207 protein-coding genes and 3 CRISPR repeat arrays (1 of these 210 only partly in view) are annotated in these 230,686 nt (G+C 28.8%); of the genes, 28 read left to right on the forward strand and 179 right to left on the reverse strand.

Annotation, left to right across the window (positions count from 1 at the left end; all coding sequences use genetic code 11):
- From EQF90_RS04070 to EQF90_RS04165, 19 genes are all read right to left on the reverse strand, one after another.
- Nucleotides 1-1,913: the 5' portion of a transglutaminase domain-containing protein gene (locus EQF90_RS04070; RefSeq protein ID WP_134710686.1), read on the reverse strand. It extends 886 nt beyond the left edge of the window; the window shows 1,913 of its 2,799 coding nt (coding positions 1-1,913); it begins with the start codon at nucleotides 1,911-1,913; the stop codon falls past the left edge of the window.
- 125 nt (nucleotides 1,914-2,038) lie between these two features.
- A complete protein-coding gene (locus EQF90_RS04075) occupies nucleotides 2,039-2,974 on the reverse strand; it encodes a bifunctional riboflavin kinase/FAD synthetase (protein WP_134710687.1) in 936 nt (311 codons plus the stop codon).
- Entirely contained in the window at nucleotides 2,965-3,855 is an 891-nt protein-coding gene (gene truB, locus EQF90_RS04080) for a tRNA pseudouridine(55) synthase TruB (protein WP_134710688.1), read from the reverse strand. The genes EQF90_RS04075 and truB overlap by 10 nt, the downstream gene beginning before the upstream one ends.
- Nucleotides 3,830-4,801, reverse strand: coding sequence for a DHH family phosphoesterase (locus EQF90_RS04085; RefSeq protein WP_134710689.1), 972 nt, complete (start codon nucleotides 4,799-4,801; stop codon nucleotides 3,830-3,832). Before EQF90_RS04085 ends, truB begins: the two co-directional genes overlap by 26 nt.
- The gene (gene rbfA / locus EQF90_RS04090) at nucleotides 4,785-5,162 is read right to left on the reverse strand and encodes a 30S ribosome-binding factor RbfA (protein WP_134710690.1); all 378 of its coding nucleotides are present in this window, start codon (nucleotides 5,160-5,162) and stop codon (nucleotides 4,785-4,787) included. The genes EQF90_RS04085 and rbfA overlap by 17 nt, the downstream gene beginning before the upstream one ends.
- 8 nt (nucleotides 5,163-5,170) lie before the next feature.
- Nucleotides 5,171-7,273: a translation initiation factor IF-2 gene (gene infB / locus EQF90_RS04095; protein WP_134710691.1), complete on the reverse strand. Its 2,103-nt coding sequence runs from the start codon at nucleotides 7,271-7,273 to the stop codon at nucleotides 5,171-5,173.
- A gap of 12 nt (nucleotides 7,274-7,285) precedes the next feature.
- Nucleotides 7,286-7,540, reverse strand: coding sequence for an RNase P modulator RnpM (gene rnpM, locus EQF90_RS04100; RefSeq protein WP_134710692.1), 255 nt, complete (start codon nucleotides 7,538-7,540; stop codon nucleotides 7,286-7,288).
- On the reverse strand, nucleotides 7,533-8,690 hold the full coding sequence (nusA, locus tag EQF90_RS04105) for a transcription termination factor NusA (RefSeq protein WP_134710693.1): 1,158 nt from the start codon (nucleotides 8,688-8,690) through the stop codon (nucleotides 7,533-7,535). Before nusA ends, rnpM begins: the two co-directional genes overlap by 8 nt.
- 9 nt (nucleotides 8,691-8,699) lie before the next feature.
- Entirely contained in the window at nucleotides 8,700-9,161 is a 462-nt protein-coding gene (locus tag EQF90_RS04110) for a ribosome maturation factor RimP (RefSeq protein WP_134710694.1), read from the reverse strand.
- A gap of 98 nt (nucleotides 9,162-9,259) precedes the next feature.
- Nucleotides 9,260-13,459: a PolC-type DNA polymerase III gene (locus tag EQF90_RS04115; RefSeq protein ID WP_134710695.1), complete on the reverse strand. Its 4,200-nt coding sequence runs from the start codon at nucleotides 13,457-13,459 to the stop codon at nucleotides 9,260-9,262.
- Between the two features lie 12 nt (nucleotides 13,460-13,471).
- Nucleotides 13,472-14,473 (reverse strand): RIP metalloprotease RseP, encoded by a 1,002-nt coding sequence (rseP, locus tag EQF90_RS04120; RefSeq protein ID WP_134710696.1) that lies wholly within the window; start codon nucleotides 14,471-14,473, stop codon nucleotides 13,472-13,474.
- Complete coding sequence (locus EQF90_RS04125) at nucleotides 14,473-15,255, reverse strand: phosphatidate cytidylyltransferase (RefSeq protein ID WP_134710697.1); 783 nt, start codon at nucleotides 15,253-15,255, stop codon at nucleotides 14,473-14,475. Before EQF90_RS04125 ends, rseP begins: the two co-directional genes overlap by 1 nt.
- Nucleotides 15,245-15,985 carry an isoprenyl transferase gene (locus EQF90_RS04130; RefSeq protein ID WP_134710698.1) on the reverse strand — a complete coding sequence of 247 codons (741 nt, stop codon included), beginning with the start codon at nucleotides 15,983-15,985 and terminating at the stop codon, nucleotides 15,245-15,247. The genes EQF90_RS04125 and EQF90_RS04130 overlap by 11 nt, the downstream gene beginning before the upstream one ends.
- Before the next feature lie 19 nt (nucleotides 15,986-16,004).
- Nucleotides 16,005-16,562 (reverse strand): ribosome recycling factor, encoded by a 558-nt coding sequence (gene frr, locus EQF90_RS04135; RefSeq protein WP_134710699.1) that lies wholly within the window; start codon nucleotides 16,560-16,562, stop codon nucleotides 16,005-16,007.
- Nucleotides 16,552-17,271 carry a UMP kinase gene (gene pyrH, locus EQF90_RS04140; protein ID WP_134710700.1) on the reverse strand — a complete coding sequence of 240 codons (720 nt, stop codon included), beginning with the start codon at nucleotides 17,269-17,271 and terminating at the stop codon, nucleotides 16,552-16,554. Before pyrH ends, frr begins: the two co-directional genes overlap by 11 nt.
- A 71-nt stretch (nucleotides 17,272-17,342) precedes the next feature.
- Complete coding sequence (gene tsf, locus EQF90_RS08365; protein WP_134710701.1) at nucleotides 17,343-18,413, reverse strand: translation elongation factor Ts; 1,071 nt, start codon at nucleotides 18,411-18,413, stop codon at nucleotides 17,343-17,345.
- An 83-nt stretch (nucleotides 18,414-18,496) separates the two neighbouring features.
- Nucleotides 18,497-19,270, reverse strand: coding sequence for a 30S ribosomal protein S2 (gene rpsB, locus EQF90_RS04155; protein ID WP_134710702.1), 774 nt, complete (start codon nucleotides 19,268-19,270; stop codon nucleotides 18,497-18,499).
- Between the two features lie 196 nt (nucleotides 19,271-19,466).
- Nucleotides 19,467-19,931 carry a DUF948 domain-containing protein gene (locus EQF90_RS04160; RefSeq protein ID WP_134710703.1) on the reverse strand — a complete coding sequence of 155 codons (465 nt, stop codon included), beginning with the start codon at nucleotides 19,929-19,931 and terminating at the stop codon, nucleotides 19,467-19,469.
- Nucleotides 19,932-19,943: 12 nt separating this feature from the next.
- Nucleotides 19,944-20,432 carry a YtxH domain-containing protein gene (locus tag EQF90_RS04165; protein WP_134710704.1) on the reverse strand — a complete coding sequence of 163 codons (489 nt, stop codon included), beginning with the start codon at nucleotides 20,430-20,432 and terminating at the stop codon, nucleotides 19,944-19,946.
- A gap of 269 nt (nucleotides 20,433-20,701) precedes the next feature.
- Between EQF90_RS04165 and EQF90_RS04170 the strand changes: the two genes are divergently transcribed.
- On the forward strand, nucleotides 20,702-21,064 hold the full coding sequence (locus EQF90_RS04170; RefSeq protein ID WP_134710705.1) for an NAD(+)/NADH kinase: 363 nt from the start codon (nucleotides 20,702-20,704) through the stop codon (nucleotides 21,062-21,064).
- An 86-nt stretch (nucleotides 21,065-21,150) separates the two neighbouring features.
- The gene (locus tag EQF90_RS04175; protein ID WP_134710706.1) at nucleotides 21,151-22,869 is read left to right on the forward strand and encodes an IS1634 family transposase; all 1,719 of its coding nucleotides are present in this window, start codon (nucleotides 21,151-21,153) and stop codon (nucleotides 22,867-22,869) included.
- A 244-nt stretch (nucleotides 22,870-23,113) separates the two neighbouring features.
- Here the strand turns inward: EQF90_RS04175 and tetB(P) are convergent, their stop codons facing one another.
- Nucleotides 23,114-25,072: a tetracycline resistance ribosomal protection protein TetB(P) gene (tetB(P), locus tag EQF90_RS04180; RefSeq protein ID WP_006440995.1), complete on the reverse strand. Its 1,959-nt coding sequence runs from the start codon at nucleotides 25,070-25,072 to the stop codon at nucleotides 23,114-23,116.
- Complete coding sequence (tetA(P), locus tag EQF90_RS04185; protein WP_134710707.1) at nucleotides 25,056-26,318, reverse strand: tetracycline efflux MFS transporter TetA(P); 1,263 nt, start codon at nucleotides 26,316-26,318, stop codon at nucleotides 25,056-25,058. Before tetA(P) ends, tetB(P) begins: the two co-directional genes overlap by 17 nt.
- A gap of 805 nt (nucleotides 26,319-27,123) precedes the next feature.
- Here tetA(P) and EQF90_RS04190 point away from each other — a divergent pair.
- Together EQF90_RS04190 and EQF90_RS04195 are read left to right on the forward strand one after the other, a co-directional pair.
- Nucleotides 27,124-28,842, forward strand: a complete 1,719-nt coding sequence (locus tag EQF90_RS04190) for an IS1634 family transposase (RefSeq protein ID WP_134710706.1) — start codon at nucleotides 27,124-27,126, stop codon at nucleotides 28,840-28,842.
- A gap of 160 nt (nucleotides 28,843-29,002) precedes the next feature.
- Nucleotides 29,003-29,815: an NAD(+)/NADH kinase gene (locus tag EQF90_RS04195; protein ID WP_134710708.1), complete on the forward strand. Its 813-nt coding sequence runs from the start codon at nucleotides 29,003-29,005 to the stop codon at nucleotides 29,813-29,815.
- A 167-nt stretch (nucleotides 29,816-29,982) separates the two neighbouring features.
- Here EQF90_RS04195 and EQF90_RS04200 read toward each other — a convergent pair whose 3' ends face one another.
- The 31 genes from EQF90_RS04200 to EQF90_RS04350 all read right to left on the reverse strand — a co-directional run bounded on the left by EQF90_RS04200 (nucleotide 29,983) and on the right by EQF90_RS04350 (nucleotide 66,858).
- A complete protein-coding gene (locus tag EQF90_RS04200) occupies nucleotides 29,983-31,380 on the reverse strand; it encodes a penicillin-binding transpeptidase domain-containing protein (RefSeq protein WP_134710709.1) in 1,398 nt (465 codons plus the stop codon).
- Nucleotides 31,361-32,635 (reverse strand): FtsW/RodA/SpoVE family cell cycle protein, encoded by a 1,275-nt coding sequence (locus EQF90_RS04205; protein ID WP_134710710.1) that lies wholly within the window; start codon nucleotides 32,633-32,635, stop codon nucleotides 31,361-31,363. Before EQF90_RS04205 ends, EQF90_RS04200 begins: the two co-directional genes overlap by 20 nt.
- An 8-nt stretch (nucleotides 32,636-32,643) precedes the next feature.
- Complete coding sequence (locus EQF90_RS04210) at nucleotides 32,644-33,141, reverse strand: FHA domain-containing protein (protein ID WP_134710711.1); 498 nt, start codon at nucleotides 33,139-33,141, stop codon at nucleotides 32,644-32,646.
- An 83-nt stretch (nucleotides 33,142-33,224) separates the two neighbouring features.
- Nucleotides 33,225-34,919 (reverse strand): phospho-sugar mutase, encoded by a 1,695-nt coding sequence (locus EQF90_RS04215; protein WP_134710712.1) that lies wholly within the window; start codon nucleotides 34,917-34,919, stop codon nucleotides 33,225-33,227.
- Between the two features lie 2 nt (nucleotides 34,920-34,921).
- Complete coding sequence (pulA, locus tag EQF90_RS04220; protein WP_134710713.1) at nucleotides 34,922-36,769, reverse strand: type I pullulanase; 1,848 nt, start codon at nucleotides 36,767-36,769, stop codon at nucleotides 34,922-34,924.
- Entirely contained in the window at nucleotides 36,770-39,025 is a 2,256-nt protein-coding gene (locus tag EQF90_RS04225; RefSeq protein ID WP_134710714.1) for a glycogen/starch/alpha-glucan phosphorylase, read from the reverse strand.
- The gene (gene glgA, locus EQF90_RS04230; RefSeq protein WP_134710715.1) at nucleotides 39,025-40,449 is read right to left on the reverse strand and encodes a glycogen synthase GlgA; all 1,425 of its coding nucleotides are present in this window, start codon (nucleotides 40,447-40,449) and stop codon (nucleotides 39,025-39,027) included. Before glgA ends, EQF90_RS04225 begins: the two co-directional genes overlap by 1 nt.
- Entirely contained in the window at nucleotides 40,450-41,568 is a 1,119-nt protein-coding gene (glgD, locus tag EQF90_RS04235) for a glucose-1-phosphate adenylyltransferase subunit GlgD (RefSeq protein ID WP_134710716.1), read from the reverse strand.
- Nucleotides 41,569-41,577: 9 nt separating this feature from the next.
- Entirely contained in the window at nucleotides 41,578-42,717 is a 1,140-nt protein-coding gene (locus tag EQF90_RS04240) for a glucose-1-phosphate adenylyltransferase (RefSeq protein WP_134710717.1), read from the reverse strand.
- Between the two features lies 1 nt (nucleotide 42,718).
- Nucleotides 42,719-44,632 carry a 1,4-alpha-glucan branching protein GlgB gene (gene glgB, locus EQF90_RS04245; protein ID WP_134710718.1) on the reverse strand — a complete coding sequence of 638 codons (1,914 nt, stop codon included), beginning with the start codon at nucleotides 44,630-44,632 and terminating at the stop codon, nucleotides 42,719-42,721.
- A gap of 3 nt (nucleotides 44,633-44,635) precedes the next feature.
- On the reverse strand, nucleotides 44,636-46,288 hold the full coding sequence (locus EQF90_RS04250) for a putative manganese-dependent inorganic diphosphatase (protein ID WP_134710719.1): 1,653 nt from the start codon (nucleotides 46,286-46,288) through the stop codon (nucleotides 44,636-44,638).
- Nucleotides 46,289-46,924: 636 nt separating this feature from the next.
- Nucleotides 46,925-47,236 carry a PTS sugar transporter subunit IIB gene (locus EQF90_RS04255; protein WP_134710720.1) on the reverse strand — a complete coding sequence of 104 codons (312 nt, stop codon included), beginning with the start codon at nucleotides 47,234-47,236 and terminating at the stop codon, nucleotides 46,925-46,927.
- Between the two features lie 13 nt (nucleotides 47,237-47,249).
- Entirely contained in the window at nucleotides 47,250-47,555 is a 306-nt protein-coding gene (locus EQF90_RS04260; RefSeq protein ID WP_134710721.1) for a PTS lactose/cellobiose transporter subunit IIA, read from the reverse strand.
- 17 nt (nucleotides 47,556-47,572) lie between these two features.
- Complete coding sequence (locus EQF90_RS04265) at nucleotides 47,573-48,016, reverse strand: DUF3284 domain-containing protein (protein WP_134710722.1); 444 nt, start codon at nucleotides 48,014-48,016, stop codon at nucleotides 47,573-47,575.
- Nucleotides 47,988-48,185, reverse strand: a complete 198-nt coding sequence (locus EQF90_RS04270) for a hypothetical protein (RefSeq protein ID WP_134744876.1) — start codon at nucleotides 48,183-48,185, stop codon at nucleotides 47,988-47,990. Before EQF90_RS04270 ends, EQF90_RS04265 begins: the two co-directional genes overlap by 29 nt.
- A complete protein-coding gene (locus EQF90_RS04275) occupies nucleotides 48,175-49,506 on the reverse strand; it encodes a PTS sugar transporter subunit IIC (protein ID WP_134710723.1) in 1,332 nt (443 codons plus the stop codon). The genes EQF90_RS04270 and EQF90_RS04275 overlap by 11 nt, the downstream gene beginning before the upstream one ends.
- Before the next feature lie 167 nt (nucleotides 49,507-49,673).
- The gene (locus EQF90_RS04280) at nucleotides 49,674-51,578 is read right to left on the reverse strand and encodes a BglG family transcription antiterminator (protein WP_134710724.1); all 1,905 of its coding nucleotides are present in this window, start codon (nucleotides 51,576-51,578) and stop codon (nucleotides 49,674-49,676) included.
- 16 nt (nucleotides 51,579-51,594) lie between these two features.
- On the reverse strand, nucleotides 51,595-53,208 hold the full coding sequence (locus EQF90_RS04285) for a DUF4091 domain-containing protein (RefSeq protein WP_134710725.1): 1,614 nt from the start codon (nucleotides 53,206-53,208) through the stop codon (nucleotides 51,595-51,597).
- A 1-nt stretch (nucleotide 53,209) separates the two neighbouring features.
- A complete protein-coding gene (locus EQF90_RS04290; protein ID WP_134710726.1) occupies nucleotides 53,210-54,895 on the reverse strand; it encodes a putative ABC transporter permease subunit in 1,686 nt (561 codons plus the stop codon).
- The gene (locus tag EQF90_RS04295; protein WP_134710727.1) at nucleotides 54,888-55,607 is read right to left on the reverse strand and encodes an ABC transporter ATP-binding protein; all 720 of its coding nucleotides are present in this window, start codon (nucleotides 55,605-55,607) and stop codon (nucleotides 54,888-54,890) included. Before EQF90_RS04295 ends, EQF90_RS04290 begins: the two co-directional genes overlap by 8 nt.
- 309 nt (nucleotides 55,608-55,916) lie before the next feature.
- Entirely contained in the window at nucleotides 55,917-56,168 is a 252-nt protein-coding gene (locus tag EQF90_RS04300; protein ID WP_134710728.1) for a GlsB/YeaQ/YmgE family stress response membrane protein, read from the reverse strand.
- A gap of 181 nt (nucleotides 56,169-56,349) precedes the next feature.
- Nucleotides 56,350-57,867, reverse strand: coding sequence for a bifunctional metallophosphatase/5'-nucleotidase (locus tag EQF90_RS04305; protein WP_134710729.1), 1,518 nt, complete (start codon nucleotides 57,865-57,867; stop codon nucleotides 56,350-56,352).
- A gap of 196 nt (nucleotides 57,868-58,063) precedes the next feature.
- Nucleotides 58,064-58,804 (reverse strand): 2,3-diphosphoglycerate-dependent phosphoglycerate mutase, encoded by a 741-nt coding sequence (gene gpmA, locus EQF90_RS04310; RefSeq protein ID WP_134710730.1) that lies wholly within the window; start codon nucleotides 58,802-58,804, stop codon nucleotides 58,064-58,066.
- 151 nt (nucleotides 58,805-58,955) lie between these two features.
- Nucleotides 58,956-59,720: a hypothetical protein gene (locus EQF90_RS04315; protein ID WP_134710731.1), complete on the reverse strand. Its 765-nt coding sequence runs from the start codon at nucleotides 59,718-59,720 to the stop codon at nucleotides 58,956-58,958.
- 178 nt (nucleotides 59,721-59,898) lie between these two features.
- Nucleotides 59,899-61,170, reverse strand: coding sequence for an extracellular solute-binding protein (locus EQF90_RS04320; RefSeq protein ID WP_134710732.1), 1,272 nt, complete (start codon nucleotides 61,168-61,170; stop codon nucleotides 59,899-59,901).
- A 13-nt stretch (nucleotides 61,171-61,183) separates the two neighbouring features.
- A complete protein-coding gene (locus tag EQF90_RS04325) occupies nucleotides 61,184-62,464 on the reverse strand; it encodes an MBL fold metallo-hydrolase (RefSeq protein ID WP_134710733.1) in 1,281 nt (426 codons plus the stop codon).
- A complete protein-coding gene (locus tag EQF90_RS04330) occupies nucleotides 62,448-63,266 on the reverse strand; it encodes a carbohydrate ABC transporter permease (RefSeq protein WP_134710734.1) in 819 nt (272 codons plus the stop codon). The genes EQF90_RS04325 and EQF90_RS04330 overlap by 17 nt, the downstream gene beginning before the upstream one ends.
- Nucleotides 63,267-63,275: 9 nt before the next feature.
- Complete coding sequence (locus tag EQF90_RS04335; protein ID WP_134710735.1) at nucleotides 63,276-64,172, reverse strand: carbohydrate ABC transporter permease; 897 nt, start codon at nucleotides 64,170-64,172, stop codon at nucleotides 63,276-63,278.
- On the reverse strand, nucleotides 64,172-65,245 hold the full coding sequence (locus EQF90_RS04340) for an ABC transporter ATP-binding protein (RefSeq protein WP_134710736.1): 1,074 nt from the start codon (nucleotides 65,243-65,245) through the stop codon (nucleotides 64,172-64,174). Before EQF90_RS04340 ends, EQF90_RS04335 begins: the two co-directional genes overlap by 1 nt.
- Before the next feature lie 184 nt (nucleotides 65,246-65,429).
- Entirely contained in the window at nucleotides 65,430-65,891 is a 462-nt protein-coding gene (locus EQF90_RS04345) for a hypothetical protein (protein WP_134710737.1), read from the reverse strand.
- Between the two features lie 55 nt (nucleotides 65,892-65,946).
- Nucleotides 65,947-66,858: an aminoglycoside phosphotransferase family protein gene (locus EQF90_RS04350; protein ID WP_134710738.1), complete on the reverse strand. Its 912-nt coding sequence runs from the start codon at nucleotides 66,856-66,858 to the stop codon at nucleotides 65,947-65,949.
- Nucleotides 66,859-66,985: 127 nt separating this feature from the next.
- On the opposite strand from EQF90_RS04350, the gene ctlX reads away from it, so the two are divergent.
- Together ctlX and EQF90_RS04360 are read left to right on the forward strand one after the other, a co-directional pair.
- Nucleotides 66,986-67,879, forward strand: a complete 894-nt coding sequence (ctlX, locus tag EQF90_RS04355) for a citrulline utilization hydrolase CtlX (protein WP_167603991.1) — start codon at nucleotides 66,986-66,988, stop codon at nucleotides 67,877-67,879.
- A 148-nt stretch (nucleotides 67,880-68,027) separates the two neighbouring features.
- On the forward strand, nucleotides 68,028-68,249 hold the full coding sequence (locus EQF90_RS04360) for a CorA family divalent cation transporter (RefSeq protein ID WP_280633454.1): 222 nt from the start codon (nucleotides 68,028-68,030) through the stop codon (nucleotides 68,247-68,249).
- Between the two features lie 262 nt (nucleotides 68,250-68,511).
- Here the strand turns inward: EQF90_RS04360 and EQF90_RS04365 are convergent, their stop codons facing one another.
- Both EQF90_RS04365 and EQF90_RS04370 read right to left on the reverse strand, forming a co-directional pair.
- Nucleotides 68,512-68,691, reverse strand: coding sequence for a hypothetical protein (locus tag EQF90_RS04365; protein ID WP_134710741.1), 180 nt, complete (start codon nucleotides 68,689-68,691; stop codon nucleotides 68,512-68,514).
- Between the two features lie 36 nt (nucleotides 68,692-68,727).
- Nucleotides 68,728-70,590: an amidase family protein gene (locus EQF90_RS04370; RefSeq protein WP_134710742.1), complete on the reverse strand. Its 1,863-nt coding sequence runs from the start codon at nucleotides 70,588-70,590 to the stop codon at nucleotides 68,728-68,730.
- 129 nt (nucleotides 70,591-70,719) lie between these two features.
- Here EQF90_RS04370 and EQF90_RS04375 point away from each other — a divergent pair, with 129 nt between their 5' ends.
- Nucleotides 70,720-71,304, forward strand: a complete 585-nt coding sequence (locus tag EQF90_RS04375; protein ID WP_134710743.1) for an ECF transporter S component — start codon at nucleotides 70,720-70,722, stop codon at nucleotides 71,302-71,304.
- A 111-nt stretch (nucleotides 71,305-71,415) separates the two neighbouring features.
- Here the strand turns inward: EQF90_RS04375 and EQF90_RS04380 are convergent, their stop codons facing one another.
- The 8 genes from EQF90_RS04380 to EQF90_RS04415 form a co-directional block, all read right to left on the reverse strand.
- On the reverse strand, nucleotides 71,416-72,792 hold the full coding sequence (locus EQF90_RS04380) for an APC family permease (RefSeq protein ID WP_134710744.1): 1,377 nt from the start codon (nucleotides 72,790-72,792) through the stop codon (nucleotides 71,416-71,418).
- Nucleotides 72,793-72,803: 11 nt separating this feature from the next.
- Nucleotides 72,804-73,532 carry a gamma-glutamyl-gamma-aminobutyrate hydrolase family protein gene (locus EQF90_RS04385; RefSeq protein ID WP_134710745.1) on the reverse strand — a complete coding sequence of 243 codons (729 nt, stop codon included), beginning with the start codon at nucleotides 73,530-73,532 and terminating at the stop codon, nucleotides 72,804-72,806.
- A gap of 8 nt (nucleotides 73,533-73,540) precedes the next feature.
- Complete coding sequence (locus tag EQF90_RS04390) at nucleotides 73,541-74,794, reverse strand: L-cysteine desulfidase family protein (protein WP_134710746.1); 1,254 nt, start codon at nucleotides 74,792-74,794, stop codon at nucleotides 73,541-73,543.
- A 111-nt stretch (nucleotides 74,795-74,905) separates the two neighbouring features.
- Nucleotides 74,906-75,664 carry an ABC transporter ATP-binding protein gene (locus EQF90_RS04395; protein ID WP_134710747.1) on the reverse strand — a complete coding sequence of 253 codons (759 nt, stop codon included), beginning with the start codon at nucleotides 75,662-75,664 and terminating at the stop codon, nucleotides 74,906-74,908.
- 3 nt (nucleotides 75,665-75,667) lie between these two features.
- Entirely contained in the window at nucleotides 75,668-76,696 is a 1,029-nt protein-coding gene (locus EQF90_RS04400) for a taurine ABC transporter substrate-binding protein (protein WP_134710748.1), read from the reverse strand.
- An 8-nt stretch (nucleotides 76,697-76,704) separates the two neighbouring features.
- Nucleotides 76,705-77,475, reverse strand: a complete 771-nt coding sequence (locus EQF90_RS04405; protein ID WP_134710749.1) for an ABC transporter permease — start codon at nucleotides 77,473-77,475, stop codon at nucleotides 76,705-76,707.
- A gap of 74 nt (nucleotides 77,476-77,549) precedes the next feature.
- Nucleotides 77,550-79,247: an FAD-dependent oxidoreductase gene (locus EQF90_RS04410; protein ID WP_134710750.1), complete on the reverse strand. Its 1,698-nt coding sequence runs from the start codon at nucleotides 79,245-79,247 to the stop codon at nucleotides 77,550-77,552.
- Nucleotides 79,248-79,259: 12 nt separating this feature from the next.
- Nucleotides 79,260-80,558, reverse strand: coding sequence for a YeeE/YedE family protein (locus tag EQF90_RS04415; protein ID WP_134710751.1), 1,299 nt, complete (start codon nucleotides 80,556-80,558; stop codon nucleotides 79,260-79,262).
- 239 nt (nucleotides 80,559-80,797) lie between these two features.
- On the opposite strand from EQF90_RS04415, the gene EQF90_RS04420 reads away from it, so the two are divergent.
- Nucleotides 80,798-82,087, forward strand: coding sequence for an MFS transporter (locus tag EQF90_RS04420; RefSeq protein WP_134710752.1), 1,290 nt, complete (start codon nucleotides 80,798-80,800; stop codon nucleotides 82,085-82,087).
- Nucleotides 82,088-82,144: 57 nt separating this feature from the next.
- Here the strand turns inward: EQF90_RS04420 and EQF90_RS04425 are convergent, their stop codons facing one another.
- From EQF90_RS04425 to EQF90_RS04455, 7 genes are all read right to left on the reverse strand, one after another.
- On the reverse strand, nucleotides 82,145-82,753 hold the full coding sequence (locus EQF90_RS04425) for a GNAT family N-acetyltransferase (RefSeq protein ID WP_134710753.1): 609 nt from the start codon (nucleotides 82,751-82,753) through the stop codon (nucleotides 82,145-82,147).
- 338 nt (nucleotides 82,754-83,091) lie between these two features.
- A complete protein-coding gene (locus tag EQF90_RS04430; protein WP_134710754.1) occupies nucleotides 83,092-85,047 on the reverse strand; it encodes an alpha/beta hydrolase family protein in 1,956 nt (651 codons plus the stop codon).
- Nucleotides 85,048-85,116: 69 nt separating this feature from the next.
- Nucleotides 85,117-86,481 carry an MATE family efflux transporter gene (locus EQF90_RS04435; RefSeq protein WP_134710755.1) on the reverse strand — a complete coding sequence of 455 codons (1,365 nt, stop codon included), beginning with the start codon at nucleotides 86,479-86,481 and terminating at the stop codon, nucleotides 85,117-85,119.
- A 9-nt stretch (nucleotides 86,482-86,490) separates the two neighbouring features.
- Complete coding sequence (locus EQF90_RS04440; protein WP_134710756.1) at nucleotides 86,491-87,831, reverse strand: alanine/glycine:cation symporter family protein; 1,341 nt, start codon at nucleotides 87,829-87,831, stop codon at nucleotides 86,491-86,493.
- A gap of 7 nt (nucleotides 87,832-87,838) precedes the next feature.
- Nucleotides 87,839-89,047, reverse strand: coding sequence for a peptidase T (gene pepT / locus EQF90_RS04445; RefSeq protein ID WP_134710757.1), 1,209 nt, complete (start codon nucleotides 89,045-89,047; stop codon nucleotides 87,839-87,841).
- Nucleotides 89,048-89,058: 11 nt separating this feature from the next.
- Nucleotides 89,059-90,207, reverse strand: a complete 1,149-nt coding sequence (locus EQF90_RS04450) for an aminotransferase class I/II-fold pyridoxal phosphate-dependent enzyme (RefSeq protein WP_134710758.1) — start codon at nucleotides 90,205-90,207, stop codon at nucleotides 89,059-89,061.
- Between the two features lie 103 nt (nucleotides 90,208-90,310).
- Entirely contained in the window at nucleotides 90,311-91,447 is a 1,137-nt protein-coding gene (locus tag EQF90_RS04455; RefSeq protein WP_245151243.1) for an HAD family hydrolase, read from the reverse strand.
- 614 nt (nucleotides 91,448-92,061) lie between these two features.
- Between EQF90_RS04455 and EQF90_RS04460 the strand changes: the two genes are divergently transcribed.
- Both EQF90_RS04460 and EQF90_RS04465 read left to right on the forward strand, forming a co-directional pair.
- Nucleotides 92,062-92,511: a hypothetical protein gene (locus EQF90_RS04460; protein ID WP_134710760.1), complete on the forward strand. Its 450-nt coding sequence runs from the start codon at nucleotides 92,062-92,064 to the stop codon at nucleotides 92,509-92,511.
- Between the two features lie 173 nt (nucleotides 92,512-92,684).
- Nucleotides 92,685-92,849: a hypothetical protein gene (locus EQF90_RS04465; RefSeq protein ID WP_167554083.1), complete on the forward strand. Its 165-nt coding sequence runs from the start codon at nucleotides 92,685-92,687 to the stop codon at nucleotides 92,847-92,849.
- A gap of 17 nt (nucleotides 92,850-92,866) precedes the next feature.
- Here the strand turns inward: EQF90_RS04465 and EQF90_RS04470 are convergent, their stop codons facing one another.
- The 14 genes from EQF90_RS04470 to EQF90_RS04535 all read right to left on the reverse strand — a co-directional run bounded on the left by EQF90_RS04470 (nucleotide 92,867) and on the right by EQF90_RS04535 (nucleotide 107,495).
- On the reverse strand, nucleotides 92,867-93,937 hold the full coding sequence (locus EQF90_RS04470; RefSeq protein ID WP_134710761.1) for a DUF4317 family protein: 1,071 nt from the start codon (nucleotides 93,935-93,937) through the stop codon (nucleotides 92,867-92,869).
- 83 nt (nucleotides 93,938-94,020) lie between these two features.
- On the reverse strand, nucleotides 94,021-94,605 hold the full coding sequence (locus tag EQF90_RS04475; protein WP_134710762.1) for a DJ-1 family glyoxalase III: 585 nt from the start codon (nucleotides 94,603-94,605) through the stop codon (nucleotides 94,021-94,023).
- 52 nt (nucleotides 94,606-94,657) lie between these two features.
- Complete coding sequence (locus tag EQF90_RS04480) at nucleotides 94,658-95,641, reverse strand: Gfo/Idh/MocA family protein (protein WP_134710763.1); 984 nt, start codon at nucleotides 95,639-95,641, stop codon at nucleotides 94,658-94,660.
- 9 nt (nucleotides 95,642-95,650) lie between these two features.
- Entirely contained in the window at nucleotides 95,651-96,427 is a 777-nt protein-coding gene (locus tag EQF90_RS04485; protein WP_134710764.1) for a response regulator transcription factor, read from the reverse strand.
- A 3-nt stretch (nucleotides 96,428-96,430) separates the two neighbouring features.
- Complete coding sequence (locus tag EQF90_RS04490) at nucleotides 96,431-98,083, reverse strand: sensor histidine kinase (RefSeq protein ID WP_134710765.1); 1,653 nt, start codon at nucleotides 98,081-98,083, stop codon at nucleotides 96,431-96,433.
- Between the two features lie 62 nt (nucleotides 98,084-98,145).
- On the reverse strand, nucleotides 98,146-98,328 hold the full coding sequence (locus EQF90_RS04495; protein ID WP_330167169.1) for a helix-turn-helix domain-containing protein: 183 nt from the start codon (nucleotides 98,326-98,328) through the stop codon (nucleotides 98,146-98,148).
- A gap of 119 nt (nucleotides 98,329-98,447) precedes the next feature.
- Nucleotides 98,448-100,097, reverse strand: a complete 1,650-nt coding sequence (locus EQF90_RS04500) for an ABC transporter permease (RefSeq protein ID WP_134710766.1) — start codon at nucleotides 100,095-100,097, stop codon at nucleotides 98,448-98,450.
- Nucleotides 100,087-101,187 carry an ABC transporter ATP-binding protein gene (locus tag EQF90_RS04505; RefSeq protein WP_134710767.1) on the reverse strand — a complete coding sequence of 367 codons (1,101 nt, stop codon included), beginning with the start codon at nucleotides 101,185-101,187 and terminating at the stop codon, nucleotides 100,087-100,089. Before EQF90_RS04505 ends, EQF90_RS04500 begins: the two co-directional genes overlap by 11 nt.
- Nucleotide 101,188: 1 nt before the next feature.
- A complete protein-coding gene (locus tag EQF90_RS04510; RefSeq protein WP_134710768.1) occupies nucleotides 101,189-102,220 on the reverse strand; it encodes an ABC transporter substrate-binding protein in 1,032 nt (343 codons plus the stop codon).
- Nucleotides 102,221-102,416: 196 nt separating this feature from the next.
- Entirely contained in the window at nucleotides 102,417-103,340 is a 924-nt protein-coding gene (locus tag EQF90_RS04515) for an ABC transporter permease (protein ID WP_134710769.1), read from the reverse strand.
- A complete protein-coding gene (locus EQF90_RS04520) occupies nucleotides 103,324-104,091 on the reverse strand; it encodes a hypothetical protein (protein ID WP_134710770.1) in 768 nt (255 codons plus the stop codon). The genes EQF90_RS04515 and EQF90_RS04520 overlap by 17 nt, the downstream gene beginning before the upstream one ends.
- Nucleotide 104,092: 1 nt before the next feature.
- Nucleotides 104,093-104,806 carry an ABC transporter ATP-binding protein gene (locus EQF90_RS04525; RefSeq protein WP_167603994.1) on the reverse strand — a complete coding sequence of 238 codons (714 nt, stop codon included), beginning with the start codon at nucleotides 104,804-104,806 and terminating at the stop codon, nucleotides 104,093-104,095.
- Nucleotides 104,807-104,826: 20 nt separating this feature from the next.
- Nucleotides 104,827-105,384 carry an MptD family putative ECF transporter S component gene (locus tag EQF90_RS04530; protein WP_167603997.1) on the reverse strand — a complete coding sequence of 186 codons (558 nt, stop codon included), beginning with the start codon at nucleotides 105,382-105,384 and terminating at the stop codon, nucleotides 104,827-104,829.
- On the reverse strand, nucleotides 105,381-107,495 hold the full coding sequence (locus tag EQF90_RS04535) for an ATP-binding cassette domain-containing protein (protein ID WP_167604000.1): 2,115 nt from the start codon (nucleotides 107,493-107,495) through the stop codon (nucleotides 105,381-105,383). The genes EQF90_RS04530 and EQF90_RS04535 overlap by 4 nt, the downstream gene beginning before the upstream one ends.
- A 167-nt stretch (nucleotides 107,496-107,662) precedes the next feature.
- Between EQF90_RS04535 and EQF90_RS04540 the strand changes: the two genes are divergently transcribed.
- Entirely contained in the window at nucleotides 107,663-108,238 is a 576-nt protein-coding gene (locus EQF90_RS04540; protein ID WP_134710774.1) for a TetR/AcrR family transcriptional regulator, read from the forward strand.
- Nucleotides 108,239-108,414: 176 nt separating this feature from the next.
- Here the strand turns inward: EQF90_RS04540 and EQF90_RS04545 are convergent, their stop codons facing one another.
- The 7 genes from EQF90_RS04545 to EQF90_RS04575 all read right to left on the reverse strand — a co-directional run bounded on the left by EQF90_RS04545 (nucleotide 108,415) and on the right by EQF90_RS04575 (nucleotide 111,518).
- A complete protein-coding gene (locus EQF90_RS04545) occupies nucleotides 108,415-108,546 on the reverse strand; it encodes a hypothetical protein (RefSeq protein ID WP_280633452.1) in 132 nt (43 codons plus the stop codon).
- 62 nt (nucleotides 108,547-108,608) lie between these two features.
- Nucleotides 108,609-108,923: a hypothetical protein gene (locus EQF90_RS04550; RefSeq protein ID WP_134710775.1), complete on the reverse strand. Its 315-nt coding sequence runs from the start codon at nucleotides 108,921-108,923 to the stop codon at nucleotides 108,609-108,611.
- A 365-nt stretch (nucleotides 108,924-109,288) separates the two neighbouring features.
- Nucleotides 109,289-109,483: a Lar family restriction alleviation protein gene (locus EQF90_RS04555; RefSeq protein WP_134710776.1), complete on the reverse strand. Its 195-nt coding sequence runs from the start codon at nucleotides 109,481-109,483 to the stop codon at nucleotides 109,289-109,291.
- Between the two features lie 47 nt (nucleotides 109,484-109,530).
- Nucleotides 109,531-109,698, reverse strand: a complete 168-nt coding sequence (locus tag EQF90_RS04560; protein ID WP_167604003.1) for a hypothetical protein — start codon at nucleotides 109,696-109,698, stop codon at nucleotides 109,531-109,533.
- Complete coding sequence (locus EQF90_RS04565; protein ID WP_209021399.1) at nucleotides 109,695-110,306, reverse strand: DUF6883 domain-containing protein; 612 nt, start codon at nucleotides 110,304-110,306, stop codon at nucleotides 109,695-109,697. The genes EQF90_RS04560 and EQF90_RS04565 overlap by 4 nt, the downstream gene beginning before the upstream one ends.
- 625 nt (nucleotides 110,307-110,931) lie before the next feature.
- A complete protein-coding gene (locus EQF90_RS04570; RefSeq protein WP_134710778.1) occupies nucleotides 110,932-111,216 on the reverse strand; it encodes a type II toxin-antitoxin system RelE/ParE family toxin in 285 nt (94 codons plus the stop codon).
- Complete coding sequence (locus EQF90_RS04575; protein WP_134710779.1) at nucleotides 111,213-111,518, reverse strand: type II toxin-antitoxin system RelB/DinJ family antitoxin; 306 nt, start codon at nucleotides 111,516-111,518, stop codon at nucleotides 111,213-111,215. The genes EQF90_RS04570 and EQF90_RS04575 overlap by 4 nt, the downstream gene beginning before the upstream one ends.
- Nucleotides 111,519-111,971: 453 nt before the next feature.
- Between EQF90_RS04575 and EQF90_RS04580 the strand changes: the two genes are divergently transcribed.
- Nucleotides 111,972-112,280 (forward strand): hypothetical protein, encoded by a 309-nt coding sequence (locus tag EQF90_RS04580; protein ID WP_134710780.1) that lies wholly within the window; start codon nucleotides 111,972-111,974, stop codon nucleotides 112,278-112,280.
- A 70-nt stretch (nucleotides 112,281-112,350) separates the two neighbouring features.
- Complete coding sequence (locus EQF90_RS04585) at nucleotides 112,351-112,515, forward strand: hypothetical protein (protein ID WP_167604006.1); 165 nt, start codon at nucleotides 112,351-112,353, stop codon at nucleotides 112,513-112,515.
- 406 nt (nucleotides 112,516-112,921) lie between these two features.
- Here the strand turns inward: EQF90_RS04585 and EQF90_RS04590 are convergent, their stop codons facing one another.
- The 3 genes from EQF90_RS04590 to EQF90_RS04600 all read right to left on the reverse strand — a co-directional run bounded on the left by EQF90_RS04590 (nucleotide 112,922) and on the right by EQF90_RS04600 (nucleotide 114,967).
- A complete protein-coding gene (locus tag EQF90_RS04590; protein WP_134710781.1) occupies nucleotides 112,922-114,316 on the reverse strand; it encodes an N-acetylmuramoyl-L-alanine amidase family protein in 1,395 nt (464 codons plus the stop codon).
- Between the two features lie 76 nt (nucleotides 114,317-114,392).
- Nucleotides 114,393-114,530: a hypothetical protein gene (locus EQF90_RS04595; protein ID WP_167604009.1), complete on the reverse strand. Its 138-nt coding sequence runs from the start codon at nucleotides 114,528-114,530 to the stop codon at nucleotides 114,393-114,395.
- A 296-nt stretch (nucleotides 114,531-114,826) separates the two neighbouring features.
- Nucleotides 114,827-114,967: a hypothetical protein gene (locus EQF90_RS04600; protein ID WP_167554090.1), complete on the reverse strand. Its 141-nt coding sequence runs from the start codon at nucleotides 114,965-114,967 to the stop codon at nucleotides 114,827-114,829.
- Nucleotides 114,968-115,482: 515 nt separating this feature from the next.
- Between EQF90_RS04600 and EQF90_RS04605 the strand changes: the two genes are divergently transcribed.
- Together EQF90_RS04605 and EQF90_RS04610 are read left to right on the forward strand one after the other, a co-directional pair.
- Nucleotides 115,483-115,902 carry a hypothetical protein gene (locus EQF90_RS04605; RefSeq protein ID WP_134710782.1) on the forward strand — a complete coding sequence of 140 codons (420 nt, stop codon included), beginning with the start codon at nucleotides 115,483-115,485 and terminating at the stop codon, nucleotides 115,900-115,902.
- A 15-nt stretch (nucleotides 115,903-115,917) separates the two neighbouring features.
- Nucleotides 115,918-116,238, forward strand: coding sequence for a hypothetical protein (locus tag EQF90_RS04610; RefSeq protein ID WP_134710783.1), 321 nt, complete (start codon nucleotides 115,918-115,920; stop codon nucleotides 116,236-116,238).
- A 90-nt stretch (nucleotides 116,239-116,328) separates the two neighbouring features.
- A CRISPR array of direct repeats spans nucleotides 116,329-118,014; the repeat unit is 36 nt; unit sequence GTTTAATACCTATACGAAATTACATCATACTCAAAC.
- A gap of 138 nt (nucleotides 118,015-118,152) precedes the next feature.
- Here the strand turns inward: EQF90_RS04610 and EQF90_RS04615 are convergent.
- The 14 genes from EQF90_RS04615 to EQF90_RS04680 all read right to left on the reverse strand — a co-directional run bounded on the left by EQF90_RS04615 (nucleotide 118,153) and on the right by EQF90_RS04680 (nucleotide 134,505).
- Nucleotides 118,153-119,907 carry a DUF2326 domain-containing protein gene (locus tag EQF90_RS04615; protein ID WP_134710784.1) on the reverse strand — a complete coding sequence of 585 codons (1,755 nt, stop codon included), beginning with the start codon at nucleotides 119,905-119,907 and terminating at the stop codon, nucleotides 118,153-118,155.
- On the reverse strand, nucleotides 119,897-120,142 hold the full coding sequence (locus EQF90_RS04620; protein WP_134710785.1) for an ABC-three component system middle component 6: 246 nt from the start codon (nucleotides 120,140-120,142) through the stop codon (nucleotides 119,897-119,899). The genes EQF90_RS04615 and EQF90_RS04620 overlap by 11 nt, the downstream gene beginning before the upstream one ends.
- 32 nt (nucleotides 120,143-120,174) lie before the next feature.
- The gene (locus tag EQF90_RS04625) at nucleotides 120,175-121,143 is read right to left on the reverse strand and encodes an ABC-three component system protein (protein WP_134710786.1); all 969 of its coding nucleotides are present in this window, start codon (nucleotides 121,141-121,143) and stop codon (nucleotides 120,175-120,177) included.
- A 51-nt stretch (nucleotides 121,144-121,194) separates the two neighbouring features.
- The gene (locus EQF90_RS04630; RefSeq protein WP_134710787.1) at nucleotides 121,195-122,724 is read right to left on the reverse strand and encodes a recombinase family protein; all 1,530 of its coding nucleotides are present in this window, start codon (nucleotides 122,722-122,724) and stop codon (nucleotides 121,195-121,197) included.
- Between the two features lies 1 nt (nucleotide 122,725).
- Nucleotides 122,726-124,402 (reverse strand): recombinase family protein, encoded by a 1,677-nt coding sequence (locus tag EQF90_RS04635; protein WP_134710788.1) that lies wholly within the window; start codon nucleotides 124,400-124,402, stop codon nucleotides 122,726-122,728.
- Nucleotides 124,403-126,073, reverse strand: coding sequence for a recombinase family protein (locus EQF90_RS04640; RefSeq protein WP_134710789.1), 1,671 nt, complete (start codon nucleotides 126,071-126,073; stop codon nucleotides 124,403-124,405). It abuts the gene before it with no gap.
- 143 nt (nucleotides 126,074-126,216) lie between these two features.
- Entirely contained in the window at nucleotides 126,217-126,447 is a 231-nt protein-coding gene (locus EQF90_RS04645) for a DUF6870 family protein (protein WP_134710790.1), read from the reverse strand.
- Nucleotides 126,448-126,911: 464 nt separating this feature from the next.
- The gene (locus tag EQF90_RS04650; protein WP_134710792.1) at nucleotides 126,912-127,328 is read right to left on the reverse strand and encodes a sigma factor-like helix-turn-helix DNA-binding protein; all 417 of its coding nucleotides are present in this window, start codon (nucleotides 127,326-127,328) and stop codon (nucleotides 126,912-126,914) included.
- Between the two features lie 250 nt (nucleotides 127,329-127,578).
- The gene (locus EQF90_RS04655; RefSeq protein WP_330167149.1) at nucleotides 127,579-128,163 is read right to left on the reverse strand and encodes an MptD family putative ECF transporter S component; all 585 of its coding nucleotides are present in this window, start codon (nucleotides 128,161-128,163) and stop codon (nucleotides 127,579-127,581) included.
- A gap of 10 nt (nucleotides 128,164-128,173) precedes the next feature.
- The gene (locus EQF90_RS04660; RefSeq protein ID WP_330167150.1) at nucleotides 128,174-128,878 is read right to left on the reverse strand and encodes an energy-coupling factor transporter transmembrane component T; all 705 of its coding nucleotides are present in this window, start codon (nucleotides 128,876-128,878) and stop codon (nucleotides 128,174-128,176) included.
- The gene (locus EQF90_RS04665; protein WP_134711681.1) at nucleotides 128,868-130,385 is read right to left on the reverse strand and encodes an ABC transporter ATP-binding protein; all 1,518 of its coding nucleotides are present in this window, start codon (nucleotides 130,383-130,385) and stop codon (nucleotides 128,868-128,870) included. The genes EQF90_RS04660 and EQF90_RS04665 overlap by 11 nt, the downstream gene beginning before the upstream one ends.
- Nucleotides 130,386-130,387: 2 nt before the next feature.
- Nucleotides 130,388-132,097, reverse strand: coding sequence for an ABC transporter ATP-binding protein (locus EQF90_RS04670; RefSeq protein ID WP_134711680.1), 1,710 nt, complete (start codon nucleotides 132,095-132,097; stop codon nucleotides 130,388-130,390).
- A complete protein-coding gene (locus EQF90_RS04675; protein WP_134711679.1) occupies nucleotides 132,090-133,829 on the reverse strand; it encodes an ABC transporter ATP-binding protein in 1,740 nt (579 codons plus the stop codon). The genes EQF90_RS04670 and EQF90_RS04675 overlap by 8 nt, the downstream gene beginning before the upstream one ends.
- 103 nt (nucleotides 133,830-133,932) lie before the next feature.
- The gene (locus tag EQF90_RS04680) at nucleotides 133,933-134,505 is read right to left on the reverse strand and encodes a TetR/AcrR family transcriptional regulator (protein ID WP_134711678.1); all 573 of its coding nucleotides are present in this window, start codon (nucleotides 134,503-134,505) and stop codon (nucleotides 133,933-133,935) included.
- A 298-nt stretch (nucleotides 134,506-134,803) separates the two neighbouring features.
- On the opposite strand from EQF90_RS04680, the gene EQF90_RS04685 reads away from it, so the two are divergent.
- Together EQF90_RS04685 and EQF90_RS04690 are read left to right on the forward strand one after the other, a co-directional pair.
- Nucleotides 134,804-135,154, forward strand: a complete 351-nt coding sequence (locus EQF90_RS04685) for a plasmid mobilization protein (RefSeq protein WP_134711677.1) — start codon at nucleotides 134,804-134,806, stop codon at nucleotides 135,152-135,154.
- A gap of 5 nt (nucleotides 135,155-135,159) precedes the next feature.
- Complete coding sequence (locus EQF90_RS04690; protein WP_134711676.1) at nucleotides 135,160-136,491, forward strand: relaxase/mobilization nuclease domain-containing protein; 1,332 nt, start codon at nucleotides 135,160-135,162, stop codon at nucleotides 136,489-136,491.
- Nucleotides 136,492-136,529: 38 nt separating this feature from the next.
- On the opposite strand, the gene EQF90_RS04695 is transcribed toward EQF90_RS04690, so the two are convergent.
- The 32 genes from EQF90_RS04695 to EQF90_RS04850 form a co-directional block, all read right to left on the reverse strand.
- A complete protein-coding gene (locus EQF90_RS04695) occupies nucleotides 136,530-136,946 on the reverse strand; it encodes a sigma factor-like helix-turn-helix DNA-binding protein (protein WP_024379008.1) in 417 nt (138 codons plus the stop codon).
- A gap of 287 nt (nucleotides 136,947-137,233) precedes the next feature.
- A complete protein-coding gene (locus EQF90_RS04700) occupies nucleotides 137,234-138,586 on the reverse strand; it encodes an MATE family efflux transporter (RefSeq protein WP_134711675.1) in 1,353 nt (450 codons plus the stop codon).
- A 395-nt stretch (nucleotides 138,587-138,981) separates the two neighbouring features.
- A complete protein-coding gene (locus tag EQF90_RS04705; RefSeq protein WP_024379010.1) occupies nucleotides 138,982-139,446 on the reverse strand; it encodes a hypothetical protein in 465 nt (154 codons plus the stop codon).
- A complete protein-coding gene (locus EQF90_RS04710; protein ID WP_211839749.1) occupies nucleotides 139,430-140,095 on the reverse strand; it encodes a HEAT repeat domain-containing protein in 666 nt (221 codons plus the stop codon). Before EQF90_RS04710 ends, EQF90_RS04705 begins: the two co-directional genes overlap by 17 nt.
- Nucleotides 140,092-140,616 (reverse strand): PadR family transcriptional regulator, encoded by a 525-nt coding sequence (locus EQF90_RS04715; RefSeq protein ID WP_024379012.1) that lies wholly within the window; start codon nucleotides 140,614-140,616, stop codon nucleotides 140,092-140,094. Before EQF90_RS04715 ends, EQF90_RS04710 begins: the two co-directional genes overlap by 4 nt.
- A gap of 240 nt (nucleotides 140,617-140,856) precedes the next feature.
- Entirely contained in the window at nucleotides 140,857-141,516 is a 660-nt protein-coding gene (locus EQF90_RS04720) for a single-stranded DNA-binding protein (RefSeq protein ID WP_134711674.1), read from the reverse strand.
- Between the two features lie 40 nt (nucleotides 141,517-141,556).
- Nucleotides 141,557-150,310 (reverse strand): helicase-related protein, encoded by an 8,754-nt coding sequence (locus EQF90_RS04725; protein WP_134711673.1) that lies wholly within the window; start codon nucleotides 150,308-150,310, stop codon nucleotides 141,557-141,559.
- A gap of 173 nt (nucleotides 150,311-150,483) precedes the next feature.
- Entirely contained in the window at nucleotides 150,484-151,959 is a 1,476-nt protein-coding gene (locus EQF90_RS04730; protein WP_134711672.1) for an AlbA family DNA-binding domain-containing protein, read from the reverse strand.
- A gap of 17 nt (nucleotides 151,960-151,976) precedes the next feature.
- Nucleotides 151,977-152,156: an AbrB/MazE/SpoVT family DNA-binding domain-containing protein gene (locus EQF90_RS04735; protein WP_024397232.1), complete on the reverse strand. Its 180-nt coding sequence runs from the start codon at nucleotides 152,154-152,156 to the stop codon at nucleotides 151,977-151,979.
- 83 nt (nucleotides 152,157-152,239) lie between these two features.
- Nucleotides 152,240-153,946, reverse strand: a complete 1,707-nt coding sequence (locus EQF90_RS04740; RefSeq protein ID WP_134711671.1) for a DNA topoisomerase 3 — start codon at nucleotides 153,944-153,946, stop codon at nucleotides 152,240-152,242.
- A 95-nt stretch (nucleotides 153,947-154,041) separates the two neighbouring features.
- Nucleotides 154,042-155,583, reverse strand: a complete 1,542-nt coding sequence (locus EQF90_RS04745; RefSeq protein ID WP_134711670.1) for a CD1107 family mobile element protein — start codon at nucleotides 155,581-155,583, stop codon at nucleotides 154,042-154,044.
- Nucleotides 155,558-155,797, reverse strand: a complete 240-nt coding sequence (locus EQF90_RS04750; RefSeq protein WP_134711669.1) for a conjugal transfer protein — start codon at nucleotides 155,795-155,797, stop codon at nucleotides 155,558-155,560. Before EQF90_RS04750 ends, EQF90_RS04745 begins: the two co-directional genes overlap by 26 nt.
- A gap of 12 nt (nucleotides 155,798-155,809) precedes the next feature.
- Nucleotides 155,810-157,942: a CHAP domain-containing protein gene (locus EQF90_RS04755; RefSeq protein ID WP_134711668.1), complete on the reverse strand. Its 2,133-nt coding sequence runs from the start codon at nucleotides 157,940-157,942 to the stop codon at nucleotides 155,810-155,812.
- A gap of 3 nt (nucleotides 157,943-157,945) precedes the next feature.
- A complete protein-coding gene (locus EQF90_RS04760) occupies nucleotides 157,946-160,375 on the reverse strand; it encodes a VirB4-like conjugal transfer ATPase, CD1110 family (RefSeq protein ID WP_134711667.1) in 2,430 nt (809 codons plus the stop codon).
- Nucleotides 160,287-160,676: a PrgI family protein gene (locus EQF90_RS04765; protein ID WP_134711666.1), complete on the reverse strand. Its 390-nt coding sequence runs from the start codon at nucleotides 160,674-160,676 to the stop codon at nucleotides 160,287-160,289. Before EQF90_RS04765 ends, EQF90_RS04760 begins: the two co-directional genes overlap by 89 nt.
- Before the next feature lie 3 nt (nucleotides 160,677-160,679).
- Complete coding sequence (locus EQF90_RS04770) at nucleotides 160,680-160,943, reverse strand: conjugal transfer protein (RefSeq protein ID WP_134711665.1); 264 nt, start codon at nucleotides 160,941-160,943, stop codon at nucleotides 160,680-160,682.
- A 19-nt stretch (nucleotides 160,944-160,962) separates the two neighbouring features.
- On the reverse strand, nucleotides 160,963-161,826 hold the full coding sequence (locus EQF90_RS04775; RefSeq protein WP_134711664.1) for a VirB6/TrbL-like conjugal transfer protein, CD1112 family: 864 nt from the start codon (nucleotides 161,824-161,826) through the stop codon (nucleotides 160,963-160,965).
- A gap of 19 nt (nucleotides 161,827-161,845) precedes the next feature.
- Nucleotides 161,846-162,061, reverse strand: a complete 216-nt coding sequence (locus EQF90_RS04780) for a Maff2 family mobile element protein (RefSeq protein WP_000394208.1) — start codon at nucleotides 162,059-162,061, stop codon at nucleotides 161,846-161,848.
- A gap of 3 nt (nucleotides 162,062-162,064) precedes the next feature.
- Nucleotides 162,065-162,376, reverse strand: a complete 312-nt coding sequence (locus EQF90_RS04785; protein WP_134711663.1) for a single-stranded DNA-binding protein — start codon at nucleotides 162,374-162,376, stop codon at nucleotides 162,065-162,067.
- A gap of 240 nt (nucleotides 162,377-162,616) precedes the next feature.
- Nucleotides 162,617-162,838 (reverse strand): hypothetical protein, encoded by a 222-nt coding sequence (locus EQF90_RS04790; protein WP_134711662.1) that lies wholly within the window; start codon nucleotides 162,836-162,838, stop codon nucleotides 162,617-162,619.
- A gap of 101 nt (nucleotides 162,839-162,939) precedes the next feature.
- Nucleotides 162,940-164,721, reverse strand: a complete 1,782-nt coding sequence (locus EQF90_RS04795; protein ID WP_134711661.1) for a VirD4-like conjugal transfer protein, CD1115 family — start codon at nucleotides 164,719-164,721, stop codon at nucleotides 162,940-162,942.
- Complete coding sequence (locus EQF90_RS04800; RefSeq protein WP_134711660.1) at nucleotides 164,711-165,442, reverse strand: BRO family protein; 732 nt, start codon at nucleotides 165,440-165,442, stop codon at nucleotides 164,711-164,713. The genes EQF90_RS04795 and EQF90_RS04800 overlap by 11 nt, the downstream gene beginning before the upstream one ends.
- On the reverse strand, nucleotides 165,439-165,924 hold the full coding sequence (locus tag EQF90_RS04805; RefSeq protein WP_134711659.1) for a PcfB family protein: 486 nt from the start codon (nucleotides 165,922-165,924) through the stop codon (nucleotides 165,439-165,441). The genes EQF90_RS04800 and EQF90_RS04805 overlap by 4 nt, the downstream gene beginning before the upstream one ends.
- Nucleotides 165,921-166,772 (reverse strand): ATP-binding protein, encoded by an 852-nt coding sequence (locus EQF90_RS04810; protein WP_134711658.1) that lies wholly within the window; start codon nucleotides 166,770-166,772, stop codon nucleotides 165,921-165,923. The genes EQF90_RS04805 and EQF90_RS04810 overlap by 4 nt, the downstream gene beginning before the upstream one ends.
- On the reverse strand, nucleotides 166,769-167,548 hold the full coding sequence (locus EQF90_RS04815; RefSeq protein ID WP_134711657.1) for a replication initiator protein A: 780 nt from the start codon (nucleotides 167,546-167,548) through the stop codon (nucleotides 166,769-166,771). Before EQF90_RS04815 ends, EQF90_RS04810 begins: the two co-directional genes overlap by 4 nt.
- Nucleotides 167,549-167,634: 86 nt before the next feature.
- On the reverse strand, nucleotides 167,635-167,916 hold the full coding sequence (locus EQF90_RS04820) for a CD1845 family protein (protein ID WP_134711656.1): 282 nt from the start codon (nucleotides 167,914-167,916) through the stop codon (nucleotides 167,635-167,637).
- 226 nt (nucleotides 167,917-168,142) lie between these two features.
- A CRISPR array of direct repeats spans nucleotides 168,143-168,904; the repeat unit is 36 nt; unit sequence GTTTAATACCTATACGAAATTACATCATACTCAAAC.
- Between the two features lie 59 nt (nucleotides 168,905-168,963).
- Nucleotides 168,964-169,611, reverse strand: coding sequence for a type II-A CRISPR-associated protein Csn2 (csn2, locus tag EQF90_RS04825; RefSeq protein WP_134711655.1), 648 nt, complete (start codon nucleotides 169,609-169,611; stop codon nucleotides 168,964-168,966).
- Nucleotides 169,608-169,913, reverse strand: coding sequence for a CRISPR-associated endonuclease Cas2 (cas2, locus tag EQF90_RS04830; RefSeq protein WP_134711654.1), 306 nt, complete (start codon nucleotides 169,911-169,913; stop codon nucleotides 169,608-169,610). The genes csn2 and cas2 (EQF90_RS04830) overlap by 4 nt, the downstream gene beginning before the upstream one ends.
- Nucleotides 169,914-169,917: 4 nt before the next feature.
- A complete protein-coding gene (gene cas1, locus EQF90_RS04835; RefSeq protein WP_134711653.1) occupies nucleotides 169,918-170,790 on the reverse strand; it encodes a type II CRISPR-associated endonuclease Cas1 in 873 nt (290 codons plus the stop codon).
- Nucleotides 170,790-174,824: a type II CRISPR RNA-guided endonuclease Cas9 gene (gene cas9, locus EQF90_RS04840; protein ID WP_134711652.1), complete on the reverse strand. Its 4,035-nt coding sequence runs from the start codon at nucleotides 174,822-174,824 to the stop codon at nucleotides 170,790-170,792. Before cas9 ends, cas1 (EQF90_RS04835) begins: the two co-directional genes overlap by 1 nt.
- A gap of 371 nt (nucleotides 174,825-175,195) precedes the next feature.
- Nucleotides 175,196-175,876 (reverse strand): ABC transporter ATP-binding protein, encoded by a 681-nt coding sequence (locus EQF90_RS04845; RefSeq protein ID WP_134711651.1) that lies wholly within the window; start codon nucleotides 175,874-175,876, stop codon nucleotides 175,196-175,198.
- Nucleotides 175,877-175,885: 9 nt separating this feature from the next.
- Nucleotides 175,886-177,013, reverse strand: a complete 1,128-nt coding sequence (locus tag EQF90_RS04850) for an ABC transporter permease (protein ID WP_134711650.1) — start codon at nucleotides 177,011-177,013, stop codon at nucleotides 175,886-175,888.
- A 109-nt stretch (nucleotides 177,014-177,122) separates the two neighbouring features.
- Here EQF90_RS04850 and EQF90_RS04855 point away from each other — a divergent pair, with 109 nt between their 5' ends.
- Nucleotides 177,123-177,551 carry a MarR family winged helix-turn-helix transcriptional regulator gene (locus tag EQF90_RS04855; RefSeq protein WP_134711649.1) on the forward strand — a complete coding sequence of 143 codons (429 nt, stop codon included), beginning with the start codon at nucleotides 177,123-177,125 and terminating at the stop codon, nucleotides 177,549-177,551.
- A gap of 326 nt (nucleotides 177,552-177,877) precedes the next feature.
- Here EQF90_RS04855 and EQF90_RS04860 read toward each other — a convergent pair whose 3' ends face one another.
- The 17 genes from EQF90_RS04860 to EQF90_RS04940 form a co-directional block, all read right to left on the reverse strand.
- Nucleotides 177,878-178,129 carry a hypothetical protein gene (locus EQF90_RS04860; RefSeq protein WP_134711648.1) on the reverse strand — a complete coding sequence of 84 codons (252 nt, stop codon included), beginning with the start codon at nucleotides 178,127-178,129 and terminating at the stop codon, nucleotides 177,878-177,880.
- A gap of 62 nt (nucleotides 178,130-178,191) precedes the next feature.
- Entirely contained in the window at nucleotides 178,192-178,563 is a 372-nt protein-coding gene (locus tag EQF90_RS04865; RefSeq protein ID WP_167554112.1) for a phage minor head protein, read from the reverse strand.
- 325 nt (nucleotides 178,564-178,888) lie between these two features.
- A CRISPR array of direct repeats spans nucleotides 178,889-179,945; the repeat unit is 36 nt; unit sequence ATCTACAATAGTAGAAATTATTATGTATTCTTAAAG.
- A 129-nt stretch (nucleotides 179,946-180,074) separates the two neighbouring features.
- Nucleotides 180,075-180,344, reverse strand: coding sequence for a CRISPR-associated endonuclease Cas2 (cas2, locus tag EQF90_RS04870; protein WP_134711646.1), 270 nt, complete (start codon nucleotides 180,342-180,344; stop codon nucleotides 180,075-180,077).
- Nucleotides 180,345-180,351: 7 nt separating this feature from the next.
- On the reverse strand, nucleotides 180,352-181,182 hold the full coding sequence (gene cas1 / locus EQF90_RS04875) for a type V CRISPR-associated endonuclease Cas1 (RefSeq protein ID WP_134711645.1): 831 nt from the start codon (nucleotides 181,180-181,182) through the stop codon (nucleotides 180,352-180,354).
- Nucleotides 181,155-181,316, reverse strand: a complete 162-nt coding sequence (locus EQF90_RS04880) for a hypothetical protein (protein ID WP_167554111.1) — start codon at nucleotides 181,314-181,316, stop codon at nucleotides 181,155-181,157. The genes cas1 (EQF90_RS04875) and EQF90_RS04880 overlap by 28 nt, the downstream gene beginning before the upstream one ends.
- Nucleotides 181,306-181,866, reverse strand: a complete 561-nt coding sequence (gene cas4, locus EQF90_RS04885; RefSeq protein ID WP_134711644.1) for a type V CRISPR-associated protein Cas4 — start codon at nucleotides 181,864-181,866, stop codon at nucleotides 181,306-181,308. The genes EQF90_RS04880 and cas4 overlap by 11 nt, the downstream gene beginning before the upstream one ends.
- 35 nt (nucleotides 181,867-181,901) lie before the next feature.
- On the reverse strand, nucleotides 181,902-185,849 hold the full coding sequence (cas12a, locus tag EQF90_RS04890; RefSeq protein ID WP_167604087.1) for a type V CRISPR-associated protein Cas12a/Cpf1: 3,948 nt from the start codon (nucleotides 185,847-185,849) through the stop codon (nucleotides 181,902-181,904).
- A gap of 946 nt (nucleotides 185,850-186,795) precedes the next feature.
- Entirely contained in the window at nucleotides 186,796-187,380 is a 585-nt protein-coding gene (locus EQF90_RS04895; RefSeq protein WP_330167151.1) for an MptD family putative ECF transporter S component, read from the reverse strand.
- A gap of 10 nt (nucleotides 187,381-187,390) precedes the next feature.
- Nucleotides 187,391-188,095 (reverse strand): energy-coupling factor transporter transmembrane component T, encoded by a 705-nt coding sequence (locus tag EQF90_RS04900; RefSeq protein ID WP_330167152.1) that lies wholly within the window; start codon nucleotides 188,093-188,095, stop codon nucleotides 187,391-187,393.
- A complete protein-coding gene (locus EQF90_RS04905; RefSeq protein WP_134710974.1) occupies nucleotides 188,085-189,602 on the reverse strand; it encodes an ABC transporter ATP-binding protein in 1,518 nt (505 codons plus the stop codon). Before EQF90_RS04905 ends, EQF90_RS04900 begins: the two co-directional genes overlap by 11 nt.
- Nucleotides 189,599-191,314 (reverse strand): ABC transporter ATP-binding protein, encoded by a 1,716-nt coding sequence (locus tag EQF90_RS04910; protein WP_134710975.1) that lies wholly within the window; start codon nucleotides 191,312-191,314, stop codon nucleotides 189,599-189,601. Before EQF90_RS04910 ends, EQF90_RS04905 begins: the two co-directional genes overlap by 4 nt.
- Nucleotides 191,307-193,046: an ABC transporter ATP-binding protein gene (locus tag EQF90_RS04915; protein WP_134710976.1), complete on the reverse strand. Its 1,740-nt coding sequence runs from the start codon at nucleotides 193,044-193,046 to the stop codon at nucleotides 191,307-191,309. The genes EQF90_RS04910 and EQF90_RS04915 overlap by 8 nt, the downstream gene beginning before the upstream one ends.
- 101 nt (nucleotides 193,047-193,147) lie before the next feature.
- The gene (locus EQF90_RS04920; RefSeq protein WP_134710977.1) at nucleotides 193,148-193,720 is read right to left on the reverse strand and encodes a TetR/AcrR family transcriptional regulator; all 573 of its coding nucleotides are present in this window, start codon (nucleotides 193,718-193,720) and stop codon (nucleotides 193,148-193,150) included.
- 132 nt (nucleotides 193,721-193,852) lie between these two features.
- Nucleotides 193,853-194,644 (reverse strand): TspO/MBR family protein, encoded by a 792-nt coding sequence (locus EQF90_RS04925; RefSeq protein ID WP_134710978.1) that lies wholly within the window; start codon nucleotides 194,642-194,644, stop codon nucleotides 193,853-193,855.
- A gap of 155 nt (nucleotides 194,645-194,799) precedes the next feature.
- Nucleotides 194,800-195,189: a YbgA family protein gene (locus tag EQF90_RS04930; RefSeq protein WP_134710980.1), complete on the reverse strand. Its 390-nt coding sequence runs from the start codon at nucleotides 195,187-195,189 to the stop codon at nucleotides 194,800-194,802.
- A gap of 368 nt (nucleotides 195,190-195,557) precedes the next feature.
- Nucleotides 195,558-197,264: an ABC transporter ATP-binding protein gene (locus tag EQF90_RS04935; protein WP_134710981.1), complete on the reverse strand. Its 1,707-nt coding sequence runs from the start codon at nucleotides 197,262-197,264 to the stop codon at nucleotides 195,558-195,560.
- A complete protein-coding gene (locus EQF90_RS04940) occupies nucleotides 197,257-199,029 on the reverse strand; it encodes an ABC transporter ATP-binding protein (protein WP_245152862.1) in 1,773 nt (590 codons plus the stop codon). Before EQF90_RS04940 ends, EQF90_RS04935 begins: the two co-directional genes overlap by 8 nt.
- Before the next feature lie 220 nt (nucleotides 199,030-199,249).
- Between EQF90_RS04940 and EQF90_RS04945 the strand changes: the two genes are divergently transcribed.
- The gene (locus tag EQF90_RS04945) at nucleotides 199,250-200,245 is read left to right on the forward strand and encodes a helix-turn-helix domain-containing protein (protein ID WP_134710982.1); all 996 of its coding nucleotides are present in this window, start codon (nucleotides 199,250-199,252) and stop codon (nucleotides 200,243-200,245) included.
- Between the two features lie 542 nt (nucleotides 200,246-200,787).
- Here EQF90_RS04945 and EQF90_RS04950 read toward each other — a convergent pair.
- Nucleotides 200,788-200,961: a FeoA family protein gene (locus EQF90_RS04950; RefSeq protein ID WP_134710983.1), complete on the reverse strand. Its 174-nt coding sequence runs from the start codon at nucleotides 200,959-200,961 to the stop codon at nucleotides 200,788-200,790.
- Nucleotides 200,962-201,320: 359 nt separating this feature from the next.
- Here EQF90_RS04950 and EQF90_RS04955 point away from each other — a divergent pair, with 359 nt between their 5' ends.
- A complete protein-coding gene (locus EQF90_RS04955; protein ID WP_245152858.1) occupies nucleotides 201,321-201,719 on the forward strand; it encodes a hypothetical protein in 399 nt (132 codons plus the stop codon).
- A gap of 91 nt (nucleotides 201,720-201,810) precedes the next feature.
- Here EQF90_RS04955 and EQF90_RS04960 read toward each other — a convergent pair whose 3' ends face one another.
- From EQF90_RS04960 to EQF90_RS05020, 13 genes are all read right to left on the reverse strand, one after another.
- Nucleotides 201,811-202,185 carry a hypothetical protein gene (locus EQF90_RS04960; protein WP_134710984.1) on the reverse strand — a complete coding sequence of 125 codons (375 nt, stop codon included), beginning with the start codon at nucleotides 202,183-202,185 and terminating at the stop codon, nucleotides 201,811-201,813.
- A 344-nt stretch (nucleotides 202,186-202,529) separates the two neighbouring features.
- On the reverse strand, nucleotides 202,530-203,489 hold the full coding sequence (locus tag EQF90_RS04965) for a hypothetical protein (RefSeq protein WP_134710986.1): 960 nt from the start codon (nucleotides 203,487-203,489) through the stop codon (nucleotides 202,530-202,532).
- Between the two features lie 13 nt (nucleotides 203,490-203,502).
- Nucleotides 203,503-204,597, reverse strand: coding sequence for a DUF3696 domain-containing protein (locus EQF90_RS04970; RefSeq protein ID WP_134710987.1), 1,095 nt, complete (start codon nucleotides 204,595-204,597; stop codon nucleotides 203,503-203,505).
- Entirely contained in the window at nucleotides 204,591-205,841 is a 1,251-nt protein-coding gene (locus EQF90_RS04975; protein WP_134710989.1) for a DUF262 domain-containing protein, read from the reverse strand. The genes EQF90_RS04970 and EQF90_RS04975 overlap by 7 nt, the downstream gene beginning before the upstream one ends.
- Before the next feature lie 32 nt (nucleotides 205,842-205,873).
- On the reverse strand, nucleotides 205,874-207,856 hold the full coding sequence (locus EQF90_RS04980) for an AlwI family type II restriction endonuclease (protein ID WP_134710990.1): 1,983 nt from the start codon (nucleotides 207,854-207,856) through the stop codon (nucleotides 205,874-205,876).
- Nucleotides 207,857-210,025 carry a Dam family site-specific DNA-(adenine-N6)-methyltransferase gene (locus tag EQF90_RS04985; RefSeq protein ID WP_134710991.1) on the reverse strand — a complete coding sequence of 723 codons (2,169 nt, stop codon included), beginning with the start codon at nucleotides 210,023-210,025 and terminating at the stop codon, nucleotides 207,857-207,859.
- Nucleotides 210,026-210,167: 142 nt separating this feature from the next.
- A complete protein-coding gene (locus EQF90_RS04990) occupies nucleotides 210,168-211,628 on the reverse strand; it encodes a relaxase/mobilization nuclease domain-containing protein (protein ID WP_134710993.1) in 1,461 nt (486 codons plus the stop codon).
- Complete coding sequence (locus EQF90_RS04995; RefSeq protein WP_134710994.1) at nucleotides 211,628-212,008, reverse strand: mobilization protein; 381 nt, start codon at nucleotides 212,006-212,008, stop codon at nucleotides 211,628-211,630. The genes EQF90_RS04990 and EQF90_RS04995 overlap by 1 nt, the downstream gene beginning before the upstream one ends.
- Before the next feature lie 267 nt (nucleotides 212,009-212,275).
- Nucleotides 212,276-213,238 carry an AAA family ATPase gene (locus EQF90_RS05000; RefSeq protein WP_134710996.1) on the reverse strand — a complete coding sequence of 321 codons (963 nt, stop codon included), beginning with the start codon at nucleotides 213,236-213,238 and terminating at the stop codon, nucleotides 212,276-212,278.
- A complete protein-coding gene (locus EQF90_RS05005) occupies nucleotides 213,235-214,155 on the reverse strand; it encodes a DNA primase (protein WP_134710997.1) in 921 nt (306 codons plus the stop codon). Before EQF90_RS05005 ends, EQF90_RS05000 begins: the two co-directional genes overlap by 4 nt.
- 92 nt (nucleotides 214,156-214,247) lie before the next feature.
- On the reverse strand, nucleotides 214,248-214,631 hold the full coding sequence (locus tag EQF90_RS05010; RefSeq protein ID WP_134710999.1) for a plasmid mobilization protein: 384 nt from the start codon (nucleotides 214,629-214,631) through the stop codon (nucleotides 214,248-214,250).
- 10 nt (nucleotides 214,632-214,641) lie between these two features.
- Entirely contained in the window at nucleotides 214,642-215,712 is a 1,071-nt protein-coding gene (locus tag EQF90_RS05015; protein ID WP_134711001.1) for a site-specific integrase, read from the reverse strand.
- Nucleotides 215,713-215,723: 11 nt separating this feature from the next.
- Entirely contained in the window at nucleotides 215,724-215,915 is a 192-nt protein-coding gene (locus EQF90_RS05020; RefSeq protein WP_134711002.1) for a hypothetical protein, read from the reverse strand.
- 161 nt (nucleotides 215,916-216,076) lie between these two features.
- Between EQF90_RS05020 and EQF90_RS05025 the strand changes: the two genes are divergently transcribed.
- The 4 genes from EQF90_RS05025 to EQF90_RS05040 all read left to right on the forward strand — a co-directional run bounded on the left by EQF90_RS05025 (nucleotide 216,077) and on the right by EQF90_RS05040 (nucleotide 219,271).
- A complete protein-coding gene (locus EQF90_RS05025; protein ID WP_134711004.1) occupies nucleotides 216,077-216,676 on the forward strand; it encodes a helix-turn-helix domain-containing protein in 600 nt (199 codons plus the stop codon).
- A gap of 54 nt (nucleotides 216,677-216,730) precedes the next feature.
- Complete coding sequence (locus EQF90_RS05030) at nucleotides 216,731-217,105, forward strand: DUF2513 domain-containing protein (RefSeq protein ID WP_027132396.1); 375 nt, start codon at nucleotides 216,731-216,733, stop codon at nucleotides 217,103-217,105.
- A 422-nt stretch (nucleotides 217,106-217,527) separates the two neighbouring features.
- Entirely contained in the window at nucleotides 217,528-218,508 is a 981-nt protein-coding gene (locus EQF90_RS05035) for a DNA cytosine methyltransferase (RefSeq protein ID WP_167604035.1), read from the forward strand.
- Nucleotides 218,501-219,271, forward strand: coding sequence for a PDDEXK family nuclease (locus EQF90_RS05040; protein ID WP_134711008.1), 771 nt, complete (start codon nucleotides 218,501-218,503; stop codon nucleotides 219,269-219,271). The genes EQF90_RS05035 and EQF90_RS05040 overlap by 8 nt, the downstream gene beginning before the upstream one ends.
- A gap of 13 nt (nucleotides 219,272-219,284) precedes the next feature.
- Here EQF90_RS05040 and EQF90_RS05045 read toward each other — a convergent pair whose 3' ends face one another.
- On the reverse strand, nucleotides 219,285-219,587 hold the full coding sequence (locus EQF90_RS05045; protein WP_134711010.1) for a hypothetical protein: 303 nt from the start codon (nucleotides 219,585-219,587) through the stop codon (nucleotides 219,285-219,287).
- The gene (locus EQF90_RS05050) at nucleotides 219,550-220,560 is read right to left on the reverse strand and encodes a DNA cytosine methyltransferase (RefSeq protein WP_134711012.1); all 1,011 of its coding nucleotides are present in this window, start codon (nucleotides 220,558-220,560) and stop codon (nucleotides 219,550-219,552) included. Before EQF90_RS05050 ends, EQF90_RS05045 begins: the two co-directional genes overlap by 38 nt.
- A 154-nt stretch (nucleotides 220,561-220,714) precedes the next feature.
- Between EQF90_RS05050 and EQF90_RS05055 the strand changes: the two genes are divergently transcribed.
- Together EQF90_RS05055 and EQF90_RS05060 are read left to right on the forward strand one after the other, a co-directional pair.
- Nucleotides 220,715-220,930 (forward strand): helix-turn-helix domain-containing protein, encoded by a 216-nt coding sequence (locus EQF90_RS05055; RefSeq protein ID WP_134711014.1) that lies wholly within the window; start codon nucleotides 220,715-220,717, stop codon nucleotides 220,928-220,930.
- A 17-nt stretch (nucleotides 220,931-220,947) separates the two neighbouring features.
- On the forward strand, nucleotides 220,948-223,944 hold the full coding sequence (locus EQF90_RS05060; protein WP_134711016.1) for a DEAD/DEAH box helicase: 2,997 nt from the start codon (nucleotides 220,948-220,950) through the stop codon (nucleotides 223,942-223,944).
- 100 nt (nucleotides 223,945-224,044) lie between these two features.
- Here the strand turns inward: EQF90_RS05060 and EQF90_RS05065 are convergent, their stop codons facing one another.
- The 6 genes from EQF90_RS05065 to EQF90_RS05090 all read right to left on the reverse strand — a co-directional run bounded on the left by EQF90_RS05065 (nucleotide 224,045) and on the right by EQF90_RS05090 (nucleotide 227,987).
- Entirely contained in the window at nucleotides 224,045-224,377 is a 333-nt protein-coding gene (locus EQF90_RS05065; protein ID WP_134711018.1) for a plasmid mobilization protein, read from the reverse strand.
- 342 nt (nucleotides 224,378-224,719) lie between these two features.
- Nucleotides 224,720-225,127, reverse strand: coding sequence for a hypothetical protein (locus tag EQF90_RS05070; protein WP_245152856.1), 408 nt, complete (start codon nucleotides 225,125-225,127; stop codon nucleotides 224,720-224,722).
- Nucleotides 225,103-226,164, reverse strand: coding sequence for a virulence-associated E family protein (locus EQF90_RS05075; protein ID WP_245152854.1), 1,062 nt, complete (start codon nucleotides 226,162-226,164; stop codon nucleotides 225,103-225,105). The genes EQF90_RS05070 and EQF90_RS05075 overlap by 25 nt, the downstream gene beginning before the upstream one ends.
- Nucleotides 226,165-226,311: 147 nt before the next feature.
- On the reverse strand, nucleotides 226,312-226,674 hold the full coding sequence (locus tag EQF90_RS05080) for a plasmid mobilization protein (RefSeq protein ID WP_134711019.1): 363 nt from the start codon (nucleotides 226,672-226,674) through the stop codon (nucleotides 226,312-226,314).
- Nucleotides 226,667-227,791: a site-specific integrase gene (locus EQF90_RS05085; protein ID WP_134711021.1), complete on the reverse strand. Its 1,125-nt coding sequence runs from the start codon at nucleotides 227,789-227,791 to the stop codon at nucleotides 226,667-226,669. Before EQF90_RS05085 ends, EQF90_RS05080 begins: the two co-directional genes overlap by 8 nt.
- A gap of 1 nt (nucleotide 227,792) precedes the next feature.
- Nucleotides 227,793-227,987, reverse strand: coding sequence for a hypothetical protein (locus tag EQF90_RS05090; protein ID WP_004835545.1), 195 nt, complete (start codon nucleotides 227,985-227,987; stop codon nucleotides 227,793-227,795).
- A gap of 262 nt (nucleotides 227,988-228,249) precedes the next feature.
- On the opposite strand from EQF90_RS05090, the gene EQF90_RS05095 reads away from it, so the two are divergent.
- Nucleotides 228,250-228,681, forward strand: a complete 432-nt coding sequence (locus tag EQF90_RS05095; protein ID WP_134711022.1) for a helix-turn-helix domain-containing protein — start codon at nucleotides 228,250-228,252, stop codon at nucleotides 228,679-228,681.
- A gap of 8 nt (nucleotides 228,682-228,689) precedes the next feature.
- Nucleotides 228,690-228,977, forward strand: coding sequence for a hypothetical protein (locus EQF90_RS05100; RefSeq protein ID WP_134711024.1), 288 nt, complete (start codon nucleotides 228,690-228,692; stop codon nucleotides 228,975-228,977).
- A gap of 170 nt (nucleotides 228,978-229,147) precedes the next feature.
- Here the strand turns inward: EQF90_RS05100 and guaA are convergent, their stop codons facing one another.
- A complete protein-coding gene (gene guaA, locus EQF90_RS05105) occupies nucleotides 229,148-230,683 on the reverse strand; it encodes a glutamine-hydrolyzing GMP synthase (RefSeq protein WP_134711026.1) in 1,536 nt (511 codons plus the stop codon).
- Nucleotides 230,684-230,686 lie beyond the last annotated feature (3 nt).

Raw genomic sequence — 230,686 nt, forward strand, 5'->3', positions numbered from 1 at the left:
ACATTTACTTTGTACTCTCCTGGATTATCAAATCTTACTTTTTCAAGGTCTAAAATTTCTAACTTAATATTACCTTTATATTTATTTAGGTCTCTGTGACTAGCTGAAACTTTACTAAAAATTTTCTTTGTTAATTCTTGTTTTTTTTCTTCTTTTTGTTTTTTATTATAGTCACTTGCCAAATTGTCATTATAATGATGATATTGGTCTATAGATATATTATCATAACCATTCATAGTGAATATAAATGTTTCTGGTTTAGGCATTTTATCCTTAGAAAGAAATCTAACTTTAACTTTTTTACTTTTCACTTCTACATTATCATTATAAAGTTCAATTTCTACTTCTTTACCGGATATATTTGATAGTTCATCATAGTTATTATTTGTAGACTTTGCTAAAACATCAATTTTTTCTGCACTACCTAATTCTAAAATTTTATTAGAGTTTGTTGATTTTATAATAGTAGCACCTAACTTTTTAGGTAAATCTTTTAATGTAGTTCCAGTCAATACATTTACTGTTTCATTTTTTTTATGAGCATATGTTATTTGCGATATAGGTTTTACATTGTTTTTGATATATGCAATATCATCAAAGCTTAATATATCATTCTTTATTTTCGATTCTGATTTAACAGGACTGAAAAAAGGTTTATTGTCTGAATGTAATTCCCTTTCATTATTGTATTGATAATACAATTTTTCCATTTTATAATCTTCAGGAACAAGGTCGACTTCATTTTTATTCCATATAGCTATATCTATATAATCAATATATTCATATTTCCTAGTTTTTGAGTCTATAATTCCTGATGGTTTTACTATTTGTTTTTCTAAGGAAGAATCACTAACTAAAAATCTATCATACCTATATTTAGGATTTTGTCTAGAAGAAACAGCGTCATGTGTCACATCTACATGATACCATCTACCATCTATTTTTACTTGATTCCACATATGGTTTGCCCATGAAAAATTTTTATAATTAACAGTATTTACTTGTGTTTTAAAATAATCTATATCCTTTATGTTTTTGGCCTCTTGTGATTTATCACCTCTCTTCCAATATTTAAACATACTTGTTCCTCTTAGAATCTTAGATTCAAGTCCCATCTTATATGCCAATCTATCAAATAACATTGCATATCCTTGACAAACAGTATTTTCTCCAAAAATAGCAGCAGGTAATGTATGCGATTCATATTCCTTTCCAATTTTATCATTTAATTTTGGTTTAACTAGAGTAGGATTATTAGGTTGAACATTAAAATTAGGGGCAACATTTTTTACAATAAAGTCATGAATTATTAATGCTTTTTTAAAATCTTCTGAATCAGGTGTATTTTTAAATTTTGTTTTATATTCTTCATCAAGTTTCTTTTCTAGCCACTTAGCAACTTCATCCAAATATTTTTCTGCTCTCATCACATCTTCTTTTAATGTTGCATAATTAAATCTAGTTATATATCTATATATACCTTTTTCAAAATTAACTTCTTCTTTATCTGTTTTCCATTCTCCATAGATATGTTTAATTAAACTCCCATATGAAGGTGTATAAAGAACTTCTTCTAAAACTTTTTTATCAAATCCATCCGGTCCATAAAATATAACGGCCGGTTGTTGCTCCATAATTGCTTTTATAACATATTCTTGAGTTTCGTTAACACTTAACACACCATCGGGAGCTTGTGTGGGCTTATCATATGGAATAGGTTTTCTAAGATAATCTAACAATTCTTGTGATGGCTTAAATTTATCTTTTTTTACATGCATTTCATCGGATGCATATATTGAAGATGAAATATATCGATTATTTCCTCCTTGTACAACAATATTAGGTAATAATAGCACTCCTAATACTACAGATACGAAACCTACAGATAACTTTCTCATACCGTATTTTCTCATAATATAATACTTCTCCTCTAAAAATTTTATAAATAATTATGAAATAAATATATTATAAATTTATTATATTAATTATTTATATTATTTCTGTTAAATTACATAACAGATTTTCAGATTATATCATACTAAAATTTGTTTTTAAAGTTAAGTAAAACCTTGTAATCGTTATCCATACATTTCATTAATTCTTCTTTTGTATTAAATTTGATTTGGTTTCTAATTTTTTTTATGAATTCTATTTCTAATTTATCTCCATAAATTTTTTTATTAAAATCTGATATAAATACTTCAATTTTTATATTTTTACTATCCGTAACAGTTGGATTTGTACCGATAGATGTTAATGATAAATATTTTTTTTCATCATGATATACATAGGTTAAATATACACCTTCTTGAGGAATGATATAATTAAAATTCATAGATATATTAGCAGTAGGATATCCCAATACAGTCGAACCAATCTTATTTCCATGAATTACAGTTCCGGAAATTTTATAATTAGTTGTTAAAAAATATTTTATTTTATCAACTTTTCCATTAGTTATGCATTCTCTGATTAGAGTTGAAGAAATTTTCTGACAATTATTCATTACATAATCAACTATTTCTACATCAATTTTCCCTTCTCTTTTATATTTTAATAATAAGTCGGTATTTGCAATTTCTTTTTTACCAAATGTATAATCAGGCCCACAAACTAATGTATTAACATTTAGCGTATCTTTTATAAAATTAAAAATAAATTCTTCACTATTAAGCTTTGCAAAATCTAAATTGAAATCTATTAAATAAATAATATCAATTCCTAAATTATCTAAAATTTTTATCTTATCATTTAATGATGAAATATAGTACTTAGGAAATGATGGAAATAAATCATTAGTATGTTGCTTAAAAATTAATACAGAAGATTTTAAATTATATTTTTTAGCAATAGATATAACCTTTTTTATAATATTTCTATGCCCTAAATGAAATCCGTCAAAATTTCCAAGTCCAATAATTGACTTTTCAAATATATCATTTTTATTATTGTCTAAATCAATAATTATTGACATAATACTTTCTCCATTTTTAATATGTTATTTTTAATTTTACCTATTCCTATAAAATCATTATTTACAGACACTACTATGTCCTTATTTTGATTAAAAATACCATTGTATTTTATAGTTTTTATATTTACTCGTTGTCCATTAATTAATCTAAATTTTAAATCTTCTAAAATATTTATTTGCCCTAAATTATATAAACATTTTTCGGCGGGGATAACGTTTTCTAATATTTCCTCAAAATTTAGTTCATTAATTTTAGAAATATCTATTGCATTAATTAATTCAAATTTACCTACTCTATTTCTAATTAAATCAGTCATATGAGCAAAAGTATTTAGTTTTAATCCAATATCGTGAATTAGTGATCTTATATATGTTCCCTTAGAACATGAAACTTCTATTTTTGCATATTCATTGGATAATTCAAGAAGTTTTATATCATATATTTTTACGTTTCTTTTTTTAATTTCAACTTCTTTTCCTTCTCTTGCATATTGATATAACTTTTTTCCATTTACTTTTAATGCTGAGTAAATCGGAGGAGTTTGTTCAATTATTCCTTTAAAACCCTCCAATACATTTTTAACTTCATTTACTTGAAAAATTTTATTATCTGATTTATTAGTTATTTCACCTTCAAAATCATAAGTTGTAGTAGCCTCTCCAAATTTTAGAGTCGCTATATATGACTTGCCTTGATTCATTATATAATCACTTACTCTTGTAGCATTACCAATACAGATTGGTAGGACACCTGTTGCCATTGGATCTAATGTGCCAGTATGTCCTACTTTTTTTATATTTAATTTTCTTCTTAAAATAGCAACAACATCATGAGAGGTCATTCCCTTAGCTTTATTAACGACTAAGATCCCCATCTTCATAAAGTTTCTCCAATCTTTTTATAACTTTGTCAAATACTTCGTTTAGTGTCCCCTCGTAATTTGCTCCGGAAGCTCTTACATGGCCACCTCCGCCAAATTCAACCGCTATCCTAGATACATCAATAATTTCTTGAGATCTAAAGCTTATTTTTTGTTTATTTGGTTCATCTTCTTGAACTATTGCAGAAACTTCAATTCCATCAATAGTTTTTAACAATGAAACAATTCCTGATGTTTTATCAAAATCTAAATTATATTTTTCAACTAAATCTTTAGTTATCATTGCAACTATGATTTTATCTCCAATTCTAGTTGCATTTTTTATCACATCAGCTTGAAACAGTAATAAATTAGTATTTAGTTTATCATAAAGATTGTCATGAATTAATTTTCTATTTGCATTTATATCCAATAGTGCAGCAGCCGCTCTTAATGTTTTAGAAGTTGAAGATTCATAGACAAACCTATATGTATCTGTCAAAATTCCCAAATATAGATAGGTTGCAGCATCCTCCGGTATAATTACATCATAGTCAATACATAATTCTGTGACAATTTCACAAGCTGAGCTTGCTTCTAAAACAATGTTCAAATCTGCAAAATGTGTATTAGTGATATGATGATCTATATTTGCGGTATTTTTTGCTAGTTCAAAATATTTAACACTATCTCCAATTCTTTCAATATCACCACTATCCACAGCTATAAACAAATCTATTGAATCATTAAACTCATCATTATAATATAAATCATCTCTATATATAAACTCTAAATTAGTTGGAAAATCATCATTTTTAATAATTTTTACATTTTTACCTAAATTTTTTAACGTAAGAGCTAAACCAAAAGAGGATCCAATTGAATCCCCATCCGGATTTATATGTCCCGAAATTAAGATATTATGTGATTTTTGTACTAATTTGAAAAAATCATTCTTCACGTTCATTTTGTGCCTCTGTATCTTTTTTTATTACTTCACTAATCAATTTTTCAATTCTCATTGCTTCCTCAATGTTATCATCTAATATAATTTTTAATTGAGGAATATGTCTTAAGTTCATTCTTTTACCTAATTCACGTTTTATATAACCGATAGAACTTTGTAAACCATCAATTGTATCACATTTTTCCTTATCACTACCTAAAACTGAAATATAAATTTTAGCAGATTGTAAATCATCAGTCAATTCAATATCTGTGATAGAAGTTATAGGTGCAATTCTTGGATCTTTAATATCATTACTAATCATAACAGATATTTCTTTTTTTAATTCTGATTCGATTCTTTTGATTCTTTTTTTATCCATTTTTACTCCTATCTTTCAACTTCTTTATCAATAAATGCTTCTAAAGTATCTCCAACTTTTATGTCATTATAATTTTGAATACCCAAACCACCTTCATAGCCTTGGTTTAATTCTTTAACATCATCTTTATAACGTTTTAATGAGGTTATTTCTCCTTCATGTATTACAACATCGTTTCTTAATAATCTTATTTTTGCATTTCTTTGCATTTGTCCATTTGTAACATAGATACCAGCTATATTACCTACATTAGGTACTCTAAATACTTCTCTTACCTCAGCAGTACCAATAACTTGTTCAACAAACTTAGGTGCTAACATACCATTTATGGCTTTTTTGATATCTTCAATAGCTTCATAAATAACTCTATATGTTCTTATTTCAATATCCTGAGCTTCCGCTTGAGATTTAGCCCCTTGATTTGGTCTTACATTAAATCCTATAATAATTGCATCAGAAGCTGAAGCTAACATAACATCAGATTCATTTATACCTCCTACAGCCCCGTGAATTACATTTACTTTAACTTCTTCATTTGAAAGTTTAGTTAAGGATGTACTTACAGCCTCTATAGTACCTTTTACGTCTGTCTTAACAATTATATTAAGGCCTTTAACTTCCCCATCAGAAATTTTATTAAACAATTGATCCAAATTAACTTTAGATGTTCTCTTGATAAACTCATCTTTTTCTTTTTGTGCTGCTCTATCAGCAAATTTTTTACCTAATTTTTCGTCTTCAATAGCATAAATTTTATCCCCTGCTTCAGGAACATCTGATAAACCTAAAATTAATACAGCAGTTGAAGGTTTTGCTTTTTTTACTTCTTTTTGATTACTATCAAACATTGCCCTTACTTTACCACTTGAACGTCCAGAAACAACAAAGTCTCCCTTATTTAACGTACCTTTATTTATAAGTACTGTTGCAACTGGTCCCCTACCTTTATCTAATTGTGCCTCTATAACAATACCAACAGCCGGTCTATTTGGATTAGCTTTCAATTCTTCAATTTCTGCAACCATTAAAATCATTTCCAATAGCTCATCTATACCTTCACCAGTATGTGCTGATACAGGAATCATAATAGTTTTTCCACCCCAATCTTCAGGTGTTAAGCCCTGTTCTGCTAATTCGGATTTTACTTTATCAGGATTTGCTTCATATTTATCCATTTTATTTATGGCAACTATTATTGGTACACCAGCAGCTTTAGCATGATTTATAGCTTCAATAGTTTGAGGCATAACTCCATCATCAGCAGCTACTACCAATATAGCTATATCTGTTGCATTAGCACCTCTTAATCTCATTTGAGTAAAGGCTTCGTGACCTGGAGTATCTAAAAATACAATTTTCTTTCCATCAACATATATTGAAGAAGCACCAATATGTTGTGTAATTCCACCAGCTTCAGTACTTGTAACTCTAGAATGTCTCATTTTATCTAGAAGAGATGTTTTACCATGGTCTACATGTCCCATAACTGTAACTACAGGAGCTCTTAATTCTAAATCTTCTTCTTTATCTTCAAAGTCAATACTTGAAATATCATTTGCATCATTTTCTTCAACTAATAACTTTTCTTCAACTTCAATATCAAATATCATACCTATTTCTATTGCTTTTTCAATTTCAATTTCTTGGTTCATATTTGACATTATACCCATTTTCATAAGTTCAGTTATAATTACTGTTACCGGTTTATTTAATTTTTCAGCGAATTCTTTAATAGTAATACCTTCTTCAATATAAACAATTTTTGATTCAGCTTGTTCTTGCTTTACATCTTCTTTGAATTCAACTTGTAATTTTTTATCTTTTTTTTGTTTCTTTTTCTTCTTTCTATCTATTTTTTCATATTCATCATTATATTCTTCGTAATCTTTTATTTCTTCTTTTTCAATTATTTCTTTTTTCTTTTTATTTTTATTGCTCTTTTCTTCTTCAAGTTCAGCAAAATATTCTTTTATTAGTTCTAAGTTTTCATCCTCTAAAACTGACATATGACTAGAAACTTCTAAACCAAACTCTTCGTCTAATATTTTAATTAATCCTTTACTTGATAATTTTAATTCTTTCGCCAATTCATATACTCTTGTTTTTGACATATATACACCTTTCTACATAGTTTCCAACTCCTTGTAAATTTTATCATCTACGTTTGTTTTTAAGTGACGATTTAAAAGTTTTTTTGAAATCGCAGTATTCAAACAACTTTTATTTTTACATATATAGGCACCCCTACCATTAAGTTTTCCACTATAATCTATATTAATATTTCCTTCTTTATCTTTTACTATTCTAATTAAATCTTTTTTAGATTTTTGTTCTTTGCACACAATGCATTTTCTTAATCTCAAATCTGAATTACTCATTTATATCATCCAAAGTATAATTTTGAGAATCTTCATTTATAACTTCTTTAGTTGTTTCTTCAAAATCTTCATGAACTTCAGATTCCCTAAGCTTTAATTCTTCTAATTCTTTTAATACTTCATCCATTTTACTTTCAGCTTTTATATCTATTTTCCAATTAGTTAGCTTAGCAGCTAATCTAACATTTTGTCCTTCTTTGCCTATAGCTAAAGATAATTGACTATCCGGAACAAATGCTACTGCTTCTTTTTTGTCCGCATCAATATATACATCTACAACCTCAGATGGTGATAATGAATTTGAGATATATACTTTCATATCTTTACTCCAAACAACAATATCAATCTTTTCACCATTTATTTCTTCAACTATTGAGTTGACTCTGGCACCTTTCATCCCAACGCACGCACCTACAGGATCAATAGAACTATCTTCAGCATAAACAGCAATTTTTGTTCTATATCCTGCTTCTCTGGAAATTGACATAATTTCTACCGTGCCTTGACTAATTTCCGGCACTTCAATTTCAAATAATTTTGCAACAAATTCAGGAGCTCGTCTAGATAACAATATTTGTGGACCTTTACTTGTTTCTTTTACTTCTTTTACATACAATTTTACTCTATCTCCGGGTTTAAAATTTTCCCCTTCAACTTGTTCTTTTTCAGGTATATATCCCTCAGATTTTCCTAAATCTACATATATATTTTTATAGTCAATTCTTTGTATTATGCCATTTATTATATCTTTTTCTTTGTCAATATAACTTTCATAGATAACTTTCCTTTCAGCATCTCTTATATATTGTATAACAATATTTCTTGCTTTTTGAGCTGCTACTCTTGCAAAGTTTTTTGGAGTAACCTTTATCTTAAGTTCCTTACCAATTTTTGCACGTTTATTATGAAATAAAGCTTCTTCTAAGGAAATTTGAGTATTTGGATCAATAACATTTTCTACAACTTCTTTTATAGCTAAAACCTTAGTATCTCCTGTTTCTTCATTTATGCTAATTTCTACATTTGTACTATCATAATTTTCTTCAAAACTTTTTTCTAAAGCTCTTTCAACCGCAGTAATTATTTCTTCTTTTTTTATACCTTTTTCTTTTTCTATTTCATCTAAAGCTCTTATAAATTCTTTATTCATAATTATATTCTAAAACTCTAACCAAATTTTAATTAGGCTTATATCCTTTCTTTTTAATATTATTTTTTCGTTGTTATCATCTGATAATATAATATCATCAGAACTATATTCTTGTAAAATTGCCACATAATCTTTAATTCCATTTATCTTTTTATATAAATGAACTTCAATAATTCGTCCAATATTTCGCCTTAAATCATCATCAGTCTTTAACGGTCTATTTAAATCAGGAGATGAAACTTCAAGATAATAATGTACACTAATAGGATCTAATTCATCTAATCTAGCATCTAAATATCTTGAAACTTTTTCACAATCATCTATATTAATACCATTATCACTATATATATAAAACCTTAAATAATTTTCGCCATTCTCTTTAATAAATTCTATGTCAACTAATTCATACCCCATATCTGTTATATTAGGTTCAAATTCAAGTTTTAATTGTTCAATTAAATTTTTTGACATTATCACTCCTTGTAATGAATAAAGAGTGGACCTCTGTCCACTCTCTAGTAACGCTCTATCTACTAACATTATATCAATTAAATACTATTTAGTCAAATTTACATATTAAAAAAGTCAATTTGATTTGTATCTTGCATGCCATCAAAAACACCTGCATTTTCAAGTGTTTCGACAGCTGTCTTGTTAATTTTAGTTCTATTTATAAAATCTTCTTTAGAAATGAATTCTCCGGATTTTCTAGCTTCTGCAATTCTAATAGCCATTGATTCAGAAATATTTTCCATTGCCATAAGAGGTGCTAAAATAGTATTATCATCAATTACTTCAAATTCTAAAGGATGTGATTTGTATAAATCTACCTTTTCCATCTTTATATCTCTAGCATACATTTCCTCTGCAAGTTCATAACAGTAAAATTCATTATTTATATCAACATTATCTTGAGATTTTAATGTATTTATAAATGAAGTCATATAATCAAGTCCTCTTGAAATATGTGTATATTTAAAATCAGAAATTGCATTTGTAAAATATACAGCATAAAAATATGCTGGATGATGTACCTTAAAATATGCGATTCTAAAACTCATCATAACATATGCCACAGCATGTGCTTTAGGAAACATATATTGTATTTTCTGACATGAGTCAATATACCAGTCAGGCACACTACATTTTTTCATTTCCTTAATCTGATCATCAGATACGCCTTTACCTTTTCTAACTTTTTCCATAATATCAAATGCAAGTTTTTTATCCAATCCTTTTTCTATTAAATAGTTCATAATATCATCACGAGTACATATTGCACTCTTTAAATTACAAATTCCCTGTCTAATTAGTTCTTGAGCATTTCCTAACCATACATCTGTGCCGTGTGATAACCCTGAAATACGTATCAACTCTTCAAATGTTGTAGGTTTAGTATCTGCTAGCATACCACGAACAAAATTTGTACCAAATTCTGGTATTCCAAGAGAACCATCTTTAATATTTGTATATTCATGTTTGATATTAAGTTTATCAGTTGAGCTGAATATGCTCATTGTATCCTTATCATCCAAAGGAACTTTTACAGCATTTACTCCACTTTTATCCGACAATAATCTAATAATAGTTGGAGCATTATGTCCAAGTAAATCAAGCTTTAATAAGTTTTTATCTATTGCATGATAATCAAAATGAGTAGTTATAATTCCTGTTTCTTTTTTATCTGCCGGATATTGCACAGGTGTAAAATCTTCAATATCTTTATTATCAGGTACAATAATAAGACCACCGGCATGCTGTCCCGTTGTTCTTTTAACACCGGTAATATATCTTTTTACTCTATTTATATTTGCATTATCAAGTTGAATTTTTTCATCATCAGGGTAGTATTCTTTATATTTTCTTGCCATACCATATGCAGTTTTTTCAGCAATCGTACCTAAAGTACCAGCTCTAAATACTTTACCGGGTCCAAAGAATTTTTCTGTGTATTTATGGATTTTTGATTGATAAACAGATGCAAAGTTCAAGTCAATATCAGGTTCTTTATCTCCTTCAAATCCTAAGAATACTTCAAATGGAATATCAAAACCTTCTTTAATCATCTTACTACTGCATTTTGGACAAATTTTATCAGGTAAATCAACACCACAAGAATATCTTTCATCTTCGTTAAATTCTACATGTTTACAGTTTTCACATATATAATGTGCAGGAAGAGGATTTACTTCTGTAATATCTGCCATTGTTGCTGCAAAACTTGATCCTACACTACCTCTAGAACCTACTAAATAACCTTGTCTATTAGATTCCCTTACAAGTTCTTGAGCAATTACATATAATGAAGCATATCCATTTCCTATAATAGAATTTAACTCCCTATTTAATCTATTCTCAACTAATTGTGGTAGTGTTTGACCATATATTGCCCTCGCTTTTTCAAACGATTCTGTTTGTAATCTTTCAACAGCTTTTTCTACATTAGGTGGAAATGTACCATCTGCAATAGGCGAAATATTTTCAATCATATTATTTAATTTATATGAATTTGTAACTACAACTTCATAAGCTTTTTCAACGCCTAGATATGAAAATTCATTTAACATTTCCTGAGTATTTTTTAAGTAAAAAGCCCCAGAATTTTCCTGACTTCTCTTTCTTGGATAATTTTTTAATACATTTCTAAAAGGATAGTCTTTTTTATCAATATAGTAAACATCTCCCATAGCAATCGCAGGAATATTTATTATTTCAGCAATTTCTATTAATTTTTTATTAATATTTTTAAGATGATCTTCGTTTCTGATATAACCTCTTTTAATTAAATGATCACTGAAATCAAGAGGAATTAATGAAATAAAATTAAAGAATTTAGCTTCATTTAACAATATTTCATCATCATATCCAAGTGAAATTAAATTAAATAATCTACTTTTATAGTTACCGGTTCCGATCAAAATTCCTTCTCGCAAACTTTCTAAAATATCTAATGGTATACTTGGATTTCTATGATAGTATTCTAAATTTGATTTCGACACTATTATATATAAATTTTTTAATCCTATCTTATTTTGTACATATAATAATCCTTGATATTCTTTATGTTGAGCAACATCAAATGTTATATCCATTTTATTAATATTTTGATTAAATTTAATATTCAATTCATCGAGTTGTTTTAACATTTTTATAAATACTTCTGCTGTTGCTTTAGCATCATCAGAAGCTCTATGATGGTTTAGTAAATTTACCTTATAATGTTTTGTTAGAGTATCCAATTTATGATTTTTTAAATTAGGATTTAATGCCCTTGAAATATACATTGTATCAGCATAAACAGGCTTAAATTCTAAACCTACTTCACTTGTTTTAGCTAAAATAAATTCAACATCGAATTCTGCATTATGAGCAACTAAAATTGTGTTTTTTGTGAATTCTAAAAATTTAGGTAGCACAATATCAATTGTATCGGCATTTACAACCATATCATTTGTAATACCTGTTAATTCAGTTGTAAATTCACTTAATGGTTCCTTCGGATTTACAAATTCTTCAAAAACTTCTATTATTTCACCATTTCTTATTTTTACTGCACCAAACTCTATAATTTTGTCTGTAAAATTCGACAATCCTGTTGTTTCCAAGTCAAATACAACATAGTCTTTGTTATCAAGAGGTAAATTATAATAATTTCTAAGTATTGTCATCTCTGAATCAATAAAATTAGTTTGCAATCCTAGGTTAAGCTTAATACCATTAGATTTTGCTACTTTATAAATTTCAGGATATGCCTGCACATTAAATAAATCAGATACACCTACATTTTCATGCCCCCAAGTCTTTAATGTTTTAAATAGAGATGAAATATCGACTACAGATTCTGAATTCGTATATTTGGTATGAATATTAAACTCTATCCTTTTTTCTTTTGATAAATCTTGTCTAACAGGTAAAATTGTTTGTTCAATACTTGTAACATTTAATATAGATGATTTTTCCCACTCATCAAATGCATAAATTCCCGACAAAATTACATCCATACCATTTTTAAAATTAGCTAAAAAGTCCTCAATTTTATCACTTCTTACAAATATTTTACATGAAATTGCATAATAGCCATTATCTAAGGAAAACTTAATAAAACAACCGGATTTAACAGTTCTACTTTCAAGATCGTATACTTTTCCTTTAACTTTAACTTTGTTTGTATCATTAACTAAATCCTCTAGTTCGGTAAAATTAGCAGGTATACCTTTTGTAAAACCATAAGAAAACATTTCTCCATTTTCAGAAGCTTTTTTAACTACTTCTTTTTCCTGTTTCCTATCTTCTTTTTCTTTAGCTTTTTTTATCTGTAGTAATATTTCTTCTTCTCTTTTTTTTGCAATTTCTTCAATTACATCTTTATTATCAATGTTATTTTCTAAAAATTCTACTTCTATATCCAACTTTGAAACTTTATCCCTAAATCTTATAAAAATATCTTTAGTTTCATAAAATTGCTTTTGATTAATATGTAATAAAAATATAGTAAATTTCGGATCATTATATTCATATCTCAATGAAGGAAAAACTTCTGAAAAATAGTCAAATATTTCTTTTAATGTAAATAATGATATTTCAATGTTTACTTCATAATTTTCCAACACTTTATTAAAATATTTTTTTATATCATCAATATTCACATCTTCCTTCGAAAGAAGCTTTATATTAAGTTCATTTTCAATTTTAAAAAACGAAACTTCATCTAAAAAAAGTTTCGTTTTATTGTTTTTATTATATTCTTCTAAAAATTCGATAAATTGCATTATTACATCCCTCTAAAATAGTGAAATTACATCTTTAATTGTAACTAATAAAATTAGTCCAAGTAAAAATATAAATCCAACGATTGTAATTCTTTCTTCAAATTTTCTATTTATTGGTTTACCAATAATCATTTCACAAATTATAAATAATAATTTAGAGCCATCAAGTGCGGGTATAGGTAATAAATTAAAGAATCCTAAATTGATAGAAATTACTGCAGCAAATATTAGAAATGATTCAAAACCATTATTAACAACTGTGCCTACTTGCTTTATAACACCTACAGGTCCTGATAATTGATTCAATCCTAAAGCACCTGATACTAAACCTCTTAAACCATTCCAAATCTCGCCCATAGTATAGAAGGTCATATAAAATGAATATTTTAAATTACTTAAAATACCTCCTTCTAATACTGGTAAAATACCTATAGATTTTTGTCCATTTTTATCTACTGTATTTAATTCGATAGAAAGTTGTTTATTATCTCTTAAAATTAAAATATTTGCTTTTTGTTTAGAATTTCTTAATTCAGAAACTATTTCCGGAAAAATATTAATATTATTTCCATTTATCTTTAGAATTTTATCTCCGGGTTTAATTTCAGCCATTTGTGCTGGAGAATTATCTAAAACTTTATTTACAATTGTTGAGGGAGTCCCCTTAAATGCGTTAATACCAAAAAATACAATCACTGCAAATAACAAGTTAATTCCCGGTCCTGCTAAAATTGTAATAAATTTTTTCCAAGGTTTAGAATTATTATAACTTCTTTCATCCTCGGAATCACTTTCTTCTCCTTCCATCATGACATAACCTCCAATTGGTAATGCTCTTAATGAATAAAGAGTTTCTTTTCCCTGTTTACTATATATGGATGGTCCCATACCTATTGAAAACTCGTTAACCTTAATACCGGACAATTTCGCACCTGTAAAATGTCCTCCTTCGTGTATTGTAATTAAAAATAAAAACATTAATAATCCAATAATAATATTTATTGCTGTACTCATTATAACCTCAAATTAATAATCATTACGTATACTAAAGGCGCAACAAAGAGTAATGAATCAAATCTATCCATTATACCTCCATGTCCGATTAATATACTTCCATAGTCCTTAATACCTGCTTTTCTTTTTATTAAAGATGCAAATAAATCTCCAATTTGTGAGAAAATTGAAAATATTATAGCGAATCCATATAAAAATAAATCTTGATTTAAATTAAATATATTTATAAAAATATAAGTAAAGACTATACCACCTAAAATTCCACCAAAAGCTCCTTCAACTGTCTTTTTAGGAGAAAGTCTTTCTATCAACTTATGTTTACCAAATAATATACCTATAGCATATGCAAATGTATCTGTAAACGATGGTAATGCATAAGCATATAAAATCCATTTACTATCTCTTAAATTTAATAAAAGAATATAGGGTGCCGTTATATACAAAATTATAAAAATATTTCCTAATATATCATTAATTTTACATTCTTTTTTTAAAATAATAAATGAAAATATAATTACAATCATTAAAATATATAAGCTAAATGTAATCTTTATATCATAAAATAAAGTTGATAAAATAAGAATGCTGTTAAGTATATATAATAGTTTATCTTCGATAACATAGTTTATCTTTTTCAAAGCTTTTGATAATTCAAAAATAGCTATATTTGATAAAATAAGCAATCCACATGTGAGAATAGGATTATTAAAATAAATCATTGCTAATATAATAAATATTAAAATTATACCTGTAATCACACGTTTTAATAAATTACTTTTCATTTAATCCACCAAACCTTCTATTTCTATTTATAAAATTAATAATAGAATCTTTGAATTCTTTTTCTCCATAATCCGGCCAAAATATTTTTGGAAAATCAAATTCAGAATATGCAAGTTGATATAACATAAAATTAGATAAACGCTTCTCTCCACCGGTTCGTATAAGTAAATCCGGATCAGGTATATCTGATGTATATAAATATTTTGATAAAGTTAAATCATCAATATAATCTTCTTTTATCTTTCCCAATCTTACATCATTACATATTTTTTTTATTCCCATAGATATTTCATTTCTAGAACCATAGTTTAGACCAATATTTACTGTTAAACCAGTATTATCCTTAGTTTTATTAATAGCATATTCAACAGCCTTTTTACTTGTGAAAGGCAGCTTACTTATATCCCCCATTAATGTTAATCTTACATTATTTTCAATTAACCTATTTAATTCATTTTTTATAAATGTATTTAATATTGAGAATAAAGTCGACACCTCTATTTGGGGTCTCTTCCAATTTTCAGTAGAAAAAGCGTACAAACTTAAATATTTAATTTCTAATTTTTGTGCAACTTCGATAATTTCAACAACTTTTTGCATTCCTGCACTATGTCCTTTACTTCTATCTAAGCCTCTTTCTTGTGCCCATCTCCCATTACCATCCATTATGATTGCAATGTGATTTAATGAACTATTTTTTATTAATTCAATTAAATTTTTATCATTCATACGCTCCCTACCTATTAAATTATATTGTTAATAATTCTTTTTCTTTTTCTTTTGTAACTTCATCTATTTTCTTTACAAATTCATCAACTAAATCTTGAACTTCTTTTTCTAAAACTTTCTTATCATCTTCTGAGATTTCTTTATCTTTTTCAGCTTTCTTAATGCTATCAATCATATCACGTCTATAATTTCTTATACCTACTTTAGATTGTTCACCTTTAGCCTTAACCTCTTTTACAAGATCTTTACGAGTTGATTCATTTAATTCCGGGAAAGGTAACCTTATAACTTTACCATCATTTGAAGGTGTGATTCCCAATTCAGATGCTAAAATAGATCTTTCAATATTTTTTAATTGAGATACATCCCATGGCTGTATAACTAATAATCTTGCTTCAGGCACTGTAATAGTAGCAGCATTTTTTATAGGTGTCTGTGTTCCATAATAATCAAAATGAATATTTTCTACTAATGATGGGTTTGCTCTACCGGCTCTTATAGAATTTAGATTATCCTTATATCCTTTTAAATGTTGTTCAAAATGTTTTCTTCCATCTTTGATTAAATTATTTATCATTGTCTCCTCCAACAATAGTGCCAATTTTTTCGCCTTTTACAATTTTAACTAAATTTTCAGGATTATCAATACCAAAAACAACTAAAGGCATGTTATTATCCCTACATAATGATGTAGCTGAAGCATCCATAACACCTAAATTTTTAGTTAAAATTTCTTTATATGATAATTCATTATATCTTACTGCATCATCAAATTTATTAGGATCTTTATCGTAAATTGCGTCAGTACCTGTCTTACCAATTAATATTGCATCAGCTCCTATTTCTAAAGCTCTTAATGCTGAAGTTGTATCCGTTGAAAAATATGGATGTCCCGTTCCGGCAGCAAATATAACTACCCTACCTTTTTCTAAATGTCTTATAGCTCTTCTTACAATAAATGGTTCTGCAACTTCATTCATTTGAATAGCTGTTTGAACTCTTGTTTCCAAATTTATCTTTTCTAAGGCAGCTTGTACTCTTAATGCATTCATAACTGTACCCAACATACCTATGTTGTCTGATACAGTTCTGTCCATATCATCTTGATTTCTTCCTCTCCAGAAATTACCGCCACCAACAACAATACCTATTTGTACATTTAAATCATGTACTTCTTTTATAGTTTTAGCAATATTGTTTATTGCATTATCATCCATTCCAAAACCCTTGCCTCCCGCAAGAGCTTCCCCACTTAATTTGATAAGAACTCTTTTGTTAATATACATATTATATCTCCATAAATTTATATACAGTAAAAGAGAACAATTTATGTTCTCTTTTAGTAATCGTGAATATATTATTCGCCTCTCATTTGACTTGCAACTTCTTCAGCAAAGTTTTCTTCTTTCTTTTCGATACCTTCACCTACTTTAAATCTTGCATATTCAACAACTTCTAAAGAACCATTTAATTCTTTTGCTTTATCATTAATTGCTTCTTCTACAGTTTTATCTGCATCTAATACATATATTTGGCTATATAAAGCATATTGAGCATCTATTTGTGTATTATCTTCAAAGAATTTTGAAATTTTACCGGGAACAATTCTATCTAAAATATGTTCCGGTTTACCTTCTGCCAATAATTCTTGTCTAATTAATTCTGTTTCTTGAGCTAAAACGTCATCTGTAATTTGAGCTCTGGATCCATATTTAGGAATATGTCTTAATGGTTTTCCTAATCTTTCATTTTCTTCATTTTGAACTTCTAAAGCACCTTTTAATGCAGCAAGTTCTTTTTCAACAAACTCCGGAGATAATTCTTTATATGAAATATACTCTGGACTCATAGCTGAAATGTGCATTGTCACATTTTGTAATAATTGTTTAGCACCTTCTAATGTTTTTTCACTATCTGCTTTTGCTTTTAATACTACACCATTTGTATTATTGAAGTGTACATATCCTACTATTTCTTCATTTTCTTTTGCCATTAATGTAGAAATTCTTCTTACAACAATATTTTCACCAATATTTGCAATTTGTGTACTCATGTAATCTTTGAAGTTTTGTCCTTCAAATATTGTTTCGTTTAATTCTTCTACTGTTTTAATATTGTTATCAAATACATGTTTAACAATTTTATCTGATAATGCAACAAAGTTTTCGTTTTTAGCAACAAAGTCTGTTTGTGTATTAATTTCAATTAAAGTACCTTTTTTGTTATCTTCTGAAACAAGTAATTTTATAATTCCTTCTGCAGCAACTTTTCCTGCTTTTTTAACAGCTTTTGCTGCACCTTTTTCTCTTAGCAAATCAACAGCTTTGTCCATGTCTCCATTTGTTTCTTGTAAAGCTTGTTTGCAATCCATCATACCAGCACCAGTTAAATCTCTTAACTCTTTAACCATTTTTGCAGTAATTTCCATATATCCTCCTAAATTTATTTCTATATATTTATAGGAAGTAGCGGTACTACTTCCTATTAATTTTGCATATTTTATTATTTAAATTATTCTGCAGAATCTTCTTGTATTTCTTCGACAACTTCTTCTACTTCTGATTCTTCAGAAACAAAACTTTCTTCTGATGTATCATTTGATTCACCTTGTCTTCCTTCAATGATTGCATCTGCCATAGCTGCAGTTATTAATTTAACTGATCTAATAGCATCATCATTACCAGGAATTGGATAATCAACATCATCAGGATCACAGTTTGTGTCTATAATACCAACAATTGGAATCCCTAATTTTCTTGCTTCTTTTACAGCAATATTTTCATTTTTAGGATCTACAACAAACATTAAATCTGGTAGACCTGGCATATCTTTAATACCACCTAAGTACTTATTTAATTTTTCTAATTCTCTTTCTAAATTTAATACTTCTTTCTTTGGTAATAAATCAAAAGTACCATCTTCTGACATTCTTTCAATTTCTTCTAATCTTTTGATTGATTTTTTAATTGTATTGTGGTTTGTTAACATACCACCAAGCCATCTTTGTGATACGTAATATTGTCCTGCTCTTTTTGCTTCAAACTCTATAGCGTCTTGAGCTTGTTTTTTTGTACCAACAAATAAAACATTTCCGCCTTCACTAGCAACTTCTCTTATTACATCATAAGCTTCATCAACCTTTTTTACTGTTTTTTGTAAATCAATGATGTAAATTCCATTTCTTTCTGTAAATATAAATTTGCTCATTTTTGGATTCCATCTTCTTGTTTGGTGACCAAAATGAACACCAGCTTCTAATAAAGCTTTCATTGGTATAACTGACATATTTTTCTCCTTGTGTTTTTTATTTGCCTCCATTATCCTTCAATGTCCAACCTTACGGCACACAGACACAAACAAATAATGTGTTTATTTGACTTAAAAAGTATATCATATAATGTGTATTTTATCAAGCTTTATATTATTTTATTATTATAATTTTTTTATTAAAAAAGATGGATTTTAAAATCCATCTAAAAAACTATTTTTTTATTTTACTAATAAGTTTAATTATCCCTTTAAATAAGGAAACATAGTCCGTTGCATTAGTGAAAGTATTTGTAAATCTACTTGCTGTATCTGCCGCAGCAATCCCAACAACTTCAACTGTATCTGATAAATTTGTAGTTATGTTTGATACATTATTTGTTACTTTACTTACATCAGCAAGCGTTGAAGTAATACTTGGTTTTATGTCATTTACAATTTCATCTGTATTAACTAAAATGCTATTAATATTAGTTATAACATCCGGTAAATTTTTTAATGTACCATCTAAGCTTTCTTTATTGTCTTCTAATGTTTTATTGATATTACCAAGTAAATTAGCTAAGGATATAAATACTTTTGCTAAGAATATTAAACAAACTATTGCTGTAATAATAAGAACAAAAATCAATACATCATATAATGTGAAAGATATATTGATAGCGTTATTTGCTAACATATTTCCTCCCTATTATTTTTCTTTTTTTGCTTTTTCTTCTACTTCTTTTGCTTTTTCTTTTGTTTTCTTTGCAGCTTCTTCTACTTTATCCGCTACATCTTTTTTTGCTTCTTTAGCTTTATTTTTACCTTCTTCAACTTTATCTTTTACGGATTTTTTTACATCTTCAAATTGTTCTTCTACATCATCAGAAAAACTTCTCAAATCTGTTAATTTTTCTTCACCAAATTTATTTACTTTATCAACAACTTTATTATAAGTATTAGAAATTTCTTTACCTAATTCTTGAGATTTATCTTTGATAGTTTGACCTGCATCTTGTGCTGCATTTTTAATATCTTTTCTAGTTTCTTTACCTGATTTAGGAGCGAATAATATTCCTGCTGCTGAACCCAATAAAGTTCCTACTGCTAAACCTAATCCCACCTTACCAGCAGTCTCTCTTTTCTTTTGTCTTTCTAGCTCTCTTTGTTTTGCTAAAAAATAATCTTTTATTGACATAAATTTCCTCCCTTTGTTCTAGTAATAAAAAATATATCCACAGGTGACGAATAATTATACCTTCAATATGTGAAGGTGGGCTACCTGTCACCAATTTTTGTAGTCCATTTAAGGCATTACATCAATTTATGAACTCCGGATGCCCTTATAGTTAGTGTAGGTTAATTATAAAATCAACTGTGGATACATATATTATAACAGAAAATATTGCTTTTGAAAAGTAAACTATAATATGTTAATCTTTATATATAATATTCATGGAGGAAAAGATGAAAAAAAAGGTTAATATTTTTTCTAATCTATATAAAATTACAAATGAAATTAGAAAAATTGTTGAAGATGAATTAGTAGCAAATAACTTTATTGTTACCGATGAGTTTGACGAAAATGCTGATTTTAATATAGTTATCGGTGGAGATGGTACGTTTATAAAGGCTGTTCATGATTCTAATTTTTCTGAAATTCCTTTTATAGGTATAAATACCGGTCACCTAGGATTTTATAACGATGTACATCACAATGAAGTAGCAGAAACAATTCAAAAAATAAAAAATAACAACTATTTTATTCATAATTTACGCTATATCGGGAGTTTGACAGTTAAAAATAGAAAAATCGTTTGTAGGCATTGAAATGTCTATATTTTTTTGTCAAATTTTCCAAAGTAATTATAGTATTGTTTGGTATTGTATGATATAATATTACATGGGAGGATTTTATGAGACTTAATATTGTTAAATCAAAAAATGCTGAACAACTTTATATAATTAAATCCATCAGAAAAGATGGCAAATCTACAACTCGAATTATGAAAAAACTCGGTACTATGGCCTCTTTATTACCTAAATTTGGAAATGATAGAGAAAGTGTAATTGCTTGGGCTAAAAATGAAGCTAAGATTCTTACTAAATTAGAAGATGAAGGAAAAGTTTCTGTTGATGTTTCTTTTAATGAATTAAATCAAATCGAAATTGGTGAAAAGAACAATTTTAACATTGGATATCTTTTTGTAAATTTTTTGTATCACCAACTTGGTCTTGATAAAATATGCGAAGATATTTCTAAGAAACATAAAATTGAATACAACTTATCAGATGTGCTTAGTATGTTGATATCAACTCGTATTATTGCACCAGCCTCTAAATTATCCTCTTATGATTATGCTTTTAATTTTTTAGAACAACCTTCTTTTAAATTACAACACGTGTATAGAAGTCTTGATGTTCTATCAAAGCATTCTGATGAAATTCAAGCTTTGGTTTATGCTAATAGTGATAATTTAGTAAACAGGAACAAAGAAGTTCTTTATTATGACTGTACAAACTACTTTTTCGAAACTGAACAACCGCGTGGATATGCCCAATATGGTAGAAGTAAAGAGCATAGACCAAACCCTATTATACAAATGGGATTATTTTTAGATCGAAATGGGTTGCCTTTATGTTTTTCGATATTTGATGGTAACAAAAATGAACAACCAAGCCTTAAACCTTTAGAAAAGAAAATATTAAAAGATTTTGGATTATCTCAGTTTATTGTGTGCACAGATGCCGGGCTTGCAAGTTATGAAAACAGAAGATTTAACTCAATGTTAAATAGGTCTTTTATTGTTACTCAATCATTAAAAACTGTTAAAGATTTTATTCTACAATGGGCAATAGATCCAAATGGCTGGCAAATATCAGGGTCTAAAAAAACTTACAATATTGACAAAATTGATGAAAAACAACATGAAGATACCATATTTTTCAAAGAAAGATGGATAAATGAAAAAGGACTTGAACAACGATTAATTGTCTCATATTCAATTAAGCAAAGAAACTATCAAAGATTTATTAGAGAAAAACAAATTGAACGTGCAAAAAATATGATTAATACACCTAGTAAGATAAAAGATAGAAATCAAAACTCTCCAAAAAGATTTATAGATGAAACTAATATTACAAATGATGGAGAAATTTGTGATAAAAAGATTTTAAATCTAAATGAAGACAAGGTAAAAAAAGAAGAAATGTTTGATGGTTTCTACGCTACTTGTACAAATTTAGAAAAAGATATCAGTGAGATTATTCATATTAATAAGATGAGGTGGCAAATTGAGTCATGTTTTAGAACTATGAAAACAGAGTTTAAAACTAGACCAGTATATTTAAGAAATGATAATAGAATAGAAGCACATTTTCTAACTTGTTTTCTTTCATTACTAATTTTAAAAATTATTCAGATAAAAACTAAAAATGAATATTCTGAAGAAGAGATTTTGTCAACATTAAGATCAATGGATGTACACAAACTAAGAGATTTGGGATATTTAGGATCATATACAAGAACAGAAATCACAGATGATTTGCACGAATCTTTTGGATTTAGAACAGACAAAGAATTTATTTCGAAAAAAAGTATGAAAAAAATATTAAAGAAGACTAAAAAACGATAAACAATACTACATTTTTAAAAATATCAAAAGCTTTGAAACCCACTATTTACAATGTGTTTCAGAGCTTTTTTAATTCTAAAGTGTCAAACTCGAGATTACAAATTTCAAGCACTTACAATTAAGCATAGTAACATGAAAAAAGGAAGGGTCTTCATCTTCTTCAGACGACCCTTCCTTTACTTTTAGGCTTTGAATGTCTTATATTTAAATCCTACATATAAAAATTTAACTTATCTATTTAAATTTAATCTCTAATTGCGTTTAGTTTATGAAGCAAATACTCTTTTTTATTCAATGGATCATACGTTGTTTTTTTGCGTGCTTTTGAAAATTCAGCTGAAGCTTCCTTATACCCATAAAATTTTGTCACAAACATTCCTCTACCTTCTGTATATGAAGCTATTTTCATTTTATATTCTTTTGAATTTTCTACTGGAATTAATCCCTTTATTGAGAATTCATCCCCTATAACAATAGGATTATCAAAGGTTGCCCTCATAGTTTCTAAATCCCATACCGCTTTGCTTAAAGCATTTTGAGGAATCTTTAACTCAAACTCATGTAATGGCTCTAATAAAACAGTTTGTGCTTTATATAATGCTTCCATGAATACCATAGGTGTCACATTTCTAAAATCTGCTGGAGTGCTGGCTGGACTAAAAAATTCACCACAGCTAAGAGTGACTTTTACATCTGTAACCTCCCATCCAAATAATCCTTGTTTACTTGTCTTAATAACTGCTTCTTCAATTGCATTTTGAAAAGATTTTGGCAATGACCCTACTGAAACATTAGAAATATACCTAAGACCTTCGCCTCTCCCTGCTGGTTCTATTTCTAAGCCTACTGTCGCCCAAAATGGATTTAAGTCTTCCTGCATATGCATTATTGACGCTCCAAAACCTTTAGGTGTTTCCTTATAGATAGTCTCAATATTCGAAAACTCTACTTTTATTCCATATAAATCATCTAACATGGAACTTAGTATTTCCATTTGAACTTCACCGAATAAGTTGACATAAATTTCTTTATCTATGTCATTCATCTCTAATTCTAGTAGTGGATCTTCCTCTGCAAGTAATGTTAATGCTTTAAATAGCTCTGGATTTTTTTCTTTATCAATTGCAGAAATTGTTGTTTTTAATGCTGGTTTAGCTATAGATATATTTTTAATTTTATCATTTGAAATTCCAATAACATCTCCCACTTGGAAACTTGTAAGTCCATATAAAATACCTATATCCCCTGCTTCTATCCTCTGTGCTTCAACAACTCCCCCATTTTCTAACCTATTAATTTTCTTTACTTTTTCTGCTATCTCCTTATTAGGTACTTGAATTTTATCTCTTACAGATATTTTTCCTCCAAATAATCTTACATAAACCTTCTTTTCATTTTTACTTGTTCTTTCGATTTTAAATACTACTCCAGATAAATCACTTTCACAATCATCACCTGCAAATGGAAAATAACTACAAATTCCATCTAATAAGTCTTCAACTCCAAGTCCAATTGCTGCCGCACCACAAAATACTGGATATAGACTTCCTTCACTTGCATATAATGAAAGCTTTTCTTGTATTTCTTCTTTATCAGGTTCTATTCCACCAATATATCTTTCTAAAAATGCTTCGTCTAAGTCTGATAAAACATCAATAGCATCATCATTTATCATGCATGTATCAAATAGTTTTTTTATATAAACAGCTTTGCTTCCTACATCATATACTTCTTGTAATCTAACTACTTTATTGGACATATTCTTCTTTATATCTTCAAATACTTTATTGAAATTTGCCCCAATTCTATCTAGCTTATTTACAAAAATTATTGTTGGAATGTTTAACTCCTTTAATGTCTCAAATAATATTCTTGTTTGTGACTGAATACCCTCTACTCCTGATATAACTAGTATCGCTCCATCTAAAACACTTAATGAACGTTCAACTTCCGAAATAAAATCCACATGTCCTGGAGTATCAACAATATTAACCTTGACATTATTCCAATTAAAAGATATGGTTGATGATTTAATGGTAATCCCTCTCTTACGCTCAAGCTCCATAGAATCCGTCTGTGTATTGCCTAAATCAACTCTTCCAACTGATTTTATAGCTCCACTATAATATAATAAGTTTTCTGTTATAGTTGTTTTTCCTGCATCCACGTGTGCTACGATTCCTATATTAATTATTTTCTTCATAATCAATACCTCCAACTCTATCAACCACCTTTTTATCCATTATCATAGCAACAATATATAACACTAATACCGGTGTTACTAATAACGAAGTACATGCTATACCCATACTCACTGAAATATTTGTAGCTATGATTCCTATAATTGGTCCACCTAAAATTTGACCTAAGGAATTTATTTGTCCATTTATAGAAAGTACAGTAGATCTGGCCTTGTCATCTATATGTCCATTAAGCCATGCACTAAATATAGGTTTATTTATAGTTCTAAAGGTACTTGTCGCTAAATAAGCTATTAGCATTAAGTTAAATCTTTTTGTAATAGCAAATATGAACATAAATGATATATAAAATATATTTATACATAATAACAGCTTTCCATTTTTATTCTTATCATCATCCTTAAGCTTCTTTTCCATAAAATGCATTACTATAGCACTCAATATCATTCCTGCAATTCCAAAAATTCCGAACCAAGTCACTGGTTTAAGGTTTCCAAGTTTAGGAAGCATAGTATCTTGTAAAAAATGCATATTAGAAAGTCTATCATAACCTTCACTGGATAATCCATAAAATAAAGTTACTGAAAGCAAAATTATAATTATAGGTTTATTTTTTATAAATTTAAGACCAGATTTAAAGGTATATCCCATCTTTTTAAAAGTATTTAAATCCTCTGGAGCAGATGATTTAAAATTATTTTCTGGCATATATAACCATAAAAATAATGCAAGAATTATAAATAAGACTCCACTAACTATAATAGGTAGTCTTACAGATAAATTAGCTATTACAGTGCTTAGTACTATTCCAATAACCGATCCTATCTGTCCTGCTTGTGCTCCCTTTATATAAATTTTATCCAAATCTTTATCTTTCTCTTCTTCCGCAATCCAAGCTTCAACAGATCCACTAATAAAAGTAGAACCTAATCCCCATACAATCTGTGCTACAAGTACGAAAACGAAACTAGAAATAGAACCTTCTAAAATAAATCCCACTCCTGTTAAAACTACACCAATAACAATAGATAGTTTACGACTGTACACATCTGCAACTATTCCTGTAGGAATTTCAAATATAAAGCATGCTACTTCTAAAGTAGTTCCAACAAGTATAAACTGAAGTGGATTTAAATGCACCGTTTCAATGTGATACACTACCATAACTGTAGCTACTAACGAAAAACACATTGCTGCAATAGCTGAAAATAATAAATAAGTTTTATATGCTGAAAGTTTATTAACCATTAATCATCACCATCCTAGTATTTCTTAAAAAATTTGTTTGTTTTTCATAATCTTCATATTTAAATATATAAATCATCAAAATAATCTCCTTAAACAAAAAAAAGCTGCAAATGAACATAATTCACTTACAGCCTCATAATCATATAACCTAAATATAAACATAAAATATAGAACTTTAATTATATAACTTATGATTAAGCTATTCAAATTAAAATCTTATACCATATCTATATATAGCAAAAATAGACATAAAAATACCGTGTTTAGAACACGGTTTTCCTATCCTGCAAATAAAGATGTAACATGCTCATTATAATACTGATTATTTTTAGAGTACACAAATAAACATGGTAATATCAATATTATAAATAATTGATTCCACCACAAATAAACCTTGAGTTATTCAAGATTTTTCATATACTTTTAAAAATAATCCTTATTCAGTTAATTTAATTAAAAATTACCTCTTTGCGCATATTTACAACACCTTTACATTTATATTTTTCATGTTTATATTTTAGCATAACTACATTATATATTTTTTTTTATTTTTTTTCAATATTTTTATATTTATATTTATCCAAATTTAATTAAAATCAAAAAAGACTCTAAATTATAGAGTCTTTTTTAGTTATCACAAAAATATTACTAATTATTTGTTTTTTTCTCAAGCCGGGAGTTTGACAGTTAAAAATAGAAAAATCGTTTGTAGGCATTGAAATGTCTATATTTTTTTGTCAAATTTTCCAAAGTAATTATAGTATTGTTTGGTATTGTATGATATAATATTACATGGGAGGATTTTATGAGACTTAATATTGTTAAATCAAAAAATGCTGAACAACTTTATATAATTAAATCCATCAGAAAAGATGGCAAATCTACAACTCGAATTATGAAAAAACTCGGTACTATGGCCTCTTTATTACCTAAATTTGGAAATGATAGAGAAAGTGTAATTGCTTGGGCTAAAAATGAAGCTAAGATTCTTACTAAATTAGAAGATGAAGGAAAAGTTTCTGTTGATGTTTCTTTTAATGAATTAAATCAAATCGAAATTGGTGAAAAGAACAATTTTAACATTGGATATCTTTTTGTAAATTTTTTGTATCACCAACTTGGTCTTGATAAAATATGCGAAGATATTTCTAAGAAACATAAAATTGAATACAACTTATCAGATGTGCTTAGTATGTTGATATCAACTCGTATTATTGCACCAGCCTCTAAATTATCCTCTTATGATTATGCTTTTAATTTTTTAGAACAACCTTCTTTTAAATTACAACACGTGTATAGAAGTCTTGATGTTCTATCAAAGCATTCTGATGAAATTCAAGCTTTGGTTTATGCTAATAGTGATAATTTAGTAAACAGGAACAAAGAAGTTCTTTATTATGACTGTACAAACTACTTTTTCGAAACTGAACAACCGCGTGGATATGCCCAATATGGTAGAAGTAAAGAGCATAGACCAAACCCTATTATACAAATGGGATTATTTTTAGATCGAAATGGGTTGCCTTTATGTTTTTCGATATTTGATGGTAACAAAAATGAACAACCAAGCCTTAAACCTTTAGAAAAGAAAATATTAAAAGATTTTGGATTATCTCAGTTTATTGTGTGCACAGATGCCGGGCTTGCAAGTTATGAAAACAGAAGATTTAACTCAATGTTAAATAGGTCTTTTATTGTTACTCAATCATTAAAAACTGTTAAAGATTTTATTCTACAATGGGCAATAGATCCAAATGGCTGGCAAATATCAGGGTCTAAAAAAACTTACAATATTGACAAAATTGATGAAAAACAACATGAAGATACCATATTTTTCAAAGAAAGATGGATAAATGAAAAAGGACTTGAACAACGATTAATTGTCTCATATTCAATTAAGCAAAGAAACTATCAAAGATTTATTAGAGAAAAACAAATTGAACGTGCAAAAAATATGATTAATACACCTAGTAAGATAAAAGATAGAAATCAAAACTCTCCAAAAAGATTTATAGATGAAACTAATATTACAAATGATGGAGAAATTTGTGATAAAAAGATTTTAAATCTAAATGAAGACAAGGTAAAAAAAGAAGAAATGTTTGATGGTTTCTACGCTACTTGTACAAATTTAGAAAAAGATATCAGTGAGATTATTCATATTAATAAGATGAGGTGGCAAATTGAGTCATGTTTTAGAACTATGAAAACAGAGTTTAAAACTAGACCAGTATATTTAAGAAATGATAATAGAATAGAAGCACATTTTCTAACTTGTTTTCTTTCATTACTAATTTTAAAAATTATTCAGATAAAAACTAAAAATGAATATTCTGAAGAAGAGATTTTGTCAACATTAAGATCAATGGATGTACACAAACTAAGAGATTTGGGATATTTAGGATCATATACAAGAACAGAAATCACAGATGATTTGCACGAATCTTTTGGATTTAGAACAGACAAAGAATTTATTTCGAAAAAAAGTATGAAAAAAATATTAAAGAAGACTAAAAAACGATAAACAATACTACATTTTTAAAAATATCAAAAGCTTTGAAACCCACTATTTACAATGTGTTTCAGAGCTTTTTTAATTCTAAAGTGTCAAACTCGAGATTATAACAGAAAATATTGCTTTTGAAAAGTAAACTATAATATGTTAATCTTTATATATAATATTCATGGAGGAAAAGATGAAAAAAAAGGTTAATATTTTTTCTAATCTATATAAAATTACAAATGAAATTAGAAAAATTGTTGAAGATGAATTAGTAGCAAATAACTTTATTGTTACCGATGAGTTTGACGAAAATGCTGATTTTAATATAGTTATCGGTGGAGATGGTACGTTTATAAAGGCTGTTCATGATTCTAATTTTTCTGAAATTCCTTTTATAGGTATAAATACCGGTCACCTAGGATTTTATAACGATGTACATCACAATGAAGTAGCAGAAACAATTCAAAAAATAAAAAATAACAACTATTTTATTCATAATTTACGCTATATAGACTGTAAAGTTTCAACAGATGATGATATTTATGAGTTTAATAGCTTAAATGAATTAGTACTAAAAGCAAAATATACCTCTGTATTGCATTTTAATTTGTATGTCGATGATGTAATGTTAGAATCTTTTGCCGGTGATGGCGTAATGTTTTCTACCCCATCCGGCTCAACAGCATATAATTTATCTGCTGGTGGTGCAATTATGTACCAAAGTATTGATGCATTTCAAATAACTCCTTTAGCACCAATAAGATCTGCTTTACATCGTTCACTTGATAAAAGCTTAATTGTTCCGAAAGATACAAAGATTAAACTTATAACAAGAAAAAGAGAAGATACACAATTTGCTCTTGGTATAGATGGATTACATCAGGAAATAGAATCTATAAATTATATCGATATACAACTTTCAAAAAATACTATACAAAAAGTTGTTTTTGATAAAAATTGGTTTTGGAAAAATATTAAAGAAAAATTTATATAAAATTATATATCTTATTTGATTTTGTTCATACTTTTAAGTAAAAAAACTTGTTTAGATTTTCAAATTTTACTTTGATTATCTAAGCAAGTTTTTATTACACATTATTCTTTTAAAAATATATTTTCATATATGTTTTCATTTTTTATTTAGATTAATATCATGCGTCACTATTGTTTCAAATTTTCATTTATAAAATCAATAGTCTTTAATGCTATAGGAGCTGCTAAAGTACCTCCCATTTTTTCTGTGTTTTCAATCATAACAACAATTGCATACTCTGGATTTTCTTCACTTGTCATACCAACATACCAAGCATTATTTTTCTCTTTATCCCTTTCAGCAGTACCTGTCTTCCCCGTTAAATATTCACCATTAGATAATCTAAAATCGTTATATTTTCCGGTAGAATATAAATATTTTCTTAATTTAACAGCAATATTTTTTTCAATATTTGATGATAAAATTTTCTGATTTACAAATTCATCTTTCCCGTCCCTTACAATTTTATTTACTATATAAGGTTGATTTACAACTCCATCATTTGCAATTCCCATAGCTATAATCATCATATCCATCGGAGTAACTAATGTGTCACCTTGTCCATATGAAGCATTTGCTTTTTCTAAATCTGAAAGTCCTTGCTTAAATGGAAAATAGGAGTCAATAACTTGAATCGGAAAATTATAATTTTTACCAATTCCAAAATCTTGTAATGTTTTTATAAATAGATCATTATTTATAAACTTTGATTTTTCAAAAAAATATGTGTTAGCTGATACATTTAATGCTTTTTCTAAATCAATATCACCATATCTTTTGCCCTCAAAATTATGAACAGTATACCCTGCAATTGTAGCTTCTCCGGTATCTTTATATTCCAGATCTATTCCACTTCTTAAAAACACAGTAGATGTTAATATCTTAAAAACTGAACCAGGCGTATATTTACCTTGTGTAGCTCTGTTTAGTAGTATACCATCTTTAGAGTTCATTATTTCATCCCAATCTATTTGTATTTGATTTACATTATATGAAGGTTTTGAAACTAATGTCACTATTTCTCCGGTTTTAGGTTTAGTTACAATAACCGTCCCCTTATTTTCTCCTAATAAATCATATACATATCCTTGTAATTTATCATTAATTGTCAAATATATATCATTACCTTTAGCTTTTGATGTCAACATTCCGGAAAGTCTTGTAAATATATCTTCATTATTTCTAATATCTAATAATTCATTATTATATGATTTTTCTATACCATATTTTCCATATTTAACAGTATTGTAACCAATAATATTTGAGTACATAAAACTATAGGTATTCTTTCTATGTAGTCCGTTATTGGTTTCAATAGTTTCTGTAAGGAGTTTTCCATTAACATCATATATTTTTCCTCTTTGAATCTTAGTTTCGTCAGCAGAGTTTCTAGCATTTAATGAACTTTTATTTAATTCATCCGCCTTAAAAAATTCAAAGTATACTAAGTAAATTGCCTGTATTAAAAATAATATAACAATTACAACAAGTAAAAATATTAACTTTTTATCCTTCGAGTTTTTCATATTTATCTCCTGCTCTAGTTGTTAAAAATTGTAATACTCCCAAAAGAATGAAATTAACGATTGTCGAGGACCCCCCATAACTTAAAAAGGGAGTGGTTATTCCTGTAAGGGGAATAAGTTTTAATATCCCACCAAACATGATTAAAGTTTGAAACGCATAAATTAAACCAATATTCATTGAAAGTACACTGTAATAGTCGGATTTAAGCTCCAATGCTACCTTAATTGTTTTATAAAAAATAATAATATAAATCATCAATAAGGCAAACCCCATAAAGATGCCCATTTCTTCAATTACTGCCGCTAAAATATAATCAGTTTCAATAACTGGTACTAAATCTGGACGTCCAAGTCCTATACCTGCACCAAAAAAAGATCCATTTGCAATTGCAAAAAGTCCTTGTATAATTTGATACCCCCTATTGTTATAGTCTTTCCATGGATCTAGCCATATATCAATTCTAACTTTAATATGTGATAAAACTAATGATGCTAAATATATTCCTATTATACCTATAACAATATTTAATATAATAAAAAAATATCTACGTTCAAATATAAACATGGTAGATAAAAATAAACCAAATAATAACACTGCAGTCCCCAGTTCTCCTTGTATAAAAAACATTCCTGAAAATATATATGTTGCAATTGCTAAGTAATATTTACCTAATCTTTTTGTTTGATATTCTTTAATATTATAATAATAGCTTGCAAGCATAAAAATATATGTTATTTTGGCAAATTCAGATAATTGTATTGTAAATAAACTCCCTACTCTTATCCAGTTTTTTGCACCACCACTCCTAAAGCCTAATGCAAATGTTACTAAAAATGTTAAAAATGTAAGTACAAAATATAATACAAATTTATTTTTAAGAAATTTATCCATATATTTCATTATAAAAAATACGATAAAAAATATAGTAACTCCTAAAAAATACCACATTAAATGTTTATTTGCAGTAGGATTATCCAATCTTATCATTATTATCAAACTAACAGAAAATAATAAATTTACAAGTAATATGAAAGTACTATCTCCTTTAGTAATTTTAGGTACAATGATATTTGTTAAAAAAGTTAAAAAAATAAAAATTAATGAAAAAATAATTGTAATATTTTTCGTATCAGTATTTCTTAATAAAGATAAAAATATACCGACAAATTGAAAAATAAATAAACCAAATATTAGAAAAATATTATAATTTCTTTTTTTTATTTTGTATTGTGCAATACTTCTACTTATATCCATAAAAACTCCTAATTAGATTTTGGGTCTACAAACTCTTCAACAAATTTAATTTTGTACTCACCAATTTCTATTATGTCATCATTAATTAACTGATAGTTTTTGTTTACAAATTCTCCATTTAAAAATGTGCCATTAGAAGAATTTTTATCTACCAAATAATAATTATCTGATGATTTAACTATCTCAGCATGATATTTTGAAATAACATCTCCACTAAGTACTATATCATTATTTAACGCTCTACCAATACTTGTATTATTCTCAAGTAAATAATTTTTTGAAATACCATCTGAATCAACTACTATTATAAAATATTTTTTTATTTTATCTTTAATATCAATATTTTTTATATCAAGTATAATTAATTTTACAATTATATAAATATAATATAAAACTATAAATATAAATAAAAATTTAAAAATTGACGACAAAATTATATATAAATTAATTTCTCCAACAAAATTAGTAAAAAATATTTTTCTTAATTCATTTAATAAATTCACCATATAAACTCCTTTTTAATTTCTATGATATTATATCAAATAAAAAAGAAAGGGACAATAATTCCCTTTCTTACATTTTCGTAATACTATTTAGTTGATAGAATCTTTGAATTTGCAGCATCAAAAATTGCTTCTACCATTTTATCTCCTTCTTCTTGTGTTTCTGCATTTGAATAAATATATAGTTTAATCTTTGGTTCCGTACCGGAAGGTCTAACCACATACCAAGATCCGTCGGACAAAATATATTTTAATACATTAGATTTTGGTAATCCGGTATTATCATTTTGATAATCAATTACTTCAACCAATTGTTTACCATTAATTTCTTTTATAGGATTTGATCTATAATCATCCATAATTCTACCGATTAACTTTTGTCCATCTAATCCTTCTAAAACAATTGAAATTAATTTTGAGCCATGATAGCCAAATTCTTTATATAATTCTTGTTGAACGTCTAATAAAGATTTACCTTGGGTTTTGAAATATCCAGCCATTTCCATAATCATCATCGCAGAAGAAACAGCATCTTTATCCCTAACATTTGTACCATATGAATACCCAATGCTTTCTTCATATCCAAATACAAATGTTTTTTCCTTTGTCTTATCCCATTCATTTGCCGGAGCATAAATATTTTTAAAACCTGTTAATACATTCATGCTTTCAACGCCATATTTTTTAGCAATTTTATCTGGTAAATCTGAACTTACAATTGATTTAACAATTACAGGGTTTTTAGGCATTTTTTCTTGAGCATCTAATCTTGAAAGAATATAATATGTCAATAATGAACCAATTTCATTACCTGTTAAAAATATATATTCCCCATCTTTATTTCTTACTTCTAAAGCAGTCCTATCTGCATCAGGATCTGTAGCTAATAATAATTCAGCATTTTTTTCTTTACCTAATGCCTCAGCATATTTAAATGCTTTAGGATCTTCTGGGTTTGGATATCCAACTGTTGTAAAATCGGGATCAGGCATTTCCTGTTCTTTAACTAAATATAAATTATCAAATCCCCTTGCTTGTAAAATTTTACTTACTAATTCTCTACCTGTACCATTTAATGGTGAATATACAGCCTTGATTGATTTATCAATATTTTCGTCTTCTAAAGATAATGATAAAACATCATTAAAATAGCTTTCGATAACTGAGTCATCAACATATTCAATAATACCTTGTTTAATACCTTCTTCAAAATCAATGGATTTTACATTACTAAAATCACCAATTTCTTGAATATGGCCTAATATTTTATCAGCAATATTATCTAATATTTGAGAACCCTCTTCCCAATATGCTTTATAACCGTTGTATTCTCTTGGATTGTGAGAAGCTGTAATCATAACACCGGAAATTGTTTTTAATTTTCTAATTGTATAAGAAAGAACAGGTGTTGGTGTAATATCTTTATGAATATACACTTTAATTCCATTAGCAGCTAAAACTGAAGCTGTAATTTTCGCAAATTCTCTTGACATATGTCTCACATCATGAGAAATAGCTACTCCTCTTTTCTTTGCTTGTTCACCAAATTCTAAAATAGTATTAGCTAATCCTTGTGATGCTAAAGAAACAGTATATTGATTCATTCTGTTTGTCCCAGCTCCAATTTTACCTCTTAAACCAGCTGTCCCAAATTTTAAATCTTGATAAAATCTATCTTGAATTTCTTCATCATTTCCCTTTAATCCTAATAATTCATCTCTTGTTTTTTGATCAAAAAATTCGTTATTTAACCATTCTTCATATCTTAATTTATAATCCATTTTTACTCCTCCACTAAACTATAGACATTTGTCGAATATCCATCAATACTAAATTCGTTTACGAATTCATCCTTAAATTCATTTTCCCAAATTAGATTTAGTTTATATATTTTACCTAAATTAATAGATAAACTTTCTCTATTTTTTGAAAAATTATGAATTATCAAATATTTTTTATCTTCTTTCTTTATTGTAAACGCAATCACAGAATCTTTCAACCCATTTATAAAAGTTAAATTGTTTCTTACATCTTCAGCAGTTGTATAATTGAATATACCTAATCTTTTACGTAATTCAATTAAATTTTTAATTTTTAAAAATATGTCATAATTTTTTTCCTTTAGTGACCAATCTATACCATTAATATTACTTGGTGATGCATATGAATTATGATCCATATATTTTGTTCTCAAAAATGAGTTTCCTGAATGGAAAAATGGTATTCCTTGTGCTGTCATTATTATAGAAAATGCCATATATGTTAAATCCTTAATATCTTCTTGTTCCACATTTGATTTTAAAAGTTTATCATAAAATATTAGGTTATCATGTGCATTAAAGTAATTTATACTTTCAATAGGATTTGCAAATGATGAAGCATCATTTGCATCTAATCCAATAGAACCCATTAGACCATTTTTAATATTCTTCTTTAGATAATATTCACCTTGAATGTATCCCTTTACACTACCATCATTATCACCTTTAATACTATCTCTAATGAAAGGATTAAATATTGCAAATTTTTTATCTTTTTGTGCTCCTATAACAATTTGCTTATCATAAGGAAGTGGTGAAGGTAAGGCCATCCATGGCTCCCCATAAATTAAAATATTAGGATTAATTTCTCTTAATTTTTCTATAGCTAACATAATTGTATCTATATCAGTTAATGCCATTAAATCGAATCTAAATCCATCAATTTTATATTCTCTTGCTAAATAACAAAGGGATTCTACTATGAATTTTCTAACCATTGGTCTCTCAGATGCTAACTCATTTCCACATCCTGAACCATTTGTAAAATTACCATTTTCGGATCTATAATAATACATCGGCTCAATAATATTAAACGGAGAATCACTTGTTCTAAAAGTATGATTATATACAACATCCATTACAATAGACATTCCATTTTCATGATAATTTTTAATTAATGTCTTAAATTCTCTTATTCTACTATATGGATCATTTGGATTTGTTGAAAAAGATCCTTCGATATTGTTATATAACTCTTGATCATATCCCCAATTATAGTTTTTAGGATATTTCGATAAAGGTTTTAATTCATTAACAGTTAAATAATCTGTTACAGGTAATAAATGTATATGAGTAACACCCAACTCCTTAAAATGGTCTAATCCCGTTGAAACATTATTATACTTTGTACCTGTTTGCGCAGCACCTAAAAATAATCCTCTATTTTCTGCTCCGGAATTTTCATTAATGGAAATATCGGCAATATGTGTTTCTACAATTATAGCCTTATCCTTATCATTAAAAGGTATTTTATGTTCTATAAAACCTTCTGGATTTGATTTTGATAAATCAATTATTGCTGTTCTTTTACTATTTGCAGAGCTTGCAAATGAATAAGGATCAGCAACTTCCATTCCATCAATTAAAAATGTGTAAAATTTACCTTCCATATTTCCATCTAATATTATCTCAAAAACATTATTTTCATCTTTGATCATATTAAATTCAGTTTTTGATTGAGTACTATAAGAATCATATAAACATAATGTAATAGATTCTCTAGAAGGAGACCATACTCTAATAATTGATTTTTCAGGACTATAAGATAATCCAAGTTTAGTTTCTAACAGTTCATTATTTATTTCAAACATTTAATTCTCCAATATTTCGTTATATTTTTTTAAGAATGATTTATCATCAATCTTTATTGTATTTTTACAATCATTTACTCTAGTTTGATACCATTGATAAGTATTTGTATAATCATCAATTGATTTTTCAATTACAGAAACATATTCAAATAAATCTTTAAATATATGATTCTCATCATTAAAATAATATATTGAATTATATATTTTATTAATATCGTAAGGAAATGTCTCTTTAGGCAAATATCTATAAAAATTAAACATATCTTCTATTTCTTTATTTTGATTTAAAAATTCAAATAGATTATAATTATTTTTTGTTAAAACGGTTTCATAATTATCCCCAAACATATATTTACTAATTTGATTTTCATCTATACATATATTTTGATAATTACTTCTACATGTTAAAAATGCCGCTCCGGTAGATAACGACTTAAATATAAATACATCTTTTAATTGCATTGATAATAATTCAAGACTTTGATATATATCTGCCGCCGGTATAACAACACTTGACTTAGTTAAGTTATAATTTTCTATAAATACAATTTTTATTTTATCTTTTATAAACAAATCATTATTTATCTGATTTGCAAGTGCATTTATAAACTTAATATTTTCTTTTGTAAAATAATAATTTGGATAAGACTTTCCACCAAAGAAATAAGTTCTTTCAGCTATGCTAAGATTTGGATTTTTCTTTAATCTATAATATAAAAGAGCTATACCTAAGGCGGATAAAATCTGCCTTTTATATTCATGAAAAACTCCCATATTCATCACAAAAGCAGAATCAACATTAATTAGATTTTTATCAATATCTAAATACTCTAATAATTTCCATTTATTTTCATACTTTAATTTTTTAAGTTTTTCAGGTGTTAATTCTAAAATATTATTTTCATTAATATCCTTATCATAATAAATCTCTTTTAAATACTGATTTGTATCATAATTAAAATCAATAGTTTTAATTTTGTAATTATAAAAATCATAATATTCTTTCATAAATTTATACTTAATTAATTCTATATGTGAACCATTTAATGTTATGATATTTTTTGAAATATAATATGCAATATTAATCATACATACATATCCATCTCTAATAATTATCAATGGTAAATTGAATTTTTCATTATTTAAAAATTCATCTTTAATATGTTTATCCAACATATAAATAATATCTAAAATATTTGGACAAATTTCATTAATTAATTTCAAATCCCAACTTTCAAATGTTTCAGGTAAAAGTGAATGTTGAAAAAATATAAAAGTTTTCTTAGCAATTTCCAAAGAATTTTTAAAAGTTAATTTATGTTTATTTATTAATACATCAATAAAAACAAGAATTGACATTACAGGATGAATATCGTGAATCTGAATTTTAACATGTTTATATATATTATATACTTCATCATCTACATATTTTTTATATTTTTTAAAAATATCCTGAATTGAAGAGCTTGCAAAAAAATATTCTTGTCTTAATCTAAGTTTTTTCCCTTCAATATTACTTTCAATAGGATACAAAAATTCAACAATTGAATTTGCCCTATTAATATCTTTATATGCATCTTCAATATCCCCATTTGAAAATTTCTTGAAATCTAAATCATTTATTGAAAAACTTTTCCATAATCTCAAGGTGTTTACATGATTTCCATCATTCGATAATAAAGGAATATCATATGGGATAGCTTTAACAGCATAATCCTTAAAATTAACATAATGACTAAATCCCTTTTCATGCTCCCAAGGATTTTTATTTACTTTCCAATCATCAGGTTTTTCAATTTGTTCACCATTAACAATTTCCTGTTTAAGCATTCCCCTTCTATACCTTAATCCATAAGCATAAATATTATGCTTTTCACTAGCAAATAAATCTAGCATTGCACCGGAAGTTATGCCTAAATCACCAAAACCTAATGCAAACTCAATATCTTCATCCTTTATATCTTCAAAATTTAAATTATGTTTTTTAAATAATTCTTTTACCTCATTTAGTAAATCAAGTTTTATTAGATTTTTTAATAATTGATTACCAAATGAATATTCAAATGATAAAAGATAGACCTGTTTGTCTTTTCTGGCACAAGCATAAGACTCAAACCATTTTTTTCCAATAATTTGTCTTACGCTATTTGCAAGAGATGTAAATAATTCTCCATCCCTTGCACAATCAAATTGTTTAGCAAATAATTCATATAAATTATCCTGAATTCTTTGCTCAATATCACTTATATCTCTCACTATAAACTCCTATACAATGATATATATTCATCACATGATTTATCCCAATCATAGTTAGAATTCATTGCATTTTTTACTAATTTTTTTAAATCTTTTTTATTATTATAATATAAATTAATCGCTTCTTTAGTCTTAAATAATAACTCATGAGCATTTATATTTGAAAATGTAAATCCTGTTCCATCTCCGGTAAATTTGTTATATGGTATTACAGTATCTTTTAGTCCTCCTGTTTCTCGTACGATTGGTAAAGAACCATATCTCAAAGCTATTAATTGAGATATGCCACAGGGCTCAAAAATAGACGGCATCATATAAAAGTCACTCGCTGCATATATCATATTCGCCTCTTTTGTGTCAAAATATATTCTTGCAGCAACTTTTTCAGGATATTTGTATTCAAAATACTTAAACATTTCTTGGTATTCATACTCACCGGTACCCAAAATTACAAATTGTATATCTTCTTGAATCAATTCTTCAAATATATATCTTAAAAGATCAATACCTTTCATTTGTGCAAGTCTGGTAACCATTGCAATTAAAGGAACATCCTTTCTAACCGGAAGTCCAAATCTCTTTTGCAAAAATATTTTATTTAATACCTTATTTTCAATTGTACTATAATCATAATTTTTAAAAATAATTTTATCTGTTTTAGGATTCCAAACATCAAAGTCTAATCCATTTATAATCCCGGATAATTTATATGAGTAATGATTTATCACTCCTTCTAATCTTTCTCCAAAGAAATCATATTTTATTTCTTCAGCATAAGTTTTAGATACGGTATTAAATTTTGTAGAATGAATTATACCTGCCTTCATGAAGTTAATGCCGAAATCAAATTCCAAATCATTATAACTCAAATATTTTCCAGGTAGTCCAGTCAAAAAGAAAATGCTTCTATCAAACTGACCTTGATATTTTATATTATGTATTGTGTACAATGTCTTTACATCATTATAAAAATCGTCACCTTGTCTAAAATCATTTACATATACCGAAACTAAACCTGAATGCCAATCATTAGAATGAATCACATCACACCTGAAGTTTAAATATTTTGGTAATATAACACTAGCCTTCGAGAAAAATATAAATCTTTCATAATCATCATTTTCACCATAAATATTATTTCTCTTAAAATAGTCCTCATTATCTAAAAAATAAAAAATAACGCCATCATATATTAGTTCAAATACACCACAGTATTTATGTTTCCAAGAAAAATCGACGTAGTAATATCCAATATATTTCATTCTTTTTCTAAATTCTTCATTAATCTTAGAATACAATGGTAAAACAACTCTTATATCATGTCCTTTTTTTCTTATAGCTTTAGGTAATGATCCTGCAACATCTGCTAATCCTCCTGTTTTAATAAAAGGAGTAGACTCACTTGTTACATATAATATTTTCATTTATTTCTCCAATACTGTTTTCTTAGGTACTACATAAGGATTATTTTTCGTTCCTTGTACAAATACATTTTCTTTAATTACACTAAATTTATCAACTATTGTATTTACAACAATTGCTCCTTCTTCAATTACAGCACCTTGAAATAAAATTGAATTTTTTACAATGGCATTTTTACCAACTTTTACCCCTCTAAATATCACAGAATTAGTCACTTCCCCTTCTAAGATACATCCATTGGCTATTACTGAATTATTTACTTTGTTTCCCTCCATATATAATGTTGAAGGCTCATCTTTATTTTTAGTCAATATACCTGCTCCCATTAAAAATAAATCTGTATATATACCTGTTTTAATTAAATTAAGATTTGCCTCATAAAATGTATTTAAATCTCTAACATATTCAACATGTGATTTAATCTCAAATAGTCCAATATTCAAATGTTTTTTATTATTCATTATAGATTGTGATAATGTTGCAGCATTATCTTTTTCATGAGCATCAGTTATCACTTTTTTAAAAATAGATTTTTTTATTAAAATATGATCCATAAATAAATTAAATACATTTTCAGTACCTAAATTTACACCAATATTTTGTATTTTATTATTTTTATCTAAAATAACTTTTCTTGCATTTAGATACCTTCCTTCTGTATCTTCCTGTTTTCTATATAAAAACATTACATCATAATTATTTTCAATAAATTCATCATATGCTGCACTAACATCAATTTTTGAAATTACCATAGGATTAGCAATATATATATTTTCACATTTACTCTCATCAACAAATGTAAGAGAATTTAAATATGATGTTATTCTTTTATTTCTACTTTCATATTCATTTATTGATGGAGCATTAATGACTAAACCATTTTCTCTTTTAGCCATTTCCCAATGTTTTCCATTACCAACATGATCTAAGGTTGATCTGATATGTTTTCCACCATGCAACAAAACTTTAGTTACACCGTGTTCTGATAAATTAGATAATGTAATATCTATAACTCTATATCTAGCACCAAAAGGAAGCATATAATCTGGTCTAGTATTTAATAAAGAGCCGTAAGGGGTTGTTTCAAGTCCTGATTTAATTATTGCCATTAGATTTTTCATACATATCTCCTACTCTTCAGAAATTCCATCTTCTGATACTAAATATACCTTATCAGAATTTAATTCACCTATTACTGTATCTTCAGATATTTCTATATCATTATTGATAACAGCGTTAAATACCTTGGCACCACTTTTCACTATTACACCAGGCAATAGTACAGAATTGCACACTTTGGCTCCATCTTCAATTGTAACCTGATCAAATAAAACGGAATTTGTTACACTACCTAAAACTTGACAAGCTTCATTTACTAAAGTATTTGAAACTGATGCATCTTTTCCTATAAAATGAGGAGGTAAATTTTTAGATGTTGTGTGAATTCTCCAAGATGTATCATATATATCTAATTCATTATCTGATTTTATTAAATCTAAATTTGCTTCCCAATATGATCTGACAGTCCCTACATCTTTCCAATATCCATTAAATCTATATGCTGACATTTTCTTATTTTCACTTAGCAATTCCGGTATAATATCTTTACCAAAATCATAAGTAGAATTTTCTTTTTTATAGTCTTCAATAAGAGCTTTTCTTAGAACATCCCATGTAAATATATAAATTCCCATAGATGCTAAATTACTTTTAGGTTTTTTAGGCTTTTCTTCAAATTCTATAATATAATCATTTTCATCAGTATTCATAATACCAAATCTTGAAGCTTCCTGCCAATCAACCTCCATAACAGCGATAGTTACATCTGATTTATTTTGTATATGATGTTTTAACATTTTATCATAATCCATTTTATAAATATGGTCTCCCGATAAAATCAACACATAATCAGGAGAAATATTGTCTAAATAGTCAATGTTTTCATAAATCGCATTAGCTGTACCTTTATACCATCTACCACCTTTTTCTGTAAAATACGGTGATAATATTTTTAATCCACCCTTTAATCTGTCATAATCCCATGCTTGCCCTAAACCAATATGTTCATTTAAATAAAAATGCTTATATTGAGTTAAAATTCCAATATTATCAATTCCGGAATTGGCTGCATTTGAAATTGCAAAATCAATTATTTTGTATTTTCCACCAAAAGGAACAGCAGGTTTTGCGGTATTAGATGTAAGAGATTTAAGTCTACTTCCCTGTCCTCCAGCTAAAAGCATAGCTACCATGTTATGTTTCTTGCTCATTTTATCCTCCTATTTGTTTTTTGCTTAATTTTACAAAAAGTGCTTGATAAGGCGGTAAATCTATATCAATCGAATATGGTTTACCATGTATTGAATAATCAATACTATACAATGGTGTATTTCTTTGAACTTCACCACCAAAATTTTTATGTGCAGAATTTAGTACGATTTTATAAATTCCCTTATAATCCACACCATATCTATATTTATGTCTATATACTGGAGAAAAATTAAAGAAACATAATATTTTATTATTTTCTCTATCTATTCTTTCAAAAGCAATTATATTTTCATCAGCGTTTTCAAATTCAATCCAATTATATCCATCGTATGAATCATCAATTTGATGTAGAGCTTTTTCATCTTTATAAACTTGATTTAGTTTTTTTACAAATTCTTGTAATTGTACATGTTTTTCATAATTCAATACAGACCATGATAATTCTTTATTTTCATTCCATTCTTCAAAAGTACCAATTTCATCTCCCATAAACATTAATTTCTTACCAGGATGTGCATATTGATATGCATACAAGGCTCTTAATGCCCTAAATTTTGTATCATAGTCCCCAGGCATTTTATTAATCATAGATTTTTTTAAATGAACAACCTCATCATGTGAAAATGGTAGAATATAATTTTCACTAAAGCAATATGTTATTGAAAATGTCAATTTATCGTGATGATATTTTCTAAACGCAGGATCTTTTTCCATATAATATAAAGTATCATTCATCCATCCCATATTCCATTTATAATCAAAACCTAAACCATCAGCATAAACAGGTTTTGTTAAATTAGGAAATGCTGTCGATTCTTCAGCAATCATTATTGTATCTGAATGATATAAATGTACAACAGAATTTAATTCTTTAACGAATTCAATTGCCTCTAAATTTTCATGTCCACCATATTCATTAACTAAGTTTTTACCACCATAGTTTAAATAAAGCATAGCAGAAACGGCATCTACCCTTAATCCATCAATATGGAAATATTTTAATAAGAATAATGCTGACGAAATTAAAAAATTCTTTACTTGTTGTTTGTAAAAATCAAAATAAATTGTTCCCCATCCTTCTACGGCAGATCTGTATTCATCATTTTTTTCAAATACTTCACTACCATCAAACTTACTCAAACCATGAGCATCTCTTGTAAAATGAACAGGAACCCAATCCAATATTACAGAAATTCCTCTCTTGTGAAATTCGTCTACAAGTCTCATAAAACCTTTAGGATCACCATATCTTGATGTAATCGAAAAGTATCCGGTAACTTGATATCCCCATGATCCATCAAAAGGATATTCTGTTAATGGCATAATTTCAACATGTGTAAATCCCATATTTTTAACATAATCGGGTAAAACCTTACATAAATCATCATATGAATAATAGTTATTATCAAAATGTCTCATCCATGAACCAAGATGCAGTTCATAAATTGACATTGCTTCATGTAAATGATCTTTCTTCATCCTATTTTTTATAAATTTATTATCAGACCACTTGTATCCATTTATATCATATATTTTACTTGCTGTAGCTGGTCTAAATTCCGAATAAAAAGCATATGGATCAGATTTTTCTATTTCACGAAAATCTTGAGTAATAATTCTATATTTGTAATTATTATATTCATAAAAATTCTCAATACATACATTCCATATCCCTGAATTATTTATATTTTTCATGGGAATATTATTGGCATTCCAGTCATTAAAATCACCAATTAAAAAAACTTCTCTAGCTCTTGGGGCATAAACTGTAAAGCTTGTCATTGTTTTTCTTTTTAATTTATACTTATGACAACCCATAAATTCATATGATTCATAATTTTTTCCTTCATTAAAAAGATAAATCGACTCATCTAAGTCATTTCTATAATATAAATTTTTATATAATTCAGCCATCTTTTAACCTTCCTTTAATGCATTTGCAATAGCTTTTGTGACTGAAGGTATAAATTGTTTTTTTCTTGATAATAGTCCCTTTACCATATATCCATTTTCATCGAAATCAACTCCAAATTCGTTTGAAACAGAATCATTAAATCCGCCAACAGTAAATACTAATGATTGTTCATTAAATATATCTGTTATGAATAATGCAAAGAAATTTAATCTTTCTTTTTCCTTGATTTCTTCCATTTCAAATTTAATATCTTTTATAAACTTATTAACTGAGGATAAATTAGTTGTAAATGCTTGAGAAACTCTTGCTTGTTGCCCTTGAATTTCAAATCTCTTTGAATCTGTCATTAATATGCCTTTAGCACTTTGGCCTTCTAATGATGTACCTGCAGCAAACATTTCCTCAGCATATTTTTCTAAATCAACTTCAGCAATTTCAGCTAATTCACGTAATATTTTTTTATCTGTTTCAGTTGTGGTAGGCGATCTAAAAAGTAATGTATCAGATGTAATAGCTGAGACCATTAATCCTGCAATCTCTTTTGATGGAACAATACCATTTTCTTTATACATCATTGCTAATATTGTACATGTACAACCTACTGGCATGTTTCTAAAATAAACAGGTGAACTTGTTGTAATATTTGCAACTCTGTGATGGTCAATTATCTCTAATATTTCCACATTTTCTCTGTCATCAATAGATTGGTTGCTTTCATTGTGATCAACTAAAATTAATTTTTTCTTCTTATCATAAAGTAAATTATTTCTATTTAATTGCCCTATAACTCTCATTTGTTCATCAACAACAGGAAAGTTTCTATATCTTGTATTTTTTACTTTTCTACTTACATCTTCTAAATATTCTTCCGGTGAAAATGAAAGCAAATTATCCTTTGTCATTACATAAGATACCGGAATCGCTTGTGGTATTAGTCTTGCAACCATAAATGAGTTATATCTTGTTTGTAAAACAATCACATTATTTTCTATTGCTTTTTCCAACAAATCCTTTTGCATTCTATGACCAGAAGTTACAATGATAATTCCGGCTTTTCTCTCAATAGCTTCCAATTGTGACAAACGTCTATTTCCAACAATAAGTATATCGCCCTCATGCACATGACCTTCATCATCAACTTCAGAAGCATAGACTAACATTCTTCCATTGTATTTATTTGGATTTTCTGGCATATGAATAATATCCCCGGCTATAGTTTCAACAATATTTTCAACTTTAGTATTTGCTCTCCACAATATTTCATCATCCCAAACATCCATATATGCTTTTGTTAAATTTGAAAGGGTAACAATACCTTTTAATGTATCATTTTCATCAACTACAGGTAAAAATGAAATATTTCTAGGTTGTAAATGATTTGCAGCCTGATATATAGAAATATCTTCTTTTACTGTAAGAGGTTTACTCAAACCTAAATCTCCAATAGTTTGCTTTAAATTTTTAACAAAGATAGGAGCTTTTTGTCCCCATCTTTCAATAACCCACTTAGACTCTAAATTTAACTCACCAAGTCTAATAGGAATATATTCATTTTCTTTATCAATTTTATTTTTTAAATCTGCATAAACAAGTGCAGATGCTATAGAATCAGTATCTGGATTTTTATGTCCAGTTATATAAATTTTTTCCTTCATAAACTACTCCTTATATATAAATATTAACATAAATTACAGTCCTAAACAATTGATTTTTAGCATAACTATATAAGCATTTGTTAATGTTTTTAGCATTAATCTTAAAATTATTTATATAGCATATTTAATTATTTTTTACATAAAAACAGAAATTCTGTAACAAAATAGTTTCTAAATAAATAGTATTAATGAATAAAATATTCATTTTACCACATATAATCTATGAAAATTATACCCCAATACTTTAATTATTAAATAATACTTCCTGATAAATTTCGGATTTTTGGTTTTATTTTATTTAAGCTACAATGCCAAAGATAAAACCATTAGTTTTATTTTCGGATTTTTGGTTCTATTTTACTTAAGCTACAATACCAAAGATAAAACCATTAGTTTTATTTTCGGGTTTTTAGTTCTATTTTACTTATGGTATAGTACCAAAAAGACTAAAAATAAATCATTAATTACTAGGAAACTTAAAAAAATTAAAAAATTAAAAGAGAATTAGAAATTTTAGTCTCTAATTCTCTTAATATGTTACCTTAATACTTTGTTAATGCTACTTGTGTTTTATAGCTATTTGACAAGAAAGTGTAAAGTAAAATTTTTAATTACTTTTCTATTGCCTTTTTCAAATTAATCTTCACCATTTAACTTTAATGCTTGCTTAAATACATTTTCACCATTCATTAAGCCATAGTCTTGCATTGGGATAACATCCATTTTTAAATTTGGATATTTTATTTTAAATTTATCTAAAACAAATCTTACTTGTGGTCCAAATAAAACTACTTCTATTTTTTCATTTTCAATAACTCTATCTGCCGCATCTATAGCTACAGCTTCAATTTTTGTATCAAAATTATTTTCTATTGCGTATTTTTTCATTTTTGATACCAGTAAACTAGTACTCATACCAGCACTGCATACTAATAAAATTTTTTTCATATTAAAGTTCCTTTCAATTTATAGCTTTATATAATTCTACTATTTCCACAGCTAAATCTCTAATTGCCATTGACATCATAAGATGGTCTTGTGCATGAACCATAAGTAAGTTTAATTCAACTGTTGAACCCTCTATTTCTTTTTTTATTAATTTTGTTTGTATATTATGTGCATTTAAGAAACTTTCCTTTGCTAGGTCCAGTACTTCATACGCTTTTTCAAAATTACCTTTTTTTGCTTCAAAAATAGCTTCCATAGCATAAGATTTAGCCATTCCACTATTTGCTATCAATTGAGTAATTTCATCTTCATATTTCATAGCACCTCCTTTAATTTTTAATAATTTATAATTTCAGAATTAATATTTTTTTCTATAACATCTAATTGTTTATTTAATCGTTTTTTTATTTTTGATTTTAATAAAAATTCCATAAACTTTTGATTCCAATTATTAAAAATTTTATCACTTATAAATTCTTCAGTATAAATCAAAAATGTATCATTTTCATCTATTTCTTGCAATTTATAATTTATAATATATTTTCCCCTAGATGTATAAATTGTTGTTTCAAATTCATTATTTTCATTTAATTTTGTAATTACAGCTTTATTAAATATATATTTTCCATTAAACCATATTTTTTTTATATATGAAAATCCTTCAGAAATATTTGATTTTGATATATCAATATTATTAAATTTAAGTTCTTCATAAAATAATCTCATTATAGTTATAAATAAATCTGAAGTGTTACTTTTTATTTTTTTTTTCATTTTCATTATCTTTAATCCTTTTATTTTTACTATACATTATAAAAGCAATAATTAAAATACATAATCCCATAAATATAGTTATTATCTTATATTTTTCATAAGGTGAAATTAAAATTAATATAAACCCAAAAGTAAATAGACTTAAAATCCATTTTTGCTTATTATTAAATTTCATATTTATTATTCATCTTATTTGCTAATAATACAAAAGGAGTATAAATCATAACAGCAAGTACAATTAAAAGTAACGAAACTATTGCTGCTAACCAATCTCCACCTGTAGCTAAAAACGCATATATCCCAGGAGGCAAAATCCAAGGAACAGCTGCTAATACAGGTCTAATTACTCCTAAAGATGTCAATGTATATGCTATTGATACTGCCAATGGTGGAACTATTAACCATGGAATAGCATATATTGGATTTAAAACTATTGGGATACCAAAAGTTATTGGTTCATTAATATTAAATATACCCATAGGAGCACTTAATTTTGCTATAGCTCTTGAATCATCTCTTTTAGAAAAAATAAATATAGCAATTATAAGTGCAATAGTTATACCAGAACCCCCCATTTGTCCAAATGCATCGAATGACCCTCTTGTCCATAAGTATGGTAAATCTTTAATACCTTCAACTCCATATTTTAAATAATGTTCTGCATTTGCTGTAGTTGCTGGTAAATAAATTCCATCCATAATTGGAGCAAGAACATTATGTCCATGTATCCCAAAGAACCAAAATAGTTGTACTAAAAATGAAAGTAAAATTACCGAAAATATACCTTGTGATAAGCTCATCAGAGGGATTTGTATATATTTTGCAATAATATCATTTAATACCATTCCTGTATAATTAGTCAATAAGAATGACAATACAGCACTCAAATAAATAGAGATAACTGATGGTATAATTGCTGCAAAAGCTTTTGATACAGCTGGAGGAACAGTATCTGGTAATTTTATAATTAAATTTGCTTTCATTAATTTAATATAAATCATTGTAAAGATAAGTCCTACTATCAAAGCTGTAAATAATGCAGCTGATCCTATATGATTTAAGCTAATAAATCCCCATGAAGAAACAATTCCTTTTACACCTTTTACTTCTGCTTCAAATGTAGCTACCTGTGGTAAAAATACAACAAAAGAAGATAAAGATACTATAGCACCTGCTATAGGGTTTACTTCATAATCTTTAGATAAATGATATCCAAATGAGACTATAAACGCAAATGAGATTATTGCGAATGATGCAAACCATACTATACCATTTATATTTATTAACCATTGCATGTTTTGAACAAATCCTGTCCAACCTGCTGCAGTTGGTAAATCCCTAAAAAATACATTTAATAGAACTGCTACAGAACCAACCATTGTTAATGGCATTATTGCTATAAACGAATCTCTTATTGCAACTAAATGTCTTTGTTGACCAATTTTAGTTGCAACTGGAATAAAATACTTTTCCATCCATGCGATTAATTTATTCATATTTTCCTCCTATCATGAATATTTATAATATTAAGGAAATCGCTTCCTTGCTTTGATAATATCATAATAGTTAAATAATATTAATTCAGACATTTTCCATTTCTTTTGAAAATGTCTGAATTAGTACTATTTATTAAAATTATTATATACAAATCAAAATTTTACATTCACCTTGATATCAAATCTATTATCTCTTCTTTAGACTTAGATTTTATTATTCTCTCAACGCTTTCTTTTCTATCAATTAATTCAAGTAATAATCTATACATTTCTTCAAATCTTTCCTCTGAGTTTTTTTCAACATTAAGAATTATGACTACTTGCACCTTCTTTCCTGACCAATTTATTGTTTTTTTTAATACACCCATTGTTAAAAATGTTTCATTAGAAATTGGTTCAAATGGATGAGGGACAGCAACTAAATTACCAAAAGCTGTTGATATAATATTTTCCCTCTTCATTATATTTTCATAAAGTGTATCTGGTGTTTTTCCTTTTTTTACAATTTCATCAGATAAAAATCTAATTACATCCTCCTTATTTTCAAAATCAAGACCTAAATATATATCCTCTTTTTTCAAATACTTTGTACACTTTTTATTGTTACTTTTTTTATAAATAAAATTTTTTATATCTTCAAAATTTGACTCTCCTAAAATATCATATATAAAAATAATAGGCACATCTAAATCCATAGAAAAGGGAACTGTGCTTATTATTAAATCCAAATTTTCATTTATATAATTTTTAATATTATATAATTCAGTAGTATCTACAATCTCCAATTGATTTGAAAAAATTGAATCTAATTTATATTTAAGTAATCTTGAACTGCCTATTCCTGTAGTACATACGAGTAATGTTCTAATAGGTTTTATATTTAATTTTGCTCTTTCAATTGCAGCTCCTAAATGAATTGCAATATAACCAAGTTCATCTTCGTTAAATATAATACCTGTTTTTTTATATATAACATCTGACGCAATTGATGATGCTTCATAAACAAATGGATAATTTATTTTTATAGATGATAACAATGGATTTCTAATATTCATATTGTTTTTATATCTATATATTGCAGGTTTTAAATGTAATGCTATTGAAGCTAAAAGTTCCTTATCTTCTAACAAATCATACCTTAAAACTTTTTCTACCTCTTTTACAATTTCAAAAGCTAGTTCTTTTATTTTTTCATCTTCATCTAAAATTTTATTATTTTTATTGTTATTTATTATTAATTTTGTACCAAGCAAATGCATTGTAATATAGTAAACTTCATCCATTGGAAATTCAATATTAAATTTTGACTCTAAATCTTCTACAATTTTTTCAGCTATATGAAATTCATTACTATTTTCAATATCAATTTCAATATTATTATTAAAATATTGATTTATAGATATTCTTTTTATTGCTATGGCAATATGAACCACTAAATTATTAAGAGCAATATCTGAAAGTTTAAGATTTGATTCGGTAATATTTTTTATAACAATGTTATATATTTCATTAAGATTATTCTTATCAAAAAATTTTGAGTTATTAGTAAATCTTTTATAAAAATTCTTATTTATATCATAAATTATTGTTGATATAGCATTTCTTATAGCATTTTCTGATCCGATTATCTTCATTCCATAGTTGGGCTTTATATCAAAATCTAAATTATATTTATTTAACATTTTTCTTGTTTCTTTCATATCATTTTGAATAGTAGATCTTGAAATATACATAGTATCCATTAAATCTTCTAATTTAATATATTTATTTGAAAATAAAAATTTTAAGGCAATATATGCTATTCTATTTTTTGGTTCAGAATAATCAAATTCAAAATTTAGTAATTCCTGTTTTTCAAACTTTTCATATAATTCTTTATTTTGCATAAAAATTTTATACAAGCCGTTTGAATCTTTATTAATTTCAGCATTAAATTTTTCTAAATTTTCATTAATTGATTTTATATCATTTCTAATAGTTCTTTCAGTAACATTCTGTTTTTTTGCAATCTGAGAAATATCCATAGGATTATTTTTTAATTCTATAAGTATCTTCTTTTGACGTTGAATCATTTTTCCTCCATATTTATTAAAACATTGACTTTATAATACTTATATCATTTAATAAAATTTCAATTTCAATTTTTGATAAATACTTTTTTCCAAAAATAAATTTAGTTTTTATTCTCGAAAAAATCTGATCTAGTAAATCTTTATTTCTTTCCTCAATTCTTTTTATTTTATACGAATCATAGATTCCCTCTTTAATTTTTAAATATCTTAATGAAATATTTGTATTTTTATCATTATCATTTGATGGATAAACCAAGAAGCAATCACCGGGTTCAAAACTTGAATGTGTTGAATCCTCAATAGGATTTTGAGTCCATGCATCATATGCCCATCTTAAAAATCCGTCACAAAGAGAGGATAACACAACGGTGTAGTATGTTTCTGCATTTTCACTTAAAACAAAATTTCCAGGTCTATGTCCTACGCATGAATAAAGATAAGTATCAAATCCCTTTCTTCTTCTATCTTCCACAAAATTATGATATCTTAATCTATCCTTTTCAAACTCAATCATTGAAACACTGACTTGCTGCACATTTTCCAAATATTTTGCATTTTCAGAATAATTATCAATTGCTGCGGAAATTTTTATGGTATTAGATTTAGAATTTTTAACCGATGATAATACCTCAAAAATTTCTTTAGAAAATCCTCTTTCATCAATTCCAATATATATCATATCAAACCATTTTTTCTCTTCTAAATGAATATAAAAATCACTTAAAAACTCTCTCCAAACAGTACAATACCTCTGACTATCAAGCATATATTTTTCAAAGATTAATTCTTCATTTGAGTAATAAGTAAATGATTCATGCCATGGAGCCATGCCATAAATAATAATTTTTTCTTTTCCTAAATTTAATCCCTGACAGAATTCAACCCATTTATCAAAATTAGTGTAATCAAATCTGAATTTTTCTCCTTCTTTATACCACTTTATCATTGATGGATACTTAATTTCATTTTTACTATATGTTTGTCCTCCCCATGCATCTTCACATAATGTAGCTGTTATAGCTCTACCACCTAAATCATAGTATAGCTTCATATGTTTTTCTAAAATTTTAAAATGTTCATGTGAAAATGGTTTTACACCATAATATTCAGCTACAGAATATGGATATTGCCAAAGTTCTAAATCAAATTTATATTTATTAAAATCAATATATCTATGTGATATTTTCACACAAACTTTTTTACTTATATACTCTGTAATTTGAGAGTTATACAATTTAACCTTAAATACAAATTCGGAATCAATATCATAAGGAATATTAATCTCTGCGTAAAAAGATTGAAAATTACCTGCTTTAACTGAAGCTTTGTTATCCTCAATTAATATATCCGAAGCAACTGCCCTATTCTTTTTTTTATTCAAAGATATTGGATAAGTAGGGTCACCTTCATAAGCTAAATTTTTTTGTACTTTATATATCTTATATTTTAGTGGATTTTCAAAACTTAAATCGATATCATATTGGTCATCTTTTTCAGAATATACTAAAAAATGTAAAATTAAGATATCATTTTTCCACCTTTTATAAGTTAAAACATCTTCTATTAATTCAAATTCTTTTAATGTAATGTTGTCATATTTTAAATTTGAATCTACAATCTTCAATTTCATTTCAATTACCCATTCTTACTAAATATTTTTCATACAATTTTAAATCTAATTTATACAATACATATGTTAATATTGCAAACAACAAATTCCAGAAAATCGGATATAAAAATACGTAATTGCTATGAACAACAGCATCAAAACGAATTGAACCCACTGTAATACCAACTACTAATATCGTAAATAGTATAAGTAGTAATGAAGGAATTAACGATCTGGCACCTTTAATGGCTTGATTTGGATTATCCCAATTTGTATATGGCCACAATATCCCAGCTATAAATGACAAAGCACTAGTAAACATTGATGTTATAAACATTGTAACAATTGAACCTAATATTATAAAAATATTAAATCTAGCAAATACATTTAACAATATTACTAATGGAGAAACTGCTATCATAATAAGTACAGATGATGCAAGTAATCTTCCCAAAATTTGATCCTTAGCAGAAATAGGAAGTACTTTCATAATCCATATATTTTTTCCTTCTCTACTAAATGTTGATGAAGTAAGTTCCGAGCCACTTGAAGAGAATAAAGTAAATAAAGTAACAAGCATAATTGCCCCTGCAATCAATAAAATATTACCATTTTCCATTTTACTGATTTCATCATAAAAACCATTTATTTTTTCAAATACATTATTACCGTTATTGGTTATAATCGGTATAGAAAATGCTATCGTCATAATAAATCCAAAAGTAACCTTATTTACTAAATAGATTGCAGTACCAAAGATATTTTTTATTTCTTTTCTAAAAATAAGTCTTAGTACTGAAATATTGTTAATATCTGACTTACTTAATTTTATTTTTTTACTTTTTGAACTATTAACATTTAGTATACCTGAAACTAAAGCATTTTTACCCATTGAAATAGTTATAAATGTTGTAAATAAAGCTATAACAAATAATCCGAATAGGCTCAATACCGAAGTCATTATATTTTCAGAGATTAAAACATCTGTACCTAATCTAATTTGAGGGAAAAAATTTAATAATGTATTTTTTAGATTTCCAGCTGTTCGAAGCAACAATGTCTCATTTAATTCTTTTGTAAAATATTGAAATACAAATTGTAACGCAATAACGCTCCCAAAAAATAAAATATATGCCCCATATTTTAATAGATTTTTTAATCTAATATTTTTATTTATAAATTTCATTATATATACAACAAATAAGGTTATAATATTAATTAATATCAATGATATTAATAGTAAAACAATAACTGATAAAATATAAAATATAATAGGTTTTTCTAAATAAAGTCCTGTTTTAATTATTATAGGAAATGATAAAATCACACCATAAAATAGCGAACTTACAGCATAGAAAATAATTCTACTAGCCATTATTTCTTCAGGTTTAATCGGTAATCTAAGAAGAATCTTTATATCATTTGAAAAATAAAATTTACTAATAATTGTAGTTGTAAAAAATACTAACACTAAAAATAAAAATACAAATTGCGATAATACAATTAATTCTTTAGCATAACCATTTTCTAAAAATAAATCGTAAATATTTAGTAAGATAGATTGTGCAAGATACAAATAAAAAATTATAACTGCAAATCCAAATAACCCACCAACAAATTTATTTCTAGCTTTTCTATCATTAAATACAGATTTTAATGTGTAATAAAATCCAAAATCTTTTTTTAGTAATTGTATAATATTAGTCATTTGTCAACTCCAAAAATAATTTTTCTAGATCCCCTTCATAGTTTGAATGTTGCTTCAATTGTTCAATGGTACCTTGTGCAATTATATTTCCATGCTTAATTATAATTATCCTGTCACAAATTTTTTCAACAACTTCCATAACATGAGATGAGAAAAATACTGATTTTCCCCTATCACATCTTTCTCTCATTAATTCTTTCAAATTAAATGCAGATTGAGGATCCAACCCAACCATCGGTTCGTCCAATATCAACACTTCCGGATCATGAACTAACGCTGAAATCAAAGCAATTTTTTGCTTCATCCCATGAGAATAAGTAGAAATTAATGCATCAATATCATCTTGTAAGCCAAACTTTTTAGCTAATTCTTCAATTTTTCCATCTCTATTATTTTTATCAACTCCATAAATATTTGCAACAAATGTAACAAACTTTCTTCCCGACATATTTTCATAAATTTCAGGATTATCAGGCAAAAATGCAATTTGTTTTTTTGCTTCAAATGAATTTTTAATTGCATCGATGCCATTAACTTCGATTTCACCACTAGTAGGCTCAAGTAATCCAACTATCATACTTATAGTAGTAGTCTTTCCAGCACCATTAGGCCCTAAAAATCCTAGTATTTCACCATCTTTAACTTCAAAACTAATATTATTTACAGCTAATTTATTTCCAAAATCTTTTCTTAAATTTTTTACAGAAATCATACTTTCCCCCCTAATACTTTATATATTAACTATATCATAAAATTAACATAGTTTTAGAAAATTTTATAACTTTTAAATAATTGTTTTTTAACTTTAATTTAAAAACGAAATATAATTTTAAAATTAAAAGAGAATTAAAAATTTTACCTTTTAATTCTCTCAATAAACTACTTTAATTATTTACATAAATTATTAACAAATATCAAAATTTCTATACAATTATCTCAATTTTATCTTGATTTGTTATTAAATTTATTATTTATAATCATCTACATAAATAAATATAATTGCAAATAATCATTATTTAAATTATTTTCTACCTCTAACTAAATCTACCAACCATAATAAAATACATGCACCAAGTACTGCGATTGCAACACCGCCAATTGATACTTTATCCGCTGATATCCCTGCAAAACCTGCTATAGCTCTACCTATTACACCACCAACTATACCCACAATGATATTTGCAATTGCCCCCATTGAAGCATCCTTTTTCATGATTATACTTGCTAACCATCCAGCTAATGCACCTAATAATATACTTACTATCCAACCCATACTTTTCTCCCTTTTTGCTTTATTTTATTAGCATATTACATAATTTATATATACTATACTAATATATTATATATATTCCCAATAAAATTAATATGAAACATTTATAATATATAACAATAATTTCTATATCTATTGCCGATAAATTTACAGTATATTAACTAAATTATATATTTTTATGAAATCAATAAATAAACTTAAAGTTTTTTGTTTCATCAACTTTAATATCCTTATTATTTTGGAAGTAATTAATCATAATTTCACTCATATCAAAATTTATTTCTTTAACTACTTTTGCCCCTTCATAACATGGGTATTCATTAACATTAGATGCTCTATAATTATTTAAAACCACAGTATACATTTTATCTAAATCTAATTTTTTGCCATCTTTTTTTATTGAAATAACTCTATCTAAAAATGGTCTTCTTAAATCTGCTTCAAACTCTAATCCATAATAAAAATCATAAATATAATTTTTAAGTTTTGGCTTAATATAATTTGGATTAACAGTAGGTTTTCCTTGATTGTCTATAACAAAATATGTCGCTGATTTTTCAATTGCTTCTTTAATAACATGACCGGAAACTTCTAAAACTTTTAGTGTATTTGGATATGGATAGTTAACAAGCACATCTCTAATACTTATATCTTTCTTAAATCCAATTGCAGTATCAAATAACGTTGTTGTAGAAAAATCTGCTCCTGAAACTTCAATTTGTATTTGTTGCAATAAATTGATATATGGATGTCCATAAAGTCTTGTTTCAAATTGATCTTTTATTTCAATATCCTTATCTAATTTTCCTATTATTTCAGCTAAATAAACTTCTAATTTTTTATTTGTTGCATCAAATATTTGACTAAACTTAGGAGCAATTTCTACATCCAATAAATCCACTTCTACCAAATTATATTCTACACTATTAGTTTCCGTATCAATAACAAGTTTAGTGAAGTTTCTTGCATTATTTATAGGTTGAGAGCAAATTACATCTCCAATTTTTGTAATAAATGATCTATGTTGATGACCACTTAATACTGCATTTATACTACTATATCTTTGAAGCATTTCACTTGCCTGATTTTCTCCATTTAATTTTTCAGTAGGAATGAATTCTTCATCTAAACTCTTTTCAAATCCACCGTGATATAGGAAGATTACATAATCAGAATTATTAACAATTTCCCTTTCATATTTTCCATACTCTTCTACAGGATTTAAAAATTCAAGACCTTCAATATTTTGAGTGTTTTCCCAATTTGGAATATAAGCTGTAGTAGCTGCAAAAACTCCAACTCTAAATCCATTTAAATCAAATATTTTATATGGTTTATTTCCAAGTTTAAGGCCTTTTATATTTGAATTTAATACAAAATCTTTTACTTGTTCATATGATTTATATAAATAATCTTGTCCATAATTAAATTCATGATTTCCCATTACATAGGCATCATATTTCGCCATTTTCAGCAATGTCAAAATCGGATTTATATCCGGTTTGATTTTTGATAAATAATTAGTCATTGCTGAACCTTGAATTAAATCTCCACCCTCAAGTAATAAACTTGCATCATAATTTTCTCTATCTTTTTCAATATATGATAGGATTTTTAACATTCCTAAATTTTGATATTCTACATAATTAGTCGGAAACACATATCCGTGCATATCACTTGTATGATAAATAGCTATTTTCATTATTCCTCTCTTTCTCATGTATATTATATCAGAAAAGTATATTTAAGGATATTATTTTATTGTCTAAAAACAAATGCCGTATAACTCTATTCCATAAAATTAAATTTTTTGTATTATATTACGCTAATACACCTTTTTATGTATACAAAAAAGATATTACAAAACAAAAATGTTCTGTAATATCCAATGAATAATATTATTTAGCTTTTCCTTGATTTGCTACAGCATTAATCTTGCTTGCAATTTTTTCTTGATCTCCTATAAATTCTTTTGAAATTACATTGAAATCTTCATCAAATTCATAAACTAGTGGTATACCTGTAGGTAAATTTACTCCCATAATTTCTTCATCTGTTAATTTTTCAAAGTATTTTACCAATGCTCTTAATGAATTACCGTGAGCTGCAATTAAAACTCTCTTGCCATCTAGCATATCTTTTTTTATTGTTGATTCAAAATAAGGAATAACCCTAGCAATTGTATCTTTTAAACTTTCTGCTAAAGGCAATTCTTCTGTAACTCCCCTATAAGCTTCTTGTAATTTTGGATTTCTTTCATCTGATGCATCAAGCGATGGTGGTTGTACGTCAAATGATCTTCTCCAAATCTTAACTTGTTCTTCACCATATTTTTCAGCTGTTTCAGATTTATTTAATCCTTGTAATGCCCCATAGTGTCTTTCGTTTAATTTCCATGTTTTAATAACAGGCAACCATTGTCTGTCCATTTCTTCTAAAACATGATTTAGCGTATTAATTGCTCTCTTTAAGTATGATGTATAGCATACATCAAAGTCATATCCTTCAGCTTTAAGTGTTTTTCCACCTTCAATAGCTTCTTCGTGACCTTTATCACTTAATTCTACATCTGTCCAACCAGTGAATAAGTTTAACTTATTCCATTCACTTTCACCGTGTCTAACTAATACTAATTTCATAATATTCATCCTTCCTTATTCTTTATGTACATTATAATTAACATACCTAAAAATATTATCTCTAAAAATTAAAATAATGTCAATTAATTTAAGTACTTAAATTTGCAAAATAAGTTAAATATTTATTATGTAAAAATATAATTCTTTAATACTAGTCTATCGTTTTATCAATAGCAGTATTTATAGTTATTTTTCTATCTATATATTCAATTCCTTCAGAATTTTTTCTTGAAATATAATATATTCTTATAAATTCAGGCTTATTATTAGATTTATTGAAAATTATATATGAGTATTTATCTGAAATACTTTCTCTACTCTCAATTACGCTTAATATTGATTTATCTATATTTTCTATATATTTATTTTCCAAATATTTATCAAAAACAGATAAGTTTCTATTTATCAAATTTAATGAATAAGATTCAATATTTCCATTTTTATCCATTACATAATAATCATCAGTAGGAATATTTTTATAGTAATATCTGGCTATAGAATCACTAATTTTAAATTTATTCAATTGTTCTTCATTTAATATATCTTTTGCATTTAACTTTTTATCTCTAATCCATTTTCCACTTTTATCTACAAAATAATTATCAACCCACTCACTTTTTGCCATCTTACCATCTATTTTCAAGTAATACCATGAGCTATATTTCTTATCATATATCCATTCACTTTTTGCCATCTTACCATCTGATTTCAGATAATACCATGAGTTGTATTTCTTATCATATATCCACTCACTTTTTGCTTTCTTATCATCTGATTTCAGATAATACCATGAGCTATACTCTTTATCGTATAACCACTCATTTCTAGCAGCGTCTACATTTTTATGTACTAAAATAAATATAGCAATAAATGGTACTAAAAAAACAAATAAACTCTTTTTTAAAATTGTATTCATATCTCCTCCTTAACATATTAAAATATTATTTAATTAATGTATCATCAACTTCATTTTCAGTATCCATATTGATATTAATTATAAAATTTAAGAGAAACACAAATTTTTAATATCTATGTTTCTCTTAAAATATAATCAAATATATCAAATATATTAAGTAACTAAAATCGTGATACTACTAATTCCAAATACCTTCCAATGTTGTTTTGAAATTTTTTAATGTTGCATCAACATCTGCCTTTGCAGGATCTGCTAATAATTGTTCTAAAACTGTTCCTGATTCTCTATAAGCATTATTTGCACCACTTAATAATGGATTTGAATATAAGTTCTTTGTTGCTTCTCCTAAAATTGGAGCGATTAATGAACCTGAATTTTTGTATTTTTCATCATTTACTGCTGATTCTCTTACTGGAATATATCCTGTTTTTGTTGCCCATTTAATTTGATTTTCTTTGTTTGTTAAAAATGCTAAGTAATCAAATGCTGCTTTCTTTTCTGCATCTGAACCTTTCTTAAAAATAAATACATCTGTACCTTGTTGAATTGTTGCAGGGAATGGTGATTTAGCTACTTTTGGTGTAAATTTACCCTTTGCACCTTTTAAAACATATGATTCACCTGCGTTTGAACCGATGTACATACCTGTTTTTTGGTTACCAAATGGTCCGGACATGTATTTATCTGTACCTGCAATTCTGAAATATCCTTCTTTTACACCTTCTAAGTAATAATTTACAGCTTTCTTTGAAGCATCTGATGTAGGATCGAATTTGTTATCATATTTAACCCCTTGAGCATTTAAAAATGTTGTATAGTAATTACTTAATGAATCAAATCCTAACCCAGGAATTTTTTTTGCTTCATAAATTTTCTTCGATACTTCTTTTAATTCGTCTAAGTTTGATGGAACTTTTAGATTTAATTCTTTAAATAAATCTTCATTGTACCATAAAACTTCTGTTGACTTGTTAAATGGCATTGAATAAACTTTACCATCAATAACTGAACCATTTCTAAACCCTTCAAGAATATCATTATAATCAGCTAGATTTTTTGTATAACCTGTCAAATCTTCAACTAAATTATCTTGAATAGGATTAAACATCCAATCTGGATATGCTTGAGTCATTGTTGGTAGATTATCAGGAGATGAAGAAGTATTTGTAATTTTTTCTTGCAATTCCTTATAACCTAATTGATTTTGTAAATCAATTTTAATATTAGGATTCTTATCCATATATGCTTTAGTAATTTCTTTTAATGCTTCTTCTTGTTTACCATTCATAGCATGCCAAAAAACTACTTTAGCTGGTTCTAATTTTGTAGTACCTTCTTTTGTTGTTTCAACTTTTTTAGTTTTTTTATCATCAGTTTTTTTAGTTTGTCCACAAGCTGTTAAAACTAACGCAAAAGCTAAAAATAAAGCCAACAAATTTTTAAGTTTCATATAATCCCTCCAATTATATTATTTCGTTTTTTTCGGGTAAAATTGTTTCCCCATTTTTATTATACAACATTTCAGGTCTAAATGAATGAATTGGGACCAAAATTTTTGGTTTTATTCCATCAATAATTTTCAACAAGTCTTTAGGATGAGCATGTCCACTACATTTTAGCTCTTTTAAAATTATTTCATTATTTTTAAAATTTAAAATAAATGGTAAATATGCAGGATCAAATTCTCCCAATGGGCTTGCATCACAATGAATGTATATGCCATTTTTTATCAACTTTGATATATTATTTTCTGAACTAGACTTAAATTGCCATAAGTATTTTCCAGTATCTTTTAATAAATCATTATACGAAATTTCTAATTCGTCATCTAAACCATATCTTTTATTATCTAAACTATAGTAATTTACTTTTTTTCCAGTTGTACTATATAAAACATATGCTTCAAAAGCATTTAAAACTACTTTTCTATTAGATATTTCTATAATTTTTAATAATCTTTCAATATTTGTAATATAATAATTAAATGTTATTTGTTTATCTAGATTATCATTTAAAATTGATTTAAAATCCGAAAGCAATGCTTCTTCTGTGATATATTCCCCTACTAATTCATCATCAAATTCCTTAAATGAAACTGAAACCCCTTCAGAAATTAACATATCACAATTTTTTGATTCATCAATGAAATTTAATGTTTCCCTTTTTAAATATCCATGTAATCTTAAGTCTCCAGTATAAGAAATTTTCATATCGGGAGTAGTTATTATAAATCCGCATGCTCCATAAGCATCATGATCAACTCTTACAAATTTAACATTTATTTCACCTACATTAACTGATTTACCATAATCTACACCATTTAATTTTCTTGTATTAGATTTAAGATTATAATTATTAAAAATAAAATCATTGTCAACATTACATGCATTTAAAAGATTTTTAGTATCATTGGTAACATAAATCGGAATAATCTCATCAATATAATTAATCATTTTTGTATGATCTAAATGAACATGCGAAACGCAAAATGCAGTATTTTCATACAATTTTTTATCTTCTAAGGTAATCTTCCTATCAAAAATTCCTTTAATATCCGGAACTAATTCATACTGTAATATTTTATCTAAAGTGTTAATTTGTTCAGTAATTGTCGGGTCAAAAATAGAACCGCAATCAAATAAAACCCTAGCACCTTTGTAACTTACTTCTATATAAGTCCCACCAATTGTACGCATGCCAGCATAAAATTTTACTTTAGTTTGTCTTTTATCCTTTAATTCCACTTCTTGATACCCCTCTCATAATTTGTTTTCTAAATACAAAGTATAAGATTAAAATAGGAAGAATAGCAAATGTTGATGCAGCCATTTGCAGTTGTACAGCTGTACCACTTTCAGAAGTAAATGCAGATAAACCATTACTTATTAATCTCATGTTTTTATTATTTGTTACAAGTATTGGCCATAAGAATGAATTCCATCCTGTTATAAAGCTCAATATTCCCATTGTAAATAATGCCGGTTTTGACATTGGAATTAAAACTTTCCAAATGAACTCCAAATCTGAACAACCATCAACTTTTGCAGCATTATAATATGACATCGGTATGCTTTCTAAAAATCCTCTTAAATAAAAAATATAAAAAACACTTGCTAAGTGAGGAATTATCAATGCCCAATACGTATCTAACAATTTATATTTCGCAATTGTTTGATAATTTGTAAATACTGTAATTTCGTATGGAACCATTAATAATGCAGCCATAAAAAGTGACAACCACTTTTTCCCCTTAAATTGTAATTTTACAAACGCAAATGCTGCAAGTACCGTAGTTATCAATGTACCTAATGTAGTTGATAATGATGTAAATATAGTATTTAAAAAATATCTAAAAAATGGTGCCTTACTAAATGCTTCTGCATAATTACTAAAATTTAACTTAGAAGGTATCAATTTAGGTGGTATACTTGTAGCTTCTTGATATGTCATAAGCGATGATAGTAACATATATATAAATGGGAATAATGTTATGATTGCTAAAATCACTATTGCAAATCTTGATATAAAGTCAAATATTTTTTTCATATTCGCCTCCTACTTAGAAATTTTCTTTAATATTTTATTTTGAACAACTGTAAAAATTAAAATAATAAAGAATAATATAACAGCTGCTGCCATACCCTGACCGTATCTATTTTCAGTATAAAACTTAGTATAGATATAAAACACCCCGGTTGTTGCACTTTCAGCTATTCCCGGAAGCCCATTAAATATAGCAAAAACTTGTCCATAAATCTTAAATGCACCAATAAAATTAACTAATAATAAAAAAGTTATTATTGGAACTAGTTGTGGTAAAGTAATTCTTCTAAATTGTTCAAATTTTGTTGCACCAAACATGTCTGCAACTTTGTAATAACTTTCATCTATATTTCTCAATCCTGTTAATAATATTATAATATTAAATGCCAAACCCATCCAAATACCAAATATCATAACTGTGGTCATACTCATTGATGGATTATCTAAAAAATTGATTGGCCCCATTCCAATATAACTTAACAAATGATTTATAAATCCATAATCCCCATTAAACATATATCTAAATACAACACCTATTGCAATGATACTTGTTAAATATGGAATAAAGAAAATTGATTCAAAAACTTTTTTGAATTTAATTCTTTCGTTAATTGCTACAGCAATAAATAAAGAAATTATTAAAGCTATCGGCACAACAATAAATGCATACATAAATGTATTTGTTAATGCTCTGTGAAACTTTGGATCTCTTAATACTATTTGAAAATTTTTAATTCCATTAAATTTAGGATTATTTAAGGTACCTCTTTGAAACGAGATAATAAATGTATTTATTAAAGGCATAACATTAAATATTCCGATGAAAACTAAAGCTGGAAGTAAAAATAACCATGCTTTTGGTGAGTTTTCCGCTCTATACTTAAAAAACTTTTTCTTAAAATTGTCCATTAGTATACTCTCTTTCCATCTTCAGTAAAAATGTAAATTTCTTTTGTATCTAATCCTAACCCGATGTTATCACCTTGCTCTACACGGTTTGCAACATCTGTTATAGTTTTAGAAAATACATCATTTAACATAAAGTTTACAATACAATCTTTACCGATTAATTCAATAGACTTTACATTAACATTTAATAATGGATTTTCTGAAATACTGAAATATTCCGGTCTGATACCGACAATATATTTTTGTTCATCAATTAACTCTTCTTTTAATTTAGAATTATCTAATTCATTTAACGCTATACTAAAATCTCTTGAAACTAGAGAATTACCTTGCTTAATAAATTCATAAATATTTATAACTGGGTTACCCATAAATTTAGCAACAAAAAGATTTACCGGATCAAGATATAAATTATATGGTTTATCATATTGTTGTACAACACCTTTATCCATAATTACAATTTTATCACTTATTGATAATGCCTCTTCTTGATCATGTGTAACAAATATTGTCGTTATACCCAGTTCTTTAACTAAAAGACGAATTTCTTCTCTAATCTTAAGTCTTAGACGTGCATCTAGATTTGAAAGAGGCTCATCCAATAAAAGAACCTTAGGATTTTGTACTAGTGCTCTTGTTATTGCAACCCTTTGTTGTTGTCCTCCAGACATTTGCCCCGGTTTCTTTTCTTCCAATTCTTCAATACTTGTTATCTTCATATATTTTCTGGCAATCTTTATTGCTTCAGATTTTGCAATTTTATTTTTTCCAACTGTTAGTGGAAACATAATATTTTCTAAAACTGTCATATGTGGATACAATGCATAATTTTGGAATACCAAACCGATTCCTCTATCTTTGGGATGTAAATCTACAACTGACTTACCATCAAATTTAATATCACCATTTGTAGGATCTAAAAGCCCGGCAATTAAATTTAAAATTGTAGTCTTTCCACATCCACTTGGACCTAATAAACACACTAAATCCCCTTCTTCAATTTGAAGATTAATACTTTTTAATGCTTCAAATTTATTATCAAAAACTTTTTGCAAATTTTTGATTTCAATCATAATACACCTCACTATTATTATCATTATATTGATATATTTATTAACTAAATATCTCTACAATAAGTATATAACAAATATGAATTTTTACAAAATATTCTAGCGATAATTTATTTTTTGTCAAACAAGAAGTGTATTTAAACAAAAATAAAAAACTGTTGAAATCTTATTTCCAACAGTTCTACTCTTATTTTTTATTTTTCAAAAATTTATCTAAAATATTACCCTTTTTTTTATTTACTTTAGCTAAATTTTTACTCTCCTCCAGTCCAAAATTATCTAAATAATAAACTTTAATCAATGAACCCTTTACTAATTTTTTAGAATTAGGTACAACTCTTGTAACTTCTTCAACTCTTTCATTTGCGTATCTGGCATTGGGTTTATCCAAGATTAAATGAACATCAAAACCTAATTCAGATAAAACTTTTTTAGCATCAGATACCAATAAATCTCTAACATCCGGAACTCTAACATATTTATCTTTTGAATTTTTAATGCCTAAGAAAATACCGGCAACTGCAGAACTTGCAACTTTTAAGGTTTCCATTGCAATTTCAGGATTTTCTTTAATTTTTTTTCTAACAACCTTAACCCCATTCGTTCCTATTTTTATAATTTTTTTTGCTATATTTTTTCTAATTGGCATATTGTTCTCCTTTAATATTTTGAACTTGTAGAATGTATACCCTAAAACTTAAATATTATTCAAATTCTTTAATTATACCTTTGTACCATATAGGTACTGTTAGAGACAAATTTGCTAACCATTCCATTTGTTTTTTTATCATATAGTATGCCATATCAATTTCTTCCTGCCCATAATTTAAAGCCCATGGAAGCTGTGATATCATGGCTTCAACAGAATAAAATTTTAATATTTCAAAAAAAATTTCAGGAACCTTATTATTAAAATAAGAATTTATAAGTCCTGTTTCAAAATAAGAATTTCCCATGACGTTCCATCTAAATGGTTTTAGATCATCATATGGATCTGCAATAGTTGATTTTTCAAAATCTATTATCCCTATTTTCTTATCGTATATAATCATATTTCCTAAATGAAAATCACCATGAGAAAATTTTAATGGTCTATTTTGCATAAGATAAATATTATTTTTATAATATTCAATTAATTTATCTAAGTGTTTTATCTTATATTTACAATTCAATATATTATTAATTTTAATTTCTGCTTTTACGTCATATCTATCTTTCCATGAAATATCAGGTCTTTTAATCTTAATTTGATGAAGTTTTTTAAGTATTTTCCCCGCTTGGATACCTAGTCTATATGCTTCTTTATCATCAACTTTTTTTATATAATCAAGTCCCTCCTCTCCAGGTAAATATGTTAGTAACATAAACAGCGTACCGTCTTCAAGATAACCAAAATCTACAGCTTTTGTAGTATTAATATTAAGTTTAGATACTTTTTTCAAGATATTAAATTGTCTTTTTCTTTCCAAAAAATAATCCGCATTTGTTAATCGCAAAATAAATTTTTCAGAATTTGATGAAGTTAAGATAAATTTCCTATCCTTTGACCATCCTTTAAGAAGTTCTTCGGAGGATATTATGCCATGTCGCAAATATAATTTTTCAAGTTCTTTCATAATAATTCCTCCCTTAAATAAATTTATATATACATTATCACAAATTGATAAAATAATAAATAGTTTTTTATTGTATAATAAATTTCAGAGTGATAAGATAGTAATAAATTACTTATATGAGGTAAATATGAAACAATCAACAAATAAAGTTTTAATGATTAAACCTGTAAATTTTAATTTTAATCAAGAAACTGCAAATGACAATTTATATCAAAATCGATCAAATGAAAATGATTATGAAATTCAAGCTAAAGCATTAGAAGAATTTACAAATTTTATAAATACACTTAAATCTAATGGTGTAGAGGTAATAATTTTTGAAGACAATCAATATCCTTTTACACCTGATAGTATTTTTCCAAATAATTGGTTTTCAACACACAATGGAATTTTGTGTATTTATCCAATGTACGCAAAAAATCGTAGAGAGGAAATCTTAAAATTTAAAAATAAATTAATTAAAAAATACTCTCCTATTCAAATATTAGATTTTTCTAAATATGCTTATCAAAAATCAAAATTTCTTGAAGGTACTGGTGCCGTGGTTTTTGACAGAATTCATAAAAGAGCATTTTGTTCACTTTCAAAAAGAGCAGATAAACAATTATTTTTAAGTATATGTAAATCATTAAACTATAATGGTTTCACATTTCATTCACAACATCTTGGAGCTGAAATTTACCACACAAATGTACTTATGAGTATTTGTAGTGATTTCGTATTTATATGTAAAGACTTAATTGATAAAAATGACAGATATTCAATTATAACAGAGCTTTCAAAATATCATGAAATTATAGAATTATCACCAAAACAAATATTAAGTTTCTCTGGAAATGTCCTTGAACTTGAAGGAAAAAATGGCAAATTTATTATAATGTCAAATACAGCATATAACTGTTTAACCAAAAAACAAAAACAAATTATTACATCAAAAATCCCAATTGTATCAGTTCAAATTAATACTATTGAAAAAATTGGTGGTGGATCTGCAAGGTGTATGATTGGTGAAATTTTTTAAAATTTTATATTAGTAGAAAAAAATAAAGGAAAAACTATGATAAACAAATATTCAATAATTGACAGCAAAATTAGCACATATGATGAAAAAAGTGAATTCAAATGGATAATAGACAAGCTCTTATAATGATTAAAAATCAAACCACTTTATAGAAAAACTAAGTGACTTATATTCAAACGTTATAAGTAACAATATGAATACAATAATGAAAGTCTTAACATCAGTTTCAATTGTTATGACTGTACCAACAATAATTGGTGGACTTTGGGGAATGAATACAGCAAATCTACCATTCGCAAATCACCCATTTGCATTTTGGTATTTAATTTTAATATCATTTGGACTAAGCTTTTTAATAATCTATTTATAAAAAAAGAATGATTACTTGTAAAATATATCCTTTTTATTAATTTATCTTTAGTTTTTCTTTTCTCGAACTTTTATTATTATTTTCCATTAAAAATAGAACCTTTCCACCATACGTGGACTTTTGGTTCTATTTTTCACTATTAAATTTTTTACAAAAAAGATTTTCAAATGACACCATTTATATTTAAAATATAAAAATCATTAATTTACTTAAAACACCATCACACGTATAATCCAATTAACTTAATTACAAACTTTGAATTTTATTTGTTTTTCCCAAAAATTTCCTTAAATAACCACATTATTAATAAAACAATTAAACCAAACCAAGCAATTTTCAATGTAACACTTATAAAAAATTTCATAACAATTAATACTACATATATAATAACTAATAAAACAATAAAACTACCTAGACATCCTATTTTATTCTTTTCTTCCATAATAATTCTCCTTAATTTTAATATAATATTATTATATTACATTTTTAGATTTATTCTATATTTTTTATATATAAATGCAATAATTGTAAATTGAAATAAATAAATATAATCTTGAACCCCAAAATCTGATGTGTTTGGATTTTTATTTTTTGAATTTTGAACATCTAATCCATCCGATTTGTTTTCAGTAACTTTAACAGGACTTTTATTTATATCTGCTCTTTTAATAATTTTTTCACCTTTATTTTCTAATACTTCGTTATTGATTTTATCCAATTTATCTTTTCTATATTTTTTAACTTTTTCATATTTATTAAAATTTTCGAAATCTTGATATAAATAGAATTTATTATTATCTTCAAATAATTTTGCTATTTCCAATATAATATTATCATTTAATCTATCCGCTGAAATCAATACACCTAAAGGCAAATTATCTTTTGTTAAATGAGTAGGAATGCTTATACTTGGAGTATCCGTTATATTTGACAATTGTGTAAACGGAGTTATGGTCCATGCTGGCAGCCATTGATCATATATTAAATTTAATGCCTCATCCTTAGTCAAATTAGACATATCTCTCATCTTTTCATTTAATTGTTTGGGAATATGATTATAATCAGCATCAGGTGCAGAATATGAAGTTGTAGGTGTTATAAATGCTTGATATTTTTTATAGAAATTTTCCATTTTGTTTCTAAAATCTATTAAATCATTTTTTGCTTTTTTTATATCATCTGAAGACAATTTCTTTCCTAATTGATATAATCCCCAATTCAATAACTCTACGTCCTTTTCAGACATATCTTTTTTATATATTTTTTTAAATAAATGATTTGATATACTTCCTGATTTACTTGCATTAATATAATAATCTATCATCATTTTCTTGCCATCAATAGGATATTCTACCTCTTCCAATAAATAACCTTTTGATTTTAAAAAATTAACAGCTTCATTTACTGCTTTAATCGCTTCATCACTTATAGGTGTATTTGCCGGAGTTTTTGTTGTATATGCAATTACCTTATTTTTATCTAAATGTAAATCTTTAGTTTTAATATCTCCACCTAATGCATTTGCAATACCTATAACATCTTCCATTTTTTCAGCCATAATAAAATTTTCCATTTGAAATCCGGTCGATTTAGAATTAGGTTTTACTACTCCTCCCGATGGAAAATATCCAATTAATCCACTAAATGAGGCTGGTATACGAATAGAGCCTCCTGCATCATTTGCTGTTGCAATAGGAGTTTGCCCTACTGCAACTCCAGATGCCGAACCGCCTGATGATCCGCCTGGATTTTTATTGGTATTCCAAGGATTTTTTGTTATTCCAAAAAGATTTGAATTTGTAACATTAATCAATCCCATTTGTGGAACTGTTGTTTGAGCAACCGGTATAAATCCTAAATCCGTGTATGCTTTTACCAAAACATTATCTTTTTTTGAAATATTATCTTTCATAAATTCTAACCCATAAGAATTCATACCATTTGCAAGTTCAAATGTTAGTCCTTTTATAAGTAATGGAACTCCAAAAAAAGGTTTATCTTTATTTGACATATTTTCAGCGTCAGCATAAGCTCTATCTTTAAGTGCTTTATTAATTGTTTGTCCGTCTTGTTTAATAATATTATTTAAAATTGGATCTGTTTCCTCAATAACTTCATATGCCATATCAACCAACTGTCTTGCTGTCACTTTTCCATCTCTAACAAGCTTAGCCATTTCAGTCGCTGATAATTTTTTATATGTTGCTTTATCTAAAACAAATTTATTAGTTTTATTATCCAAAGTGCTATTTGCTTTAGAAATAGTTGAATTAACTAAAATCATTAATAAAATAATTGCAATATATTTTAATAAAATATTATTTATTTTCTTATTATACATAATTCCTCCTTGTATTTTATAAACAAATTATAAATAAAATTATAAAATTTTTATGTGATCTCAAATATAATTGACAAATATATTTGTAGAATATAAACTTATAGATATTAAATTAATGAGGAGTTACATATGAACAATAAAATTTTAAGATTAACTCAAACAGCTATTTTAGCTGCATTATGCTTTATAGCCTTTAGATTTTTACAGATAAAGATTCCGGTACCTGGAGGAGCTGATTTTACTTCATTCCATTTTGGAAATGTATTTTTAGTTTTAGCAGCATTATTACTTGGAGGAGTTCATGGTGGATTAGCCGGAGCAATAGGAATGACAATAGGAGACTTACTAGATCCTGTGTATATTTTAGTTGCACCAAAAACATTTTTACTAAAATTATGTATTGGCCTTATCGTAGGTTTTATTGCTCATAATTTAAAACATATTAATAAATCAAACGATAAAAAATTTATATTAAAATGGACAATAATTTCTTCAATTTGTGGCATGGCATTTAATGTAGTTGCTGATCCTGTTGTTGGTTATTTATATAAGTTATACCTACTTGGACAACCACAAAATATCGCAAAAGCTTTAGCAAAAATTTCAGCCGGAGTAACATTATTTAACGCTGTATTAGCAGTTATTTTTGCAACCATATTTTATATGGCTATCAGGCCAATATTATTCAAAAATGATTTAATAAATAAAATTTAATATAAATTAAAAAACTGATGTAAATATGCTTTTGACATATATAACACCAGTTTTTAATTATCCAATTATTTTTTATTTAAATAAAATAAATTTATATCTTATATTTATATTTTATTTTTTGTTCCTATTGTATAGTGCTGTTATAATTGGTAAAATAACAAATCCAATAATCATTGAAGCAATTGCTAGATAGTTTGGTGTCTTTAGTCCCGCTTCTGATGTAAGTGTGAATTTGCCAACCCAATCAAATTTAACTAATAAAATTAATGTTAATACTAAAGAAATTAAAGGAATTATAACATCCGTTGCAAAATTTTTCTTTGCAGTTTTTATTATTTCTTGTTTATTTTTTCCATAGAAGAACATAATTATTGCTATTGGAACTAAGACAAATTGAGCAAATCTAGCTATCGCACTGATAATCATTATTGACCCCATATTATATTCAAATGCAATCGGTAATAATATCGCTATTATAGCTGTGATAATTGTTGCATATATTGGGAATCCGCTTTTTGTCCTTTTCGCAAATATAGCAGGCACTTGTCCTTGTTTTGACATGGATTCTAAGACTCTTGGTGTGTGGAATGAAGCTGCAACATTAATACCAAACATTGAAACTAATGAGCCATATAAAATAATGTTTTTAATAATTGCATTATCGAAAACTGATAGTAAAGCAACTACTTCTTTTGATTTTACTAATTCAACTGGATTAATCATCATTGTTACTAATACAATACCAATATATATGAATGCAATTATCCCCATTCCTAGAGGAATTGCTATTGGTAGATTTTTTTCTGGATTTTCCATATCATCCGATCCTGAAGCAACTGATTCGAATCCTGTAAACGCATAAAATGCAGCAATAATTGCGACTACATATGCTGAAAAATCCATTTTAGAAACTACATCTTTTGTTACATCATTAATATGTGAATAATTATTTGTTTGTGTAAATACTACAATTAAAACTCCTGCAATTATTACAGTGACTAAAACTAATAATTTTCCTATAGTTGAGATATTACTTACAAATTCAATAAATTTTGTACCTAACAAGTTTATAATTACTAAAACAATCATTAATACAACAAAACCAAGTGTTATATTTGTAAAACTTCCACTGTCAAGATTAAATATCCTTAAAACGGATTTTACTACACCTGTTGCCATTACTCCCCATGCAATTGCTGCTGAGAAATATCTCGTAACACCCACATATAAACCTGCACCGTCACCAAATGCAGCCTTTGTGTATGCATAAGCTGCCCCACCTTTAGAAACATATTTTGCAGCTGATGCAAAAGTAACCGCCAATACTGTAGCAAATACTGCTGCAATCAAATAAATGTATGGAGCATATTGTCCTGACATTTTTACAACTTCACCCGGTGACAAGAAAATACCCGCACCTATTATTGAGTTAATTGTTAATAATACAATTGACCAAAATCCAAATTTTTTTACATTTTCACTATTCATATATTTCTCCTTTATTTTTTAGCATTTTCAATTAAATTTTTAAATAGTAAATTCATTGATTCTTCAACTCTATGAAGCATTTCTGGATGCCATTGAACGCCAATCATAAACGAATAATTTTTACTTTCAAAAGCTTCTATTACACCATCTTTACTTCTTGCGGAAACAACAAATTCATCTGCAACTTTATCTAAAATTTGATGGTGAAATGAATTTACCATTATACTTTCTTTCCCAAAAAAATCATATAATTTTGTTCCTTTTTCAAGATTAACACTATGTGTTAATAAAGTAGGATTACCAACCTGATTATGTTTTATATACACATCTTTATTTAATGATAAATCTTGATATAATGTTCCGCCATGATAAACATTTAATATTTGATATCCTCTACAAATACCTAAAATAGGTATACTTTTTTCTTTTGCATATTTAATTAATTTATAATCAAATTTGTCTCGTTCTAAAAGTGTCTGTCCAATTTTTTGATGAGGTTCTTGACCATATAATATCGGTGTAACATCATGACCACCACTCAAAATAAGTGCATCAATATTTTCAATTTGTTGTTTAATAACCTCATCATCACTATTCATTGGAATAATATATGGTATCCCACCATTTTTTATTACGGACTCACAATAATCTTCGTTAACATAAGATCTTCTATAACCTTCAAATCCTCCTGCACTTTCAACTATTATTGAGCCTGAAATCCCTACTATCGGTCTTTTCACTATTCCTCCTATTTTTCTATCATTCTATTTAATACCTCTATATCCGTTTGTTTCATGCCTTCTTTAGCTATATATCCAATATTTCTAATTGTATTTTCTACACAATCTTTCAATAATCCATCTCCCGCAATAAAGCTTTTACCTCTTTTAGCAAGATTAAAACCTGTAATACCGGCATCAACAGCAGTCGCTATTTTAGCAGCACATGAAGGTTTAGCACCATCACAAATCATACCTGAAGCAATCATCAAAGCATTACTAATTGTTTCTTCAACAATTTTAAAATTTTGAGTTTCAACATATGCAATACCTGCTCCTGCTGCAACTCCTGCTGATGTAACTCCACAATAAGCAGAAAGTCTGCCAATAAATCTTTTTATATGAAGTGCTACTAAATTTGAAATAATAAGTCCTCTATATAGTATTTCCTTAGATGCATTTCTTTCTTCTGCGTACTCAATAACTGGTATGCTACAAGTAATTCCTTGATTGCCTGAGCCTGCATTTATGACAACTGATAAACTGCATCCACTCATCCTTGCATCTGATCCTGCTGCAGCTTTAGCACGAGCTCTAGTTCTAAGACTATTATCCTCGTCTAAAAGCATTTTACCAACTGCAGAGCCCCATTTTCCAGTTAATCCTTCTTTAGAAATCGCTGTATTTGATGATATTTGTTGTTCTAATAAATTTTCAACCCTACTTAAATCAATATTTTCTGCATAATCAAATATATCTTTTACGGAAAGTCTATCATAATCCTTATGAGTCCTTGCATTTGAATAACAATTATCATACATATGTACTTCACCATTTTTTATTATTTTAACAATATTTGTATGCTTATTTTTAATTTCAACTTCAACATTATTTCCATAATCATCATATAAAACTATTTCAATATCTAAATTTTCCTCCCCCTCCTTTAAAAATACTGAAATTTGTTTATTTTCAAGCATTATTTTAGCATTTTGAATGTCTTCTTTTGTAACTTCAGATAAGACTTCAAGTTCCTTATTAGCTTTTCCTCCTATAATGCCAATTGCTGCCGCTGATTCAACACCCTTCATGCCACTAGTATTAGGAACTGTAACACTTTTTACATTTTTAATGATATTTCCCGAACATTTAACCTCTACTTTAACAGGCAATTTACCTAAAACCTCTCTTGCCTTTGCTGCTGCAAGAGCTATTGAGATAGGTTCTGTACATCCACAGGCTTTTATCAATTCACTTTTTAATAAATCTGTGAAATCTATCATATTTCCTCCTAATTGTTCAAAAAAAACATTTATGATAACGTTTTTATTTAAATAATATTATACCATTAATTCTGAATGTTTTGTAGAATTAATGGTATATTTTTATCAAAACTAACTATTTATTATTTTAAGAATTTCATGCTTAATTCTTATATATTCATCATCATTTTCAATTATTTCATATGGATTATCAATCAATTTTTCATAATAGTTAATTTTAAATTCTTTAATAATAGTTCCCGGCGATTTACTCATTACAATTACTCTATTAGCTAATTTCAAGGCTTCATCAATATCATGTGTTATCATGAAAAATGTTTGAGATTCATTAAACCACATCTTTCTTATGAATGCCTGCATTGATGATCTGGTAATTGCATCCAGTGCTCCAAATGGTTCATCCATCAAAACAATATCCGGGCTGGTTATTAATGTTCTCGAAAGAGCAACTCTTTGTTGCATACCACCAGATAATTCAAATGGATAATGTTTTCTATATTCTAATAATTTAGTTTTTTCTAAATACTCATCAACTAAATTGTTCATAACATGTTTTTCTGTCTTAGCAATTTTAAGTCCGTATTTTATATTATCTTCAACGTTTAACCATGGATAAAGATTTGTTGATTGAAAAACTACTCCTCTATCATGTCCGGGAGCTAATATTTCAACATTATTTTTCAATACTTTACCATTACTTGGTTTTATAAAACCTGCTATTAATTTTAGTAGCGAACTTTTTCCACATCCGGATGGTCCTAAAACAACTATAAAATCTGATTTATTAATCTCTAAATTTATATTACTAATAGCATGAGTATTTCTTAAATTTTCATTATAAACTAGTGAAACATTATTTAATTTAATCATACTTTACTCCATTTCTAAAGATCTTTCAATATATATTGGATTTATAAATTTTTTAATTTCTTCAATTGAAGGAACTTTTTTAATTTTACGTTCATCATGTAAAAACCTTCCCGTATCATAAAAAACATTTACAAAATTACCCGGTTTTTTTGATGTTCCAAAATAATCATTTGATAATAATTCTCTTCTGGTTAACCACATGGATCCATTCATTTGAGATTTTGCTTCCGATTCAGTAATTCTTAAACTTTCAGCAGCAGCTTTAATCGCTTTTTCAGGATTTGTTTTATATATTGATCCAGCTTTTGAAAGTGCCAAAATATAATCATAGACTAATTCAGGATATTTTTTTGAAAAATTTTTATTTACTAAATCTATATTAACAGTTGTAATTCCTTTTTTAGCTAAATCCTTACTTGTAATCAATACGTTACCGGTCTTTTTTAAATCTGATAATGTTGGTTCCCAACTATATGCAGCATCGATATCTCCACGTTTCCATGCAGCAACAATATCCACTGTGTTCATATCTAATAAGGTAACATCATGTTTACTAATTCCATTTAATTCTAACGCCTTTACTAAAGATAAATGGCTTGTAGATGCAAAAGGTGTCGCAATTTTCTTTCCCCTTAAATCCTTAATATTATTAATATTTCTACCTTTTTGTGCAACAAGTGCTTCATTTTCTCCTAAAACATCATGTATCCATATTAGTTCAACGTCTATACCTCTTGATAGTGCAACAACTGAATTTGTATAACCCATTTCAGCAAAATCAATTGCACCTGATGAAAATGCAATATTTGCTGATGTTCCTGAATCAAAAAATATCAATTCAACATCTATTCCTTTTTTACTAAATATGTTTTTAAAAATATTTAACTTATCTGCAACAGTTTTATCATTTGCTACACGAATTGTTCCTATTTTTATTTTTTTAGGCCATCCATTTTTTTGAATATTATAATTACACCCTGAAATTAAAACAAAAGTAAGCACAAAGATAATAATTAGAATTTTCTTTTTCATATTTACTCCTATTTTCCATTCCAAAATACAAATCTTTTTTCAATCAAAGTTAATAAATAATCTATTAAAACACCTGTTATACCCATTATAATTATGCCTACAAATACCACATCTGTATTTATATATTTATATGCATCAATTACCATCCATCCTATACCGGCTGTTGCAGCAATCATTTCTGCGGATACCAATGTAGTATAAGCAACACCAATTGCTGTCCTTATACCAACAAAAATTTCAGGAAATGTTGCAGGTAATATGATTGTCCTGAAAATTTGAAATTTTGTAGCTCCAAATGTTTCAGCACTTAATATATAAGATTGATTTACTCTAGAAACAGCTGAAATGCTTGAAATATACATAGGTGCAAATGCAGCCAAATATAATAATGTTATTTTTGACTTTTCATCAATACCTAACCAAATTATTAATAATGAATAATATGCCAACGGAGGCAAATTTCTATAAAAATTTACAAAGGAATTTAATATTGCACGAATCTTAGGGAAATATCCACAAATTAGTCCCAAAGGTATTGCAGTTATAATTGAAATAACAACTGAGACAATCAATCTAAACATACTAATTCCAATGTGACTCCAAAATGAAGTATAATTATACCCATTAATTAAAATGTCCTTAAATGTTAATATTACTTCAAATGGAGATGGCAATTTATGAGATGGCAACACATTAAATACACTTAGTAAAGTCCATAACAATAATATTACTCCCCAAGTAGTTATAGTAATATATCTATAATTCTTATTACTCTTCATGTAAAATATATCTCCTTATCAATAAAATAAATAAGATGGATGTTTCCAACCATCTTATTTATATTTATAAAATTTTAGTCAAAGTTATATCCTGTAACTATTTTTTCACGTCCTGTTGTAACATCATTAAAATATTCATAGTAACTTAATTGTAAGAATGAACCTTGTATGTTAATTACATTATTATAACCATAACCTTTTAAGGCTTGTAATACGTAATAACTATCCCATGAAGTTCTACAATGAACATAAACCGGTCTATCTTTTGGAATTTCATTATATCTTTCTCTAACTTCATTAATTGGAATATTTACTGCACCAATAACATGAGATTTTTCAAATGCAGCCTTTCCTCTTACGTCTAATATAAATTCTTTATTTTCTACTAATTCTCTAACTTTTGTTACAGGAACTTGTTCATAAACACCATTTAAAACATTTAATCCTGTAAATCCAGCATAATTTACTGCATCTTTAGCTGTTCCAAATGCCGGTGCATAACATAATTCTAATTCTCTTAAATCATCAAGTGTTGCATTCATAGTAATCATTGCAGCAATAACATTAACTCTTGCTACTGCATCTCCTTTACTGATTGCTTGAGCACCTAAAACTTTTCCTGTTGGATATTCATATATCAATTTAAAATGCATAGGATTTGGATTTGGCATTAATTTTACTTTATCCATTGGAATAACTAATGCAACACGGTAATCTATTCCATTTTCAATACATTCTTTTTCATTTAATCCTGTTGCTGCTGCATTAAGATTAAATACTCTTATACATGATGAACCGATTACTCCTTTATTTTGCACTGCTCTACCAAAAATATGATCTGCAGCATTTCTAGCTTGTCTTTGTGCTGGGCCAGCTAAAGGTAATCTTGTTTTTTTCTTTGTAATTGAATTAAATGTTTCAATTGCATCACCAACCGCATAAACATCTTTTAAATTTGTTCTAAAGTTGTGATCAACTAAAATTCCTCCGGTTTCACCTAGTTTAACACCTGATTTTACAGCAAATTCAACATCCGGTTCAACACCAATTGACAAAATAACTGCTTTAGCTTTAACTTCTTTTCCACTTTGTAAAATCACCTTATCATCTTGAACTTCTACTAATGCATCATTTAAAATTAAGTTTACACCATTATCATGTAATTCTTTATGTAACATTTGAACCATGTCATAATCGAAAGGCTTCATTATTTGATTTGCATACTCAACTAGTGTTACATTTTTGCCTGAATGACGCAAGTTTTCTGCCATTTCAACACCTATAAATCCACCACCTACAACTACAACATCTTCAACATTTCTACTTGTCAAAAATGCATCTGTTTTTCTAACGTCATATACATTTTTAATAACAAATACATTATCAGCATCAACATTCTTAATTGATTTTGGGACAATAGCATTTGCTCCAGGTGATAAAACTAAATAATCGTAGTGATCTTCAAATTCTTCATTTGTTTCTAAATTTTTAACCAAAATTTTGTGCTCATCTGCTATAATTTTTGTTACTTCATGATTTACTTTAGCACTTAGGTTAAATGAAGCTCTGAATTCATCTGGATTATATAAAATTAAATCATCAACATTTTTAACTTCTCCACTGAAGAAATTAGGTAAACAACAGTTTGAAAATGAAATATTAGGTCCTTTATCATAAATTTGAATATCTGCATTTTCATCAATTCTTCTAATTCTTGCTGCAGCTGAAGCACCACCTGCTACACCACCAACAACTATATATCTTTTACTCATTACTAGTCTCCTTTATTTTTTTAATTTTTTTAATTGATCTTTTCTTAATGTACCAATTACACAAACTTTACCAGCGAATAATTTCAAACCTATAATACCACCTAATGACATTGATATTAAAAATACCCATCCTGATAATGAAAAGCTTGAAATAGCTGAATACATAGCTCCTACATTACAACCTTGGCCAAATCTTGCCCCGAATCCTAACATAAATCCACCTAGTGCAAAATATGCTGCATCCTTAAATTTAAAATCAAAATCTATTTTAAATCTATTTGCTAATAAAAACGCTACTGTACATCCGAAGAATAAACCAATATTTCTAATTGTACCGCCATCGTTTAATAATCCTTTATTTACTTTATCTAAATAACTTCCAAACATTTCTTGTGGGAAGTCTATAATATGTCTAAAAATACCAACATTCAATGTTAGTAAAGGTGATGAAACACCCCATGGTTTATTTGTTGTAACAAGTACGAAAATTGCAAACATTGCTAACATTAATGATCCAATTGTAAATGACCATCTTTCAACAAATAATTTATGATATGTACTATAACTAAAGAATTTACTTTCTTTTAAATTTGGTGCCAATTCCTTTTCAATATCTTCATAGTCGCCTTTAGGATCCATATAGGTTCCTTCTTTTTTTCTCATATCTTCATATTTCAATGTTAAAATATAAAGTAATAATAATAGTAACAACGTAAATGCCAATGCACCCCAATGGCCTAAATATTGTGGCAAGTATACTCTTCCACCAATTTTACCAACAGATGTCTTTTCAAAAATTTTCAAAGCATAAAATCCTGGACCCGAACCAATTACAAAGAAAATAAATGCAATAAATGCTCTCCCTTGCCCTTCTCCAAAATCTGCCAAAGTTCCTGAACCACATCCTCCGGCTAGCATCATCCCTATACCGAAGATTATTCCCCCAATAATAGTTGCTAAACTAATAAAGTATGCATTTTGTGTACCGGGAATAATTTTATCTCCTTCTTTTGCTAAAAAGCTTGGTACTGCCCCACCTAGAACCGCTTTCATTTGTATTGCAAAGAAAATTACCGATGTAATTGCTAATAAAACAATAAGTGCTTTAGATAAACTTCCCTCTCCTCTCATATAGATACGTTTTATTCCACCTGCAAAACCATATCTTGATCTTGTAAGGGTATATCCTAACCCTAATCCAGCTACAAGATATAATTGTAATTTTGGATTTGATAAATTTACCGCAAAAAATATTAATAATAAAATTACTATCAATCCCAAAACAGGTTGAATATATTTATTTTTACTCATTTTTCCTCCTTTTAATTTAAACTTTGTATTAAAAATATCAATACGCTGTAGATATAATTTTAACAAAAATTTTAAAAATGTAAATATATTTTTAGAAAAAGTATAGCTTTTTTATTATTTTTATATTGATTTATTACATTTTCTTAACTAATCTAAATTTATGTTAATATTACAATGTATTAATATAATTGATTTTTATAAATTTTATACATATAATTACAATAAGTTAGGAGTAAAAAATGACAAAATCAATGAAAAAATTTATTGTCCTATGGTTTGGACAATTAACTGCATCTGTAGGACATGGACTAACAACTTTCGCACTAAGTGTTTTTGCATTTTCTGTTTCTCAATCCGCAATTGATACTTCAATGGTAATGCTTTTAGGATTTTTACCATATATTATATTAATTGTCCCATCAGGAGTTCTTGCAGATAAGTATGATAGAAGATTAATGATGATATTGGGTGATGGACTTTCTGCATTAGGAATATTATATATATTAATAATAAAATTGTACGGAAATCTTACACTAATAGATGTATACATAGGTGTAACTATAAGTTCAATTTTTTCAGCACTAATGACTCCTGCATATCAAGCAACAGTAAGTGACATTCTAACAAAAAATGAATATATTAAAGCAAGTGGACTAGTACAAATTTCAAACTCTGCAAAATTTTTAGTTTCACCCATTTTGGCCGGCTTTTTAATTAATATTCAAAATGGATTTGAAATTATTTTATTAATCGATGTATTAACTGTTTTCGTAACCATAGCTACAACCTTATATATTAAAAATGATTTAAGGCAATGTAAACTTCATGATACAGAAAAAGATTTCTTTCAAAATCTTTTAAATACATGGAAATTATTAAAAAAAGATAAAAGTATATTTAAATTAGTATTAATTTCTATGCTATTAACATTTTTTATAGCATTTATACACACATTATCCAGTCCTTATTTTTTATCATTTTCCGATAGTAAAACATTGGGTAATGCTATGACTATTGCTGCATTTGGAATGTTTTTATCAGGTGCTTTTTTAAGTATTCATTCAATTACGAAAAATCATATAAAAAAATTATCACTTTCACTTTTATCAGGTGGAATTTTTATGATAGGATTTGGTTTAACTACTAATATTTATATTATAACTCTATTTGGTTTTCTATTTTTTGCAACATTACCAGTTGCAAATAGTACAATAGATTATCTAATAAGAATAAATCTAGACAATAAACATGAGGGAAGAATTTGGTCATTTGTTACATTTATATCTCAAATGGGATTTGTACTTGCGTATCCTACCTCAGGACTATTAGCTGACAATATTTTTTCACCAATTATGTCAAAAGGTGGATTACTTGAAAATTCAGTTGGTAAAATCATAGGAGTTGGAAGTGGAAAAGGAATCGGGTTATTAATTATAATTGCCGGAATTTGTCTTTCACTTACTTCCTTAATTATAATTAAATCAAAAAATATTAGAAAATTGGAGAAAGTAAATTCCATTAATAATTAATATAAAAATACCGAAAAATCACTTAATTACATTCTAGTGACTATTCGGTATTTTATTTTAATTGTTATAAATTAATGTTTCCGGATACGAAAAATTTAATTTAATATTTTTATTTGGGTTTATAATTAAATTTAATATTGTATCTTCTTTAGTCCCCATTCTTGTTTCTATAATTAATTTCCTATAAGGCTTAAAGCCACATTTTTCCTGAACTCTTTTAGATTGATTATTAAAAATGAAATATCCGGATGTTAAGAAATCATAATTTAATTCATTAAATAAATAATTTATAACAGCATTTACCGCCTCAGGCATTAATCCTTTTCCCCAATAATCTTTACTTAATACAAATCCTAATTCTCTTCCAATATAATTATTAAATTCAGTTAGTTCATTTTCACGCTTATATTTTTCAATTCCTAATGATCCTATTACTTTCTTATCATCCCTATGAAATAATGCAAAAGTTTTATTTTCTTCAATAAACATATTTAATATTTCTTGAGATTTTTCTTTATTTTCATGTGGATTCCATCCAGCCATCTGTCCAACACCATCTACAGAAGCATATTCATAAAAATCATCTAAATCTCCTTGTTCAAATTGTCTAATTATTAGTCTTTTTGTTTCAATAATTTTTCCATTTATCTTAAAATCTGCATTCATAAATAACTCCTATATTAATTTATAATATATTTTACTATATTTTAAAAATATTTTTATTACTGTTTATCACAATCATAACTCCCAATAAGATAACAGCAATGATTAATAATTAGATATTAAACCATTTTGATAATTTTTTTAATTTTAGTATGAATTTTTTTTATATTTTTCACAAATATAGAACCATTTTATTTATAAGTAAAATTTTGGTATTATTTCTTAATTTATATTTCAAAAATTTTATATGAAAATTAGATCCAAATTGTAATTATATTGTATATTGGTTTAATTTGATAAAATTTTTGAGTAATAATACAATTTATTTAATTTAAATATTCCTACTTCAAATATTTTTCAAACCATTTTTGAATTTCATACAATCTTTTTAATCTTGCCTGTGGTTTTCCTGTTCTGGATAAATCGTGATTTTCACCTTCAAAAATAACAAGTTTTGTATCTACATTATTCATCTTTAAAGAAGCATACATTTGTACACCCTGTTCTAAAGGACAACGGTAATCTTCACTCGCATGTATGAATAATGTTGGTGTTTTTACATTTTTTGCATATTTTAATGGGGATTGTTCCCAAACTTTTTCTAAATTATCTAATGGATTCGCCTGTGTTTGATCATCAACGAAGCAATATCCTATATCACTCACTCCATAAAATGATGTCCAATTTGAAATTGACCTTTGACTATTTGCCACCTTAAATCTATCTGTATGACCAATTATCCAATTTGTCATGAAACCACCGTAACTTCCGCCCATTACGGCTAATCTTAATTGATCTATATCTGAATATTTTTCAAGAACTTCATCTGTAAATTTCATTAAATCGTCAAAGTCGATAGTTCCATATTTTCCACGAATGTCTGAAAAATCATCTCCTCTACCTGATGAGCCTCTTGGATTTGTGTAAAATACAAAATATCCTTGATTTGCTAAAAATTGCATTTCATGATGTAAAACTGTTGAATACGCAGTTTTTGGCCCACCATGAATCTGTAAAATTCCTGGATATTTTTTACCTTTTTCATAACCAACTGGTTTTATAACATATCCAACAAATTTATTTCCATCATTTTCAAAATTAAATTCTTCAATTTTAGATAAATTTACTGCTTCTAAATCTTTTGAAAAATCTGTTAACTTAATTTCTTGATTATTTTCTAATTTATATAATTCTGGAAGTTGTAAATCTCTCATTGCTGTAAAATAAAAATCATTTCCATCATATGTAAATCCTTCAACTGACCCATTTCTTGAAATAACTTCTTCTATATTTCCATCTAAATCAATACTTGATAAAACAGCATTGTCAAAATATGTTGAAATATAATACATCTTATCATCAACTATTTGAACTGCATTACCTTCTCCCTGTCTAGCATCTGTACCAACTGAATTAAAAAATGCAATATCGATATTATCTGATGAAATTTGTTTTTCATTTTTGCCATCTATGTCGAAATAGAAAACTTTAGCGTCTTCATTTAATCCAGTTTTCTTCATATCTGTCGCAATACTAATTATTCCATCTTTGATAAAATCAGCGTAATAATGAACTTTTCCTTTAGAAATTTCTTTAATTTTTAGAGTTGATAAATCTAATATTCCTATATAATTTGTTAATTCCATTACATCAGTATTGTTTGAGTAAATAACAACAGCATATGTTTTATTTTTATTTAAAACAAAATCCGAAATTTCAATTTCATCAGAATTTATTTTTTTATCATTCCCATTCTCATCTAAAATGTGTAAATCGGTTTTATTCCCATAAATGTATCCTGCACCATTAAACCAAAATGGAAGTTTAGTTATATCTTGATAATCTAATTTTTCAGCTGAAATATTATTTGTATAAATAATTTTATTATCATTTAATTCATAAAATTTTCCAATGGAATGCTCTGATTTTAGAAATTCTACAGCTTCTCCACCATTTGGATTAATTTTGTACAATCTTGATTTAATTTCTTTTTCTTCTTTTTTTGAATCTCCGTAAATTATTTCTTCTAGTTCTTTTGGAAGTTTCTCTTTTTTCTTTGAGTCTACATTCCTACTTGATGAAAATACAATTGAGCCATCTTTGAAGAATGTAAAATATCCATCTTTTCCAGAATTTGTCAATTGTATTTGTTTTTTTAATTTTTTATCATATAAATAAATGTTTTTTTCATATATATTTTCTTTCATATTTACTGTAGTAATATGATATACTACAAAATTTTCATTTTGATCAATATTACTAATATATTTAAAGTCCTTAAAACTATCTATTTTCAATTTAATCCTCCTAATTATTTTTTTAGTTTTAACTAATATTATACATGAAATTTGATATTTACGCCATAATTAATTAGTTAAATTATTTAACCATCTTTTCTTTTTATAAAGAGGTAATATTAAGAAAAATTTTATAAATTCTTCTAGACTCACTATTGTAAAAATCCATTCAATTTTCCATTTTAATAATAAAACACCTATAAATGACATTGGAATCGCAAATCCCCACATTGTTGAAAGTTCAATTAAAAAAGGAATTTTTGTTTCTCCACCAGATCTAAATATTCCTGTATAAAGCATACCATTTAAAAATCTAAAAGGTATAAATATTCCTCTAATTATCAATAATGTAATTGCTGTTGCATAAATACCAGACTCAATATTAGTATATATTTTCATCAAAACATTTGGTAAACCGGCAAGTATTGTTAATGATATAATTCCCATAATTGATGTTATCTGTAAAAAATATTTTGCATATCTGTCTGCTTTGTCAATTTTACCAGCTCCAAGAGTTTGTCCTATTAATACTGAAGCAGATGTATTGACTGCATTTACTATAATAAAAAATATATTTTGAATTGTATTTGAAAGTTGAATTGATGCAGTTGCGTCCTTTCCTATACGTGCATAAGCTATTGCAAAAAGTAATTGTCCTAATGCCCATAATATTTCAGCAAGAATAATAGTAACACCTATTTCAAAATATCTCTTAATTTTCACAAATTCAAATTTAAATAAATTAAATGGTTTTAATGAATTTATTCTTGAACTATTTCTAAAAATCATAAAGCTGAGAATCAATATTTCAACAAATCTAGCCATTATTGTACCTAGAGCAGCACCAGAAACTCCCATTGCTGGAGCTCCGAATTTTCCAAATATAAATACATAATTAAAAAATACATTTACAAAAAACGAAATTATGGAAACTAAAAGAGGTTCTTTAGCTCTATTACATGATCTTAAAACTGTGTTATAACATTGCGAAATTGCTGTTATAACAAATGTAAATGAAATTAATCGCAAATAACTTATTCCGACATTTATTACCTCTTCATCAGGTATTAATATTCTCATTATTTGATATGGAAATATTAGTGAAAATACAGTAAATAAAATCCCAATTATTAGACTAAACTGCATGATTATTGTTAAATATTTTCTAACACTATTTAAATCCTTATCCCCAAAATATTGTGCAAAAAATACTGAACCTGTACTACAAACTCCAAAGCACGCAACAAAGAAGAAAAATACAAATTGATTAACAAGTCCAACTGCAGCAATCTCTACCCCACCTAAAGAACTTATCATTACTGTATCTGCCATATTAATTGATGTAGATATCAAAAACTGTATTGAAACTGGAAGTGCAACTGATAACATCATTTTTAAAAATGTTTTGTCGCTTAAAAATATTTTTTTACTCATAATAACCTACTATCTATTTTTAAAATACTCATTTGTCTTTTTAACAACTACTCCACTCAATAAAAATAAACCAATTAAATTTGGAATAGCCATTAAACCATTTAATGTATCTGAAATTGACCATATATCTTCAAGTCCACCAACTGCCCCTACATAAATTAAAGGTATATAAATAATTCTATAAATTAATACATATTTATCACCAAATATGTATGCAAAACATCTTTCACCATAGTAGTACCAACCAACAATTGTAGAAAATGCAAATAATGTTAATCCAATTGAAACTACATATTCTCCACCTAAAAATCCTGTATTAAATGCTGACATTGCAAGTTCAACACCTTTAAGACCGCTACTCCATTTACCTGAAATAAGTATTGTAAATGCGGTCATAGTACAAATTACAATTGTATCCATAAATACTTCATAAACTCCCCACATTGCCTGCTCTACAGGATGATTTGTTTTAGCAGCACTATGAGCAATTGGTGCAGAACCTAAACCGGCTTCATTTGTAAAAATCCCTCTTGAAAATCCTTGTTTTAATGTAATCAATAAAGTTGAACCTACAAATCCTCCCACAGCAGCATGCGGTGTAAATGCACTTTTAAAAATTTCAGAAACAACATTAGGTATTTCACTATAATTTACAAATATTACTATTAATGAACCCAGTATATAGGAAAATGCCATAATTGGTACGAGTCTACTTGTAACTTTTGCTATATTTTTTAAGCCACCAATTAAAACTAAAGCACTTAAAAACATTACAATTCCTCCAACGATTGAAGGATTGAAATTAAACGAAGTTTTCAAAGCTTGTGAAATAGAATTTGACTGTGTCATATTTCCTATACCAAATGATGCTACCATTCCAAACAAAGCAAAAAGAAATGCTAAAATCGGCTTGTTCGCCCCATTTTTTAAGTAATACATTGGTCCACCTGAAAAATGTCCTGTTTTGTCATTTTTTTCTCTGTATACTATTGCAAGTATAACTTCTGCATATTTTGTAAACATTCCAAAAAATGCAGAAACCCATATCCAAAATACTGCACCTGGACCACCGACTGCAATCGCCAACGAAACACCTGCGATATTCCCTGTACCAACTGTAGCCGCTAATGCTGTTGTAACTGCTTGAAATGGTGTAATAGTGCCATCTCCATCATGATTTTTATGAAACATCTTAAGAAATGTACTTTTTAATATCAAACCAAATTTTCTAAAAATTATTCCTTTTGTCCTTATCATAATTAAGAGACCAGCCCCTAATAATAAAATTATCATTGGCCAGCCCCAAACTATATTAGAAATAATTTTATTTATTTTTAATATTTCTGACATAAAACTCCTATTTTGCATTATTTTCAGCAATTTTAACTATTAATTCAGATGCTTTCCTCATCCATTCAATAGGAATAAATTCATATCTTCCATGAAAATTCATCCCCCCTGCAAATATATTTGGAGTTGGCAATCCCATAAATGATAATTTTGCACCATCTGTGCCACCTCTAATTGGAACAATATTTGGTACAATCCCAATGTCTTCCATTGATTTCTTAGCAAGTTCAACTATATGCATTTTTGGCATAATTTTTTCCTTCATATTAAAGTATGAATCTGTAATTTCTAATTTTATAGCATCGATATATTTTGTATTCAAATATTGAGCCGCTGCTTTCAATATTTCTTTCTTGTTGGTAAATTTATCCATATCGTGATCACGTATAATATATACCATTTCAGTAAATTCCACAGTTCCGGAAAAATCTACTAAGTGTATAAATCCTTCATAATTTTCTGTGTATTCAGGCTTTTGTGCAACTGGAAGCATTGATTCAAACTCCATACCAATTTTTACTGAATTTATCATTGTATTTTTAGAAGAACCGGGGTGAACATTTTTTCCTTGAATTTTAACAATTGCTGTTGCAGCATTAAAATTTTCATACTCTAATTCTCCAATTGGTCCGCCATCCATTGTATATGCAAAATCAGCACCGAATCCTTTGACATCAAATAAATCAGCTCCTCTTCCTATTTCCTCATCAGGTGTAAATCCAATTTTTATATCTCCATGCTTAATCTCAGGATGATTTACTAAATATTGAATCGCATCCATTATTTCTGAAACTCCTGCCTTATCGTCAGCTCCTAATAAAGTAGTACCATCTGTTGTGATAAGTTCCATTCCAATTAAATCATTTAAAATAGGAAAATCTGAAACTTTCATTGTATATTCTTCATTTAATTTTATATCCCCACCTTTATATGTAAATATTTGAGGATTAATACATTTACCATCTAAATCCGGTGCAGTATCCATATGTGCAATAAACCCAACTGTAGGAACATCTTTATCTATATTTTTTTCTAAAGTTCCATAAACATATCCATTTTTATCTTGAAATGCATCCTTAATTCCTAATTCTTTTAATTCTTCAACTAAAATTTTACCTAATTCTAATTGTCCTAGTGTACTTGGACATGTTGCATTTTCTTCATTTGATTTTGTATCTACTGATATATATTTTTTAAACCTTTCAATAATATCCATTCAATTCCTCCCTATTTTAAATATTTTCTTAAATTTTCAATTGCTATTTTTAAATTTTCAATTGATGTTGCATAACTTATTCTTAAAAATCCCTCACCACCCGGTCCAAAATATGAACCTGGTATAGTCCCGACTTTTGCATTGTATGCAATTTCAGATGCAAATTCTTGAGAATTTTGATTTCTGTCTTGTGGAATTTTGGCAAAAATATAAAATGCTCCATCAGGACTGGCAACTTCAAAATCTAATTTAGTCAATTCTTCAACTAAAAAATCTCTTCTCTTTTTATATTCACACTTCATTAATTCAGAATCTTGTTTTCCATATTTCATTGCTGCTAATGCTGCATATTGACTTATAGAAGTTGCATTTGTTACATTAAATTGATGCGTTTTAGAAATTTGCTGTATAATTTCATTGCTTGATAATACAAATCCTATTCTCCATCCTGTCATTGCATGTGATTTAGATAATCCTGTAATTAATATTGTATTTTCAGGTATAATATTTGCAATTGAATAATGTGTTTTATCATAAACTAACTCCGCATAAATTTCATCACATATAACATATATGTCGTATTTTTTTATTACTTTTGCTAAATCTTCAAGTTGCTCTTTTGTATAAGTTACACCTGTTGGATTATTTGGATATACCAATACTACTGCTTTATATTTCATATGTGGATTATTTTTAATAATTTTTTCTAACATATCCGCCGTAAATATAAATCCATTTTTACTTGTATCAATCAACTCAAAATTTCCATAACTCATCATTATTTCGGGCATGTACAAAGGAAATGTAGGCGTCGGAATAATCACTACATCTTCCGGATTTAAAATAGCTTGAAATGTTGCATTCATCGCCTCTGTAGCTCCGACTGTAACTATAACTTGATCTTTTGTATAATTAAATCCGAATTTTTCATTATAGTAATTTGCAGTTTCTTCTCTAAGTTCTAAAATTCCGTTACTTACTGTATAATGTGTAAAATTATTGTCTATTGCTTGTTTTGCCGCCTTCTTTATATGGTCAGGCGTATTAAAATCCGGCTCTCCTATTGTTAATTTTATAATATCCGGTATTTGATTTATCTCTTGATTGAATTTTAAGATATTTGATTCTTTCAATTTTTCAACTATTTTATTAAATTTCATTACTACCTCTATTATGTATTATGTTATCTTTATATTTTATATCTTTATTTAATTTTAGTCTAGTAAAAAAGCACTAAAATAGAATATTTTAGTGCTAAAACTTTTATTTATTATCTTCTATTAACTTTTGTAAAATCACAGCATCTTGAGATGCAACATTTTCATATATGTTTTTATAAAACGCAAATAAATCTTTATCTTTTAAGATAAATTTAACTTGTGTATTTGAAAGAGCAACTTTTATCAATTTGTTTTTTTGAGATGACGTCCACGAATCAATTTTGCTCATTTCATGAATTAGACTATGTGTGTGCGAAAAACTTGTACTATCTTCTAACTTATTGATTAAATCTTCTTTATATTTTTCTTCATCTGATTGATTTTTTAATTCATCATCTTTTTCGTGTAGTGCATTATAAAAACGATGTTCTAAAATTTCATTTGTTACTGTACGATTAATAATTTGTTTAACTAATAATTCTAAATCTGAATTTTCTTGATAATCAGCTTGTGAATAATACCTAATTCTTCTATCTTCCAACATTTTAAATACTTTAGATTTATCATTTGTTTCAGCATTATAAACCCCAATTGAATGTCCACCATTCATATTAACAAGTGTCATACATGGTACATCTGTATCACTGTCACCAATATAAATCATGTTTCTAAAAGGAACTCTCTTTTTATCACCTTCATAATGATTATTAACATTTTGATCATTTATATCTAATACACCCTTTTTTATTCTAAATAAAAATTGAGTCTTGTTTGTATAATTTACAGCTTGAGCTGGCCAAACCGCAACACCATCTTCGTCAAAATAGAATGAGCTTGCATAAATCTTCTTAAACTTATCGCTAATGATTGTACCTTCAATCATTTCCTTTAGTCCGGAAGAAATGATATAGTGTTCAACCTCTACTCCGTGCTCATTTCCATAATGATTTATCCTATCAAACCATGTATCTACCCCCGGAAATAATCCAACTTTTGAGCCATACTCTTTTAAATCCTGCTTTGTAAGATTTTTATTTTTAGTCATAAGATACATGTATGCTAAATTTGTATCCATTTCATTTTCAACAGCAAGTTTATTAGATTCTTTCCAAAATTCATTAACTTCATATCCAATTGATTGGATAAATCCTTGAGCCTGCATATCATCTGGAGATAATGTTTTATCAAAATCATAACAGATTGCTATAATTGGCTTTTTATTTTTCTTATCAATTTTCATTTGATACTCCATTTTATCTTAATTATTTGTTAATACTTGATAACACTAGATTCTAACTCATTTTATTATATATTATATATATTAGAAATTCAACAATATGTGAGAATTTGAGGTTTAGATAAGTATATTAATAATATAATTACTCTGATACAATTTTTCATACTAAATTTTATATAATAATCTTTTTAGTATTAAAATATAATGTTACGATTTAATATTTAAAACCAAATTTAATGTTAATAAAGTTTTAGTTCTAATTTTATTTATTATTATATTTATTTTTAAAACCAAAATTTTATATTTTTATATTTAGTTTTAAATTATGTGATAAAAATATTGAAATTATTAAACTTAAAGACAATTTTATAAAACTAAATTACCTAATTAATTGAATTTGGTTGCATATTAAATTTATTCTCAATATTTTTTTGAAACCAAATAATTAATTTCTACAATTTTAGTCCTATTTATAAATAAACCTAATTTATATATTAATTTTGAAAATATTAAATAAATGTAATAATGTTGATACATACAATTTATTTATTTGTGGCATAATATATATGGAGGTATTAACAATCCACAAGCATATGTTTATTATATAAGGAGGAATTATGAATAATATATATCAACAAATAAATGAACTAATAAACTGTTATAAGATATTGCATAAAAAATTAATTGAAAATGAAAAGAAAATGATAGATGGTACGCTTGTTATATCAAAATGTAATGGTAAATGTAGATACTATCATCAATACTACAATAAATTCAATAAGAGATTTGAAAAAAAATATATAAATAAAAAAAAGATTAATAAGGCTAGAAACTTAGCACAAAAATCTTATCAAAAAAAACTAATTAAAAATTTAAGTAATCTTATTCCTTTATTAAAATCCTGCAACGAAATTATAAAAAATCTAAATATTAATTCTATAGATAGTTATAGAAAATATCTCATAAATCCAATAACTATAAATCATATTCATAATATAAATTATTGGCATAATAATATATCTCACACTAATCCATATCAATTTGATAACACAAAAATATTACCTTAAAAGGAGAACAGGTACGTTCTAAATCCGAAAAAATTTTTGCTGATTTGCTATTTAATAAAGGAATAAATTACAAGTACGAGCATTCTCTAAAAGTCGGTAACAGTATATACTATCCTGACTTTACATTATATAGTCCATACACTTTTACAGAAATATATTGGGAACATTTTGGAATGATGGATAATCCTGCATATGCAACTAACGCAATTGATAAACTATACAATTATATTAAAAATGGTTTTATACCCGGGAAAAATCTCATTATAACATTTGAATATTCAAATAAAGTAGTTGATAATAAAATAATAGACAAAATATTAAAGTATTACATTGAATAATATTATTCTGTCTTAAATTAATTCAATCTTATCCCATTCAACTCTACTTCATCCATTGGTATCACTAAGCATGGTCTTCCGTCGATGATGCGTTGTTCAATAAATAAAATACCATCATTATTTGTCCTAATTATAATATTACCTCCACTAACAATATTATAATTTTTATTTATAACATTATCCGCCATAATTTCTAAATCATCTTCTAATTCAACATTTTTCGCACCGACTGATGATAAAAATTCTTTTAATTGTCTTGATTTTAACTTTGGAGATTCACCCTCGTTTTTTAACTCTTCAGTAAAAATTGTAATATTTTTATTTAACTCCACAAAATCTGATATTTTAAGATTCGGAAGATTACTTTCAATTATTTCATTAAATTTTTCCTTTTGTTCAATAGGATTAAGCTTCATATCACAACCAAGTACACCATTTATAAATTCATCATGAACATCTACGACCTTTCTTGTGTAATATAGACATTCGTAAATATTACTTTGACGATTTGTAAATGTTGGATATAGAAAACCTGTCTCCGGCATTTGAACAGTCCAATTTCTTCGATTTTCAACAAAATCATTTTGTTCACTTTTATAACACAACGATGGCTTCGTTAAATTCATAGGGCATATAGCTGTAACAATAAAATTATATACATCTTCAGAATCTTCTAAAAATTCACCATCTGATGCTTTTCTTGGAATGTCATACGAACCTTTAGCAATTAATATGGCATAATTTGATTTAGGATTATAATTTTCAATTATTAAATCTATTAAACTTTGATATTTTTCTCCTGATGAATCTCTAACAGTTTTATACAGCATATCTCGTTTTCCACCATCTATCTCTTCTTCAGGCAAAAAATTAAGTGTTATTAAATTTTTACCTTGGGTACCTGACAATACTTTAGAAAAAATTGTTGCATAAACCTCTCTAATCTCTTCATTCATTACAACAAAATTTGTCTTAGTTGAAAATATTATTTCTTTTGTCATATTCACATATGTAGACCACACATCTGTAATTGAAAAATCATCTGATTTAATAGCTTTTTTTATTTCATTTAACTCTTTTTTTATCATAATAATCTCCTATAATTTATATAATTATTATATCATTATACTCAAAAAAATTGACTAGTAAAACTAGTCAATTAAAATACGATTTATGATTGAAATTTATAAAAATCTTCAACACTTGTTTGTTGGATACCTTCCTTTAATAATTTAACAGCTTCTTTTCCTTTAATTTTTTCAATAATCTTAAACGATTCATATATTGCAATTGCTGCTCCTCTACCTGTAATGATATTTTGATCTTCAACTACAATTTGATTATTTACGTACATCCCTATATTTTCTATTTTATCTTCAAAAGTTGGAAAACTTGTAACTTTTTTATCTCTAATTATGTCTGCCCTGCCAAGAGAAATTGGTCCAGCACATATAGCACTTACTATTTTACCTTCATTGTTAAATTCCTTGATGAAATCAATAACTTGTTGATTATCTCTTAAATTTATTGCTCCCGGTATTCCTCCTGGTATATACAATCCTAAATAATCTTCTCCATTAATTTCATATATAGTCTTATCTGCTAAAACTTGAATATTATGAGATCCAACTACATCTCTTTTATCTGTAATTGAGACAGTATCTACTTCAATACCTGCTCTTCTTAAATAATCAACAGGAGTTAGTGCCTCAATTTCTTCAAATCCTTCAGCTAAAAATACTAAAAACTTTTTCATATTGCCTCCTAAAATATAAAATTTTTATTAAATTTAATTATTATAATATTTTTTACTCATCTTCCTTAAATTTTACGCCGCATATTTTTCTAATTTCAGTCATAACATCAATGATATCTATTGATAGACTATATGGAACTACATCTGATTCATAATTTCCATTTTCAACTACATTTAAGAATTCTTTTAATTGACGCTTAAATGAGTTTTCCATTTCATTAAATGTTTCAATATTAGCTGTATTAAGTCTTTTCATTATTTTTACTGTAGAAATTCTAGAAGGAACACCTATACTTATGATCCCATCTTCTCCTGATATTTCACTCACAACATTTGAATCAATAATTTTTGAACATAATAAAATAACTTCAAAATTGTCATATGACAAAATAGCTGATGTTGAACCATCCACGTTACTTTCTAACATTATACTATTAGCAAATATATTTCTAGGTTTTCCAAATAAAGAAACACAAAGTGAAACAATATAAACTCCTAAGTCCATAATTGCACCATTCGCTAACTCATTTCTGAAAGTTGTTGGATTTTCGCCTCTTAAATATCTATCATATCTTGATGAATATTGATTTAATCCAAATATTGCTCTTCTAATTCTACCTATATTTTGCAAATTATTTTTGATTACATTTAAGTTTTCGGTGTATAATGGAACAACTCCATGATGTACATAAACTTTATTTTTTAAAGCTTCATTAATTAGAACACGAGCTTGACCCGAATTAACAGCTAATGGTTTTTCACAAAAAACAGAGATTCTTCTTTGAATCGCAGCCATAGCTATATTAAAATGTAATGCATTTGGAACAGCTATATAAATAGAATCAATTTCTCCACTATCCAACATTTCAATGTGATTTTCATAAACATTTTTTATAGAATATTTTTCAGCAAATTTTTTTGCATTTTCAATTTTACCACTACAAACAGATGTGACTTCAATGCAATCTTTCATTAGCATTGCACCTTCCATAAATTCGTCCGTGATAAAATTTGTACCAACTATTCCAAATCTCATATCATCCCCCTAATTATTATATTGTTTTATAAATTCTGACGGCGTAATATCCATATATTTCTTAAATACTGAAGAAAAATATCTATAATTTGAAAATCCAACCTCATAAGATATATTTTCTATAGAATAATTTGTTTCATACATAAGCTTAATTGCTTTTTTTATTCTAAAAATATTGATATACTCCGTTAAAGTTTGATTTGTATCTTCCTTAAAATTTTGAAGTATGCTTGTTTTACCTTTATTAGTAATTCTAATTAAATCATCAATATTTATTTTTTGCTTATAATTTTTTTTTATAAATTCAATTACTTGCAATGTAGTTTTAGAGTTAGTGCTTATAACGTCATCAGTATCAAGATTTAGTCTATCTAATTTACTATTTAACTCTATTTCTAAATTTAATATATCTTTATTTTTCTTTATATTAGATATTGCCTTATTAAGTGCATTTTTTAATTCATCATAATCTACGGGTTTCAACAGATATGCTATTGCGTTTTGATTTATTGCATCTTTTGCATATTCAAATTCATCATATCCTGATAAAATTATACTCTCAAAATTTTTATTTTTCACCTGTTTTAGCATATCTAAACCACCAAGAATAGGCATATTAATATCTAAAATTACTATATCAGGATTCAATTTTTTTATCATTTCCAAACCAATCTGACCATTTTCAGCTTCTCCTATAATTGTGCAATTTACTTTTTCCCAATTAAACAAATAGGTTAATCCTCTTCTGATAAATAATTCATCCTCAACTAATAAAACTTTATACATTTCCTACTCCTTTGGAATTAAAATTTTTATTTCTAACCCTGAATTTGAATTTTTTATATTAAATTTATATCTTTCATCGTAAATTAATTTTAACTTTTTATTTATATTATATATTCCAATACTATTTTTACTATTATAATTTTTCATATTTTTTAATATTTCCGATAATTTGCATTCTGAAATACCCGGCCCATTGTCATTTATTATAATTTCAATATTTTCATCTAAATTTTTAATTTCTAAATTAATTTCTAAATTTTGTTGAGATTTATAAGTGTATTTTATTGAGTTTTCAACTATTGGTTGTAATATTAATTTTGGTATTTCCATCATTAATACGCTATCATCAACATAAATACTATATTTTAATCTTTCTTGATATCTTATTTTTTGAAGTTCCAAATATGAATTCAAGTAATTTATTTCATCACTTACACTTGAAAAAAATCCCTTAAAATCAATTGTATATCTTAAAATTTTTGATAAATTCATAATATATTTATCAGCCGATTTAATGTCAAAATATATCAAATATCTTAGGGATTCTAAAGTATTAAATAAAAAGTGGGGGTTAAATTGTGTATTCAAAAATTTTACTTGATCCACATCGCTTAAATATGAATATTGTTGATTTTTTGCAATAAGCATATTTATTTCATTTAACATATTATTGTAGTCTTCATCAAGATGTTTAAGTTCTTCAAATAATTCAGATTCTATATTATCATCTTTATCAAATTTCTTTCCTCTTATATTTGAAATCATAATATTTAATGATTTCATATTTTTTTTAGATAAAATATCCCAAGTAATTACAACAGTTAAAAATGTCAAAACAGATAATAAAATAATACTGAAAAGCATAACCCAACCAAAACTCACTATTGGGGTAATTTTATTAACCGTGGCAACTCTCATATCTAAATTTCCTATGACAGATTCAATATAATAAAATTTATCATTATTAATTTTTACTAAATTATTTGATAATCTCTGCCCATTAAATTTATAAACCTTACCAATTATATAATCATTATTTGAACTTATTACTTGATTAAATTTCCCGATTATAAAATTAATTGTATTATTATTAGAATTTAGTATTCTAGACATACTATTTAAATCAATATCAATAATTATTATATATTCTTTATTATTAATTTTTTCTTTAATTTCTACAAATTGCTGAATTTTTTTACTATTAAAACTTGTTATAAGTGAAATATTGTTTTCAATTTTAACTGTCTGCCAAATATTTATATTTTTATAATTTACTAAATTCTCGTCATAATTCTTCGAAGTAAAAATTGAATTGTACTTTTCATTAAACACAACTAGATTTACATCTATTTTAAGAGAATTTTTTAATTTATAAAATTCATATAATATATTTGCTCTATTTATATCATTATTAAAGCCCTCCTTATATTTTTTTTTAATAAAATCTCTTGAAAAATTTATAATTTCACTATAATCCTTATTAATTATATTACTAACTTCTATATTAGAATTATTATTAATTTTTTGCTCATTAAATCTAACCAAAGATATAAATAAAATCATAATTAATATTATTAAAACTATTATTGGTATTATGCTATATTTATATGCTAATTTTCTATTGTATTTTTTAAATGTATTTTGATTATCTTTCATATGTATATTATATCAAAAATATAATATTAGGAATAAATGTTTATTTCTAAATCTACAATATTTTACGAAATATAAAATACTATTTCGGTTTTTCCCATACGGGCTATCACATTAAAGCTTAACCCAGCAGCCTCTTTTAATTCAGTTTTATTCATATTTTTATCTATAAGTAGTTTCCAAAGATTATTATAGCAAACCGGTATTTTAATACCTCCTAAAGTAAATACTACACAGTTATGGTTTATTTAATTATAACATAATAAATCTTTTTTTTAATATATCTCACGATATCATTAGATATTCTCTCCACTTTATCATAAAAAAACAGGAATGCATACAAATCGTATAAATTCCTGTTTATATTTTACATTGAAATTTCTTTTTTTCCTGAAACTTTGAAGAATAACATTAATGATACTACTGTTAGCACAATTAATATAGTTGCTAAAGCTGCAGCATTACCATAATTTCCTCTTAAAACTTCAGTGTAGATACTTACTGTCATTGTCTTGGTTTTTGGACTATATAGCAAGATTGATGTTGATAATTCTGATAATATATAAATCCAACTTAATATTGCTCCTGAAATTACCCCTGATCTCATCATTGGTAAAATAATTTTAGTAAATGACTTCATAGGAGATGCACCTAAGTTTTCGGCGGCCTCTTCTATTGAAGGACTGATTTGGTATAAAGCTGTAACTGAAGATCTGATTGTATATGGTAATCTTCTAATTACAAAAGCTATTATCATTATCGTAGCGGTACCACTTAATAACAATGGTTTTGAACTAAATGTTGATAATAATGAAATACCCATTACCGAACCAGGAACGATATATGGTAACATTGATAAAACATCTAATGCTTGTGACATATTATTTCTTCTTTTAACAGCTACATATGCAATTAATACTCCCATTATCAATATTATAATTATCGCAATAAACGCAAGTATGAATGTAGATGTAATTGATGTACCTAATCTACTAAAAGCATTTCTATAACTATCTAAAGATAATCCTTTTACAAATATGGAACCTCGTGTTTTTCTAAATGATGTATATATAACATATAGCAACGGTGCTATAGACACAAATACGTAAAAATAGACATATAAATGTGCAATTATATTTTTTAATCCTGTTTCCTTCTTAGCTTCAATTGGGTGTAATGCACTCATTGAAAATGCTTTTTTTTCAGCTATATATTTTTGAATTAAAAATATTGTAATAGCCATTATAATTACTACTACTGAAATTGCAGCAGCAAAAGCTGTATCTCCTCCAATTTCTCCAACAAACTGATTATATATCATAACCGGAACAGTTTGATATCCTTCACCTATTAACATCGGAGTACCAAAGTCAGCAAATGCTCTCATAAATACAAGTAATGATGCTGATAAAATTGATGGAATCAATAGCGGAACAAATACTTTCATAATTCTTTTAAAACCGGTCATTCCTAAATTTTCTGCAGCCTCAACTAATGATTTATCTATATTTTTCATAGCTCCCATAAGGTACATATAAATTAATGGTACCATTTGAAGAGTAAGTACCAGCAAAATACCATGAAAGCCATAAATGCTTATACCCGTAACACCTATACTTCTCAATGATTTTGTTATAACTCCGGATCTTCCTAATAAAAGTACCCAAGAGTACGCACCAATAAAAGGAGGACTCATTGATGAAATAAGAATCAAAATTTGAATAAATGAAGATCCCTTAATTTTTACAGTTGTCATAAAATACGCTAATGGGAATGCCACAATCGCACACGCAATTGTTGTTGCAATTGTAACTAAAAGTGAATTTATCAATGTTTGGGAATAATATGATTCTCCGAAAAATCTCTTAAAATAAGCTAAAGAAAATCCTTGTCCTTCTACATAAAAACTTGATTTTATAAGTCCAAATAAAGGAACTATTAAAAATAATACATACAAAAGAATAAGAACAATAGTAATTACAGACCAAATACTTTTAGATTTTCCTTTAGTTTGCATCGTTTTCTACTCCTTTTGTTATACTTTTTTCTGTGTCAAAATCAAATATATTTATTTTATCCATTTTAACTGTAAGGACAACTTCTTCACCTATTGGAATAATATTTGAAAGTGATGATTCCTGGATAACTTCCACTCTTTCTCCATTTGTTAACTCTACAAAATAGTGAGTATTAATACCTAAAAACATATTATCAATTACTTTTCCTTTTAGCCCATTACCTTCTCTACTTATTACAAACTCTTCAGGTCTAATTGATAATTTAACTTTTTTAGGTGTTTCAATAATTATATTTTCCGATTCAACTTTATAATTGTCAGAAAATACAATATATTTTTTACCTTTTTCAACTTCAATATTTCTTGAAATAATATTTGTACGACCTATAAAACTTGCTACAAATACATTCGCAGGTCTGTGATATATGTGTTGTGGAGTACCGATATGTTGAATTACCCCATTATTCATTACAGCAATTCTATCAGAAACTGCCATAGCTTCTTCTTGGTCATGAGTAACATATACAGTTGTAATCCCTACATCTTTTTGAATTCTTTTAATTACATTTCTCATTTCAACTCTTAATTTTGCATCTAGATTTGAAAGAGGTTCGTCCATCAATAATACATCCGGTTCAATAACAATAGCTCTAGCAAGTGCTATTCTTTGTTGTTGTCCTCCAGACATATTTTCCGGTAAAGAGTTTTTTAAATTTGAAATTTTTACAGTTTCTAGGATTTTATCGACTCTACCTTCAATAACATTCTTTTCAATTTTTCTAGTTTTTAATCCAAATGCAACATTTTCACCGGCTGTCAAATGTGGAAATATTGCATAATTTTGAAATACCATACCTATATTTCTATCTTTAGGAGCAACATCATTTATTCTCTTATCTCCAAAATAAATATTTCCTCCTTCAATTGAATTAAAACCAGCAATCATTCTCAACAAGGTTGTTTTTCCACAACCTGAAGGACCCAATAGAGTAAAAAACTCTCCCTGATTTATCTCTACAGATAAATCAGGAATTATTGTTTTACTTCCATATCTTTTTATTAAATTTTCACACTTAATTACTGTACTCATTTTAACCTCTTGTCTTTACAAGTATATTTGTGTATTTTTTAATAATATTTTCTCTATTTTTCTTTACATATTCTTCATCTTCTTTTATAGTTTTAATTTTATCTAATGGTGTCATATAATCACCTGTTTTTGCATCTTTTCTTAATGCTCTATTTGTTAATTGTGAACCAAAAGCATCTTGAGCTTCTTTGGAAATTACAAAGTCAACAAATTTCTTAGCATTTTCCATATTTTTTGCACCTTTAATAACTTCTACCCCTGCATCTAGATATACTGTACCCTCTTTTGGATATATAACTTTAACCGGTGCTCCATCTCTAACATATGCTGCTGATGGATCTTCATATGTTAAACCAACAGCATATTCCCCATCCGCAACACCTTTATGAACTGCTGAAGATGAATTTAAAATTTTACCATCAATATTCTTTAATAATTGTTCAACAAATTTCCATCCAGTTTCATTTTCATAATCTCCACCCATTGCTAACAATTGATTTGTCAATTGAGCAAATGCTGATGATGAATTTGAAGCATCAGCTGATGCAATCTTACCTTTTAATTTAGGATTTAATAAATCAGCATATCCTTCAATTTTAATATCCCCAATCAATTCTGTATTTACTAAAATAACAGAACCATCAGCTGTATATGGCGTTAAGAATCCGTCTACATTTTTATGATCTGGTAACATATCTTTGTCATTTGGTGATACATATTGTTCAAATAAGTCTTTCTTTTCTCTTATTGTTGATTTGCTTCCACCAAATAATACATCTCCTAATGGATTTCCTTTTTCAGCTTCGATCTTTGATAATAATTCACCTGTACCTGCTGAAATAACTTCAACTTTTATCCCCGTTTTTTTTTCAAACATTGGGATTATTGTCTTCATTATATTTTCTGTATTCGGTGAATATACAACAAGTTTACCCTTATCGCCTGTTTTCTTACCATCGCCTCCTTTACTACATGCAACTAGTGAAAAGACTAGTATTAGTGACATTACCAATGCAAATATTTTTTTACTCATAGTTTTTCTCCTTATATTTTTATCTTATGTAAATAATAATACATCATGAAAACAATTTCCATGATGTATTGTTTTAAATTGTATAAAATTGTTCATAAAAACTTTTATGTATAAAATTCTACAATTAAAAATTGTAATATCATAATATTTTTATATAATTAATTATAACTTAAGCATTATAATTTTTTTAACATAATTAAACTTTTCTATTAAATAATCTTATTCCATATATTGCAAGTACTAACGAAATAAATAACATTAATACAATTGGAATCACATAAATTTTTCCACTAATAATAGAATTTTGAAGATAATAAAGTGGCGATATATAAGCGATAGTTTTCATCCAATTGGCCATATGTTCAACCGGAAATAAAATGCCGGAAAATAACCCTAACGGAAATATAATTCCTGTTGAAATTATCCAGATTATCCCCTCATTCTTTATTATAGATGATAAGAAAATATAAAGTCCCATTGAAATAAACATTGCAATAGTAAACAAAATACCAAGCTGAATAATATTAGATTTACCTAAATCAAAACCTGCAAATTTATAAAATAACAGTATCAATAAATTTGCTATTTCATACACAAATATGATGGCTAAACTTTTACCTAATATATATGAGCTTAACTTTGTCTTGGAATTTTTTACTCTTAAAACAATACCATTATCCTTTTCATTAATTAAAACTGTAGCAAGTAGGGATGCCGATGTTAACAGCTTAAAAAGAATAATTCCAACAGAATAACTAAGTTTCGCTTTTTCATTAAACAAATTACTGTTTGAGTTGCGGTTATCTATTATAGGTATTAATGGATTATTCGATATACTGCTATAATATTGCAAGACATTTCCCGCTCCATCCGTCTTTACTACCAAAGTCCCTTGAGAAAGTCCAAGAAAATAATCTTTTTCATCTTCCTTAAGCTTCATCATTTTAACATTCGCTACATTCGGGGCTTTTTCTCCGATATAACCCACAACAGGAACATCGGAATATGCAAGGGTAATACTTACAAGTAAAATCATTAAAATCGGCATAATAATCATTGAAGAAATAAATCCTTTGGTATTTCTAAGAATTTTAAAAGTAAACTTAAATGCATGCACCATTCCTCATCCTCCTTCCTATTAATAAAATAAAGGTTATGACAAATGTAAAAAATATTAAAATCCATATTAGCAAATCATTTCCAAAATTTATTTGAATTAAATCCTTAAATATTAACCTGTTAGCAATTGTCAAAGGCGACAAGTACATAAGTAAATCCATAAATTTTGTATTTGATAAAACAGATGTCAAACTCAAAGCTCCACCAAAATATCCCATAAGCATAACAATCATCATAATAGTATTAGAAAGTATTGCCTTATTATAAACTGAAAGTCCAAAAAACAATCCTAAACTAATACTTATAATTGGAATGCTTAAAAAAATACATATCGAGTTTATAGGAAAACAGATATCAAACAGCAATCGATACCCTATTACATTGCTTGTAATCATAATAATGGAAAAAATATAATGTATAAAAAATTTTATCAAAACAAAATTACTCTTACACACAATCCTGTCCCAAACATGAAGTTTTCTTTCCTCAAAAATACTTAGTCCTGCCAAAACTGCCGACATCATTAACATAAAATTAAGTTCACTAACCGCAAACTGTACTTTGGAATTCAATAATATTCCATCATACATAACAACTTCTTTGACGGTATCTACAGAAAATGAATTTTGAATATGCTGTGATAAATAGTTCTTTGTACCCTCACTCATAATAAAGGCAAGAACCATCGGCAAGAACATAATTATAAAATATATCGGATTTTTTATAATTCCTTTTATTTCTTTTTTAAGCATATCACTCACCGCCCTTACGCAAAACCTTTACGAAAACATCTGATAAATCAGCCTGTTTATTTTCTGTATCTGAAATTTCCTTGATTAACTTCTCGGTTTCTCCTTCCAATATAAGTTTACCTTTATCTAAAAACATAATTTTATCACATAAATACTCAACCTCATCCAAATAGTGAGAAGTGTAGATGATATTTAAGCCGCTATTTTTCAATTCCTTAAGATATGCCAATATTTCCTTTCTGGAAATAGGATCAATTCCAACACAAACTTCATCACAAATTAATAGTTTAGGATTGTGAACAAGCCCAGTTATTAAATTTAATTTTCTTTTCATTCCACCGGATAAATCCCTTGCTTTTGTATATATTTTTTCCTTAAGTCCTACTTTTTCTATTAATAAGATGCATCTTTCTCTTGTCTCTCTTTTATCCATTTTATATATAGAAGCAAAAAACAACATATTATCCATTACAGAAAGTTCAGGGTATATGGCAAGCTCTTGCGGAACATAACCAATATCCCAAATACTTAAATCTGCGTAATTAAGCTCTCCTTCAAAGGATACATTTTGTGTAATGCAATTAATCAATGTGCTTTTACCGGCACCATTAACACCTAATATCCCATAAACATTTCCATTTTCAAAATTATACGAAAAATCTATGAGAGCAAGAAATTTTTTATATCTCTTTGTTATATGCTTAAGTTCAATCATAACCATACCCCTTCTCATATTTAAAAATGTTTTTTGCAGAACTTTTTGGAAATGTAAGTTCCTATAATTGAAACAACAACGATAGTTACTGCAATTATAACCATCATAGGTATTGTCTTAAGTTCTTGCATTTTCATTGCATAGTCATGCCCATACATTTTTTTAATCATTTCTAATTGTTGTTCTTTAGTAATTATATAAGGAATTACGGTACCTCCTATATAATGAGCCAACATCGTCACAACAAATGATAAAGTCAGACCTTTAAATCTATTTTTAGTTTTCGCTAATATCAATTCAGCAATTATTCCCGCAATAACCATCATTCCAATGTAATAAGGCATAAATCCACCTAAACCCCATATTACACAGTAAATTAATATTGCCCATTTCTTTTGAACTTTAGCTCCTGTTAATATAAATGGAAATGCTAAAAATAAACTTTGTACAATTGGTGAAATTAAAATTGTATACGGTGTAAATAAGAAAGGCATCGGTATTAAGTACATAAATAAAATTCCTAATACCGAAAAAGCCGCCACTAATACTAAATCTTTAACTGTTAATTTGTTATTCATTTTATTCCTCCTATAATTAAAAATATATAAATTGATATATACATAGTACATAACATATAATCTGTGATTTTAAAATCTACATCTGTCAACAGGGTTCTTTCTTTGCCTATTATCATTCCTTTTGTTTCAATCCCTAAAGATAAATTTTCCGCACTTCTTATTAAACTGAAAACAACAGGTACAATGATAAATCTCCAAATTGCTGCCGGATTTTTGTTTTTAATCAGCTTTCTAGTTTTAAGACTCATATAAGCTATGGAAAAGTCATTCCTCATTGACGGAAACAATCTCATGAACGAGATAATCGGTATGAGGATGTAATCTGTCAACTTTACTTTTTCTAAGGCTTCTATAATTGTTATAAGCTTTGTGCCGGCTGTTAAATTCTTTATGGTGTAACCGCATAACATACCTCTTACAATAAAAATCTCAATAAAAGCTTGATAATATAATGGAAAAAATATCTTTAGCTTACTTATCACGAAATAGGTTACCGCCATTTTTATTGCAAGCATATAATTTTTATTAAACAAAAATACTATAGCTACTATCCCCATTAAATATATTGAACTTTGATTTGACGGATAAAAAAATATAGCATTTGCAACTGTAAAAAATACAATCAAATTTATGATAGGATTAACTTTTGAATAGTCTGTTTTTTTCTTTTCTGTAGAATATTTGTTTTTTACATTTTTTGCGGATTTAAGCTTATCTATCATTTCATTAAAATCATTTTGATTAACAAGCCTTCTATGTGCGATTACCGTTGCTCCTTCCAAAAGAATATATTCATCAGCAACTTTTGATAAAAGCTCTAAATCATGCGAAATTAAAATAACAATTTTTCCTTGTTCTTTCATTTTATTTATCAATCTACAAATACAATTCATTCTTTTCAAATCTAGCCCACTTGTAGGCTCATCCAAAATTACAATTTTATTATTACTTATATATGCTAAAAGCACTGCCAATCTTAAAATTTGACCTCCTGAAAGTTTAGATGGATGCCGATTTTCTAAGGCATCCATATCCACCATTTTAAGTAGATTATGAATTTCTAAATCATTTAATTTTTTGTTTTGAAGAATAATCTCATCTTTTACTGAAGCTGTAACCATTTGATGATAACAATCTTGCATACAAAAATATGAATTTTTTATTCTATCTTTTTTTGAAATTATGTTATTATTAAAGGAAAAAACAGCTTTTTTATTATCAATCAATCCTGCGATTAGCTTACCTAATGTACTTTTTCCCGAACCATTCAACCCTATAATTGCCGTTACCTTATTAGATTTAATTGATAAAGATATATCCTTTAAAATCTCTTTATAATTGATAGTATAATTAAGATTTAAAATTTCTAATGTATCATTTGTTTTTCTATAAAAATGTTCTTTAATGTTTGAAAAAGCTATATTTTCACTTCTAATTTCAAATCCATCGCCATTTATCAAAGTTCCATCTTGGATTACATAAACTTTATCACATACATCTTTCAGATAACCGACTCTATGTTCCGCAATAACTATTGTTACATTACTATTTTTAAGTTCAATAATATGCTTTTTTAATTCATCTATTTCATTAATATCTAAATTTGCAGTAGGCTCATCCATAACAATTATTTTAGGAGCTTTAATATAGGAACTTAAAACACTGAGTGTTTGTGCTTCTCCACTTGATAAATTCAAAATATTTTCGTGTAATAATAACTCAGAATATCTATCTTTTAGTAAAGTAAATTTATTTTCAATTTCTGCTCTACTTTTTCCGATACATTTTGAAGAGTATTTACACTCATCATCTGCATTAGAAAATAAAAATCCATTTTTAGGATTTTGCAAAATGCTACTGACATACTTTGAATTAAGTCCGGCAAAGCTATTTTCATAACCATAGAAATCTGTCTTAAAACTTCCTGTAACATTTCCTTGAAATACACTGGGGCAAAGTCCATTTATAACTCTGAGCAATGTGGTTTTCCCACAACCGCTCAGCCCTGTAAAAACAACACACTCTCCTGATTTTATTTTTAAATTTATACCTTTCAAGGTCGGATTTATTTCTCCCTCATAAGTGAAAGAAAAATCCTTAAACTCTATCACTTTCCCACCTCCTCTCTCAGCGAATATTTTGTGTTTAATATTCATTGAAATGATTATAACACTTTTTTCTTAGAAAAGTCAATGAATATAATTATCTTTAGATTCATTGACTTTATCTTTCATACTTGCTAAAATATAAGTATAATTTTTCGATAGGAGATGAACCAATGCCTGCTAACTTTACAAAAGAAGAAAGAGCTGCTTTAATAAAAAAATTCTACAAGCAAGGATATATTCTTTTAAAAAAATTCGGATATAAAAAATTAAAGATTGTTGATATTGCTTCCTCTGTTGGAATCGGCACAGGAACATTTTATAATTTTTTTAAAAGTAAAGATGAATTTATTATTTGGCTTATAAATAAAAGAAAAGATGAAACAGTAAAACAATTCTTATCAATATCTAAAGAATATTCAAATGAAATTCCTATGGAAGTGTTTGAAAAATTTTTATTTGATACAATATCACATAATAACATTTACAGATGCCTTACTCAAGATGACTACAATATACTACAAGAAAAATATGGCCTTCTTGATAATCGAAATGAAAAAATAGAAGAAAACGCTAAATTTATGATGAGTAAACTTGCAACTACTAAATCATTCGATAATTTCTTTCTATTTTCAGAAGCTTATACAATAATAATTATAGGTACATCTGATTTAAATAAATTAAATACTAAATTTACGGACAAAGCAGTAAAAAGACTTATTCATTCGGCTTGTCAATTTATATACTAAAATAAAATTTAATTACAAAAAACATATATCATACCTTTTAACTCCTCTGTTATAATAATAAAATTCTATCACTTACTCAATATTTAAAAATAGACAATTAACAAAGACGATAGTTTTTTCTCTATCGCCTTTGTTAACTTTTTATATGAAATTTTTCTTCACAAAAACAAAATCTATTATCCCTCTCTTATAGCAATCATCACCCCAACTGGTGCAATAGCACCATGCACTAATTTCATTTCAAATACTGAAAATCCATATTCCTCAATAAAATTTTCAAATTGCTTTTTATCCCATTCTTGATGCATCTTAAATCCCAAAATTATATTTACTTTACATCATTTACACTAGATTTTAAAATTCTATTTATCTAATTTTTTTCTTTAACGTTAAAATCTAAAGGTTTGTTTATAACTTTTTTATAAACGACCATATATATTTCTTCCTTATCTCCGTTTATATTTTTATTATTCATAATTATTATTTTTTCTATCCAATTATACTCTGTAAATAAATTTGAAATATATTTTTTATAGTCTTTTAAGTTTACTAAATCAAAAATAATATTCTTAACTTTTCCATCGCAATATTTAAAATTTATTACCCCATCTTTCATATTATTAATTCTTCTGATTATCAACTCTTCATCATCCCACACTAAATTTGGAATCATAGTTTCTATCATATTTTTTCCTTCCTTGACTTTTAATTTATTAGATGATAAAATTTAATTAAATAAAGGTAGTAGTGTTCTCATTAAAATGCCTGTAGGGGTAACCCTTAAGGACTGGAACTCTGGTACCTTTTTTTATTTTCTTTTAAAAACTCTAATGTTATAACAAAAGGTTTAATATAGCCGTTGTTATAACAAATCCTATTATAAAATATATATAAAAATAATCATTTAGTTTTTCTTTCATATTTACTCCTACTCAATGTTTATTCATTTATTTTATAAAAAATGTAAATTAAACAAAATATACAAACGGATATAGTATATAATAAATTTGCCATTATACACTCCTTTATTCTCAACTCTTCTTAACTTTTCTAAAATCTCTTATTCCATGCCATTATAGCATATTCTTCTGTCGGTTCATGTCTTGATGTTGCCATGCATTCTCCACATTCAACAAAATACATTCTACCAACATATTTGTTGTAGTATGTTCTAATTGAGGGCTTGTTCCATTTATTACCACAGAAAGGACATTCTCTTAATTGGTCATCTATTTTTTCACTCATCGTCTAAACTCCTTGATTTTTTATACTAAAAAAGCACCTCTAACATTTTAGTTAGTTGTGCTTTTAATATCTATTTGATAAATAAATTCAGTGGATGTTTCCCCATCTTCTTTTTCAATATCAGCCACATAAGCTTTATCTTTTTCAAGAATTTCAACTATATAAGCAAATTCCCCACTTTTTAGGAGAACTTTATCATATTGTTTAATTGTCATAAATCCCCCCTTTTCTTTTTGGTAACATAAATTGAGGTTAAATGAATAGCGTCTTCTTTTTTTATCCACCCCGTCATTACATTTGCCCTTTTTCCATTAGGTCCTAATAAATTTAAAACTTGTTCAAATAATTCTCCATAATTATTTTTACCTTTAGGTTTAAATTCGTTCGTTTTAAGATTAGAATGTACGTTTTGTATAAGTTCATCGTAATTCGACAAATCATACCCCAAAGCTTCCTTAAAGGCTCTTGCTTTATTTGGTTGTCTTTCAGGATTTAATGCATATTCGGTTAACTTTCTTTTATCTATATTATACTTTTTTTCGAGAGTTTTATCAACTTTTTTAGTTGCATTCTTCCCTTCAATCATCCTCATCAACTCATCTTCACTATCATAATCCCAACCTTCAAGCATATCGCTTAAATGTGATCTACAATAAGGATGAAGCGGTGGAGCGTTCACTCCAATTTTTATTTTATCAATAGGAATAATTCTTTGGTCGTGTTCCCTACATATTTTTGAAGTCCTCTTATCAAGTGTGGCTTCAAACTTTTTAGCAAGTATTCCACGTCGTTTACTGTCATCTAATTCTGCTGTATTTACCACGTATGATGTTAATATTCAAGTTCATGTTGCTCTCGCATTTAATTCTAGTTTATCAGTCCACTTTCTATCGCATTTATTTTATATTTTTCAGATATTTCCTATCCTAATTTTCCCTTGTATACCTTAATCCATACAATACAAGACTTCTTCTGTTTTTTTTACAAACATTACCATTGTTAAAAACTTTAATATTTTTCTTGTTTAGATATAAATTTATCATTCAATTCTTTTATTCGTTCGTCTATCTAAGATTTAACTCCTTGATTTTTTTTACGATATTTTTATGTATTATTAACCGTATTTTTTGAATATCCATAAATGTATCTTTCATGACTAATCCCTTACCGATTTCGCTGAAATGCACTATAACTTTGTAGTTGTTTTCCCAATTTTTTTGCTAAATGTATTCTCAGCTTTGTTTTTCTCATCTGTCATTTGTAATCTCCTTCCATAGCAATAAAAAAAGAGAAGCAGATTATTCCTCCACTTCTCTTAGTCATATTTACATTATTTTTTTATAATTGTTCAACGAGCATTGCTATATCTTACTGACCCCGTCCGGTAAATCTTACACTTTTTCTTCAAATGTAACCTTATCTTTTAATTTTTTTTCTATATCTCTTTTTCAGTATATAATACGGTATATTTTAACTATTTGACTTGACTCATCAGGAATGTAAAATACAAGATAGTTCTCAATAGGTAAAACTCTGAGCCCTTTGTCTTTCCATTCTTGATAATCACATAATCTATGCCTGTTTGGAAATTCATCAAGAAATTTAATAGCTTTCAATATTCTATACAATAACTTTTCAGCAATATTGGATTCTAATAATTCATCCGAAATATATCTTACAATGCTTATTAAATCTCTTTTAGCATTTTCAGAAAATATTATCTTATATTTCATCTACCTAACTCTTTCTTTAACTCCTTTTCTATTTCTTCAAAACTATACGTTCTTCCATTCTCAAAATCATTATGGGCTTTTAGCATTTGCATATTAAATTCTGCTTCTGATAAATTGGATAAAGAAAGAGGCTTTGTATTAGGGATTTTAACTTCAAAAGGCAAACCATTTTGCATTACAACCTGTCTTAAAAAAATAGATACGGCATTTGACATTGGTATTCCAAGCTTTTCAAGCACCGCTTCCGCCTGCTCTTTAATATCAGGTTCTACTCTTACATAAATATTTGATGTTCTTGCCATATATATAACTTCCTTTCGATTTAGATTATATCAGTTTTGATTGCTAATAGCAATACATTTGATGAGGTAATTAAAAATAACAAACACTATCTAGCAAATGTAATTTTATATGTCCAGCTTATAGGTGGTAGTTTAAATTGTTATATTAAACTTTTTTACTTTTACTAAATTTTAAGCATACTACTTCAACATTATTCTCTTTATCATATGAAGCTTTTTACTTTTATTTTTATATTCTGTACTATGTTTTATCAATAAGTTGAAATGAAATGAATCCAGGACAAATAATTGATTATTGTATTGAATATAACAACTCAATGATTGAATATAAGAATGTAAGCACAGAGGATAGAGAAGCTAATCAAAATGATTTTGATAAATTTTAATTAGTTGATTATAACATTTCAAAAGTGGTATAATAAATGTAAATATTAAAGTGTTAGGAGGTAATTTATGGAACAATTGAATAATGAAAATAGATTATCTTTTAATATAAAATTAAGCAATCTATTTAACGATTTGAAAAAATATTTATTATATAGCAAAAAAGAAAGAAAAAAAAATTTAGATTTTCATAAAATTTTTGTAGAAGAATCTAATAAAGTAAAAGAACCACATGATTATTTTGTATCAAATGTTATTTATGATAAAACTGTGTATAGATATAGACTTGAAAAAAAACACTATAGATTTTTAGTAAGATATGACAAAAAAATATTAAGAAAAAAAATAAAAGAATCATTTAAGGCACTATTCATATAGTGCTTTTTGATTCTTAAATTAGGATACTAGGAGTAGTATCTTTTTTTATTTTAAAAGTAAATGAGGTTCTATGGCTGGTAAAATTAAAGATATAACAATTGAATTTGATGGTAATACTACAAAATTATCCAATGCATTAAAAAATGTTGAAACAAAATCAAGAGATACTACAAAATCATTAAGAAAAATAGAAAAAAGTCTTAAATTTAATCCAGGTAATGCAGAACTCTGGTAGCACAGCAACAGGTTTAATACCTATACGAAATTACATCATACTCAAACAATTTTGTTAATCTTCACTAGTATCTCATCTATATAATCTCTTGTAGAGGTTTTAAAAGGTCCTCTGAAAAGAGTTGAGGAAACATAGATATTAACCAAACAATATTAATTAGTTCCTCTATAGTTTCGTTATAAGTATGGTTCATAGAACAGGATCTAGCCAAAGAGTCTGACATTTTTCTCCAGTCATAACTCTTTCTTCTAATTCCTCCTAAAGGAAATCACATAAAGATTAATTTAGAAATGGAAGAATGTTTAATCTCTTTAATTGCTCTTACAATAGTAACCTTTGAGAATATCTCCTCTAAGAAATATGGGTCTATTAATGAATACATTTCTTTTTGTTATTATTAACATATTTATTTTTCCCAAACACCGTTAGAGTCCACATACCAGCCATTAATTGTTGTTGATTTAGCCATTTTACCATTACCTAATAGATAATACCATTTACCATTTGTATCTTTTACCCATTTATTTGTTGCCATGTCACCATTATTGTTGAAGTAATACCATGATGAGTAATTATTATCATAAAACCACTCATTTTTTGCCATCTTACCATTACCTAATAGATAATACCATTTACTATTTGTATCTTTTACCCATTTATTTGTTGCCATGTCACCATTATTGTTGAAATAATACCATGATGAGTAGTTATTATCATAAATCCACTCATTTTTTGCCATTTTACCATTTACTGATAGATAATACCATTTACTATTTGTATCTTTTATCCATTTATTTGTTGCCATGTCACCATTATTGTTGAAATAATACCATGATGAGTAATTATTGTCATATAACCATTCTGTTTTAGCTAATTTGCCATTATTTTTTACAAAATACCATTTATCAGATACTTGCGACCAACTTTTTTTACTATCTATTGATAGTAGCCAGTTAAAGTATTCTTCTGGTTCTAATAACGGGTCATTTTGGTCATCTTCATAATAGTCTTTATAGCTAAATATATTTACTTCTGATGAACCAAGTCCGTCTTCTGTTTCCCAGAATCCATATCCTTGGATAGAATAATCATGGACAAATGCTAAGAAGTGTCCGATTTGACCATCATATTTTAATTCGTCTTGAGGTATTGTTTTAAGAGCATCTTTTATTTTCTCTATGCCTCCTACTTTTTCAATGGCTGCTAAAATTTCTTCTTTAGTCACTGGTTTATCAATTCCGAATTTTAGTTTTAATACTTGGTCAAATGTTTCTTTTTCTTCATCATGCCATTCTATATAAGCTGGTATCCTGCCGTTGGTTTCGTCTATATAGCCTTGATATCTTACCCTTGCTATTTCTCCTGTATTAAACATTTCGGCATGTTCTTTATGTGTTTTATAGTATTCATTTCTAAAAGCTGATTCTAAATTGATTCTCTTATTTGTTTTTAATGGAGTATATCCTTTGCTTTTTCTAAAGTTATTTATCTCTACTAATTCTTTAGCAGCCCTTATTAAGTTATCTTTGTTAAATGATGATTTCTTATCATTCACATCTATTTTACTTAGGAATGCTTTGGCTTGTCCACTTTTATCTCTACTTGCTACATCTTTTAATGTCATTCCAAATGCTTGTAAAAATTTTTCAGATTCAGTTTGTGCTTTTGCCTCTACTACTGTATTTCCTATTAAAGGACTTCCTACACTTGTTAAGATTCCAAATGCTAATAAGCAACTCACAAATCCTACTTTTAATTTTCTAATTCCACATTTTGGTTTTCTTTCAATTTTATTAAACATAATAATTTTATCCTCTTCTTATATTCTATGTTATTTTTTATCCCTTCTGTTTTGTTTGGTGACTCCAGATTTCAGACTACCTGTTAGCTAATGTATTCATTACAGTAGTAAATTGTCTACTCTCTTTCATACGCTCACTCTTAATTCTCAATATGGCATCTAGGTGTGATGCCAATACAAATGCTAATTCCTGTATCTTCACGTTTTTTGGCACTTCATACCATTCCCCCTCTACATTTATTTCTAATAGTTCCTCTTCAGGAATACTATTGATTACTACCTGTGTAGTTAATTCCGAAACAACTGGGTGAGTTGCTTTTACTATTTCTATCGGACTTTCTCCTTTAGTTATCTTATTAGGTTAATACCTATACGAAATTACATCATACTCAAACCATTATCGCCATCATTCTTATTGCTTGTTGGGTTAATACCTATACGAAATTACATCATACTCAAACACCCTCTATCTTATAAATACATTTATTGTCGGTTAATACCTATACGAAATTACATCATACTCAAACTCCAATCAAAGACACTACTTTTGGAATGTAAGACTATATGCTCTTGTCTTTTTTCATTTGAAATGTAATCACTTCTACCAACTACATTTGATATTTTTGTTTGTCTTGAATATACATTTGCCATAGTCCTAAACTCCTTTTTTTTAGTAAATAAAGTATATATTATTTACTAGCTCTTTGCAATAGCACAAATACACCCTTATGGATTTTCGACCTTCAGTCTCTATCCTATAAGGGTGTATTTACTTTAAATTATATAGTGAATAAGAAAACGTTGATATATATAATAAAGTATCATAATATATAAGTATAAAAACAAAAAAACAGGAAGAATAATATTACAAAATTAAAAAAGAAAATAGCTATGTTTTTAAGTGTGCTTATATTTACCTTAAGTTTTACTATACCAGGTGTATATGCTAAGAATAATTTTCTTACTAACAGTTCGAATGAAAAACATTTTATGAGAATGTACAAGAAATAAAAGAGTATTATGAAAAAATAGTAACGAAAGAAAATGCAGTAAATGAAATAAAAACATTATCAAACAGGAATTTAAACATAAAGAGAGAAGTAGAATCTATACAAAATAAAGGCTATGCTTTCGAAGACACTTATCAAGTATTAGAAGGTTCAAAAATGTTCTATTACTCAAATGAAGACAAATCAATAAATGGATTTATTGAAGTAAATTCTGATAATTATTTAGTTTATGAGTTTTCTTATGATTCAAAAGGTCAAATTGAGTCTGGTGTTTTAAGAGATTCAAATAAATCAGTTGAGTATGATAAAGATAATGGAATTACAAAAAAATCAAATAGCGAAACAAAAGTATCTTCAAACAAATTAAGAGTATCTGCTACTGCCTCATCTCAATACTCTAAACCAGATAAAAGAACAGTTTCATTTATTTGTGGACTATTGATGACTTATTCAGGTTGGTCACTAAATCAAATAGCTGCTTTAGTATTAAAAGGATTAGGAGCAGGACCTGTAGGATTGGGAGCTGTAGCTTTATTATTTACATTAGGTACAACTTACGCTTCAACTTATTGCTAATATTAGGAGAAACTAATGAAAAAAAACAGAAATGAACATATAAATATAAAAAAATTAGATATAAAAAAAACATTATTGAGTTTTAATATATTTTTATTTTTTGTTTTTATTTTTAGGATTATTATTGACAGAAACAAGTTTACAGACATAGTACCAACCTTTACAGCCATATTGTTAAGCGTAAATATATCTTTTTTAATAATTTATAATTTAATTATTAAAAAAAATTCTAAAGATGATGAAATTAAAAGTAATATTAAATTGATAGTGTTTTCAGCACCTTTAGTTGTTTTGTTAGGGATTTTATTTTTTAATATTTTTATAAAAGTAATGTAAAAATGAAGGGAGATTATTTCCTCTCTTCATTTTTTTTTATAATTCTTCAACATCAATCTGGCCATTTATATTCTCGATTACTTCTTCACGGTTTAATACCTATACGAAATTACATCATACTCAAACCACTTCGTCATATTCGCTACCTTTTAACTTGTTTAATACCTATACGAAATTACATCATACTCAAACATAAAAGATAAGCTTTATGTAAATTGTAAAGTTTAATACCTATACGAAATTACATCATACTCAAACTCGTAACTTGATGTTTTTTTGCTTTCTGCGGTTTAATACCTATACGAAATTACATCATACTCAAACGCTTCAATCATGACTTGTAACTTTTCAAGAGTTTAATACCTATACGAAATTACATCATACTCAAACATATTTTTTTCTTTTATTCTGCTTCCTATTGTTTAATACCTATACGAAATTACATCATACTCAAACTTCTCTATTCCAAAATGTTGCAGAGTCATAGTTTAATACCTATACGAAATTACATCATACTCAAACATATTTTTTTCTTTTATTCTGCTTCCTATTGTTTAATACCTATACGAAATTACATCATACTCAAACAGAAGTAGATGACACACTTGTGTATCAAAAGTTTAATACCTATACGAAATTACATCATACTCAAACTACAAGCTTAGTCCTAGTTGCAATATCAAAGTTTAATACCTATACGAAATTACATCATACTCAAACTTAATAAATGACGAAAGTATAAGGCATAATGTTTAATACCTATACGAAATTACATCATACTCAAACGTCAGACTTTGCTTTATTTTTATTTGATAAGTTTAATACCTATACGAAATTACATCATACTCAAACACAAGAATTGATTCTTATGCAAAACAAAATGTTTAATACCTATACGAAATTACATCATACTCAAACAAAATGAAAAAACACCTACTGAGTAGATGTGTTTAATACCTATACGAAATTACATCATACTCAAACTTCTAACCCTTTTATTTGATGATTGTATAAGTTTAATACCTATACGAAATTACATCATACTCAAACAACGCAATTTGATAGATATATATCTGCCAAGTTTAATACCTATACGAAATTACATCATACTCAAACATTTATGTTTTTTGTTAGCATAATATACAAGTTTAATACCTATACGAAATTACATCATACTCAAACGGAACAGATATTGATGCTTATGCAAAACAAGTTTAATACCTATACGAAATTACATCATACTCAAACCTATAAGTTCGGCATATATTTTCACCTACAGTTTAATACCTATACGAAATTACATCATACTCAAACTAAGTTTTAACAATGCTTTCTAAGTACTCTGTTTAATACCTATACGAAATTACATCATACTCAAACTTTGTTACAACTATCTTAACATGATTTTTGGTTTAATACCTATACGAAATTACATCATACTCAAACAACATCACTTTTTAAAGCTTTTAATTCGTTGTTTAATACCTATACGAAATTACATCATACTCAAACTTATATCATTTCCATGTGATGACTTGATATGTTTAATACCTATACGAAATTACATCATACTCAAACCAAAACTAAAAAATATAGACATAAAACCAGGTTTAATACCTATACGAAATTACATCATACTCAAACCAGACCATTCGGGCAATAGTCTCTCATCTAGTTTAATACCTATACGAAATTACATCATACTCAAACAGTCCTCTTGAAGCATCCGCCGCTCCAGCTGTTTAATACCTATACGAAATTACATCATACTCAAACCGGTGCAAGAGACAAATATATAAGAGATGGGTTTAATACCTATACGAAATTACACCCTTGTGTCAAGTATTGGATACATTTTATTCAATCACCTACAAAAAGAGAGAATGTTTTTGAACATCCTCTCTTTTACACAACTTATTTCATATTATCAATATTTTTGTGCTTATCTTCTAAATCCAAATCTACTTGAATACCAAGTAGTTTACTTTCAGATGCATCATCATTTAATTCTAAAATAATATTATTCGTTACTATTTCTTTATACTCCTCAATTGACATTAAATCCTTAAAAGACATTATAGTATCTTCATTCATGGAACAAATATATTGAAACTCAGAATCTATAGTAACATCGTACGCTATTCGTAAAAGCATTTCTCTTTGCCTTGGATCCATGTTTGCAAATAATCTACTATCATGAGCTAAAAATCTCATTTTGCTTCTTCTACACATTAACAGTAATAAATCAAAACAAAATAATCTTACTTCATTTACTCCATCCGATGAATCATCTTCTATCCTTGCATCTAAGGTATATCTAATCATATTTTCACCAGAATTATTTTTTATTACTAATCCACTTCTCTTCTTTGGATAAAATTTCTTTGCATACTCCCAAAAACCATTCCTTAAGTTATCAGTTACTGTTTTTATACTTTCAAGATATTCATTAGTTTCTTTATCTTGATTTATAAATGAAGCCTTTATCTCCAATTCAATATCTTTATATGATTTAAGTATTTTTTGATATCCCTGTATTCTCTCCATTTCATTTTTTAATGAAGACAGTTGTTTAGTTAAAGCAACATATTCTTCTAATGCTCCATGAGAATCTAAATATCCTAGTAAATTATCCATACGTTCTCCAATAGCAAGAATTTGTTTGTCTATTTTTTCTAATTCAAGCTGATGTTTACGTAATTCTTTTTTCAAGCGAATATTTCTGGACGATATTTGTTTTCTATGGAATTCAAGAACTTCATCGATGTTTTTTTTAACCATATCAGGAATTTCAATATTAGCTGCTTCATATACCCTTATAACATCTTCTTCATTTGCTTTAGCTGTTTCTTTAAAAGATTCTTCAATGTTTTTTATATAATTATTTATAAGGACGCGTTTATTTTCTAATATCTTTTTTTCATAACTTTTGTCATTTGCTTCTAGTTCTAACTCATGATAATTATTAGAAACTTTAAATTCTGATATTTCCCTTTCTAATTCACTTATTCTATACTCTAAGTCTGCTACATCAAGTTCTGCATCATTTTCACCTAGATAATACCTTTTAAAAAACGGATCTTTTTTTATAGCATTTTCTGTTCTTTTAGCATCAGTTTGCTTTTCTCTCAATTCTTTTTTTTCTACTATTAAAGTTGTATCAATTCCAAGTAAATATAGTGTATTTAAAAGCTTACTATAATCAGATTCTTTTGGAATATATGTGTCAAATCTAGAGTATGATGATCTATATCTTCTTACGAATCTAGAAAACAACGTATTCCATGTCATATTCTTTGGAGGATCAGAAATACCAAAACAAAGATTTAACATATTTTCTCTCATAGTCTTTAAACTTATATCTTTCCCACAAAAGTTTATTCTATTTTGTTCGCTGGTATTTCGTGATGCAAAATATTCTTTTCCATCGACTTCAAATTCCAATGTAAACACCCACTCAGGTAAATTCTTTGTAAAAGAATCAATTTTGTTTGATCCTAAACAAAAATGAATCAAGTGTAATACAAAAGATTTACCAACCCCATTATACGTATTTCCATCATTTTCATTATGTGGGGAAGCCTGCTTGCCAACAATAATATTCAAACCTTCTTTGAAATTTATAGTATGAAAAGAGGATTGATTAGCTCGTAAACACTTAAGTTTCACTACATACTACCCCCTTCTCAGTTTCTTTTATTGCTTCTATCATATACAAGTAATCTAATGTTGCAAGGTATTGATCAAAAGAAAACTTTACAATGTATTTTTTTCTTTCGTAAGCATTCTTATAATATAACCATAAATCATCTACTGAGGTAGGAGATTTTAATTTTTCTAACAAAAAAGCTCCAAATCCAAAGAATGATTCACTTAATGATAATTGTTTCTTTGGTAGTATCATATTAACATCTCCTCCTTTCTTTCTATATAAATCTAACTTGGCTCCTCAAATATATCACAACTCGAAAAATAATAAGACATTAAAACTAATACACTAGTTTGTATTGGGATCGTGTTTTTTACACACGATTTTTCTAAAATATAATAAAACCTACAATCAGCAAAGTTCTCTTTTGTATTATTTATATTGTTCTTAGATTCCTCATACAGCATATGAAATTTCTTTTGTAAAACCTCCTTAACACCCGGTGTATTATTAAAATACTCCCTTAAAATTCCTTCTTGATACCCCCCTATGGTCAACTGACTTTTTACACCTTGACTTAATCCATTAAAACTAATTTTTTCATCAAAATCTGGCACAATTAAGTTTTCTGAGTAATTTATATCACACTCAATATTCAATAAAAATTTTACCGTTTCATTTAATGCATCATATTCTACCATTGGCATGCTCTGCTCAGGTATAAATCCTACTATATCCTGTTTTGAAAATTTATCTAGACTATTAAATATGTTTTCTAAATCACTAGCTCCTAAAATTTCAATATCAATGTTTGAATAACAACTCTGTTTTCCTAAATCTATTGCCATCTCATGAATCAATGCTGGAACTCCTTCATATTTATCATTAGCTACAAAAAAATATTTTCTAATTGGGCATACATAATTCCATTTTTTGTACAATCCCTCAAAATCTTTCTTTAATTTTTCAACTCCATCAGCAATAGTTCCCTTTTTATTTAAATCCTCAGGGGCAAAAACTTGATAATAAGTTCCAGTATATTTATCAAATCCATCATTCTTGCCATCTCCAAAACGTCCATATGCTTTTACTGGTTTAAATTTAGAATTATGCTTACACATTAAAGATACAAAAAAATCTTCAAATTGCTGTCCTTTATAAGTTAAAATTTTATTTCTAAAAATAATTTTAGCTATATACTGTTCTTCATTATTTATAAGGAATACCCCCTTCCCATATATATAAAATATATTCATTATACCATATTTATCAAAATTTTAATAGTCCTTATTTTACAATCAGACACATCAAATACGAGCAAATTTCCAAACTATCTCAACTGTTTCTTTATCATAAACATATATCTTTTCTATAACTTCATTGATCCAGTCTAAGACAAGTTCTCCATTTGATACTGCTTCTTTTAACTTATCTACATTTAGCTTATGTCCTGAAGTAGTATTTTCCTTTACTTTGCTTTCTATGATGAATATTTCTTGCTCAATATCCTGAATATGTTCGCTTAAAATTTGTTTTTGAAATAGATATGCTTCTTTATCCATTATACCATTTTTATGCTTTTCATATAGCTGCATCTTTTCAACTTGAAGTTTACCTTTATCAATTTCCAGCTTATTCTTTCTTTCAAGCAAACTTTCACAAATAATGTTTTGAACTTTGTTCTCAATATTCCTTGTCTGCTCTTTTTTAAGAAAATTCTCTGTATAAAGTTTGATTTCTTTTGCCACTACATCTTCAAGCGTGGATGCAGTTATCTTTCCTTTCATACAACCACAATCTTTCGCCTTATATCTATAAGGGCAACAGTATCCATCACTTTTCCCATAATGAACAGTGTAGCTCATTTTATGATGGCATTTACCACAATAGATTTTATCCTGAAGTATATGAAAATTCTTCCTATCCCTGCTTATACGCTTTTCATTGCGACTTAACATATCTTGGACTATATTAAAATCTTCTTTGGTTATTATAGCTTCGTGCATATCTTCTCGTATTATCCAGTCCTTACTGTCAATCCATTTTCGATTATCAGAACCAACCTCTTGCACCCTTGTCTTTCCACCTACAACTGCTCCGGTTAAAACTCTTTGCGTTAATACATACCTTATAATCTGACCAGTCCAAATTCCACTCCCTCTCTTTAACCCGATGTGCTTGGCAGGAGTTAAAATACCTCTATTGTTGAAGTCTTTTGAAATGGAAAGCATACTTTCTCCAGATAAATATCTTCCAAATATCTCCTCAATCGTATGTCTTACCCTTTCATCAACAAGTAGTTTATGATGGTCTTTCTCATCTTTTACATATCCATAAGGTGCCTTTGAACCAAAATAGTAACCTTTATCCTGTCTTACTTTTACGGAAGAACGCATTTTTTGCGAGATGTCTTTTGAATAATAATCATAGACAAGGTTTTTAAACGGTACTTCCAATCCATTTATTCCATTTTCATTATTGTTACTATCATAGTTATCATTTACAGAAATAAATCGAACTTGCATAAATGGAAATATCTGCTCAATATAGGCTCCTGATTCAATATAATCTCTGGCAAAACGGGATAAGTCTTTCACAAGAATTGTCTTCACTTCATTTTTCTTAACAAGAGCAATCATCTTTTGAAACGCCGGACGATTAAAATTTGTCCCACTATAACCATCATCAATATGCTCTCTAATCTTAACTCCAGTAAATTCCTCTCTTGAATTGATATAGTCTTTTAAAATCTCTCTTTGAGAAGTAATGCTGTTACTTTCGTCTTCCTGATCTCCATCTTCTAAGGAAAGCCTCAAATAAAAATCCACTGTATTCATATCAACACCTCTTTTTCCTTCCGCCAATTTTTTCAGCAAAGATAGGTGTTTCTTCAAAATTAAATTTAATTTCTACCGTATTGTCATTTCCTATAAAGATTTTATCTATAATGCTATCTACAAAATCTTTATCCCATTTCTTAGTTTTTCCCTTTAACAGTGCTTTCAGGTATTTATGCTTTTCTTCAAGTTTAGAAGTTTCTTCCTCAAAAAATACTATCTTTTTTTCTTTTATATCTTCAAGCTCACTTTTCTTTTGATAAAGCCCTTCTTTTTCACCTTCAAAATCTGCCTTATCCCACTGCCCTAAAACATATTTTTCATAATACTCACCTTGAAGCCTATTAAGTCCTGAAATCTTTCTCTCTATTTTTGTCAAGGCTTTTTCCTTTTGCTTATTAAGTTTCTTTTTAATAAGGTCATAACCATTTAGGTATTCTTTATAGCTATTACCTTTATTGGAAAGAATCATATCGAAGGCTGCCTCAACCGTTTTTTTAAGAGTAACTTCTGTTATAGATATTCCACATTTTTCAGTGCTATATTCTCTAAAGCGATTACAACTAAAGTAAAAAACTATCTTTTTACCACTTAACTGTCTGTGTGTACTCATTTTTCTTTTGCAGTTATTACAATAAACTTTATCCCTAAAAACTGTATCATCCGATGCATTTTTATCTATGTTACTTCTATTTGTATTCACCTTTGAACCTATTTTATCCTGCACTTTATTGAACATATCTATAGAAATAATAGCTTCATGAGCATTTTCTGTTACTGTCCAATGTTCCTTATCAAGAACCTCTCTCTTTTTACCTTCATAAAGGTGTTTTTGATTTCTACCCTGAATTAAAGTTCCTGTATAGACACGATTTTTAAGTACCTGTAGTATTGTCGTTGGCTTCCATATTCTAATAGGCTTATCATTTTCAGATATTGCTGTCTTATATTTTCTATAATCAGTTGCTACATATACTCTTTTCTCATGGAGCAATTTTGAAATATCAAGTGTACTGAAACCTCTTAAATAAGACTCAAAGATTTCTTTTACAATAGGAGCTGTATTTTCATCTATATATAATCTCCTTATCCCATCTTCATCTTTTCTTGCTGTATATCCATAAGGTGCTGCTCCACAAATAAAGCTCCCCTGTTTAATTCTAATTTGATGTGATGTGGATATTTTCTTTGAAATATCTTTAGCATAAGTTTCATTAACAATGTTCTTTAAGATTACCTCCAGTGATTTATTAGAATCTTCCATGTGAAAAGTATCCAAATTATCATTAACAGCAATAAACCTTATACCAAGAAACGGAAATATCTTTTCTATAAAGTTGCCAAGCTCTGTATAATTTCTTCCAAAACGGGATAAATCTTTTACAACAATACAATTTACTTTTCCTGTTCTGACTTCTTCCATAAGTTTTTCAAAATCAGGTCTATCAAATTCCGTTCCGGTCTTTGAAATATCTTTGTATATTCCAACTAAATTATGTCCATCATTCTTCTTAATATAACTTTCACATAGAGCACTCTGATTTTCGATAGAATCACTCGGTTTTTCTTTTTTATCTCTTGAAATTCTTGTATAAATAGCGGTTTGAAAACTGCTTTCCACTACCTTATTTAGTTGAATTTCTTCAGATTTAATTCTCCTATTTGCTGTTCTTGCCATCTATACCACCTCCATGATTTTCTCTGGGTACTGGTTGGTATAACTATTTATCTTATCAAACACATCTAAGGTTTCATCATAATTAAATTGAATTTCTATCTTTTTATCTTCTAAAACATAAATTTTATCTATCAGCCTTACAAGAAGCCCTCTTTCCAAAGTGCTTATATTTTTGTATTTTTGAATGTCTGAAAAGAAGTTCTGATTTCCCAAGCTCTTTTTGTAGAGTTTTGTGATTTCTTTATTCTGTCTTTCTAATATTAGTTCGCTCTCAACAATACGATTAGTATAAAATTCTCTCATATCGTAAAACTCATCTTCAGAGATTATTCCTTCTTTTAAGTCCTGATATAAAGATGATTTTAGAATTTCAAACTTCGCCTTACTTTTCTTAGTTTGTTCCTGCCTCTTATCTATCTTCTTAAACAGGTTATATGATATTTCCATTGCTCTTACTTTTTCAGAAATAGCTTCATATTTACCAAGTGATGAAATATAATGCTTAATCATTGCGAGAACAGTATTTTCCAATTCTTTCTGCTTGATTGAATGCCTGCTACAACCAAGACCTTTGTTATACGCAGAACAAATATAATATACGATTGGAGTTTTCCCTCTTTTGTCTACCTTTTTGGTCATTTGTTGATTACAGTCCTTACAAAATAATAGCCCCGAAAACAAATCAGCTTTTTCTCCATAATTTTTTGCTTTTATATCACATTTCAAAAGTTTTTGTACAATCTCAAAGTCATTTATATCAATGATAGCTTCATGATTATCTTCAATTTCAATCCAATCACTTCTATCTTTAGAAACAACTTTATCGAGCTTATAATTTATCTTCTCTCTTTTTCCTTGTTGTAGTGTTCCGATATAGATTTCATTAGTTAAAATGCGATTAATAGCAGGCGTATCCCACTTTGCAACAGCCTTTGTACTAAACCCTGTTTTATATCTAATCCCCTTCGCTCTTTTATGTTCCATCGGAGATAATATGCCTGTTTCATTTAGATGTTTTGCAATAGAATATGAGCTATATCCTTCAAGTTTCATTGAAAATATTTTTTGCACCACATCATAAGCTTCTTTGTCTATCACTAATTTATGCTTATCTTCTTTGTCCTTCTCGTAACCATAAGGAGCATAATTTGATATAAACTGTCCTTGCTTTCTCTTTACTTTACAAACACTTCTTACCTTTGCAGATGTATCTCTACAATAGTTATCATTAATAAAGTTCTTAAATGGAATAACTAAATTCTTTTCTGTTTCACTTGCTGTAAAGCTGTCATAATTATCATTTAAAGCGATAAACCTTACATCAAGAGAAGGAAATACTCTTTGTAAGTATCTTCCGCTATCAATATAATCTCTTCCAAATCTCGATAAGTCTTTTACAATAATACAGTTAATACTTCCAGTAATGACATCTTCCATCATTGTCTTAAAAGCCGGTCTTTCAAAGTTTATTCCTGAATATCCATCATCTACATATTCTTTTGCAAGTTCCATATCTTGCTGCTTAGCAATATAATCCTTTATTTGTAACCTTTGATTAGAAATACTATTGCTCTCCACCTTGAAATTTTTGTCATATTTTTCATCGTCCTGAGATAATCTAAGGTACATCGCCACCTTAAAACCATTTGCATCCAAAGTATTTTTAGACATAACAAAACCTCCAAATCATTCATTATTTTTCCAAAGAAAAATATGATAACTTGGAGTTCTCAGCACATATTAAATTGTATCCCTATATGTTTAACAGTATAGCACATTTAAACAAAAAAGTCAGCTCCCATTTATCATATTTTTTAATCAATCAGCATTGCTTTCTTCTGCAAATATGATAGAAAACAATCCTCTAAACTTCGCCCATTTTTTGCGTAACTACATTTTACAAGCACATTACCGACTTTCATAAAATACATAGAAATCGGATCTACGCTGCTTTTATCTCTTATATCTTTAATGTCAGGGACTATCTTTTTCTCTATATCTTCCACTGACATATTTTTATATCTTGTTAATTCTTCTATATTCATTAGGAAACTCCTCTCTTCGTTGTTTTCTCTAATTAAGTTTTATGACATTGGCGGGTGCTTAGGATTAGCAACATTGGAATCTCACCACCGCCTCTGTTAAGATAAGCCGGCTTTCACTAAAGAAGTATCATTATCATTACTTAGATCATGGCTCACAAAGTTATCCCTGTTCTTTGCTTTAGAATATTTATCTATCGCTCGTTTCCTTATCTCCTTGCTTATAGCAGTATTCATTTAAACCGAATTTAATCAGCAGAAAAGTCGTGGCGTAAATTTCTTTCGCTCACTAAGTAATTAAAAGTCCCGTCTTGGTCTATTCAGTTATCAAAGAACAATTGCCTAATGGCTCTAAGAGAGAATTCCTTTTAAATATCTTTAAATTTATTTCCTATCTTCTAAAAAATTAAAGAGGACAGATCTCCCTTCACTTTATAAAGGAAAATCTGCCCCATACTACAAGGTATTTAACCCAATAGTTCTTCCAAAAGTTTCTTTAACTTCTTCAAGATATTGTTTTTTCTCCACTGTATAGCTTGATAGCTCACTTTCTTTTCAGTTGCAACACTTGATAAAGTTTCATCATTGAAATACAAGCGTTCAATAATATCTCTTTCTTCTGCATTAAGTCTTGATATAGCATTTCTAACTGCTTCAATCATCATCTGTGTTTCCACAATCTTTTCTACATCAACGCTTTCATCAACAATATTATCTACAAAGTGTCCATCATGATCCAATGATGAAAAAAAGAGCAAGTGGTTTCTCTTGTCCACCTGCTCTAAATACTTTTCGTGTTCTTTTTCTCGCCAGTAGACTTTATATATCTGCTCGCTGACTTTAACCCTTTGTCCGTTGACATAAAGGTAATATTCTTTTGGCATTTTATTCCCTCCATTTCTTTTTTGTCTGCGTTTTTAGACAAAAAAGGAGGACTTCTGCACATAGGCATAATAAGTCCTCTGAAATGAAAGAAACTTGCTCTTTCCTTATATTTTAAATTTGATTTTTTATGATAATTACCAGTATCAAAAAGGTCTATTGTTTTTTTCTATATGAATAACAGACCCTAAATAATACATAGCAATTACCTCCATTATTTAATCCATTTTTTCCCTCACAAATAAAGATTGATTAAATCACTCCTGCTTTTTCAAAATGTTTTTTAAGTATCCTTATTGCAACAAATGCTCCTATGCAAGCAAGAACAAAAGTTATCAAGCCAAATCCTACTGCCCACGAAACTTTGAAATAAGATAATGCTTCTTTTATTTGTGCTTCACTCATTTTCCATTTTGATGCTCTTTCCACAAAAGAAGCTGTTCCGAATAAAATCACAGGAATTACTGTTCCTAAAAAATCTGCTAATGCAAATATCCCATATCCAATAATCATTCGTCCCTTGCTCTCATAATTTCCTATAATCAAATCACATATAATTCCACCGATTACAGCAAAGACTGCATGCGGCAAATGTCCTCCTGACAATGCAATTAAACCAAGAAGCGTTCCTGATATTGTAAATACGCCCTTCTTTTTAACTTTCAAAGCCATAAGGATATAAACGGTAGCAGCTACCATAAAGCTAACTCCTGAAGCAATAAATCCTCCAATAACTGTTGTTGCCATAGCAAAGCTGGCTGCCATGTATATCACAATTCCAATTGCATTAAAAATTCCGATTGTAATAAAATCACGACCATTCAATTTGTTTTTCATAAAAGTCCTCCTAATAAATTTTCTGTATTACTATCACAAGAGCAATCATCAAAGCTCCTAATAGTCCAATCATTAAGTCTGTTTTTCTAAACTGCAATTCTGTTAATGTTACCCTCTTCTCATCACTATCAAGTCCTCTAATAAGTGCTGAAGCTGACAGTTCATCTGAAATCTTAATCATTCTCATTAAAAGCGGAACAAGCGTATATTCAATATATTTAATTGGATGTAGCAATGGGAAAAATCTGCTTGTTACGATTCCTCGAATCTTCATATTCTCTTTTAATGCCTTGAGTTCTATTTTTATAGTTGGTACAAACCTAAGCAAAACACTAAAAGGTATACCAATACTTCTTGGTACTTTCATTCTATTTAATACTTCCAGCATTTCACTTACACTTGTAGTCTTTGTTATATAGCCACCAAACATAGCAATTAAGGTCATTCTTGATGCAAAGTAAATAAACATATATATTGCAAATAAGATGCTTGCTTCTGGGAACTTTCCAAGCCCTAACTCTATGCAGTATAGAAGCACAAAAAACAAAATAAAGCGTAAAGCTCTTTCCCACATTCCGCTGTGTACATACAAAAAAAAGGCAAAGACAATCAGTCCGAAAAGTAGAATTGTATCGCTTATAAAAAAGCTCGTAAACCCAACAATTGGGAGTAGAGTAATTTTTATTCTCGGATCAACTGTTTTTTTATCTGCCAAGCTCTCTACCTCCTCTCATTTTGTCTAATATGAGAAATTTATTACTTTCACTCATATTCAAAACACTTTCTATTTTTCCGGCTCCCATTACCCAGAGCTTGCTCACTGTGTTCGCTAAAAATTCAAAATCATGACTTATCACCAAAACTGTTGTCCCATTCTTTAATTGTTCTTCAATCAATTTTGCCACTGAAAGCATTGAGTCTTTATCACAACCTGATGTTGGTTCATCATAGATAAAAACTTTTGCCCGTTTCATCATTCCACAAGCTATTGTCAGTCTTTGTTTTTCTCCTCTTGATAAAGCAAACGGATGCTTATCTATATGTTTATCTAAGCCAAGAACATTCAAAATAGACTTTGCCTTTTGAGTATTTTCTTTTTTATCTTTACTTGAAATACCAAGCAGCATTTCATCAAGTACACTTTCCGAAAATAACTGATAGTCTGAATCCTGAAATACAAAATATGACATATCCATTAAATCTTTGCGATTCAACTCTTTATCTTTTTCCGCCCATATTTTCCCCTCTTTTATCTTCTCAAGTCCTGAAATAACCCTTGCAAAAGTAGTTTTTCCGGTACCATTTAACCCAATAAGACCAATGGCTTTTCCGCACTCCATATTGAAATCAAGATGATTTAAGATGTATTGGTTTTGCTTATTTCCAACCTTAGTTGCACTTGGGTAACAAAATTTCAAGCCTTTTCCACTGATACTTTCATCATTTAATTGATATGAATCTTTCTTCTCACTTATCCTGTATTCTTCTAATTCAAGAGTTCTTAGTCCATTCTCATCCCAAAACTCCCCTTCAAGATGGATAACTTCTTCCCGACTCAAGTCCTGTGCAATTTCTCCATCTTTCACCAAAAGAAAACGGTCAAATAAAGATTTTACATAGTACAAACGATGTTCAATTAGAATAACCGTTGTTCCTTTTTTCTTTAATTTTTCCAAAATTAAAAATAGGTCAAATGTTGCTTTCATATCCAAATTTGCTGAAGGCTCATCTAAAATTAAAACTTTCGGATTCATTGCATAGATGCTTGCAATAGCTATCTTTTGTTTCTGCCCGCTTGATAATTCAAAAACAGATTTTCCTTTCAGTTCCTCAATATCCAACTCCACATATACTGCTTCTACTCTCTGTTTGATCTCATCTCTTGATTTGCAGATGGTTTGAAGCCCAAAAGCTATTTCTTCATCTGTCGTTGTCGTAAAAAACTGACTTCTTGGATCTTGAAATACAGTCCCTACAATATGCCCTATTTCATGAAGCGATAATTTGCTTATATCTTTTCCGGACACAAAGGCCTCCCCTTGCATTTTGCCCCTGTAATAATACGGAATAAGACCATTCATTACACTTCCAAGAGTGCTTTTACCACTTCCACTTTTTCCTGAAATTAAAACAAATTCACCTTTTTTAATTTCAAGATTGATATTTTTTAAAGCAACTTCCCCATCTTCCCATTCATAAGAAACATCTTTTAACAAAATCATGGTTACACCTCATACTGAGCTTTCCATAATTTTGTGTAGTAACCACCTTTCTCAAGAAGTTCCCCATGCTTTCCTTTTTCAAGTAAATTTCCTTTTTGAAATACGAGAATTTGGTCAGCTTTTTGAATTGTTTTTAAATGGTGAGCCACTACAAGTACAGTTCTATTCTTTGCAAGTTCTGTAATGGCATCTTGTATCAAAGATTCATTTACAGGATCAACATTACTTGTCATTTCATCAAGAATTAAAATCGGTGCATCTTTTAGAAAAGCTCTTGCAATAGATATTCTTTGTCTTTGTCCACCTGAAAGAAGCCCACCATTTTCTCCAATATCAGTTTCATAACCCTTTGGTAAACTCATAATGAAATCATGTATCCTTGCCTTCTTTGCAGCTTTAATGATTTCCTCTTTTGTAGCTCCTTTTTTACCTACTCTGATATTTTCTTCAATCGTGTTATCAAACAGTTGAACATTCTGCATGACAATGCTGATACGATCTAAAAGCTCATCATAAGGAATATCCCTTATATCAATTCCTCCGAGTGTAATTTTTCCTTTATGCACATCATAAAATCTTAAAAGCAAGTTGGTTATCGTAGTCTTTCCACTACCTGACTCTCCAACTAAGGCTGTCATTGTTTTTTCAGCAATAGAAAAGCTCAATTTTTCCATTTTAAATTCATCTTTTTCATAGGAAAAATCTATGTTTTCAAAAGCTATATCATTATCTTTCGAAACAATTCCATTCACTTTATCCGGGATTACATCTGCATATAAAATCCTTGAAAGTCTTTCATAACTATCTACCGCCGAAACATAGTACATATAGTGTTGTTCCATAGAAGCGAATGGCTTATAAAACTCTTTTGAAATTACTGCAAAGATAATAAAATTAAGTACATCAAGACTTCCCTTTATAACAAGTATTGCTCCTGCAATTAAAAGAACTAAATATCCAATATCCAGTAAAAAACCAAATATAGATAGCTGTTTTGCCTTGAATCTTGAAGCTGCTTTGCTTGTTTCTCCAAATTTTTTTGTCTTATTCATAAGCTCATTGTCCAAGCTCTTATTGTTTGAAAAACTCTTTAGTACAGGTATTCCTCTAACATATTCAACAAATAAGCTAACCATATCAAGAAGTGCTAAGTTGTTCTGATTTTCTATTTTTTCAGATTGCTTAATTGTCAGATATAGAAAGATAAGTGCAATCGGAACAGATACAGCCATCATAATGGCAAGTTTGAAATCAATACTTGCAAGACCAACAAATACGACTGCACCTATCAAAAAATCGCCAAACATTCTTGACCACATGTGTCCTACAACAAGGGACATATTATCAACATCCTTGTGTAAAATTGTATTTATTTCACCCAATCTTTCATTAGTATAAAATCCCAAACTAAATTTTTTCAGTTTGATAATCATACGTTCTCTTATTTGCTGAACAATATCAAAACCCGCACTATGCTTTTTCATATCTGCGACCATATTACAAATGCCTTTAAACACTACAAGTAATCCAATCGCAATAAAATATTTATATAGGCTTGCTAAGCTCGTTCCATCAAAGATTTGGAAAAGTATAGAAAATACGATAACAATCATGGCTATGGAGCTTAGTCCATAAAGGGCAAAGAATACACTTGATATAATCAAATCTCTCTTGCCGGTTTTTGTAAGTAGTTTTAACATTTCTCTAAACATTTTCTGTTACCACCTCTTTCAAATTCCATCTATCTACCTTGTTCTGTGATTCAACCATATCCTTATAGAACTCACATCTTTTCATCAACTCTTCATGGCTTCCTGCATCAAGAACAACACCCTTATCCATTACGATAATTTGATCTGAATCTCTAATCGTATTTAGATGGTGAGCAATTGTAATGATGGTTTTATCCTTGCTTAAATCGTCAATTGCTTCACCGATTAGTCTTTCATTTTCACTATCAACAGCTGCCATTGCTTCATCTAATATTAAAATCGGTGCATTTTTCAGTATCATTCTTGCTATGGAGATTCTTTGTTTTTCTCCACCGGATAACTTAACTCCCATTTCACCTACTCGTGTTTCATATCCATTTGGTAATGCTGAAATAAAATCATGGCATCTTGCTTTTTTAGCAGCTTCTATGACTTCTTCTTTTGTTGCATTTAGTTTTCCGATTGCTATATTTTCAAAAATACTTAAATCAAAAAGGATAACTTCTTGTTGCACACTACCAATCAGCATTGAGATATTTTCTTGACTATATTCTTTTATATCTTTTCCATTTATCAGTATTTGTCCTTCATCTGCATCCCAAAATCCCATAAGCAAATTAGATACCGTACTCTTTCCACAACCGCTTGCTCCTACAAAGGCATTCAAGCTATTTTTCTTAAAAGTTAAATTGATATTTTTTAGCTCAAAGCTATCTTTTCCGTATGCAAAATTCACATCTTTAAATTCTATGTTTCCAAATTCTAAACCTTGTTTTGTCTTTTTATTCGGCAACGGAACAGTTAAAACTTTTCCAATTGCCTTTAGGGCTTCCTTAAATACTATGGAAAAATGTTGCAATGTAGCAGTCTTACTTATAGATGCAGTAAAAGCAGACGATAAAATAATGGCAAGTATAAAATTAGGTGTTGTAATATTTCCACAGTAAAGAAATATACTTCCCAAAATCATGACAATAACTACTCCAATTTCCATAAATATGTCAATGAGTCCCATTGGAATTGTAATTGCTCCCATGCTCTTTTTAACCCAGTAAATATATTCTCTTGCGGTTTTTAATGTTCTTTCACTAATCTCCTCTTCTTTAGCAAAAGCCTTAATCACAGAGATATTTTTTACATATTCCATTAGCTCTTCTCTCATCTTGTTTTCATGGTTAAAGTAAATAGCAAAGTTTTTATCCATTGTTTTCTGTGAAAGAACTTTTACCAAATACATGAGTGGAACTCCGGCAATCATTCCAAGAGCAAGACGCCAATCCACAAAAATCATAGCTACAAAAATAATGGTAGGCAGAAGTGTAACTGACATTATTTCAGGAAGACCATGAGCAAGATATACTTCCACTTGTTCTACATCATGTTGAACAATGTTGGTAAGCTCTCCTGTATTATGTTCTTTAAAGAATCCCAAACTTAGTTTTTTCAGATGACCGATAATATCTAACCTAAGTTCTGTTAATTTTTCGTATGCTTTCTCATGGGCAACCTTTGTTGCAAAATAATAAAACACTCCTTTTAATACAAACGATATAAAGATTCCCAAGAATATATACTTTAAATTACCTTCGTTAATATTGTGTGTGATTAAAGAACTAATCAAATGGACGAGTAAGATTTGTGGTATCAAATCAAATACTATTTTTAAAGCAAGAAGTGAATTGGATAAGCCGTTTTTCCCAATCACTTTTTTTCTTAATTCTTTTTCCGGCATGAACAACTCTCCTTTCAAAATTGAATAATATTGAATTTTAATTCAGTATTAAGGTTTAAAGTAAGACTTTGCTGATTACGCAAAGTCTATTTTTTAGTGCTGATTATAGGGATTCCACTCCCTTGTAATAACACCTTGCAATAAGTTTTAGCATATCTTTTGCCCACTTTTCACTTTGATAATGCCTTGCTATTTCAAGAAGTCCCTCTGTAAAGTTACTTGCTAAAATATGGGCAAGCATTGGATCATATTCCTGTTTCGATTGTCTTTTTAAACTTACTTCAATATGAACCTGCATTTGCGATATGAGTTTTTGTTTTGCTTCTGTATGCTTAGTACCTGAGCTTTTATCCATTAAAATAATTAACTTCTTACGCTCTTTTAAAAGTTCATGAATATATTTTTCTCCAACTTCATCAAACCTTTCAGAAGCAGAACCTTTTTCCAAAGATTCTTCCTCATTAAAAGCTGACTCGAAGTTTATATAAACAGAACTTACTACTGCATCAAACAAAACTTCCTTATTTTTGAAATAGGTATAAATGAGTGCCACAGGAATATCTGCTTCTTTTGCAATTTCTGTTAATTTGGCACCTCTATAATCCTTTTTATAAAATACTTTTTCTGCTGCTTCGAGTATTCTATTTCTAACTTCTTCTTTTAATACTTGTGCCATAGCACACCTCTTTCTATTCCAATACTGAATTTATATTTAATAATAAATTAAAATTCAATATTTGTCAAGTTACATGTGGAAATTATGGCGTTCTTATGGTATAATCTAATAACAAATTCAAAACTTGCTTAATGCTTGCTATCTAATTCATTCTTATGTAGCAAGCACAGTAAGTGTACGGACACTTACGAAAAAATTGATGAAGCAGCCCTCTGGGAACTGCTTCTTTTTTTATCAATTTTTAGCTTGTTAGGGAGAACCCTAAGACCCCGAAATACATTCAAAGGAGGAACTACCTATGGCAAATAGAATACGAAATGAAAGACTTGAAATTAAACTAACAGAAGAAGAAAAGGCTCTTTTTGAGGAGAAAAGAAAACTTGCAAAGTGTAGAAACATGAGCCATTTTATCCGCAAATGCGTTTTAGAAAAGGAAATTTATCAAGTAGATTTAGAGCCTTTCCGAGCTTTACAAGGCTTGCTTTCAAATGCAACAAACAACATCAATCAGATTGCAAAGCGAGTAAATTCGACAGGTGTAATCTATAAAGAAGACATCAGTGATATAAAAAAAGAGATTGAACATTTCTCAAAAGAGTTATGGCAAATTCATTCACTACTGCTTAACAGGACTTCCGGAGGTGATTAGTTTTTATGGCTATTACAAAAATACACCCTATCAAATCGACTCTTAATCTTGCTATCGAATACATTGTAAATGGAGATAAAACAGACGAGCAGATTTTAGTCAGCACGCATAAATGCCATGAGTCAACTGCTCATACTCAATTTTTAAGGACACGAAATGATGCAGGAACAAAGGGAACTGTTCTTGCAAGACATCTCATTCAATCCTTTTTACCGGGAGAAACTACGCCTGAAATGGCACACCAAATCGGTATGGAGCTATGTAAAAAGATACTCAAAGACGAGTACGAATTTGTCTTATCTACTCACATAGATAAGGGGCATATTCACAATCACATTATCTTTAATAATGTAAATATGGTAACGGGTAAATGCTACCAGTCTAATAAAAAAAGCTATCATAAAATCAGGTATCACAATGATAAATTGTGCAAAGAAAATAACCTATCCGTCATTGATGAGTTTTACGAAAGCTATAAGAAAAAATATAAGACTAACGGTAAGTCTTGGTATGAAAACGAACAGGTAAAGCGTGGTACTTCTTGGAAAAGCAGGCTTCAATTTGACATTGACAGAATGATAAAACAGTCTAAGGATTGGGACGAATTTCTAAAAAAGATGGCTGATCTTGGCTATGAAATCAAATACGGTAAGCACATTGCTTTTAAACCAAAAGATAAGGCGAGATTTACAAGGGCTAAAACTATCGGAGAAGATTATACCGAAGAAAGATTAAAAGAACGCATTACAGAAAGAGCGTTTATCAAGACTCCTGCCGTCAAAAGACGCATCGGCAATATTATTGACATGAACACTAATATAAAGGTAAAGGAAAGCAAAGGCTATGAATATTGGGCAACCAAACATAACCTTAATACAATGGCTGAGTCTGTTATATATATCAGAGAACATGGCATTAAATCCGTTAAACAGCTTGACGAGTACATCCAACAAACAGCCGATGAAAGGCAAAATTTACAGGATAAAATCAAGGCTATTGATAAGGAAATGCAGGAGCTTTCTACCACTATGGAGCAAGTTCATACCGTTAAAAAATACAGGGCGTGCTATAAGGAATATAAGGCTAATCCTTCTGACAAGGCATTTTTTGAAGAGTACAAAGCTCAGATTACCCTATATGAAAATGCTCTTTCAGAGCTTAAAAAATCCTATTCCAAGCTCCCAAATTCAAAAGATATTTTAGCTGAGCTTGATAAATTGCAAGAAAAAAAGAATACCCTTATGCAAGAGTATTCTTCCTCAAAATCTACTATGGACGAGCTTTACAAGATACGAAAAAATTATGGGATTTATATGGGCAATGAAATGGAGAGATGAAAGGCTAAATACTTTTTATATAGCCTTTCATCTTATTTTTAGATTTTATCTTCTAAAATCTTTCTCAGTTTTTCTAAAATTCTATCCCTCCTTTGTCCGATTGCCTGATGTGTAACTTTCTCTTTTCTGCTGATTGACCTTAGACTTTCTTCTCTGTAAAAGATGGCTTCCATTAACTCTCTTTCTTCTTTTGTCAGTGTAGCTAATGCCTTATGCAGTTCTTCGATTTGCATTTTTACTTCTACGATTTTTCCCAAGTCTATTTTTTCATCTATGATGTTATCTACAAAATGTCCATCATGATCTAATGCTGAAAATGGAATTACATTATTCTTCCAATCCTTTTTCTGAAGATATTTTTCATGCTCTGTTATCTTCCAATAGGCTTTGTAAACTTCTTCATTTACTGGTACGGCTTTTCCTTTGACATAAAGGTAATATTCTTTCTTCTCCATTGTGTGTTCCTCCTTTTTTAAGTTCTCTTTTTGGGTTTTCTGAGAATAAAAAAGGAGGGCTTCTACACTTTGGCGTAAAAAGTCCTCCGAAAATAACAATCAAATTAACTCTTATTGTTATTACACTATTTAATTGTTCAAGAAAATATCTATATAAAAGCGAACCAAAAAGGCATAATCAACAGCCTATTTACAAAACATGAATACGCACTCATTCACATTACCTCCATAACTATTTCTACACTTAGATGCCTCCTTATTTTTGAATCAGCAGATGCAATTCGTAATTATAAATTGTTCTTTATTACCAATCTCAATTTTTTATGAATGCTAATAGCAAAAGGAATTGTGATGATTGTTGTTATCAAATCTGAAATTGCTTGTGCATATATAACACCATTTAGTCCCATAAATTTAGGCAACAATAAAATGATAGGGATAAATACAATTCCTTGTCGCAATGAGTTTAGAAATATTCCCCCTAATGCCTTTCCCATAGACAAATATAAGGTAGAGTAGGCAAACTGAAATCCAAATGTTATAAACATAATGACACCTGCTCGTAATGCCTGCACTGCTATATTTAATACATTTTCATCAGTCCCAAATATAGATAATATACTTGGTGAAAAAATATAAATTATCAAAGTCCACACTATGCAAAATACATTTGTCCATTTAATACTTGCCTTGATAGCACCTCTCACTCTTTCATAATTCTTAGCTCCGTAATTAAATCCGGCTAACGGTTGAAGTCCCTTCATATATCCCAATACAACATTTGTTCCAAGTGTTACAATCCTAAGAGCAATACCCATTGCAGCTATTGCTTCTTCTCCATAAAAGGACGCTGCATAAGATATTTTGCTTATAGATATAGTTTGTAAAATCTGAAGTATCAACATGGAAATTCCTATCTTCAATATCTCTTTATAAATTGCAAATGTAGGCTTGAAGTTAGATAATTTCATCTCAATTAAATTTTTATCTCCTATAAAGTAAATGAGATACATTAGACTCGTTATCACTCTGGCTATAAGTGTCGCAATAGCTGCACCTCTCACTCCTAAATTAAGTCCAAATATGAATATCGGATCCAAAACCATATTTGATATAGAACCTAAAAGCATAGCTTTTAATGAAATTTTGGCAGCTCCTTGTGCAACGACTAAGTTACCAAGTGTTACATTGATTGATCCCAAAATACCGCCTACTATGAATATTCCTGTATAAGACTTAGAAATTTCCATAATAGATGGAATGGCTCCCATAAATTTCAAAACGCCCTCTAAATAGCAAAACAATACAATAGCTGTAATTATCCCTAAAATTGCACTTGATATAAGAGCAACTGTTGCTACAATACTTGCTTCTTTTTTATTATTTCCTCCAAGTAGCCTTGATATATAAGAACCTGCTCCTGCACCAAATGTTAATCCTATCCCTAAAAAGATGAGTTGAATCGGGAATGCAACTGAAACAGCAGCTACTGCCTCTTTCCCAAGTCCGGACACAAAATAAGTATCAACGACATTGTATAAAGCGGCTACCAATAAACTGATAACCATAGGCATACCTAACTTAAAAAGTGCTTTATCAATATTTTCTTCTTTCAAAATTTTTATTCTGTTTTCGTTCATTTAAACTTTCTCCACTTCTCAATATTTTGTTTTCTGTATTTATGCAACAAAAAAAGGCATAAATACAAAATAGTATCTGCCTTTTGCTTAATAATTTATAAAACAAAAGGCTACAGACAAAACATTGCCTATAGCCCTTTACATTTTAATTATATATCGAGAAATGTACACAAAAACAAAGCCAATAAATGGCCTAATTTTTTTGTATTTCCCGATGAAATATTAAATGCAATCTATTTGCTATACTCTGTACAATGTTTCATCGGTTTCATTTGTACAGAGTTAAGTTTGTTCTTAGGATGATTTCTTAAGTGAATTCTCATAACAATCCCCTTTCAGCTATATAGTAATATTTTATCATCTTTTTCAAAAATCGTCAAAACAACATACTCACATCAGAAAGTTTCGATTTTCCCCTTAAAATTATTCGCTTTATCTATCAACGAACCTCTGAATCCCATTGTAAAAGCAATGTTACTACTTCTAATTGCCAAAAGTTTATCTCCTATGTTAACACCCAAAGAATCCATTAAAGACTGAGGAAGATTTACATTTGTTCCATTCAAAGATAGCCATCCATACATTCTTCCCTTATACGAAATAAGTTCTCCCTCTTGTAAACTTCTCTCTGCCAAACATTTATTTCTAACTAATATGCTATTTAATTTTGAATCGGAAAGTAATTTTTCCGGCATAACACAGAAGCCACCTGTCTGCTTACTTCCTGAAACAATATAGACATACTTTTCTTTTTCTAATTTGTACTCCTTTATTGCCATAGTCGGAAAACTTAACTCTCCATCTTCTTTTATCTTCGACCAACCAAAAATATATTTTCCGCCTTTAGTCATCTGTGGCATTGTCTTCACTCTCCTTTAATGCTCTTTTGGTAATTCGAATTGCACCGGCACTATGGATACGAACAACAGGATGTGCATCATTATCTGCAAGCCACTGTAATTTTTCTAAGTATGGTTTGACATAGTACGGTTTACTTTTTCCTATTACTCTGAACATTTCAGGTGCTTCTATCCGTATTCTCTCCCCTTTGTCTTGTATCATTTCATAAAACATATCAAGTTTTTCACAGAACAGTTCCGGAGCATTTGTTGCAATATTTTCACAAGCCCAAACGAATGCAAGTCTTACTTCATCTACATTATCTTTTCTCATTTCCATTATTTTATCTAAATATGGAACAATCAACTGCTTATCAGCTCTGCCTATTCTTCCAAGTGCATTTACTGAACGCTCTCTTAATTTAGAGCGATCATCATGTAAGTAACTTGCAATATCTGCAACATACTTTTTTACTTCTAATGGATAATTTAATCCCATTTCTCCAAGAAGCCATAAGACCTTTGCTTTTACATCGTCAGAATGATTTTCGTTCAAGTAAATAGAAACTTCATCAATAGCTGTTTTCCAATTCTCCTTATTTTTCGTTATCTCTCTTAATTCCTTTAATAGCTCTCTATCTTCACATATATTTACCAATTCAAAAATCACTCCTCTAAATATAGCTTTCTAAAATCATTTATCCAATCGTTTAATGCTTCTGATAGCAAGACTTGTTGATTTATAATAGATTTGGCACAAACAGGAATATTTTCTCTTTCCATCTCTAACTTGCTAACTGCATTTTTGTACTTCTCAATCTCTGTTTCAATATTGTCTATAACCTCTTTGCTTTCATTTTTTGACAGCATTGCCATATTGATAATAACTGCATTAAAATCTAAAAAAACATTGACCATTTGAGCAGATATTTTCTTCATCAATTCTAAAAAATACTTATCTCCTTTTTCTGTAATGTGATAAATTGACTTTTCAGGCATATTCCCATCTCTTGATAAATTGCCTTTTATATAGCCTTTTTCTTCTAACTGAATTACCTTTTTATAAATTGATGGAGTGCTGACCTTTACCCATTTAGAAATATTTCTGTACTCAACATTCTTTTGCAACTCATAAGCACTTTGTTCTTTCTCTTTAATCATTCCCAAAACTATCAGATCAATTGTTGACATATTATCCCTCCAAATAAAAAACTACTATAAATTATATCACTGTATTTTACAGTAGTCAATTTTTTAGACAACTACAAAACAATCTGATTTTTCTCATTGATTTTCCAACTATCTTATTTTTATATAATCTTACTCTTGTGTTTTGAATTTTATCTATCAAAGACTCATTAAAAAACTCTTAATCATATACCTCCAAATAAAAAAAGCCGGTGCAGTCCTAAGACTACACCGACCATAAGTTTATCTCTCAGCTTCTTTGCTTGCTTCTTTCTTTTCTTTAGGCTTTTCCTTATCTTCAGCCTGATATTTTTTGATAGCTCCAAGTACAGATTCTTTCTTTTCTTCTTGTCCTTTCATCTGTTCTTTTGCCTTTAAGAGCTTTGAAGAAAGTATCCTTACATTACTATGCTCCTTGCCATTATCATCAATGGAAGTTCTGATTTGTCCAAAGAGCTTCACAAAATCTCCCTGCTTAAAGTATTTTGGAATATCACCCTTTTCTCCATAAGCGGAACAATTATGATATATCTTGTTACCTTCATCATCTTTGGATACTACGGAAAAATTCGCTACCTTGAAGGCTTCTCCGTTCTTATTTTCCCTTTCAACTACATCAACTTTTCCGACAATATTTCCAACGATATTGACAAGGTTATCTTTCTCTTCTCGAACATAAGGCAGGTCTTTAATCTGCCCCTGTTCCCTTAAATCTTCAATCATATAATCAAATTCCTCATGCAGTAAATTAACGGTGTCATTGTCCATATATGCATCATATAGTTTGTCTAATGCACTTTCATCGTTAATGCCTTTTTCCATACTGATAACCGCCTTAACAAAGTCCTTGTGATTATCACTTACCATATCTTCTATCTGATTTCTCATTGTTTTGTAATCCATGTTTTTTCTCCTTTCATGGTAAAAGAAAGGTTCCCCTCCCTTATCGTACATATTCCTGTTCTTTTGCAGTTTGTTTTTCTTCTGTTTTACTTTCTTCCTGATAGGCTCTTATCTGTCCTAAGATAGATGGTTTATCACCCGTTTTCTGTGTGGCTTCCTCTTTGGTATGCAAATTATCTTCAACATCATAGGTTGACTCAAAATAATCGCTGTCCTTAAAGTCATTGTCATATCTGTCAGCAATTCCATCATTATCAAGGTCTTTAGAAAGTGGATCATAGAAGTTACCTTCATCATCAATTTCAAGTCCCATTGCTTGCTTCAATTCTTCTTCATCTACCGAAACAAAGGTATTAAACTCTCCATTTTCCATTTCAAATTTTATGACATCAAGAGCCTTTTCAACACTTCCATTTTCCTTTACATAATCATAATGACTTACTACAACATCATTTACATATTGAGTTGCTGTATAATTCTCAAGGTCTAACTCAAACTGTATGCCATGTCTTTCATCCGGTGTATCAGTATAAGCAATTCCTATGTGCTTTAAATCAGGATATAGAGCGTCAAACTCATCATAACTATGATTTTCTTCATACTCTCTGTTGCAGAAGTCAATGATGGCTCGTTTTACATCTTCTACAAGGGGATTATCATTTCTCTTTTCTTCCACTTCTCCCATATCAAGGAGCTTATTTAGTTCAGCCAAGCGAAGCACCTTATCCTTTAGTTCATCAGCTTTTTCAAAAGGCTTTTGTAATTCCTCTTTGGCATTTTCAAGTTGTTCTTTTGTGCTGATGAGCTTTTCTTCAAGCCTCTTTAATTTCTCAGGCATTTTCTCAAGAGCATTATCAAGCCTTGTGATATTTCCGTCTGCACTTGTTCCAAGCTCTCCTGAATGCTTTGCAGCACCATTTAAGCTAAAGTTATGAGAATTGGTAAAGAAGTTATAGCTTACCTCTAAATCCATGTTTCTATACTTACCGACAACTTTACTCTCATTGATTTTCACTTTGGAAATTGCTTCAAGCAGCTTTTCTCCAGCTAACTTCTTATCAGTAATCTTTTCTCCGAAAAGGGTAATGGAAGTAAACTTTTCCTCACCTTCCGCTTTAGGTTCAACTTCCGATATATCTTTCTTTACAGCTTCTATTAGCTTTTCTGTTCTTGCAATTTCTTCCGGGTAGTTTTTAGCGACCTTATCCTCTAATCTGTAACGGTTGGACTTATAGTTTGCTTCCAACATCTTCAGCTTCGTAACCTCGTTATCCAAATCCATCTTTTCTTTAATCTTTGGATCACCTGTGGCAAGAGCTTTAATCTCTGCATAGTTAAGTGAACTTTCATCCACATCTTCTGCCACTCTGACAGGTGTTTTACTTGTCATAATCTGAGAAATGAACTTCTGCTTATTCTCTATTGTCTGCCACAAATACGCATCAAAAGTATTCTCTGTTACATAACGATAGATATTCACTTCTTTATTCTCATTTCCCTGCCTTACAATTCTGCCCGCACGCTGCTCAAGGTCGGCAGGACGCCAAGGGACATCAAGGTCGTGTAGTGCAATCAGCTTATTTTGTACATTCGTGCCGGCTCCCATTTTCTGTGTAGAACCGAGTAATATCCTCACATCTCCCTTTCTTACCTTTGCAAAAAGTTCATCCTTTTGCTTGTCTGAGTTTGCTTCATGGATAAAGGCGATTTCTTCTTTTGGTATTCCCATTGCAACGAGTTTTTCTCTAATATCATCATAGATATTAAACTCTCCATCACCTTTCGGTGTGGACATATCAGAGAACAGAAGCTGTGTAGATTTGTTCTCTTTTGTCTTATCCCAAATGGCAAACACATTTTTCACGCAGACATTTACCTTGCTGTCAGGATTATCAGGTAGCAGCGGATTGATTAAACGCTGATCTAAAGCAAGTTTTTTACCGTCATTAGTAATTTTTAGCATATTATCTTCATCAGGCTCTACAACCCTATTTCTCACATCATCAGCTCTTTCAGATAAACTCTTTAGGATTTCCTTTTGCTCCTCACTGGGCAAGGTCTTGATAACCTCATAGTGTGCTTCAGGAGTAGGAAGATTTAACATATCCGCTGTCTGAATATCTGCAACTTCCTTGAACATAGACATAAGCTCCGGAAGATTATAGAACTTGGAAAATCTCGTTTTTACCCTATACCCTGTACCTTCAGGAGATAGTTCAAAGGAGCTTTGCGTTTCTCCAAAAGTGGAAGCCCAAGAGTCAAAATGCTCCAAGTTGTTTTTCTTTAGACTTTCATACTGAAGATAACGCTGCATGGTATAAAGCTCTGTCATAGAATTACTTACAGGTGTTCCTGTTGCAAAGACCACGCCTTTGCCGCCTGTCATTTCATCCATGTAGCGGCATTTCATAAACATATCGGAGGACTTAAAGGCTTCTGACTGTCCGATACCTGCAACATTTCTCATTTTGGTATAGAGATAAAGGTTCTTAAAGCCATGTGCCTCGTCAACAAAGAGCTTATCCACTCCTAATTCCTCAAAGGTAATGACATCATCTTTCTTAAAATCATCGTTTAGTTTCTCAAGCCTTGTTTCCAGTTTTTTCTTTGTCTTTTCGAGCTGTTTCACAGTAAAGTTCTGATTTCTGTCATGCTTGTATTCCTCCACATAGTTTATAATTTCATCAATCTGATCTTGAATATGCTTTTCCTGATATTCCTTACTCATCGGGATCTTTTCAAACTGCGTATGCCCGATTACAACGGCATCATACTCTCCTGTTGCAATTTTGCCGATAAATCTTTTTCTGTTTTTCGGCTCAAAGTCTTTCTTATCTGCAACCATAATGTTAGCTGACGGATATAGCTGCATAAACTCACGACCGATTTGACCCGTTAAGTGATTGGGGACAACAAACAAGGACTTACTGCACATTCCAAGCCTTTTACTTTCCATCGCAGATGCCACCATTTCAAAGGTCTTACCGCTTCCTACTACATGAGCAAGAAGGGTATTTCCTCCATAAAGGCTTCTTGCTATGGCATTTCTTTGATGAGGTCTTAAATCTATTTTCGTATTCATTCCCTCAAAGGAAAGATTACTTCCGTCATACTCACGATTTCGGATAGAGTTAAAACGCTCATTATACAGTTTTACAAGTCTGTTTCTTCTTTCCTGATCGTTAAATATCCAGTTTTTAAATTCTTCTTTTAGAAGCTCCTGCTTTTGCCCTGCAAGCATGGTTTCTTTTTTATTTAGTACAGAAGTTTTAGAGCCGTCCGGATTTACAATCTGGTCAAATACCTTTGTTTCTTTCAGGTTTAAGGCATCTTCAATCAGCTTATACGCATTTACCCTTGATGTACCGTAAGTCATTTCAGCAAGGTCATTTCCTCTATCCCTGCTTTTGCCCTCTACATTCCATTCACTTGTTAGATTTGAAAACTTAACCTTAATATCCCATCTTGCATATCCCGGAGTTTTCAGTGTTTCAAAGATAAACTTTTCAATATCTTTTATCGGTATCCAAGTTGCACCAAGTCTTACATTGATTTCACTTGCTTCAAGCTCCTTTGGTAAAACTTTGGTAAGCTCTGCCTTTTGGTATTCCAATCGGTTCATCTCATAGCTAATCAGCTCTTTTTCTTTGCCATCTTCCGCATAGCCAAGATGAGGCAGCTCTCTTTCCGTTTGTCTCAGCTTAGAAAGATAACTGTCAACAATCGCAATCTTGTCCCTGATATTCCCACTTAAATATTCATCCTTTGTTACATAGCCGTATTTGTAGGAATTACTGCCATTGGCACAGGCAAAAGGCAAATCTCCATCTTCGGGGTTAAAGGATAGAGGTCTATAAAAGTTTTGTTCTTCCCTAATATTTAAGTAGATTTCCCCTCGAAGCTCCTCAATCAAAGTCGGTCTGTCTTTTCCTGTAAGACCTTCCATATAGTCAAAGTCCACATATCCTTTTTCAGATACCGATAAGACAAGGGCTTCTAAAGAAGTATCCACATGATCTATGACTTTAGCCTTTGTAATAGTTCTTTTGGAGAAAATATCTCCCTTTGCCTTAAAGTTTTCTTCTTCATCAAGGATTTCAATGGAGGAAACAAGCGGGAAGTTGCTATCCTCTTTTAAAGCTCTTGTATTGCTTAAATTATTTACAAAGCCATGCTTATTAGAAAAACGGTCATAGACTTCATTTAGTTTTTCCTGTGAAGCCTTGATTTCTTCCTCACTAAAACCTTCTTTCTGCTTGTAAATCACATTTTTTAAGGCAGCATTCAGCTCAAGATAATCCTTGATTTTTTCTTTGTTTTTATCGGTTACTTCCTTTTTGATAAACAGTGAGTTTTCTCTGTAATAGACTTCATCATCAATTAAGGTATAAGAAAAGTTCTTTACATCATCAGTTGCAGGGATAGAAGTGATCTCATCATCAAGTAGCTCTACTTCTTCATACTTGGCATCTTTTGAAATTCTTTCTCCTGCAATCTCGATACGCTCCTTTAACGAAGCCATATTGTTCTCTTGCCCTAAAAAAGCTATCGGTTCACAAGTGAGTGTCTTTCCAAATCTTCCGCTTACCTCACGCATTGTGCCAAGCACTTGTTCAGGATGATCAACAAAGTATTTGTTATATGAAAGTCCATTTTCATCTTCTGCAAGGTGTATCCAATCTTCATCGCGCTCTAATACGCTATCTCTTTTCTTTAGGAAGATAATATCCGAAGTTACTTCTGTGCCGGCAACACCCTTAAAGGTATCATTTGGAAGTCTGATTGCTCCTAAAAATTCGGCTCTTGCTGCAAGATAGCGTCTTACACTTTCGTCTTTTTTATCCATTGTTCCTGAAGATGTAATAAAGGCGATAACACCGCCGTTTCTTACCTTATCAATGGACTTGGCAAAGAAATAATCGTGGATAAGAAAGTTATTACGATTGTATTCCCTGTCATTTACCTTATACTCTCCAAATGGAACATTTCCGATTGCTACATCAAAGAAGTTATTGGAAAAGGAAGTTTCTTCAAGCCCCTTAACCTGTATATCACTTTCAGGATATAAGAGTTTTCCAATACGCCCGCTTACCGAATCAAGTTCCACACCATAAAATTTTGACTTACTCATTTCATCAGGTAGATTACCGATAAAGTTCCCAACACCCATTGACGGTTCAAGGATATTTCCCTGTTTAAATCCCATACCTGAAAGTGTCTTATATATTCCGTCAATGACTGCTTTCGGTGTGTAAAAACTCGTTAGGGTAGATTCTCTTGCAGCTTCATATTCTGATGGCGATAGATTTTCCTTTAAGAAGGCTCTTGCCTCTTTCCACTGTCCATCCTTACTTTCATCAAAGACTTCAGATAATCCACCCCAGCCTACATATTTCGCTAAAATTTCCTGAGCTGTAATATCAAGCTCTCTTTGTCCACTTTCAATGCGACTCAGCATAGAGATGGCTTCAAGGTTATTATTTAACCTTTCACTTGAAGATAACTTGTCCGGGAGCGTTTCTTCCGTAATCTTGAAGTTATGAACTTCTGTTTTCTTTATTTCACTTTCTTTAGCAATAGTTTCAGGCTTTTTATATGTCAGATTTTCAAATACTCTCTCAAGATCGCTTTCAAGACGATAAGGAATTACATCGGAGCCTGTTATCATACCGCCAAGATATTCCATATTATCCTTAACTGTTACCGTCTTTAGGTTATTTCCCATATCATCAAAGCGTGTGATGGTATAGTCTTTATCCTTGTATTTAATTTCATCTCCAACGATAAACGCAGGTCTTTCAGGGCTTACTTGTCTTAATAAATCTTCATTATCCGTAAAGGCTACAATAGGGATTTGATGGTTTCCACTTCTTACAGGATCAAGCCATAAGTCATATCTTCCTGTGATTTGGTTTTTAGAAATCTCCCTTACAGTATATTCTTCATGATTAAAATAGACGGTATCGCCCCCTTTAACTGCAAATTCATCTGAAAGCCTTCCCTTTTCTTCGTTAAGCTCTACCTCTTCCTTTTCCTTCAGATAATCAAATAGCGTTTCCTGAACAGGTGTTGCAGCTACTCTTTCTTCTACTTCTTCAGATATTTCAAGTTCTTCTTTATCTTCAAAGCTAAGTTCTCCGTTAAAGACTGATTGAAGCTCCTGTTCATCCATCTGCTTTTTAAGTTCCGTATCTTTAAGTTCTCTAAAGGTCTTTGGAAAATCCTCTAAAATAAGTCTTTGGGCATTTAACTCCTTTAATTCCTCAAGATTGAAATATCCCCATTCAGGCTCAAATCCTAACACAAGTCCAAAGGCATCACCGCTTTCCCTATCATATTCCGTCATATACCAAGTCCAGTTAGAACGGAAAGGAATAATATATGCTGCATGAACCTCTTTATCCGCTAAAGCTACATCTTCCTGTGCGTAAAGTTCAGGTACTCTTTCAAGCATTTCATCAGTCATTAAGTTTTCAGGATTATCTTTAGAATAATATTGCGGTGCTTTTGCTTCTTCTATCTCTGACTTACTTTCTATTTTCTTTTCTTCAAGATAAAGATTTTTAGAAAGCAGCTCGTCAATATGCTTTGCCACACTTGACCAAGTAAGAAAAACATCATTACAATTATTCTTCTGTAATTTAAGTCCCTTTGCATCATGCCATTCATCACTTCCCATTGCCCCCGATACTGCATGACTTCTACCACCTATGCCATATTCGTCTTTTAAGAAATTAGCTTTTTCCTGCAAGGTATGATTTTCTTTGAAAAACTTTGTAATTCGCTCTTTTCCTCTATCGACGCCACTTCCTCTTGAAAGACTTTCAAGGACTTCATCTTCTGTAATAAAGGACTTCACTTTGGGAAGTTCTGTCAGATTGGTACTGTATTCCTTTCGTGACAACTCAAGTTCCTGTAACCTCTGATAAAGGCTGTCTACCTTGTGATAGTGAAACCTTAATACATTTCTGTTTTCTTTGTATCCCTCTAAAAACCTGCTGTATTCTTTGATTGTTTCTTTCAGATACTCAGGATTTTTTAATGCTTCAGACAATCTTTTCGTTTCTTCCGGAAAGCCTCCTCCGCTTGTTTTTAAGATTTCAAAATATCCCTGTCCTTGACCTTCTTCGCTTAAATCATGCATTAGATACCATAAGGATTCTGAAATTCTATCTCTTTCATAGTCAGGTGCTTCTAAAAGCTCTACATTTATAGCAAACTCACCACTATCAAGAAGCTCATTTATCCTACTTGCAGCATCACTCCAGCTTAAAATTTGTGTATCATCTTCTCTTGCCGAAGTCCCATACGCTAAATGAATGCCTTTATCCGAATACCAGGAAGATACTTCTCTTTCATCAATGTAAAATCCGTTTCCTCCTCTAAAGGTATCTTTGAGGTATTCTCCTAATTTTTCTGCCGTTTTTCCTTTGGAAAACTCAGCGATAACAGGAAGTCTACTTCCATCATGATTTCCTCCGTTAATAAGGACAGTATCTATATCCTTCTGAGTTAATGGAATGGTAAGCTTCATCTGTCCATACGAATTTTCGGGTAAAGAAAAAGAAGCCTTATCAGCTTCTTTTAACTCTACATTAGTATTATCTTTTAAATTTCCACTACTTCCTTGATTGTCATTTCCTTCAGAGCTGAAATCATCGCCCCATACTGCGGATTGTTCTCGCCCTCTATCTTCCAAGCTGTCATTAGTTTCGGCTTCTCTGTTCTCATAAACTCTATCGCTTGTTTCTGAATATCCATCAGGTGTCCTATTAGCTTCTTCTCCTTGTATAGATCCACTAACATCTCGAAGTGGCTCTGCTCCTCGCTCTGTGAAAGGTAAGTGAGCCTCATCACTGCGTAGATCGGATTCGGATACTCCCTTATGAAGTCCGTCTGTTCCTCCAAGCTGTTTAGCGTATTCTCCCTGATTTTCTCTATTATCTCGTCCGTACTCTCCATTTCGGAGAACTCGCCCGCTTTCATTTCTTTCCTGATCATCTCGTCGAAGTACATTTTCTTCTACCTCCTCTAATTCTTTCTTAATCTTATTATATCCTGCTTCTTTTCCTCTTAAAACTTCTTTTTGAAGCTCCAGTTCTTTGCTTTTCTGAATGGTTTCATCAATAATCTTTCCGCTAATATCCGATACGGTTTCGCCTAAGCTCATAAGGGAAATTCTATCAAACTTTGCAAAATTTTCCTTTAGAAGCTCATTATCCATAGGATAATCTAACTTAAATCTTGAAGCTACCGCATAACTCACTGAATCCCTAACAAACTTAGTAAAGGATATTCTATCTTCATCAGCTATTCTAAGCTCATTCATAAGACTGTCTATCTTTTCATCACCATAAAGTCTGCTTAAAGAAAAGATATTTTCTAAAGTGCTTTCACTTTCCTCATAGCCCTCACTTGTTATCATTTCCTTTAAGACATCCCTATGAGCTTCCTTATCAAATCTCCAAAGATTTACTTCATTGACATCCCTGTTTCTTGAAACTGTCTGCCTTATATCAAAGATATATGCCACTTTTTTGTATGTGCCATAGTCCTCTAAAATAGGGATACCTTTCTGCCCTCGCATAACGGTACGATTAAATCGTTCCCTCCAATAATCGAACTTGGCACAAGCTGTCGCTTCAGGATTTCTATCATAGATACTTAATTGACTTCTAAAGTCATATCTTTGATTGCTTCCGACAACCTTTAAGAGCTTCAGATATTCTGCTTCACTATGAAGCACATCTTGTTTTACAAGCTCCAAAATGTTATGAAAATCATTTATTCGCATTTTTACCTCCTTCTTTTTTACAAATAAAAAAGGCGGTTAGATTTTACTCTAATCACCTTTTGATTCTGTGTATTGCAACTTACTGCAACTTAATTTTTCTGCTACAAAACCTTATTGCATGGTACTTTTAAAAATCAATTACCTACTAAAAATCATGGTTCTGCAACTTACTTTTACTCGTTAAGTTCCCAATGACCATTATTTCCACTACCTACATATTGCAAATTATCTATTTCCTTCAAAGTTCTTTGTATCGTCTTTACACTTACCCCTGCACCTTCTGCAATAGCCTGTCTTGTAATTTTATTATTTAATCTTACTTGTGCTTTTATAAATTCAATCAGTTCATCTCTGCCCTGAGGGACACTGTGAGGGACATCGTGAGGGACACTGTGAGGGACATCGTGAGGGACACTGTGAGGGACATCGTGAGGGACACTGTGAGGGACATTCCCTCCACCCACCTTTTGCGTCGCTATCTTCTTTAGAGGAATAATCGTCCTGAATATATCTCCTTCCTCAAATAGCGGATTTTGTCCTGAATAAAGCTGTGTGTACTTGTAGGTATTTCTCATTCCTGAGCCTAATTCATCAGCAAGACCTATTTCTCTAAATACCTTTGATATAGCAGGGTTTTTAGGGAATGGCTCAAATTTCTGCAAGTCTAATGCTCCCATACCATGAGCCAAGTTGCTGTTTTCAACAGTAATTTTCTCATCATCAATAATCATCTTTGCAGGATACCCACTTGAATAATCCCTATGAGCCAATGTATTGGAAACTATCTCTCTAAGTATCCTATCTCTTGCATTGACATTGACAATTCCGTCCAATACAAATAAATCATTCAAATGCTTTTGCCCAAACTCAATAAGCCTGTCATAACTATCAATCAGATTTGTTATGACAACATCTCTATCATCATATCTATCCTTGTTTTCAACTCTGAATATAGCATCAGTTTTATGCTGTGGAAGAACGGACATAATAGAGTTGTCTTTTCCAAATAACAGAATAGCTGCTAATGTAATTCCCTCACGCTTTGTTTCCGGATCGGTCAGTATCAAATTGGCACTTCTAAGAAGTTCTTCATTGCTCATATTCTCCCAAACATGATTTTTATTTCGGGAAACAGCCATTTTCTTAGCTTTGTCAATGACAGAAGCATCAAGAAAATCAATATCAAGATTCGGATATACTTTATTAACAAAATAGCTTCCTTGCTTTCTTGCGTATAGCTTATATACAAGTTCGGAATGGTCTGTTATATTGATGTCTCCCTCATAAGACCTATCCCAAATTCTTCCATTATGCCTGCACACCTGATAGCCTTCTGGAACTCTGATGTAAATTACTTTTTTCTCGTCTATATCAAAGACTTCAGGAAGCAAATAAAGTGGCGGATACATCTTTTGCGGATTATTGATCGCCGTAGTAAATTCCTTAATCACTTTATCAACTTTCTCTTTACTAACACCAACAATCTCTCTTTTATCATTTACACCAAGTAAAATATGTCCACCATTTCTATTATTGAAAGAGCATACTGTATCAAAGATATCTTTGGTTAAAGCATTTTTGGATTCTTTAAACTCGACATCTATCTTCTCTCCATTTTGAATTAACTTCTTTATTTCATCTATCATCATCTGCTTTTTCACCACCTTTATTTCCCAATGTTTTCTTCAATAAAAACTTTGGAATTTTGAATTTCAACTCTATCTTTATTGACTACAAAAGTAACATAATCTCCATTTTCTAAATTCAAAAGTTCTCTAATCCTCTTTGGAATAGTAACCTGTCCTTTTGACATAACTTTAGCAGTATCCATAAATATATCTTTCATGACTAATTCCTTTCGCCCTACTTTTCCTACAAAAGATTATAGCACTTTTAAGATATTTTTTCTACTCTGAGATTAGTCCCGACTTACTTGCTATATGTCAGAACAGCTTCTTTTATCTCATTTTCAATCGCTTCTAAAAAATCCTCTTTTGAAGATTTCCCCTGAGCAATATCTGATAGCTCCATTTCCCACTTTGCAGTAGTTTCTGCCGACTTAAAATTATCAGCTACAATCGTTACAAGGCTAATTCCTTTATGTGTAGCTATAAGATTCTTCTTATCCCTTTCTATAAATCCCTTAAAAATTAGATTTTCTATAATTCCTGCCCTTGTTGCAGGTGTTCCAAGTCCTTTTCTTTCCACTTCTACACCTTTTTCTAAGGCTTCATTTCCTGCAATCTCCATAGACTTTAAGAGCATATCTTCAGTAAAGTGTTTCGGAGGTTGGGTGAATTTTTCTTTTATCTCTTTATTTTCAATGCTTAAGACATCGCCAACGCTTACATCAGGAAGCTCCATATCCTCATCTTTTTTCGCCTTATATTCTTTCAAATACTTAGTAAAGCCCTCCTCCTTAATAACCTTGCCGGTACTCGTAAATTCAAAGCCGTCAAATTCCGCTACAATCTTCGTTGTGCTTTCAACTAATGGATAACCTACGCTTGCGTGAAATTTATCAGATATAAGCAAATAAACTTTTGCTTCGCTTAGAGGAAGCTTAGAAACATCTTCCTTTAATGAACTGATTGTCGGAATAATCGCATGATGATCTGTAACCTTTTTAGAGTTAAATACCGTCTTTATACGCTCTGTATCAAAGTCATTCTTGCCCAAAATATTATTGACCGTACTTACAATCATATCCTCTGTTAAACACCTGCTGTCTGTTCTTGGATATGTAATGAGCTTCTTTTCATACAGGCTTTGAGCGTAATCAAGTGTCTGCTTGGCTGAGTAACCAAAATATTTATTGCACTCTCTTTGAAGCGTTGTCAAATCAAGCGGCAAGTCAGGCTTTGTAATTTTCTCTTTTTGAATAATATCAGTAATTTCAATCTTATCGCCTACTAAATTTAAAAGTTGCTCTGCTGCTATTTCATCATCAATTCTATCAGTCGAAAGTCTAAAGCCATCCATAGATAGCTCCACTGTATAGTATTTTTCTTTTTTAAAGTTTGCTATTTCATCATCTCTTTTTACGATCATGGCAAGGGTAGGCGTCTGAACTCTGCCAACACTGTAATTTTGCTTATACAGGCAAGAATAGAGCCTGCTGATATTCATACCGACAAGCCAGTCTGCTACTGCTCTTGCCTGTGCTGATTCAAAGAGATTATCATAGTCCTTTCCGTCTTTCAGATTATTAAAGCCTTCTTTAATGGCACTATCTTCCATAGATGAAATCCAAAGGCGTTTCATCTTCTTTTTGCAATTTGTCTGATTATATACCAATCTAAAAATTGCTTCTCCCTCACGCCCTGCATCACAGGCATTGATAACCATATCAACCTCTTTATCATTCATAAGCTTTTTAAGGATGTTAAACTGCTTCTTAGTAGACTTTGCCACCTCATACTTGTATTCGCTTGGAATAATCGGTAAATCAGCCATATTCCACTTGGCATACTTTTCATCGTAAGCGTCCGGATTTGCCATCTGAATTAAATGACCAACACACCAAGAAACCCTATATCCATTTCCTTCATAATATCCGTCCTTTTTTTTATTTGCTCCAATAACCTTTGCAATAGAAATTGCAACACTTGGCTTTTCTGCAATAACTAACTTCATCTGTGATTTCCTCCTGTTTTCAATATAATAGGGCGAAAGATTTTATTCTCCCGCCCTGCATTTGCACCAAATACTGTATTATTTTTGATGCAGCATTACTGCTCATCTTCCGCTTCATCTGCATCATTTATTTCTTCTTCACTTTCCGCCTCAGAAAAGAAATCATCATCTTCCTCCTCTAATGCTTCAAGCTCCTTATCTTCTTTCTTTTTTACAATCTTAAAGTAGTAACCTGCTCCTAATGCTCCACCTACAACAAGAAGCAAGATAATATAGGTTCCTAAATTACTCTTTTCTTCCTTTTTCTCAGGCTTTACTTCTTCCTTAACAGGTTCTTCTTTTACTACTTCCTGCTTTGGTGCTTCTTTTTTCTCCACCATGTTAAGTAGGTCATCTTCAGATACTTCTGTTAAAAGCATTACATTCTCACTATCCTCATCGTGGTTGATGATGAGATGAAAAGTCTTACCATTTTTAGTCTGAAAGGTAATAAACTGCCTTGCATCTGCTGAATACATATTCGTTTCTTTGTTATCGCTGCTATCTCCATGATGGATCGGGTAGTCCTTATTTGCATTATCTTTATTCTCCGTAACGGAAGCTCTTGCCTTTGACGGAGCGGAAGCTACTCCCTTATTGGTATTTACACTCTTACTTGTACCGTCCATAGATGAATCCTGACTGCTGTTATTAGCAGGAGCTTTTGCTGTCAATTTATTTGGATAGCGAACTTCCTTTTCTTTCTCCTTTGCTTCTGTTTTACCTGTATCTTTTGTGGTATTGCTTGAACTTACTGTATCAGATGAGCCTTTACCGGAACTCTGTGGTGTTTGAGGAGAAATGCCCGAACTTGTTTTAATTCCGGAAATAGGACTAATCGGTGTAACTGATTGTGATGTTACAGGAGCTTTATTTGTTTCTATAGCCTTTTTCTCAAGCTCTTTCACCTTTCCCGTCAGCTTATCTATTTCCTTTTTCATATCTTCTGATAAGTCCTTATTTCCCTTATCTTTCTTCATTTTTTCTTTCAAACTTTCAATCTCATCCTCAAGGTCTTTGATTTTTTCTTTCTGCTTATCGCTTAGTTTGTCTTTATCCTTGATTTCGCCATTTAACTTATCAAGTTTTTCCTGAAGTTCCTTAGCCTCTTTTTCCATTTTGGAAATATCGTCTTTAGAAAGCTCTGTCTGTGTTTTCTTGTCCTCTGTCTTTTTATATTCCGTCTGCGTACTTGTGTCCTGCTTTGGTTTTTCTTCTTCCGTTTGAGTTTGTTTATCCTTAAGCTCAGTCTTTGCTACCTTACGGATAATCTCATCATTTCCATCTCCCTTTACTTCATAAAATAGAAATTCATCAATAAATTTCATATCATCAGGGAGCATTGGAAGATCGCCACTATCGAGAAGCTGTCCTCTCTCTGCCTTTATCTGTTCCTCCTTGTAGAGCTTTTCATCTTCAAAGATATACTTTACATTTACTTCAACTTCCGTTTGGACAGCTTCGTTTTTTGTAGGAGCTTCTGTCTTTTGCTCCTTGGCATAAACAACCGTCCAAAGACCTAAAATGCAGCTAATACTTACAATTACTGCAAGTGCTGCTGTCCCAAATTTATTATTCTTTTTCAAACTGGTTTTCATTTGTCCTCTCCTTTTTCAGTTCTGCTTTTTGTTTATTTACCTTTGCCATCAAATCACTGATTGTGATGTTATTCTTTCTGCAAATTGCTATGATTTCCTCATTTTCAAGTTCTTCCTCACGAATGAATAAAGACTCCAATTCTTCATCAATCAGAGCCTTTTTATCCTTTAACTTTTTTATTCTGTTTTTAACTGCTGTAAGTTCTTTTTTCAAATCGTCTCCTCCTTATCTGTTTACATTTGGCGGAAAACCGAAGCCCACGGGATGATGCTTACAAAAAGTCGCAATCCAATCATCTAAGGTAGTTACTCTGATTCGACCAATGTTATCAATTACCTTTCCGTCTCCGATATAAATTCCGACATGACCATAGGTAAGTCCTGCTGTGCTTCCGCTACTGCTACTTTCCACTGCAACAAGCATTCCTACTTTTAGCTTTGACCTATCTGATGTAAAGGTATAGTTTCTATACATATCATTAGCGTTTCCTCCGATATATCCAAGTCCCGCATTTTGGTAAACTTGCGATACCCACATGGCACACCAGCCTGCACCCGGAGATGGTGTAATATATGCAGCATTAACAATCTTCTTTTGTACTTCCGTAGATGCCTCATACTCTTTTCCACCACCGATACCACCATTTGCACTAATAAGGTCAGAATTACCAAAGGCTTCTCCCATATTTCCTTGTGCAAGGAATAAGGCTTCATAGTGTTTTAGATTATCGGGATAGTCTGCAAACACCTTTCGGATAATGCTGTCCATCTCCCTTTTATGAAGTGTTACAATGAGCTTTTTATACTCATACGGTTCTTCGTAACTTTCGGTATATTCATTGCCATCTTCATCGGTATAGGTTTCTGTAATTCTCCTATACCTTATTTCAATTTCTTCCCTATACGCAAGGTCGTACATGGACTCAAACAATTCTTTTAATATGGAGTTTACTTCAGATACACTCTTTACCTCTCCGCACCTTGATGTAATGTAGGATAAAAGCTCATGAACATTATGACCGATGTACTCTGTATTATTTAAGATGTATTCATCATATCCGGGATAATTTTCTTTGACATTGTCAACCTCGTTTTGCAGATCCTTTTCCATCCCTGAAAAATTCTCATTGATTTCACTTAGAACATTTGGCTTTGATAAGTAGCTTGTTGTAAGGACAGAGCTTGTCGAGTTCATAAAGCCTGTCATGCCCGTTCCTGCAAAGTTAATCACAAAAGTTCCTAAGATAATAATACCTACGAAGATAAGCATAAGTCCTTTGGCTTTTCGGATAATCATATCCTTTGAGCTTTTCAGCGTTCCAATAAGTCCCTCTTTAATCCGATCTCTAAGTCTTGACTTATTCTCACGAGAAATTGCTGCCTTTACCTGATTTTTCTTTTGAAATCTTTTATAGGCATTTGCTCTTTTATATTTATTCGTCTTTTTCAGGTTCTCTTTGGCATCACGAAATTCAAGCTTCGATTTTCGCTTCCTGATTTTATAATCCTTATTTGTAAGATCGTATCCTTTCTTCGCCTTTTTCTTATCAGAATATTTCTTTATGCCATGAATGAGTTTAGAGCTTGCGTCCGCCGTCTTTTCTCCTGCTTCCACCCCTTTATTTTCATCACTTCCATGAGAAAGATAATCCCTTACGGTTTCACTTCCTTTGGCAAGTCCTGAAAGGGCAGATACCTTTACCATATCTTTCTTTAGCTTTTTCCTCTGCTCTTTAGAAAGGCTACTATGAACTTTTTCGCTTGCAGCATCTTTTCCAATCTTTTTACTTTCAGATTTATTTTCCTTTGACACATCTTCTTTTTTTCTTGTATAAAGGCTTTCGGTGTAGTTTTTCCTCTTATACTTTCTCTTTTTAGCCTCATGAGTTATAGAGGAACTTCCAAAAAACTCATCTTTTTTATGGAGATTATCATCCACATCATAAGTTGATTCAAAGTAGTCGCTGTCCCTAAAGTCATTATCGTATCTGTCTATAATCCCGTCATTATCAAGGTCTTTTCCTAAAGGATCATAGATTTTTCCATCCTTTACCTCCGTAATATAATCCGATCTTCCTGTTTCACTTACAGCAGCTACACTATCCTTATCAGAAGCTCTATATCTTGCGTTTCTCTTGGATGTTCCATAAGCCTTTTCATTACCAGAACTTACCTTGTTTGTTTTCTTATGAACCTTGTCCTGAAATCCGTCTTTGTCATGGACGATTTTTCCTCTGTAATCATCGTTATGCTTTAGCTTACTTTCTTCAGATGTAGTGAATGTTTCACTATGGAGCATTTCTCTTTCAAGACTTGCCTTATGCCTTTCCCTAAAATCCTTTTTCAGCTTTTTTCCCATAGGCTACCTCACTTCTTCAGGTTTGGTAGTCATCTTCTGATAGAGAATTGTATCTTTCGGGAACTTATCAAGGAAAGGAACAATGGTATTTCCAAAGAACAGTAGTCCCTCGCCCTCATTTGAGTTGGTAACATATCTAAGCTGAGGAAGTGAGATTTTAAGTTTTCTTGCTAAAATTTCTCTGTCTCCTGACGCTTGATTTAGCATTAAGACAAAGTCGGTATTATCAAAGATATTTTCAATTTCCTTACTCATAAGTAAGTCTTTGACATTTTGCGTAATACCTGTTGGAATACCTCCCCATTTTCTAAAACGCTTCCATATTTCCACAGAATAAGATGCTGTCTGCTCATCTTTTAATAGCAAGTGAAACTCATCTATATAGTACCTTGTAGCCTTGCTTCCTCTATTTTGAGATACTTTATTCCACACCTGATCCTGTATAACAAGCATTCCTATTTTCTTTAGCTGACTTCCAAGTTCTTTAATATCAAAGCACAGGAGTTTCTTATTTAAGTCCACATTTGACCTGTGATTAAAAACATTAAGAGAACCTGATACATAGATTTCCATCTCCGTTGCCAGCTTCTTACCGACCTTTTCTTCCTGTCCTCTTAACATATCGTATAGGTCTTGAAGAATCGGCATATTACAAGGCTCTGGCTCTTCAAAATACTTCTCATAAATCTTAGGCAGACATCTATCAATAACTGATTTTTCTTCTGCCGTAAGTCCACTACCACCAACTACAAGCTCAAGCATACTCATAATGAAGTTTGCTTTGTCTTTCAGTGGTGCATCCCCATCTCCGTAATTCATATTTATATCAAGGGGATTTAAGTAGTCTTTTGACTTACTGCTGACCTTTATCACTTCTCCCTTAAACTGTCTTACAAGGTTTCCATACTCTCCCTCCGGATCGCAGATGATAACATCATCATCCGTTACTAAAATCGCATTTGCCATTTCTCTTTTGGCACTAAAGGATTTACCGCTGCCCGGAGTTCCGAGGATTAGACCGTTTGGGTTCTTTAATTTCTTTCGATCCGCCATAATCAGGTTATGGCTTAGGGCATTTAGTCCGTAGTAAAGACTATTACTTGAATTGATAAAAAGCTCCTCTGTTGTAAAAGGCATAAAGACTGCTGTAGATGATGAGGTTAGCCCTCTATCTATTTCAATCTTGTTTACACCAAGAGGAAGCACGCTCACTAAGCCTTGTTCCTGCGTATGGTCAAGTCTTTTCAATTTACAGTTATGCTTGTTTGCAATGGAGCTTATCTGAGCTATGGTGTTATCGAGCTTTTGCACTGTCCTTGCAAAATTCATAAAGACAATACTTACAACAAACATACGCTCATCTCTTGTCTGTAAATCTTTTAAAAGACTTTTTACATCTTCTCCGTAAGTAATTAAATCACTTGGAAGAATGTCCATGTCATAGCCTGACCTTACAGCTTTCTTGTTTTCCTCAATTCGCATCTTATCAATATCGGTGTTTTTTCGTTTTACCATCTTGATGGCTTCTGACTGGTCAATCGCCTTAATATGAAAAGAGATATTGATATTATCATCAATATCCAAAAACTCAGATAGCATACGGTCTGAAAGCTCACTTGCAAGGATTTGAAAATGACTTGTTGCTCCGATATACTTTCCAAACTTGAAATACCTGCTTGGCATAAAGTTAAATTCATCAGGCACTATATATGTTTTGGTACTTTCCTTTTTCTTCAGGTCTTTGTAGGAAAACTCAAAGGTCTTATTCGGATTTAATATATCGTGAAGTACCTTTAGCCTTTCTTCTCCTGTAAGACTTTCTGCCCTTACACCCATGCTTTTAAGGCTTGATAATATATCTATCTCCAGTCTTTCAAGTTTTGATGTAGCCTGCTCTAAATTATCCGCTTCCACTGTAAAAGTTACATACTTTGATTTTTTCAGTCCGTTATTTCCCTTTACAATCTGGCTTTTTAGCATCTCTCTAAACTCAAGTCGTATATCGTCAAATCCGTCCCCTTTATCCGGTATCTGAATTGCCGATTTCATTTCTTCATTTCTCCCAAGCTGATTGATGTAGGAAAACTCAATGCTGACACTTGGAGCAAAGGAATTTAGAAAGTTTGCAAACTGATTAAAAATCAAATCTCTATCTTCATCTAAAGCAAGCTGATAGTTAATATCCTGAAAGGCTATGCTTTTACTGAAGTGTTTTTCATCGAGCTGACATATCCCACTTTTTAAAAGTCTTAGATAGGGAATGGTATCTTCTACCGTATAGCGTTTTTGCTCTTTTTTAAAGATAAGGTCAAGCAGCCCGCTCTTTTCGTTTTTAACTTTTCCCTTACTTTGCTTTAAGTCCTCTTTCCCCCTTCTTAACGCTTTTTTGTTTTGCATGAGCTTTATTTCTTGTATCTTTCTTTTGTCTTTCAAGGTAAACCTCCATTCTCACTCTCTTTTGCGGTTGATAAAACTTATGAAGATAGATATGCTTAAAATATTTCTCAAATGTCAGTCCGTCCTTTTCAAAAAGAGTGATGAAAAAGATAGGAAGTGTGGACACAATGAGAAATATGACGGCTATATCGTTTGGCACTACCTTCCTCATAAATAAATAGACAGGTATTCCAATAAGTCCTGCAATGGTAAATCCTATGAGCTGCCTTTTTGTAAGGTTAAAGGCTACCTTTGTCTTTACCTTCTTTAAGTCTTTTGGGATTGGTACATACGCCATAACTTACCTCCCATCTTCTTTGTCCTTTGAAAACGCCTCAAAGTGTTCATATACAGAGCCGATTTCATCTTGAATAATTGCAAGCTGTTCATCTGTATTTTTGTTATATCTTTGCTGCATCAAGCAAAAATCATTATGGCAACGACCAATGTCCTGTGTCCTTTCTTCCAATTCTTCTACCTTGTTATGAAGTCTGATTCTGTCAATTACCGCCATAACGCCTGCTCCGATTGCTACTGCTGTAAATACTGTTTTTCTTTTGTTCATACTATCTTTCCTTTCTTTTTTAGTGTGCATTTAATACGCTTTTGGCCAGTGTTCCACTCTTTAGCATCATTAACCCCAGCAAAACCGCATAGCCAAGTATCGTCATGGTACTTGTGTGTATATCTGTTATTTCAATCGTCTTAACTAATACTGCGTATATTCCAAGACAAACCATTAAAAAGAGTCCTTGTAGTCCAAGTGCAAATAGTCCCTTGATGTAGTTTGTTCCAATCTGTCCCCACTCCTTGTTTCCCATTGTGGCAAATGGAATGGCTGAAACCGATGAGTAAACATAAATCTCAAACATTCTTCCATAAACCACAAGCATGATTACAACGGATATTACCTGTATAGCAACCTTGATGATGGAGGTTTCAAAGAGAATCATGACAAGCTCTCCAAGTCCCTTTTCTTTTAGGGTATCCATCATCGCCACTATCTGGTCTCCAGAAACGGCGGCAGAGGTGTTTATCACCCCCGCCGCCTTATTTACCATATGCTGTGCCACATCAAAGACTGCCATACTAAACTCAAAGGCATGAGATACTAACCATACAGCAATCCACATCTTGATGATGTACTTGAAAAACTCAAAGGTATCCGTATCGTGCATATTGTTCTTTTGCATTACCATGTTGATAAGCTCGATACAAAGGACTGCTGTGATGATTAGTCCCGCTATGGGAATAATGACGGAATCGTTAATGCTTTTAATAAAGGTAAATACTTCTCCGTTCCACCCCATAGGAGTTTTTCCTACATCTGTTGCAACTGCACCAACTTTATCGTTGATGTCAAGAAACATGGACTCTAAGTTTGCTTGGATACCGCCCAGTAGAAGCTCTTTAAAGAATTCTTCTATCTTGTCGAATATTCCAAACATCTAAGCTCTCCTTTTCTTCTTACTTGAGTACATTTGCAAGAAGCGGAATGAGCTTAAGTCCGATAAGAACAATACCTCCTCCCGCCATCAATTGCTTGATCCCTTGCGATTTTGCTCCGGGATTGTCATTACCATATCCTTCCATCAGGTTAATAACACCCCACGCTCCAAGTCCTGCTCCTACTGCCATAACTAAAATCTTTAATACATTAACTGCCTGTGTAAAAAATTCCATAACTTATTCCTCCTCATTTTCTTCTTTCTTATCAATTTTGTTGTATGACTTCACTACAAAGTTTTTGTAAGTCTTTCCCTCTTTTTCACGCTTCTTAAAGTAGCCAAAGATATGAATCAAATCGCCTTTTTCAAAAGATTTTGCTTTATCCGCTTTTTCTCCATAGGCTGCACAATTGATGTACTCCTTGCCTTTACCGTACTTCTTTACAAGCGTAAAGTTTACAACTTCTACTTCTTCACCCTCTTTTTCAAAACTTGAGAAAGTAGGTTCTGCCACTAAGTTGGCGTTGATGTTAATCATTTCTTGCTTCATTAAAAATTTCTCCTTTTCATTTCAATAAAAAAAGCGATCGGAATTTTTCTTTTCCAATCGCTGATACTCTTGCTATTTCGTTTTTTCTTAGTGGGACTTCTAATCCTTATCATCTTGCCTCCTAATTTTAGTAATAAAAAAGCAGCAAATCTATTTTTAGACTTACTGCTTTTCGTCATTATTCCCCCTATTTGTTTTTCTTCTTTAAGCTCCGTTATCCTAATCAACTACCTCATAGTCTTAGCTATCATCAGCTTCACCTGTTATACAAGTAAAGCACATGTAACTTCCCGTTATTGCACTACCTGCTGCCCAAATAGGAGAACCGCAAATCATGCACTTTGCTCCATTTTTCTTATCCTCAAGAACCTCCCTAAGTGTTTCTTCAAGTTCTTTTTGGTCTATATCTTTATTATTTTTTGCTGTTGACTCAGCAAATTTCTTTATTGAAATCGGCTGCATAATATTAACCCCCATTCTTTTCTTTATGTTATTAAGTTACATTGAGCATCTTTGATTTTAATTATACCAAATGCAGGCATATCTAAAACAGTTACAGATTTTTATACTCTTGTAATTACGGTTTCCCTATTCAGCTTTGCTTTTCCTTTTCGTTTCATATAGCTTTCTATATCAAACAAATTCTTCTTATCATAGTCCTCAAGCAGCTTATAATTCCTGTGCTTTGTAATATCGAATTTATCCGATAAAAACGGTCTGACACCTCGAAGCTGAAATATACATTTTCCACCGTCCATAACCGTTATCTCATCTTGGCTCATCAGTTCCTTACCTGTCTTTTGGTAATTAAGCCCAAAGCTCTTTTGATTACTTCTTGTTTCTGATGTATTGTAAAGGTCGATAGTTTCTTTGCCAAGTGTTTCAGAAAGCTCTTTTAATGTAGTCTTTTCCTTACCACCAAGAAACAAGGTGCTATCACAGTTACCTACAATGGTATCGGCATTATCTTTGTAGATTGCCTTTAACTGAGATTGTGCCTGCAAAATAATACTTGCTGAAATCTCTCTACTTCTGATGGTTGCAATCAGCTTCTCAAACTTTGGAATTAAGCCGATATTTGCAAATTCATCAAGTAGGCATCTTACATGGACAGGAAGTCTACCTCCGTACTCATCATCCGCCTTATCACATAATAGATTAAATAACTGTGAATACATAATTGACACCACAAAGTTAAAGGTATCATCAGTATCCGAGATAATAACAAAGAGTGCTGTCTTTCTATCTCCAAGTGTATCAAGTTCAAGTTCATCTTCTTTCATCAAGTCCCTAAGCTCTTGAATATCAAAGGGAGCAAGCCTTGCACCACATGAAATAAGAATAGACTTCGCCGTTTTTCCAGCAGCCAATTTATACTTTTTATATTGCTTGACCGCAAAATGCGTAGGCTCTTTCTTTTCCAGTGCTTCAAAAAGTCTGTCTATCGGATTCATATAGGTTTCATCATCTTCTCTTACTTCTGAAGCGTCTATCATATCAAGTAAAGTAGCAAAATTCTTTTCTTCTCTTGGTGCTTCATAGAAGATGTAGCCGATAAGGGCTGTATAGTAGAGCTTTTCCGCTTTTACCCAAAAATCCTCACCTGCTTTTTCTCCCTCTCCTTTAGTATTTGCAATGATTGTCTGAACCAATTTCAAAATATCTTTTTCAGAACGGATATAGGCAAAGGGATTGTATTTCATACTCTTTTTGAAGTTTATGGTATTTAAGATTTTTATCTCATAGCCATTATCTTCAAGCATCTTACCGCACTCAAGGACTATCGTTCCTTTTGGATCAGTTACACAATATGATGAGTGCATTTGCATAAGGTTCGGTTTGACATAAAACCTTGTTTTACCACTCCCTGATCCACCGATAACCAACACATTTTTATTTCTTGCATACTTTGGATTATCTGGTCTGCCATTCATAGTTAATCGTTCTGTCTGGGTAAGCAATATATTGTTTTGAAACTTTTCATCCATATATGGCTCTATATCTTTTTTCGTTCCCCATCTTGCTGAGCCATACTCTTTTCCCTGTCTAAACTTTTTAGCATTTTTACCTTTGGTATATACGATGAATTTGATTAAAGCTGCTACTCCTACGCCTATTAGAATGTCAGCCACATGAATACTTGGAATAAAGCTCATGGTGTTAAGCTCTAATATTCCCTGAAAGATTTTATCTATTATATCACCACCTATATAAGCTCTTACATGGTGTGAAAAGATATTGCCTACATAGAAAAATACAAGATAGGGAATGTTTTGTTTTACAAACTTTGCCTTATCTTGCACCTTAAATAAGCCTTTTATATCTTTTAGTATCTTATCTATCACAAGTATCATCACCTCCAATCAAGAGCAATAAAAAGTGTCTTCCTTTAGGTGTTACAAAAGTTTGAATCCCTACCGCATCATTGTCGTTTCTACACCATTCCTTAATTTCAAAATATCCTTTGTTGTTCTTTGCATAAGGAAGAAGCCTGTTTTTCTTATCTCGATAAATAAGCCCCTTATCTATCAGAAATTGAATGAATATCTTTTGTGGAATATGAAGCTCCTTTGCCGTATTTCTGAAATTTGTGAGCAAGTTATTATCTACCAGCTCATCGAAATACTTAGCTTTCGGCTCTAAATCCTCAATCATTTTCTCCTTTTCAGCAATGAGGTTATTGGCAAGAAGCACCGCATTTGCGAGTATCTCTTCTTTTGATAAATTCTCTTGATTTTTGATATATCCGCCGTTTTTACGAATGCTCGGAAGCACATCTTTTGTAACCCAACGCTTAAACTCTTTTGCCTGTGGCAGCTTGGAAGAAAGGATAAGAGAGTAAAGACCAGACTCGTTGATAGATACCATGTTTCTTCTTTGCCTGCCATCGTGAAACACGACATCAGCTTTATCATCTGTATCCACATGTCTTGCTAAAGCATCATTTGTATTTGCATATCCTAATTTTTCAGCTATTTCTCTTCCTAAAAAGAAAAACTCACCGTCTTTTTCAATTACAGTGAGTTTCCCAAATTTCATATTCTCAAATGTTTTTAAATTACTCATAGGCTCTGCTCCTTTTGTTTATTCTTGATTTTATCTTTGGAAACAGAGTTTTTAGCCATCTCCTTGAACTTCTCAATATTCTTATGAATGGACTCCTTCCTTTCCGTTTTCTTTTCTGATTCTGAAAGGGCGTGCTTAAAGGCTTTATTCATCACTTTCATATCTTTGGCTTGAAAGAATACAGAGTATTTACCTGTTTCCTTATCTTTCATCACTGAAAACTTAACACCATACCGATTAAGTTCCTTTTTGAGTTCCTTAAGTTCTGCTTCTTCAACCGGAATTTCTTCAAGCTGTCCCTTTTTAACCATATCTTTTAGCTTTACCTCATTTCCGTTAGCATTAACCAGCTTTTCAAGTCCTCCGAGTTTTTCTGCTTCTTTCATAAGCTTCTTTAATAATGTCAAGAGAAGTTTTCCTGTTACTTTAGCAGCTTTCACTTCCATATTCAGTGTTTTTCTTGCAATTTCTTCATTGATCAACTTCTCTCACCTCCATTCAGCAGTCTGTCCTTATTACGATTCAGTTTGTCCTTTTGAATAATCTTTCTAAAATCCTCTCCTACAATCATAACAGGAATACACATCTCTATAATCCTTGAGTAGATTCTTTGATACTCCACGCTGTCTTTACAGTTTTGGATTGTGTCGTAGGAAAGATTAGTGGTAAAGATAGTCGGTTTTTGTTTTAAGTACCTGTTGTTGACAATGTTATATACCTGCTCTTTGGCATAGCTTGTATCTCTTTCTATTCCCAAGTCATCCAAGATAAGAACGGAAGTATTTACGAGGGATTCAATATATGCGTTTTTATCAAGGTCAAATCCACCTTTTTGTAATTCGTTGATTATCTGTGCAAAATTTCTTATCTTAACTCCTATCTGATATTGTTCAATTAAAGCGTTGGCGATAGAACAAGCAAGGTATGTCTTGCCGCTTCCTACCGAACCGTAGAATAGAAGTCCTATATTTTCCTTTTTCATCTGCTCATAATCTTTTACAAAGTTTTTTGCAATAATAAGGCTTTGATTTTCTTCTCCCTGATAATTTTTAAAGGTATATGACCACTGAATAATCGAGTTAAAGCAGCTACTCTTTAATCGCTCTATATCCATCTGCTTTTGTCTTTCCTTTTCTCTTGCTTCTCTATCTCTATCGCATTTGCAAGAAATCTTAAATATTATCTTGTTATTAAAGAACTCCATCACTTTTCCGTCTTTTCTTTCATGGCAGACTTTACAATATGCGTGTCCGTCCTTGATATATTCTTTTTCAGGATCATAGGCATACTCTACATCCTCTATCATTACTTTTTCCAATTCTTTCATCATAGGTGTTCTCCTTTATCATATTCTTCCCATGTCGGGATATTTGATGTTTTCACTTCTTTGCTTCTTCCCTGATCTTTATAAAACCAAGAAAGGATTGTCGCTTTATGGTCTTTATAGGTCTTTCCGGTGCTTTTGATATATGCAGATAATCTCTCAATGTAATTATCAAGCTGTGAGTTCATTATGATTTGTAAATCGGATATATCTTCTGCCGTTAAAAATACATTTTGAAATGTTCCAAATCCGTTTCCACTAAAACTATATTCTCTCTTACTATACTTACTCTTATTATTCTCTATATAGTTACAGTCAAGGTTCTTAACCTCTTGAAGTTCATTTTCTTTACTTCTGAGGTCAACATCTTTTACTTCTGAAGTAAATTTTTTTAACTTCTGTAAGTCATTTTCTTTTACCTGAAATACGCTCATAAAATCTTTGACATAAATGATATTCGGTTTGCCAAGTCCAAGTCGTACTCGTTCAATCAGTCCAATTCCTTTTTTACTATCTAACTCATCTAATGTTTTTATGGCAGTCGGCTTTGAGATACTTCTTCTTTTCATAATTTCTTCGACTGTGAAATATATAAATACCCTGCCTTCCTTGTCTATCCAATTATTCTTAAAAGACATTCCTGTCCGTTTAAGAAGCATTGAATAGAGGATAATTGCTTCTGCCGACAATCCCCGAAATTCTTCTCCATCAACCAATATCTCCGGTACTTTTAAGAAATTAAATCTTTCCGCTTCTCTGTTATAGAAATAGTCAAAGTCCATCGCTTCACCTCCCTCCTTAAAAATTTGCAAAGAAAAAGACGATAGTTTTTCTCTATCGCCTTTGGTAACCATTTTTATGAAATTTTTTAGATTGATTTTATTGCTTCATTGATTCCTTGAAGAAATGCTATAACTGCTGCTCCAACCATCGGTATTCCATAAGGACTTAACAAAAATCCTAATACCAACGCCTCAATGCCAAGTGATATATCTTTTTGCATAAATGATCCTATTGCTGCAACGATACACATCAGCATTAAGAAATACAGAATAGTTGTTCCTATGCCAAGTATAAATGTCAGAAAGGCAGTAAGGACACTAAGTAGAAAGCTGAATGGAAACAATATTATTTTTATTACCCACCTCATTTATTCTCACCTTCTTTGTAAGCAGAAGGAATTATATATTGACTTGAAATATTTTTTGCTCTCATAGAATCCTCCTTTTACAATATTTTATTATATTTCTATGATTCTTAAAATAGGGATACAGTGCTGAAAGCCCCGAATTATCAAGCTTTTTTCTCTGTATCCCTATTATATCTCAAGCCCATCATACTCAAACACGTCATGCTTGCAGTATTTTATTGATTCTGTTTAATACCTATACGAAATTACATCATACTCAAACATCAACACCGTATACGATTGATGATAAGCAGTTTAATACCTATACGAAATTACATCATACTCAAACATAAACAACCGTTTTTAACGGCTTTTTAAGGTTTAATACCTATACGAAATTACATCATACTCAAACTAAAGTATCACCCATCAATTTGGCTACAGTGTTTAATACCTATACGAAATTACATCATACTCAAACCTTTGAGTGATTTGCATTAGTTGAATTGCTGTTTAATACCTATACGAAATTACATCATACTCAAACGCTTTAGCTCTTGATGTATTTTCATTCTGAGTTTAATACCTATACGAAATTACATCATACTCAAACTTTATACCTTATTTCATATCTCCAATTAATGTTTAATACCTATACGAAATTACATCATACTCAAACTGAAACAACGGTTAAACGTTCCACATTCTTGTTTAATACCTATACGAAATTACATCATACTCAAACTCTCAATATCATTGTCAGTCTTGGATAAGTGTTTAATACCTATACGAAATTACATCATACTCAAACATCAGACTTTGCTTTATTTTTATTTGATAAGTTTAATACCTATACGAAATTACATCATACTCAAACTTGAGCTATGTAAAATTTATAATGTTAATTGTTTAATACCTATACGAAATTACATCATACTCAAACACATGTTTATTACTTCATCAATTTCCATTTGTTTAATACCTATACGAAATTACATCATACTCAAACCTCAAATCCATGAGTGGTATCGACTCCATCACAAGTGGTAATCTCATATATGGTATAAATTATAAAATTCTACACAAATCATTATCAAATAAAATTTGATTTTTTATAATTTTATTATTCATATATATCTTATCATAATTTATAATCAAAATATTATTTTTCATTATAAAATCAAATAATAGATTAAACTCTTCATTACTCAAAAATTGTGTTAAATTTATAAATATAAAAATATCTACTCCAAAAACTTCTAAATACAATTTTAAATAATTAATCAAATTTTCAATATATGAACTATATTCATTATTTATTTTGATTCCAAAAGATTTTAATATATATGTAAAATCTACTTCATCATCTATTTCCAATGGTATTTCATATTCAAATATCAAATCTGAAATAAAGTTTTTTAACATTATATTATTTTGATAGTATTTATCTAAAAATATTTCACTTTTTGATAATAAAAATAAATCTTTAATTATTTTATTAATTATTTTCTTATCTTCAAAATTAAAGGTAGTAATATTTTCAATAAATTCAAAATTATTTATAATTTTTTCTTCTTCATATATATTTATATATTCATTATTTTTTATTCCTTCTATAACTTTTCTAAATTCATGTAAATTTTCTATAGTTATATTATAAAAATTTCCGTAATCAAGCAAATATGGTTCATTTAATAAATTATAAACTAAATTCATAACAAAATTACTCCTTTATCACTATCAATAATATCTGAACGTTTTACTCCTATTACATATTCCATAGATTGATATTGTTTTTCAGTAATAGCTATGAATTGAATCAAGCCTTCTTTTGGTTTATTCTTATATATCCTATCCTTTATAGTTCTTAAAGTAGTTTGGTTTAATAGTAATTTACAGTATACTGATTCCTGCATCATAAAAAAACCTTCTTTTATCAAAAATTTTCTAAAATTTCTATATTCTTTTTTATCTTCTAATGTTATATTAGGTAAATCAAAAAATAATAATATTCTCATAAATCTATAACTCATAATCAATAAACTTTATTAAACTTATATCTCCTGTTTCTATAGCTTCAAATAAACTCTTACAATATACTGTAATCGAGTTTAAGAAAGTATAATTTATTCCTTCAATTTTTACATTTTTTTCTAAAATATTTAATACTACACTCTTTTCAAATTTATCAAATTTTTGTGGCATATATTCAAAAACTACATTATCAACAATTGGACGTAAAATTTCCATGAAATCACTCGCCAAATTATAATAATTAAATTGATTATCATGAAATATTCCTAATTGAGTTAAATATCCCATTGAAACTATTTCTCTAGTAAAAATCGACAATAAAATTGAGTAACCAAAATTTAACATAGCATTTATAGGATGATCCATTCCCCTTGAAAAATCCTTACCAAATAATGTATTAAAATATACTTTAGCCGCATGTCCTTCTCTATTTGAAATATCTCCTAATTCTACTTCATCTATATATTTAGTTAATAAATTGTATGAATCATTATCTATAAATGATAGTACTCTTGCTTGATTAAATATTTTAAATTTAACCACTTCAGCCCATACTTTTTCTTTATTTTGTTTTTTCCATTTTATTTGTTTTTTTATACTAGCTACACAATTAAACTTATTATAATAATTAATAATTTCCCCAATAGGACAATGATCACTTCCAGAAAAAATTATTTTTACTTTATTTTCAATTAAAGACTCAATTAATGCAGTTGTAATTGAAACAGTTGTTGATTCAATAATTAATATAGCTATTTCAGGAATATGTATTTTATAAATTTCCTCTTTTCTAACAATCATATTATTTAATTTCAAGTCGAGTTTAGCTCGACCTGAAATTAAAACTGTTCTCCATCCCATTAGTTTATCCTTATTCTTTTTTCAAAAGCACCTGTAATTGATTTATTAATAATATAAATTTCATTTTTTAATTTTTGTGGAATTCTAGCCTTTCCCATATGTTTTCCTAATCCTATTGAACTTAAATCAGCTAATTGTAAAGTTTTATTGGTCAATTTAATTAAATTAACTAATAAATGACAATTATTTATATAATTATCTTTATTCAAATTATCAATATCAAATTTAGGCACATTAAGTCTTTTTGAGTATATTGAATGATCCAATTTTCTCTTGATAAGTCTTATATAATTTAAAATCATATACTTATCTTCCTCGTCAAATAAATCTGTTTTATATTCATTATATTTATTAAATTTATTGATTAATAATTTTATAACATAAGTATCATTTAATTTCCAGAACATTTGCATATTTGGCTCTAAGCTAAGCTGTTTATCAGTTTTGCCACTAATCAAATATCTAAATCCATTAAGTTCTATCTCTGTTTTATATTTAATTTTATCAATTATAATATTAGGTTTATCTAAACCTAATATAGAATCACAATAATTGATTAATTCACTTTTATTATTTTTAATTTTATTTGCAATATAAATCGGAACCATTTCTATACTTCTTACAATCTCATTCCTTACTACATGTTCAACTAAAAAGAAATAAGCTCCACTTATACTTTTATATCCACCATATTTAGTTACATCACATAGTCTTTCATTTTTCTTTAATGGTAAATATGAAGTTCCTTTCTTAATGTCATCTTTAGATACAATTGTTGCATTAAATAATTCTCCCTTTTGTTCAAAAGAATCGTTACTAAATAATACAGATGGTTTATTCAAAGTATCAATTATTTTTTTCTTGCCTTCAGCAACATCCCATATTTTTTCACCTTTGGAAAATTGGTCCCTTTTAAAAATATGTTTTATAGAATAATCTAATAAATTTTCTTTTCTATTATTTTTAATAAAATTCATAGGGTTTGATGTGAATTTTTTATTCCATACATCTCCGACAATAATATTTAAGAATGCATCATGAGCATGGTGTAAATCATTTAATTCTCTACACTTTAGAACTTCAAAATCTTTTCTTAATTCACTTGTTAATTCAGCTTTTACAGTAATTACTTTTGAATTAATATAATATTTTTCAAAAAGTTCTTTTACAACTTTTGTAGACTGTCTAGTTTCTACCAATTGTCTATTAATAAATCCTGCTAGCTCTTCATTTGTCAATTCTTGATTTCTATTTAATCTATCATATTTCTCTTTAGAAATAAGACCATTTTTTAGTAATCTATACCAATAATTTTTTATTTCTTCATTATTTCTAATTGAAGATGGTATTGGATATTTATCTCCTTTTACTGTTTGATTTAAATTTCTTTTTACTAAAACTAAATTATTTATAATTGAATCATCTTTTTTTAATTTTCTTGGAATAATATGATCTAAATCATACATATTTTTATCATAAATATCTTCTAAATCAATTTTTTCTCCAGAATACATGCATCTTCCCATTTGAGTAAAATATAAATATAACGCTCTATTTCTAAAATCAATATCATTAAAATTTTCTAATTCATTATATAATTTTCCATTTTCTTTTTTAATAGATTTATATAAATTCAATAATTGTGTTTTTCTTGAATCTTTTCTTTCTGGTTTTTCATCTTTTGATCTAGCTATTTCAATAAATATTTTATCGGGTTCTTTCCCTAATACTTTAATCAATTCTTTATTTATGTTAATAACTTGCCATATCATTTTCTTTACAGATGGAGATACATATAATGAATCGATTACACTATAATCTAAATTTTTAGGTAAGTTAGCTTGTCTAAGTTTATTTATCTTCGAAATAAAATCATAATTACCACTTAATATTTGCATAAAATTATCATTATTTTCTCTCATGTAATAAGTAATCGTCCCAATTTGACCTGTTTCTAGTTCAGTTCCTTCTAGTCCATTTAATAATTTTTTAGAAAATCTTCCCCAGTCTTTATACTTTTTAGAGACTATTTCTTTCAGTTGTTTTTCACTTAAATTAGGATACTTTTCTCCAATTTTTTTAATTAATAATTTTATATTACCCGTATGAATAGTAATTTGTTCAATTATATCTTCAACCATATTTATATTAAAATTATCACCTAATATATTTTTAAATTCTACATAAGAGCTCATATTTGCCTTAAGTTCAGTATCAATTCCCGTAAAATTTATTTCATTTGTTTTTTCTATATAATTATTTATAATTAAAAAATTCCTTATTTTTTTTAAAGTCACTTTAGAATATTTTTTATATAATTCGTCAATTATCTTTTTCTTTACATCAACTTGTAATGGTTGATTATTAATTTTAAGATTATTTAATTCATTTAACACCATATACTCTTGATAAAGCAAAGATGATTTAGGTAAAACTTTCTCATTAGGTAAATAAGTACATTCATTAATCATTCTTTTTATAAATTCTTCTTCAGATTTATGTAAATCAACTACAGTTTCAAAATTCCAAGGCCTAATTTTTTCATTTTTATATTCTTCATTTTTAACTATCCAAGCATTTCCACCTTTATTTTTATGATAGTCATTTAATGGTCCTACATAATATGGAATCCTAAATTTAAATATCTTTTCAATCTTTTCAGCCCTAGTAAATCCATCTTCTTTTACTTCAAAAGATGGATAATCTAATAGTAAATTTTCTATTATTTTTCTTAGCTCAATTAAATGAACTTGATGAGGTATTACCGAATTAGTTGAAACGATTTGTTTTAATAGGAATTGCTCATTTTCAATTTTTGAAATAATATATAAATAATCTTTATCATTATTATCTACAATTTTATTTAATTCTTTTTTTATATAATTTGTGAAATCTTCATAACTACATTTTTTTACAGGAAATATTCTTTTTTTATTATTATAATAGCCTAAATATGCTACATATCCTTTTTCATTAGATTTATCTCTAAAAATTTGATTATAAACTTTATTATCTGAATCATATTTTCTTATTAAATTTTTTAATAATTTTAAATCATTTTGATGGTTATTATAGGATTCAACTTTTGCATCAGATAAATATTTATGACCTTTTAGTATATCTTTTAATAAAATGAAATCATATATTGCTTTTAAATTAATAATTAATTCATATTTATATCCTAATAAATTTTCAAAATATTCTAAATTTTCTTGATATTTTTCATCAGAAAGTTCAAAATCAGTTTTTTTATCTTCTTCTACTTTCACTTTTATTTCATCATCATTAAATATATCCTTTACCTTAACTTTTCCTGATATTACAAGAGTAAAAATACTATTTAGTATTTTTATTTTAGTTTTATCTGATTTGTAATTAGGTATAATATTTTTTACTTTATTTTTCTTATCAGTCTTTTTTAATGAATTATCTAACAAGACAGTAAATATTTCATTATAAAAATCTTCATCTAAATTTATATCTAATTCTTCATTAATTATATTCATTAAATTATATAGATATGGTTTGTAATCCGTTATATTATTTAATTCACCATCAATAAGGAAATGCCCCCTCTTCTTCATCATTTGATTAATTGCCAAAAAATATAACCTTATATCTTTTTTTTCAGAATGTTCTATTAAATCTTTTCTTAAATGAAAAATTGTTTTATATTTTTTAAAATATTCTTTATCAGTAAAATTCAAGTCATCAAACAATGAGTATTTTCCATTTATTTTTTTATCCTCTTCCCAATACTTACTTTCATCTAACCTCAAATAAAAATTTTTGTCTACTTTACTAATTTCTTCTTCGAAAATTTCCCTTAATAATTGGAGTCTCATTCGTTTCCTATCGTTACGCCTTTTTGAAGATCTAAAACCTCTTCTTTCTGCTGCCGTTTTAGCTTCAGAAAATAATCTTACACCCCATAAATCTTTACCTTTTTTTCTTATAAGGTTATAAACTTCATCAGTAACTGCCCATCCTACAGAATTTGTTCCAATATCTAATCCTAAGTAATATTTTCCCATTATTCCTCCTAATATAATAAAAACTTGACAAATAAAATTTTTTTTGAAATAATGTATACATAATCTTGTTAATACCTATACGAGATTACATCATGAGTTCAAATAAAAATTTATTCGAATCGCCCGCAGGGCTTGCATTGGCAAACTAAACAAATCTACGGATTTGTTTTTTTATTTTAAATACATTTCAAAAAACGTATATCATATTTATTATATAATATTCATTTATTTTTATCAATATAAATCTTTGCTCTCTTACCATAATATTCTTTATTTGTAACTTTAGCATATAATAATTTTTTTGCATACATTTTAAAGAGAAAAGATTATATTATCACTTTTAATAAATAACCTATTTCTATATTTTTTAATTATTCAATAAACTCTTCACTCATTTTACCATCAACAATTTTAAAAACTCTATCACAATGCTTTAAAAGTCTATTATCGTGAGTTACCATTATAGTTGTTCTATTTGAGTCTTCTGTAATTTCTTTTAGAATTTTTACTACATCCATTGCCCTATTTGTATCTAAGCTTGCTGTAGGCTCATCTGCTAATATTAAATTTGGCTCTGGGTATAAAGCTCTAGCAATAGCTGCTCTTTGTCTTTCACCACCAGATAAATCACCCGGATATTGATCTTTTCTATTGTAAATTCCAAATTTTTCCATTATTGATTTTGCTTTTTCCTTATTGTGTTTCGTTTTATTAAACTTATCAACTAACTCAAATTGTTCAGAAATTTTTAAAAATGGTACTAGATTTGAAGCTTGCAATATAAACCCAATTTTATCAAATCTTAAACTATTTCTATCTTTTTCATTCAATTCACTAATATCTTGTCCATTGAAAAATATTTTTCCATTTGTTGGCTTTTGTAATCCACCCATCATTGTAAGAAGTGTAGATTTTCCTGAACCTGATGGCCCAATTATAGCTACTAATTCTCCAGAATTAACTGAAAATGACGTTTCCTTTAATGCTTCTATTTTATCATTTCCATCTTGAAATTCTTTATTTACTTTTTCAAATCTTATTATTTCGCTCATTATTAACTCCTAATCTAACACTTCTAATGGATCAACTTTTGTTACACCTCTTACAGAAAATATTGCACCAACAAGTGAAATTACAACTATTATCAACGCTATTAATCCGTAAAATGTATAATTTGATTTAAATGGAACAGTCTTAGGTAAAAATATTTCTGAAACCAGATTTAATCCTAATCCAATTAATACACCTATCACACTTACTAAAAAAGTCTGATGAATTACAGATTTAGAAATATATAAGTTTGATATCCCCTGTACTTTCATTATTCCAAATGTTTGTTTCTTTTGCATTGTTATAATATACATAAAGACACCTAGTACTATAGTAGATATTAGTATTAGAAATCCTATCATTAGTCCAAATGTAAGTACTTGAGCTAAATATCCAGGAATCTCATTTATGAATTCGTCAATGCTTATTACATCATATTTTTCATTAGTTTTTAAATCATTTTCACCATGAACAATTATACCAGCAATTCTCTCAGGAATATTTTTCGTAGCACCCGAAGTTGCATCAGTTTTATCATCATTTGATTCAGCATCATGTTTTACAAAACTTAAAATGTTTGGTGATGATTCATTTAATTCTGTATAAATAACTGAAGAAACATTGTATTTTGATTCTTTTGTAAATCCAACTATTTCATACTCTCTATCATTCATACTTATTAATAGTTTGTCTCCAATTTCAAGTTTTTCTTCATCTTTAAGTGAAATTGAAGCTAGAACTTGATCTTTATTTTCAGGTTTTTTTCCTTCTATTATTTCAGGATAAGCCTTAGAATCTTGATTTAGTCCAATCATAGCAATGTTAATTGTATTTTCTTTAGATTCATTTGAATTTTTATATGCTACAACTCTTGCCAAATTTATTGGTGAAATATCATAATTCTTTAAATCGTCAAGTGCCTTCTTATCCATCATTGATGCTGATAAATTTGAATTTGTACCTGATTTTAATACAATTTTATTTGCATTCCACATTTCTACAGCTGTCACATTGTCTTTTGCAAGTCCATATGCTAAGCCAGTTAAGAAGAAAACTAGATATGAAATTAATACTACAATACATATAATTAAAACAAATCTACTTTTCTCTTTTTTCATTTCTTTTATTGCTAAAAACATTATCTCTCCTTATTAATTTTATATAATATATCACATATTATATATTAAGGAGTTGTATTTTACAACTATTAATGTTAGGATATATTTATAAAAAATTTATGAGGTATTTATGGATTTTATATGTTTTATTAATATGTTTTATAGATATGGCAAAAAACTTTTAGAAGAAATGTTGTCAGATAAAAATTTAAATATGCAAGAATTAATAGTACTTTTAGTTATTAATGAATCAAAAGGGATTTTCCAAAGTAAATTGCTAAATTTTACCGCTCTGGATAAAGGAAATTTCTCAAAATTTTTAAGACAACTTGAAAATAAGGATTTGATTTATAGAGTTGCAAGTGAAGAAATGATTGGACAAAATATGTGTTATCTTACTAAAAATGGTAAAAAATTAATTCCTCATTTAAAAGACACTCTTGATAAATGGCAAAATTCACTTTTAGAAAACATAGAAAATGAAAAGGTTGAAAATTTTAATAAAGTATCTAAGTCAATTTCTGAAAATCTTATTGAAAAATTAAAAATAAAATGGTAAGACACTTTATTATCACAAAACTCCATCATTTTCAATCTTTCCTTTCATGGCAGGCTTTACAAAATATTTTCCCATTTATCATATTCTTCCCATATCTGGATATTTGATATTTTACTTATTTGCTTCTTCCCTGATTTTTATAAAAACAAGTAAAGGTTCTTATCTTATGTTTTTTGTATATCTTTACGGTACTTTTTGATATATAATGATAATCTCTCAAGTAACAATTGTCGGGAAATCATATATGTTAAAAGAACATATTTTTACAAAGGAGGATTAATATTTTGTACATTTTTATATAATCACTTTGGTACATTTTGGTATTGTCATTTACAATTATATTCCGTATAATATTTTTTGAAGTTAAAATCTTTTGATTTTTCTAAATATAATATATCTCCGTTATGTTTCACAATTCCCATTAATTTCGTTTTAGGATGGGTTGCAAAATATGCTAAATCTTTATTTGAGAAAAATTCATTGTTAGGATGATTATGTAATACGTATTTATAATCAAAGCTTCCCAAATCTAATTCGCTTTCGGTACCATAAATTTTTTCTTCAAATCCATTAAACATGAATGCTATCTCCATTGAATTATTAGAATCTCTAGCTTCGATTAATAATTCCTTATTAAATTTTACAGAGCGTCATTTTCAGCTTGATTTAAATTATCAACATTAGGTCCATTTAAATTGTTCACAACGTTATCATTAATCGGATAAATCTTATCCCCATGTCCACGTGAAATATGATTATTCTTTCCTTCAATCATCCTCATTAACTCATCTTCACTATCATAATCCAAACCTTCAAGCATATCGCTTAAATGCGAACGACAATAAGGATGAAGCGGTGGAGCATTTACTCCGATTTTAATTTTATCAATAGGAATAATTCTTTGGCCGTGTTCCCTGCATATTTTTGAAGTCCTTTTATCAAGTGTGGCTTCAAACTTTTTAGCAAGTATTCCACGTCTTTTACTATCATCTAATTCTGCTGTATTTACCACGTATGATGTTAATATTCAAGTTCATGTTGCTCTCGCATTTAATTCTAGTTTATCAGTCCACTTTCTATCGCATTTATTTTATATTTTTCAGATATTTCCTATCCTAATTTTCCCTTGTATACCTTAATCCATACAATACAAGACTTCTTCTGTTTTTTTTTTTAAACATTACCATTGTTAAAAACTTTAATATTTTTCTTGTTTAGATATAGATTTATCATTCAATTATTTCATTCGTTCGTCTATCTAAGATTTAACTCCTTGATTTTTTTACGATATTTTTATGTATTATTAAAGAAACAGGAATGGGAAGCGGCGACTTCAAATCTACAATAGTAGAAATTATTATGTATTCTTAAAGGCTTTTATGGGATAAGGATAGCTCGAACAATCTACAATAGTAGAAATTATTATGTATTCTTAAAGAGATGATACCAAAATTTAGAGCGTGGGAATCTACAATAGTAGAAATTATTATGTATTCTTAAAGAGATGATACCAAAATTTAGAGCGTGGGAATCTACAATAGTAGAAATTATTATGTATTCTTAAAGAGATGATACCAAAATTTAGAGCGTGGGAATCTACAATAGTAGAAATTATTATGTATTCTTAAAGGTTTGACTTCTTCAACCGAATTGTCGCATCTACAATAGTAGAAATTATTATGTATTCTTAAAGAAGTATTTTGAATATTGCCATATAGTCATCTACAATAGTAGAAATTATTATGTATTCTTAAAGTGAAAAAAATATAGGTATTGCAACAGTTATCTACAATAGTAGAAATTATTATGTATTCTTAAAGAATATAGGAGAAAATTTTGAAGAAACATCTACAATAGTAGAAATTATTATGTATTCTTAAAGGAAATCAAAGTGTATTTGCCAAACTTCGATCTACAATAGTAGAAATTATTATGTATTCTTAAAGGACCGCTGTAAATGATTTTTACACACAATATCTACAATAGTAGAAATTATTATGTATTCTTAAAGTTATATAGATTAGGCTCTTCCACAGAAATCTACAATAGTAGAAATTATTATGTATTCTTAAAGAAAATAAATGAAAAATATTTTAAAATCGATCTACAATAGTAGAAATTATTATGTATTCTTAAAGCGCCATTATTCTCGATATTGTGTCAATTAATCTACAATAGTAGAAATTATTATGTATTCTTAAAGATTGATTTTTATACCCTAATCGACTAGCATCTACAATAGTAGAAATTATTATGTATTCTTAAAGAGCTATAAGAGGAAGTTTGAAAACCGCAATCTACAATAGTAGAAATTATTATGTATTCTTAAAGATAATAACAGCCCAGTATCATTTGTACATCTACAATAGTAGAAATTATTATGTATTCTTAAAGAGCTAATGCATATATATTCAATAAAAGTGCTCTTATTGTCACTAAAGTTAGTATTGAAACGCATAAACTCTTATTTTTCGAATACATTTTTGAAATCCTTTAAGAATATTAAAAATTAAGTTATAGGTTTTACACTATTATTATATCATCATTTTCATGAATTGGATAGCCATAATTAATAATACTATCTTTATCTACTTTATATATCATTACACTATCAGATTCCTTAAATAATTTTTTGAATTTATTCTCAATATCCGATTTGACTAAGTTTAATATCCTCTCTGAATTTTTCACACAAAATATTGAATATTGTATTCTGTATCCATATTTACTTAAATATTTAGAGAATTTAGTTCTAACCTTATCATCTTTTATGTCATAGCTAACAAAAATCATAATTTACCTACTTATATTTATATATCGGAAATTTTGATATATCTTTATTTTTCATAAATGCTCTATAATAATTTTGTATATACAAAAACATTTCTTCTCTATTATCAAGTATTGCTTTCATCAAATAGCCAACATATTTCTTAGATTCTTTATAATTTAATGTTACTTGAAAATTTCTTATAGTAAAATCATTTGTATCTATCATATTTAAATTATTCATTTTAACAATCTGATAATCAATTATTGGTCTAAATGGTTCAACCATATCACAAACTAATGATTTTCTTTTATAAAATATTTTATGATAAACACCTATATATGAATCAAAACCAAAACATTTCAATAAAGCCTCTATATATGTAAATAATAAAGTATATCCTAAATCCATTAAACAATTATTTATGTCATGTTTAACTCTAGGTCTTCTTCCATGCCAATTCTGACCTACAAATAACGTAGAAAAATATAATCTTGATGCTGATCCTTCAATTCCTAATAATGATTTATCATCTTTAACATTATCAATTTTTAAGTAATATTCATATAATTTCATTTTAACATTTGTAAATATTATTCTATCTAAATCAGACTTTTTTAATGCTAAAATTTGATTATCAATTTTATTTTTCACAAAATATTTTGCAATTTCAAAATTATTTTTGTTATAATACTGTCTTTGTCTTAAAATAGTATTCCCTTCTAAAGGTATACAAAATGATTCTATAATCCGAAAAGAATGTGAAAATAAAAATATTGAATAACCAAATTTTTTTGCCCTTTTTATTAATGGAGTAGTGATATTATAATTCCCTACAATCCATAAAAAAAAATTCGATATCCTGTGCTTTGATGAATAATCTCTCCATTTCTATCTTCAACAATTAAATTATCATTCTGAATTCTAAATTTTTCACCTTTATTTGTAAATACTATAATAATTTTCTTAAACATATAATCATTTCTACTTAACATCTATCCCTCCGCATAGAGGATTGTAAATACAATTTTTACACTTTTGAATATTCGTTTGATTAAAATTCAAATAATCAAAATTATTTATTTCATTTATCACTGATTCAAATTTTTCAAACATTTCTTTATCTTCATATGGTAACTTAATTTTATAATGCTTATGATCATCTATACTGTATACTTCGATAGAATTAATTTTAAAACCCATTTCTAATAAAGAAAAGTATTGTGCATAAGTTTGAAATACATAACCATCAAATATTTGTTTTACTTTTTTCTTTCTTTCAACTAATTTCCCCTCATCAATGTAAAATGTATCTAACTTACCTACAAGATTATATTTTTCACAATATAAAGATGTTCCTTGTAATACATTTTTTCTACTAGAATATCTATTTTCATCAACTGCAGAATGTGCGTAACTTCCATTAGTTTGAAATGTACTTTTATATATACTATCATCAAAATCAATATAATATGAATGAAAATAAAGTGACATAGGGCAAAATATAAAATCATTAAGTTCAGCAAAAGTTATTAATTGTTCCATAATATTTGAGGGAGGTAAAACCTCCCTTCTCCTTTCTAACTTATAATAAAATCAATCCAATCTTCATTTTTAATTTTTAAATCAACTTTTGAATCATCAGAGTTACTTATTCTTTCTATTAGTAATAATCCTTTTCTTGCAATATTAAATGCCCCATTAGCATCTCCATTATCAGGAAGTTTAAGGTTTTTAATAGCAACATCATTGGAATTATAATAATTTCCATTCTCATCTGCAACAGGAGATATAATATAATCTTGGATATTATCATGGTTTCTTAATTGAACACTATACTTAAACGCATCAAAAACAACCTTTAATAATTTTATTTTCTTAGAATCGTTTATTTTATCAATTAAAGAAATTATATCTTTATCTTTATCTTCAAAATTAATTCCAAGTTCTATTAATTTATTTTTAAGAATCTCTGTAGGTTTAACATAAAAATATTCCTTCTTTTTGGAATTATAACTTATTCTTTCTCCCCTTGTTGATACTATCCATTTTTTAGATTTTTTATTTTTGAATGATACAAAATTAAATTTTTCAAAATTTTTATAATCAAAAATGAATTTAAAATCTAAATCTTCATTATCAAAATATATATTCTTAAATCCCTTAATAAATTCCTCATACTTAGTAGTATTAATAGAGTTTAATCTAAATAAATTTGTGAAACCAGTCACAGGGTCTATTACAGAAGTATATGCAGCAGGTAAATAGAATACTATACCATTTTGTCCTTGTAAATCTTGATACGAATCAACTGGATAACATGCTTGTATTGGATTTAATATTCCTGAAGGTTCTAAATTTTTTCCTTCATCATAGGTTTCCTTAAATGATAAAGCAGAAAGTTTGTTCATTAATGCTAGTTCAAATTTTTGATAAACTTGTCTCTCTACTTTGAATCTACCACGTTTAAAACCTTGATTAAGATTTTCCAAAATAACAATAGCTTCATAATCTATTATTAATTTACTCAATTTATGAACAACATGACTTAAGTAACCATCTTTCAGTTCTTTAATTTTATTTATATTTGTCCAATTTTTTCTAGCTCTATCTCTATCTTCTTCTCTTGTTCTAAGTTTATCTTGATAATCAACTTCTACTATAGAATTATCAAATCTATTTTGATTTAGAGTATTCAATGAACCTTGTTCAACAATGTTACCTTCTAAATCAATAACAGAGTAATAAAGTAAATGTCTCTCTCCTCTATCAATACCAATAATATGTTTTATTTCTCTATCTTTTATCATATTTTGTACAATCGAATTTACATTTTGATTAGATTTTAGGTCCCAATTAAACGTAATTGGAACATGGAAGAAAAACTGTGATTCAGAGTATCTTCTATCTTTTATTATGTCAAATCTCGCTTCTTTATAATTTAATACATCTTTGTTAAATAATGTTATTGCCTTATCACTTAAATCTTTTCTACCGATTTTTTTATTTAAATATCTATAGCATTCATGATAAATATTTTCTGGAATAGTATTTCCATCTTTATCAATTTTATTTAATAAGATGCTACCTTCTTTATGAATAATTGGCTTCTTTTCTAATTTTTTTCTGTAAAATATTTCTGCCTGTCCATTTAATTTTAGTTTTCTAGCCTTTAAATTTTCATCACTAAACATAGATAACCAATATAATGTGTGTAAGTTTTTCTTACCCTTACTTTCAGGACTAAAGTCTTTATTATAAATTTGGAAAAGCAATAATTTTCCGTCTTCAACTGCTTTATTTACTAAATCTTCATTTATAGTATCAAAATCTAAACTATACCCATAAGAATCAACATCTGCATAGAATTGATCCAATTTATCATAGTATTTTGCTTCTTTTAATTTAGAATAATCAAAATCTTGAGTTCCTTGATATTTATTTAAAAATTTCTTACAGAAAGTTATCCATTGATTCAATGCATTTCTATATCCTACTTTATCATCTGTATTTCTTAAATAATCTATTTGATATTTCTTTTTCCCATCAACTAGATTATTCTGTAATTCATACAATTCTTTTGATATCTCTAATCGACCTACAAACTGATTAGATAAATAAATAGATTTATCTTCTCCATTTTCAAAATGATTCTTGACTTCTTTTTTAGAAATAGAACATTTAGGGATCATTTTTGCAGCGTCAGGAAATAGATTATATTTCATTATTTCATAACAATTTTCTAAAAAATTAGTTATATTATTATCTAAAAGTTTATTATCTTCAAGTATACCTAAATAATAATTTCCATCTTTTCTTAAAATTATACTTCTATTATCAGATATTTTACTTTCACTCCAGCCATCTGCTAAAGTTGGAAAATCAAAATTAATTTTTATTTTTTCTTTGTCTGAATATTTTCTAGTCAAATAATTTCTTGTCAAATTATATAATTGAATTATATTATAATCTGAAATAACTTCATTTAGTAATGGATAAAATGCTTCATCTAAATCCAATTCATCATTATTTATTAATAGTAATTTCCATTTATGATATTCTTCTAAATGTTTTTCTAAATATTCTTTAATAGCCTCTAATTTCATTGGACTACCATAAATCGGTGTTTCAACTTTTAGTCTTTCAATAATATTAATTTTAAACTTTTCCAATAAAACATTAAAAACATCAATTTCTTCATATCCTTCCACAGAACTAACAAGTTCTTGAATTTCCATTAAAGTTAAATATCCTTTTGCTTTACTAGTTTCATCTAATTCGATGTATTTTTTATATTTTTTCTTTTCTTCTTTTGTACCTTCTGTAATTTTTAAAGAATATCCTCTTCTAATTACATCCCATTGTCCAAAGAGCATTTGAGAAAATTTTTGTGTATTTCTAGCATCTATATAAATATCTTCACTGTTTGCTGTTCTTAAGGAATTATACAAATTTTCTAATTGTACAAATATCGATGGGGAAACTTCAGTAGATTCAAAAAATGAAACATTAAATTTATTTATCCTATCTACTAAGTCATTATCATCTTCAATTTGATCAATTAAAAATGATGTTGATTCTGAGTATTCTAATATTTGCTTCCTCAATTTAGTTAATACACCTAATTTAATATTTTTTGTATAAGGATTTCTTCTTAATTGTTGCTGAGTAAGATTTAATATTTCATTAATTCCCTGAACTTTTTCGCCATTTTCTTTTGTAAATCCTCCTCGTATTGCTTGATATGTATCTATTCCTTTTTGAGTTATAACATAATTAAATCCATTAGGGTTAAAAAAATCTTTAATTGATTTATCAATACTCATAATTCCTTCGGATTTTAAATTTTTTTCCAAATTATCTAATTTGTCTTCTAAATATTTAATATTTTTATTAAATACTTGTATATTTTTATAAAAATACACAAAGTTTTCATTTACAACCCTAAATGGTATACCTGTTGCAATATCTTTATCAGTAAAAATATTTTTTCTTGCTTCCCAAAAATTACTTAATCTAGTCGTAAATTTGTTATATAAATTAATGCCATTAAAATATTCTTTATTATAAATATTGGTGGTTTCAACAAATTTTGGTAAAATTTCTAAGATAAACTCTTTCTTAAATAATTTTCCATATAACTCTTTATTTTTTTTTACAATATCTTTAGAGAATTTTTCTCCATTTTTATCCAACTCTCCTGATAAAATATTTAATAATATTTTTCTATATTCTGACTGAATAGTTGTTAAATTTTTTTTAGATTCTTTATCAGTGGAATTTAAAAGTTCATGTGCATAATATAATTTTATCCAGTCTAAATTTAAATCAGTTAACCTATTTCTAATATATTGTCTGTAATAATCATCTGCAATATTTTTTAAAATCGGATAAAAATTATTACGCTCAAAATCTTTATCTAATTTACCTAATTTTTCTAAATTTTCAAGTGTTTTCCCTACTGGTTTAAGCCTAAATCTAAGAGTTTTAGAAATAGATGCTATATTTGTAAGTCTTTCAAAAGACATTATTTTCTCCTTTATAATTTTATTTAACATTTACACGATTTTAATTTTAAAAAAAGAATTTATTTATAGTAGAAATTATATTATGTTAATATTTTATCAAATTATGCAAGTGTTATAATAATATTATAACAATTAAATATAAAAATTCAAATATGTATTATGCTATCTTTGAAAATAGTATTTTTCATAAAAAAGAAGCGATTAACAAATAATAGCATTCTAAACTATCTTTATCTACTTTAGTAGAAATTTTACAATTAATTATAACATAATTTATTATTAAATTTATAATTATATTTATATAATCACTTTTAATAAATAACCTATTTCTATATTTTTTAATTATTAAATAAACTCTTCACTCATTTTCCCACCAACAATCTTGAAAACTCTATCACAATATTTTAAAAGTCTGTTATCATGGAATTGCATTATAGTTTTTCTATTTGATTCTTCTGTAATCTCTTTTAGATTTTTTACTACATCTATCGCCCTATTTGTATCTAAGCTTGCTGTAGGTTCATCTGCTAATATTAATTATATTTTATTTAAAATCATTTGCATTTTTATACACAACAACTCTTGATAAGTTTATTGATGAAATATCATAATTTCTAAAGTCATCTAGTGCATTTTTAGCCATCATTGATGATAACAAATTTAAATTTGTTCTTGACTTAAGGACAATTCACTTTTAAAAAATATAAAAAATGAAAGGTTGAAAATTTTAATTATGTATCTAAGTTAATTTCAGAAAATATTATAGAACAGTTAACGAGAAAATGGTAAGACACTGTTATTTGTCTTACCATTATTAAAACATATTTATTATAATCTAAATATATTAACCTTTAAGTAATTTTATCTATATGTATTTTCTATATAAATATACTTTTAGTTAACTTAAATTTTATTTTTTAACTGAATTTGTGAAAATATTTAATTCTTAAATCACTCCTGCTTTCTCAAAATGTTTTTTGAGTATCCTTGTTGCAACAAATGCTCCTATGCAAGCAAGAACAAAAGTTATCAAGCCAAAACCTACTGCCCACGAAACTTTGAAATAAGATAATGCTTCTTTTATTTGTGCTTCACTCATTTTCCATTTTGATGCTCTTTCCACAAAAGAAGCTGTTCCGAATAAAATCACAGGAATTACTGTTCCTAAAAAATCTGCTAATGCAAATATCCCATATCCAATAATCATTCGTCCCTTGCTCTCATAATTTCCTATAATCAAATCACATATAATTCCACCGATTACAGCAAAGACTGCATGCGGCAAATGTCCTCCTGACAATGCAATTAAACCAAGAAGCGTTCCTGATATTGTAAATACGCCCTTCTTTTTAACTTTCAAAGCCATAAGGATATAAACGGTAGCAGCTACCATAAAGCTAACTCCTGAAGCAATAAATCCTCCAATAACTGTTGTTGCCATAGCAAAGCTGGCTGCCATGTATATCACAATTCCAATTGCATTAAAAATTCCGATTGTAATAAAATCACGACCATTCAATTTGTTTTTCATAAAAGTCCTCCTAATAAATTTTCTGTATTACTATCACAAGAGCAATCATCAAAGCTCCTAATAGTCCAATCATTAAGTCTGTTTTTCTAAACTGCAATTCTGTTAATGTTACCCTCTTCTCATCACTATCAAGTCCTCTAATAAGTGCTGAAGCTGACAGTTCATCTGAAATCTTAATCATTCTCATTAAAAGCGGAACAAGCGTATATTCAATATATTTAATTGGATGTAGCAATGGGAAAAATCTGCTTGTTACGATTCCTCGAATCTTCATATTCTCTTTTAATGCCTTGAGTTCTATTTTTATAGTTGGTACAAACCTAAGCAAAACACTAAAAGGTATACCAATGCTTCTTGGTACTTTCATTCTATTTAACGCTTCCAGCATTTCACTTACACTTGTAGTCTTTGTTATATATCCACCAAACATAGCAATTAAGGTCATTCTTGACGCAAAGTAGATAAACATATATATTGCAAATACGATGCTTGCTTCTGGGAACTTTCGAAGCCCTAACTCTATGCAGTATAGAAGCACAAAAAACAAAATAAAGCGTAAAGCTCTTTCCCACATTCCGCTGTGTACATACAAAAAAAAGGCAAAGACAATCAGTCCGAAAAGTAGAATTGTATCGCTTATAAAAAAGCTCGTAAATCCAACAATTGGAAGTAGAGTAAGTTTTATTCTCGGATCAACTGTTTTTCTATCTATCAAGCTCTCTACCTCCTCTCATCTTGTCTAATATGAGAAATTTATTACTTTCACTCATATTCAAAACATCTTCTATTTTTCCATCTCCCATTACCCAGAGCTTGCTCACTGTGTTCGCTAAAAACTCAAAATCATGACTTATCACCAAAACTGTTATCCCATTTTTTAATTGTTCTTCAATCAATTTTGCCACTGAAAGCATTGAGTCTTTATCACAACCTGATGTTGGTTCATCATAGATAAAAACTTTTGCCCGTTTCATCATTCCACAAGCTATTGTCAATCTTTGTTTTTCTCCTCTTGATAAAGCAAACGGATGTTTATCTATATATTTATCTAAGCCTAGTATATTCAAAATAGACTTTGCCTTTTGAGTATTTTCTTTTTTATCTTTAATTGAAATACCAAGCAGCATTTCATCAAGTACACTTTCCGCAAACAACTGATAGTCTGAATCTTGAAATACAAAATATGACATATTCATTAAATCTTTATGATTAAGCGACTTATCTTTCTCCGCCCATATTTTCCCCTCTTTTATCTTCTCAAGTCCTGAAATTACCCTTGCAAAAGTAGTTTTCCCGGTACCATTTAACCCAATAAGACCAATGGCTTTTCCGCACTCCATATTGAAATCAAGATGATTTAAGATGTATTGGTTTTGCTTATTTCCAACCTTAGTTGCACTTGGGTAACAAAATTTCAAGCCTTTCCCACTGATACTTTCATCATTTAATTGATATAAATCTTTCTTCTCACTTATCCTGTATTCTTCTAATTCAAGAGTTCTTAGTCCATTCTCATCCCAAAAATCCCTTTCAAGATGGATAACTTCTTCCCGACTCAAGTCCTGTACAATTTCTCCATCTTTCACCAAAAGAAAACGGTCAAATAAAGATTTTACATAGTACAAACGATGTTCAATTAGAACAACAGTTGTTCCTTTTTTCTTTAATTTTTCCAAAATTAAAAATAGGTCAAATGTTGCTTTCATATCCAAATTTGCTGAAGGCTCATCTAAAATTAAAACTTTCGGATTCATTGCATAGATGCTTGCAATAGCTATCTTTTGTTTCTGCCCGCTTGATAATTCAAAAACAGATTTTCCTTTAAGTTCCGGGGTATCCAACTCCACATATACTTCTTCTACTCTCTGTTTGATTTCATCTCTTGATTTGCAGATAGTTTGAAGCCCAAAAGCTATTTCTTCATCTGTCGTTGTCGTGAAAAACTGACTTCTTGGATCTTGAAATACAGTCCCCACAATATGCCCTACTTCATGAAGTAATAATTTGCTTATATCTTTTCCGGACACAAAGGCCTCCCCTTGCATTTTGCCCCTGTAATAATGCGGAATAAGACCATTCATTACACTTCCAAGAGTGCTTTTACCACTTCCACTTTTTCCTGAAATTAAAACAAATTCACCTTTTTTAATTTCAAGATTAATATTTTTTAAAGCAGTTCGCCCATCTTCCCATTCATAAGAAACATCTTTTAACAAAATCATGGATACACCTCATACTGAGCTTTCCATAATTTTGTGTAGTAGCCATCTTTCTCAAGAAGTTCCCCATGCTTTCCTTTTTCAAGCAGTGTTCCTTTTTGGAATACAAGAATTTGATCTGCTTTTTGAATTGTTTTTAAATGATGAGCCACTACAAGTACAGTTCTATTCTTTGCAAGCTCTGTAATGGCATCTTGTATCAGCGACTCATTGACAGGGTCAACATTACTTGTCATTTCATCAAGAATTAAAATCGGTGCATCTTTTAGAAAAGCTCTTGCAATAGATATTCTCTGCCTTTGTCCGCCTGACAATATTCCGCCGTTTTCTCCAATATCCGTTCCATAACCTTTTGGTAAACTCATAATGAAATCATGGATCCTTGCTTTCTTTGCCGCTTCGATGATTTCTTCTTTTGTCGCTCCTTTTTTGCCTACCTTGATGTTTTCTTCAATGGTATTATCAAACAGCTGAACATTTTGCATAACGATGCTGATACGATCCAAAAGTTCATCATAAGGAATCTCTCTAATATCCACACCGCCAAGTGTAATTTTCCCTTTATGCACATCATAAAATCTTAAAAGCAGGTTAGTTATAGTAGTCTTTCCACTACCTGATTCTCCAACTAAGGCTGTCATTGTTTTTTCAGCAATAGAAAAGCTCAATTTTTCCATTTTAAATTCATCTTTTTCATAAGAAAAATCTATGTTTTCAAAAGCTATATCATTATCTTTCGGAACAATTCCATTCACTTTATCCGGGATTACATCTGCATATAAAATTCTTGAAAGTCTTTCGTAACTATCTATCGCCGAAACATAGTACATATAGTGTTGTTCCATAGAAGCGAACGGCTTATAAAACTCTTTTGAAATTACTGCAAAGATAATAAAATGAAGTACATCAAGACTTCCCTTTATAACAAGTATTGCTCCTGCAATTAAAAGAACTAAATATCCAATATCCAGTAAAAAACCAAATATAGATAACTGTTTTGCCTTAAATCTTGAAGCTGCTTTGCTTGTTTCTCCAAACTTTTTTGTCTTGTTCATAAGCTCATTATCCAAGCTCTTATTGTTTGAAAAGCTCTTTAATACAGGTATTCCTCTAACATATTCAACAAACAAACTAACCATATCTAAAAGAGCGGAGTTGTTCTGATTTTCTATTTTTTCAGATTGCTTAATTGTCAAATATAGAAAGATAAGTGCAATCGTAACAGATACAGCCATAATAATAGAAAGTTTGAAATCAATACTTGCAAGACCAACAAATACGACTGCACCTATCAAAAAATCACCAAACATTCTCGACCACATGTGTCCTACAACAAGGGACATATTATCAACATCTTTGTGTAAAATTGTATTGATTTCTCCCAGTCTTTCATTGGTATAAAATCCCAAACTGAATTTTTTCAACTTAATAATCATTCGCTCTCTGATTTGCTGAACAATATCAAAACCTGCACTATGCTTTTTCATATCTGCGACCATATTACAAATACCTTTGAAGACTACAAGTAATCCAATCGCAATAAAATATTTATAAAGCATATCTAAACTCGTCCCATCAAATATCTGAAACAGTATAGAAAATACGATAACAATCATAGCTATGGAGCTTAGTCCATAAAGGGCAAAGAATACACTTGATATAATCAAATCTCTCTTCCCGGTTTTTGTAAGTAGCTTTAACATTTCTCTAAACATTTTCTGTTAACACCTCTTTCAAATTCCATCTATCTACCTTGTTCTGTGCTTCAACCATATCCTTATAGAACTCACATCTTTTCATCAACTCTTCATGGCTTCCTGCATCAAGAACAACACCCTTATCCATTACGATAATTTGGTCTGAATCTCTAATCGTATTTAAGTGATGGGCGATTGTAATAACTGTTTTATCCTTGCTTAAATCGTCAATTGCTTCGCCGATTAGTCTTTCATTTTCACTATCAACAGCTGCCATTGCCTCATCTAATATTAAAATCGGTGCATTTTTAAGTATCATTCTTGCTATGGAGATTCTTTGTTTTTCTCCCCCGGATAACTTAACTCCCATTTCACCTATTCGTGTTTCATATCCATTTGGTAAAGCAGAAATAAAATCATGGCATCTTGCTTTTTTAGCAGCTTCTATGACTTCTTCTTTTGTTGCATTTAGTTTTCCGATTGCTATATTTTCAAAAATACTTAAATCAAAAAGAATAACTTCTTGTTGCACACTACCAATCAGCATTGAGATATTTTCTTGACTATATTCTTTTATGTCTTTTCCTTTTATTTTTATTTGTCCGCTGTCTGTATCCCAAAATCCCATAAGCAGATTAGATACGGTACTTTTCCCACAACCGCTTGCCCCTACAAAGGCATTCAAGCTATTTTTCTTAAAAGTCAAATTGATATCTTTAAGCTCAAAACCATCTTTTCCGTATGCAAAATTCACATCTTTAAATTCTATATTTCCAAATTCTAAACCTTGTTCTATCTTTTTGTTTGGAAGTGGAACTGTTAAAACTTTTCCAATTGCCTTTATAGCCTCCTTAAACACAATAGAAAAATGTTGCAAGGTAGCCGTCTTACTTATAGATGCAGTAAAAGCAGATGATAAAATAATAGCGAGCATAAAATTAGATGTTGTAATATTACCATGATAAAGAAAAATGCTTCCCAAAATCATAACAATAACTACTCCAATTTCCATAAATATGTCAATAAGTCCCATTGGAATAGTAATGGCACCCATGCTCTTTTTAACCCAGTAAATATACTGTCTTGCAGTTTTTAATGTTCTTTCGCTAATCTCCTCTTCTTTTGCAAAAGCCTTAACAACAGAAATATTTTTTACATATTCCATTAGCTCTTCTCTCATCCTGCTTTCATGATTAAAGTAAATTGCAAAGTTTTTATTCATCGTTTTTTGAGAAAGAACTTTTACCAAATACATGAGCGGAACACCTACAATCATTCCAAATGCAAGACGCCAGTCTACAAAAATCATAGCTATGAAAATGATAGTAGGTAAAAGTGTAACCGCCATTATTTCAGGCAAGCCATGAGCAAGATATACCTCCACTTGCTCTACATCATGCTGCATAATATTGGTAAGCTCTCCTGTATTATGTTCTTTGAAAAATCCTAAATTTAATTTTTTTAGATGATCTATAATATCTAACCTAAGTTCTGTCAATTTTTCGTATGCTTTCTCATGAGCAACCTTTGTTGCAAAATAATAAAACACTCCTTTTAATGCAAATGATATAAAGATTCCTAAGAAAATATGCTTCAAATTATCTTCGCTAATATTATTTGCAATTAAGGAACTAATCAAATATACAAGTAAGATTTGTGGTATCAAATCAAATACTATTTTTAAAGCAAGAAGTAAATTGGATAAACCATTTTTCCCAATCACTTTTTTCCTTAATTCTTTTTCCTGCATGAACAACTCTCCTTTCAAAATTGAATAATATTGAATTTTAATTCAATATTAAGGTTTAAATTAAGACTTTGCGTAATAACAAAGTCTGTTTTTTATATTGATTATAGAGATTCAACTCCCTTGTAATAACACCTTGCAATAAGTTTTAGCATATCTTTTGCCCACTCTTCACTTTGATAGTGTCTTGCTATTTCAAGAAGACCCTCTGTAAAGTTACTTGCTAAAATATGGGCAAGCATTGGATCATATTCCTGTTTCGATTGTCTTTTTAAACTTACTTCAATATGAACCTGCATTTGTGATATGAGTTTTTGTTTTGCTTCTGTATGCTTTGTACCTGAACTTTTATCCATTAAAATAATTAACTTCTTACGCTCTTTTAAAAGTTCATGAATATAATTTTCTCCAACTTCATCAAACCTTTCAGAGGCAGAACCCTTTTCCAAAGATTCTTCCTCATTAAAAGCTGACTCAAAATTTATATAAACAGAACTTATTACTGCATCAAACAAAACTTCCTTATTTTTGAAATAGGTATAGATTAAGGCAACGGGAATATTTGCTTCTTTTGCAATATCTGTTAATTTAGCACCTCTATAATCCTTTTTATAAAATACTTTTTCTGCTGATTCGAGTATTCTATTTCTAACTTCTTCTTTTAATACTTGTGCCATAGCACACCTCTTTCTATTCAATACTGAATTTATATTTAATAATAAATTAAAATTCAATATTTGTCAAGACATGAACTTTTTCATATATTATTTTTTATTAGATATTCTATATTAAATAAAATTCCTTACTTTCTATTTTTTTATAACACAGTAATTGTTTTTCTTAAATTGTATTATCGAAAGTACTACTAAAATAACAATTCCGATAATTCCTAATGGCATAATGTATGGTCCATAAATCGTTTGATTATCTCCATTATTAATTTTCATTATTATTCCAAAAATGGCCCAAGCTATAGGCAATAAATATACCGCATTATTTAATTTCATATTTACTAAAGTGGATATAATTATAGTAATCAATAAAATTATTGGTGCCCAAATTGTTTGAGAAATTCCAAAACTATCCCAATTAATACTTATTAAAAAAGCAAGGATATTAACAGATGAAGCTATCGTTATCCATCCTCCATATATGCCAAAAGCAACACTTGTAAGTCTATACTCTATTTCTTTTCTATAATCATATAATTTTTTATTTATTAAAATTAGATTTATTAGCATTAAAAATATAAATATCGTAGATATTCCTATTTTTTCATATGAAAAACTAATATTCCATAAAATGTTAAATAAGCAGTTAAATAGAAATATTGGTGTTATAATATTAATTAAAATTTTAACTTTTGTTTCTTTGTTTTTTAATAACATATAAACTAAAGATATTCCGATTAATAAATATATTAACCCCCAAATTGAAAATGCAAAACCAGCAGGTGTAATTAATGTATTATATTTATTAGATACAGCCTTCTGACTCATCCCATTAATGAATCCAGATGCTGTCAAATAATTTACTATTAATGTTATTACAAATGCTATTAAATTAATCCATGATTTAACTCTCGTACTTATTGTTTTCAAAACGAAACCTCCTATATATTAGATTTAACTAATATATAGATACCCTACTTTGCTTATGTATAATCTTACCTTATTGTAGTTATTATATATTTAATATATCTCTTTAACTAATTTCTAAAAAAAGAGAAATTAATTTTTCATGCCAAATCCTTATGTCATTTGCCTTTCAATAAGGTGGAATCTTGCAAATAATTATTTGGATATTTCTTCAGTAAAACATCATTTATATAATCAATTACAGATTTTTGATCAATCTCTCCTGAATTATATTGATCAAGTTTAATAAACATTTCCTTCTTTTCAACATCATTAGCACTATTTTTAAAATAACCCCATATGTGAAGAATAGCATTATTGAAATCTTTTATACTTTCTTTTAAATTTTTTGCATGCTCTATTTTTTTCTGTAATAAATCAAAGCTTATTTTATCATTTTTTAAGTATTCTCTAATTTTCAAATAATCTCTATGTGATTTACTGAGAACCAGATATTTATTTTTTGCCCATAACTTTTCACATTTTGTTCTTTCTTCTTTATCTTCCATAATCTCAAGTCCTTAATTATTTCATTGAATTTTATTTATTAATAAGTTTCTATTTTTTATATATGTAATTAGTAACATTATATCACTTAATTAAAAATAGTAGAAACGAAAAGATATATCCGCTAAATTTCCATAAGATATAAAAATAACCACAAAAAAAGCACATAACTGAAAGATTTTTAGGTCTTAAAGTTATGTGCTTTGCTTTATGTCAAATGCATACAAAAATCATATATACATAAAAATGCATTATTACGTGATATAAACATACCTCATATTTATTTATTATATAAAAATATTTATGAAAATTCCAAAATTTATAAAATCATTATCAGAACAAATATTCTCTTAAACTGCGTTAGATTTTTCTAACATATTTTTATATATTTTGAATTCTTACAAAGGTCTTCATCTTTTCCTATAGCTTCTATCTTGCCTTCATTTAATAGAACGATTTTATCTGCATTTCTAATAGTTCTAAGTCTATGAGCAATGACTATAACAGTTTTATTTTTTATTAGCTCAGACAAAGCTTCTTGAATAAGGCTCTCATTTTCGACATCAAGTGATGCAGTTGCTTCATCCATTAAAATGATAGGAGCATCTTTAAGTATTGCACGAGCAATAGATATTCTTTGACGTTCACCTCCTGAAAGTTTTTGTCCATTTTCTCCTATAATAGTTTCTATACCATCGGGCAACTTATTTATAAATTCATAACATCTTGCCACTTTTGCAGCTTTTATAATTTCTTCGTCACTTGCGTCTTTTTTACCAATTTTAATATTATTTTTTATACTGGAATTAAATAAAACCACATCTTGGAATACAATAGAAAAATTCTTTAACAGTGTTTCCGGCTCAATCTTGCTTATATCTTCTCCACCTAATAATATCCTCCCCTTATCTACATCCCAAAATCTTACTGCCAGCTTAGCAAGTGTACTCTTTCCACTTCCTGATTCTCCAATTAGTGCAGTTACTTCTCCCTGCTTAGCATCAAAAGTGACTCCATTAATTACAGAGTAATCTTCATATCCAAAATGAACATCTTTAAATTCTATGTCATAATTTTTAGGATGCATTTCGGTCTTACCTTCTTGAATTGGCATAGTTTTTATTTCTTTTATCCTGGAAACAACACTATCAAGCATTACTATCATTGCCATAAAGCTTATAATTTCTTCTATGGGAAGGTAAATACTAACCGTTAACATTAAAAATACTATATAAACAAGTATATTAATTTCACCTGCAATAAACATATTTGCACCAGTAAGAGCCACACTTACAATCCCAAGTTTAAGTAGTATCTTAGCAAAACCTGTCGAAACTCCTGAAACAAGCTCAACCCTTACCTTATCTTTCTTAAGTTTATCTAGCATCGAATAAAATTTATTAAGTGATTTTTTTTCTAAGTTATAGGATTTTATTTCACCAATTTGTTCAATATTTTCCTGCAAATAATCAAATACTTCTCTACTGCTTTTAACCCATTTATTTAACGACTTTTTTTGCGTTTTCTTTGCTAAATATGCGATTAAAAGTGATATAGGCATTACCCAAATTGTTGCTAATCCCATTTTCCAATTGTATATAAGAATCATTATGGAAATTATTAAAGTAGAAATTGCTGTAGCATATATATGTGGAACGGAATGTGAAAATATTTGTTCATACAAAGTAATATCATCCATCATCGTTGTCGCAATATCCGTTAAATCTCTTTTGCCAAAGTAAGAAAGAGGAAGTTTTTTTAGTCTATTAGCGACATCAATCCTTATGTTGGCACTTTCCATATATACATTGGTATAAAGTCTTTTATAATCCCATCTTGCTACAATAAACATTACAATAAGCATGACCGCTATAATAATTAAATAATTAGTTAATGTAAGATTAACATGTGATTTAATACCTTCAACTCTACCTAAATATTGAAATAAAAAAGCAAAAGCAATCATTGGCGGAAATAGCTTTGTAAAGTTTAAAATTGTGCGAGAAAAAATCGCTTTAGAAAGGTTACTTGCTCCCTTTTTTGACATAGCATATTTCTTCATAAAATATCTATTCATTTTGACCTCCTATCTGCCAACTAACCGCTCTTTGATATTCATCCCAAAGCTTTTTATATTGACCATTTTTATCTAATAATTTTTTATGTTTGCCTTCTTCAACTATTTTTCCCTTATCAACTACTAATATTTTATCTACATCTACAACAGTTGAAAGCCTATGTGCAATCATAAGGGTTGTTTTGTCCTTAGAAAGTTTTTTAAAAGATTTTTGTATTATATGTTCATTTTCAGGATCCGCAAAAGCAGTAGCTTCATCTAATATTAAAAGATCAGCATTTTTTAAAAATGCTCTTGCTATCGAAAGTCTTTGTGCTTCTCCACCGGAAAAATATACACCTTTTGTTCCATAAACAGTATTCAAACCATCTTTTAAATTATCAACTATATCTTTTGAGCCTGAATCTAAAAGTGCTTGTTCTATTTCTTTATCAGTTGCATCTTCTTTTCCAATAAGCAGGTTGTCTCTTAAACTCATTTTAAAAAGTCTTGAATTTTGGAATACAAAGGAAATTTTATTCATTAAAGTTTGCTTGTCGTATTCTTTGATGTTAATTCCTCCAACAAAAATTTCTCCACTTTGAGGATCATAAAATCTTGCAGCAAGCTTAGCAATTGTTGTTTTCCCACCGCCTGAAGGACCAACAAGGGCTACTGTTTCACCTTTTTTAACCTTAAATGAAATATCATCTACAACAGTATTATCTTCATAAGCAAAAGATACATTTTTAAACTCTAAACTAATATCATTTCCTGACTTGTTTCCATAATGCATTTCTTTATAATCTAAAATGTTTTCTATTTTATTCAGAGATGCTTCTGCAAAATAAGAATATTGAGATATAACGGCAGATCTCATAATAAACACTCCGAAAGCAGGTCCAATTAAAAAATATATAATTGAATTGCCAATGACATGACGAACATCTCCCCTTGTATTTATAAGCATAATTGCTGTAGGTACCAAAAAAAAAGCTGTTGAACTTACTATAGATTCATAAATAGACATTTTGTTTTGCCATCTCATAGTCATTTTCATAACTATATTGGTCAGCTTCTTTATAAGCGAATAAAGTCTATCAAAACTTTCTATACTTTGTGCAAAAGTTTTTACTACAGGTATTCCTCTTACATATTCAACAGTCTCTGCCGATAAAGTTGACAGTCCCGTATAGTATTCCTCCTTATCTTCCTTAGCATCTTTTGTCATCATGGTAGTCATTAGTCCCATACCGATTAGCATTGGCACCAAGCTTACTATACCTAATTTCCAATCAAATGCAAAAAAGAATACTAGAAGAACTAATGGAGTGATAAAAGTCATTGCCATATCGGGAAGTTGATGAGCTAAAAAAGAATGTGTCTCTGCCGCACCTGAAACAATAACATTTCTAATTCTCCCACTCTCTTTATTTTCAAAATATCCAAGAGGCTTATTCATCATTTTTTTTACATTAAGCTTAATAATATTATCTTCCACTTCAAAAGCAAACACGTGAGATAAAATAAGTGCTCCCAAATATAATATTAATCCTCCCACTGCAAAGGCTACCCCATAAATTGCATTTTGTTTTATAATGTCAATTTGTATTCCCTTACCAAGTACAATACTGCTTATTATTTTATGAATATAAACCATAGGCATTAATACCATAATTCCTGATGCAGCAGACAAAAACATGGCAAGATAAAGCATAATATTTTTACTACCTGCGTATGGCATTAATCTTTTTAAAATTGATGTTTTCTTTTGCTTATCGTTCAAAACAAAACTCTCCTTTCCTATTATTTTAATTTTTAGATATTAAATCCAAGATTTATTTTATCCCATTTAGTTTTCATTGGCACCATTGTATAAAACTCAGATTTAAAAATCTCTTGCTTTATAAACTTTATTGTATCATTGTATATTTCATGATACAATAAAAATAGACTATTTATGTCTATTAGGGATAATGTCTAATCGGGCTAAAAGGAGAAATTATATGAAAGACTACTATAATTTTGTAAAAGAATATTTGGGAGTATCTGAATGTTTTGTTAATAAGAAATATTGTAATGTAGGACATACTTTTTGTGTAAATAATGATGAAATCGAAGGTTTATATTGGTTTTATGAAACTGAAAATTTTATAATTGATATACACGATTTCTTTGCAAAAAAAGAGATTATCCACACTAGTTTGCCGGATATAAAAAATTTTATGACTTTTTCATCTTCCTATATAATTAGTGCCAGCGGTGAAAGTTTTAATCCATATCAAACCTTATCCGCAAATTCTTTATATATTTTAGATATAGAAAATTTAGAAAAGAATTATCGTTTTTTATTACATGAAAATTCTACGTATCTTGGTATTGCTGTAAATTTTAAACCGCAAATGATAAAAGACTGCCTATCTTCCATGAAAATTTCAAAGAATATTTCATATTCTCATATATTTCAAGATACCAAAGCCATTATTACCAACTCCTTAGAACCTATTGCTAAAGATATTCTAAACTGCAAAATGGTCTCTCCGGCAGCAGAAATGTTTTTTGAGGCAAAAGCTAAAGAATGGATTAGCATTGTAATAGATGCATTTTTAAATAAAAAAGAAATCCATATTTCTTCAGACGATAATATCGCACTTGAAAATGTAGCAAACTATCTTGATGATCATTACGCCTTGGATGTTTCACAAAAAACACTTGAAAAAATCGCTATGATGAGTGGCACAAAGTTAAAAAAATTATTTAAAGAAAAATATCAATGCAGTATTACCGAATATACTCAGCGAAAAAGAATGAACATGGCAGAAAATCTTTTATTAAACTCAACCCTGAGAATACAGGATATTGCAGAAGCTGTTGGGTATTCTTCTCACAGTAAATTCACTGCGTGTTACAAGAAATATAAAGGGATTTATCCTAAAGATGCCAAAAAATACTTATCTAGAAAAAATTCAACGACTGCTTGTATATATGATGAAAATATTTAATCCTGTGTTTGTAGAAATAATTATTGGACAGAATATATGTTATCTTACTGGAAATGATAATAAATTAGTTCCTTATTTAAAAGACACTTTAGATAAATGACAAAATTCAATTATAGAAATTATTGAAAGTTAAAAGGTTGAAAGTTTTAATAATGTATCTAAGTTAATTTCATAAAATCTTATAGAACAGTTAAAAATAAAATGGTAAGAAACTTTTATTTGTCTTACCATTTTTTATTTTATATATCCATACAACTCATCTTTAACAGTATTTTTCCTTGCATATATTTATCCGCAAGTATATACATTAATAATAACGGTAAAGAAATACTCAAACACATTAAAGTTGCTAAAAGAAATATCATATTAAAACTTTCATGTAAATTTAAAATATTTTCCTAATCTTATCTCCTAAAAATAAATATTTTCAATTTATTCTACTGTTAAAAAAATTACACTATATCTTAGAAATTTTATATATTTAATTGCATCTATTTTAGTTTCATACAGTCTGATTAATACATTTAGTTTGAGATATTCCGTTATCGTACTCTACAATAAATAAAAATCGGTTGTTTTTTATAATTTTGGATAACTTTAATATCACTTCCTACAGTTACTCCAATAGAAATAATTCGACTTTGAAAATGTGGTTCTCCAAGGATTTTTACTACTTTTGCCTTTGTGTTATTTTTCACTTCACTAAGCTTCTGCATATTTTTCCTCCTTAATCATCCATTTTTTAATGTTAATGTCAACATAAAAATGTACAAAACTGATTATATAAGAATGCACATTTACTCCTCCCTTATATTTTTTCATTTAACCTCTTGACTTTTAATAGTTAGTCTTTCTTATAAAAAACATATTTATTTCTGATTCTGTTTTAGAATATAAATAGCTTTTTTGTTTCTGTCAATACTTTTTTAAATTTTATTTTTCTATTGTGTTTTTTTCGATTATATTATTAAAAGAGAAACAAATTTGTTCCTAAGGAGGTGTTAAAATTGAGTTTGGGTAAATTGATAAAGAAATTCCGTACGAACTTGATATTCGTACTCCTAAAGACGATGTCTTGGAAAAAATTTCCGCTGTGCTTCATGTAAACAAAGAATATTTGAAAGAACCTGATTATCCCTACACGGAACATGATTTGATGAGATTTTTGTTTAAGCTGGACGACAGCATTAAAGTGAAAATACGTCCTGTTATCCTAAATGATGAAGATCCTGAATACACTACCACAGGTATATATTTCGGCAGTGAAGCTATATTAAGAATTCGAAATATGCTTGAACAGTGGCAGGAAATAAAAGAAAAGTATGAGAATAACGAAATTACCAAAGAAGCCTTGCAGGATTTGAAGGCAAACTATCCTGACAGTCTAAAAAAAAATTATGTTCCTTTTGAAAAAAGTAATATCAAACGCTTTCATAACTCTATGTCAGTTAAAGTTCCACCGGAAATAAAATAGGCACAGAAAAAGCACATAACTGAAAGATTCTATGATCTTAAAGTCATGTGCTTTTGTATAAAGTTTCACATTTAACGATTAATGATTTTCACTATCCTCTAAAACCTATCTCTTTTGCAACTCTTTTTATCTGTTGAATAAAAGCATCATTTTGACGTTCATCTGACATATCTTTACTTGGAGTTGTTGCCCATCTGTATATTTGTTCGATGCTCCCATAGCCCCTTTTAAAGATTTTTGCATACTTTAAACAATTATATTTAGTTGGTGCATCTGTCAGTATGATTTTTAGTTCTTCATCCTTCCAGCTTTTTCCTTTATTTGATGTATCACGTAAATGTTCATTTTCTTTTTCAAATTCAATAATGATATTAGATACAAAATTCATTTTTTCATCAAATCCCATATCATCAATATTTCCACCCAATAAATCAAACATTCTTTCCTTATAATCATTCTTCTTCATATAAATAAATTCTCCTCCAATAAACAATTTATCTAAATTCAACAACTCCCTTTTGAACTTACTTTTTCAACTTTTTAGTATCAAAATAGTATCACTCAGGAGTTTTTAGCAAAATCCAACCGTCAAAACGCACTGTTTTAAACAGTTTTATAACAGAAACATATTTGTTACTCTACTCCCACTCAATATGTCCTTTGATATTGTTTTGTATAAATGTCATAAAATCGAGGTTTTTTATATCGGTTTTAGCCTTATTATCCGTTTTATTTCTGTTTATCTGATTTTTTGCAAGCATATTGCAAGCAATAAGTTTATTAACAATATAACAACTTTAAAAGGCTTATTTAATATTTTGCCGTCGGAAGATGTTTACCGATATACCCGATATATATTTTCTTTAAATTATCATCCGCCTCAAAATGTATCCTACCAGTATAATTTCCAGAAAAACTAATATGATTATAAAAATAAGAATATGAATCATCCGGTTTCTTAAATCTTCTCAACTCCTTTAATTTTGAATCATTTTTTACTGATACAGACTCATCCCTAGCATTAAATCCTAAAATTTTTATATCAAAGCAATTATGTTCCTTGTAATAAACATCTAATTTCACTAGTCTTTTTATAATAGCATTAATATGATTCATCCCTGGATCGTTATAAATTTGTTTTTTTACACTTTCGCAAAATATTAAATTAGGAAATAAGGATTCTCTTTTCTCCCAAAAGTCAAATCCCGATGTGATATTACTAAATTCATCTTCCCTGCACTCATATTTCAAAAATATAATCTTAGAATTGTCACATACATTAAAAATCTTTGTACTTTCTTCTTTTAGATCATCCTGCTCTTCATCTAAAAATCTATAAGTCCCTTCAATATAATCATCAGAAAAAACATCTACTGTCTTAAGACTTAAAGCCTTACAATCTTCTTCTATTACTTTGTGCAAAATTTTCGATCCATATTCCATTTCAGAGATTTTACAACAAAATTCTGATGTTGTTTCTTCATTTACAACTATGCTGTATTTGTCCATAGCTCTTTTCAAAAATATCTTGTGTTCTGACTTAACCCCTTCAGAATCATTTAACCATTTTTGAAAATTATAATTACAAGCAAAATCTATGCTTATTATACTTTGTAGACTTTCAATATCACCTTTATATCTTATAACTCCTTCTTTTTGTAGTAAGAACAATAATTCGACAAAAGTATTTATACACTCTTTGCTTGTATATTTATTAGGAATGTTCACTATATTTTTATCATAACTTAAATCATTCAAGATCAGTTTCATAGCATACCGTCCATTAAAATAATTCATCTAACGCTTTATCCCACTCATCAAAAAAACCATCTGGCCAGCTAGAAATACTACCATCATCTAATATGGCTGGAGATGATTTGCAATATTTTACAACTATCTCGTCATCTTTATTGTCTTGATAAAAAAAATTAAGTCTAACATCATTTTTATCAAGTTTTTTCTGTTTTACAGATAATCTAATTCCATTCAAAACATGATCACTATGTGTTTCTAAAATAATTTGCACACCTCCTGCACAGGCTCTTGATATTAATTCCCCTAATATTCGCTGTCCTCTTGGATGTAAGTGAGCTTCTGGATTTTCTAAAATTATTAAATCACCGTCCGAAGCCTTCAATAAGCTAAGTACAATTGGAGCAGTATAGCTTAATCCAAAACCAACGTTTAAAGGTTTATGCTCCATTCCATAAACATCATAACCTATACCTACAATTCCAGCATCAATGTATTCTTTAGGATGTATTTTTATTCCAGGACTAAGCTCTGACATCCAAGCTTCAAATTGATATAGAATTTCATGACTTTTACAGCTTCTATGGATGACATTATTATTTTTTACATTCTCATATTTATTTTTTTGTAAATAATCAGGAAAATACTCTCCTCTATAACCAATTCTGTTTATACTTTGTGCCGAATCATCTGATTCATAATAACGGCGTGGACCAATTCTATCTGCAGATATATATTCAAATCTATCCGAAAAAAGATTTTTATTGCTCAATGTATCAGGCAGAATAGTTGGATTGTTTTTCACCTTCTGTATAGAACTGTCTTTTTCGTATTGATATTCCCAACTAAAGAATTCATTATTATAGTTAATAGAAAATTTAATTGTTTCATTGTTGCTATTTCTATTAAGCACATCATATCCTGTACCTAAATTCACTAATTCACCATTCAGATGTAAATACTCATTTATACTATTATTTTTATATGCTTGTCTAAGAAGAAGTAATGATTGTATTATAGTTGATTTTCCCATACTATTTATTCCAGATAGTACATTTAATTTTGATAATTCTAGATGAATTTCATCAAAACATTTAAAATTTTCTAAATATATGTTTTTTAACATCCTATACCTCCATTTACATCAAAAACTTCATACATTTTTTTAATTCTTGAGGATACAGAAAACTTATCTGAAGCTTTTAAATAATTTTGGAAATCGTAATCTAAACACAATTTTTCAAATTTATCTTTAATTATTTCTTTGTAATTTAAGTAATTCTCAATTTGTTCCTTTGAAGAATTAAAAATAACAACAGAAATCGCTTCAAAAATTGCTTTATTTATTGGTCTCCTTCTACCATCATCAAATACTTTTCTAAAACAATGTTTTTCAAATACTTTGTATGAAATATTCATATTTTCTTTAAATTTGAAGAGAATATAGTCTAGCTCCATTTCATCAATATTCTGTAAATACTCCATACCTTCTGAAAGAAACGTATCCATGTTACCATTATATCGTTCTAATAAATTTGTGAATGAAACATACCTCAAACAAAATTCACAATCTAACATTCTGTCACTTTTTATACTTCCATTCGTTGCAATTAAAAACTCCTCTGTTTTAGACATGGTTGTTAAGAATTTTGTTGCCTGTCCTTGAAACAAGGCATTCCTAATTTCTTGTGCTTCTAAAATTAATCCACCTGTATTAATTCTCTTAAAAATATTATATTTTACATTTTTAGGAGTTGCAGGATTAATCAAGTAAGCATTTATATTTGTTTCTTCAATTCTTCTCTGTAAACTTCTTGGAAGTTGAGAGAATTTCATCCCCTCTAAATCTGTCATGAATTCTAAACCTTTTAATTTAAGCTTATCCTCTACAACAAATTCTTTAATTGTAGAAATTCTTTGTAACCCATCAATTATTAACCACTTATTATCATCTGTTGCATCAAAATAGAACGCTGGAAGTGGTATCTTTAACAATATCGACTCTATTAATTGACTCTTTTGAACTACTCCCCATAGACCTGATTTACGTTGAAATGCAGCTTCAAATTCCAATTCATTATTTTTTATTCTTTTTATTATGGAATCTAATGTTAGCTTATCCATTTTTATATCAATTTTTGATGGGTCAAATGGGGTAACATTCTCGGAAATACTATTTAAATTTTCCGGTTCAACATCTTCATTAACAATTTCAACTCCATTTTCTTTAAAAAATTCAAAAATTTTATTCAAATTCTCAATATCATTATTTTTAATTGTAATTAAAATTAATGACAAATTAATTTTATTATTTTGCTCATTTGCAATTTTTAACAATGAAGCTAAATCTTCACTATATTTGTCAATCATTTCCTTCCCCTTCTCATTTATTATAATCACATTTAAATCTTATACTCTCCAGTAGCCTCTTTTATCATCCCATTATGCCAATCTACAGTCTCTAATGGCATTTCATGATATTTATCAAATACTTCATACAGATACTTATACTTAACTTTATTTTCAATTATCTTCTTCAGAGAATCTGTATCTATTGAAATAATCTTCATGCCTGTAATAGTTTCTTCATCTCTGGTATAGGGGATTATCTTTCTATACCTAAAATCTGAAATCACATTTTTATCTAAGTATGTGCTGACAAAGAGGCTATAATCAAATGGATTATTAAATCTAATTCTATAGTCTCCTAAATGTCTTGAAACAGGCTCCATTTCCATTCTTCTTTGGTTTGTTCCATCTGCAAGGGTTGCTTCAAGTAGCAGAGAATGCTTTGGATAAGAAGTGCATGCCTCATATTCATATATAATATCTGCATAGCCCCCTGCCGCATGTGTCTTTGGTAGCAAATTTGCTTCTAATGATAATTTCATGAAATCTAAAATATTTCCCTGTCTTTCGCTCACCTTGTACCATATAATTCCTAAAATATATTCAAAAATAGTAGGTATTGCAGCCTCATCTGTAACAAGTTCTTCAATTCTCTTATCATCACGTTTTTCAAAACAATTTAACAACTCTACAAGCACAGAATCATTAAATTTCTTATCAATCAAAGTATTAAATCTTCTGTATCTTTCATCATTTACATAAGTTGCTGCTTGTTCCGGACTCCTTATGGTGATTCCTAAATCTTTACTTAATGCAGCATACACTTTGCTCATATCTAACTCGAAAGCTTTTGATATAGTTTCTAAAGGAACATCTATACTGAGATTATCATCTCTACTAAAAGTTTCTTTATACAGAACATCAATAATCTCTTTAAAATAGTATTTTGGAATCATGTCCAACTTAACCATGCGATCTTCAAAGATTAGTGTATCTGTAACATTGAAATATCTTCTATTTAAATCAAAATAATCAGATAAGGTTGCCATTGCCTTAAAAACATGTAAGTATTTGAAAAACACCTCTTTTAATTCTTTTTCATTTGCACAGTTTAAAAATGGGCATTGATTATTAATTGAAGTTTTTCCATTCTTCCTTATAACTCCAATATTTGTAGTTTTAAATATTATGTTTCTCCACAATATTCCGGGTTTTTGATTTATATTCTTTGCAGAATTCAATAGCAATTCATAATCACTTTTACCATCAATGAATATATTCTTTATAGACTGATATAATTTATAATATGGCTTATCATAACTCCTACTTTTGCGATTCATTCCAATTAAACATATCAAGTTTTCATCAACATCCGAAGCAATAAATTCTTCTTGTGCAAGCTTATAGTTGTCCATTTGCATAAGTCTTTTGTAAATTATTTCTTCAAGTTTGATTTTCCCTTCTCGATATAATTTAATATCTGATATAATTTGCTCTGCACTTTCGTCATCTTTAATCAATGGAACAAAATAAGTAAATTCCTCGTAGCTTAAAAATTCAAGTTCAGTAAGACATTTTACAACCGCAATAAATGGTCTAACAATCTTCCCACTTACATCTATACTTGTTTTTAGTAGCTGTTTCAGATAAACAAAACTATCCCTGTTAATATTAAATGCATTATCAGTTTCAAAAATTCCGCTACTTGTTATTTTAAGCAACTCTCTTCCTGCTTCTGTAATCAATCTATCCTCTGTGATCAGACCAATATCAACTAAACCAGATGTTTTTTCTCTCGCATCTTTATCTTTTCTTTTCGCATCACCTGTTAAGAAGGCTTTGCTTTTCATAAAGTCATAATATTTTTCTTGTAGTTCATTATTCCAATTCCAACTCGATTTTTTTATAACTTCATTATAAAACTCATCAAGAAGCAGCAATTGTGCCTCAATTTTTAAATTTAGTTTTGCCGTTCTAAAGCTTGTAGTCCCTACAACCCAACAAAAACTTTGATATGGAATGTTTATATTAGCCATCTACTCATTCCTCCAATCCACAGAATAATTAGTAATTAAAACTTCTTCAGATATACTGTTTTTATCTTTTCTATGATAATTACTGTTTGAATAACTTTTATTTAAATAATTGCAATAATATCCTTTACTTTTAATCCAATTATACAAAATATCATTTCTTTTATTTTTACTCTCTAAAACATTAGACAACGCAAAACTAAAGCCTTTTTCATTAGCTTGATCTAAAAATTCAAGCAAAGCTTTTTCATCTAAGTCAGTCCACATCCCATTTTCGTTATATGTTGCATTTGTAATTAAATAAGGAGGATCGCAATAAATAAAAGTCTCCTGAGAAAAATCATCTAATGAAATATCCCTAAAATCCTTTTTCAAAAACTGAATGTCCTTGCTTTTCAATTCCTCGGAAAATAACACAAGCTTACTTCTCATCTTAGAATTGAAATCTCTCTTTCCAACAGGAAGATTAAACAGTCCTTTTCGATTAAAGCGAATTTGATTATTAAAAGAAAAAACCATCAATACATATAACATTGAATAATCTGTTTCCCCTGCAACGACCTTAGCATTAAAATCATCTCTTAGATTGAGAAATCTTTCCTTATTGTATCCGGCTAATCCTTTACTACTATTACAATCATAATAGGAGTAACCATATAACGCTGTATTGGATAAGTGATATTCATCAATAATATTATCTATTTGCTTTAATAAAACATCAGTGTTGGTGTCTTTTATAAATTTGATTAATTCTATCAATTTCTCATTTGAATCATTAAAAATAACTTTTGAAGAAGAAGAATTTATCCCAACATTCCCTCCACCAGCAAATAAATCTAAAAATACTTCCTTTTCATTAAATAAAGGTTGCAACTGTTCCAATAGTTTAAATTTCCCACCAATATAATTAAAAGGGCAAGATATATTCATTTTCTTTTTTTTTTCGTTAAATACTTCGCATAAAAACAATCTTTCTTTATTATCTTGTATATCTGATTTCCCAGTTGAAAAACTCTTATAATCCGATTCAAATACAGTTACTTTTCCCTTTTTGCTAAGAATTTTCATAATATCTTCATCCGATATTTTCGCATTGGATCTATCATTTCCCTTGTCTGACATATTGTTATATGAAAGCAAAATATATTTTGCATCAGAATTTTCAATAAGCTCCTCAAATGCTTTTGTAGCTGCAATCTTACAATAATCACTTTTAAGTGAAGTTCTATCCATCTTTCTTGCAACGCCATAAACTTTAGGTTTTTCCCATCGTGCCACATTTTCAAGTAAATGATATGCATCACAATATTGTCTTGAATTATATGGAGGATCTAAATATAATAAATCTCCCTTAATATTTTTAATTAGTTCATTTGCATCTAGGTTATAACAAATATTATTAGAATTAATAGTTTTTTCAGGCAACAAAACATTCAATACTAAATGTTTTTCAAAGTCGACATTCTTTCTATATGCATCGTAATGTCCAACTGTATTTGCAATCTTATCCATCGCATATAACAAGGATGTAATCAAAATCGCATATTCCTTGAAATTTATTTCCTTGTTTTTATACTTTGTTTCTATATCTTCTCTTATATATCCTATCTTGCTACAATCATCAGCAGAAAAAAATGTGTCTGCAAAATTTTCTCGCATATAATTATTTTCTTTTGTTTTAACTTGATTATAGTCGTATATAATCTCAATTATCTTTTTGCTTGAATATTTTTCATATCCAAACCACGCATAATTGGAAATATAATTACTATAAAGCAAATCATTTGTGATAAGCATTTTATCTTTAAAAGTATTCGCAACTGCACCAGTTCCACTAAATATGTCAATAACAATATTTACACCTTTACAATTTTCATCAACTGTTTTTCTTATAAAGTCAGAAAGTGAATATTTATTTCCTAAATATCTTCTGTTGTTTATAAAGGATTGCTTTAAACCTAATTTAGATATGAAAGAATCCGTATCATCCATATCATGTAAATCATCTGTATATAAAAATCTTTTTATAGTTTTAACTGTATTTTCATCCCAAAAATATCTTCCGGTTTCACTTCTAGGAATAAAAATATTTTCTTTGTCTATCAATTTATACAAATATGACTTAGAAATATCTAATTCTCTTATTACATCAGCAACATTAAGATTTGCCACCTTTATTCCTCCTTGCCACATTTTAATCTATTCAGTAGACATTATAGCATATTTTGCCCTTTTTTTCTATATTTCCAGCAAAAATTCAGATGCTAATTGCATCAAAAAAGAGAGTATAATTTACAATACTCTCCAGATGTTACTACAATTCCATATCCTTATTCACGCTATGACTCTGCTCAATTGTTTTATCTGTTTTTCTTTTATGCTTCTTAATTTCACCAATAACCGACTCTTTTTTCTTTTCAGTTTTACCCCTACCAAGATAATCATTCATATTAGCTTTCAGATGTTCCAATTTCTCATACTGTGTTACTATTGAATTATGTTTCTTAGCAATCGCCTCTTGCTTAGCTTGCAATTCTTTAGAATGCTCATTTAACTTTCTAAAAAGATTTTTAACTGATTTAGTCTTTAACTCTCCTACTACAATATTTCTCAAGTGTGAAAATTGATTAAGAAAAATATCTATTTCTTCATAAGATTTCTGATAGGCTTCCACATCTTTTCGATTCATTAACATATAAATTTTATCGTTCGGGTTTTTACGATAACCTTCATAATGTTCTCTTTTACTGATACAGATTTGAATATGCTTTACTACTTCTTTTATCCTTTTTTGCTCCCATGACAGTTTATCAAACTCTCTCTTCAAGTCATTTTTTTCAATGGAAAGTCTGCTAATGCCACGCTCCAATTCTTCCATTGACTTAAATCCTTTATTCCTGATTTCAACAAGCGTAGAAGCAGCTGTTTGAAGATTATGCTTTGTTGCCCAATGTTCATAACCTTTACTTGACTTTGCTTTATGGTTGTTCTTAATATCTATGATATTTCCAAGTTCTTTGTCTTTATTCAGGATTCGCTCTTTAATTCTTTCTTCGGTATAGTTTGCTCCTATTGTCTTTGCTCTTGTAAATCTCTGCTGATTTTTACTTCTAAAAGCTATGTGTTTTCCTTGTTTAATTTCATAACCGCAGCTTTCCATTTTTGACATAAAGTCTTGCCAGTTGATTGACTGTTTTATTGCCCTATCAATATCAAATTGAAGTCTTGATTTATAGCTGCTCCCTTTTTTATCTTCATTCCAATCGTACCAATTCACAAACTTTCTGCGCTTAATTTCATTAATTTCTTTTTGTGTTTCTTGATCTATTACGGACAATTTATTCTCTTTACAAAGCTTGTCACTTTGATTTCTGATATTCATATAAGACCCATAGTAGGAATGATAAACCTTACCTTCATCAACATCTATAGAATTAAAAATTATGTGATTGTGGATATGGTCTTTATCAATATGTGTAGCTAAAACATATTCAAATTTGCCTTCTAAAATCTTATCACAAAGTTCAATTCCAACCTGATGAGCTTGTTCAAAGCTTACTTCTTCAGGTACAAATGATTGAATTAAATGATGGGCTAAAGTCTTTGTTTTCGATCCAAATTGTTTCTTTGTAAGTTCAAATTCTTTATGAGCATTTTCTCTGCTGCAAAGGTGCGTTGTAACATAAATTTCATCATCGGTTTTATCTCCGTTACAGATATAATCTATTGCCTTTTTCAGTGTTGTTTTAATCGGATGTATCTTTGTAACAGCCATCAGTCTACCACTTGATTGATGATATAATCCGATACTTTTTCTCTAAATTCTGATAGGAAAAGTAGTTCTCCTTGTATCACTTTCTTTATGCTTTCAATATCATCTTTGTAAATAACTCCTGTACTATTTACCATTTTTGCTATCTGATTAAGGTTAGCTGAATTACGACTGACAAGAGAAGATAATTCTCTAAGTTCTTTTCTAAACTCGCCGGAGATATCAATACTGATGATTCTGTTTTTGAAAATACTATTTCTATAAAACTCTCTTTTACTCTTAAAATTGGTCAATGCAAACCTTCGATTAAGCTCTCTCATCTCATCTTCATTTATCATAAAGTGAACAGTACGATTGTTTTTACGATTAACAGTCTTTGCCATTTTTAATCACTCCTTTCATGTTTGGGGTCTTAGGGTTCTCCCTAAATATTTCAAATTTGATATATCAAATTTCAAGCCTACTTTTTGAGTGTGGTCAAAAAGTATATGCTTGCTATCTACCTCTAATACATAATTTCTATTATTTACAGATGAACTAACACAGAAAAAATGGATGCAATTTTTCATTTTACCGTTTGCACCGTTCATACCGCACAACATTTCCTTATATAGAAAACATCCAACGGCACGAACGGTCTGAACGGTATCTTAGTAAACTACATCTTCTGCGTTATATTTAATCTGATAGTTATTGTTATTTTTACCTCGCTTCATTGTAATGCTGATTCCATTCTTTCTTAGAATATCTTTATTACGATTTAATGTCTTCCCAAACTGTTGAGGGCTTTCAATATCAAGATTAATCTTTGAACAAATATCCACTATCGTTCCCTCTATTTCTTTTAGTTTCGGCATGGCTTGTACCAATTTCTGAATTGACGGCTCAAGCAGTTCAATCGGATCAACCTTATCAAGCTCTAATATCCTCTTAGACGGGTTTATTTTGACTTGATATACCTTTGACTCAAACAATCTGCTTGTAACATCTAAGTTGAATTCTGTATCAAATTCTGAAGCTTTATCAATAGCTATAATGGTATCTACTGAACCGGATAATGCTTGCGAACCTATCACTTTCTCACTTACACTTTTTACGGATGAGTCCTTTTTTGTATGGTACATCATAATAAAAGTGCATCCATATTTTTCTATAAGCTCATAATATTTTGCCATAACCTCATAGGTGTCATTGTAATCATTAGCATTATATTTTCTGTCGTATTTTATCTTGGAAAAAGTATCAACGATAAACACTTCATAGCCTAATTCAACATCAGTTTTTATAACTTTTTCAAACTCATCAAAGTCCACATAGCTTGTACCTTCATAAAACTTCATAGTATTTGGACAATGTAAATCAAGTCTGTTTATTCTTTCTTGAATTAGGCTTCCTGAAAGCTCATTGCAATAGTAAACTACATTTGTTTTTCTAACTTTATTCTCAAGAAAATCAATTCCTTCGTTGATACATATACCAAGATTAAGTCCTAACGCCGTCTTTCCCTTTTTAGGCGAAGCTACAATTAGGGTAATACTTTTACTTGCAATAATATTATCCACAATATACTTATCAGAAGCATCAAACTTAGTATTTATCGTATATGATTTCAACGAATTACCTCCTGATTTTTTCTGTGATAGTTATAATCCCAATAGTTATTTCCACCAACTTCCTGTGCCTTTTTAATGCTTTGATTTAGATATTTAATATATGCAGCTTCCGTTTTTCTTTTACTCATATCTCCCATGCGATTTAATGCCGATTTTAAGAATATTTCTAACATCAAATCATCATTTCCATGTGTAAAGCTGTTAAGTACAAGGAGAAGCTGAAAATCATCTTTACTTGCATCTCCTGTAGAATATGCACCGTTAAAAAGTTCTCTTCCTTTTCTATTAGTCTTATAGATAACCTTTAATATTTCCTCAACATCCGGAACATCACTATCTATGTTTTTATAGTATTCAATTTGCTCCCTAATCGTTTCTTTTAAGGCATATTTTTTATAGTAGACATTTAGCTTATATTGTTTATACACAATTTCTCTGCAATCTCCTATGACATTACCTGTCATAGCAATACACTTATTTGATTTATACATTTCAAATCTATCAATCTGATTATTGATATTCTTTGCTATTCTTCCTTTAGCGAAAATATGAACTCCATTTTCTGATACAGAAATTTCGCTATAGGTATCCGAAAAATCATTTAGTATGTTTTTCACCTCTTCAAAATTGTCTTTTACTTTATCCAAGTCGATACAAATAAAAGGATCATCTTCAGATAAAACAAACGATAGACCGTCACAACCACTTTTTTCTAAACCATCTAATGCAGTTTCAAAATCTGACCAGTTATCTTTTTTATTCCATTCATTTGATTCACATGTAAGAGGACTAATCGGTATTTTTACCAACTTTGTATTTCCATTTTTATCTTTGTTATGATAAATCTTAAACCATAACCATTGATTTCTTTCTTTTAATTCCTGTGGAATATTTTTAATATATTTTTCTTTGTTCATTATTGTTACCTCCATAATTATATTGATGATAGAAGTACAACCTGATAAAATATTATTTGAGATTTGCAATCTTATCAGGTTGCTTCTTGGCTCTATTTATTGCCGTAGGTAGAGTCATTTTTATTTCTATTCACCGTTTCAAACATTTCCAGAATATATGCCAAAAGCTCAAGCTTATTTTCATCAATATCGCAGTCCAAATTAACATTTTCAAAATACTCTTCAAGCATCGCCAGTTTCTTTTTCAGTTCATCAAACACTCTTATATTTCCAAATACTTCAACTCTATGATTTAAGCTCATTTGAATCATGTAATCCTGTTTGTTTAATCCTGATAATGCCATTTTCTCTTCCAATAAACTTTTCTCTTCTGGAGACATTCTGAAATTCACTATAATATTTCTTTTTCTATTTTTATCGACTTTCAGTTTTCTACCTTTTGTTTGTAGACTTTCTCTTTTAAATATCTTACTCATCTTAATAAATTTAATTCCTTTCTTTCTCTATCATTTCAATGATTTCCAACTGCTTTGACGGATATAAATGTGCATAGTTTAAGGTTATTGAGATACTTTCATGACCTAATCTTTCTGCAATTACCACAGGAGAAAAACCTTGCTCTATCAAATAAGCAACATGAGAATGTCTTAAATCATGAACTCTAATTCGTTTTACTCCTGATAACTTACAAGCTCTATCCATTTCATGATGTAAATATGATTTTGTAAAATTAAATAGTCTCGCCTTTGAATCTAGATGATAAAACATTCCAAAGAAGTCTGCCATTTCATCACATAGAAATTGTGGTAATTGAATTACTCTATTGCTTTTTTCTGTCTTTGGAGATGTAATGTAATCTTTTCCTTTTAACCTTTGAAATGATTTATTGATAGTTAGAGTTTTCTTCTCAAGATCAAAATCGTCTTTTGTAAGTGCAAGCAATTCACCTTCTCTAATACCGCACCAATAGAGAATTTCAAATGCATAGTATGAATTCGGCTTATTTTTAATGCTTTCAGCAAATTTTTCATACTCCTCTTTTGTCCAAAACAACATTTCTTTTGCTTTTGATTTTCCCATCTTAGTTGTTTTATTAGCGGGGTTATCAACCAATCCATAGTATTTATTTGCATGGTTAAGGATTGCATTTAACTGATTTTGAATCGTTCTCAAATATGTTTGAGAATATGACTTACCTTCACCATCAGATTTTTTAAGTAATTCATTCTGCCACTGCAAAATATCCGGAGCCGTTATTTCAGCTATAGATTTTTTGGCAAAGTATGGGATTACTTTTGTTTCTATAATATGCACCTTTGTTAAGTAAGTGTTGTATTTAATTCTAGGTCTTAAATCATTCAAATAGATTTCAACAAATGACTCAAAAAGCATATTCAAATCTCTGGATTTACTTGCTAAAAATTCTCTTTCATACTCCAATGCCTCTCTTTTTGTGGCAAATCCACGCTTTGTATGAATTTGCTTTATCCCTTGCCAATCAACATACCTTAAATATATTTTCCATGTGCCTCTTTCTTTATCCTTGCTGGCTGACACATCATCACCTCCTATATTTCTTTCGTTTGTCCATAACAGTTTTCTTCATAAAATTTTCGATTAACCTTACCAGCAATCACTATCAGATTCGGATTGTCTTTTAGCATTCTCTCATTTAATTCTTTTATCATTTTGTATGCTTTGGGTTTGGAAACTCCCCAATCTTTGCTGACTTCTTCGGCATCAACATACATCTTTCTCATATTTTCCCTCCTTTCCTATTTATTTAAACTTGCGATATATATTAGTATAATAATTTATATAATAGATGTCAATAGTTGTTTCTAATTTTTATCAGTATTTCTCTTTATTTTTAGTATACGATTTGATATAATAAGATGTGATAAATATAGGAGATTATAATATGAATAATAAAACTGTATCGGAACGTTTGAAATATCTTCGTTCTATAAATAAAAAAACACAAAAAGAATTTGCTGAGTTTTTAGGAATACCTCAGCCTTCTATGTCTGCATACGAAAATGGAAAAAATAATCCTACAATAGATGTGCTGATAGATATTGCCGATAAATGTAAAGTATCTTTAGACTGGCTTGCCGGAAGAAGTGATTACACATTCGGTCTTTCAAGCATGAGGGACTTTGTTTTATTTATGTATGAACTTGCAATGAAAAAAGAAATAGGTTTCAAGATAATTGTGGAAGATAAATTCCCTAACGATATTGAAACAGATGAAAATAAATGGAATGCTAAGCTTGTATTCTATGGTAATGATAAAGAGCACGCTTTTAATGCTGACGTATGCAATATCCTAAAAGAATTGTCCGATAATCTGTTTGACTTGGAGTCTTACTCTATTACAAAAGAACAGTTTGATTCTATGAAAAATAAATCTGTAGAGTATTATTCTCTACCATTAACACAGAAAGAATTTGAAGAACTGAGTCGTGATGAGATTCTAAAAAAGAGAATTGAGTATTTGAAAGAAAATAATTTGCTATAAAAACGGAATCGTTAAAACGACAAAATTTTATAAGTCATTCAGGAGGTATTAAGTTTGAAAAGAGATATGGATTTATGCAGAAAAATTTTATTTAAAATCGAAGAACAATATATTGATACGGCATTGTCAAATCTTGAACTAGAAAATTATGATAATTTACAAATTGCTTATCATTGTAAAATTTTAAATGAAGCTGGATTAATTGATTACTATAATGCTCAGTATGCTGATAACTCATTATACTTTTTTTCAGTTGGTTCATTAACTTGGGAAGGGCATGATTTTTTAGATAAAATTAGAGAAGATACTACATGGAATAATGTCAAGAAGATAATTAAAGATAAAGCTCTGCCGTTTACATTAGAAGTTGCTAAAACCATCGCCACAGATTTGTTGGCAGTTTCGATGAAAGCAGCATTAAACTTATAAATGATAAAAAACAAAAAAGCAACTAGGATTTTTTCTCTTAGTTGCTTTTTGTATTCCTTGAAAATTATTCTTCAGGTGATGTATTTCTAAAATCTGCAAACATTTTGCAAGCACAACACTCACAAAACGGCTATTTATAAGACTTTAGAGCCTATTTTTAACTACTCAAACTCTTCTTTTCCAAATGTACGATATATCCCAAACCATTCAAAATACTAGGTTCTATTTTTTCTAATATAACTAAATCCACTTAATTATAGGACGTTTTCAGATTTTTAGTCCCGTCCCAGTCCCAGTACCGGACTAAAATTTATAAACTTTACTTAGAAAGCTTCACAATTCTATTTGTTGAATTTTAACTGCCTGGAATTAAACATTTAGAGCTGATATAATCTAAGTAACAACTTATGGGAGGTGTTTTTGTGCAAATAAAGACATTTTTTGACTTTTGCTCTGGAATAGGAGGAGGACGATTAGGTCTTGAAAACTGTGGATTGGAATGTGTAGGATCGTCAGATACCAGTAGGTTAGCGAATACAACATACGACCTTTTATTTCCTAATAAAAAAGATATAAATTACGGTGATTTGAAAAAAATAAATCCAAAATCTCTTCCTAATTACGATCTTTTGATAGCAGGGTTTCCATGTCAAAGCTTTTCTGTAATAGGCAGACAACAGGGAACAAAAGATCCTAGAGGACAGATAATTTACTATCTAATGAACATAATAGAAGAAAACAAGCCTAAGGTTTTTATTTTAGAAAATGTAAAAGGTCTAATTAGCCATGACAATGGGAAAACTTTTAAAGAAATAACGAAAGCTTTATCTGATATTGGATATGATGTTTTTTATAAAGTTTTGAATAGTATTGATTATGGAGTTCCTCACATGAGGCAAAGAATATTCATCGTAGGATTCCGTGGAGATCTTCATATTCAGAAAAATGACTTTAAATGGCCTTTAACAAAACCTCGTGTAAATATTGCAGACTTCTTGTTTCCTGAAAATAATGAAATGCCAATAGAGGAAAAACGATGGTTTTACTATGATTATTTAAATAACACTAAGAACAAAGGTAAATTTGATATCCATGAGATACTAAAGCAAGACAATTTAATAGTGGATACTCGCATGTCAGATTTGAGACTATATGTAAATAGGATGCCTACATTAAGAGCCCATAGAGACGGTATTTACTATGTAAGAAATAAAAAAATGTACTATTTAACTGGAGCAGAAGCTCTTTTATTCCAAGGGTTTAATAAAAATCATTTGGCTAGAGTAAAAGATAAGGTTACTAATAGACATTTATTAATGCAAGCTGGAAATGCTATGACAGCAAATGTTGTTGAAGAAATAGGAAAATCAATATTAACTACTTTAGGAGGAATAAATGGATAATTGGAAAATTTTTGAGCTAGATTGTACTGATTATTTAAACAAAGAATATGGTGAAAACTTTACACACCTAGGTTTCAGCGATTCAACCGTGAGTGATATTAAATATGAAAATAATTCAAAATTATTTTATATAGAAGCAAAAATGCCATCTGCACAAAGTGGTCAATTTGTTCTTTTGCCAGATTATGAAAAGAAAGAGTTTGTATTTTCTACAAGAAATAAGACAAAACAAAATGAAAACACTGATTTTATAATTCAATATATGAATAAAAATTTTGAAAGATATGCTAACGCTGGAACCACTGGTGAAGATATAGAGATAGATCAAAAAATTTTTAATTCATGGATAGTAAATGCTTATAAGGAGAAGATGGTTAAATTTTTTATCACAAAAGGAGATAATTATATTATATTTCCAATAGAAAAATACGGTGAATATTTTTCTATAACAGCAAAATATAGAATTAAAAAAAGTGGTTCATCTAAAGTTCCTAAAAGCAGTCAGAAAGATGTTTTAGAAAAAATCAAATCAATGAGCATTAAATTCAAACTATTAGATGACTTCGAAATAGAATCTAGCCAGGATCTTAATAAAATGAAATTCAAAGTATTGGATTCTGATTATATGTTTAGTCGTAAGAATGATAATGTTTATAGAATAAGAAAACTTTCTAACACTAGAAATGCCAATGTTATTTTCAGTATTCAGCTTCTTAAAGAACAAGACTCCGCAGATTTAAAAAAATTTATAAGTAACCTATAAATATTTAAAGTACCTAGATATCTGATTCTAGGTACTTTAAATATTTATTTAGAGATGTCTTGTAGTTTGAAATTTCAGGTTTATTGATCGGAAGATTAGTATTTTTTAAAACATTATTTTTATTATCTTTGTCTAGACTTAGTAAGTTCAGTAACCCTTTACAAAGATCTAAGTTATACTGTTCATCAATATTTGTGTGCAAATCTGAATATAAAATTTCTTTATCAATTCTTTTTAATCTACTAACTATATCAGAGGTTGTTTTTTTGTTATGACCTTTAGATAATAGCCAGTTGCTGAATCCCACTGTATTCATAATTTAAAGCATCTCCTATTTGTTTTGTTATAAGTTGGAGTACATCAATAACTACAGAATTTCCAAGTTGTTTATATGCTTGATTATTGTTAGGATTTAATTTAAAACTATCAGGGAATCCCATTATTCGAGCACATTCTCTAGGGTGTAATCTCCTAGTTTTACCATTAATTAAATATCCCCCTGTTTTAGCAAATACTCCTCCTCCATATGCAGATAAAGTTATAGCAATTCCTTTAGGTGAATATATTCTTTCACCTTGTCCACCTTTTCCAACAGTTCCTACCCTAATTGTCGATGTAGAGTTGTAATTGATGTCAATTTTTTCATTAAGTCTTAAATCTTCACGGTCAACGATCAAACTATTAACTTCATCATCACTTATTAGAAAATCTTCGACAAATTTATTTAACTTAAATGGTCTTGGAAATGTGAAAACTTCTCTATTTATATCATTCCTAAAACATATCATATATATTCTCTCACGCTTTTGTGGAACTCCATAATCAACAGGATTAAGAACGCTATATTGAAAACTGTAACCTAATTCATTCATAGTATTTCTTACTACATTAAGAGTCTTCCCACCGTCATGTGTTGCAAAATTTTTTACATTTTCAAGAAATACTACCATAGGTTTTTTTTCTTTTACAATTCTTGCTACATCAAAAAACAATGTTCCTCTGCTGTCTTCAAATCCTTGTTGCTTTCCACTAATAGAAAATGCTTGGCATGGAAATCCAGCACATAAAATGTCATGATCAGGAATGTTTTTTTCATCTACTTGCGTTATGTCGCCCTCAGGAACATCGCCAAAATTCATTTTATAAGTTTCTTGAGCATATTTATCCCACTCATTCGAATAAACGCATTGTGCCCCAAATGACTCTAGTGCAATTCTAAAACCTCCAATACCAGCAAATAAGTCTATGAATTTATATCCTTTTAATGATTTCTCTTCAACATTAATCATATAAACCTCCACCAAATAGCACAGTGCGCTTTTATTAATTACAGTATATATCCTATTGTTTGAATTGTCAATAGTTTTAGTTGTAAAAACATATTATTGTATGATATAATGTACTATAGTATAGATTTGTAAATTAATATTCGGAGGATAAATAATGAAATTTAGTTACAAAAAACTTTGGAAATTACTAATAGACCGAGATATAAAACACAATGAGTTAATAGAGAAAACAGGTATTAGTAGAAGTACATTTTATAAGTTAAAAAGAGACGAGAACGTAACTACTGATATTTTATTAAAAATATGCATATATCTTGATTGTGACATATCTGAAATTATGGAAGTAACTAACTCCAATAATAAACAATAATATCAAAGGAGATTATTTTGAATATTTTCGAAAAAACAAATAGGTATTTTACTTTTTCAGGAAGTATAAATAAAAATGAAGAATTTTTTAGTAGTTCTTATATAACTAAATTAAATAAACAAAAATTTATTCCAAAAGAGGCTACAATCGATGATGAAGTCGGTCTAAGAAAGCCACAAATTGGTGCTTTATATGCTATACAAGCCCATTGGACATTAAGTACAGATGCTGCAACTATAGTTTTACCCACTGGCACAGGAAAATCTGAAACTATGTTTGCCACAATTATTTCTAAAAATATAAATAGAACGTTAATTGTAGTTCCAAGTAAATTATTACGTGATCAAACTTATGATAGAGCAAAAAGATGGGGAATTTTAAATGATATTGGTTGTTTAGATAAAAATACTATATGCCCTAACACCTTGATGTTAAAATCAAATACGAAAGATTTTGAAAGCTTTAAAAAAGTTGTTTCAGATGCCAACATTATTATTTCTACTATTGCGTTGTTAGATAGAATGGATATAACCTATAAAAAATATCTATCAGATTCATGTGATTTATTAATCGTTGATGAGGCACATCATGTATCATCAAAAACATGGTCTAATTTTAAGATGTATTTTAATAAAAAGAAAGTTTTACAATTTACAGCTACCCCTTTTAGAGAAGATAAGAAGCTTGTTGATGGAAAAATCATATATAATTTTCCTATGCATATGGCAATAGAACAAAATTACTTTCAACCAATCAATTTTATTTCTATAGAAGAGTATGATGACAATAAAGTCGACATTGAAATTGCTAAAAAAGCAGTTTCAATTCTTGAGAATGATTTAAAAAGTAACTTTAAACATATTTTATTAGTTAGAGCAAACAATATAGAACGAGCTAAACAGTTGTATGAAAATATATATTCTAGATATAGAGAATATAATCCAGTTTTAATAACTAGTAAGACCACTAAAATAAATAGAGAAAAATTTATGAAATCTATAAAAAACGGAGATTCTAAAATAGTAATATGTGTAGATATGTTTGGAGAGGGAATCGATATACCTAATTTAAAAATAGCGGCGTTACACGATAAATTTAAATCATTGCCAATCACATTGCAATTTATAGGTCGTTTTGCAAGAAGTAAAACAGACTTAGGTAATGCTAAAATCATAGCTAATATTGCAGATGTCACTTTTATGAATTCTTTAAAAGATCTCTATGAGACCGATTCAGATTGGAACTTATTATTACCAATAAAATCAGAACAAAATATTCAAGATAAAATAGAACTCCAAGAACTTATATCTGGGTTTAAAGTTAATAATACAGAAATAGACTTAAGGCAACTCAGACCAAAAGTAAGCATGAGAATATTTAAGTACAATAATACAGAGAACTGGAATCCTTTTGCATGGTTAAACTGCTTTGACTCTTCTAAATGCCAAGGATTCATAAATGAAGAGGAGAAAATGCTTATTGTTATTGAGCCTTATAAGTCCTTTCAAGGATGGACTACTCAAAGAAATATAGAAAGTCTAAACTGGAATTTTTATATTGTTTATTGGAATGTAGAAAAAGGATATATATGTATAAACGATACAAATCATCAACTTGGTAATGACTTATTGAAAAATGTTTTCGATGAAAAACACTTAAATCAAATTAAATCGGAGCCCATTTTTAGGTGTTTAGCAAATATTAATCGATTATCTCTTGGAACTATAGGACTTAACTCCGCTATAAATGGTCCTATAAGATATAAAATGTTTGCTGGAATAGATGTATCTCAAGGTATTGCTGAATCTCAAAAAATAAATTCATATAAGTCAAACTTATTTGGAGTTGGGTATGATGGAAACGGAAAAATAAGCATAGGGTGTTCATATAAAGGAAAAATTTGGTCAAGATGGGTAGAATCAATTTCTTTCTGGAAAAATTGGTGTGATAATATAATGACGAAAATATTAGATAAAAAAAATGATTCTCGTATCTTAGATAATTTGTTAATACCAAATATTACAAATTCTTTGCCTGAATCTGTTGCCTATAGAATTGATTTTGATGATTCCATAGTTTTTTCCGAATCAAAAATAACTATTCAAACTCTTGCTGGAGTTGTTAATATAGATGATTGTGAACTTAATATAGATATAAAACATAATAATGAGCAAAATTTCAAATTACTTTGTGGGTATGAAGTGTATAATTATTGTTTAAAAATTGAAGATGATAATTATAAATTTAAATTTCTAAATAGTGATAAGCAAGAGCCTGAAATTTTAAAAAGTAATAAAAATCCTATTCCATTAAGTAAATACTTTGCTAATAACCCTCCGATAATTTATTATACAGATTCGTCATTTTTGGAGGGAAATATTTTAACTATTGCAAATAAAAATAAAGTTACTTTATTTAATTCTAACAATATTATTTCCTGGAACTGGAGTAATATGGGAGTCAATATAAGAACAGAGTCTCAAATTTCAAAATCAGGAGAAATAATAAAAAATTCTATACAATATAATACTATAAGCAAATTAAAATCATCAAATTATGACGTTATTTTTGATGATGATGATTCTGGAGAAGTGGCTGATATAATAACATTTAAAGACAGTGGTGAATCTATATTAATAGAATTTTATCATTGCAAATATTCTCATGCAGATAAACCTGGTGCTAGAATATCTGATTTATATGAAGTTTGTGGACAAGCCGAAAAATCAGTTCACTGGAAATTAAAAGCTATAGAAATGATAGATAGATTAAAAAGTAGAGATGCTAAAAGGATAAGTCGAAATGGTGTTAGTAGAATCATTAAAGGTGACATTGACTCTTTAAATATTATACAGAAGAAATTACTGTTTAAAAAAGCTGATTTAAAAATTTTTATAGTTCAACCTGGTGTTGACTCTTCTAAAATAACTAAACAAATGTTGACTGTGTTAGGTTCAACAAGTGATTATTGTCTAGAAACATATTCCGTGCCAGTTAAAATCATATGTAGCTAAGTAAACACAATATTTAATAACAACTAAATTAATTTTCGAAAATATAGTACTAACAAGCTTAAAGAATTAAGCTTAACAGTACTATATTTTTTTATCTAATTCAACTTAATAAAAGAGAATGTATATCCCATATTTCTTTTGATAATTTTTCTATTTTTTCTTTCATATAATCAATGTCTTTCTTGTAAATAACACCAGTTACATTAGTTGCCTTTGCAATCTGGTTTATATTATTTGTTGCATTTGAAAGCAGCCATTGAAGATCTCTAAATGGTTCTAGATCTACTATATAAATTTCTTTTTCTAGTACACATTTTCTAAGAAAGTGGGACATGGTTTTGCAATTTGAAAGTTTCATTTTCTTTTCAAAAATTTCTTTTTCTTCATCTGTTAAATATATTTTAAGTTGATTTTTTCTTGTTCTATTATCCATACATTTCTCCTTTATATTTGTTTTTTGGGGTCTTAGGGTTCTCCCTAACAAGGTAAAAATCATAAAATTAGATAGTCTTAAAATCTATTGATTTTTTTATTTTTTCGTAAGTGGGTACTCACTTACTGTGCTTGCTATTAATAACAAGTCATTAATTTGATTTTCCATAATTTTTCAAATAGACATTAATAAGTGTAACTGTAACTTACAAAATAAAAACTTCCAAAATTAGGCGAGCTTATTTTAAGAGTCTGTGACAACCCCTTATTATCAAGCCATTAATTTATGTAATCCTAATTTAAGAAGATTTATAACGATGGGTTACAGGTTACAAAGTTACATTTATATCTTTACTTGATTTGCTGTATCTATTTCTAATTGATTTTCTTTTTGCCATTCTTCTGGCAAAAACTTCTTATCAACTTCTATAAAGTCAGTTTCATTTTCTTCTTTCTTTTCATAATATAGTTTTACTGGAATTGAGACCCCACTTGGTGATATTCTCTTGGTCTTTGATGACCTAACTGGGATCCATTCTTGAAAATAATTATCCATAATTTCTGAAAAAGATTTTGACTTTATTTGGTAGCCTTGCATGGTTAATTCTTTGAAACAAGTTATAGTAGGATCTGCACTTTTTGGCTTATATTCTTCTAAGAAATACCTTATGTCTTCTACATCTGGGTTTAGATATTTAAATTTTTCTTGTTCCTTATACAAGTCTTTTAAAAGATTTTTGGAATAGTCCATGCGTGAGTCTTGTTTTTAAAGATTTCATATCCTAAGGCTAGAGCCTGATTAAAATCTTCTCTTATAAGAGATATATATTCTTTGTCTGAAATTTTTTCTTTATTATTTTTATCTGGATATATAGTCCTTACTCTTTTATTTGGGTTACATTCAACAGGCAAATATCTTCTTTCTCCAGTATGATCATTAAGAAAAGTTCTTTCATTTAATGTCCCTATGAAGATACAAGTCCTAGGCACGTCTGTTGCATATTTTTCGTAGGGTATTCTTATCCTATCGCTTAATTTTGATAAAAAAGATTTAGCTTCATTAGCTGATTTTGCATTTCTTAAAGCAACGAATTCTTCGATTTCAACGACAGTTTTACCCATAAGGTTCATGACAGCATCCTTACCTTGAATGTTTTCTATTGTACAAAACCAATTATCTGTTATGGACAAGTATCTTGCAAAAGTCGATTTGCCTATACCTTGTCCACCAACTAAAACAATCATCTCATCAAACTTAGCTCCTGGATTAAAAATTCTTTTTATCATACCCAATATCATATGTTCCATTATCCAATTGTTAAGCTCTGTATCATCTGATCCCAAATACTTTGGTAAAAGTTTTCTAATGGCATTTTTATCTCCATTCCATTTTAAACTTTGAAGATATTGCTTTGGCGGACTCACTTCATATTGATGAGCTACAAAACGAATAGCTTCCCACATTTTGTTGGCGTTATAATTAATTCCAAAATGTTTTTCTATCTCTAAGCCTAGTCTATTATTTAAAGAATCATCCCAAAGTCGTATTTGATTTTCCTTTATATTTCTTTCTCCGATAATTTTCCCCTGGAATTTTATTTCATTTGTAAATTTATCAAAGAATATTTGTCCATCAATGATTTTTTGATTTTGACAATATTTGGGATTTAGAATAGCTGTTACAATATTACCAGTAATTTGTCTAACCGTCCCCTTATCTGTAGTTTGTAGGTCTAAAAAGACGTAAGTCTGATCTATTTCTGGGAATTTTAATTTAATATCTGTCATAAGGCTTACTCCTTTTCTTTTTACAACCATCTAATCTCTTTATAGTTTTATATGTGTTCTCCATTTTATCCTCCTGTCTGGTATAAATAAGACTCCTGTGGTAAAATGAACTTGTCTAGAGAACACTTCTCACAGGAGTGTATGCCTTTACTCTTTGTAGTAGGGGCTTTTTTCTTTTTTGATTTCTTCATATATTTCTAAAATATAGATCAAAATATCAGCTTCATCGTCATCTAGTTTTCCAAACTTTTTAATAACTTTTGCTAGTTGAAATATTTCCTTGGCTATATTATCAGAAAGTCTGTAATCACTTACTAACTTAACTTCGTGATTTAATAGCATTTGAATAAAATAATCTTGTTTTTTAAGTCCGCTTATTGCAATTTTTTTGTTTATTAGATCATATTCTTCTTCAGATACTCTAAAATTTAAAATTCGATTTCTTTTTCTATTTTTCTCTTTATTTCTAGTTTTTTGTGAAATTTCATCTAATGAATGTCTTCTAAACATCTTGATCGTCCTCTTCTAATAAATCTTTCCAATCATTTGCCTTGTTATTTCTTACTTGTGTTAAAGACAGAGCCATTTCTTTTTGCTTACTAGGGAAAAGATGAGCATACCTATAGGTGATGTCTATCGATTCATGTCCAACCCTATCAGCTATTGCCGTTGCAGAAAATCCTAGTTCAATTAAGAGCGAAACATGAGAATGTCTTAAATCATGTATTCTAATTCTCTTTACCTGAGATTTCTTAGATCCCCTATCCATTTCATGGTGTAGGTAGCTCTTAGAGAAATTGAATATTAAATCTTTTGCTTTTAACTTATAAAAACTATCTATATACTCTTTAATCTCATCCGTTAAAAATTCAGGCATAACTATTGTCCTTATGCTCTTTTTAGTCTTAGGAGCAGTTATTACGTTTTTCCCATCGATCCTTTGTAAAGATTCGTCAATTTTTAATGTATGTCTTTCAAAATCAAATTTCTCTTTTGTTAAGGCTAATAATTCTCCCATTCTAAGACCACACCAATATAAAAGTTCAAAAGCATAGAATGATTCAGGTTTATCTTTTATAGCTTCTATAAATCTTTCGTATTCATCTTGAGTCCAAAAGAGCATTTCATCAGCTTCTTTTTCTCCCATAGAACCAACATCACGAGCAACATTAGTTTTTAAATTGTAGTACCTACAAGCATGATTTAAAATGCTAGATAACTGGGCATGAATAGTTCTCAAATAAGTAGGAGAGTAGTTTTTTCCCTTCTTATCCTTAATCTTCATAAGCTCATTTTGCCATTGAATGATGGTTACATTATTAATCTCATTAAGCATTAAATCACCAATGTACGGAAGTATTTTTTGATTTACAATTGCTTCTTTTGTTCTCCAAGTATTTTCTCTTATTCTTGGTTTTCTATCTCTCTTGTAAAGTTCAAAAAACTCCCTAAAGCTCATCTCAATTGATTCAGAATGTTGATTTAAAAATTCTTGCTCCCATTTTAATGCTTCTTTTTTCGTTGAAAACCCACGTTTTTTCTTAGTTAATTTTTCTCCTTTCCAGTTGGTGTAATTAAATTTACAAAACCAAGTCTTGTTTCCACTTTCATCTCTAAATGCTGGCACTCTAAACCTCCTTTGTATTTGTTGGTTTATAGCAATACTTTTCCATAAAGTATTCTCTATTTACCTTTCCTCTTTGCACACGATAGCCTAATTTAAGTAGATCTTGATTCATATCGTTTATTATCTGATATGCTGTTGTCCTACTTACATCAAGAAATTCTTGTACATCTTTTGCATTCATAAAAATACCTTTCATAATGTCCTCCTTTTATAGTTTGTAAGGTTCTACATCCACAAAAAGGGCGAGCATTAATTTATATGTCTTACAATTTCCGTTCAATATCGAACGGTATGTATATATAATAACAGTTCATATTTGTTCTGTCAAGTTTTTTCTATTTATTTTTTTCTAAAATATTCAGATGTTTGCAGATATTTGTAACAGAACAGTTTTGTTGAGCTTTTGTTTGTTTTATGATAAAATATTTATAGCTATTGTGAAATAAGGAGGAGTTAGTTTGATTTCTGGAGAAAAATTAAAAAAGTTAAGACTTATGCGAAACTTAACTCAAAAAGAACTTGCCATTAAGTCTGGTTTGACAGATGCTGCTATAAGAAATTACGAGCTTGGAAATAGATCTCCAAGTAAAGAACAGTTACAAAAAATATCTGAAGCACTTGATTGTGATATATCAGCATTAATTAATCATGAACCTAATTCTATTTTTGAAATAATGCATATAATTTTTGATTATGAAAAAGACATGAAGTTTAGACCCTTAGCAGACGATGGAGAAATTACTGGACTCTTATCAAATGATGTAGACTTCAATAATTTTCTTATAGAGTGGAATGAAATGAGAAAAAAGCATTACAATGATGAGATAACAGATGAAAAATTTGAAGATTGGAAGTTATCTTATCCTAAAAAATCAAGATTTTTAAAGTAGAGGTAATTGTGTTAAAAACTAGTGGATTATTATTTACACTCAATTCTGATGGATCAGCCGAGATTGGATACGAGGATTATGATGTAGAATTTTTTAATGGAGCAGACTATGAAGTTATGTATTATTTAGACAAAAATAATTTTAAATTATTGCTTGATGCTCTCGGCATATCTAAAAAAGATAATATTGAAAAATATTTAATTGATGAGTTTGATAAAAACTTCGACTCCAATAAATTTGAAGATTTCTGTAACGAAAAACATATAGAATTTAAAAGGAATATTCATATTGGATAAAAATAAAGACCGCAGTCTAAAAACTACGGTCTAATTTTTTGTCCAAATGTAAACCACTTGGAACTATTATTCAATTTATTCTTTTTTACAAATGTTCCCATTTTAATCCCAGTTACAGTTTTTAATCTTCTGTAACCATTGATTTTACAAAGTTTTTTGTTTTTTTGCTACTATTCCCACTCAATAGTTGCAGGTGGTTTGCCTGTGCAATCGTACAGTACTCTGTTTACGTGGTTTACTTCGTTTACTATTCTATTTGTAACTTTGATTAGAACTTCCCATGGGATGATTGCAGTATCTGCTGTCATAAAGTCTGTGGTGTTTACTGCTCTTAGGGCTACTGCGTAGTCGTAGGTACGTTCGTCGCCCATTACACCAACACTCTTCATATTTGTAAGAGCTGCGAAATATTGACCTAGTTTTTTGTCTACGCCTGCTTTTCTTAATTCTTCACGGTAAATGTAATCTGCTTCTTGAAGGATTTTTACTTTCTCTTCAGTAACTTCGCCTAAAATACGTACCCCAAGTCCCGGTCCTGGAAATGGCTGTCTGTTTACTAGTTCTTCCGGCAAGCCTAATTCACGACCAACAGCACGCACTTCGTCTTTGAATAAATCTCTTAAAGGCTCTATTAATTCTTTGAATTCTATATTGTCTGGTAATCCACCTACATTATGGTGTGATTTTATTGTTTGAGCATTTTTTGTACCACTTTCAATTACATCGGCGTAGATTGTTCCTTGTGCAAGGTAGTCAACTGCACCAAGTTTTTTTGCTTCTTCCTCAAAAATACGGATGAATTCTTCTCCGATAATTTTTCTCTTCTTTTCAGGATCTGTTACCCCTTTTAATTTATTATAATATCTTTGCTGAGCATTTATACGAATGAAGTTTAAATCAAATCCATTTGTAAAAATTTGTTCAACCTGATCTCCTTCGTCTTTTCTCAATAAACCATGATCAACGAAAATACATGTTAATTGATGTCCTATTGCCTTGCTTAACATTGCTGCTACAACTGATGAATCAACACCTCCACTTAAAGCTAATAGAACTTTTTTATCTCCAATTCTATTTTTTAATTCTTTGATCGCAACTTTTGAAAACTCATCCATCTTCCAGTTACCTGAACAATAACAAATCTCAAATAGAAAATTTTTAATAATTTTAAATCCTTCTTCAGAATGTAATACTTCTGGATGAAATTGAACTCCGTAGAATGACTTTTCTTCATTATGTAACGCAGCAGCTTTGCAATCCTTTGTAAAGCCAATTATTTCAAATCCGGGTGCTAAATGTTCAACTCTATCTGTATGGCTCATCCAAACTGTAGATGTTTCTTTTACATCTTTTAATATTTTTGAATCCTTTGAGGTATTTAAGATTGCTTCTCCATACTCTCTTTCTGCACGAATTACTTCGCCTCCCAATGAATGCATCATTAATTGACAACCATAGCAAATTCCTAAAATCGGCACTCCTAATTCAAATATTTTTTTATTTAATTGTGGCGAACCTTCTTCATATACAGAATTTGGTCCCCCTGTAAAAATTATTCCTTTAGGATTAAATTGTCTAATTTCTTCAATTGTCATCTCAAAATCATGAACCTCACAATATACATTTGCTTCACGTACACGACGAGCTATTAATTGTTTGTACTGGCCACCAAAATCTAAAATTAATATTTTTTCTTGTACTTCCATCAA

Origin of the sequence: Helcococcus ovis (assembly GCF_004524775.2) — a bacterium.
Taxonomy (GTDB): Bacteria; Bacillota; Clostridia; order Tissierellales; family Peptoniphilaceae; genus Helcococcus; species Helcococcus ovis.

Bases quoted from the DNA above. Each gene is read 5' to 3' on its own strand.
- EQF90_RS04075 (WP_134710687.1), bottom strand. From the start codon at position 2,974: ATGTCAATAATTATTGATTTAGACAATAATAAAAATGATATATTTGAA.
- truB (WP_134710688.1), bottom strand. From the start codon at position 3,855: ATGAAGATGGGGATCTTAGTCGTTAATAAAGCTAAGGGAATGACCTCT.
- EQF90_RS04085 (WP_134710689.1), bottom strand. From the start codon at position 4,801: ATGAACGTGAAGAATGATTTTTTCAAATTAGTACAAAAATCACATAAT.
- rbfA (WP_134710690.1), bottom strand. From the start codon at position 5,162: ATGGATAAAAAAAGAATCAAAAGAATCGAATCAGAATTAAAAAAAGAA.
- infB (WP_134710691.1), bottom strand. From the start codon at position 7,273: ATGTCAAAAACAAGAGTATATGAATTGGCGAAAGAATTAAAATTATCA.
- rnpM (WP_134710692.1), bottom strand. From the start codon at position 7,540: ATGAGTAATTCAGATTTGAGATTAAGAAAATGCATTGTGTGCAAAGAA.
- nusA (WP_134710693.1), bottom strand. From the start codon at position 8,690: ATGAATAAAGAATTTATAAGAGCTTTAGATGAAATAGAAAAAGAAAAA.
- EQF90_RS04110 (WP_134710694.1), bottom strand. From the start codon at position 9,161: ATGTCAAAAAATTTAATTGAACAATTAAAACTTGAATTTGAACCTAAT.
- EQF90_RS04115 (WP_134710695.1), bottom strand. From the start codon at position 13,459: ATGCAATTTATCGAATTTTTAGAAGAATATAATAAAAACAATAAAACG.
- rseP (WP_134710696.1), bottom strand. From the start codon at position 14,473: ATGAGTACAGCAATAAATATTATTATTGGATTATTAATGTTTTTATTT.
- EQF90_RS04125 (WP_134710697.1), bottom strand. From the start codon at position 15,255: ATGAAAAGTAATTTATTAAAACGTGTGATTACAGGTATAATTTTAATA.
- EQF90_RS04130 (WP_134710698.1), bottom strand. From the start codon at position 15,985: ATGAATGATAAAAATTTAATTGAATTAATAAAAAATAGTTCATTAAAT.
- frr (WP_134710699.1), bottom strand. From the start codon at position 16,562: ATGATAAATAATTTAATCAAAGATGGAAGAAAACATTTTGAACAACAT.
- pyrH (WP_134710700.1), bottom strand. From the start codon at position 17,271: ATGTATATTAACAAAAGAGTTCTTATCAAATTAAGTGGGGAAGCTCTT.
- tsf (WP_134710701.1), bottom strand. From the start codon at position 18,413: ATGGAAATTACTGCAAAAATGGTTAAAGAGTTAAGAGATTTAACTGGT.
- rpsB (WP_134710702.1), bottom strand. From the start codon at position 19,270: ATGTCAGTTATACCAATGAAAGCTTTATTAGAAGCTGGTGTTCATTTT.
- EQF90_RS04160 (WP_134710703.1), bottom strand. From the start codon at position 19,931: ATGTTAGCAAATAACGCTATCAATATATCTTTCACATTATATGATGTA.
- EQF90_RS04165 (WP_134710704.1), bottom strand. From the start codon at position 20,432: ATGTCAATAAAAGATTATTTTTTAGCAAAACAAAGAGAGCTAGAAAGA.
- EQF90_RS04170 (WP_134710705.1), top strand. From the start codon at position 20,702: ATGAAAAAAAAGGTTAATATTTTTTCTAATCTATATAAAATTACAAAT.
- EQF90_RS04175 (WP_134710706.1), top strand. From the start codon at position 21,151: ATGAGACTTAATATTGTTAAATCAAAAAATGCTGAACAACTTTATATA.
- EQF90_RS04190 (WP_134710706.1), top strand. From the start codon at position 27,124: ATGAGACTTAATATTGTTAAATCAAAAAATGCTGAACAACTTTATATA.
- EQF90_RS04195 (WP_134710708.1), top strand. From the start codon at position 29,003: ATGGAGGAAAAGATGAAAAAAAAGGTTAATATTTTTTCTAATCTATAT.
- EQF90_RS04200 (WP_134710709.1), bottom strand. From the start codon at position 31,380: ATGAAAAACTCGAAGGATAAAAAGTTAATATTTTTACTTGTTGTAATT.
- EQF90_RS04205 (WP_134710710.1), bottom strand. From the start codon at position 32,635: ATGGATATAAGTAGAAGTATTGCACAATACAAAATAAAAAAAAGAAAT.
- EQF90_RS04210 (WP_134710711.1), bottom strand. From the start codon at position 33,141: ATGGTGAATTTATTAAATGAATTAAGAAAAATATTTTTTACTAATTTT.
- EQF90_RS04215 (WP_134710712.1), bottom strand. From the start codon at position 34,919: ATGGATTATAAATTAAGATATGAAGAATGGTTAAATAACGAATTTTTT.
- pulA (WP_134710713.1), bottom strand. From the start codon at position 36,769: ATGTTTGAAATAAATAATGAACTGTTAGAAACTAAACTTGGATTATCT.
- glgA (WP_134710715.1), bottom strand. From the start codon at position 40,449: ATGAAAATATTATATGTAACAAGTGAGTCTACTCCTTTTATTAAAACA.
- glgD (WP_134710716.1), bottom strand. From the start codon at position 41,568: ATGAAAAATCTAATGGCAATAATTAAATCAGGACTTGAAACAACCCCT.
- EQF90_RS04240 (WP_134710717.1), bottom strand. From the start codon at position 42,717: ATGAGCAAGAAACATAACATGGTAGCTATGCTTTTAGCTGGAGGACAG.
- glgB (WP_134710718.1), bottom strand. From the start codon at position 44,632: ATGGCTGAATTATATAAAAATTTATATTATAGAAATGACTTAGATGAG.
- EQF90_RS04250 (WP_134710719.1), bottom strand. From the start codon at position 46,288: ATGAAGGAAAAAATTTATATAACTGGACATAAAAATCCAGATACTGAT.
- EQF90_RS04255 (WP_134710720.1), bottom strand. From the start codon at position 47,236: ATGAAAAAAATTTTATTAGTATGCAGTGCTGGTATGAGTACTAGTTTA.
- EQF90_RS04260 (WP_134710721.1), bottom strand. From the start codon at position 47,555: ATGAAATATGAAGATGAAATTACTCAATTGATAGCAAATAGTGGAATG.
- EQF90_RS04265 (WP_134710722.1), bottom strand. From the start codon at position 48,016: ATGAAAATGAAAAAAAAAATAAAAAGTAACACTTCAGATTTATTTATA.
- EQF90_RS04270 (WP_134744876.1), bottom strand. From the start codon at position 48,185: ATGAAATTTAATAATAAGCAAAAATGGATTTTAAGTCTATTTACTTTT.
- EQF90_RS04275 (WP_134710723.1), bottom strand. From the start codon at position 49,506: ATGAATAAATTAATCGCATGGATGGAAAAGTATTTTATTCCAGTTGCA.
- EQF90_RS04280 (WP_134710724.1), bottom strand. From the start codon at position 51,578: ATGATTCAACGTCAAAAGAAGATACTTATAGAATTAAAAAATAATCCT.
- EQF90_RS04285 (WP_134710725.1), bottom strand. From the start codon at position 53,208: ATGAAATTGAAGATTGTAGATTCAAATTTAAAATATGACAACATTACA.
- EQF90_RS04290 (WP_134710726.1), bottom strand. From the start codon at position 54,895: ATGACTAATATTATACAATTACTAAAAAAAGATTTTGGATTTTATTAC.
- EQF90_RS04295 (WP_134710727.1), bottom strand. From the start codon at position 55,607: ATGATTTCTGTAAAAAATTTAAGAAAAGATTTTGGAAATAAATTAGCT.
- EQF90_RS04300 (WP_134710728.1), bottom strand. From the start codon at position 56,168: ATGGGTTGGATAGTAAGTATATTATTAGGTGCATTAGCTGGATGGTTA.
- EQF90_RS04305 (WP_134710729.1), bottom strand. From the start codon at position 57,867: ATGAAAATAGCTATTTATCATACAAGTGATATGCACGGATATGTGTTT.
- gpmA (WP_134710730.1), bottom strand. From the start codon at position 58,804: ATGAAATTAGTATTAGTTAGACACGGTGAAAGTGAATGGAATAAGTTA.
- EQF90_RS04315 (WP_134710731.1), bottom strand. From the start codon at position 59,720: ATGAATACAATTTTAAAAAAGAGTTTATTTGTTTTTTTAGTACCATTT.
- EQF90_RS04320 (WP_134710732.1), bottom strand. From the start codon at position 61,170: ATGAAACTTAAAAATTTGTTGGCTTTATTTTTAGCTTTTGCGTTAGTT.
- EQF90_RS04330 (WP_134710734.1), bottom strand. From the start codon at position 63,266: ATGAAAAAAATATTTGACTTTATATCAAGATTTGCAATAGTGATTTTA.
- EQF90_RS04335 (WP_134710735.1), bottom strand. From the start codon at position 64,172: ATGGACAATTTTAAGAAAAAGTTTTTTAAGTATAGAGCGGAAAACTCA.
- EQF90_RS04340 (WP_134710736.1), bottom strand. From the start codon at position 65,245: ATGATTGAAATCAAAAATTTGCAAAAAGTTTTTGATAATAAATTTGAA.
- EQF90_RS04345 (WP_134710737.1), bottom strand. From the start codon at position 65,891: ATGCCAATTAGAAAAAATATAGCAAAAAAAATTATAAAAATAGGAACG.
- EQF90_RS04350 (WP_134710738.1), bottom strand. From the start codon at position 66,858: ATGAAAGAACTTGAAAAATTATATTTGCGACATGGCATAATATCCTCC.
- ctlX (WP_167603991.1), top strand. From the start codon at position 66,986: ATGAAACAATCAACAAATAAAGTTTTAATGATTAAACCTGTAAATTTT.
- EQF90_RS04365 (WP_134710741.1), bottom strand. From the start codon at position 68,691: ATGGAAGAAAAGAATAAAATAGGATGTCTAGGTAGTTTTATTGTTTTA.
- EQF90_RS04370 (WP_134710742.1), bottom strand. From the start codon at position 70,590: ATGTATAATAAGAAAATAAATAATATTTTATTAAAATATATTGCAATT.
- EQF90_RS04375 (WP_134710743.1), top strand. From the start codon at position 70,720: ATGAACAATAAAATTTTAAGATTAACTCAAACAGCTATTTTAGCTGCA.
- EQF90_RS04380 (WP_134710744.1), bottom strand. From the start codon at position 72,792: ATGAATAGTGAAAATGTAAAAAAATTTGGATTTTGGTCAATTGTATTA.
- EQF90_RS04390 (WP_134710746.1), bottom strand. From the start codon at position 74,794: ATGATAGATTTCACAGATTTATTAAAAAGTGAATTGATAAAAGCCTGT.
- EQF90_RS04395 (WP_134710747.1), bottom strand. From the start codon at position 75,664: ATGATTAAATTAAATAATGTTTCACTAGTTTATAATGAAAATTTAAGA.
- EQF90_RS04400 (WP_134710748.1), bottom strand. From the start codon at position 76,696: ATGAAAAAGAAAATTCTAATTATTATCTTTGTGCTTACTTTTGTTTTA.
- EQF90_RS04405 (WP_134710749.1), bottom strand. From the start codon at position 77,475: ATGAAGAGTAATAAGAATTATAGATATATTACTATAACTACTTGGGGA.
- EQF90_RS04410 (WP_134710750.1), bottom strand. From the start codon at position 79,247: ATGAGTAAAAGATATATAGTTGTTGGTGGTGTAGCAGGTGGTGCTTCA.
- EQF90_RS04415 (WP_134710751.1), bottom strand. From the start codon at position 80,558: ATGAGTAAAAATAAATATATTCAACCTGTTTTGGGATTGATAGTAATT.
- EQF90_RS04420 (WP_134710752.1), top strand. From the start codon at position 80,798: ATGACAAAATCAATGAAAAAATTTATTGTCCTATGGTTTGGACAATTA.
- EQF90_RS04425 (WP_134710753.1), bottom strand. From the start codon at position 82,753: ATGAATGCAGATTTTAAGATAAATGGAAAAATTATTGAAACAAAAAGA.
- EQF90_RS04435 (WP_134710755.1), bottom strand. From the start codon at position 86,481: ATGAGTAAAAAAATATTTTTAAGCGACAAAACATTTTTAAAAATGATG.
- EQF90_RS04440 (WP_134710756.1), bottom strand. From the start codon at position 87,831: ATGTCAGAAATATTAAAAATAAATAAAATTATTTCTAATATAGTTTGG.
- pepT (WP_134710757.1), bottom strand. From the start codon at position 89,047: ATGGATATTATTGAAAGGTTTAAAAAATATATATCAGTAGATACAAAA.
- EQF90_RS04450 (WP_134710758.1), bottom strand. From the start codon at position 90,207: ATGAAATTTAATAAAATAGTTGAAAAATTGAAAGAATCAAATATCTTA.
- EQF90_RS04455 (WP_245151243.1), bottom strand. From the start codon at position 91,447: ATGAAAATTGATAAGAAAAATAAAAAGCCAATTATAGCAATCTGTTAT.
- EQF90_RS04460 (WP_134710760.1), top strand. From the start codon at position 92,062: ATGAATAATATATATCAACAAATAAATGAACTAATAAACTGTTATAAG.
- EQF90_RS04465 (WP_167554083.1), top strand. From the start codon at position 92,685: ATGATGGATAATCCTGCATATGCAACTAACGCAATTGATAAACTATAC.
- EQF90_RS04470 (WP_134710761.1), bottom strand. From the start codon at position 93,937: ATGATAAAAAAAGAGTTAAATGAAATAAAAAAAGCTATTAAATCAGAT.
- EQF90_RS04475 (WP_134710762.1), bottom strand. From the start codon at position 94,605: ATGAAAAAGTTTTTAGTATTTTTAGCTGAAGGATTTGAAGAAATTGAG.
- EQF90_RS04480 (WP_134710763.1), bottom strand. From the start codon at position 95,641: ATGAGATTTGGAATAGTTGGTACAAATTTTATCACGGACGAATTTATG.
- EQF90_RS04485 (WP_134710764.1), bottom strand. From the start codon at position 96,427: ATGTATAAAGTTTTATTAGTTGAGGATGAATTATTTATCAGAAGAGGA.
- EQF90_RS04490 (WP_134710765.1), bottom strand. From the start codon at position 98,083: ATGAAAGATAATCAAAATACATTTAAAAAATACAATAGAAAATTAGCA.
- EQF90_RS04500 (WP_134710766.1), bottom strand. From the start codon at position 100,097: ATGCAAACTAAAGGAAAATCTAAAAGTATTTGGTCTGTAATTACTATT.
- EQF90_RS04505 (WP_134710767.1), bottom strand. From the start codon at position 101,187: ATGAGTACAGTAATTAAGTGTGAAAATTTAATAAAAAGATATGGAAGT.
- EQF90_RS04510 (WP_134710768.1), bottom strand. From the start codon at position 102,220: ATGAGTAAAAAAATATTTGCATTGGTAATGTCACTAATACTAGTCTTT.
- EQF90_RS04515 (WP_134710769.1), bottom strand. From the start codon at position 103,340: ATGGTGCATGCATTTAAGTTTACTTTTAAAATTCTTAGAAATACCAAA.
- EQF90_RS04520 (WP_134710770.1), bottom strand. From the start codon at position 104,091: ATGCTTAAAAAAGAAATAAAAGGAATTATAAAAAATCCGATATATTTT.
- EQF90_RS04525 (WP_167603994.1), bottom strand. From the start codon at position 104,806: ATGATTGAACTTAAGCATATAACAAAGAGATATAAAAAATTTCTTGCT.
- EQF90_RS04530 (WP_167603997.1), bottom strand. From the start codon at position 105,384: ATGAATAACAAATTAACAGTTAAAGATTTAGTATTAGTGGCGGCTTTT.
- EQF90_RS04540 (WP_134710774.1), top strand. From the start codon at position 107,663: ATGCCTGCTAACTTTACAAAAGAAGAAAGAGCTGCTTTAATAAAAAAA.
- EQF90_RS04545 (WP_280633452.1), bottom strand. From the start codon at position 108,546: ATGCATCAAGAATGGGATAAAAAGCAATTTGAAAATTTTATTGAGGAA.
- EQF90_RS04550 (WP_134710775.1), bottom strand. From the start codon at position 108,923: ATGATAGAAACTATGATTCCAAATTTAGTGTGGGATGATGAAGAGTTG.
- EQF90_RS04555 (WP_134710776.1), bottom strand. From the start codon at position 109,483: ATGAGTGAAAAAATAGATGACCAATTAAGAGAATGTCCTTTCTGTGGT.
- EQF90_RS04560 (WP_167604003.1), bottom strand. From the start codon at position 109,698: ATGACAATTAAACAATATGATAAAGTTCTCCTAAAAAGTGGGGAATTT.
- EQF90_RS04570 (WP_134710778.1), bottom strand. From the start codon at position 111,216: ATGAAATATAAGATAATATTTTCTGAAAATGCTAAAAGAGATTTAATA.
- EQF90_RS04575 (WP_134710779.1), bottom strand. From the start codon at position 111,518: ATGGCAAGAACATCAAATATTTATGTAAGAGTAGAACCTGATATTAAA.
- EQF90_RS04580 (WP_134710780.1), top strand. From the start codon at position 111,972: ATGGAACAATTGAATAATGAAAATAGATTATCTTTTAATATAAAATTA.
- EQF90_RS04585 (WP_167604006.1), top strand. From the start codon at position 112,351: ATGGCTGGTAAAATTAAAGATATAACAATTGAATTTGATGGTAATACT.
- EQF90_RS04590 (WP_134710781.1), bottom strand. From the start codon at position 114,316: ATGTTTAATAAAATTGAAAGAAAACCAAAATGTGGAATTAGAAAATTA.
- EQF90_RS04600 (WP_167554090.1), bottom strand. From the start codon at position 114,967: ATGGCAAATGTATATTCAAGACAAACAAAAATATCAAATGTAGTTGGT.
- EQF90_RS04605 (WP_134710782.1), top strand. From the start codon at position 115,483: ATGTTCTATTACTCAAATGAAGACAAATCAATAAATGGATTTATTGAA.
- EQF90_RS04610 (WP_134710783.1), top strand. From the start codon at position 115,918: ATGAAAAAAAACAGAAATGAACATATAAATATAAAAAAATTAGATATA.
- EQF90_RS04620 (WP_134710785.1), bottom strand. From the start codon at position 120,142: ATGATACTACCAAAGAAACAATTATCATTAAGTGAATCATTCTTTGGA.
- EQF90_RS04625 (WP_134710786.1), bottom strand. From the start codon at position 121,143: ATGAATATATTTTATATATATGGGAAGGGGGTATTCCTTATAAATAAT.
- EQF90_RS04630 (WP_134710787.1), bottom strand. From the start codon at position 122,724: ATGAATACAGTGGATTTTTATTTGAGGCTTTCCTTAGAAGATGGAGAT.
- EQF90_RS04635 (WP_134710788.1), bottom strand. From the start codon at position 124,402: ATGGCAAGAACAGCAAATAGGAGAATTAAATCTGAAGAAATTCAACTA.
- EQF90_RS04640 (WP_134710789.1), bottom strand. From the start codon at position 126,073: ATGTCTAAAAATACTTTGGATGCAAATGGTTTTAAGGTGGCGATGTAC.
- EQF90_RS04645 (WP_134710790.1), bottom strand. From the start codon at position 126,447: ATGAATATAGAAGAATTAACAAGATATAAAAATATGTCAGTGGAAGAT.
- EQF90_RS04650 (WP_134710792.1), bottom strand. From the start codon at position 127,328: ATGCCAAAAGAATATTACCTTTATGTCAACGGACAAAGGGTTAAAGTC.
- EQF90_RS04655 (WP_330167149.1), bottom strand. From the start codon at position 128,163: ATGAAAAACAAATTGAATGGTCGTGATTTTATTACAATCGGAATTTTT.
- EQF90_RS04665 (WP_134711681.1), bottom strand. From the start codon at position 130,385: ATGATTTTGTTAAAAGATGTTTCTTATGAATGGGAAGATGGGGAAGTT.
- EQF90_RS04670 (WP_134711680.1), bottom strand. From the start codon at position 132,097: ATGTTTAGAGAAATGTTAAAACTACTTACAAAAACCGGCAAGAGAGAT.
- EQF90_RS04675 (WP_134711679.1), bottom strand. From the start codon at position 133,829: ATGCCGGAAAAAGAATTAAGAAAAAAAGTGATTGGGAAAAACGGCTTA.
- EQF90_RS04680 (WP_134711678.1), bottom strand. From the start codon at position 134,505: ATGGCACAAGTATTAAAAGAAGAAGTTAGAAATAGAATACTCGAAGCA.
- EQF90_RS04685 (WP_134711677.1), top strand. From the start codon at position 134,804: ATGGCAAATAGAATACGAAATGAAAGACTTGAAATTAAACTAACAGAA.
- EQF90_RS04690 (WP_134711676.1), top strand. From the start codon at position 135,160: ATGGCTATTACAAAAATACACCCTATCAAATCGACTCTTAATCTTGCT.
- EQF90_RS04695 (WP_024379008.1), bottom strand. From the start codon at position 136,946: ATGGAGAAGAAAGAATATTACCTTTATGTCAAAGGAAAAGCCGTACCA.
- EQF90_RS04700 (WP_134711675.1), bottom strand. From the start codon at position 138,586: ATGAACGAAAACAGAATAAAAATTTTGAAAGAAGAAAATATTGATAAA.
- EQF90_RS04705 (WP_024379010.1), bottom strand. From the start codon at position 139,446: ATGCCACAGATGACTAAAGGCGGAAAATATATTTTTGGTTGGTCGAAG.
- EQF90_RS04715 (WP_024379012.1), bottom strand. From the start codon at position 140,616: ATGTCAACAATTGATCTGATAGTTTTGGGAATGATTAAAGAGAAAGAA.
- EQF90_RS04720 (WP_134711674.1), bottom strand. From the start codon at position 141,516: ATGGATTACAAAACAATGAGAAATCAGATAGAAGATATGGTAAGTGAT.
- EQF90_RS04725 (WP_134711673.1), bottom strand. From the start codon at position 150,310: ATGCGAATAAATGATTTTCATAACATTTTGGAGCTTGTAAAACAAGAT.
- EQF90_RS04730 (WP_134711672.1), bottom strand. From the start codon at position 151,959: ATGATGATAGATGAAATAAAGAAGTTAATTCAAAATGGAGAGAAGATA.
- EQF90_RS04735 (WP_024397232.1), bottom strand. From the start codon at position 152,156: ATGAAAGATATATTTATGGATACTGCTAAAGTTATGTCAAAAGGACAG.
- EQF90_RS04740 (WP_134711671.1), bottom strand. From the start codon at position 153,946: ATGAAGTTAGTTATTGCAGAAAAGCCAAGTGTTGCAATTTCTATTGCA.
- EQF90_RS04745 (WP_134711670.1), bottom strand. From the start codon at position 155,583: ATGAAAACCAGTTTGAAAAAGAATAATAAATTTGGGACAGCAGCACTT.
- EQF90_RS04755 (WP_134711668.1), bottom strand. From the start codon at position 157,942: ATGGGAAAAAAGCTGAAAAAGGATTTTAGGGAAAGGCATAAGGCAAGT.
- EQF90_RS04765 (WP_134711666.1), bottom strand. From the start codon at position 160,676: ATGGCGTATGTACCAATCCCAAAAGACTTAAAGAAGGTAAAGACAAAG.
- EQF90_RS04770 (WP_134711665.1), bottom strand. From the start codon at position 160,943: ATGAACAAAAGAAAAACAGTATTTACAGCAGTAGCAATCGGAGCAGGC.
- EQF90_RS04775 (WP_134711664.1), bottom strand. From the start codon at position 161,826: ATGTTTGGAATATTCGACAAGATAGAAGAATTCTTTAAAGAGCTTCTA.
- EQF90_RS04780 (WP_000394208.1), bottom strand. From the start codon at position 162,061: ATGGAATTTTTTACACAGGCAGTTAATGTATTAAAGATTTTAGTTATG.
- EQF90_RS04785 (WP_134711663.1), bottom strand. From the start codon at position 162,376: ATGAAGCAAGAAATGATTAACATCAACGCCAACTTAGTGGCAGAACCT.
- EQF90_RS04790 (WP_134711662.1), bottom strand. From the start codon at position 162,838: ATGCAGCCGATTTCAATAAAGAAATTTGCTGAGTCAACAGCAAAAAAT.
- EQF90_RS04800 (WP_134711660.1), bottom strand. From the start codon at position 165,442: ATGAGTAATTTAAAAACATTTGAGAATATGAAATTTGGGAAACTCACT.
- EQF90_RS04810 (WP_134711658.1), bottom strand. From the start codon at position 166,772: ATGATGAAAGAATTGGAAAAAGTAATGATAGAGGATGTAGAGTATGCC.
- EQF90_RS04815 (WP_134711657.1), bottom strand. From the start codon at position 167,548: ATGGACTTTGACTATTTCTATAACAGAGAAGCGGAAAGATTTAATTTC.
- EQF90_RS04820 (WP_134711656.1), bottom strand. From the start codon at position 167,916: ATGAGGTGGGTAATAAAAATAATATTGTTTCCATTCAGCTTTCTACTT.
- csn2 (WP_134711655.1), bottom strand. From the start codon at position 169,611: ATGAATTTAGTTTATAATTTATTAAATGAACCATATTTGCTTGATTAC.
- cas2 (WP_134711654.1), bottom strand. From the start codon at position 169,913: ATGAGAATATTATTATTTTTTGATTTACCTAATATAACATTAGAAGAT.
- cas1 (WP_134711653.1), bottom strand. From the start codon at position 170,790: ATGGGATGGAGAACAGTTTTAATTTCAGGTCGAGCTAAACTCGACTTG.
- cas9 (WP_134711652.1), bottom strand. From the start codon at position 174,824: ATGGGAAAATATTACTTAGGATTAGATATTGGAACAAATTCTGTAGGA.
- EQF90_RS04845 (WP_134711651.1), bottom strand. From the start codon at position 175,876: ATGAGCGAAATAATAAGATTTGAAAAAGTAAATAAAGAATTTCAAGAT.
- EQF90_RS04850 (WP_134711650.1), bottom strand. From the start codon at position 177,013: ATGTTTTTAGCAATAAAAGAAATGAAAAAAGAGAAAAGTAGATTTGTT.
- EQF90_RS04855 (WP_134711649.1), top strand. From the start codon at position 177,123: ATGGATTTTATATGTTTTATTAATATGTTTTATAGATATGGCAAAAAA.
- EQF90_RS04860 (WP_134711648.1), bottom strand. From the start codon at position 178,129: ATGTTTAATGGATTTGAAGAAAAAATTTATGGTACCGAAAGCGAATTA.
- cas2 (WP_134711646.1), bottom strand. From the start codon at position 180,344: ATGATTTTTGTTAGCTATGACATAAAAGATGATAAGGTTAGAACTAAA.
- EQF90_RS04880 (WP_167554111.1), bottom strand. From the start codon at position 181,316: ATGTTAAGTAGAAATGATTATATGTTTAAGAAAATTATTATAGTATTT.
- cas4 (WP_134711644.1), bottom strand. From the start codon at position 181,866: ATGGAACAATTAATAACTTTTGCTGAACTTAATGATTTTATATTTTGC.
- cas12a (WP_167604087.1), bottom strand. From the start codon at position 185,849: ATGTCTTTTGAAAGACTTACAAATATAGCATCTATTTCTAAAACTCTT.
- EQF90_RS04895 (WP_330167151.1), bottom strand. From the start codon at position 187,380: ATGAAAAACAAATTGAATGGTCGTGATTTTATTACAATCGGAATTTTT.
- EQF90_RS04905 (WP_134710974.1), bottom strand. From the start codon at position 189,602: ATGATTTTGTTAAAAGATGTTTCTTATGAATGGGAAGATGGGCGAACT.
- EQF90_RS04910 (WP_134710975.1), bottom strand. From the start codon at position 191,314: ATGTTTAGAGAAATGTTAAAGCTACTTACAAAAACCGGGAAGAGAGAT.
- EQF90_RS04915 (WP_134710976.1), bottom strand. From the start codon at position 193,046: ATGCAGGAAAAAGAATTAAGGAAAAAAGTGATTGGGAAAAATGGTTTA.
- EQF90_RS04920 (WP_134710977.1), bottom strand. From the start codon at position 193,720: ATGGCACAAGTATTAAAAGAAGAAGTTAGAAATAGAATACTCGAATCA.
- EQF90_RS04930 (WP_134710980.1), bottom strand. From the start codon at position 195,189: ATGGAAGATAAAGAAGAAAGAACAAAATGTGAAAAGTTATGGGCAAAA.
- EQF90_RS04935 (WP_134710981.1), bottom strand. From the start codon at position 197,264: ATGAATAGATATTTTATGAAGAAATATGCTATGTCAAAAAAGGGAGCA.
- EQF90_RS04945 (WP_134710982.1), top strand. From the start codon at position 199,250: ATGAAAGACTACTATAATTTTGTAAAAGAATATTTGGGAGTATCTGAA.
- EQF90_RS04950 (WP_134710983.1), bottom strand. From the start codon at position 200,961: ATGCAGAAGCTTAGTGAAGTGAAAAATAACACAAAGGCAAAAGTAGTA.
- EQF90_RS04960 (WP_134710984.1), bottom strand. From the start codon at position 202,185: ATGAAGAAGAATGATTATAAGGAAAGAATGTTTGATTTATTGGGTGGA.
- EQF90_RS04965 (WP_134710986.1), bottom strand. From the start codon at position 203,489: ATGAAACTGATCTTGAATGATTTAAGTTATGATAAAAATATAGTGAAC.
- EQF90_RS04970 (WP_134710987.1), bottom strand. From the start codon at position 204,597: ATGTTAAAAAACATATATTTAGAAAATTTTAAATGTTTTGATGAAATT.
- EQF90_RS04975 (WP_134710989.1), bottom strand. From the start codon at position 205,841: ATGATTGACAAATATAGTGAAGATTTAGCTTCATTGTTAAAAATTGCA.
- EQF90_RS04980 (WP_134710990.1), bottom strand. From the start codon at position 207,856: ATGGCTAATATAAACATTCCATATCAAAGTTTTTGTTGGGTTGTAGGG.
- EQF90_RS04990 (WP_134710993.1), bottom strand. From the start codon at position 211,628: ATGGCTGTTACAAAGATACATCCGATTAAAACAACACTGAAAAAGGCA.
- EQF90_RS04995 (WP_134710994.1), bottom strand. From the start codon at position 212,008: ATGGCAAAGACTGTTAATCGTAAAAACAATCGTACTGTTCACTTTATG.
- EQF90_RS05005 (WP_134710997.1), bottom strand. From the start codon at position 214,155: ATGAACAAAGAAAAATATATTAAAAATATTCCACAGGAATTAAAAGAA.
- EQF90_RS05010 (WP_134710999.1), bottom strand. From the start codon at position 214,631: ATGAGTAAGATATTTAAAAGAGAAAGTCTACAAACAAAAGGTAGAAAA.
- EQF90_RS05020 (WP_134711002.1), bottom strand. From the start codon at position 215,915: ATGAGAAAGATGTATGTTGATGCCGAAGAAGTCAGCAAAGATTGGGGA.
- EQF90_RS05025 (WP_134711004.1), top strand. From the start codon at position 216,077: ATGAATAATAAAACTGTATCGGAACGTTTGAAATATCTTCGTTCTATA.
- EQF90_RS05040 (WP_134711008.1), top strand. From the start codon at position 218,501: ATGGATAATTGGAAAATTTTTGAGCTAGATTGTACTGATTATTTAAAC.
- EQF90_RS05045 (WP_134711010.1), bottom strand. From the start codon at position 219,587: ATGAATACAGTGGGATTCAGCAACTGGCTATTATCTAAAGGTCATAAC.
- EQF90_RS05050 (WP_134711012.1), bottom strand. From the start codon at position 220,560: ATGATTAATGTTGAAGAGAAATCATTAAAAGGATATAAATTCATAGAC.
- EQF90_RS05055 (WP_134711014.1), top strand. From the start codon at position 220,715: ATGAAATTTAGTTACAAAAAACTTTGGAAATTACTAATAGACCGAGAT.
- EQF90_RS05065 (WP_134711018.1), bottom strand. From the start codon at position 224,377: ATGGATAATAGAACAAGAAAAAATCAACTTAAAATATATTTAACAGAT.
- EQF90_RS05070 (WP_245152856.1), bottom strand. From the start codon at position 225,127: ATGGACTATTCCAAAAATCTTTTAAAAGACTTGTATAAGGAACAAGAA.
- EQF90_RS05075 (WP_245152854.1), bottom strand. From the start codon at position 226,164: ATGACAGATATTAAATTAAAATTCCCAGAAATAGATCAGACTTACGTC.
- EQF90_RS05080 (WP_134711019.1), bottom strand. From the start codon at position 226,674: ATGTTTAGAAGACATTCATTAGATGAAATTTCACAAAAAACTAGAAAT.
- EQF90_RS05090 (WP_004835545.1), bottom strand. From the start codon at position 227,987: ATGAAAGGTATTTTTATGAATGCAAAAGATGTACAAGAATTTCTTGAT.
- guaA (WP_134711026.1), bottom strand. From the start codon at position 230,683: ATGGAAGTACAAGAAAAAATATTAATTTTAGATTTTGGTGGCCAGTAC.